The organism is Pyruvatibacter mobilis (genome assembly GCF_012848855.1).
GTDB classification, from domain to species: domain Bacteria; phylum Pseudomonadota; class Alphaproteobacteria; order CGMCC-115125; family CGMCC-115125; genus Pyruvatibacter; species Pyruvatibacter mobilis.
Genome location: NZ_CP051630.1, coordinates 2,560,660 through 2,789,177, shown reverse-complemented (window position 1 = coordinate 2,789,177; position 228,518 = coordinate 2,560,660). Strand labels below are relative to the sequence as shown.

General features: G+C 64.2%; 205 protein-coding genes, 5 tRNA genes, 1 other RNA gene and 1 pseudogene (2 of these 212 only partly in view). 107 read left to right on the top strand and 105 right to left on the bottom strand.

Annotated elements, in window-relative coordinates; all coding sequences use genetic code 11:
* On the top strand, window positions 1-1,174 hold the 3' portion of the coding sequence (locus HG718_RS12920; RefSeq protein ID WP_160587050.1) for a transglycosylase domain-containing protein. The gene continues 1,316 nt to the left of window position 1, outside the view; the window shows 1,174 of its 2,490 coding nt (coding positions 1,317-2,490); its start codon lies off the left edge, out of view; the stop codon is at window positions 1,172-1,174.
* Window positions 1,175-1,204: 30 nt separating this feature from the next.
* Here HG718_RS12920 and HG718_RS12915 read toward each other — a convergent pair whose 3' ends face one another.
* Together HG718_RS12915 and HG718_RS12910 are read right to left on the bottom strand one after the other, a co-directional pair.
* Window positions 1,205-2,188 carry an aldo/keto reductase gene (locus HG718_RS12915; protein WP_160587049.1) on the bottom strand — a complete coding sequence of 328 codons (984 nt, stop codon included), beginning with the start codon at window positions 2,186-2,188 and terminating at the stop codon, window positions 1,205-1,207.
* A gap of 43 nt (window positions 2,189-2,231) precedes the next feature.
* Window positions 2,232-2,993 (bottom strand): M48 family metallopeptidase, encoded by a 762-nt coding sequence (locus HG718_RS12910; protein WP_160587048.1) that lies wholly within the window; start codon window positions 2,991-2,993, stop codon window positions 2,232-2,234.
* Between the two features lie 75 nt (window positions 2,994-3,068).
* Between HG718_RS12910 and HG718_RS12905 the strand changes: the two genes are divergently transcribed.
* Window positions 3,069-3,503 (top strand): VOC family protein, encoded by a 435-nt coding sequence (locus HG718_RS12905; protein WP_205345730.1) that lies wholly within the window; start codon window positions 3,069-3,071, stop codon window positions 3,501-3,503.
* 3 nt (window positions 3,504-3,506) lie between these two features.
* Here the strand turns inward: HG718_RS12905 and HG718_RS12900 are convergent, their stop codons facing one another.
* Window positions 3,507-4,130, bottom strand: coding sequence for an SCO family protein (locus HG718_RS12900; protein WP_027838326.1), 624 nt, complete (start codon window positions 4,128-4,130; stop codon window positions 3,507-3,509).
* 222 nt (window positions 4,131-4,352) lie between these two features.
* On the opposite strand from HG718_RS12900, the gene HG718_RS12895 reads away from it, so the two are divergent.
* Together HG718_RS12895 and HG718_RS12890 are read left to right on the top strand one after the other, a co-directional pair.
* Window positions 4,353-4,928: an ankyrin repeat domain-containing protein gene (locus HG718_RS12895; protein WP_027838327.1), complete on the top strand. Its 576-nt coding sequence runs from the start codon at window positions 4,353-4,355 to the stop codon at window positions 4,926-4,928.
* 42 nt (window positions 4,929-4,970) lie between these two features.
* On the top strand, window positions 4,971-6,047 hold the full coding sequence (locus HG718_RS12890) for an MBL fold metallo-hydrolase (RefSeq protein WP_205345636.1): 1,077 nt from the start codon (window positions 4,971-4,973) through the stop codon (window positions 6,045-6,047).
* A 12-nt stretch (window positions 6,048-6,059) separates the two neighbouring features.
* Here HG718_RS12890 and HG718_RS12885 read toward each other — a convergent pair whose 3' ends face one another.
* On the bottom strand, window positions 6,060-6,896 hold the full coding sequence (locus HG718_RS12885; protein WP_244617646.1) for an ABC transporter permease: 837 nt from the start codon (window positions 6,894-6,896) through the stop codon (window positions 6,060-6,062).
* 2 nt (window positions 6,897-6,898) lie between these two features.
* Window positions 6,899-7,696 carry an ABC transporter ATP-binding protein gene (locus HG718_RS12880; protein WP_160587046.1) on the bottom strand — a complete coding sequence of 266 codons (798 nt, stop codon included), beginning with the start codon at window positions 7,694-7,696 and terminating at the stop codon, window positions 6,899-6,901.
* 183 nt (window positions 7,697-7,879) lie between these two features.
* Between HG718_RS12880 and HG718_RS12875 the strand changes: the two genes are divergently transcribed.
* The gene (locus tag HG718_RS12875; protein WP_244617626.1) at window positions 7,880-9,271 is read left to right on the top strand and encodes an ActS/PrrB/RegB family redox-sensitive histidine kinase; all 1,392 of its coding nucleotides are present in this window, start codon (window positions 7,880-7,882) and stop codon (window positions 9,269-9,271) included.
* A gap of 192 nt (window positions 9,272-9,463) precedes the next feature.
* Window positions 9,464-10,045 (top strand): ActR/PrrA/RegA family redox response regulator transcription factor, encoded by a 582-nt coding sequence (locus HG718_RS12870; protein WP_036261795.1) that lies wholly within the window; start codon window positions 9,464-9,466, stop codon window positions 10,043-10,045.
* A 19-nt stretch (window positions 10,046-10,064) separates the two neighbouring features.
* Here the strand turns inward: HG718_RS12870 and rfaD are convergent, their stop codons facing one another.
* The 3 genes from rfaD to HG718_RS12855 form a co-directional block, all read right to left on the bottom strand.
* On the bottom strand, window positions 10,065-11,051 hold the full coding sequence (gene rfaD, locus HG718_RS12865) for an ADP-glyceromanno-heptose 6-epimerase (RefSeq protein WP_160587045.1): 987 nt from the start codon (window positions 11,049-11,051) through the stop codon (window positions 10,065-10,067).
* A gap of 61 nt (window positions 11,052-11,112) precedes the next feature.
* Complete coding sequence (rfaE1, locus tag HG718_RS12860) at window positions 11,113-12,585, bottom strand: D-glycero-beta-D-manno-heptose-7-phosphate kinase (RefSeq protein ID WP_160587241.1); 1,473 nt, start codon at window positions 12,583-12,585, stop codon at window positions 11,113-11,115.
* 183 nt (window positions 12,586-12,768) lie between these two features.
* Window positions 12,769-13,251: an MmcB family DNA repair protein gene (locus HG718_RS12855; RefSeq protein ID WP_160587044.1), complete on the bottom strand. Its 483-nt coding sequence runs from the start codon at window positions 13,249-13,251 to the stop codon at window positions 12,769-12,771.
* A 124-nt stretch (window positions 13,252-13,375) separates the two neighbouring features.
* Here HG718_RS12855 and HG718_RS12850 point away from each other — a divergent pair, with 124 nt between their 5' ends.
* Window positions 13,376-13,609 (top strand): glycine zipper domain-containing protein, encoded by a 234-nt coding sequence (locus HG718_RS12850; RefSeq protein ID WP_160587043.1) that lies wholly within the window; start codon window positions 13,376-13,378, stop codon window positions 13,607-13,609.
* A gap of 13 nt (window positions 13,610-13,622) precedes the next feature.
* Here HG718_RS12850 and HG718_RS12845 read toward each other — a convergent pair whose 3' ends face one another.
* Window positions 13,623-14,627, bottom strand: coding sequence for a phosphotransferase family protein (locus tag HG718_RS12845; RefSeq protein ID WP_160587042.1), 1,005 nt, complete (start codon window positions 14,625-14,627; stop codon window positions 13,623-13,625).
* A gap of 125 nt (window positions 14,628-14,752) precedes the next feature.
* Window positions 14,753-15,874, bottom strand: coding sequence for a ferritin-like domain-containing protein (locus HG718_RS12840; protein WP_160587041.1), 1,122 nt, complete (start codon window positions 15,872-15,874; stop codon window positions 14,753-14,755).
* A 942-nt stretch (window positions 15,875-16,816) separates the two neighbouring features.
* On the opposite strand from HG718_RS12840, the gene HG718_RS12835 reads away from it, so the two are divergent.
* Window positions 16,817-19,342 carry an efflux RND transporter permease subunit gene (locus HG718_RS12835; protein ID WP_027838338.1) on the top strand — a complete coding sequence of 842 codons (2,526 nt, stop codon included), beginning with the start codon at window positions 16,817-16,819 and terminating at the stop codon, window positions 19,340-19,342.
* 106 nt (window positions 19,343-19,448) lie between these two features.
* Complete coding sequence (locus HG718_RS12830) at window positions 19,449-19,913, top strand: tellurite resistance TerB family protein (protein WP_027838339.1); 465 nt, start codon at window positions 19,449-19,451, stop codon at window positions 19,911-19,913.
* A 90-nt stretch (window positions 19,914-20,003) separates the two neighbouring features.
* Here HG718_RS12830 and HG718_RS12825 read toward each other — a convergent pair whose 3' ends face one another.
* Together HG718_RS12825 and HG718_RS12820 are read right to left on the bottom strand one after the other, a co-directional pair.
* Entirely contained in the window at window positions 20,004-20,648 is a 645-nt protein-coding gene (locus HG718_RS12825; protein WP_160587040.1) for an HAD-IA family hydrolase, read from the bottom strand.
* 7 nt (window positions 20,649-20,655) lie between these two features.
* Window positions 20,656-21,957, bottom strand: a complete 1,302-nt coding sequence (locus HG718_RS12820) for an adenosylmethionine--8-amino-7-oxononanoate transaminase (RefSeq protein ID WP_160587039.1) — start codon at window positions 21,955-21,957, stop codon at window positions 20,656-20,658.
* Window positions 21,958-22,100: 143 nt separating this feature from the next.
* Here HG718_RS12820 and bioF point away from each other — a divergent pair, with 143 nt between their 5' ends.
* From bioF to HG718_RS15710, 3 genes are all read left to right on the top strand, one after another.
* On the top strand, window positions 22,101-23,267 hold the full coding sequence (gene bioF / locus HG718_RS12815) for an 8-amino-7-oxononanoate synthase (protein WP_160587038.1): 1,167 nt from the start codon (window positions 22,101-22,103) through the stop codon (window positions 23,265-23,267).
* The gene (bioD, locus tag HG718_RS12810; RefSeq protein WP_160587037.1) at window positions 23,264-23,944 is read left to right on the top strand and encodes a dethiobiotin synthase; all 681 of its coding nucleotides are present in this window, start codon (window positions 23,264-23,266) and stop codon (window positions 23,942-23,944) included. The genes bioF and bioD overlap by 4 nt, the downstream gene beginning before the upstream one ends.
* A gap of 422 nt (window positions 23,945-24,366) precedes the next feature.
* Window positions 24,367-24,594 (top strand): helix-turn-helix domain-containing protein, encoded by a 228-nt coding sequence (locus HG718_RS15710; RefSeq protein WP_308936418.1) that lies wholly within the window; start codon window positions 24,367-24,369, stop codon window positions 24,592-24,594.
* A 44-nt stretch (window positions 24,595-24,638) separates the two neighbouring features.
* Here HG718_RS15710 and mtgA read toward each other — a convergent pair whose 3' ends face one another.
* From mtgA to HG718_RS12785, 4 genes are all read right to left on the bottom strand, one after another.
* Window positions 24,639-25,274: a monofunctional biosynthetic peptidoglycan transglycosylase gene (gene mtgA, locus HG718_RS12800; RefSeq protein ID WP_205345635.1), complete on the bottom strand. Its 636-nt coding sequence runs from the start codon at window positions 25,272-25,274 to the stop codon at window positions 24,639-24,641.
* 263 nt (window positions 25,275-25,537) lie between these two features.
* Window positions 25,538-26,911 carry a methyl-accepting chemotaxis protein gene (locus HG718_RS12795; RefSeq protein WP_160587036.1) on the bottom strand — a complete coding sequence of 458 codons (1,374 nt, stop codon included), beginning with the start codon at window positions 26,909-26,911 and terminating at the stop codon, window positions 25,538-25,540.
* Between the two features lie 195 nt (window positions 26,912-27,106).
* Window positions 27,107-28,591, bottom strand: coding sequence for a helicase HerA-like domain-containing protein (locus HG718_RS12790; RefSeq protein WP_160587035.1), 1,485 nt, complete (start codon window positions 28,589-28,591; stop codon window positions 27,107-27,109).
* Between the two features lie 22 nt (window positions 28,592-28,613).
* Entirely contained in the window at window positions 28,614-29,504 is an 891-nt protein-coding gene (locus tag HG718_RS12785; RefSeq protein WP_160587034.1) for an alpha/beta fold hydrolase, read from the bottom strand.
* 199 nt (window positions 29,505-29,703) lie between these two features.
* Between HG718_RS12785 and HG718_RS12780 the strand changes: the two genes are divergently transcribed.
* Both HG718_RS12780 and HG718_RS12775 read left to right on the top strand, forming a co-directional pair.
* Entirely contained in the window at window positions 29,704-30,333 is a 630-nt protein-coding gene (locus HG718_RS12780) for an acyl-homoserine-lactone synthase (protein ID WP_160587033.1), read from the top strand.
* A gap of 253 nt (window positions 30,334-30,586) precedes the next feature.
* The gene (locus tag HG718_RS12775; protein ID WP_160587032.1) at window positions 30,587-30,850 is read left to right on the top strand and encodes a hypothetical protein; all 264 of its coding nucleotides are present in this window, start codon (window positions 30,587-30,589) and stop codon (window positions 30,848-30,850) included.
* Window positions 30,851-30,875: 25 nt separating this feature from the next.
* Here the strand turns inward: HG718_RS12775 and HG718_RS12770 are convergent, their stop codons facing one another.
* From HG718_RS12770 to HG718_RS12760, 3 genes are all read right to left on the bottom strand, one after another.
* Window positions 30,876-32,207, bottom strand: coding sequence for an alkyl sulfatase dimerization domain-containing protein (locus HG718_RS12770; RefSeq protein ID WP_160587031.1), 1,332 nt, complete (start codon window positions 32,205-32,207; stop codon window positions 30,876-30,878).
* Between the two features lie 118 nt (window positions 32,208-32,325).
* The gene (locus HG718_RS12765; protein WP_160587030.1) at window positions 32,326-32,979 is read right to left on the bottom strand and encodes a TetR/AcrR family transcriptional regulator; all 654 of its coding nucleotides are present in this window, start codon (window positions 32,977-32,979) and stop codon (window positions 32,326-32,328) included.
* 39 nt (window positions 32,980-33,018) lie between these two features.
* Entirely contained in the window at window positions 33,019-34,257 is a 1,239-nt protein-coding gene (locus tag HG718_RS12760) for an aminotransferase class III-fold pyridoxal phosphate-dependent enzyme (RefSeq protein ID WP_160587029.1), read from the bottom strand.
* Between the two features lie 118 nt (window positions 34,258-34,375).
* Here HG718_RS12760 and HG718_RS12755 point away from each other — a divergent pair, with 118 nt between their 5' ends.
* Window positions 34,376-35,302 (top strand): carbohydrate kinase family protein, encoded by a 927-nt coding sequence (locus HG718_RS12755; RefSeq protein ID WP_160587028.1) that lies wholly within the window; start codon window positions 34,376-34,378, stop codon window positions 35,300-35,302.
* Window positions 35,299-35,949 (top strand): class II aldolase/adducin family protein, encoded by a 651-nt coding sequence (locus HG718_RS12750; protein ID WP_160587027.1) that lies wholly within the window; start codon window positions 35,299-35,301, stop codon window positions 35,947-35,949. Before HG718_RS12755 ends, HG718_RS12750 begins: the two co-directional genes overlap by 4 nt.
* A gap of 15 nt (window positions 35,950-35,964) precedes the next feature.
* Here HG718_RS12750 and HG718_RS12745 read toward each other — a convergent pair whose 3' ends face one another.
* Complete coding sequence (locus HG718_RS12745; protein WP_160587026.1) at window positions 35,965-36,543, bottom strand: TetR/AcrR family transcriptional regulator; 579 nt, start codon at window positions 36,541-36,543, stop codon at window positions 35,965-35,967.
* A 178-nt stretch (window positions 36,544-36,721) separates the two neighbouring features.
* On the opposite strand from HG718_RS12745, the gene HG718_RS12740 reads away from it, so the two are divergent.
* Complete coding sequence (locus HG718_RS12740) at window positions 36,722-37,417, top strand: amidohydrolase family protein (RefSeq protein ID WP_244624801.1); 696 nt, start codon at window positions 36,722-36,724, stop codon at window positions 37,415-37,417.
* 30 nt (window positions 37,418-37,447) lie between these two features.
* Here the strand turns inward: HG718_RS12740 and HG718_RS12735 are convergent, their stop codons facing one another.
* The 3 genes and pseudogenes from HG718_RS12735 to HG718_RS12730 form a co-directional block, all read right to left on the bottom strand.
* A complete protein-coding gene (locus tag HG718_RS12735; RefSeq protein WP_160587025.1) occupies window positions 37,448-37,882 on the bottom strand; it encodes an ester cyclase in 435 nt (144 codons plus the stop codon).
* 58 nt (window positions 37,883-37,940) lie between these two features.
* Window positions 37,941-38,123 (bottom strand): annotated as a pseudogene (locus tag HG718_RS15760) (VOC family protein); the annotation flags it as partial.
* Between the two features lie 304 nt (window positions 38,124-38,427).
* Window positions 38,428-38,504, bottom strand: a tRNA-Arg gene (locus HG718_RS12730).
* Window positions 38,505-39,158: 654 nt separating this feature from the next.
* Here HG718_RS12730 and HG718_RS12725 point away from each other — a divergent pair.
* Both HG718_RS12725 and HG718_RS12720 read left to right on the top strand, forming a co-directional pair.
* Complete coding sequence (locus HG718_RS12725; RefSeq protein WP_205345632.1) at window positions 39,159-40,322, top strand: hypothetical protein; 1,164 nt, start codon at window positions 39,159-39,161, stop codon at window positions 40,320-40,322.
* A gap of 58 nt (window positions 40,323-40,380) precedes the next feature.
* Window positions 40,381-41,964, top strand: coding sequence for an SLC13 family permease (locus tag HG718_RS12720; RefSeq protein WP_160587024.1), 1,584 nt, complete (start codon window positions 40,381-40,383; stop codon window positions 41,962-41,964).
* Window positions 41,965-41,985: 21 nt separating this feature from the next.
* Here the strand turns inward: HG718_RS12720 and HG718_RS12715 are convergent, their stop codons facing one another.
* Window positions 41,986-43,029, bottom strand: a complete 1,044-nt coding sequence (locus tag HG718_RS12715) for a P1 family peptidase (RefSeq protein ID WP_160587023.1) — start codon at window positions 43,027-43,029, stop codon at window positions 41,986-41,988.
* A 252-nt stretch (window positions 43,030-43,281) separates the two neighbouring features.
* Between HG718_RS12715 and ggt the strand changes: the two genes are divergently transcribed.
* The gene (gene ggt, locus HG718_RS12710) at window positions 43,282-45,012 is read left to right on the top strand and encodes a gamma-glutamyltransferase (protein ID WP_160587022.1); all 1,731 of its coding nucleotides are present in this window, start codon (window positions 43,282-43,284) and stop codon (window positions 45,010-45,012) included.
* A gap of 9 nt (window positions 45,013-45,021) precedes the next feature.
* Here the strand turns inward: ggt and glk are convergent, their stop codons facing one another.
* From glk to HG718_RS12670, 8 genes are all read right to left on the bottom strand, one after another.
* The gene (gene glk, locus HG718_RS12705) at window positions 45,022-46,005 is read right to left on the bottom strand and encodes a glucokinase (RefSeq protein WP_160587021.1); all 984 of its coding nucleotides are present in this window, start codon (window positions 46,003-46,005) and stop codon (window positions 45,022-45,024) included.
* A complete protein-coding gene (gene otsA / locus HG718_RS12700) occupies window positions 46,006-47,427 on the bottom strand; it encodes an alpha,alpha-trehalose-phosphate synthase (UDP-forming) (RefSeq protein ID WP_160587020.1) in 1,422 nt (473 codons plus the stop codon).
* Entirely contained in the window at window positions 47,424-49,217 is a 1,794-nt protein-coding gene (locus tag HG718_RS12695; protein ID WP_160587019.1) for a glycoside hydrolase family 15 protein, read from the bottom strand. Before HG718_RS12695 ends, otsA begins: the two co-directional genes overlap by 4 nt.
* A gap of 116 nt (window positions 49,218-49,333) precedes the next feature.
* Complete coding sequence (locus tag HG718_RS12690; RefSeq protein WP_160587018.1) at window positions 49,334-50,098, bottom strand: methyltransferase domain-containing protein; 765 nt, start codon at window positions 50,096-50,098, stop codon at window positions 49,334-49,336.
* Between the two features lie 33 nt (window positions 50,099-50,131).
* Complete coding sequence (locus HG718_RS12685) at window positions 50,132-51,628, bottom strand: sensor histidine kinase (protein WP_160587017.1); 1,497 nt, start codon at window positions 51,626-51,628, stop codon at window positions 50,132-50,134.
* Between the two features lie 51 nt (window positions 51,629-51,679).
* Window positions 51,680-53,107: a dihydrolipoyl dehydrogenase family protein gene (locus tag HG718_RS12680; protein WP_160587016.1), complete on the bottom strand. Its 1,428-nt coding sequence runs from the start codon at window positions 53,105-53,107 to the stop codon at window positions 51,680-51,682.
* Between the two features lie 14 nt (window positions 53,108-53,121).
* On the bottom strand, window positions 53,122-53,919 hold the full coding sequence (locus tag HG718_RS12675; RefSeq protein WP_160587015.1) for a TVP38/TMEM64 family protein: 798 nt from the start codon (window positions 53,917-53,919) through the stop codon (window positions 53,122-53,124).
* 59 nt (window positions 53,920-53,978) lie between these two features.
* Window positions 53,979-54,878, bottom strand: a complete 900-nt coding sequence (locus HG718_RS12670) for a DUF547 domain-containing protein (RefSeq protein ID WP_160587014.1) — start codon at window positions 54,876-54,878, stop codon at window positions 53,979-53,981.
* 372 nt (window positions 54,879-55,250) lie between these two features.
* On the opposite strand from HG718_RS12670, the gene rpmH reads away from it, so the two are divergent.
* From rpmH to HG718_RS12640, 6 genes are all read left to right on the top strand, one after another.
* Window positions 55,251-55,385, top strand: a complete 135-nt coding sequence (gene rpmH, locus HG718_RS12665) for a 50S ribosomal protein L34 (RefSeq protein WP_027838367.1) — start codon at window positions 55,251-55,253, stop codon at window positions 55,383-55,385.
* Window positions 55,386-55,430: 45 nt separating this feature from the next.
* On the top strand, window positions 55,431-55,814 hold the full coding sequence (rnpA, locus tag HG718_RS12660; protein WP_160587013.1) for a ribonuclease P protein component: 384 nt from the start codon (window positions 55,431-55,433) through the stop codon (window positions 55,812-55,814).
* 82 nt (window positions 55,815-55,896) lie between these two features.
* On the top strand, window positions 55,897-57,753 hold the full coding sequence (gene yidC / locus HG718_RS12655) for a membrane protein insertase YidC (protein WP_160587012.1): 1,857 nt from the start codon (window positions 55,897-55,899) through the stop codon (window positions 57,751-57,753).
* Between the two features lie 12 nt (window positions 57,754-57,765).
* Window positions 57,766-58,425, top strand: a complete 660-nt coding sequence (gene yihA / locus HG718_RS12650; protein WP_160587011.1) for a ribosome biogenesis GTP-binding protein YihA/YsxC — start codon at window positions 57,766-57,768, stop codon at window positions 58,423-58,425.
* 145 nt (window positions 58,426-58,570) lie between these two features.
* Window positions 58,571-59,464 carry an acetylglutamate kinase gene (argB, locus tag HG718_RS12645; RefSeq protein ID WP_160587010.1) on the top strand — a complete coding sequence of 298 codons (894 nt, stop codon included), beginning with the start codon at window positions 58,571-58,573 and terminating at the stop codon, window positions 59,462-59,464.
* Window positions 59,457-60,470 carry a DUF1036 domain-containing protein gene (locus HG718_RS12640; protein WP_027838371.1) on the top strand — a complete coding sequence of 338 codons (1,014 nt, stop codon included), beginning with the start codon at window positions 59,457-59,459 and terminating at the stop codon, window positions 60,468-60,470. Before argB ends, HG718_RS12640 begins: the two co-directional genes overlap by 8 nt.
* 4 nt (window positions 60,471-60,474) lie before the next feature.
* Here HG718_RS12640 and HG718_RS12635 read toward each other — a convergent pair whose 3' ends face one another.
* Entirely contained in the window at window positions 60,475-61,746 is a 1,272-nt protein-coding gene (locus HG718_RS12635) for a DUF2336 domain-containing protein (RefSeq protein WP_160587009.1), read from the bottom strand.
* A 196-nt stretch (window positions 61,747-61,942) separates the two neighbouring features.
* On the opposite strand from HG718_RS12635, the gene HG718_RS12630 reads away from it, so the two are divergent.
* The 5 genes from HG718_RS12630 (at window position 61,943) to murI (ending at window position 66,285) form a co-directional block, all read left to right on the top strand.
* Entirely contained in the window at window positions 61,943-62,650 is a 708-nt protein-coding gene (locus HG718_RS12630) for a pyrimidine 5'-nucleotidase (RefSeq protein WP_160587008.1), read from the top strand.
* A gap of 151 nt (window positions 62,651-62,801) precedes the next feature.
* Window positions 62,802-63,647 (top strand): 2,3,4,5-tetrahydropyridine-2,6-dicarboxylate N-succinyltransferase, encoded by an 846-nt coding sequence (dapD, locus tag HG718_RS12625; RefSeq protein ID WP_160587007.1) that lies wholly within the window; start codon window positions 62,802-62,804, stop codon window positions 63,645-63,647.
* A gap of 12 nt (window positions 63,648-63,659) precedes the next feature.
* Entirely contained in the window at window positions 63,660-64,868 is a 1,209-nt protein-coding gene (gene dapE / locus HG718_RS12620) for a succinyl-diaminopimelate desuccinylase (protein WP_244624800.1), read from the top strand.
* A 2-nt stretch (window positions 64,869-64,870) separates the two neighbouring features.
* Window positions 64,871-65,479 (top strand): hypothetical protein, encoded by a 609-nt coding sequence (locus tag HG718_RS12615; protein ID WP_160587006.1) that lies wholly within the window; start codon window positions 64,871-64,873, stop codon window positions 65,477-65,479.
* The gene (gene murI / locus HG718_RS12610; RefSeq protein ID WP_160587005.1) at window positions 65,476-66,285 is read left to right on the top strand and encodes a glutamate racemase; all 810 of its coding nucleotides are present in this window, start codon (window positions 65,476-65,478) and stop codon (window positions 66,283-66,285) included. The genes HG718_RS12615 and murI overlap by 4 nt, the downstream gene beginning before the upstream one ends.
* On the opposite strand, the gene truA is transcribed toward murI, so the two are convergent.
* Genes truA through def form a run of 3 tightly spaced genes read right to left on the bottom strand, consistent with a single transcriptional unit; the run spans window position 66,282 to window position 68,523 of the window.
* A complete protein-coding gene (gene truA, locus HG718_RS12605) occupies window positions 66,282-67,046 on the bottom strand; it encodes a tRNA pseudouridine(38-40) synthase TruA (protein WP_160587004.1) in 765 nt (254 codons plus the stop codon). The two genes, murI and truA, sit on opposite strands and share 4 nt — an antisense overlap.
* Window positions 67,043-67,975 (bottom strand): methionyl-tRNA formyltransferase, encoded by a 933-nt coding sequence (fmt, locus tag HG718_RS12600; RefSeq protein ID WP_205345631.1) that lies wholly within the window; start codon window positions 67,973-67,975, stop codon window positions 67,043-67,045. The genes truA and fmt overlap by 4 nt, the downstream gene beginning before the upstream one ends.
* Window positions 67,976-68,004: 29 nt before the next feature.
* A complete protein-coding gene (def, locus tag HG718_RS12595; RefSeq protein ID WP_160587003.1) occupies window positions 68,005-68,523 on the bottom strand; it encodes a peptide deformylase in 519 nt (172 codons plus the stop codon).
* A gap of 107 nt (window positions 68,524-68,630) precedes the next feature.
* On the opposite strand from def, the gene HG718_RS12590 reads away from it, so the two are divergent.
* Both HG718_RS12590 and HG718_RS12585 read left to right on the top strand, forming a co-directional pair.
* The gene (locus HG718_RS12590; RefSeq protein WP_160587002.1) at window positions 68,631-69,776 is read left to right on the top strand and encodes a DNA recombination protein RmuC; all 1,146 of its coding nucleotides are present in this window, start codon (window positions 68,631-68,633) and stop codon (window positions 69,774-69,776) included.
* A gap of 7 nt (window positions 69,777-69,783) precedes the next feature.
* Window positions 69,784-71,127, top strand: coding sequence for an alanine/glycine:cation symporter family protein (locus HG718_RS12585; protein ID WP_027838382.1), 1,344 nt, complete (start codon window positions 69,784-69,786; stop codon window positions 71,125-71,127).
* Between the two features lie 59 nt (window positions 71,128-71,186).
* On the opposite strand, the gene HG718_RS12580 is transcribed toward HG718_RS12585, so the two are convergent.
* The 5 genes from HG718_RS12580 to ffs all read right to left on the bottom strand — a co-directional run bounded on the left by HG718_RS12580 (window position 71,187) and on the right by ffs (window position 74,822).
* Entirely contained in the window at window positions 71,187-71,744 is a 558-nt protein-coding gene (locus HG718_RS12580; protein ID WP_160587001.1) for a pyridoxamine 5'-phosphate oxidase family protein, read from the bottom strand.
* 23 nt (window positions 71,745-71,767) lie between these two features.
* A complete protein-coding gene (gene recR, locus HG718_RS12575; RefSeq protein ID WP_160587000.1) occupies window positions 71,768-72,373 on the bottom strand; it encodes a recombination mediator RecR in 606 nt (201 codons plus the stop codon).
* Between the two features lie 12 nt (window positions 72,374-72,385).
* On the bottom strand, window positions 72,386-72,703 hold the full coding sequence (locus HG718_RS12570) for a YbaB/EbfC family nucleoid-associated protein (RefSeq protein ID WP_160586999.1): 318 nt from the start codon (window positions 72,701-72,703) through the stop codon (window positions 72,386-72,388).
* Window positions 72,703-74,673: a DNA polymerase III subunit gamma/tau gene (locus tag HG718_RS12565; RefSeq protein WP_160586998.1), complete on the bottom strand. Its 1,971-nt coding sequence runs from the start codon at window positions 74,671-74,673 to the stop codon at window positions 72,703-72,705. The genes HG718_RS12570 and HG718_RS12565 overlap by 1 nt, the downstream gene beginning before the upstream one ends.
* A gap of 52 nt (window positions 74,674-74,725) precedes the next feature.
* An RNA gene (gene ffs, locus HG718_RS12560) (signal recognition particle sRNA small type) lies at window positions 74,726-74,822 on the bottom strand.
* A gap of 106 nt (window positions 74,823-74,928) precedes the next feature.
* Here ffs and nudC point away from each other — a divergent pair.
* Complete coding sequence (nudC, locus tag HG718_RS12555) at window positions 74,929-75,924, top strand: NAD(+) diphosphatase (protein WP_244617625.1); 996 nt, start codon at window positions 74,929-74,931, stop codon at window positions 75,922-75,924.
* A gap of 4 nt (window positions 75,925-75,928) precedes the next feature.
* On the opposite strand, the gene HG718_RS12550 is transcribed toward nudC, so the two are convergent.
* On the bottom strand, window positions 75,929-76,804 hold the full coding sequence (locus HG718_RS12550) for a prephenate dehydratase (RefSeq protein ID WP_160586997.1): 876 nt from the start codon (window positions 76,802-76,804) through the stop codon (window positions 75,929-75,931).
* Window positions 76,805-76,841: 37 nt separating this feature from the next.
* Window positions 76,842-77,648, bottom strand: a complete 807-nt coding sequence (locus HG718_RS12545) for a 3-deoxy-manno-octulosonate cytidylyltransferase (RefSeq protein ID WP_160586996.1) — start codon at window positions 77,646-77,648, stop codon at window positions 76,842-76,844.
* 360 nt (window positions 77,649-78,008) lie between these two features.
* Between HG718_RS12545 and HG718_RS12540 the strand changes: the two genes are divergently transcribed.
* The 6 genes from HG718_RS12540 to HG718_RS12515 all read left to right on the top strand — a co-directional run bounded on the left by HG718_RS12540 (window position 78,009) and on the right by HG718_RS12515 (window position 86,655).
* The gene (locus HG718_RS12540; protein WP_188658426.1) at window positions 78,009-78,686 is read left to right on the top strand and encodes a c-type cytochrome; all 678 of its coding nucleotides are present in this window, start codon (window positions 78,009-78,011) and stop codon (window positions 78,684-78,686) included.
* Window positions 78,687-78,949: 263 nt separating this feature from the next.
* Window positions 78,950-80,800 carry an extracellular solute-binding protein gene (locus HG718_RS12535; RefSeq protein ID WP_244624799.1) on the top strand — a complete coding sequence of 617 codons (1,851 nt, stop codon included), beginning with the start codon at window positions 78,950-78,952 and terminating at the stop codon, window positions 80,798-80,800.
* Window positions 80,797-82,650, top strand: coding sequence for an extracellular solute-binding protein (locus HG718_RS12530; protein ID WP_244624798.1), 1,854 nt, complete (start codon window positions 80,797-80,799; stop codon window positions 82,648-82,650). Before HG718_RS12535 ends, HG718_RS12530 begins: the two co-directional genes overlap by 4 nt.
* A 145-nt stretch (window positions 82,651-82,795) precedes the next feature.
* On the top strand, window positions 82,796-83,899 hold the full coding sequence (locus tag HG718_RS12525; protein ID WP_160586994.1) for a microcin C ABC transporter permease YejB: 1,104 nt from the start codon (window positions 82,796-82,798) through the stop codon (window positions 83,897-83,899).
* 3 nt (window positions 83,900-83,902) lie between these two features.
* Window positions 83,903-85,009 (top strand): ABC transporter permease, encoded by a 1,107-nt coding sequence (locus HG718_RS12520; protein WP_188658425.1) that lies wholly within the window; start codon window positions 83,903-83,905, stop codon window positions 85,007-85,009.
* Window positions 85,006-86,655, top strand: coding sequence for an ABC transporter ATP-binding protein (locus HG718_RS12515; RefSeq protein WP_160586993.1), 1,650 nt, complete (start codon window positions 85,006-85,008; stop codon window positions 86,653-86,655). Before HG718_RS12520 ends, HG718_RS12515 begins: the two co-directional genes overlap by 4 nt.
* On the opposite strand, the gene HG718_RS12510 is transcribed toward HG718_RS12515, so the two are convergent.
* The 3 genes from HG718_RS12510 to HG718_RS12500 all read right to left on the bottom strand — a co-directional run bounded on the left by HG718_RS12510 (window position 86,652) and on the right by HG718_RS12500 (window position 89,423).
* Window positions 86,652-87,518: a C40 family peptidase gene (locus HG718_RS12510; protein WP_160586992.1), complete on the bottom strand. Its 867-nt coding sequence runs from the start codon at window positions 87,516-87,518 to the stop codon at window positions 86,652-86,654. The genes HG718_RS12515 and HG718_RS12510 overlap by 4 nt on opposite strands.
* Complete coding sequence (locus tag HG718_RS12505) at window positions 87,518-87,856, bottom strand: MarR family transcriptional regulator (protein WP_027838395.1); 339 nt, start codon at window positions 87,854-87,856, stop codon at window positions 87,518-87,520. Before HG718_RS12505 ends, HG718_RS12510 begins: the two co-directional genes overlap by 1 nt.
* 187 nt (window positions 87,857-88,043) lie before the next feature.
* The gene (locus tag HG718_RS12500; protein ID WP_160586991.1) at window positions 88,044-89,423 is read right to left on the bottom strand and encodes a leucyl aminopeptidase family protein; all 1,380 of its coding nucleotides are present in this window, start codon (window positions 89,421-89,423) and stop codon (window positions 88,044-88,046) included.
* A 102-nt stretch (window positions 89,424-89,525) separates the two neighbouring features.
* On the opposite strand from HG718_RS12500, the gene HG718_RS12495 reads away from it, so the two are divergent.
* Both HG718_RS12495 and HG718_RS12490 read left to right on the top strand, forming a co-directional pair.
* Window positions 89,526-90,212 carry a glutathione S-transferase family protein gene (locus tag HG718_RS12495; protein WP_160586990.1) on the top strand — a complete coding sequence of 229 codons (687 nt, stop codon included), beginning with the start codon at window positions 89,526-89,528 and terminating at the stop codon, window positions 90,210-90,212.
* A gap of 94 nt (window positions 90,213-90,306) precedes the next feature.
* Window positions 90,307-91,149: a tetratricopeptide repeat protein gene (locus HG718_RS12490; protein WP_160586989.1), complete on the top strand. Its 843-nt coding sequence runs from the start codon at window positions 90,307-90,309 to the stop codon at window positions 91,147-91,149.
* Window positions 91,150-91,243: 94 nt separating this feature from the next.
* Here the strand turns inward: HG718_RS12490 and HG718_RS12485 are convergent, their stop codons facing one another.
* The 10 genes from HG718_RS12485 to HG718_RS12440 form a co-directional block, all read right to left on the bottom strand.
* Complete coding sequence (locus HG718_RS12485) at window positions 91,244-92,224, bottom strand: type II secretion system F family protein (protein ID WP_160586988.1); 981 nt, start codon at window positions 92,222-92,224, stop codon at window positions 91,244-91,246.
* Between the two features lie 30 nt (window positions 92,225-92,254).
* Window positions 92,255-93,259, bottom strand: a complete 1,005-nt coding sequence (locus HG718_RS12480; protein WP_160586987.1) for a type II secretion system F family protein — start codon at window positions 93,257-93,259, stop codon at window positions 92,255-92,257.
* Between the two features lie 12 nt (window positions 93,260-93,271).
* Window positions 93,272-94,765: a TadA family conjugal transfer-associated ATPase gene (locus tag HG718_RS12475; protein WP_160586986.1), complete on the bottom strand. Its 1,494-nt coding sequence runs from the start codon at window positions 94,763-94,765 to the stop codon at window positions 93,272-93,274.
* 3 nt (window positions 94,766-94,768) lie between these two features.
* Window positions 94,769-96,097, bottom strand: coding sequence for a CpaE/TadZ family protein (locus HG718_RS12470; protein WP_244617624.1), 1,329 nt, complete (start codon window positions 96,095-96,097; stop codon window positions 94,769-94,771).
* A gap of 11 nt (window positions 96,098-96,108) precedes the next feature.
* Window positions 96,109-96,807, bottom strand: coding sequence for a CpaD family pilus assembly protein (locus HG718_RS12465; protein WP_160586985.1), 699 nt, complete (start codon window positions 96,805-96,807; stop codon window positions 96,109-96,111).
* Between the two features lie 4 nt (window positions 96,808-96,811).
* Complete coding sequence (locus HG718_RS12460) at window positions 96,812-98,329, bottom strand: type II and III secretion system protein family protein (RefSeq protein ID WP_244617623.1); 1,518 nt, start codon at window positions 98,327-98,329, stop codon at window positions 96,812-96,814.
* A complete protein-coding gene (cpaB, locus tag HG718_RS12455) occupies window positions 98,326-99,156 on the bottom strand; it encodes a Flp pilus assembly protein CpaB (protein ID WP_160586984.1) in 831 nt (276 codons plus the stop codon). Before cpaB ends, HG718_RS12460 begins: the two co-directional genes overlap by 4 nt.
* Window positions 99,157-99,296: 140 nt before the next feature.
* Window positions 99,297-99,821, bottom strand: coding sequence for an A24 family peptidase (locus HG718_RS12450; protein ID WP_160586983.1), 525 nt, complete (start codon window positions 99,819-99,821; stop codon window positions 99,297-99,299).
* Window positions 99,822-99,996: 175 nt separating this feature from the next.
* Entirely contained in the window at window positions 99,997-100,170 is a 174-nt protein-coding gene (locus tag HG718_RS12445; RefSeq protein ID WP_160586982.1) for a Flp family type IVb pilin, read from the bottom strand.
* Between the two features lie 302 nt (window positions 100,171-100,472).
* Window positions 100,473-101,231: a Crp/Fnr family transcriptional regulator gene (locus HG718_RS12440; protein WP_160586981.1), complete on the bottom strand. Its 759-nt coding sequence runs from the start codon at window positions 101,229-101,231 to the stop codon at window positions 100,473-100,475.
* Between the two features lie 228 nt (window positions 101,232-101,459).
* Between HG718_RS12440 and HG718_RS12435 the strand changes: the two genes are divergently transcribed.
* Window positions 101,460-101,996, top strand: a complete 537-nt coding sequence (locus tag HG718_RS12435) for a pilus assembly protein N-terminal domain-containing protein (protein WP_160586980.1) — start codon at window positions 101,460-101,462, stop codon at window positions 101,994-101,996.
* A 113-nt stretch (window positions 101,997-102,109) separates the two neighbouring features.
* Here HG718_RS12435 and HG718_RS12430 read toward each other — a convergent pair whose 3' ends face one another.
* Window positions 102,110-103,675 carry a TadE/TadG family type IV pilus assembly protein gene (locus tag HG718_RS12430; protein WP_160586979.1) on the bottom strand — a complete coding sequence of 522 codons (1,566 nt, stop codon included), beginning with the start codon at window positions 103,673-103,675 and terminating at the stop codon, window positions 102,110-102,112.
* A 206-nt stretch (window positions 103,676-103,881) separates the two neighbouring features.
* Between HG718_RS12430 and HG718_RS12425 the strand changes: the two genes are divergently transcribed.
* On the top strand, window positions 103,882-104,454 hold the full coding sequence (locus HG718_RS12425) for a TadE/TadG family type IV pilus assembly protein (RefSeq protein WP_027838409.1): 573 nt from the start codon (window positions 103,882-103,884) through the stop codon (window positions 104,452-104,454).
* Entirely contained in the window at window positions 104,454-104,996 is a 543-nt protein-coding gene (locus HG718_RS12420) for a TadE/TadG family type IV pilus assembly protein (protein WP_160586978.1), read from the top strand. The genes HG718_RS12425 and HG718_RS12420 overlap by 1 nt, the downstream gene beginning before the upstream one ends.
* Before the next feature lie 304 nt (window positions 104,997-105,300).
* Here the strand turns inward: HG718_RS12420 and HG718_RS12415 are convergent.
* A tRNA-Ser gene (locus tag HG718_RS12415) sits at window positions 105,301-105,390 on the bottom strand.
* A 271-nt stretch (window positions 105,391-105,661) separates the two neighbouring features.
* Between HG718_RS12415 and HG718_RS12410 the strand changes: the two genes are divergently transcribed.
* Together HG718_RS12410 and HG718_RS12405 are read left to right on the top strand one after the other, a co-directional pair.
* Entirely contained in the window at window positions 105,662-105,967 is a 306-nt protein-coding gene (locus HG718_RS12410; RefSeq protein WP_160586977.1) for a hypothetical protein, read from the top strand.
* 44 nt (window positions 105,968-106,011) lie between these two features.
* The gene (locus tag HG718_RS12405; RefSeq protein ID WP_160586976.1) at window positions 106,012-106,293 is read left to right on the top strand and encodes a hypothetical protein; all 282 of its coding nucleotides are present in this window, start codon (window positions 106,012-106,014) and stop codon (window positions 106,291-106,293) included.
* Here the strand turns inward: HG718_RS12405 and HG718_RS12400 are convergent.
* The 8 genes from HG718_RS12400 to HG718_RS12365 form a co-directional block, all read right to left on the bottom strand.
* A complete protein-coding gene (locus HG718_RS12400; RefSeq protein ID WP_160586975.1) occupies window positions 106,290-107,054 on the bottom strand; it encodes a hypothetical protein in 765 nt (254 codons plus the stop codon). The genes HG718_RS12405 and HG718_RS12400 overlap by 4 nt on opposite strands.
* Before the next feature lie 114 nt (window positions 107,055-107,168).
* Window positions 107,169-108,971, bottom strand: a complete 1,803-nt coding sequence (lepA, locus tag HG718_RS12395) for a translation elongation factor 4 (protein WP_160586974.1) — start codon at window positions 108,969-108,971, stop codon at window positions 107,169-107,171.
* 88 nt (window positions 108,972-109,059) lie between these two features.
* On the bottom strand, window positions 109,060-109,869 hold the full coding sequence (locus HG718_RS12390; protein WP_160586973.1) for an ion transporter: 810 nt from the start codon (window positions 109,867-109,869) through the stop codon (window positions 109,060-109,062).
* Window positions 109,870-109,938: 69 nt separating this feature from the next.
* A complete protein-coding gene (pheT, locus tag HG718_RS12385; protein ID WP_160586972.1) occupies window positions 109,939-112,332 on the bottom strand; it encodes a phenylalanine--tRNA ligase subunit beta in 2,394 nt (797 codons plus the stop codon).
* Window positions 112,329-113,423, bottom strand: a complete 1,095-nt coding sequence (pheS, locus tag HG718_RS12380; protein WP_160586971.1) for a phenylalanine--tRNA ligase subunit alpha — start codon at window positions 113,421-113,423, stop codon at window positions 112,329-112,331. Before pheS ends, pheT begins: the two co-directional genes overlap by 4 nt.
* 165 nt (window positions 113,424-113,588) lie before the next feature.
* Entirely contained in the window at window positions 113,589-113,954 is a 366-nt protein-coding gene (gene rplT / locus HG718_RS12375) for a 50S ribosomal protein L20 (protein WP_027838416.1), read from the bottom strand.
* Between the two features lie 39 nt (window positions 113,955-113,993).
* Window positions 113,994-114,191, bottom strand: a complete 198-nt coding sequence (gene rpmI / locus HG718_RS12370) for a 50S ribosomal protein L35 (RefSeq protein ID WP_027838417.1) — start codon at window positions 114,189-114,191, stop codon at window positions 113,994-113,996.
* A gap of 216 nt (window positions 114,192-114,407) precedes the next feature.
* On the bottom strand, window positions 114,408-114,587 hold the full coding sequence (locus HG718_RS12365) for a hypothetical protein (RefSeq protein ID WP_036261822.1): 180 nt from the start codon (window positions 114,585-114,587) through the stop codon (window positions 114,408-114,410).
* 329 nt (window positions 114,588-114,916) lie between these two features.
* On the opposite strand from HG718_RS12365, the gene HG718_RS12360 reads away from it, so the two are divergent.
* Window positions 114,917-115,768, top strand: coding sequence for a dienelactone hydrolase family protein (locus HG718_RS12360; RefSeq protein ID WP_027838419.1), 852 nt, complete (start codon window positions 114,917-114,919; stop codon window positions 115,766-115,768).
* A 142-nt stretch (window positions 115,769-115,910) separates the two neighbouring features.
* Here the strand turns inward: HG718_RS12360 and HG718_RS12355 are convergent, their stop codons facing one another.
* From HG718_RS12355 to HG718_RS12330, 6 genes are all read right to left on the bottom strand, one after another.
* Window positions 115,911-116,087, bottom strand: a complete 177-nt coding sequence (locus tag HG718_RS12355; RefSeq protein WP_160586970.1) for a hypothetical protein — start codon at window positions 116,085-116,087, stop codon at window positions 115,911-115,913.
* Between the two features lie 122 nt (window positions 116,088-116,209).
* Complete coding sequence (locus HG718_RS12350; RefSeq protein WP_160586969.1) at window positions 116,210-117,409, bottom strand: PepSY-associated TM helix domain-containing protein; 1,200 nt, start codon at window positions 117,407-117,409, stop codon at window positions 116,210-116,212.
* Between the two features lie 8 nt (window positions 117,410-117,417).
* A complete protein-coding gene (locus HG718_RS12345; protein ID WP_160586968.1) occupies window positions 117,418-119,637 on the bottom strand; it encodes a TonB-dependent siderophore receptor in 2,220 nt (739 codons plus the stop codon).
* A 258-nt stretch (window positions 119,638-119,895) separates the two neighbouring features.
* Window positions 119,896-120,417: a translation initiation factor IF-3 gene (gene infC / locus HG718_RS12340; protein ID WP_027838421.1), complete on the bottom strand. Its 522-nt coding sequence runs from the start codon at window positions 120,415-120,417 to the stop codon at window positions 119,896-119,898.
* A 137-nt stretch (window positions 120,418-120,554) separates the two neighbouring features.
* Window positions 120,555-121,553, bottom strand: coding sequence for a glycosyltransferase family 9 protein (locus HG718_RS12335; RefSeq protein WP_160586967.1), 999 nt, complete (start codon window positions 121,551-121,553; stop codon window positions 120,555-120,557).
* Entirely contained in the window at window positions 121,550-122,707 is a 1,158-nt protein-coding gene (locus HG718_RS12330; protein ID WP_160586966.1) for a glycosyltransferase family 4 protein, read from the bottom strand. Before HG718_RS12330 ends, HG718_RS12335 begins: the two co-directional genes overlap by 4 nt.
* 40 nt (window positions 122,708-122,747) lie before the next feature.
* On the opposite strand from HG718_RS12330, the gene HG718_RS12325 reads away from it, so the two are divergent.
* Window positions 122,748-123,539 carry an alpha/beta hydrolase gene (locus HG718_RS12325; protein ID WP_160586965.1) on the top strand — a complete coding sequence of 264 codons (792 nt, stop codon included), beginning with the start codon at window positions 122,748-122,750 and terminating at the stop codon, window positions 123,537-123,539.
* 27 nt (window positions 123,540-123,566) lie between these two features.
* Here HG718_RS12325 and HG718_RS12320 read toward each other — a convergent pair whose 3' ends face one another.
* On the bottom strand, window positions 123,567-124,442 hold the full coding sequence (locus HG718_RS12320) for an SDR family oxidoreductase (RefSeq protein ID WP_244624797.1): 876 nt from the start codon (window positions 124,440-124,442) through the stop codon (window positions 123,567-123,569).
* Window positions 124,443-124,559: 117 nt separating this feature from the next.
* Between HG718_RS12320 and HG718_RS12315 the strand changes: the two genes are divergently transcribed.
* Window positions 124,560-125,435, top strand: a complete 876-nt coding sequence (locus HG718_RS12315; RefSeq protein WP_160586963.1) for a tetratricopeptide repeat protein — start codon at window positions 124,560-124,562, stop codon at window positions 125,433-125,435.
* A gap of 21 nt (window positions 125,436-125,456) precedes the next feature.
* Here the strand turns inward: HG718_RS12315 and HG718_RS12310 are convergent, their stop codons facing one another.
* Window positions 125,457-126,149: a glutathione S-transferase family protein gene (locus HG718_RS12310; protein ID WP_027847060.1), complete on the bottom strand. Its 693-nt coding sequence runs from the start codon at window positions 126,147-126,149 to the stop codon at window positions 125,457-125,459.
* A gap of 178 nt (window positions 126,150-126,327) precedes the next feature.
* Here HG718_RS12310 and HG718_RS12305 point away from each other — a divergent pair, with 178 nt between their 5' ends.
* Window positions 126,328-127,131 (top strand): undecaprenyl-diphosphate phosphatase, encoded by an 804-nt coding sequence (locus HG718_RS12305; protein WP_160586962.1) that lies wholly within the window; start codon window positions 126,328-126,330, stop codon window positions 127,129-127,131.
* Here the strand turns inward: HG718_RS12305 and HG718_RS12300 are convergent, their stop codons facing one another.
* The 3 genes from HG718_RS12300 to HG718_RS12290 all read right to left on the bottom strand — a co-directional run bounded on the left by HG718_RS12300 (window position 127,132) and on the right by HG718_RS12290 (window position 129,367).
* Complete coding sequence (locus HG718_RS12300; protein WP_160586961.1) at window positions 127,132-128,106, bottom strand: complex I NDUFA9 subunit family protein; 975 nt, start codon at window positions 128,104-128,106, stop codon at window positions 127,132-127,134.
* A gap of 182 nt (window positions 128,107-128,288) precedes the next feature.
* Window positions 128,289-128,705, bottom strand: coding sequence for a PaaI family thioesterase (locus HG718_RS12295; RefSeq protein ID WP_188658424.1), 417 nt, complete (start codon window positions 128,703-128,705; stop codon window positions 128,289-128,291).
* 149 nt (window positions 128,706-128,854) lie between these two features.
* Window positions 128,855-129,367, bottom strand: coding sequence for a P-loop nucleotide/nucleoside kinase family protein (locus tag HG718_RS12290; protein ID WP_027845122.1), 513 nt, complete (start codon window positions 129,365-129,367; stop codon window positions 128,855-128,857).
* Between the two features lie 162 nt (window positions 129,368-129,529).
* On the opposite strand from HG718_RS12290, the gene HG718_RS12285 reads away from it, so the two are divergent.
* The 10 genes from HG718_RS12285 to ptsN all read left to right on the top strand — a co-directional run bounded on the left by HG718_RS12285 (window position 129,530) and on the right by ptsN (window position 139,363).
* Window positions 129,530-129,616, top strand: a tRNA-Leu gene (locus tag HG718_RS12285).
* Window positions 129,617-129,849: 233 nt separating this feature from the next.
* A complete protein-coding gene (locus HG718_RS12280) occupies window positions 129,850-131,988 on the top strand; it encodes a methyl-accepting chemotaxis protein (protein ID WP_160586960.1) in 2,139 nt (712 codons plus the stop codon).
* Window positions 131,989-132,063: 75 nt separating this feature from the next.
* Complete coding sequence (locus HG718_RS12275) at window positions 132,064-132,678, top strand: ribonuclease D (RefSeq protein WP_160586959.1); 615 nt, start codon at window positions 132,064-132,066, stop codon at window positions 132,676-132,678.
* A gap of 247 nt (window positions 132,679-132,925) precedes the next feature.
* Entirely contained in the window at window positions 132,926-133,951 is a 1,026-nt protein-coding gene (locus HG718_RS12270) for a KpsF/GutQ family sugar-phosphate isomerase (RefSeq protein WP_160586958.1), read from the top strand.
* 28 nt (window positions 133,952-133,979) lie between these two features.
* Window positions 133,980-134,678: an LPS export ABC transporter periplasmic protein LptC gene (gene lptC / locus HG718_RS12265; RefSeq protein ID WP_160586957.1), complete on the top strand. Its 699-nt coding sequence runs from the start codon at window positions 133,980-133,982 to the stop codon at window positions 134,676-134,678.
* A 43-nt stretch (window positions 134,679-134,721) separates the two neighbouring features.
* Window positions 134,722-135,360 (top strand): LptA/OstA family protein, encoded by a 639-nt coding sequence (locus HG718_RS12260; RefSeq protein WP_160586956.1) that lies wholly within the window; start codon window positions 134,722-134,724, stop codon window positions 135,358-135,360.
* 171 nt (window positions 135,361-135,531) lie between these two features.
* Window positions 135,532-136,305 carry an LPS export ABC transporter ATP-binding protein gene (gene lptB, locus HG718_RS12255; RefSeq protein ID WP_027845116.1) on the top strand — a complete coding sequence of 258 codons (774 nt, stop codon included), beginning with the start codon at window positions 135,532-135,534 and terminating at the stop codon, window positions 136,303-136,305.
* A 24-nt stretch (window positions 136,306-136,329) separates the two neighbouring features.
* The gene (gene rpoN / locus HG718_RS12250) at window positions 136,330-137,964 is read left to right on the top strand and encodes an RNA polymerase factor sigma-54 (RefSeq protein WP_160586954.1); all 1,635 of its coding nucleotides are present in this window, start codon (window positions 136,330-136,332) and stop codon (window positions 137,962-137,964) included.
* A gap of 240 nt (window positions 137,965-138,204) precedes the next feature.
* Window positions 138,205-138,798: a ribosome hibernation-promoting factor, HPF/YfiA family gene (gene hpf / locus HG718_RS12245; RefSeq protein WP_027845115.1), complete on the top strand. Its 594-nt coding sequence runs from the start codon at window positions 138,205-138,207 to the stop codon at window positions 138,796-138,798.
* A 100-nt stretch (window positions 138,799-138,898) separates the two neighbouring features.
* Window positions 138,899-139,363 carry a PTS IIA-like nitrogen regulatory protein PtsN gene (gene ptsN / locus HG718_RS12240; protein ID WP_160586953.1) on the top strand — a complete coding sequence of 155 codons (465 nt, stop codon included), beginning with the start codon at window positions 138,899-138,901 and terminating at the stop codon, window positions 139,361-139,363.
* Between the two features lie 97 nt (window positions 139,364-139,460).
* Here the strand turns inward: ptsN and HG718_RS12235 are convergent, their stop codons facing one another.
* The 6 genes from HG718_RS12235 to HG718_RS12210 all read right to left on the bottom strand — a co-directional run bounded on the left by HG718_RS12235 (window position 139,461) and on the right by HG718_RS12210 (window position 144,013).
* Window positions 139,461-139,733, bottom strand: a complete 273-nt coding sequence (locus tag HG718_RS12235) for a DUF1150 family protein (RefSeq protein WP_160586952.1) — start codon at window positions 139,731-139,733, stop codon at window positions 139,461-139,463.
* A 31-nt stretch (window positions 139,734-139,764) separates the two neighbouring features.
* Window positions 139,765-140,295: an Hsp20 family protein gene (locus tag HG718_RS12230; protein WP_160586951.1), complete on the bottom strand. Its 531-nt coding sequence runs from the start codon at window positions 140,293-140,295 to the stop codon at window positions 139,765-139,767.
* A gap of 168 nt (window positions 140,296-140,463) precedes the next feature.
* Window positions 140,464-141,168, bottom strand: coding sequence for a TetR/AcrR family transcriptional regulator (locus HG718_RS12225; protein WP_027841223.1), 705 nt, complete (start codon window positions 141,166-141,168; stop codon window positions 140,464-140,466).
* A gap of 50 nt (window positions 141,169-141,218) precedes the next feature.
* On the bottom strand, window positions 141,219-142,298 hold the full coding sequence (locus HG718_RS12220) for a DUF2855 family protein (RefSeq protein ID WP_160586950.1): 1,080 nt from the start codon (window positions 142,296-142,298) through the stop codon (window positions 141,219-141,221).
* Between the two features lie 40 nt (window positions 142,299-142,338).
* Window positions 142,339-143,373, bottom strand: coding sequence for a hypothetical protein (locus tag HG718_RS12215; protein WP_160586949.1), 1,035 nt, complete (start codon window positions 143,371-143,373; stop codon window positions 142,339-142,341).
* Window positions 143,374-143,401: 28 nt separating this feature from the next.
* Complete coding sequence (locus HG718_RS12210) at window positions 143,402-144,013, bottom strand: glutathione S-transferase family protein (protein WP_160586948.1); 612 nt, start codon at window positions 144,011-144,013, stop codon at window positions 143,402-143,404.
* A gap of 149 nt (window positions 144,014-144,162) precedes the next feature.
* On the opposite strand from HG718_RS12210, the gene HG718_RS12205 reads away from it, so the two are divergent.
* Complete coding sequence (locus HG718_RS12205; RefSeq protein WP_160586947.1) at window positions 144,163-144,945, top strand: SDR family NAD(P)-dependent oxidoreductase; 783 nt, start codon at window positions 144,163-144,165, stop codon at window positions 144,943-144,945.
* Between the two features lie 15 nt (window positions 144,946-144,960).
* On the opposite strand, the gene HG718_RS12200 is transcribed toward HG718_RS12205, so the two are convergent.
* Entirely contained in the window at window positions 144,961-145,680 is a 720-nt protein-coding gene (locus HG718_RS12200) for an enoyl-CoA hydratase/isomerase family protein (protein WP_160586946.1), read from the bottom strand.
* Window positions 145,681-145,915: 235 nt separating this feature from the next.
* On the opposite strand from HG718_RS12200, the gene HG718_RS12195 reads away from it, so the two are divergent.
* The gene (locus HG718_RS12195) at window positions 145,916-147,397 is read left to right on the top strand and encodes a M20 family peptidase (protein WP_160586945.1); all 1,482 of its coding nucleotides are present in this window, start codon (window positions 145,916-145,918) and stop codon (window positions 147,395-147,397) included.
* Between the two features lie 225 nt (window positions 147,398-147,622).
* Here the strand turns inward: HG718_RS12195 and HG718_RS12190 are convergent, their stop codons facing one another.
* The gene (locus tag HG718_RS12190) at window positions 147,623-147,859 is read right to left on the bottom strand and encodes a hypothetical protein (protein WP_160586944.1); all 237 of its coding nucleotides are present in this window, start codon (window positions 147,857-147,859) and stop codon (window positions 147,623-147,625) included.
* Entirely contained in the window at window positions 147,856-150,147 is a 2,292-nt protein-coding gene (locus tag HG718_RS12185) for a molybdopterin-containing oxidoreductase family protein (protein WP_160586943.1), read from the bottom strand. Before HG718_RS12185 ends, HG718_RS12190 begins: the two co-directional genes overlap by 4 nt.
* A gap of 137 nt (window positions 150,148-150,284) precedes the next feature.
* Between HG718_RS12185 and HG718_RS12180 the strand changes: the two genes are divergently transcribed.
* The 16 genes from HG718_RS12180 (at window position 150,285) to cobA (ending at window position 170,045) form a co-directional block, all read left to right on the top strand.
* Window positions 150,285-150,785 (top strand): winged helix-turn-helix transcriptional regulator, encoded by a 501-nt coding sequence (locus tag HG718_RS12180; RefSeq protein WP_160586942.1) that lies wholly within the window; start codon window positions 150,285-150,287, stop codon window positions 150,783-150,785.
* Window positions 150,786-150,926: 141 nt separating this feature from the next.
* Window positions 150,927-151,712 carry an SDR family NAD(P)-dependent oxidoreductase gene (locus tag HG718_RS12175; RefSeq protein WP_160586941.1) on the top strand — a complete coding sequence of 262 codons (786 nt, stop codon included), beginning with the start codon at window positions 150,927-150,929 and terminating at the stop codon, window positions 151,710-151,712.
* Window positions 151,713-151,777: 65 nt separating this feature from the next.
* Window positions 151,778-153,019 carry an MFS transporter gene (locus tag HG718_RS12170; RefSeq protein ID WP_160586940.1) on the top strand — a complete coding sequence of 414 codons (1,242 nt, stop codon included), beginning with the start codon at window positions 151,778-151,780 and terminating at the stop codon, window positions 153,017-153,019.
* A 155-nt stretch (window positions 153,020-153,174) separates the two neighbouring features.
* The gene (locus HG718_RS12165; protein WP_160586939.1) at window positions 153,175-154,605 is read left to right on the top strand and encodes a circularly permuted type 2 ATP-grasp protein; all 1,431 of its coding nucleotides are present in this window, start codon (window positions 153,175-153,177) and stop codon (window positions 154,603-154,605) included.
* A 12-nt stretch (window positions 154,606-154,617) separates the two neighbouring features.
* Complete coding sequence (locus HG718_RS12160; protein WP_160586938.1) at window positions 154,618-155,568, top strand: alpha-E domain-containing protein; 951 nt, start codon at window positions 154,618-154,620, stop codon at window positions 155,566-155,568.
* Between the two features lie 3 nt (window positions 155,569-155,571).
* A complete protein-coding gene (locus HG718_RS12155) occupies window positions 155,572-156,408 on the top strand; it encodes a transglutaminase family protein (RefSeq protein ID WP_160586937.1) in 837 nt (278 codons plus the stop codon).
* Between the two features lie 47 nt (window positions 156,409-156,455).
* Window positions 156,456-157,199, top strand: coding sequence for a proteasome-type protease (locus tag HG718_RS12150; protein ID WP_160586936.1), 744 nt, complete (start codon window positions 156,456-156,458; stop codon window positions 157,197-157,199).
* A 92-nt stretch (window positions 157,200-157,291) separates the two neighbouring features.
* On the top strand, window positions 157,292-157,891 hold the full coding sequence (locus HG718_RS12145) for an ANTAR domain-containing response regulator (RefSeq protein WP_160586935.1): 600 nt from the start codon (window positions 157,292-157,294) through the stop codon (window positions 157,889-157,891).
* Window positions 157,888-159,015, top strand: coding sequence for a CmpA/NrtA family ABC transporter substrate-binding protein (locus tag HG718_RS12140; RefSeq protein WP_160586934.1), 1,128 nt, complete (start codon window positions 157,888-157,890; stop codon window positions 159,013-159,015). The genes HG718_RS12145 and HG718_RS12140 overlap by 4 nt, the downstream gene beginning before the upstream one ends.
* A 431-nt stretch (window positions 159,016-159,446) precedes the next feature.
* Window positions 159,447-160,796: a CmpA/NrtA family ABC transporter substrate-binding protein gene (locus tag HG718_RS12135; RefSeq protein WP_205345649.1), complete on the top strand. Its 1,350-nt coding sequence runs from the start codon at window positions 159,447-159,449 to the stop codon at window positions 160,794-160,796.
* A gap of 122 nt (window positions 160,797-160,918) precedes the next feature.
* A complete protein-coding gene (locus tag HG718_RS12130; protein WP_160587228.1) occupies window positions 160,919-161,998 on the top strand; it encodes an ABC transporter permease in 1,080 nt (359 codons plus the stop codon).
* A gap of 10 nt (window positions 161,999-162,008) precedes the next feature.
* On the top strand, window positions 162,009-163,760 hold the full coding sequence (locus HG718_RS12125; protein WP_160586933.1) for an ABC transporter ATP-binding protein: 1,752 nt from the start codon (window positions 162,009-162,011) through the stop codon (window positions 163,758-163,760).
* A 9-nt stretch (window positions 163,761-163,769) separates the two neighbouring features.
* Complete coding sequence (gene nirB / locus HG718_RS12120) at window positions 163,770-166,244, top strand: nitrite reductase large subunit NirB (RefSeq protein WP_244617621.1); 2,475 nt, start codon at window positions 163,770-163,772, stop codon at window positions 166,242-166,244.
* Between the two features lie 5 nt (window positions 166,245-166,249).
* Window positions 166,250-166,582: a nitrite reductase small subunit NirD gene (nirD, locus tag HG718_RS12115; RefSeq protein WP_160586932.1), complete on the top strand. Its 333-nt coding sequence runs from the start codon at window positions 166,250-166,252 to the stop codon at window positions 166,580-166,582.
* 3 nt (window positions 166,583-166,585) lie between these two features.
* On the top strand, window positions 166,586-169,246 hold the full coding sequence (locus HG718_RS12110; protein ID WP_244624796.1) for a nitrate reductase: 2,661 nt from the start codon (window positions 166,586-166,588) through the stop codon (window positions 169,244-169,246).
* Window positions 169,167-170,045, top strand: a complete 879-nt coding sequence (gene cobA, locus HG718_RS12105) for a uroporphyrinogen-III C-methyltransferase (RefSeq protein WP_160586931.1) — start codon at window positions 169,167-169,169, stop codon at window positions 170,043-170,045. The genes HG718_RS12110 and cobA overlap by 80 nt, the downstream gene beginning before the upstream one ends.
* A 47-nt stretch (window positions 170,046-170,092) precedes the next feature.
* Here the strand turns inward: cobA and HG718_RS12100 are convergent.
* Both HG718_RS12100 and HG718_RS12095 read right to left on the bottom strand, forming a co-directional pair.
* Window positions 170,093-170,168 (bottom strand) — tRNA-Ala (locus HG718_RS12100).
* A gap of 267 nt (window positions 170,169-170,435) precedes the next feature.
* Window positions 170,436-170,909: a TIGR02300 family protein gene (locus HG718_RS12095; RefSeq protein WP_027841190.1), complete on the bottom strand. Its 474-nt coding sequence runs from the start codon at window positions 170,907-170,909 to the stop codon at window positions 170,436-170,438.
* Between the two features lie 264 nt (window positions 170,910-171,173).
* On the opposite strand from HG718_RS12095, the gene aroA reads away from it, so the two are divergent.
* From aroA to HG718_RS12020, 15 genes are all read left to right on the top strand, one after another.
* The gene (gene aroA, locus HG718_RS12090) at window positions 171,174-172,556 is read left to right on the top strand and encodes a 3-phosphoshikimate 1-carboxyvinyltransferase (protein WP_160586930.1); all 1,383 of its coding nucleotides are present in this window, start codon (window positions 171,174-171,176) and stop codon (window positions 172,554-172,556) included.
* Window positions 172,557-172,566: 10 nt separating this feature from the next.
* Window positions 172,567-173,208, top strand: coding sequence for a (d)CMP kinase (gene cmk, locus HG718_RS12085; RefSeq protein WP_192928084.1), 642 nt, complete (start codon window positions 172,567-172,569; stop codon window positions 173,206-173,208).
* A 213-nt stretch (window positions 173,209-173,421) separates the two neighbouring features.
* On the top strand, window positions 173,422-175,131 hold the full coding sequence (gene rpsA / locus HG718_RS12080) for a 30S ribosomal protein S1 (protein WP_027842960.1): 1,710 nt from the start codon (window positions 173,422-173,424) through the stop codon (window positions 175,129-175,131).
* A 253-nt stretch (window positions 175,132-175,384) separates the two neighbouring features.
* Complete coding sequence (locus HG718_RS12075) at window positions 175,385-175,750, top strand: integration host factor subunit beta (protein WP_160586929.1); 366 nt, start codon at window positions 175,385-175,387, stop codon at window positions 175,748-175,750.
* Window positions 175,751-175,888: 138 nt separating this feature from the next.
* Window positions 175,889-176,242, top strand: a complete 354-nt coding sequence (locus HG718_RS12070; protein ID WP_027842961.1) for a lipopolysaccharide assembly protein LapA domain-containing protein — start codon at window positions 175,889-175,891, stop codon at window positions 176,240-176,242.
* A gap of 84 nt (window positions 176,243-176,326) precedes the next feature.
* Complete coding sequence (gene lhpI / locus HG718_RS12065) at window positions 176,327-177,307, top strand: bifunctional Delta(1)-pyrroline-2-carboxylate/Delta(1)-piperideine-2-carboxylate reductase (RefSeq protein WP_027842962.1); 981 nt, start codon at window positions 176,327-176,329, stop codon at window positions 177,305-177,307.
* A gap of 194 nt (window positions 177,308-177,501) precedes the next feature.
* On the top strand, window positions 177,502-178,356 hold the full coding sequence (gene tauD, locus HG718_RS12060; protein WP_160586928.1) for a taurine dioxygenase: 855 nt from the start codon (window positions 177,502-177,504) through the stop codon (window positions 178,354-178,356).
* Between the two features lie 66 nt (window positions 178,357-178,422).
* Complete coding sequence (locus HG718_RS12055; RefSeq protein WP_205345630.1) at window positions 178,423-178,890, top strand: MAPEG family protein; 468 nt, start codon at window positions 178,423-178,425, stop codon at window positions 178,888-178,890.
* A gap of 137 nt (window positions 178,891-179,027) precedes the next feature.
* The gene (locus HG718_RS12050) at window positions 179,028-179,795 is read left to right on the top strand and encodes a tryptophan-rich sensory protein (RefSeq protein ID WP_160586927.1); all 768 of its coding nucleotides are present in this window, start codon (window positions 179,028-179,030) and stop codon (window positions 179,793-179,795) included.
* A gap of 99 nt (window positions 179,796-179,894) precedes the next feature.
* Entirely contained in the window at window positions 179,895-180,614 is a 720-nt protein-coding gene (gene pyrF / locus HG718_RS12045) for an orotidine-5'-phosphate decarboxylase (protein WP_160586926.1), read from the top strand.
* A 3-nt stretch (window positions 180,615-180,617) separates the two neighbouring features.
* The gene (locus HG718_RS12040; RefSeq protein WP_160586925.1) at window positions 180,618-181,268 is read left to right on the top strand and encodes a phosphoribosylanthranilate isomerase; all 651 of its coding nucleotides are present in this window, start codon (window positions 180,618-180,620) and stop codon (window positions 181,266-181,268) included.
* Window positions 181,269-181,312: 44 nt separating this feature from the next.
* Window positions 181,313-182,548: a tryptophan synthase subunit beta gene (trpB, locus tag HG718_RS12035; RefSeq protein ID WP_160586924.1), complete on the top strand. Its 1,236-nt coding sequence runs from the start codon at window positions 181,313-181,315 to the stop codon at window positions 182,546-182,548.
* Window positions 182,549-182,551: 3 nt separating this feature from the next.
* Window positions 182,552-183,376, top strand: coding sequence for a tryptophan synthase subunit alpha (gene trpA / locus HG718_RS12030; protein WP_160586923.1), 825 nt, complete (start codon window positions 182,552-182,554; stop codon window positions 183,374-183,376).
* A gap of 137 nt (window positions 183,377-183,513) precedes the next feature.
* A complete protein-coding gene (accD, locus tag HG718_RS12025) occupies window positions 183,514-184,455 on the top strand; it encodes an acetyl-CoA carboxylase, carboxyltransferase subunit beta (protein WP_027842969.1) in 942 nt (313 codons plus the stop codon).
* A gap of 19 nt (window positions 184,456-184,474) precedes the next feature.
* Window positions 184,475-185,794 (top strand): bifunctional folylpolyglutamate synthase/dihydrofolate synthase, encoded by a 1,320-nt coding sequence (locus HG718_RS12020; RefSeq protein WP_160586922.1) that lies wholly within the window; start codon window positions 184,475-184,477, stop codon window positions 185,792-185,794.
* Between the two features lie 148 nt (window positions 185,795-185,942).
* Here HG718_RS12020 and HG718_RS12015 read toward each other — a convergent pair whose 3' ends face one another.
* From HG718_RS12015 to tsaE, 7 genes are all read right to left on the bottom strand, one after another.
* Window positions 185,943-187,703 carry a WS/DGAT/MGAT family O-acyltransferase gene (locus tag HG718_RS12015; RefSeq protein ID WP_160586921.1) on the bottom strand — a complete coding sequence of 587 codons (1,761 nt, stop codon included), beginning with the start codon at window positions 187,701-187,703 and terminating at the stop codon, window positions 185,943-185,945.
* Window positions 187,704-187,914: 211 nt separating this feature from the next.
* A complete protein-coding gene (trxA, locus tag HG718_RS12010) occupies window positions 187,915-188,235 on the bottom strand; it encodes a thioredoxin TrxA (protein ID WP_027842972.1) in 321 nt (106 codons plus the stop codon).
* Between the two features lie 178 nt (window positions 188,236-188,413).
* On the bottom strand, window positions 188,414-191,941 hold the full coding sequence (addA, locus tag HG718_RS12005) for a double-strand break repair helicase AddA (protein WP_160586920.1): 3,528 nt from the start codon (window positions 191,939-191,941) through the stop codon (window positions 188,414-188,416).
* 2 nt (window positions 191,942-191,943) lie between these two features.
* Window positions 191,944-194,973, bottom strand: a complete 3,030-nt coding sequence (addB, locus tag HG718_RS12000; protein WP_160586919.1) for a double-strand break repair protein AddB — start codon at window positions 194,971-194,973, stop codon at window positions 191,944-191,946.
* Between the two features lie 38 nt (window positions 194,974-195,011).
* Complete coding sequence (locus tag HG718_RS11995; RefSeq protein WP_160586918.1) at window positions 195,012-195,728, bottom strand: nucleotidyltransferase family protein; 717 nt, start codon at window positions 195,726-195,728, stop codon at window positions 195,012-195,014.
* Window positions 195,725-196,837: an aminoglycoside phosphotransferase family protein gene (locus HG718_RS11990; RefSeq protein WP_170080210.1), complete on the bottom strand. Its 1,113-nt coding sequence runs from the start codon at window positions 196,835-196,837 to the stop codon at window positions 195,725-195,727. Before HG718_RS11990 ends, HG718_RS11995 begins: the two co-directional genes overlap by 4 nt.
* Window positions 196,834-197,340: a tRNA (adenosine(37)-N6)-threonylcarbamoyltransferase complex ATPase subunit type 1 TsaE gene (gene tsaE / locus HG718_RS11985; RefSeq protein ID WP_170080209.1), complete on the bottom strand. Its 507-nt coding sequence runs from the start codon at window positions 197,338-197,340 to the stop codon at window positions 196,834-196,836. The genes HG718_RS11990 and tsaE overlap by 4 nt, the downstream gene beginning before the upstream one ends.
* 231 nt (window positions 197,341-197,571) lie before the next feature.
* Here tsaE and HG718_RS11980 point away from each other — a divergent pair, with 231 nt between their 5' ends.
* Both HG718_RS11980 and HG718_RS11975 read left to right on the top strand, forming a co-directional pair.
* Window positions 197,572-198,789, top strand: a complete 1,218-nt coding sequence (locus tag HG718_RS11980) for an NAD(P)/FAD-dependent oxidoreductase (RefSeq protein ID WP_160586917.1) — start codon at window positions 197,572-197,574, stop codon at window positions 198,787-198,789.
* Window positions 198,790-199,104: 315 nt separating this feature from the next.
* Window positions 199,105-199,425 (top strand): 2Fe-2S iron-sulfur cluster-binding protein, encoded by a 321-nt coding sequence (locus HG718_RS11975; protein WP_027842979.1) that lies wholly within the window; start codon window positions 199,105-199,107, stop codon window positions 199,423-199,425.
* A gap of 189 nt (window positions 199,426-199,614) precedes the next feature.
* Here the strand turns inward: HG718_RS11975 and HG718_RS11970 are convergent, their stop codons facing one another.
* The 3 genes from HG718_RS11970 to ahcY form a co-directional block, all read right to left on the bottom strand.
* Window positions 199,615-200,127 (bottom strand): hypothetical protein, encoded by a 513-nt coding sequence (locus HG718_RS11970; protein ID WP_160586916.1) that lies wholly within the window; start codon window positions 200,125-200,127, stop codon window positions 199,615-199,617.
* A 1,471-nt stretch (window positions 200,128-201,598) separates the two neighbouring features.
* The gene (locus HG718_RS11965) at window positions 201,599-204,112 is read right to left on the bottom strand and encodes a PAS domain-containing sensor histidine kinase (RefSeq protein WP_160586915.1); all 2,514 of its coding nucleotides are present in this window, start codon (window positions 204,110-204,112) and stop codon (window positions 201,599-201,601) included.
* Between the two features lie 227 nt (window positions 204,113-204,339).
* A complete protein-coding gene (gene ahcY / locus HG718_RS11960; RefSeq protein ID WP_373868308.1) occupies window positions 204,340-205,737 on the bottom strand; it encodes an adenosylhomocysteinase in 1,398 nt (465 codons plus the stop codon).
* A 289-nt stretch (window positions 205,738-206,026) separates the two neighbouring features.
* Here ahcY and HG718_RS11955 point away from each other — a divergent pair, with 289 nt between their 5' ends.
* Together HG718_RS11955 and HG718_RS11950 are read left to right on the top strand one after the other, a co-directional pair.
* Window positions 206,027-208,237 (top strand): sensor domain-containing diguanylate cyclase, encoded by a 2,211-nt coding sequence (locus HG718_RS11955; protein WP_160586913.1) that lies wholly within the window; start codon window positions 206,027-206,029, stop codon window positions 208,235-208,237.
* 88 nt (window positions 208,238-208,325) lie between these two features.
* Window positions 208,326-210,620: a sensor domain-containing diguanylate cyclase gene (locus tag HG718_RS11950; RefSeq protein WP_160586912.1), complete on the top strand. Its 2,295-nt coding sequence runs from the start codon at window positions 208,326-208,328 to the stop codon at window positions 210,618-210,620.
* A 56-nt stretch (window positions 210,621-210,676) separates the two neighbouring features.
* Here the strand turns inward: HG718_RS11950 and HG718_RS11945 are convergent, their stop codons facing one another.
* From HG718_RS11945 to HG718_RS11925, 5 genes are all read right to left on the bottom strand, one after another.
* Window positions 210,677-211,051 carry an HPr family phosphocarrier protein gene (locus HG718_RS11945; protein ID WP_160586911.1) on the bottom strand — a complete coding sequence of 125 codons (375 nt, stop codon included), beginning with the start codon at window positions 211,049-211,051 and terminating at the stop codon, window positions 210,677-210,679.
* 24 nt (window positions 211,052-211,075) lie between these two features.
* On the bottom strand, window positions 211,076-211,480 hold the full coding sequence (locus HG718_RS11940) for a PTS sugar transporter subunit IIA (protein WP_027840842.1): 405 nt from the start codon (window positions 211,478-211,480) through the stop codon (window positions 211,076-211,078).
* A 187-nt stretch (window positions 211,481-211,667) separates the two neighbouring features.
* On the bottom strand, window positions 211,668-212,180 hold the full coding sequence (locus HG718_RS11935) for an HPr kinase/phosphorylase (protein WP_160586910.1): 513 nt from the start codon (window positions 212,178-212,180) through the stop codon (window positions 211,668-211,670).
* Complete coding sequence (locus tag HG718_RS11930; protein WP_244617619.1) at window positions 212,177-213,943, bottom strand: sensor histidine kinase; 1,767 nt, start codon at window positions 213,941-213,943, stop codon at window positions 212,177-212,179. Before HG718_RS11930 ends, HG718_RS11935 begins: the two co-directional genes overlap by 4 nt.
* A gap of 81 nt (window positions 213,944-214,024) precedes the next feature.
* A complete protein-coding gene (locus tag HG718_RS11925) occupies window positions 214,025-214,774 on the bottom strand; it encodes a response regulator transcription factor (RefSeq protein WP_160586909.1) in 750 nt (249 codons plus the stop codon).
* Window positions 214,775-215,552: 778 nt separating this feature from the next.
* On the opposite strand from HG718_RS11925, the gene HG718_RS11920 reads away from it, so the two are divergent.
* Both HG718_RS11920 and HG718_RS11915 read left to right on the top strand, forming a co-directional pair.
* Window positions 215,553-217,121, top strand: coding sequence for a phosphoenolpyruvate carboxykinase (locus tag HG718_RS11920; protein WP_192928087.1), 1,569 nt, complete (start codon window positions 215,553-215,555; stop codon window positions 217,119-217,121).
* A gap of 21 nt (window positions 217,122-217,142) precedes the next feature.
* The gene (locus HG718_RS11915) at window positions 217,143-218,678 is read left to right on the top strand and encodes a gamma-glutamyltransferase (protein WP_160586907.1); all 1,536 of its coding nucleotides are present in this window, start codon (window positions 217,143-217,145) and stop codon (window positions 218,676-218,678) included.
* A gap of 315 nt (window positions 218,679-218,993) precedes the next feature.
* Here HG718_RS11915 and polA read toward each other — a convergent pair whose 3' ends face one another.
* Window positions 218,994-221,888: a DNA polymerase I gene (polA, locus tag HG718_RS11910; RefSeq protein ID WP_160586906.1), complete on the bottom strand. Its 2,895-nt coding sequence runs from the start codon at window positions 221,886-221,888 to the stop codon at window positions 218,994-218,996.
* Between the two features lie 235 nt (window positions 221,889-222,123).
* On the opposite strand from polA, the gene HG718_RS11905 reads away from it, so the two are divergent.
* On the top strand, window positions 222,124-223,101 hold the full coding sequence (locus tag HG718_RS11905; protein WP_160586905.1) for an ABC transporter ATP-binding protein: 978 nt from the start codon (window positions 222,124-222,126) through the stop codon (window positions 223,099-223,101).
* 132 nt (window positions 223,102-223,233) lie between these two features.
* Here HG718_RS11905 and HG718_RS11900 read toward each other — a convergent pair whose 3' ends face one another.
* Window positions 223,234-223,845: a PAS domain-containing protein gene (locus HG718_RS11900; protein ID WP_160586904.1), complete on the bottom strand. Its 612-nt coding sequence runs from the start codon at window positions 223,843-223,845 to the stop codon at window positions 223,234-223,236.
* 546 nt (window positions 223,846-224,391) lie between these two features.
* Between HG718_RS11900 and HG718_RS11895 the strand changes: the two genes are divergently transcribed.
* The 6 genes from HG718_RS11895 to HG718_RS11870 form a co-directional block, all read left to right on the top strand.
* A tRNA-Arg gene (locus HG718_RS11895) sits at window positions 224,392-224,468 on the top strand.
* 856 nt (window positions 224,469-225,324) lie between these two features.
* On the top strand, window positions 225,325-225,891 hold the full coding sequence (locus tag HG718_RS11890; RefSeq protein ID WP_160589044.1) for an antirestriction protein ArdA: 567 nt from the start codon (window positions 225,325-225,327) through the stop codon (window positions 225,889-225,891).
* A 15-nt stretch (window positions 225,892-225,906) separates the two neighbouring features.
* A complete protein-coding gene (locus HG718_RS11885; RefSeq protein ID WP_160589043.1) occupies window positions 225,907-226,077 on the top strand; it encodes a hypothetical protein in 171 nt (56 codons plus the stop codon).
* Complete coding sequence (locus HG718_RS11880; RefSeq protein WP_160589042.1) at window positions 226,074-226,286, top strand: hypothetical protein; 213 nt, start codon at window positions 226,074-226,076, stop codon at window positions 226,284-226,286. Before HG718_RS11885 ends, HG718_RS11880 begins: the two co-directional genes overlap by 4 nt.
* On the top strand, window positions 226,283-226,759 hold the full coding sequence (locus HG718_RS11875; protein ID WP_160589041.1) for a hypothetical protein: 477 nt from the start codon (window positions 226,283-226,285) through the stop codon (window positions 226,757-226,759). The genes HG718_RS11880 and HG718_RS11875 overlap by 4 nt, the downstream gene beginning before the upstream one ends.
* Before the next feature lie 48 nt (window positions 226,760-226,807).
* Window positions 226,808-228,518: the 5' portion of a ParB/RepB/Spo0J family partition protein gene (locus tag HG718_RS11870; RefSeq protein WP_045694940.1), read on the top strand. 62 nt of this gene lie beyond the right edge of the window; only the first 1,711 of its 1,773 coding nucleotides appear in the window; it begins with the start codon at window positions 226,808-226,810; its stop codon lies beyond the right edge, outside the window.

Below are 228,518 nucleotides of genomic sequence, written 5' to 3'. Positions count from 1 at the left end.
TGATCCCGCCATGCAGATGGCCGCTGTTGGTGCCATCAAGAGCCGTCTCGCGCTGTCGGGCGAAGTGTCCAATGTCAGCCAGGGCGCGCTCGTCGCAATGACGCCGGACGGTGCGGTGCGCGCCCTTGTCGGCGGCCGCAATTACCGCGAAAGCCAGTTCAATCGCGCCACCACAGCACTCCGTCAGCCCGGCTCTGCCTTCAAGACCTTCGTCTATCTGACCGCGCTCGAGCGCGGCATGACACCGCTTACCATCCGCCGCGATGCCCCGGTACGCATCGGTGGTTATGCACCGTCCAACTTCAGGGACAGCTATGAGGGCGATGTCTCCCTCATGCACGCACTCGCCCGGAGCATCAACACTGTTGCCGTCCGCCTCACCCATGAGGCGACGCCGGGCTCCGTCGCGCGTACCGCCCGCCGCATGGGCATCACGTCCGAACTTGCCCCCAACCTGTCCCTGGCGCTCGGCACTTCTGAAGTTACTTTGATGGAGCTCACATCGGCCTATGCGCCGCTGGCCAATGGCGGGCGGGGCGTCATTCCGCACATCATCACCAAGGTGACATTGGGCCTCGAGCTCGACCCTCAGCCCACGGAAGGGTCAAAGCCGTCCGGCCGGGACGGCGACCTGCCGCTTGCCGATGAAGTGGTTTATGAGCGTGAGGGAGGTGGCCTTGGCCGCGTTCTCACCCGCACCAATGTCGCGCGGATGAATGCCATGCTGGCCTATACGGTGACGAACGGCACCGGCCGCCGCGCGCAGATCGACAGGCCTGCCGCCGGTAAGACCGGCACCAGCCAGGAAAACCGCGATGCCTGGTTCCTCGGCTATACGGCTGATCTGGTCGCCGGCGTCTGGGTCGGTAATGACGACAGCTCGCCAATGGTTGAGATAACCGGCGGTCGCTTACCCGCAGAGATCTGGGCCGGGTTCATGACCGCAGCCCATACCGGCCTGCCCGCACGTCCGCTGCCGGGCGACTGGGAACCGCCGGTGGCCGTCGCGGCCGCTCCCCAGCCCGTCGAGGTCAATGCAACTGCGCCGGCCTATGACCCGCGCTTCGGCCCGCCCGGTTACACGCCGGACGGTTATCAGCGCCGCGCGCCGAAGGAAGACGAAGAACCGGGTTTCTTCTCCCGTCTGTTTGGCAGCCGCAACTGGGCAGACTGAAGCCGGGCAGCCGGAACGGGGCACGCGGCTTCAGTCGGTCTCAACCGTATCCATGATCGCTTGGGGATAGCGCTCGCCCGTCACTGCATCGCGGGCGAAGATCGCATCGAGTTCACCCAGATCCTCCGCAGACAGAACGATGGTGTCGGCTGCCGCATTCTCTTCGAGATAAGTCCGCCGCTTGGTGCCGGGAATGGGCACGATGTGGTCACCGCGGGCCATCACCCAGGCCAGTGCTATCTGTCCGGCTGTCACGCCACGCGCTGAGGCCATCTCTTCCACGGCAGTCACCAGCGCCCGGTTCGCATCGAAATTGTCGTCGCTGAAACGCGGCAGCATCTTCCGCAGGTCGCCCTTGCCCAGATCGTCTTTCTTCACGGCGCCGGTTAGGAAGCCGCGTCCCAGGGGCGAGAAGGGAACGAAACCAATGCCCAGCTCCCGGCAAGCCGGCAGCACATGGTCTTCCACCTCGCGGGTCCATAGGGAGTATTCTGATTGGATGGCGGTGATGGGGTGCACCTCGTGTGCCCGGCGGATGGTCTTGGAGGAGACTTCGCATAGGCCCAGATGCCGTACCTTGCCTTCTGTCACCAGCTCCGCCATTGCGCCGACCGTTTCCTCGATGGGCACATTTGGGTCGAGCCGGTGCATGTAATAGAGGTCGATCACATCGGTGCCCAGGCGCTTCAGGCTCGCGTCGCAGGCTTCCTTTACATACGCAGCATCACCGCGCACCCCCATCAGCTTGCCGCCTTCGCCGGGGCGGATCGCAAACTTGGTCGCAAGCTCAATGCGGTCCCGGTGCGGCTTCAGCACCCGCCCCACAAGTTCTTCATTGTGCCCGGCGCCATAGACGTCGGCGGTATCGAAGAAGGTGATGCCCAGGTCCAGCGCCCGCAGCAGGGTCGCTTCCGCCTCTGCCTGGTCGGCCTCGCCATAGGATTGCGACATGCCCATGCAGCCCAGCCCCTGGGCGGACACGTCGAAATTATTGCCAAGTACGCGCCGATTCATGGGATGCCCTCCTCGACCCAGTCCAATAATGACCAATGGTCAGTTAATTGGATATAGGCCCCGCCCCGTAGCGATGCAAGGCACTCCCATTGGCATTGAGCCAGTTTTTTGCCTGCTCAATGTCATCGATGCGCGTGCGCACCAGCGCCCAGAAACGGGGGCCATGATTGTGCTCGACGAGATGCGCGGCTTCATGTGCCGCCACGTAGTTCAGCGCGAAGGGCGGCGCGAAGATGAGCCGCCAGGAGAAGCTGATCACCCGCGAGGTGGAGCACGATCCCCAGCGGCTTGCCGTATCCCGAAGACTGATCTTCGAGGGGCTCATGCCGAAGGCTGCCGCATGGCCCATGGTTGCGTCGGTCAGATCGCGCCGCGCTTCCTTCTTCAGCCAATCCGTTACCCGGCGCGACAGATGCGGCGCCTGGCCCGACACCACAAGCCGGGGCGGGGCGTCGTCTCCCATCTCGATGCGTACTGGCGTCCGCGCGCTGCCGGTCGCATCATGCACAATTTCGTGCACCACCCCGCGCAGGGGAATATGAGCACCAGGCGCGAAGGGCACGGGCTCCGGCACGGCAGCCAGCCGCCGGGCGATCCAGGCTTCATGCTTGGCGGCGAAGGCCAGCGCCTGAGAGAACCCCTTGATGGTTGGACTGGTGATGACAACCTCGCGCGACACCGGGTCCACCTTGAGGATCATCCGCCGCGCGCGCTTGTTGGCACGCAGGACGACAGGCACCTCGCGTCCCTTGATGGAAAGCGTGGCGCGCTGCAGGCGGTCGCGTCGGGTGAGTGTTTGGGTCATCAGGTGGTGGCGGCTGCGGGCGGGACTGGCCTATAGAACACGAAGCAGCATAATAGCAGATCAGGAGCTTGCGCCGTGAGCATCGCCCAGACGCGCCAACCACGCTTCCACCTTGCTTTCCCCGTTGATGATCTGGCACGGGCGCGCGCCTTCTACGGCGACCTCCTGGGATGTGCCGAGGGGCGTTCGTCAGATACCTGGGTTGATTTCGATTTCCTCGGCCATCAGATCGTCGCCCATCTGGCACCCGAGGAATGCGCTGCGGCCGCGCGCAACGATGTGGATGGCCACGACGTGCCCGTCCGCCATTTCGGTCTTATCCTGGATTGGACGGCCTGGGAGGATCTCGCCGCCCGCCTCACACAGGCCAGCACCACCTTCGTGATCGAACCCTATGTGCGTTTCGCTGGGCAGCCGGGCGAGCAGGCCACGATGTTCCTGCTCGATCCCGCCGGCAATGCGCTTGAGTTCAAGGCATTCCGCGACGAGGCGGACATTTTCGCCAAATAGGCCTCAGAGAAACTGCCTCAACCTTGCCGCCATGCGCTCCGGCTGCGTCTCGTGGGTGAAGTTGGCAAGATACTCATTGTCCTCGCTCATCAGATAGACCACCGAAGAATGGTCCATCGTGTAGCCCGCAGACGATGAGGCATCCTCTACCTTGCGGTAGTAGACCTTGTAGGCCTTGGCTGCGGCGGCCACTTGCTCCGGCGTGCCGGTCAGTCCCACAAAATCATCGCCGAAATGCTGCACATAGGCGGCCATCGTCTCCACATCGTCCCGCTCCGGATCGACCGTGATGAAAACGGGGGTCACCTTTTCAGCATCTTCGCCGAGGTCGCCAAGGGCAACGGACATCACCTGCAGCGCCGTCGGGCAGACATCGGGGCAATAGGTGAAGCCGAAATAGATCAGCGTCTTCTTGCCGGCGAAGTCAGCTTCCGTCACCTCCCGGCCCGTATGGTCGATCAGGGTGAATGGCCCGCCGATATTCGGCACGCCGGTGGAACGCACCGGCGTTGTCTGCGACAGCTCGGCCACCTGTGGGCTCGACAGCCCGCCGGTGAGAATGAGGCCAAGCCCCGTCAGGGCAATGACGGCGGTGACGGCAGTGGCGATCAGCAGCAAGCGGTTCATGGGCTGTTCAGTCCCTTTCCCTCAGATAGTCGTGATGCGGTTGGCTTTACCGGGCCATGCAGAAGGCTTGACGCCATGCCCGCAGATGTCTTTATGAAGTCCGTCAGCACCCTGGGTCACGTCAGAACAGGGCGCTGCCAGCCTCCATGGCTGGGAAGTCTAGTACGAGTGAGGACCTCGATCATGCAGACCAAGCGTCGCACATCCGCAGGGTATCGATCCATGGCAGCCCGTGCCCTTGCGGTCGCACTTGTTGCCTTCTCTGCGATGGCCGGCGCGTTGGTGCTTCAGCTGCCGGCGGCGCAAGCCCAGCTCGTTCCCGAAAACGACATGGTCGTCGCCATCCGCACTGGTGAAGTATCCGCGGTAGAGGAGGCTTTCCTCGCAGGCCTGTCGGCCAATGAGCGGAGCCTGAAAGGTGAGACGGCCCTGATCGAAGCCGTGCGGACTGGCAGCCGGGCTCTTGTGGAGCTCTTTATCGACCGCGGCGCACGCATCAACGTCGCCGCCCGCCGCTCGCGCCTGACAGCACTCGAAGAGTCCGTGCGCATCAATCGCCCCGACCTCACACGCATCCTGATCACTGCCGGAGCGGATGTGGACAAGGCAGGCACTGACGGTGAAACGCCCGTCCTGATCGCCGCCAAGCTGGGCCATGCCAATGTGGTCGAGGCGCTCATTGAAGCCGATGCCTATCTCAATGATACGGACAATACGGGCCGCACGCCGCTCACTTTGGCCCGGGAGCGCCGCCACACAGCCGTTGTCCGCATGCTCGAGGCCGCCGGCGCCGAATAGGCCCCTGCTTGTCAACGCGCCTGAAGTGCGTATATGGCAGGCATGGCCACCAAATTGCCGCGACCCGGCTCCAAACGCGAAAAACACCGGACACCCGAGGGTGATGCCCCCTGGCACCACCTGCCGGACGGCCGCTTTCGCAATCCGCCGGGCAGCCCCAACCGCACTGCCGGTCTCAAGGACATGCTGCCCTTCATGGAGCGCATGTTTCGCCAGAGCTTTCGCGACATAGACGTCCCCGATCACCATGTGCTGCCGCGCCCCCAGGCACTGGCGTCGCTTGATCGTGCGCGGTCCCGCGAGCATGAGGACCGCGGCGTCGTCACATGGCTGGGCCATGCGTCTTTCTTGCTGCGTATCGGTGGCAAGACGATCCTCACCGACCCCTATCTCACAAGCTACGCAGGGCCTGTCGGTTTTGGCCCCAAGCGCTATGTCCCCTCCGGCATCGCCATCCGCGACCTGCCGGAGATCGACATTCTCGCCATCAGCCACAACCACTATGACCATCTGGACGAGACGGCGATCCATCGCCTGCCCGGCAAGGAGACCATGACGGTGGTCGCGCCCTTGGGCCTGGGTGATTTTTTCCGCGAGCGTGGTTTCCGCTATGTGGTGGACATGGATTGGTACCAGTCGCTGACGGTCAACGACCTCACCGTCAAGGCGCTGCCCTGCATCCACTGGTCACGCCGGTCCGGCCTGGATACCAACAGATCCCTGTGGGCGGCGTTCTCCTTCGAAGGGCCTGAAGGCCGTGTGTTCTTTGGCGGGGATACGGCATATGGCCCAGTCTTTGAGGAGATCGGCTCCCGGGAAGGCCCATTCGATCTCGCCCTCATCGGCATCGGTGCCTATGAGCCTCGCGCCATCATGAAGGCAAGCCACGCCAACCCGGAAGAGGCCGTGCAGATCGGCATCGATATCGGTGCCCGCACCTTGGTGGGCATGCATTGGGGTACGGTTGTGCTCACGGAGGAACCGCCTTTCGAGCCGCCCGAGCGCTTCCTGCGCGCCGGTCGTGAGCGCGGTTTTGCCGATGATGATGTCTGGATCATGCGCATCGGCGAAACACGCTTTCTGCCCCGCAAGCACGGTGGCACGGCCGAGAACGACTGAGCCTCTCCCTCTCTATTCGCCGATCGTCAGCAGCATGCCGCGCTCCTTGGCGGCCCGGAGGAATGCCATGAAGATGGCATAGCCTGCTCCGAAATAGACGATGTTGAGACCGGCTGCGAAGGCCAGCCGGCTCCAGTCGATCACCTGATCGAATAGAATGCTCCGCATGCCTTCGAAAACGTAGGTAGGCGGCAGGCATAGGGCGATTGCCTCGAGCCAGTCAGGCATCACGCTGACGGGGTAATAGATGCCGCATAGCGGCACGAAGATGAACGGTACTGCCCATGCCAGGCTCTCCGCCCCCAGCCCGTTACGCAGGATGATGCCGGTGACCACGAGCGCCACGGCCCAGCCGAAGAAGACGAGATTGGCGAAGAAGGCAACAAGCGCAATCCCCAGGTCGAACAGGTTGAACCCGAAGAACCAGATCGCGATGGCAAGGGCCGGTGTCATGCCCACCACCATGCGGATCAGGCTCATGCTCACCAGCGCGGTTACAAACTCGGGCGGCCGCAGCGGTGTCACCATCAGGTGACCGAAATTGCGGCTCCACATTTCCTCGAAGAAGGAGATCGTGAAGCCGAGCTGGCCCCGGAACATCAGCTCCCACAGCAGCACCGACCCCACCAGCACACCGCCCGCCTGGGCGAACACATCTGTCGTCTGCGCCAGGAATGTCTGGAGGAAACCCCACATGACGAGGTTCATCGCCGGCCAATAGGCCAACTCCAGCATGCGCGGCCATGAGCCCTTGAGCAGATACCAGTACCGCAGCACCATGGCGCCGACACGCGCAGCAGAGAAGGGCGGATTGTGCCGGACAATCGGCGGCAGATCCTGCATGTGCATGCTCATGACGCGGCCCCTTCCGTGTCCTGCTGCGATGCGGTTGCCAGATCGGCGGCGCGGATACCGGTGCCACGCGCCACATCAAGAAATACTTCTTCCATATTGGTGCGGCCATATCGTGCAAGAAGATCAGCCGGGCTGCCCCGGTCGACAATACGGCCGCGTGTCATCATCAGCACGCTATCCGCCAGCCGCTCAACTTCTCCCATGTTGTGGGACGCAAGCAGAATGGTCGCGCCGGTACGTGCCTTGTAGGCCTCGAAATAGCTGCGCACCCAATCCGCGGTGTCCGGATCAAGCGAGGCTGTGGGTTCATCGAGCAGCAGTAATTCCGGCTCGTTGATCAGCGCCTTGGCCAGCCCCACGCGCGTCTTCTGTCCGGCGGACAGTTTGCCGGAAGGCCGGTCCAGGAACTCGGTCAGCGCCAGGTCATCGGCAATCGCCCTAACCCGTTCGCGCACATGTGACAGGCCATAAAGCCGCGCATAGACGGTCAGGTTCTCTCGCACCGTCAGCCGCATGGGCATGTCTACATAGGGGCTTTCGAAATTCATCAGGGCATTTGCCTGCCGCCGCTCCGTCTCAAGGTCATACCCCAGCGCATGCAGGCTTCCGGCAGTCGGCGTGACAAGCCCAAGAACCATCGCAATGGTCGTGGTCTTGCCTGCGCCGTTGCCGCCCAGCAAGGCAGTAGTAGAGCCACGCGGCACCGTAAAGCTGATGTCGTCCACGGCGGTTACTGGGCCGTAGCATTTCCTCAGCCCGCTGATTTCCAGCGCCGGTGTGTCCGCGCCTGTCATGTCTTCCACCCTGTCTCATTGCGTCGCTGAAAACCGCTACCCAGCGTGATGCCGCATGGGCTGTTCCGAACGGCTGTGGCATAGTTTGGAACCGAGCCGGACCGAAACAAGCCCGGCATCATGAAGGGTCAGGGCGCGTGGCGCAAAGGCCCGAGGTTCGATAGTGCGACTACCGGAAGGCCCATGACCGAAGTCCCAGCCCGCCCCATGTCCCCGGCATCGCTCGATGATGATGGCGGGGCGCTCAACCGTGATGTGTCCGACATCTTCGAAGCGGGCCGCATCCGGCTGCAGACACTCATCCTGCTCCGCTGGCTGGCGGTGGGCGGACAGGCAGCAGCCGTTCTCTTCACGGCGCTGGTGCTGGGCTTCGAGCTGCCCCTGGAGCTATGCCTTACTGCGGTGGCCGCATCCGCATGGCTAAACATCATCCTGACCCTGCGCTATCCCGCACCGCGCCGCCTGGGCGAGATGGAGGCTGCGGCCTATCTGGGCTACGACATTCTTCAGCTGGCCGTTCTGCTCTACCTTACTGGCGGCCTCGAGAACCCTTTCGCCTTCCTGTTTCTGGTGCCGGTCACCATTTCGGCAACCACCCTGTCTCTGCGCGCCACCATCGCACTGGCAGCGCTGGCGCTTGTGCTGGTCACCATCCTTGGTCCCTATCACTTGCCGCTGCCATGGTTCTCCGGCGAGCATGTGCAATTCGAGCCCATGTGGATCCTCGGCATGTGGGTCGCGTTGGTCCTCGGGCTGGCCTTCATGACGGCTTACGCCTTCCGGGTTGCGCGGGAGGGACGGCGCATGTCCGCCGCCCTATCCGCTACCCAGCTCATTCTGGCACGGGAGCAGCGCCTGTCGGCGCTTGACGGTCTGGCTGCAGCTGCAGCCCACGAACTGGGCACGCCGCTGGCCACGATCTCGCTTGTCTCCAAGGAGCTGAAGCAGGAAGCCGGCAATCTGTCGCCGGACCTCGTTGATGATTTGGACTTGCTGCACAGCCAGGCCGAGCGGTGCCGCGACATCCTCGCCAAATTGTCGGCCCGGGGTGAGGAAGGCGATGCCCACCACGCACGCATTCCCCTGCCTGTCATGCTGGACGAGGCCGCTGACCCGTTCCGCGGCCGCGGCCGCGATATCGCCATCGAGTTGTCGCCGGAAAGCGGTGCGGGCGCGGGCGAGCCGCCGGATTTCATCCGCCGGACCGAGATCATGTATGCCCTGCGCAACCTGATCGAGAATGCCGTCGCCTTTTCCCGCGAGAAAGTCACCGTCGGGGCCCGTTGGTCAGAGGACAGTGTGGAAATTTCTATCAGTGACGACGGGCCTGGCTTCTCGGCGGATGTGATTGATCAACTCGGTGAGCCTTACGTCTCCACCCGCCGCACGTTGCCCGGAAAAGCCAAGTCTGAAGACGGAGACGGCGGAGGCATGGGCCTTGGCTTCTTCATTGCCAAGACCCTGATTGAACGTACCGGCGGCCGCCTCATTGCGGCCAACGCGGCACGCGGGGAGGCCGGGGCCATCATCCGTCTCATCTGGCCGCGTGACCGGGTTGAGCCGGATCACGGATAGGCTCTGCGGGCGTGCTTGCGACAATCCGCCCTGAATTGGGTTAACCCTTTGAAGTCAGACGGAAATGGGCGTCTGGGATGCGCAAACTACATTGATTGGTGCATAATAGCGGTCCTATAAACGGGCACCGGTCGGCAGCCGTTTCGGCGTCCGACACCGGGCCCGTCAGGACGAGCAAGAAGGCATCAGCCCATGACCCCCACAGACACTCCGGATCTGCCCCGCGATACCTCCGCCGTGGACGCCCTGGCGGACAAGTCGCTGCTGATCGTGGACGATGACCAGCCCTTCCTGACCCGCCTTGGCCGCGCCATGGAGCGCCGGGGGTTTGACGTGCGTCTTGCCTCCAGCGTCGGTGAGGGGCTCGCTGAAGTGCGCCGCGCCGCGCCAGCCTATGCGGTGGTGGATCTGCGCCTTGAAGATGGCAATGGTCTCGACGTGGTCCAGGCGCTGCACGGTGCCCGCGAGGACGCCCGTGCTGTCATGCTGACGGGCTACGGCAATATCACGACGGCTGTTGCCGCCGTAAAGCTTGGTGCCGTTGACTATCTCGCCAAGCCCGCAGATGCGGATGATGTGGAATCCGCCCTGCTTGCCAAGCCGGACACACTGCCCGAGCCGCCTGAAAACCCGATGTCTGCTGACCGGGTGCGCTGGGAGCATATTCAGCGGGTCTACGAGCTGTGTGGCCGCAACGTGTCCGAGACCGCCCGCCGCCTCAACATGCACCGCCGTACCCTGCAGCGCATCCTCGCCAAGCGGTCACCGCGCTGATCAGTCGGCGCAACAGCCTCTAGCGGTATGGGTCCTCAGCTTCCAGATAGGTGCGAACGTAGTCTGCGACACCCTCTTCAAGCGAGGTGAAAGGCGCGCGATACCCCGCTTGCCGCAGCCGGTCCATGCGGGCTTCGGTGAAGTACTGATATTTGTCGCGGATCTGCTCGGGCGTATCCACATAAGTGATGGATGGCTCCTTGCCCAGCGCGGCAAACACTGCATGCGCCAGGTCCTTGAAGCTGCGCGCTTCACCGGTTCCAATATTAAACAATCCGCTCACGGACGGTGTCTCCAGGAGCCATGAGACCACCCGTGCGCAATCCTTCACATATACGAAGTCGCGCAGCTGCCCGCCATCCTCGTAATCGGGATTGTGCGACCTGAAGAGCCTGACCGGCCCGCCGTCGCGTGCCGACGGATGGATGTGCGCGACAACGCTTTTCTGGCCACCCTTGTGGTACTCGTTCGGCCCATAGACGTTGAAGAACTTCAGGCCCACCCATTGCGGCGGCGTGGTGGCACCCATGGCAAGCCGGCGCGCAATGCGCCTGTCCACCATGTGCTTTGACCAGCCATAGGCATTGAGCGGGCGTAGCTTCGCCAGGGCCTCGGCATTCATTTCGTCATCAAAGCCGACCTCACCACCGCCATAGGTCGCAGCGGAAGAGGCGTAGATCAGGCGTGTTCCCGTCTGGCAGCACCAGTCCCATAAATCGTTGGTGAGCCGGATGTTCGAGCGCACGATCAGGTCCGCGTCAGTCTCCGTGGTCGAGGAGATGGCTCCCATGTGGATCACGGCATTGATCTGCCCCGCATTTCGGGCCAAAAAATCCATCAATGCCTCCGGCGCGATCACATCTTCCAGCTCGCATTTGGCGATATTGCGCCACTTGTCACCGGTCTCCAGCCAGTCGCAGACCACAAGCCCCGTATGTCCATCCTCGGACAGTTGAGCTAGAATATTGGAGCCGATGAAGCCGGCGCCGCCGGTAACAACAATCATGGAAGCCTTGTATATCTCTCACGGGAGGGCGGGGGGCTTGAGGCCCTGGAATTCTTCGGGATCACGAACCCGTCATGCGCGCGATGGTGTTTGTGGTGCTTTGGCCGGCCACCAGTTCGGCCAGAACCACTCGGCCGCCATTCGCCTGCACGATGTCGGCCCCCACAACGGTCTCCACCGTATAGTCGGCACCTTTCACAAGCACGTCGGGTTTGAGTGTGGAGATCAGCGTCAGCGGCGTTTCGTCCGAAAAGATCACCACCATGTCCACGTCCTCGAGCGAAGCAAGAACAAGAGCACGCGCCAGTTCGCCTTGCAGCGGGCGGCTCTCTCCCTTCAATTGTTTCACTGAGCTGTCGGAGTTGAGCCCGACGACAAGCCGGTCGCACTCCGCGCGCGACTGGCGCAGCAGCGACAGATGCCCGGGGTGAATGAGGTCAAAGCAGCCATTGGTGAAGCCGACGCTCTGTCCCTGGGCCCGCCAGCGTTCCACCCGGTCCAGGGCTTCCGTCAGCGTACAGATCTTCTGATCCGCCTTGTTGACATCTGCCTCGTGAAGCGCGTGGGTCAGCTCTCCGGGATAGACAACAGCCGTCCCGATTTTGGCCACCACCAGCCCCGCAGCCGCATTGGCTATGGCGGCGGCCTGGGGCAGGTCCGCGCCGGCCGCGATGGCAAGGCCCAGAGTTGCAAGAACCGTGTCGCCGGCACCGGAGACATCGAACACTTCAAGCGCGCGGGCCGGGAAATGATGCGCCTCGATCCCCTCACCGGAAGGCGCGCGCATCACCAAGGTCATGCCTGCCTGCGACCGGGTTACGAGAATGGCATCCGCATTGGCATGGGCCAGCGCCTCGGTTGCCGCATCAAGCACTTCCGCGTCCGTGCCACAGGGCATGCCGGTCGCCAATGCCAGTTCCTTGAGGTTCGGCTTGATCATGGTCGCGCCGCTGTAGCGCGAGAAATCCGCCGACTTCGGATCAACGATCACCGGCAATCCCATGTCGCGGGCCGTGCCGATGATGGCCTGCAGCACATTGTCCGAGAGGCAACCCTTGGCATAGTCGGACAGGACAATTACACCCGCATTGGCCATATCCTCGCGGGCGGCCTCAACGATCGCGTCGACGCTTTCCCCGGACAGGGGCAGCGCGACTTCCTGGTCTGCCCGGAGCAATTGCTGCGCGCCTGCCACGAACCGCGTCTTCACCGTCGTCGCGCGGCCGATATCAGTAATCAGGTCGGGCTCGATGCGCTCTTCTTCCGAGATGAGCCGCAGCACCTCGCGCCCGGCCTCATCGTCGCCGATGGTCGCCAGCAGGCCCGCGGTGCCGCCCAGGGAGGCTACATTGCGTGCCACATTCCCCACACCACCAAGCATCGCCGCCTCGCGCTCGACCGCGATGACCGGGATCGGCGCTTCCGGCGAAATGCGATCCACGCGACCATAGACATAGCGGTCGAGCATGATGTCGCCCAGACACACCACCCGACCCTGCGGAAAACGCGCAAGGATGTCGAGCTCGTCGCTCATGTCGGTGGACGGAACGCCAGAGGCGGAACTGGAAGCACTCATTTAGGGCCTTCGGGTCGCATCGGTCGGAAGTCCGGGATCATAGGGCGCCGATGGCGGCGCTCAAAGGCCGGGATCGTTAGTCCGGTTAATAGGCTGCGCATCCGGGAGTGTCTATCCCGGGCCGCCCCAGGCCGCAGGCTCTCAGACAAGCCCGGCCTCCGGATCCGCCAGGCGCGACAGGCGCAATGCGCTCGCACGGGCAAGACGCACGGTCACGGCCTTACGACGGGCGGCGGACAGTTTGTGAACCGGCGCATCGCGCAGGGGTTCAGCGCCATACCGGTCGGCCACCATAAGGCCTGCATCCGGTGGCAGGTGCTGCATCGGGAAGTCTTCGGGCACCGCAAAGAACAGGCGGTCGCAGAAGTCGCGATATTCCGGCCACTTGGTGTCAGCCCTGAGGTCCGCAAGGCTGGTCTTGATCTCAATGATGGTGATGTCGCCATTGCTGGCAAGGGCGATCACATCCGCGCGCCTGCCGCTGGCGAGTGTGAACTCGGTCAGAGGCGCGAGTGACAGTCCCATCAGGTGGCGGCAAACCCCGCGCTGCACATTGAGGGCGCGCTCCGACTGGCGTCCGTCGGGGGGAAGATCAAGCTCGGTCCAGGAAAGCGGGTGCGGCATGGAGGCAGGATAGGCCAGCCCGTATGCCGGTGTCAGCCGCTGATGCCGCGCAGCCGAAATCGGTTTGGAACCACCGGCGGGGCGATTGTGTTTTCCCCGCATCGACCACAGCAGGAGACGAACAATGCGTTATGCGAAAGCCGTAATCCTTGCTGGCGTACTGGGCATGACCGCCGCGTGCAGCAATATGAGCCATACCGAGAAGAATGCTCTGGGTGGCGCAGGTATCGGCGCTGCTGCCGGTGCCGCGATTGGTGCCGCCACGGGCGGGTCTGCCGCCGAAGGTGCCGTGATCGGCGGCGCGGTCGGTGCCGGCGCCGGTGCCTACAAGGGCTGCAAGGAAGACCCGAACTGCTAATTAGACCTCGCAGTCAGGACGCATCCCTCAGGGTGTTCTGATGGTGCGAAAGACAGACGGCCCGCCGGGATCCTCCCCCGGCGGGCCGTTTTTCGTCTGGAACGTCACCCAAGCTTTGAAGCGCTGCCATCGCAGCCTGCCTGGCTCCACTTTCATCAAGCCCCGGTACGGTGCCGAGGCGGGCAATCGCGAATGTCCCGAGTGTATTGAGGCAATAGGCTGCCGTAAGCAGTTCCGGCCGCGGTGTGTGCCCCGTAGTAGCGGCATATCCTTCGATCATTGCGTCGGCCATGCCGTCGCTCCGAGCATCGGAACTGGCGATGTCATGAAGGTGGCGCAACTCGATCTCTGTGACCCCGCATTGCGCTTCGCCCAGATCAATCAGCCCGATGGCACTGGTGGCCGGGGCCGCCGGGTCGGCAAAAAGCACGTTCCCGCCATTGATGTCCCCGTGCAGAAAGGGATGCGGGTCTGCCCCATGCAGCACCGCATCAACACGCTCACAGTAAACCCTCATGTCCGGGACGATATCGGTGATTTCCGACAGCCGCCGTGCGGTCAGGTCCGGCAGACCGGCACCTTCGGGCACGAGGCCGCCGCTTTGCTGATGAAATTGCCCTGCAGCCTCCCCGATACGCCGCATGATCGTAATCCGGTCATCGCGGCTCCGCGTGTCCGCAAGCAGGGCAGAGGCGGTCACCCCCGGCAGGCGGCCCATCCGTATCCACCCGCAGAAATCCTCAAGCGCCGGAGCGTCCGCATCGATCTCGCCAAAACCATGCAGCGCTGCGGTGGTCACCGGGCTCGTCAATCCGCGCAGGAGGTCGAGCGCTCTCACCTCGCCGAACAGGATGTCACGCCCGGACCCGATACCGCCGTGATGACGCACCAGCTTGAGGACGCTGCCATCGCCGAGATCAAAGACGTCTCCCCAAACACCGTGACCGATCCGCCGCCAGGGTGGGGCAGGCAGCCGGGCATTCGGCAGGCCCGCATGTATCGCTGTCTCGGTCACCATGGAAGAAGCCTAGGCGCGGTCAGGGGAAGAATGCCAGCACCGCATCCTGGTCTGCGACACCAAATGAAAACGGCCCGCCGGGTTTCCCCGGCGGGCCGTCAGATCAGTGGGCAGTGCCCGCGGCCTTACTCGGCAGCGGAAACCTGCTTGAGGGCGTCCTTGTTGGTGCCGAAATTGATCGTCTGAAGGTACTTGATGCCTTCTTCAGCGATGTCATCACCCACCATGTGGTCGCCTTCCGACTTCAACTCGTCCATGTCCACATAGGTGGAGTAGAACGGCTTGGTGCGGTCGGTAATGATGCCGGCCTTGAGCAGCGTCTTGATCAGCACACGGAAAATGTCGGTGCCGTTCTTCATGCGTTCGCGGCGGTCATCGTCGGTGAAGGCTTCCAGCATCTCGGCCTGAACCTGCTGCCAGTCGAGACCGAAGTCGGCGTAGATCACCTTCTTCTGTTCCGGGTTCACCAGGTTGAACAGCAGGGTCTGGAAGCACTCAGCAGCCCAGTCCTCGATGATGTGCTGCTCTTCTTCAGAGAGGTTCGGCACCGTGCGGTCCGCCCAGATCTTGCCGAACTTGTGGTGGAACGCCTCGTCGGTCATCACCAGCTGCGTCAGGCGGACAAGAAGCGGGTCCTTGGCGTTGGTGTAAAGCGCGGCGAACGCACCCATGGCCAGGCCTTCCACCAGCATCTGCATGCCGACGACCTTCTTGTAGACTTCCGGCGCGTTGACGATGTCGACGAGCAGGTTCTTCAGCGTCTCACCGCACGGCAGCGGTGTGCCCCAGCGGGCCTTCACATAGGCGGCGAACGCCGTCACGTGGCGGGCTTCTTCGCGGGTCTGGTTGGCAGCGTATTCCTGTGCGCCCGGGTCACGGAGAATGTGGCAGAGCGAGGCGGAGAGGCCCAGCGCGCCGGCTTCACCGTGCAGAATGGCCGACAGCATCCAGCGGGCGGTTTCGTTGACGAAACGCACGCGATCCTTTTCGGAGAGGTTCTGGAAGCTCGGCAGCTGCAGTTCCGGAACCATATCCTCCGGCAGGATCATCTCGTTCTCGTAGTCAAACGGCTCGGAGAAATCGATGTACTTGGTGTCCAGCGGATCCCAGAAATGGTCGTGGGTCGCGGAAATGATCTTGTCGAACGCGGTGGAGCGGGCGCCGTAGCGGTCCACTTCAATCATCGCCGCGAAATCGTCCGGGGCGCATGCGTCATAGGCAGCGTCATAGGTAATCTGGCGCGTCATGGCAGAGTTGTCTCCTCCAAGAAACCGCATATCGGCCCGGCCAATCGGGCAGCGCGGTCAAACAGCTCTATGTCAGTCCATCCGCGTAGGGAGGCGGGCTGGACAAGGCAAGGGGCATCGGGGCTTGCCGCCCTGACACCGCTCTTACTGACAAAAAGGTAGGTCTCTGTCAGCGGTCCCGCAAGCGAAAAGTGACGCCAGTGTCATCTTTCCTTATCAAAACCCTACACCCGCAACGTCAATCAGGCTTCGGACCGAGTGGCGCCGACTTCCCCCATGGGTTGTCTTATGGGTGTGGGGTGGGGTGTTCGGTTAACCATGTTGCCGCACGAAAAAGCCGCGCCTGTGCATATTTCTGGCAACGTTCCGGCAAATTTGCTCAGATTCATGTCAGGTTTTTGTACCACCCGCGACGTACCCGTGCTATCGGGGACGCTTGCGGGACGTATGGCCTGCGCCGCTTGCGTAAACCTTCCGGTTGAACGCAGCAGCGTTGGGGACGGGCGGCCCGGTCAAAAGAAGCCGGTAACAAACTGGTCGTTATAAGGAAGAAACCATTGGGGAGGGTGCACCGGGGATCTCGCGATCCTGGTGCAGCCGGTCACCGGGGGGCGACGCGCTCTAGAAGACGCCCGGCTTATTGCCAGGGCGCTGAAGCGCAACAGTCGCAACATTAGGACCGGCATCAAAGCCTCTGACATTGGTGTGGTGGAAATCTGACGTGGCCGGGGCGCTGCACCCAGGGCCTGCGCTGCGTCAGCCGGGGATGATATCGCACTCTCGCCGGCCCGATCCGGGCGCAGGCGGATCATTCGCAACGAATGGTCAGGCGTCGAGAGCGCAGGCAATTTCCGGCTAAGGACATTGGTTTTGAGTTCACGGGGCTGCCGCGCCCGACCAAGCACGGCAACCTCATGTGGCGTGGAGTGAAACGGAAAAAACATGATCAAGCTGCTGGAAAATGTGCTGTTCAGCGCGAAGGCCATCATCCTGGCCGTCTTCGCGGTCATCACAATCTACTGTGCGTATTATGCCTTCCAGCTGCGGATGGACGCCGGCTTCGAGAAGCAGCTGCCCACCGGCCACGAATACATCCAGACCTTCCAGGATTACCGGGACCGGCTGTTTGGCTCCAACCGCGTGATCATCGTCCTCGCCCAGCGTGAAGGCACCATCTGGAACAAGGACTTCTTCACCCGCTACAAGGAAGTCACCGACGAGTTGTTCTACCTGCCCGGCGTTGACCGCCGCACGGTGACCTCGCTGTGGACGCCCAACACGCGCTATCTGGAAATCACCGAGGAAGGCATCAATGCCGACGACGTGATCCCCGGCACCGTGACCGTCAACAACATGGACGATGCGGCGCTGGCGCGGATCGAGAACAACGTGATCCGGGGCAACTTCCTCGGCCGTCTCGTCGCTGAAGATTCCACCGCCGCCATGGTGGTTGCCGAACTCCTCGACATCGACCCGCAGACCCAGCAGCGCCTCGACTATTTCGACCTCGCCGACCAGCTGGAAGAAAAGATCCGCGGCAAGTACGAGGACGATCAGTACACCATCCACATCATCGGCTTTGCCAAGCTGATTGGTGATATCGCCGACGGCGCCCAGACGGTGGTCATATTCTTCGCCATCGCCTTTGTGCTCACGGCCCTGTCGGTGTTCCTCTACGCCCAATCCTGGACGCTGACCTTCCTGGCGCTGTTCTGCTCCTTCACCTCGCTGATATGGCAGTTCGGCGTGCTGCATATCCTTGGCTACGGCCTTGATCCTTTGGCCATCCTGGTGCCGTTCCTTGTCTTCGCCATCGGCGTGAGTCACGGGGTGCAGCAGATCAACCTGATCACCAAGGAAATCACGGCAGGGTCCAGCGGCGAGGAAGCGGCGCGCGCCAGCTTCCGCCTGCTGTTCATACCTGGCTCCATGGCGCTGATCACCGACCTCGTCGGCTTCGGTACCCTGATCCTGATCCCGATCGGCATGATCCAGGAACTGGCCGTCACCGCCTCCATCGGTGTGGCGCTCAAGATTGTCACCAACCTGGTGATGCTGCCGCTGCTGGCGTCCTACTTCTCCTTCGACGAGAAGTTCGTGGACCGGGCCAACGCAGCGCGCGACTTCCGTATCCGAATGATGACCCATGTGGGCAAGCTGGCCGAACCGCGCGTTGCCATCATGATCTTCGCCGGCAGTGTTGTGCTCTTCGGTCTCGCCGTGTGGCAGAGCCTTGGCCGCCACGTGGGTGACCTGCATGCAGGCGCCCCGGAACTGCGTACCGAAGCGCGCTACAATGAGGACAGCCGCTTCGTGGTCGACAAGTTCGCCCTCGGCCTCAACCTGTTGACGGTCGTCAACGAGACCCCGTCTGAGGCCTGTATCGACCACAATGTCATGAACTATCTCGCCCGCTTCTCCTGGTACATGCAGAACCGGGAAGGCGTCGCCGCGGTGATCTCGCTGCCGACTGCTGCCAAGGGCTCATCAGCCGGTTGGAACGAGGGCAACCTCAAATATCAGACCCTGCCGCGCAATAAGTTTGCCCTCGTGCAGGCTGTTGGTCCCGTGCCCACCTCGTCAGGTCTTCTTGACGTGGATTGCACCACCCTGCCGCTTCAGATCTTCACCGACGATGCCAAGGCCACCACGATTGAAAGCGTGATTGCCGGCGTGAAGACGTGGCGTGCGGCCTATCCCTATGTCGATCCGGACGGCAACGTCTTTGTCGACCAGTGGGGCAACCGATACCAGACCGAAGACGAAGCCCGCGCGGCCGTCAGTGAGCGTCTTGCTGCTGATGCCGAGAAGGCTGCTGCTTCCGAAGATGGTGACGCGTCCGCCGCCAAGGCTGATCCGGACGACTACTTCCGCAACATCGTCAATGTCCGCCTTGCCTCCGGCAATGTGGGCGTGCAGGCGGCCACCAACGAAGAGATCGAAACGGCCGAACTGCCGATGATGCTCTATGTCTATGTGACCATCATCCTGCTGGTGTATCTCACCTACCGCGACTGGCGCGCCACGATCTGCTGCTGTGTGCCGCTGACCCTGGCCACCTTCCTGGGCTACTGGTTCATGAAGGAGCTGGAAATCGGCCTCAAGGTGTCCACCCTGCCGGTGATGGTGCTGGCCGTTGGCCTCGGCGTGGACTACGCCTTCTATATCTACAACCGCCTCCAGTTCCACCTGTCCGAAGGCCTCAACATCACCGATAGCTTCAAGCAGTCGATGTTCGAGACGGGCATGGCCGTTGTGTTCACCGCCATCACCCTGGCTGTGGGCGTCAGCACCTGGACGTTCTCGCCGCTCAAGTTCCAGGCGGATATGGGCCTGCTGCTGACCTTCATGTTCATGACCAACATGATCATGTCGATCACCGTGCTGCCGGCCATCGCCGTGGTGCTGGACATGGTGTTCCCGCGCCGTGCCCCGGTGAAGGCCGCGTCGGGCATCCTGGCCCATTAGGCGGAATAATCACGAGACGGGAGTGCAGCTGTCACACAAGGCTGCTGCACTCCCGGACTTACCGGACCGATACAAGAGCCGGATTGCTCGCTAGAGGAAACAAACCATGCTGGATCGAATTGTTGCTTTTCTTGATCAGCGCAAGGCGCCGGACGGCGAAAGTGCTGATCCGTTCTCCGTCAAGCAGGTCGCTGCCGCGGCACTGATGGTCGAAGGTGCCCGCCTTGACCGTGACTTCGACGAGAGCGAACGCGCTGCCATGGAGCGCATTGTGGCAGAGCGCTTCGGCCTTGCCGCCGATGACGCTCAAACGCTGATCGACATCGCCGCCGCCCGCCAGAAGGCCAATTACTCCGATTGGCAGTTCACCGAAGCGGTGAAGAAGAACTTCTCCGCTCAGGAGCAGATCGACATCCTTTCCATGATGTGGGAAGTGGCCTATGCGGACGGTGAGTTGCACCGTTTCGAAGTCCATCAGATCAAGAGCGTCGCCCGCCAACTCGGTCTCGGCGATGCAGAGCTTGAAAAGGCCCGTGCCGACGCACAGGCCCGCCTCGGCATCAGCAAATAGGCTCCTGCCGATTTGAACGACAAAAGCCCCGGCGCATGCGCCGGGGCTTCTTTGTTGCAGCACTTATTGCAGCACCTATTCCAGCATTGCCTAGCGGAGCGAAAAGCCGACGGCCTTTTCCAGGTCGCTGATGGCCTGCTCGGCGCTCGTTACCTTGATGGCCGCCATGCCCTGCTCATGCGCTGCCTTGCAGTTGATTCCCAGGTCATCGAGATAGACCGCGTCCGGCCCCTCGATCCCGAGCGCCTCAAGCGCCATCTGGTAGATGCGCGGATGCGGCTTGCGGACGCCGGCCTTGCTCGACTCGATGATGTGCTCGAACTCATCCATTATCGACTGGACGGCCAGAGCCTTTTCATGGGTCGTGGCCATGCCCGCGCCTTCCCCGGCGGAGACATTGTTGGTGATGCACGCAACCCGCAGGCCGTTTTCCTTTACAAGCTTCAGAGCCCGCACCATTTCCGGTCGCACATCACCTGACAGCAGCGCAATCACGTCACGGCCACGCACCTCGTGGCCCAGCGCGCGCGCTTCCTCTGCAAAAAGCTCGTCGAATTCATCCATGCTGACATCCGAGCGCTCGAACTTTGCCCAGGCATTGTCCAGGTGATTTGTGGAATTGATCTTGCGGATGAAATCCTCCGGCAGACCCTTCTCCCGCTCAAAGCGCGCGAATGCCTCGAAGGGGCTCGTCGTGAAAACCCCGCCGAAATCCCAGATAACTGCCTTGACCATATGTGCGTCAGCCTTCCTGTTGCGTTTTCCCGCCCCACAGCCGCACCACATCCACCATGGCGGTGGTAAGGGTGCTCAGCTCCTCTGGTGAGATCACCAGCGGCGGGGTCGTATAAATGATGTAATTGTAGGGCCGCACCCAGACACCGCGCCGGATGAACTCGGCCTTCATCCAGTCATGGTCCGAATGCGGATCAAGCTCGATGACACCGATGGCACCCAGCACGCGCACGTCGCGCACGCCTGGAAGATGCCGCGCCGGCTCCAGCTCAGCGACCAGCTGCGTGGCAATTCTGTCGGCGCGGGGGCCTGGCGGGTCTTGTTCGAACAGGTCCAGCGCCGCATTGGCGGCCGCGCACCCCATCGCGTTGCCCATATAGGTTGGCCCGTGCATCAGCGCCGTGGAGGCGCTGTCCGACAGGAAGGCGTCGAAGACATGCTGCCGCGCGATGGTGGCCGCCAGCGGCAGCGTTCCGCCGGTGAGCGCCTTTGACAGCGTCATGATGTCGGGCACGATCCCCGCCTGGTCACAGGCAAACAGCGAGCCCGTACGGCCAAAGCCGGTGAAGATCTCATCGACGATCAGCAGCACACCATGCCTGTCGCATGTTTCGCGGATGAAACGCAGCGTCTCCGCGGAGTGAAACAGCATTCCGCCGGCGCCCTGAACGAGAGGTTCGGTCACCACCGCCGCGATGTCGCCCTTGCGCGCCGCCAGCAAGTCGTCGAAAGCCTGCCGCGCTGCCTCGCTAGTCGGGAGATCCGTGAGGATCTGCTCCGCCAGCAGACCAGCGAAAAGAGAATGCATGCCCTCTTCCGGGTCGCATACCGACATGGTGGCGAATGTGTCGCCGTGATAGCCGCCGGTGAAGCTCACGAAGCGGGAATGCCCGCGCTCGCCTTTGTTGATCCAATACTGCACAGCCATCTTCATGGCGATCTCGACGGAGACCGAACCGGATTCAGAAAAGAACACGCGTGTGAGGTCACCCGGGGTGAGGGCCGCCAGCCGCGTCGCAAGCCGGTAGGCCGGCTCATGAGCCAGGCCGCCAAACATGACATGCGGCATGGTTTCCAGCTGTTGCTGCACAGCCTGGCGAATATGCGGATGGTTGTAGCCATGCGCAGCCGTCCACCAGGACGCAACGCCATCCACGAGCTCGCGGCCATCCGCCATGATCAGCCGGCAGCCCTCCGTCCGCGCAATGGGCGCAGGGAGTGCAGCATCTTGCATCTGGGTGTAGGGCAACCAGATATGGTCAAACCCCTGGCGCAGCCAGTCGGGCGGGGTGAAGGGGGTATCTGCCATGCATCTGCCGGGAACAACTTGAGGCGGGTGAAGCGCCAGAGCATAGTGGCCCGCACGCACATCACAAGTGCCGCAACCGGCCTGCGTCACGCAGCGCGCAGAGCTGAAAAGACCGCACAACGAGAAGGGAGAGATATCCCCGCATGCCCAGCCTCAACGAATTTGCCGGCCGCAAGCTTGCCGAGCTGGAAACACGCGGCCAGCGCCGTGAGCTGGTGGATACGGGCCGCGGCATGGCAGGGCGTGCCACGCGCGATGGGCGCGACGTCATCTCCTTCTGCTGCAATGATTATCTTAACCTCTCCCAGCACCCGCAGGTGAAAGCGGCCGCCGCTGAAGCGCTTCAAACCTATGGCGCGGGCACCGGCGCCTCGCGCCTTGTCACCGGCAACAATCCGCTTTTCGCCGAGCTTGAAGCCCGCCTTGCCCGCATCAAGGGCGCGGAAGCAGCACTTGTCTTCGGGTCCGGCTATCTGGCCAACACCGGCATCATTCCCAGCCTCCTTGGCGAAGGCGACATCATTTTCGCTGACGAGTTGAGCCACGCCTGCATCATTTCCGGCGCGCGCATGTCGCGCGCCCAAGTGGTCATCTTCAGGCACAACGACATGGCCGATCTTCGCAGCCTCCTGGCGGCGCACCGGGCAGAGGGTGCCAACGCCCTTGTGGTCACCGACGGCGTGTTTTCCATGGATGGGGACCTGGCGCCACTGCCGGAGATGACCGCACTGGCGGAAGCGCACGACGCCTGGCTGATGACCGATGATGCCCACGGGCTCGGTGTCATCGGCGGCGGCCGGGGATCTTCCTTCGCCTTCGGCCCGCAGAAGATGAATGTCCCCTTGCAGATGGGCACGCTCTCAAAAGCTGTCGGCGGCTACGGCGGGTATCTCTGCGCGGATCAGCCGGTCATCGATCTTCTGAAGAGCCGTGCACGCACGCTTGTCTATTCAACGGGCCTGCCGCCGGCCAGCGTGGCAGCTGCCCTCGCTGCGCTGGATGTAATCGAGGCTGAGCCCGAGCGGGTGGTGCGTCCGGTGGCCAATGCCGCTCAGTTCTGCCGGGAAGTGGGCCTGCCGACGCCTGAGAGCCCCATTGTGCCCGTCATCATCGGTGAAGAGACCAGGGCGCTCGACGCCTCTCGCCTGTTGCTGGACGAAGGTTATCTCGTCACCGCCATTCGTCCGCCGACGGTACCGCCGGGCACCGCGCGTCTGCGCCTCACCTTCATGGCCGAACACGACCCGGCCGATATCACTCGTCTGGCGTCACTCATCCGTGACCGGATCATCAAACGGCCTGCCGCATGACTGCACTGTCCCTTTTTGTCACCGCTTCCGGCACTGAGATCGGCAAGACCTACGTGTCCACCGGTCTCATCCGTGCGCTGCGCGCCCGGGGCCGTGAGGTGATAGCCCTTAAGCCGCTCATCACGGATTTCACCGACGAGACAGCTCCGACAAGTGATACGGCGCTGATGCTCGAGGCACTGGGGCGGGAGGTGACCGGTGAGGCCATGGCCGAACTGTCACCGTGGCGATACGTGGCGGCACTCGCCCCTGACATGGCCGCCGCACGCGAGGGCAAGGCCGTGCCTTATGACGAGGTGATCGCTTTCTGCACCCGCCACCGTGATGCGGCAGGGGATGGAACGGTGCTGATTGTCGAAGGCGCAGGCGGTGTGCTGGTGCCGGTGGATGACACCCGCACCATGCGCGACTTCATGAGAGACCTTGCCGCCACGCCTATCCTTGTTGTGGGCAGTTATCTGGGCACGATCAGTCACACACTTACTGCGCTTGAAGCGCTTCAGTCGCGCGGTCTTGATCCGCTGGCCATCATGGTCAGCGAGACGCCCGATGCGGGCATCCCCCTTCAGGACACCTGCGACGCCATCCGCCGCTTCACCGGCGACGTGCCAGTGATCGCCGTGCCGCGCGATGACCAGGATGCCTTTGCCAGGCTCGCTGATCTGGTGCCAGCCTGAGCCGCACTTGCAACACCTGACGAAGCGCAAAGAAAAGGCGGATCAACCTGCAAGTTGATCCGCCTGATTTCTTACTCGTCAGCTAGTCGCCGTAAATACGCAGGCGCCTAGTGGTGGGGGTGGGCCTTGTAGAAGGCCATGCGGCGAGAAAACGAACGTTCGTCTTCAAGAGTGTGACCGCTAAACACACGGCGGTCTTCGCGCTGCTCCCTCCGGGGTACGAGCCCGAAAGAGAGCCAGAACACCATATTCCTGGTCATGATCGACTCTCCATTCTTTCAGGTCTTGATGCTTCGCCGCCAATCGGCGATGTCATAAAACCGTAATGTGCATCCTATATACGCACGGGGTGCGCAATTGTCAATGGAGTTGCGCACACAGTGCGCAAACAGGGTGTTCGCGGTCGCGACCGCAGAATCTGGATGACAATGGAAGCCAAAGATTTCAAGCGGTGGCGCAAGTCATTGGGCATGTCGCAAAAAGATGCGGCAAAAGCACTTGGGCTAAAACCCAGAATAATTCAGTACTATGAGAAAGGTGAGAGGGACGGGGAGTCCGTTAAAGTCCCGCGTTCCATTAGGCTTGCATGTTATGCGCTCGCCCATGGCATTACCGACTACCATGGGCCAAGGCCAGAAGCAGAAGGTTAACAAAGTTAATCAAGAAATGGGGTGTCACAAACCCCCGAAAAAAGTCACTTCACACAGTCGAGAAGTGGCCCCAACTGGCCAATCCGGCGCTCGACAATACCCGCCTGGCGCACAACATGGCCTGTGGAGGCGGTCGCGTGGAGCTCTCTCGGGTTCGGCAGGATGACCGCCAGCCGCGCGGCCTCACGTTGGGTCAGCTCGCCGGCGCTGACGCCGAAGTGGTGCTGAGCAGCAGCTTCGATGCCGAAGACACCGGGCCCCCATTCCGCGATGTTGAGATAGACCTCCAGAATGCGCTTCTTTGGCCAGAACAACTCGATCAGCGTCGCCACATAGAGTTCCAGGCCCTTCCGGATATAGCTGCGCTGCGGCCACAGCATCAGATTCCGCGCGGTCTGCATCGTGATGGTGCTGGCACCGCCCTTGCCCGCGCCCTTCACTTCCGCATCCATTGCTGCCTTGAGCGCCGGCCAATCGACGCCCGAATGGGTGCAGAAACTGTTGTCCTCCGACGCAAGAACCGCAGCCCTCACGCTTGGGGCGATGTCCTCGAGCGGCACCCAGTCGCGCCGCACGCCGTCGCCCTCGAAGAAGCGGATGACCATAACGCTTGTGAGCGGCGGCGGCACCACGCGATAGATCAGTGTTAGCCCCACGGGCAGGACAATGAACAGGGTCACCAGCCCGGTGGCTAACCATTCAACGACGCTCAGCCGTCCCCGCCGCAATCGGGAAAGGAACCCCCGCGCTTCACGCCGCAAGACGTGACGGAGCTTGTGATGAGATGAAGCCAAGGGAGATTTCCTGACGCGGTGAGACACTCGATTGTCCGCACTCTAGCCGCAAAGATGGAAAGATTTTGCGGTCAGGTGCGGGCAAACGAAAAAACCGGGGCCCGCAGTGTGCAGACCCCGGTTCATGCTGTCCCGAAGTGTTCCGGTAATCAGGCGGCGTTGAGCTGGCGGAGGAAGTCCTCCACGTCGTTGCGCAACTGCACGGCATGTTCCGACAGCTGCCCGGCAGCTGACATAACTTCCTGAGCGGATGCACCGGTCTCGCTCACCGATGAAGACACACCGGAGATATTGGACGACACTTCCTGGGTGCCTGCCGCGGCTTCCTGCACATTGCGGGCAATCTCCTGAGTGGCGCTGCCCTGCTGGTCCACCGCACTGGCGATCGCCGTCGAGATCGTGGAGATCTCATCAATGGTGGACTGGATCGAGGCGATGGCTTCCACGGCACTCGATGTCACGTCCTGAATGGCCGTGATCTGGGTGCCGATGTCTTCCGTTGCCTTGGCCGTCTGGGTGGCTAATGCCTTCACTTCTGACGCAACGACCGCAAAGCCCTTGCCCGCCTCACCGGCGCGCGCGGCCTCGATGGTGGCGTTGAGTGCAAGCAGGTTGGTCTGGCTGGCAATATCGGTGATGAGGCTCACCACGTCGCCAATACGGCCGGCGGCCTCCGCAAGGCTCTGCACCGTCTCGTTGGTGCGGGTGGCTTCTGCCACGGCGCGCCCGGCAATCTGGGACGACTGGGCTACCTGGCGTCCAATCTCCTGAACCGAGCTGGCCAACTCCTCAGCCGCTCCGGCCACCGTTTGCACATTGGTCGAGGCTTCCTCGGATGCCGATGCCACGGTGGCCGAACGCGTGGAGGCTTCCTCAGCCGTGCCGGTCATGCTGCGGGCAGTCGAGTCCAGTTCCGTAGAGGCCGCGGCCACAACGTCGACCACATTCTTCACCTTCTCGGCGATTGCGATCTGCGAGGTCACGACGCTCCAGCTCACCATCGGTCCGGCATAGCTGCCGTCCGAATTGTGAATTGCCGACACGTTCAGTTCGAGTTTCTCCGGCCCGACCTGGATCAAGGCCTTGTGCGGCAGGTTGGATGGGTCGGCGAGCATCGTGCGCTGGTGGACCGGGTTCTTGTGGAACACGTCGATGCAGGCACCTTCGAGTTCATCAGCCGTGATCGGCAGGTGTTCCTCGATGGAGCGCAGGGTCTCCAGGCTGGTCTTGTTGATATAGTTGATCCGGAAGTCTTCCGGGTCGCACATCATGACATTAATCGGCATCACATCGACCATCTGGCGCAGCTTGCGTGCCTGGCTCAAGGTAGAAGCGATTTGCGCAATGGCGTGCCAGGTGCTGCCCAGTTCGCCCTCGGCTGCCCCTTCGGGCAGGCGAACGGGCGTATTGGCGGCCATGGTCGCAAGGGCCTGTTCAACAGTCGTGGCCGTCGTGTCGTCTGACTCAGCCGCCTCTGGCGCAGGACTATTCCGGCGCTTGGCGGTTTCTTTTACGCGATCCATGAATCCCATGATTCTCCCCTCTCATGCGGTGGCCGCTCCGAAAGCAGACGCATGAGACACCCGAGACTCTAAAAATAGCGTAAAAGTTGAAGTATTAGAGAAACACTCGCAAAGGGCGTGAAAACTGTTTGGAAACTCGCAGATTTCCGAGTGTTTTGGCGCTAATGCTGGAAAGCATGTAATAGCGGTCGGCTTTTACTTCTTCAGCGATCCCAGAATGCCGCGAATGAGTTCGCGCCCCAGCGTGCGGCCGACCTGTCGCACCATGGATTTGATGAAGGCCTCGGTCGCACCTTGTCGGCGGGAGGTCCGGGGCCGCATCCGCGCTTCGGCCTTCTCTCGTGCCTTTCGCTCCTTTTCCGCCTGTGCGGCCTTCTCGGCGGCATCGCGCTCCGCCTCGATCTGCTTGCGGCGCACTTTCAGCACTTCGAAAGCGGATTCCCGGTCAACCGCCATGTCATAGGACGTACCTACCGGGCTGGCCTGTATCACGGCCTTGCGCTCTTCCGGCGTGGCCGGACCCAGCCGCGACTTGGGAGGGCGGATGAGGGTGCGCTGGACGATGCCCGGCACGCCCTTCTTGCCGAGGGTTGATGTCAGCGCTTCGCCGACCCCGAGTTCGGTGATCACCTTCCTGGTATTCAGCTCCGGGTTCTCCCGGAAGGTCTCCGCCGCCACGCGCACGGCCTTCTGGTCGCGCGGGGTAAACGCGCGCAGCGCGTGCTGGACGCGGTTGCCGAGCTGGCCCAGCACCTCATCAGGCACGTCGAGCGGGTTCTGCGTCACAAAATAGATGCCCACGCCCTTGGAGCGGATCAGCTTCACCACCTGTGCAATGCGATCCACCAGATGCTTGGGGGCATCATCGAACAGCAGATGCGCTTCGTCGAAGAAGAACACGAGCTTGGGCTTGTCCGGGTCACCGACTTCCGGCAGTTCCTCGAACAACTCCGACATCAGCCACAGCATGAAGGTGGCGTAGAGCTGTGGCGCCCGCACCAACATATCGGCTGCCAGAATGTTTACCTGTCCACGCCCGTCATAGGTGAGCCGCATCAGGTCCTGCAGCTTCAATGCCGGTTCACCAAAGAACTTGTCCCCGCCCTGGGTTTCCAGCGTCAGGAGCCTGCGCTGGATGGCACCAATGGATGCCGCCGTCACATTGCCGTAGCGCGCCGAAATCTCTTTGGCGTTCTCCGACATGAAGACAAGCATCTCGCGCAGGTCCTTCAGGTCGAGCAGCAGGAGCCCATCCTCGTCTGCCAGCCGGAAGGCGATTGTCAGCACGCCTTCCTGCGTATCGTTGAGACCAAGCTGGCGCGACAGCAGGATCGGGCCCATCTCCGAGATCGTGGTGCGGACCGGGTGCCCCTGTTCCCCGAACACGTCCCAGAAAACGACCGGATAGCGGGTGTAGTGATAGTCTTCGAGGCCGATTGTCCGGGCGCGTTCTTCCAGGAAGTCTGTCTCCACGCCGGGTTGGGACATGCCGGACAGATCGCCCTTGATGTCCGCCATGAAGACGGGGACACCTGCTTCGGAAAAGCCTTCCGCCAGGATCTGCAGCGACACCGTCTTGCCTGTGCCCGTCGCTCCGGCGATCAGCCCGTGCCGGTTCGCGAGCTTGAGCGAGAGATGCTGGTCAGCCGCGCCACGGCCAATGAATATCTGTTCTGTCATGTTATTGGCCGTATACGGAGGATCAGTCCTTGAGGAAGTCGCGGGCGAGGGGGAGGAACTCTTCCAGCTTGTCGTGGTGCACCCAGTGACCCGCGCCGTCGATATTGACAGACGTAGCATTCTGGAATGCTTCGATCCTGCCGTCCTTCACCGGGTCTGACGCCCAGCTCTCCGTGCCGCGTACCAGCATTACCGGTGATGTGATGCGGCCCCACAGCGCGCGGGTTTCCTCGGCCGGCCACTGGTCCGGCGGGAAGGCCCGCACGTAATTGTCGAACTTCCAGGACCAGGTGCCATCCTCATTCTGGTTCATGCCGTGTTCGGTCAGATGCCGCGCCCGTTCGGGACTTAGATGCGGGTTTTCTTCCTGCATGCGCTTGAACGCAGCATCCAGGCTCTCGTAGCGCCGTGGCATGCGTGACGAGAGTTTGCGCATCTGGTCAACCCAGCCTGACAACCGTTCATGGGGCGCTGTCTCCGCGCGTTCCGCCAGCATCTTGGGCGACGGGCCAAGACCCTCAATGGCAATCAGCTTTTGCACCGTATCCGGATAAACACCCGCATAGCGAAGGGAGATCGCCCCGCCGAACGAATGGGCGAGAATCTTCAGCGGCGCCAGATCCAGCTGATGGATAAGCTGGGCGATGTCATAGACATAGTCATTGATCATGTAGGTACCGCCGACCATCCACTGGCTGTCGCCGTGGCCGCGCAGGTCAGGTGCGATGATGTGATAGTCGTCGCGCAGGGCCTCAGCCACCCAGTCCCAGTTGCGGCAATGGTCACGCCCGCCATGCACGAGCAGCAGCGGCGGCGCGTCCGGGTTGCCCCAATCCACGTAATGAAGTCTCAGGCGCTGCGAGAAATAGGTCCGGGAAGCCGGGCCGATGAAGCTGGTCGGTGATTTTGTCATGGTGCGCAGTTTATCCGCACCCGCGCCGGAAAGGGAGGCTTCAAAGGCGCGTGCTGCGCTGCGGAATCGAACAGGTCATTAGCGGCTGCGGCGTGCGCCGTGCCTGCGTCAACCCGCGACCTGCCTAGGTGACCGCGTCACTGCTTTTGATCGGAATGGGCTCCTGTTTAAAGCAGGAGGCTTAACAATGATTGAATGCATGACATTCACAACCGCAGGTGAATTCGGGGATGCATTGGTGGACTACCACCGCATGCGCTACCGGCTCTTCATAGAACGTGAAGGCTGGAACATTCCGCATTTCGACAACCTGGAATATGACCAGTTCGACACCCCGGCGACCGTCTATCTGATCAAGCGGCGGCCGGAGACGGGGGAAGTGATGGGGGGCATGCGCCTCATTCCCACCACTCAGCCGTACCTGGCCGAGCATGTCTGGCCGGATCTCATCCAGACCCGGCCGATTCCCAAGGATCCCAAGGTCTGGGAAGGCACGCGCATGAGCGCCGCCCCGGAACTGTCGGTGGATGAGCGCCGTCAGACCCTGGGTGAGCTGGGGGCTGCTTTCGCGGAGTTCCTGATTGGTGTTGGCGCCAACCGGGTCATCTTCGAGATGCCGCCGAAGCTGCTGGAATTCCAGTCCCGCAACAATCCGGAGTTTGTCGAGATGCTGGGGGAACCCATCACGCTCGACGATGGCACGCTGCTGGTCGGCGGCTGGGTTCATATCAACGAAACGACGCTGGCGGCCTATCGCATGGGTGCCGGCGTGGAGGGCAATATTATCCGTTATCCGGAAGCAGCCTTCCCCTACGAACGCGCCGCCTGACGGATATTCGTCCAAGGGCGCACCGCGCATGACAAAGGCCTGGATGGTCACACCCATCCGGGCCTTTTGCGTGTCCGGCCCGCTGCCTCGTGTCGAAGCCGGGTGATTTTCGGTGATTTGTTCACGACTGGTTGTGGAAATCTCAAAGAGACTCTCTTACCCATTGGTACCTGGCAGGGCGCGCATGCCGGGTCCCGCCGGGAAGGGAGCGCCCATGCGGGGGCCTCCGGACAGACAGGAAGTGGATCCCTGGATGCTCGACGAACGCACCAAGAGCCTGTATCGGCAATGGCTGATCGATACCACGCCCGCCCCCTGGGGCGTGGCCCACGACCGGGAGACCGGCACCTACAAGATTGTCGCCCGGGATGCGGAAGGCCGCCCGCGGCTGGATCAGCGCGGTGTGCAGATCGTCATCGCAGAGGGGCTGACCCGGTCCAACGCCGCCATGATCGTGCAGTTGCGGACCCTGCTCGACGAAGATGAGAGCCCGCGCAAGGTGGTGAGCCTCTTTTAGCGGTACGGACCTGAAGCGGCACAAGTCAGGCGTCGTTGACACCTGACTTGAGGCGGGACTCCCGTTCCGCCCAGCCGAAAATGCCCTTCGACATGAGCGACAGCTCAGCGTGCCGTCGCGCCCCGTAAATATCGGCCCGGGCGGCATGAGCATCCCGGTTATCCGGTTCGGCCAGGGCCGCCGCTTCGGCAAGGTGGCACGCGAGTCGCATTTCTTCCTCCGTCCCGGCTTCCGCCAGCATGCGCGCCCGCGCAATGACCGGCCCGATCCCGCCGGCTAACTGCACCATCTCCTGTGCTACACGCGCATCAGGCGCGGGCTTGAGACGCGCAGGATTGCCGTCATACCAGCCGCCATAAAGCCGCCAGACATTGTGCAGGATGAATTCCGGCTCATCATAGACGGGCTTGAGGTAGGGCTTGTCCATGAAATGCGACGGCAGCTTCACCCCGTGCAGGATGTCATCGAAGCGCGCCCCGTTATTCATCATCTCCAGCGATTGGCTCACCAGCGTTTCAAGCGCCGTGGCAATGGTATCCAGCACCTCGGCGATGCGAGCCTTGCCTTCGATTGGCAGGCCGTGCGCCGGCAGCAGCAGCTCCGGCTCCTTTGCTGCCATGTCGCGCAGGGCCTTGGCCCATTCAAGCGGATAGCGCTGAATCTTCTGCGGGTTGCCGGCATTGGGAAACACCCAGGTGACGAAATCACCGGAACAGATGGCCTTGTGTTCGGGAATCCATGCCCACAAATGGTCATCCGTCTCGCCGATGGCGTGATTGAGCTGGAAGGTCAGGTCACCGGCCCGCAGGCTCATCGCCTCGCGAAAGGTCGTGTCCGGATCAACCCAGGGGTCGGGGCCGAACCGGCGCGGTGCCGGCGGGCCGTCCTTGTTGTCCGCTCCCGCGCCCATGCGGAGTTCGGTTGCCGGGGCGAACTGCCGGGCATTGATGGTGAAATTGTAGCCGTTGGTCAGCTCATAGCGGCGGAAGCGCGGGCTCACATTCTCATGGGCCACCACCTTGGGCCGTGTATGACCTCGCTCGCAGGCCTCGCAGAGGATCGCACCTGTGCCGCCCACATGGTCCGCGTGACCATGCGTGTAGCACACATGGGTCACCGGTTCGTCCGTCCAGCGGCGCAATGACGTCAGCACGCCGCCTGCGAAGGCTTCGAGGCTGGTATCGAACAGCACCAGCCCGTCACCGGACCGGAACGCAACCACATGCGAGAAAGCCTCGATCAGGGCAACGCCGTCACCAACCTCCGACAATTCCGTGGTCGGCCGGTTGATCAGCCCGGCGCCCTCATAGACCCCGTTGTCGATGTAATGCGCGGCCCGCGCCAGAATGTCGGCCATGGTCGATCCGTCCCTGATGTTATGTCCGCCGAAACGGGGCGGCCTGTTTCTGTGCGCATCGCGGCTGGGGCAATACGATTTATTAGAAACTATCATTAATCAGGGGTGGGGAGGCAAGTCATGCCTGAGGCGGTGGGGCCTTGATCGCTTGGCTATCAGGCGCTTGGCCCTCGAGTACTGCGGCAATGCCGATGGACGCGTGGTGCATCACGGCTTCCTCGTCTGTGAAGCCGTTCTCGAACAGCATTTCGATCACGCTGTAGAACATGTCCGTCGCCACCCGTGCGCGGATGGCGAGGTCACCTGGAGGTACGCCCGGCAGCAACGGCGCGATGTTGCGCGCCACCATGGCTGCAACAGATGCATGGGAGTGAAGCCGCACGCTCCGCAATTCGGGCAGGGCGCGCATCAGCACCATGATCTGCAATCCGGCGGGAAAGGTGCGCGTGGCGGCCACATGGCCGTGCATCAGCGCTGCAATGATCTCGCGCGGGGTTGCGCTGCGCTGGTTAGCTGCCGCGAGTGATGGGGCCACAAGGTCATTCTGTGCAGCCATCAGTCGATCACACAGCACCAGCATCACGGCATGTTTGTCCGTGAAGTAGCGATAGAAGGCTGGCGGAGTAACGCCTGCCGCCCGCGCGATGGCATTCGAATTCAGGGCTTCGAAGCCGCCCTCCGCAAGGATCGTCTGGGCTGCGTCGAGAAGCTTTTCATATGTCTGCTTCGCCCGCGCCTGCAATGGCGGCGAGTGGCGTGACGTATCGGGCATAGGCCTCCGGGGCTTATCATGCCGTGGCCCGATGCAGCTTCATCCTCGCAGGTCAGACAACACCGCATCGGCTGTTTCCACAGTATACTGAATGTCACCTTGTGTCATCGCCGCACTGATGAACATATTGTGGAAGGGGTGGAAGTAGACACCGCGCTGAAGCATGCCGTTGCAGAAAGCTTCACCAAGTCCGTAGTCCACCTGTCCTTCCTCTCCATCAAACATGATGAGCGGCATCTGAGACGGTCCCGTCTGGCGAATGCCTACATTGTGGGTGCGGCCGACTTCGGCCAGGCCCTGGCGCAGGGCATCACCGAGCGCGATGGTGGTCTCGAGATAGTCGCTGGTGCGGATGATCTCGAGCGTCTTGAGGGAGGCGGCCATGGCCGCGGCGGCAAACCAGAACGATCCGGTGACATAAAGCTGCTCGGCTCCCGCCCGGGCGCGTTCGGATCCGAGCAGACACGACAGCGGATGGCCGTTGGCAATTGCCTTGCCCCAGCTTGAAAGGTCCGGTGCCACACCGATGGCCTGCCAGCTGCAGTCGCGCGCCATGCGGAAGCCGGCCCGGATATCATCCACGATCAGCAGCGCGTCCTTCGTGTCACAGATGCGCCGTGCGGCTTCCGCATAGGCCGGGTCCGGAAGCTCCTGGTCCACGAAGACATCGTGCTTGAAGGGGGAGGCGAAGATACCCGCGAGATCATCTCCGGCCTCGGCCGCCGCCGCCTCGAGGCTCGCCACGTCATTATAGGTGTAGTGTATGAAATGCGCCCGGTCTTCCGGCGTTGTGCCCGCCGGCGCCGGGGTGCACCAGGTAGAGGCGCCATGATAGGCGCCCTGGGCCATCAGCACCTTGCGCTTGCCCTGATGCGCCCGCGCCGTCATCAGCGCCATGGTGGTCGCATCCGTACCGTTCTTGCAGAACAATGCCCAGTCCGCATGGCCCACCTGGCCGCAGAAGGCTTCCGCTAGCTCGACCATGCAGGCGCTCGGCCCGGTGGCAGCGTCGATCTTCCGGAGCTGGTCGATATAGGCGGCGTCAATCTCCTCATGCCGGTAGCCCAGGAGGTTGGGGCCATAACCGCACATGAAATCTACGAAACGTTTGCCGTCCACATCCCACAGATAGGCCCCTTTAGCCTCGGCAAAGAATTGCGGTGCGGCCGCAGGCAACATGCCAACCGACTGATGGCCGTACATGCCGTTGGGGATCACCTTCTGCGCCCGGGCGCGAAGGGCTGTGTCGGCAGGGCCGGTGGCAGGTGCTGCACTCATGGGTCAGGCTCCTTCGCTGGACGATGCGGCATCGACCGTACATTGCAGAAAAATAGCAATTACTATAATTATGAATTCGACCACTGCAAGCAGGGGTCGACATTGGGGAACACGCACAATGACCGACCTCACCTGCATCGGCCTCACCACGCTCGACATCCTGGCGCGCGCGATCGATGCGCTGCCCGACGGGGAAACCACAAACCTGATCGAGGAAATTGCCCTTGCGCCTGCGGGCACAGCCGGTGGCGCGGCGGTGATCGCAGCCCGGTTGGGGCTGGATGTTTCGCTGGCAACGGTCATTGGTGAGGATGTGAACGGCGCGGTTCTGCGCATGCTGCTCGCTCGGGAGAATGTGAATGCTGACTGTGTCAGCACCACTTCAGCCATGCCCACCTCCACAACCGTACTGGCCATCAATACAAGGGGTGGCCGGCCCAATTTCCACATGCTCGGCGCCAGCATCCTGACCTCTTTCGCAGGGGAAGTGATGACCCGCGCGCGCGGCAGCCGTTTTCTCCATTTTGCGGGCCTCGGCTTCCCGGAGCTGTCGACGCCGCAAGCCGTCGAGGCGCTGGCATCGATCCGCGCAGACGGCGTGTTCACCACCTCCGATCTCATCATGCCAGATCCCAATGTGTTGGCACTGCTGGAGCAGACCCTGCCGCATACGGATCTCTTCATGCCCAGCGCCGCGGAAGTCGATGTTCTGTTGCCGGGCATGGGCCATGCGGAGGCTTTGGCTCATTTCGTCGCCATGGGTGCAGGAGCCTGTATCATCAAGCGTGGTGCAGGAGGTGTGCTTGGCCTGATAAACGGGACAGTGACGGCAATTCCCGCCCGCGCGATCGACGTCGTCGACACAACCAGCTGCGGCGACAGCTTTTGTGCCGGTACGATTGCCGGTCTGGCGCGTGGCATGGCGCTAGGTGACGCCGCGGCCTATGGCATCGCCACGGCCTCTCTGGTAGCTCAGGGGCTTGGGACGACGGGGCTGCTTGAGAATGCAGCCCAGGTTGATGCGCTCATGGAGACGGCAGCATGACGGCGGATGAATCGGTTCTGCGGCGCGAAATCGTCGCCGCCATGGTCGCGATGGATGAAAAGGGCCTCAATCACGGCACGGCAGGCAATGTGTCGGCCAGGGTCGAGGGCGGCATGCTTGTCACCCCGTCAGGTGTCCCGGCACATCTTCTGACGCCGGACAGCATCGTCCGCATGAATTTCGACGGTAAGCATGAAGGCGCGATGCGGCCCACCAGCGAGTGGCGCATGCATGGCAGCATCCTTGCTGCCCGGCCTGACGTGAACGCCATCGTGCACTGCCACTCGCGATATGCCACCACCCTTGCCTGCGCCCATCGGACGATCCCGCCCCTGCATTACATGACCGCCGTCACCGGCGGCGGCGAGATACGGCTTGCGCCCTATGAGCCCTTCGGCTCTGAGGAGCTGGCGCAGGCCATCGTCGAGACGCTGGATGGGCGCCTGGCCTGCCTCATGGCCAATCACGGTCAGATCGCCGTCGCGCCGACCCTCGATTTTGCCATGATGGTAGCGACGGAAGTCGAGGAGCAAGCGGCTGTCTATCACGGCACGTTGGCGATCGGCGGCGCGAAGATACTCTCTGATGCGCAGATTGACGAGGTGATGCAGCGCTTCGCCGGATACGGCCAGAAGAAAAAGGGCTGAAGCCTCTCCGCACAATCAGGTGCAGAGCACCATCTGCGCACACCGGGCAAGATCCGGCAGATGTGTTTTGGGTGACTGGCTGCGGCGGCCCGAAAGCCAGGCTCGGCATATCATCTGAGCAGGACCGATGAGCTGCGCCATGAAGACCTCGTCCTCAAGGTCGGCCAGCGCCCCCTCCGATACGTGGCGCAGACGCCAGCCATTCAGGGCATCGCGATAACGCGCATTCTCCGCCTTCTGCGCCTCGCGCAGGGTGTCGAGCCATCCCGCGCGCACCTGCTCGAAGATGAAGGTGGCCAGCCCACGCTCCCGAACTACCCAGCTCACATGGGCCCGCACCAGCGCTGTAACCCCGTCGGCAGCTGACGGGTTCCCGCTGACCGCCTTCACCATTGCCGCGTGATAGCTGGCCAGGGCCGACAGGTAGATGTCGCCTGCCAGTGCATCCTTGGTGGCGTAGGCGTGAAAGAAGCTGCCATTCGACACCTGTGCAGCACGGCAGATGGCGGCCACCGAAGTCGCGTCCACCCCGTCCTGTTCGAACAGCGCGAACGCAGCTTGGCGGATACGGTTCGTGGTTGTCGTTTCGATCATAATGGAGTAACACTCTAGAGCAATAGTCCAAGTCATGAACACCTTAGCAACCACAAGCGAGGCTGCAATGATTATCGATGCCTGGGGCCAGCACCCCACGCTCCGCCACAGTCAGGATCCTATTTTTGACAGCCTGCGGCGCTGGACGAAAACAGAAGCGCCGACCGAGCAACTGCCCGTGTCAGTCACTATCGCGATGATGGATCAGGCCGGCATTGACCGGATGCTGATCTCCGCCTGGGTGGCGCCCCGTAATGTGATGATTTCCAACGACGAAGTGGCAGGCTTCGTTGCCGAGGCGCCGGACCGGCTCGTGGGTGTGGGCTCCGTGGATATCTCCCGTCCCATGGATGCCGTGCGTGAAATTCGACGCTGCGTGCGCGAGCTCGGGTTCCGGGCCATTCGCGTGCTGCCATGGCTGTGGGAAGTGCCACCGACGGATCGGCGCTTCTACCCCGTCTATGCGGCCTGTGTGGAAGAGGGCGTTCCGTTCTGCACCCAGATCGGCCACACCGGCCCGCTGATGCCGTCCGAGGTTGGCCGTCCCATATATCTCGACCAGGTAGCGCTGGATTTCCCTGAACTGGTCATCGTGGCCGGCCATATCGGTTATCCGTGGACGGATGAAGCCATTGCCGTCACCACCAAGCACGAGAATGTCTATATCGACACATCCGCTTACACTGCCAGGCGCTACCCGGACCAGCTGGTCGCCTATCTGCGCGGCAATGGGGCCCGCAAGGTGATGTTCGGCACCAACTATCCCATGTTCCCGCCTGCGGCAGCTTTGAAGGATCTGGACGCGCTGGGCCTCAGCGACGAGACGCGGGCCCTGTTCCTGGGCGGAAATGCCAGGCGGGTCTTTGGTCTCTAGCCGGGCGGATTCTGTACGGCCCGCCGAAGCTTAGATCAGCCCAAGCTCGCGCAGCACCATGCTGCCATCATAGTAGGGGCGTTCGCAGATGATCTTGTCACTTCCCGTGGCGAACTCGAATGTGGCAGCCATCCGAACGCGAAAGCTGCGGCCAGTCGGCTCGAAGGTGCCCATGGGGGTGGCGAGCGGGCCGAGATGGGTGCCGGTGAGAAAGAACTCCACATGCACTGTATCGTCATCCCCGGCTGCCAGCGAGATGATTTCGTTGGCCTGGTCGGGGAAAGGCGTGCGCGAGTCCGCGAAGTAGCCGCGCACGGCGTCTTCGCCGTCAAATACCTGCCCGGTACCATACATCTCGTAGCGCGGATGCGCGAAGGTCGCGATCACCGCATCCCAATCACAGTCGCATTCCAGCGCCATGTGGTCGCGCACCGTCTTCAGGCGGCGTTGCGTCAGATCATCCATATTGTCAGTCCTTTTTGGCGAGAGCGTCCTTGGGGGTATCAAGCCTTGCCGGCGAGACTTAGCCGACGCGCCGCACCGGGTCTGTCCCATCCCACCCGCGGGCCGTGTCGCGGATATGTGCAAAGAGATCGCCCTTCGATCCGCTGATGTCAGATATCTCGATCACGCTGCCGGGGTGCCCCTGCTGACTGAAATACGCAAATCGACCCTTGGGTCCGCCGATTTGCCCCTCGTGGCAGAGTGTGAGCCCTGAGCCTAGGTCCGGTCACCGGCCCCGCGCTCTATCTCTTCTATGACACGGGCGCCGTCTGGAACCGCAACATCGTCTTCGGAGACAGCCGACAGTCCCTGTCGTCAGCCGGGGCCGGTATCCGCCTCACCCTGGCGGAGAAGGTAAGCGCCGGGTTCGAGCTGGCAAAGCCGCTCGACCGCGACACCAGCCGCACCAACACCCAGGAATGGCAGGGGCTATTCTTCGTCTCCGGCGAGCTCTCACACCGCGCAATCGGCAGCTCATGCAGTCGGATGTGTAAGCAATGAAGGAGTGGCGCGCCGGGGAAGATTCGAACTCCCGACCCCCAGATTCGTAGTCTGGTGCTCTATCCAGCTGAGCTACCGGCGCAGGCTTCGCTATTGGACTGCCGGGTGACCCGGCGGGACGGTGTGTGACCGTCTGGCAGGGGAGCTACACGCACGCCCTGCCCGCGAAGGCGTGAACGTTTATTGCACCCGGGGGCGGAGTGCAAGGGCAAACCGACAAAAAGCTCACAAAGCTGCGTCTTCCCGGCGGCGTAGAGCCGTGTGCCGCGGGGCTGTGTCAGGCCATCTGATTCGCTGCCTGCCCGACGGGGCCCGGTTCCTGTGCCGGTGACCCGTATCTGGCATGTAAAGACTCTCTTAACCCCTTCAAATTCACCATAAAAGCCAAGCTTGTAGGCCGATTCTGCATTGGCTAGAGTGACTTCGGTTTCGCGCTGCACTATTAAACGCAGGGCAGGACTGCTGGAGGAGCGGTCAGAGAGCCGATTGCGGCGGCTTTCATCGTGCTCATCCGCACCATTCATTGAGCCGGCGTGGGGCGACAGGGGCCAGGATGCGGTCTCGTCCCGGAAAAACCGGCAATCGTTGTCAACCGGTCGTCCGCCATCCCGGCGGCTGCGGCCAGTTTCAGGGGGCTGATCTTCTTGGATGGCGGTGCCGGACGCACCATGCCGGTTGGAACCGGGCCATGCAGGCAGGCTTCCCTGTCAGAACCAAAGGGTAACAAGAGCGCGCGATGACCACCCCCATTTCCAGAACTGCTCCCCGCGCCTACTCCCTCTCATTGACTTCGCTGGTCCGCACGGCAGGCGCGCTGGCTGCCTCGGCGCTGCTCCTTGGTGGCTGCGCGGCGATCCAGGACTCAGACCTGTTCGGTGAAGGCAGCCGCAACGTGACGTCGGCCTCCAATGCCGCAGGCACCACTGCCGTCTCCACTGATGTGGGCGTCTCTGCCCGCAGCTTCGAAGCCCTGAGCGTCACCGGCGGCCGGGCCACCGGCACCGGCGTTGGTGCAAAGGTCGAAAGCCTGCGCAACGAGCTGCGCAGCCTGCAGGACACGATGGTAGGCCAGACCTCCCGCGTGAACACCGCCCGCGCCGAGGCCACGGCCAATGCGCGCGATTATCACGCGACCCGCGCCGCCATCACCGCCCGCCTGCAACGCGGCACCACGCCGGGCAACCCGGAACTGGTGTCACAGTGGAATACCGCGCAGGCCCAGCTTGACGCGGTCTCTGCCGACATCAACGCCATGTCCGGCCTCTCCACCGAGATCGCGACCAACGCGTCCACGGCCAATTACCTGCTGGAAGCAACCGCCGCCACGTTCTCGCTGTCCGGTGCCGTCGAAGACGATCATCGCCAGCTCCGGATCCTGCAGGACGAAGTCCGCCAGACCACGGTGCTGATCGAACGCCTGCTTACGGAGCTGCGCGACGACATCGCCCGCCAGACGACCTATGTGGCCAATGAGCGGTCGAGCCTCACCACCCTGGCCAACGCCATCAAGGCCGGTGAGTTGTTCGGGTCCGGCCTTGCCGTGTCCAACATCGCGCCGCCCGCTGCCACCGCGGCAGCCGCTCCGGCCCCTGCCGCCGGCACGCCGGCGCTGGTCACCATCCGCTTTGACCGTCCGGACGTTCAGTATCAGCAGGCCCTGTACACGGCCCTGAGCCGGGCACTTGAAGTGCGTCCAGCTGCCCAGTTCGACGTGGTGGCGGTGAGCCCCGCTGCCGGCAGCCCGGACCGGGTGCAGCTGGCACAGAGCCAGTCCCGCCGCAATGCCGAGACGGTGGTGCGCACCATGAACGAAATGGGCCTCCCGGCGGACCGCATCCGCCTCTCCGCGACCACCCGCGGTGATGTCACCGCCAATGAGGTGCGCGTCTACGTCCGCTGATATGTCCTTATCCGGACGAGGACAATCAGTACGCTGAGAGACCGAACCGGGGAGCGCGATGGCGGATAACGACACAGCCCCCGGCAAGCCGGGTTCTGCCGCTCAATCCGACGTAATCAGCCACGGCCATCTGGCCGCCGCTGCGGCAGCCGGGTCACCGGCGCCGCATCACAGGCGCCTGGGGCTTTTTGGCGGTATTGCGGCCTTTGTTGTGCTTATCGCCATTGGTCCTCCGGAGGGCATGCCGCCCGCCGCCTGGAACGTTCTCGCGGTCGCTGCCCTCATGGCCTGCTGGTGGGCTCTCGAGGCCCTGCCGCTCGCCGCTACGGCCCTCGTGCCGCTTGTTGCCTTTCCGCTCCTGGATATTCAGCCCATCCGCCCGACGGCTGCATCCTATGCGCATCCGCTCATCTTCCTGTTCATGGGCGGTTTCCTGGTGGCGCAGGCCATGCAGCGCTGGGACCTGCACAAGCGCATCGCCCTCACCATTGCCTCGCGGGCGGGCTCGGAACCGACCCGGTTGATCGCGGGCTTCATGGTTGCGACAGCCTTTCTCAGCATGTGGGTGTCGAACACCGCCACTACCATCATGATGCTGCCCATCGCAGCATCCGTGGTCAGCGTGGTCATCCTCAACAGCCCGCACGCCACGCAATCGAATGCCCAGCGCTTCGGCCTCGCCACCATGCTTTCCATTGCCTACAGCGCCAGCGTAGGCGGCATCGGCACCCTGGTAGGTACCCCGCCCAATGCGCTGATGGCCGCCTTCTTCGAGCAGGAATTCGGCATCGAGATTTCGTTTGCCGCCTGGATGCTGCTGGCCATGCCGCTGGTGGTCATCATGCTGCCGGTCATCTGGCTGGTGATGACGCGCGTCGTCTATCCCTTTGATCTCGGCAGGTCCGCTGAAGAGGCTGCCCATGGTCAGGAAGAAGTACGCAGCCAGCTGGCCGAGCTGGGCAAAATGACGACGCCTGAAAAACGCGTGGGTATCGTCTTTGCCACCATGGCAGGCCTCTGGCTCATTCGCCCCTTGCTTGACGATCTTCCCTTTCTCTCCGGTCTGTCTGATCCGGGCATTGCGATTGCAGGCGCGCTGGCGCTCTTCATCCTGCCGGCCGGGGCGCAACAGACGTCCTCAGAAGAGGCGCCGCATTCCGAGCGTCTCCTGTCCTGGGCTCAGGCGCGCAACATTTCATGGGACGTGCTGATTCTCTTCGGCGGCGGATTGGCGCTCGCCGGGGCCTTTTCGAGCACCGGTCTCGCGGCAGCTCTGGGCGATAGCCTTGGGACGTTGTCATGGCTGCCGCTCTTCGCCTTTGTCGCGGCGGTGGCAGCGATGGTCATCTTCCTGACAGAACTCACCAGCAACACCGCAACGGTCGCAGCCCTCCTGCCGGTCATCGCGGCCATTGCGGCGGCCACCGGCCACCCGCCGATGGTACTGGCCGCTGCCGCAGTCATGTCGGCGTCCTGCGCCTTCATGCTGCCAGTCGCAACCCCGCCGAACGCTATCGTCTTCGCGTCGGGCTATGTAACCGTGCCGCAAATGATGCGGGCCGGGTTCGCGCTCAACATCATCGGGATCGTACTGATCGCGCTGCTGGCCACCTTCCTAGCGCCGCTGGTTCTGGGCAGTTGATCGACAGGTGACCAGGGAGCTTCAGCGCGTATACCGCTCGCGATAAGAGGGGCTTGCCCCCAGGGTCTCAGCTTCATAGACACCCCGCGCAACGGCGCGTGCCAGCGTGTCGGCAGCCAGCGCACCAAGCATCGCTACCAGTCCCGCCCGCGCCGTGTCCTCCGGCAGAGGCCGTGACCCGGTCGCCAGCGCAAAAACGACATCACCGTCAAAAGGCGTGTGGACAGGGCGGATGGCGCGCGCATACCCATCCTGCGCCATCATCGCCAGACGCCGGGTCTCGGCCACCGTCAGGGCTGCATCGGTCGCAACGACGCCAATCGTGGTGTTCATGCCAGGCGATGCACCGATCTTGGTCTCCGCATACGGATCATCAGGCAGATGTGCTGGCCCCGGAAAGGAGTCCTGATCACCCATCTCACCTGCTTTCTCAAAGGGAGCGGCCCAGAACCGGCCGCTTCCCGGCATGACGCAGGAACCAAAGGGATTGCTTGCGGCCAGAGCACCGACGACGAAACCGCCCGGCGCAACAACAGAAGCGGACCCCGTGCCGCCCTTGAGCGCGCCCGCGCGCGCGCCAAGGCCGGCCCCCGCATTGCCCAGCCTCACATCCGCGTCCAGCGCCTCCATGGCTTCGATGCCCAGACGCCGGTAGGGCGGCGTCTCGCCCCACTCCTTGGCACCGCCATTCGAAAGGTCGAAAAGGATGGCCGATGGCACGATGGGCGCCACAAGTGGAGTTGACCCCAGGGCGAAGCCACGCCCCCGCGCCCCCAGCCGTGCAGTGACACCTGAGGCCGCTTCGAGGCCGTAGACGGAGCCACCGGACAGAACGATGGCGTCTATCTCGTCGACCAGACAGTCGGCGGACAATGCATCCGTTTCCCGCGTGCCCGGTCCGCCTCCGCGTACATCCACCGCGGCCACGGCGCGGCCTTCCGGTGCGATCACCGTTACGCCCGTGCGCACCGCATCATCCTGTGCCTGTCCGACCCGCAGCCCGGTGACATCGGTGATGAGATTGCGCGGCCCGGGTGCGAAGGGGACGGGTGTCTGAACAGTCATGCAGCTCTTCCTGAAAACGCCGGCGAGCCGGTGTCACGGCACCGGTCCCGGAGTGGGGGTGCCGGAGTATGCGCGACCGGTCATCGAAAACGCAAAACCCGATAGGGCTGCGCGGGCATTCAGTGAGGCACGCCCAAACCTGTTCGAAACGGTCCTGTTTCAAGTCTGGCCAGTCCGGTCGCCGGCTGGCTATTCTGCGGATAACCGATCACGCGATGACTGATCCGCCGACACCTCCGGGAAGAAACCTGCATGGCACGCCTCAAGACTGTCCTCACCCTTGCCGGCACGCTGCTGGGCATTGCCCTTGTCGGCTTCCTCGTCACCATCGCCGTGACGCCGCCGCCGGTGCACATGGTGTCAGCAGCCCATCCGCTGGCAAGCCAGGCGGGCATGGAGATGCTCAAGCGTGGTGGCTCCGCGGTGGATGCAGCCGTGGCGACACAGCTTGTGCTGACCCTGGTGGAGCCGCAGTCAAGCGGCATCGGCGGCGGGGCCTTTCTCGTCTACTGGAATGAGGATACCAAGCGCGTCGAAACTTGGGATGGACGCGAGACCGCGCCCGCAAGCGTGACCGAGCGGCATTTCCTGCAATCCGACGGCACACCCATGGGCTTCTTCGACGCGGTCGTCGGCGGTCATGCTGTGGGCGTGCCCGGTGTCATTGCCATGCTGGCCGCCGCGCATGATGAGCACGGGCGCCTGCCTTGGGAGGAGTTGTTCGAGCCTGCGATTGCGCTTGCCGAGAACGGCTTCGACGTCACACCCCGCCTCAACAAGCTCATCAACTGGTCCCCGGCCCTGCCGATGATGCCTGTGGTGAAAGACTACTTCTTCGAGCCGGGCGCGGTCGACGGGGAGGGAAAGCCCGTTCCGCTCGCCATCGGCGCTCGCCTCACAAACCCGGCCTATGCGCGCACACTAAGGCTTATTGCCACGCAAGGCCCGCGCGCCTTCTATGAAGGTGAGATCGCCACGCAGATCCTCGAAGCGGTCAACAATGCGCCACGAAACCCGGGACGCATGACGGCGGCTGACCTCGCTGCCTATGAGCCTGTGAAGCGGGAGCCTGTGTGTGCGCCCTACCGCACATACACTCTTTGCGGTGCTCCGCCGCCTACGTCTGGCAGCACGACGGTGTTGCAGATCATGGGGCTCCTTGAAAGCTTCTACATGCAGCGCGCCGAGCCGCAGTCGGCGGATTCAATTCACCTGATCTCCGAAGCAAGCCGCCTGGCCTATGCGGACCGCAACAAATATCTGGCGGACCCGGACTTCGTGGACGTACCGCTCGAAGGCATGCTGGACCGGGCTTATCTGCGCCTGCGCAGCCGTCTTATTCACCCTGACAAGACGCAGTCCAGCGCGCCGCTGGAGGCGGGGCTTCCGGCCGGATCCGATGCGTCCCTCGCAGTGGCTGAGCCCAAGCCGGCGCACTCCACGTCTCATTTCGCCATTCGCGACAGGTGGGGCAATGCGGTGTCCATGACGACGTCCATCGAGGCACCCTTCGGCAGCCATCTGATGACCGGCGGCTTCCTGCTCAACAATCAGCTTACGGATTTCTCCTTCGTGCCGGAGAAGGAAGGGCGTCCAGTCGCCAACCGGCCGGAAGCCGGCAAGCGGCCCCGGTCCTCCATGTCACCGATGATCGTGCTGGATGAGGACGGGGAGTTCTATGCTGCGGTCGGTTCGCCGGGCGGCAGCCGCATCATCGCCTTCGTTGCTCAGACGCTGGTGGGCGTTCTGGACTGGAACATGACGATGCAGGAGGCGATCAACATGCCGCGCCACGTGCACCGCAACACCACACTTGAGCTTGAGGAAGACACCTTCATCGCGACCTTGGCCGAAAGCCTGCGCATGCGTGGGCACGACGTGGAAGTGAAGGAAATAACCAGCGGTTTGCATGGGGTCCGCGTGGTGGAAGGTGGCCTCGAGGGCGGTGCGGACCCGCGCCGCGAGGGCGTGGTGCTGGATTGAGGGAGCGTGTCAGCTGCGGCGGGCGAGGGCAGTGAGGCCGATAAGGGCGATGTCCCGCACGGTGATCAGATAGATGGGGATCTCAGCCAGATAGGGCTTGAAGCGTCCCTTTGCTTCAAAGCGGTAGCGCAGCAGGCGGTGGTTCAGAATGTCACCCCAGCGCGGCAGGATACCACCCGCGAGATAGATGCCGCCGCGCGCGCCCAGGGTGAGGGCGAGGTCACCGGCGACCGATCCCAGAAGCCCCGTGAACACCTCGACCACCTCCCGCGCCAGCGGCGATGAGCCGTCTGCGGCCATGCGGGCAATATCCGCCGCTGTCGGCCTGCCGATTTCCGGGGACCCATCAAGCGCTCCAAGTGCCCCATAGAGCTCCTCCATGCCCGGCCCGCACAGCACCCGCTCTGCGGAGACATGGCCATGGGTCTGCATCAACTGAAAGAGCAGCGATATCTCACGCTCGGTTCCCGGCGCCAGCGAGACATGCCCGCCTTCGCCGGACAATGGCACGAACCCGCCCCGGCCATCAGGGATGAGCCCCGAAACGCCAAGCCCCGTACCCGGACCGAGAATGCCACGAGGGGCGTCGTCATCTGCCGTGGCCCCGCCGATCTGCACGAGGTCGTCTGCATCCAGATGGGGCAGGGACAGGGCGGCTGCGGTGAAATCATTAACGATGGAAATACGCGGGCAGCCGGTCGCCGCGGTGACGGCACGGGCGCTGACGACCCAGGGCAGGTTGGTCATCGCGATGTGGCACTCGTCCCCTGCTCCTTGAACCGGGCCGGCAGCACAGAGAGCCGCCCCGCCGAGGGCAGGGTGGCCCGCCTGCTCGAGAAAGGTCTCGAGCGCAGCCTCAAGCGTTGGATAAAGCGCCGTCATCAGCACCATGGGCTCGTCCGGCCTGGACGCACCCGGCTGTGTCAGGGCGAAGCGGGCATGGGTGCCGCCGATATCGGCAACAAGGACCGGCAGATCATGCGGCGTCGGCATTCAGGCAACGGCCCCGTTCTGGTCGCCATGCAGGCTGCCTCCGGTCACCCCCGCATGTTCCACGCTGGACAGGGCCTCGAGATAGGATGTCCGCCAATGACCGATGTCCTCTTCGGAAATGACTTTCATCAGCTTGGTATAGCGGTCCTTGCGTTCATCCAGCGGCATGGTGAGGGCCACATTCATGGCGTCCGCCATGCCCTGCACGTCATAGGGGTTGACGATCACAGCATCCGTCAGTTGTTTCGCAGCCCCGGCAAAGCGCGACAGCACCAGCACGCCGGGATCCTCCGGGTCCTGAGCAGCGACATACTCCTTGGCAACGAGGTTCATCCCGTCGCGCAGCGGGGTCACCAGCCCCACATGGCTGGCACGGTAGAGACCGGCCAGCGCCTGGCGGGCAAAGGACCGGTTGAGATAGCGGATCGGTGTCCAGTTGAATTCGGCAAAACGGCCATTGATATGGCCTGCCATGCCTTCCAGCTCGAGCCGCAGATCCTGATACTCGCTCACATCCGTGCGTGATGGCGGCGCGACCTGAAGCAGGCTCACTTCACCGCGATGCTCCTCATGGTCTTCCAGCATGCGCTCGAAGGCATTGAAGCGTTCAGGCAGGCCCTTGGTGTAGTCCAGCCGGTCCACACCGATGATCTGCCTGCGCCCGCGCAGCATGTCACGCATGGATGCGAATTGTTTCTGCCCGTCATCCGTACTGGCGAAATTGGCAAACGTGCCGGCGTCGATCCCGATAGGGAATGCGCGTGCTGTCACCGTACGGTTGAAGCACCGCGCCTTGTCACCAAGGATACTGCCGCCCACTTCCATGCGCACATAATCGAAGAACCGGTCGCGGTCATGCTCGGTCTGAAACCCGAGAATGTCGAAGGCAAAGAGTGCCTTTACCAGCTCCTCATGGTTGGGCAGCGTTGTCAGAAGTTCGCGCGGCGGAAAGGGGATGTGCAGGAAATGACCTATGGGTCGGGTGCAGCCCAGCTTGCGCAGCTCCTCGGCGAAGAGAAGGAAGTGATAATCATGCACCCAGATCAGGTCGTCTTGCTGCACAAGCGGCAGCAATGCCTTGGCGAAGGCTGCATTGACCCTTGAGTAGCCCGCGAAGTTGTCACGGTCATATTGCACAAGCCCGGTCCGGAAGTGGAAAAGCGGCCACAGGGAGCGGTTGGCGAAGCCATTGTAGTAGGCGTCGAAATCATCCGCTGACAGATCAATGGTCGCCAGCGTCAGCGGTCCGGCGGATTCGAGTTTCAGGCGGGTGTCCGCTTCTTCGATCACGTCGCCGGTCCAGCCAAACCAGATGCCGCCCGAAGACTTGAGCGCTTCCACAAGGGCTACGGCAAGACCGCCGGCGCGTGCTGCATCACCGATCGGTCCCACGCGGTTGGAAACGACAATGAGCCTGCTCATACTTCTTCCTCCCAGCGCCGTGACAGCCGCATGGCAGCGTTGATGATGCCCACCAGCGAATAGGTCTGTGGGTAATTGCCCCACAATTCACCGGACTTGACGTCGGTATCTTCCGACAGCAGCCCCAGCGAATTCCGTGCTGCCAGCATCTCCTCGAAGATCTCGCGCGCTTCTTCCTCCCGGCCGACGCGGGCCAGGGCATCGATGTACCAGAAGGTGCAGATATTGAAGGCGGTTTCCGGCTCGCCGAAATCATCCGCCTCCGCATAGCGGTACATATGCTTGCCGCGCCGCAGGGTGCGCTCAACGGCATCCAATGTCTTGCGGAACCGCTCATCGTCGGGACTGAGGAAACCGACTTCAGCCATCAGCAGCAGACCGGCCTCCACACCCTTGCCGCCAAAGCTTTCAGCGAATGATTCCATGTCCGGGTTCCAAGCTTCCGTTGTAATCGTTGCGTGGATCGTGTCCGCGCGGCCCTGCCAATAGGACGCCCGGTCTGTGAACCCCATATGACGGGCAATCTTGGACAAACGGTCGCATGCAGCCCAGCACATGAGGCTGGAAGACGTATGAACCCGCGCACGCGTGCGCAGTTCCCACATGCCCGCATCCGGCTGGTTATGCTTCTCGAAAGCCAGCTCGCCCATATGCTCCAGCCGCTGGAAGTCTTCCGGCGTGCCCGGATGAAACAGCCGCTGATCCAGAAAACTCTGCGCCGCGGCGAGCACTACGTTTCCGTATACGTCATGCTGGAAGTGCTCATAGGCCTGGTTGCCCACCCGCACGGGGCCCATGCCGCGATAGCCCGACAGGCTTTCGACCTCCCGCTCCACGAGCTGGGCTTCCCGGCTGATGCCCCAGACGGGCTGCAGGTGGTTGTTCGCTTCGCCGACGATATTGTTGAGATAGCGGAGATAGTTCTCCATCGTTTCGTTCTCTGCCAGCGAGTTGAGAGCGCGCACCACGAAGAACGCGTCCCTCAGCCAGCAATAGCGGTAGTCCCAGTTACGCTGGGTGCCCGGTGCCTCGGGGATCGACGTCGTCATCGCCGCGATGATGGCGCCCGTCTCCTCGAAAGTGGACAGCTTGAGCGTGATGGCCGCCCGGATCACGGCGTCCTGCCATTCAAGCGGCAACGCCAGCCGCCGTACCCAGGTGCGCCAGTAATCCGCCGTGCGCTCTTCGAAGGCGTTCGCTGTCTCGCGCAAACTGCCGATCAGGGGTTCGTCCGGCCCCAGCATCATGTCCACTGGCTCTTCCAGCAGGAAGCTGCGCTCCTCAAGCACGTATGTCAGCGGGGCATTGGTGTTGAGCCGAAGGGCCTGGCCGGTATGAAAGAAGCGTGCATGGTTGGAGCCGCGGCTGACATCCGGCACGCGGTCGCCCCAATTGTAGCGCGGGCGCAGGCGGATGGTGATGCGTGGGGTACCGGCAATCGGCTTGAGTCGCCGCATAATCGACACGGGGCGGAACATGCGGCCCAGGCTGATGTAACGCGGCGCGAAATCGGTGATCTCCACCGCGTTGCCGTCGCTGTCATACAGCCGCGTCTTCAGGATCGCCGTGTTGTGTGCGTAGTGCTGCTCACTACGCGCGAAATCCGATATCTCGATGTCCCAGAAGCCGAAGCCGCCGCCTTCGCGCGCCTCATCGCCGCCATTCAGAAGGTCGCAGAAAACCGGGTCGCCATCGAAGCGGGGAAGACAGCACCACACGATGCGGCCTTGAGGGTTGATAAGAGCACCAAAGCTGCTGTTGCCGATAACACCAAGATCAAGCGTGGACATGAAACCCTTGTGATCGTCGTGGAAGGTGGGGGCTGGATCAAGGGTGGCACCACGGCGCTTTGGTTGCAATGCACCATGACCTCAGAGCGTCCACGGGCTTCCGTTTCTGATCTGGCTCAAGCGCAGCGGGCGACCATGAAAAGTCGGGTAAAGGGAAAAAGCGTCGTGCCGTCAGCACGTTGCGGGTAGGCCGCCGCGAGCTTTCCCCGATAGGCATCAACGAAGTCGTCTCGCTGCTGCCCGGCAAGTTCTGAGACAAAGGGCACAAGTGCTGTTCCGCTCGTCCATTGCAGCACCGCGTCGTTCCCGGTCAAAACCTGCAGATAGGTCGTTTCCCAGATATCCAGATTGGCAGCATGGGGTGCAAGTATCCGGTGATACTCCGCCATCGGACTGACAGGATTGCCTCGCAGGCGGGCGATCAGATCCTTGCTGCCGGTCTCAAGAACGGCCTCCTCAAGAAGTACGTGGCTGGGGGCCGAAAAATTGGCGGGCATTTGCACGGCCAGGACACCGCCTTTCGACAATTGGCTCATCAGGTGTGGCAGAAGGGCGTCGTGCCCGTCGAGCCAGTGCAATGCCGCATTGGAAAAGATGACGTCATACGGAGCTTCCGCCGACCAGCCTGCAATGTCGCCGACAGAAAACGCGGCATTGAGACCGGCACGTGAGGCTCGCTCAATCATCTCCGGGGAACTGTCGACGCCGTGGACGGCTGCCTCAGGCCAGCGCGTTGCAAGGAGGGCGGTGGAGTTGCCGGGGCCGCAGCCGAGATCCGCCACGCGGGCCGGGGACGTCATGTCGATGCGGGCCAGCAGTTCCGCGGCAGGACGGGTGCGGTGGTCGGCAAAGCCCAGATAGGTCGTCGGATCCCAGCTCATGGCGCGTCAGATAGCACGCCACAGGCTGACCTGTCATTCCGCAGCGAGATCGGCTTCCGGTTCCGCCATCTGGCCATCCGGGCCAGGCAAGTAGATATGAAACACCGTATGGCCGGGTATGGACTGGTGCAGGCGGATGATGCCGCCATGGGCGCGCACGAGATCCGCCGCGATCGCCATGCCCAGCCCCGTGCCACCTTTGCGGGCTGATCCAACAAAAGGCTCGAACAGGTGCGCCCGCGCGCTGACCGGCAGGCCGGGCCCCGTGTCAGCTATGTAGAGCCGCCCGCCGCCTGGCACCATCTCACAGCCTATGGACAGAGTGCCGCCGCCATCTGCCTCCAGCATGGCTTCAACGCCGTTGCGCGCGAGGTTGAGCAGCACACGGAAGAGCTGATCGGCATCGGCGAAGACCTGCTCCTCGGGATCGATGGAAATCTCGGTCCGGATGCGTGTGTCATCCGCTGGAACGGCAGCATCGCACACCTCGTGCACGAGATCCGCCAGCGGGACGAATTGTTTACGCGGCGGTGCTTCCTCCGCCTTGCCGAACTTCATCGTGTCGGTCGCAAGCTGGATGGCCCGGTCGATTGAGGTGAACAGGCGTGGTGCCAGCTTCTGCACCTGAGGGTCGTCGATACCGGTGAGCCTGTCTGAGATCAGTTGCGCGCTGGCGAGAATATTGCGCAGGTCATGGTTGATCTTGCTCACGGCCGTGCCGAGCGCGGCCAGCCGGGTCTTCTGGCGTAGGGCCTGGCGAATCTCGCCCTGCATGGCCGCAAGTTCCCGTTCCGCCGTGCCGATCTCGTCGCGCCGTTGGGACGGCAGCATCACGCGGGACGCATCTTCCGGCTGCTGACGAAACCGCACCATGTTTTCCGTGATACGCATCATCGGAATCACCAGCGCCCGGTTGAGCGCGAGGAACACCAGCGCTGCGGTGAAGATGGAAATGACGATCGACAGGAACAGGACATTTCCGGAATAGACGAACATCGCCTGCCGCAGCGGCGTGTCGTCGATCACGATCTCGATGAACTCACCGCCGCGAAACCGCGGGCTGCCGGCAACGGCCACCGTGCGGCCGCCCCCGAAAACCAGGGTTTCGAAGGCGTCGTAACACAGTTCCAGCCACGTGGCGCCACGCAGATCATAGCGTGCGACGATCATGTCCTGCATGGGGCTTGCCAGGAGCAGTTCACGCCGGTTGTCACGCTTGAGTGCCACCGCCTTCACCTCGGCATTGCGCAGCAATTCAGCTTCAAGCTCCGGCATGACGCCGCGCTCGGCAGCAGCCTCGACGGCAAGGCTTGCAAGCTGAGCGGCATTGATGCGGTCCATCAGCCAGGTCGCCCTGAAATTGGCGATTGACGGCACATAGATGAAGACTTCCGCCAGCATGACGAAGGCGACAGTCAGCACCAGAAGCTGCGCTGAAAGGCTGCGGGCAAGTCGCCTGGGCAACAGGGTCTGCAGGCTCGGCCGTGCGGCCGTGCCTTGCGGATCGTCCCTGTCCTGCTCCTCAGACATCGCCTGCCTGCATCCCCTGTGGTCGTGACGTCCGCCCGCGGCCGGTTGGCCTCAGCCGAACAGGCGCATCAGCAGCCGCACGATGAACCTGATCCGGCTGCTGTACAGCGTCGGCGTATAATAGGAGCCGGCCGCCCGCTTGGACACTTCCGTCAGAGTGGGATAAGGCGCAATGAACTGCGCCATGGTGCCGATCTTCTGCCTTTGGCCAACCGCGAGAATCCATGGGGCCAGCAGGTCACCCGCATTGAGGCCGGCGATGGAGGCGCCAAGGATGACGCCCTTCTTGTCCGTCACGACCTTGATAAGGCCTTCGGTCCGCCGTTCTGCCTGGGCGCGGTCGTTTTCGTCAAAGCCCCATTTGAGGACCGTGATGCTGTCCCCGTGGTTCTTGCGCGCGTCGGCTTCGGTCAGGCCAACATGGGCCATTTCGGGGTCCGTGTAAGTGACCCACGGCACCGCCGAATGATCTGCCTTGGCCGGCACCTTGAACAGCGCGTTACGGATCACAATGCCCGCGTGATAGCCGGCGACGTGGGTGAACTGCAGGCCGCCTGCAACGTCGCCCATGGCGAATATTTTCTTGTTGGTCGTGCGCAGCCGGTCATCCACCTGGATGCCGCGCTTGGTGTACTCGATGCCCGCGTTCTCAAGCTCGAGCCGCTCCACATTGGGCTTGCGGCCAACGGCCAGCAGCAGGTGCGTTCCGTCCACGCTCTGTTCCTGGCCGTCCTTCTCAAAGACCACCCGGATGCCTGCATCGGTCTTTTCGATCCGCTGCACCATGGCGTTTTCCCGCAGGTCTATGCCTTCATCGATCAGGCGCTTCTTGACGATGGCCGTGAGCTCCGGGTCGTCCTTGCCCAGCGCCGTGCCGCCTTCCAGTGTCGTTACCTTCGCGCCGAGCCGGCGATGCGCCTGGCTCATCTCCATGCCGATGGGCCCGCCGCCGATGACGATCAGGTGGTCCGGCAGGTCGGTATTGTCGAAGATAGTCTCGTTGGTGAAATAAGGGACGTCTTCAAGACCCGGGATCGGAGGTTCGACCGGGCTCGACCCGGTGGCGATAACAATGCGCTTGGCACGGATTTCGGTGTCACCGGCAATGACCGTGCGGGCATCCTTGAAGCGCGCATAGGCCTGGATCACGTGCACGCCCAGCCCCTCGAAGCGCTCGACGCTGTCGTTGGGCTCAATCGCCGCGATGACGCTCTTCACATGCGCATTGACCCTGGCGAAGTCCACTTGCGGGGCTGCAGGGGCTATGCCGAATTCGTCCGAATGGCCGAACATGTGTGCGTGCTTGCCGGCAGCCAGCAGTGCCTTTGACGGCACGCAGCCATAGTTGAGGCAGTCACCGCCCATCTTGCCGCCTTCGATCAGCACTACCTTGGCACCCATCTGGACAGCGCCCGCCGCAACCGACAGGCCGCCTGATCCGGCGCCGATGACACAGATATCCGTTGTGATCTTGTTCATTGGATCATCCTTCCTCAGGCAGCGGATTTGCGGTCGCGCAGGCGGCGGATCACCACGGGGATCAGCGCCACCACGCCCAGCGCGGCGAAGGCGATAAGGATTTCAGGGGTCAGCAGCGATCCCGGATCAAGGGCGAAGGAGCAGCCGCCATCAGCGCCCTTCTCGGCGATGCAGGCGTTGTAGGCCTCCTGCTGCGCTTCGATGATCGAGTCGAGGCCCGCGCCGACAAAGGCAAAGGCAAAGGTCCCCGGAATGATGCCGACAAAGGTGCCGATGACATAGGTCCCCAGGCCCACGCCGAGGACAGCAGGTGCAAGGTTCACCAGCCAGAAGGGGAAGGCGGGCACCAGCCGCAGGAACAAGAGATAGGACAGCGCATCCTTGCGGAAGCCGTCACGCAGCTTCTCAAGCCATGGGCCGGCCCGCGCCGCCAGGGGCTCGCCGAAGGATGTCTTGGCGATAAGGAAGATGATGGTTGCCCCGATCGTTGCGCCCACCACCGTGGCAAGCCCGCCGAGAAGCGGTCCGAACAGAAACCCGCCTGTGATGGTCAGCAGCGCGCCACCGGGCAGCGAAAGGGCAACTACCACAATATAGACGGCGACGAATGCTGCGACCGCCACGAGGATGTTGCCGGCGACGAAACCCGTCAGTGCCTCACGGTTTTCAGCAATGGTCTGAAGCGACAGATAAGAGTGCAGATCGAAATAGAAGGCTGCGCCAATGAGCGCCACCAGGACGACGAGCGGCAGGGAGCGTTTCAGGCTGAAGCCCTGCGCGTCCTTTGTCGGATCAGTAGATTGGTCAGTCATCGCGCAGTCCCCCGCGAGTGAATGGCAGATGTGGGAAAGATGTGGTCTAGGGTGTCCGCTCAGCTGTCCGTGTTGGCCGTATCATTGAGCGTCCAGTCATATTCGTAACCGATGCGGCCTGAATGGGTTGCAAGCCTTTCGGCAAGATCAGGAGCGGCATGGGCCGCGATGGCCGCAAGCTGCTCGTCGCGGGTGGTACCGAAATCCTTGCCGTACCAGTCGAAGATCTTGGAAAGCACGAGCTTGCTGCCGTCGAAGCGCACACCGCGCGGATGGTTCACATAGGCGCGGGCCGCCGCATCAAGCTGGGCTTCAAGTGTCTTGCCCGTGTAGGGATCGGTTGCCAGGTTTGGGCAGCCATAAGACGCGCAATTGACCGCGTAATGCACCCGCGGTTCATCCCAGTTCTTGCGCAGGATGTCGTGCTCAATATTGTCGAGCGACAGATCCTTACCCTCAACGGTGACAAGTGGTTTGCCCCAGGGTCCTGAAGAAAACAGGCCGGGTGAAATGTTGATGTCGCGGATCGACCGGACCGGATAGTGGTCAAGAATGACCTCTACCGTCACCGCGTTGTAGAGGTTGGCCCAATAGGCGAATTGCTCGTCGCGTGAGAGGCTGGAGACCTTGGTGTCCTGCAGGATATCGAGATAGGTGCCCAGCTTCTCAAGATCCGCCTTGCTGGCGGCAAGGGCCGCATAATCCACCCGCGTAACCCCGTCGTCCCCTTCGCGCACATGGGCGGACAGAAGATCAGCCCACAGGCTGTGGTCGACGGTGCGTGTGCTCATCGGGTCATGATCCTTGAATGCCTCTGCCAGATCCATCGCCCCGGCTTCTCCCGGTGCCCCCAACAAGAGGCCACTCAGAAGAACACCGCAGGTTGCCGCCATGACGTCACGCCGGTCCAGCCCGACCGCGCTGAGGAGACGGCCCGTACGGGCGGACGATATGCTCATCTTACGCTGCATAAGGGCTCCTTGGGTCACAGGATGGGCGGTGCCGACGACATGGGGACCGGTGTCACGGTTGGTGTGGCACTAAGTGACCTATTGCCGGGGCAGTTGAAAGCCCGCCTCCCGGCCTTGTGATGGGCTGTTTTCACCTGTGATAGGCGTTAATCTGCGCCGAATTTGAGCCCTGAGACAGTGCGGGCGGTGATTGACAAGCCTCTGCCGCTTGCTTAAAACCCGCGGCTTCGGCGCTGCGGGATTTCCCGCCGCGGGCGGAGAGGCTTTGCCATTGCCTTCGCTTCGCGCGGTCCTGAAAGCCGCCTGACCCAGTTTTGAGCCATTCCCTGAGAATTCGGGGCCTTATCCGGAGTTTGTGCCGTGAAACGGACATACCAGCCCAGCCGCCTCGTACGTAAGCGCCGTCACGGCTTCCGCGCGCGCCTTGCCACCAAGAACGGCCGCAAGGTTCTGCAACGCCGCCGCGCGAAGGGCCGCAAGGTTCTTTCCGCCTAACAAGGCGCCGTTCGGGGCCCGTATGCCCCGGCAGCACTGAAGAAAATGATCGAACGCCTGAAGCAGCGGGCGGACTTCCTCAAGGCAGCGCGCGCCCGCCGCGTCGCCATGCCCGGACTCGTGCTTCAGATGCGCAAGCGGTCAGATGCGGGCACGCCCGGTGAAGCTCCCTTGCGGGTCGGTTTCACTGTCACCCGCAAGGTCGGCAATGCCGTGGTCCGCAACAGGGCCAAGCGCCGTCTGCGTGCCGCGGTTGCGGCAATTCTCCCCTGCTATGGCCTTCCGGGCCGCGATTATGTAGTTATCGGGCGCGCCGGCACGCTGACCCGTCCCTTTGCGCTGTTGCAGGGCGATCTCGAGCAGGCGCTGGCAAGGGTGCATGGACAGGGCAAGCGCAAGCGGCCACCTGACCGCCCATCCACCGGCTGACGATCCAAAGCTGATCGGCCAGCCAATTGCCTCGCTGCATTTCCGCCTTCCTGCATTTACGTGAGTGAGACGTCCTCCGCCGATGACCGACGAAAACCGTAACTTCATTCTCGCAGCCGTTCTGTGTGTCGCCGTCCTTGTGGGCTGGCAGTACTTCTTCGTCGAACCGCCGGCGCCCGCCACCCAGGAAACGCAGCAGGCCGCCACTCCAGGCGATGCCGCCGGGCAGAGCACCCCGGCCGGTGCAGCAGGCGGCAGCGTCACGCCGGTGCCGGACACGGGTGGTGCGCCGCAGGTAGATGAGCAACTCGGCGGCGCAGGCGTGCCCGCAGCAGGCCAGCCGGTGCTGCCGCGCGCGATCGCCCTTGAGCAGACCCCGCGCATTGCCTTCGACAGCCCCAGCATCGACGGGTCGATCTCGCTTGTGGGTGGACGTATCGATGATCTTCAGCTCAAGGAATATCGCCAGACGGTGGACCCGGAGAGCGCGGAAATCGTTCTGCTGTCGCCGCGCGGATCAGACAACCCCTATTACGCCGAGTTCGGCTGGACGGCGCCTGCATCCGCGAATGTCGCGCTGCCGGGCAGCTCCACTCTCTGGACCCGTGAAACTGAGGGCACGCTGACGCCGGCTAACCCGGTCACCCTGTCGTGGAACAACGGCGCGGGTCTCATCTTCCGCAAGACGATCTCGATCGACGACGACTACATGTTCACCATCGAACAGAGCGTCGAGAACAGCACGGGTGCAGCTGTCACCCTGTTTCCCTATGGCCTCGTGGCGCGCACCGGCACGCCGGAGACCGAGGGCATCTGGATCCTGCATGAAGGCCTGATCGGCTATTTTCCGGATGCGGACGGCTTGCAGGAGATCGATTATGACGATCTCCAGGAGCAGGGTTCAGTGCGGGCCCGCACTGCCGGTGGCTGGATCGGCATCACCGACAAATACTGGATGACGGCTCTGGTGCCCGACCAGTCCGCCAACAGCCGCATGTCGTTCTCCGATACGCCCCTGCGCGGCCAGGACGTCTACCAGGCCGATTATCTGCGCGATCCAATCACCGTGCCGGCCAATGGCACCGCCTCCATCACCGACCGCCTGTTCGCCGGTGCCAAGGTGGTGCGCATCATCGACGCCTATGAAGGGGCGCTGGGTATCGATAACTTTGAACTCGCCATCGACTGGGGCTGGTTCTACTTCATCACAAAGCCGCTGTTCCTGGCGCTGCTCTACATCCAGGGCATCGTCGGTAATTTCGGTGTCGCCATCATCGTCCTCACCATCCTCATCAAGCTTGCCTTCTTCCCGCTTGCCAACACGTCCTATGTGGCGATGAGCAAGATGAAGAAGGTGCAGCCGGAAATGATGAAGCTGCGTGACCGCTATAAGGACGACAAGCAACGGCAGCAGCAGGAGCTGATGGAGCTCTACCGCCGCGAGAAGGTGAACCCGCTCGCCGGCTGCCTGCCCATCCTGATCCAGATCCCGGTATTCTTTGCCCTCTACAAGGTGCTGTTCGTCACCATCGAAATGCGCCACGCACCGTTCTTCGGTTGGATCGAGGATCTGTCGGCGAAGGATCCGACATCACTGTTCAACCTGTTCGGCCTCATCCCGTGGGATACGCCGGATTTCCTGACCGTCGGCATTTGGCCGGTGCTGATGGGTATCTCCATGTACCTGCAGATGAAGATGAACCCGGCACCGACTGACGAGATCCAGCAGCAGATCTTCCGTTGGATGCCGGTGATCTTCACTTTCGTGCTCGCGACCTTCCCGGCGGGTCTGGTGATCTACTGGACGTTCAACAACGCCCTGTCGATCCTTCAGCAATGGGTGATCATGCGCCGCCAGGGCGTGTCGCCGGAATGGGGACAGGATTTTGAGTGGCTGACCAAGCGCTTCAAGTCCGGTTCCAATACCGACGCTTCGTAAGGCGAAAGGGATATGTCGGACGCGGATGATGAGGAGCAGGCACGGCTGATCGAGGCCGGCCGGCTCCTGTTCGCGCGGCCCTGCGGCTTTCTCAAGGGCGTGGTCAAGGTGGATGGCCTGCCAATGGGCGACCGGCCGGAATTCGCCTTTGCGGGCCGGTCAAATGTTGGCAAGTCGAGCCTCATCAACGCGCTGACCGGCCGCAAGGATCTGGCCCGCACGTCCAACACGCCTGGCCGCACCCAGGAAATCAACTTCTTCACCCTGCCCGAAAACGATCCCGACGGTGTCTATCTGGTCGACCTGCCGGGCTACGGCTATGCGCGCGAAAGCAAGTCCAAGGTGCGGGCATGGAACTCTCTCATCACGAACTATCTCGCGGGACGCGCGTCTCTGCGCCGGGTCTTCGTGCTGATCGACAGCCGCCACGGCGTGAAGGCCAATGACGAGGAAATCTTCAAGCTCATGGACACGGCCGCTGTGTCTTATCAGGTGGTGCTGACCAAGGCTGACAAGCCCAAGAAGGGTGAGCTTGAGAAGGTGATCGAAAGCACAGAGGCCGTGATGCGTAAGCATGTGGCGGCACATCCCCGCGTGCTGGTTACTGCTTCCCGAACGGGCGAGGGCCTCGAACATGTGCGCGCGGAGATAGCGGGTCTTCGCGAACATTAACCGCTGCTGAGACCCATGTTCTGGCAGTCGAAGGCGGTTTCACGCTATAGACTTCAGCAACCGGGCGGTGCGGCCGCGCAGCGGCGCAAGCGCACACCGGACCCGCAAACAGATTGACCAGACGGACATGGCGGACATCCGCGAAATGACAGACGCAACGGCCGAAGCCTGGCTTGAAAAGGCCCATATCCTCTCCGAGGCCCTGCCTTACATGCAGCGCTACGAAGGCAAGGTCGTGGTGGTGAAGTATGGTGGCCACGCCATGGGCGACGACAAGCTGGCTGCCCAGTTCGCGCGCGACATCGTGCTGCTCAAGCAGGTGGGAATCAACGTCATCGTCGTCCACGGGGGCGGTCCGCAGATCGGCTCCATGCTTGAGCGCCTGGCGATCGAAAGTGAGTTCAAGGGCGGCCTGCGTGTCACCGACAAGGCCACCGTCGAAGTCGTTGAGATGGTGCTGGCGGGCAAGATCAACGGTGAAGTGGTTACCGCCATCAACCAGGCGGGCGGCAAGGCGGTGGGCCTGTCAGGCAAGGACGCCAAGCTCATCGTTGCAGAGAAGATGCACAAGACCGTGCAGGACTCCGACAGCAACATCGAGCGCGTGCTGGATCTGGGGTTTGTCGGTGAGCCCGCCAAGGTGAACCCGGACGTGCTCAAGGTGCTGCTCGGCTCGGCCCTCATCCCCGTGATTGCACCCATCGGCGTATCCGAAGACGGCCACACCTACAACATCAATGCGGACACCGCCGCCGGTGCCATCGCCGGTGCGCTCAACGCCAAGCGCCTGCTGATGCTTACGGATGTGCGCGGTGTGCTCGACAAGGACGGTAACCTGCTGACCAACATCACGCCCGCCGATGCGGAAGCGCTGATCAAGGATGGCACCATCTCAGGCGGTATGATCCCGAAGATCGAAACCTGCCTGCAAGCCCGAGCCGCGGGGTCCGAGGCTGCTGTCATCCTCGACGGCCGGGTGCCGCATGCGGTTCTGCTCGAGCTCTTCACCGAGCATGGTGCGGGGTCCCTCATTGGCTGATCGCCTGACCATTGCCTTCGCCGCTATCGTCACGGCAGTTCTGTCCGTGCTGGCCGCGGCCCCCGCCGAGGCAAAGCTCGAATACTGCAACCGCTCGAGCTATCTGCTGGATGCCGCCTCCGCGCACGAAGTGGAGGAAGGCTTCCTCGTGCAGGGCTGGTTCAAGGTCAATCCCGGTGAGTGCGTGACGGTGATCGGCGAGGACCTCGGTGAGGCCGAATACTACGCTTTCGCCCGCACCCGCGCCGCCCACGGAGCCAGCCGCAGGCTCACCTCCGGCGACCGCATGCTGTGCATTGATGTGGCGGATTTCAGCTTTGTCAGCGCCAATGGTTGCACCGGCCGCGGACTTCAGAAAGTGGAGTTTGCCCGCATCGATACCGAAGGGCGCCGTGACTGGAAGGCTGTGTTTGCCGAAAGCGGCAGCTACGACAACAAACGCGCCCGCACGGCCGGGACCCAGCGGCTTCTTCGGGAGCTTGGCTATGAACCGGGCTCCGTCGATGGCTTTTCAGGTGGCCGCACCACCCGCGCCATCAAGGATTTCCAGAAAGCCAACGGCCTGCCTGTGAATGGACAGATTTCCGATGGCCTGTTCGCAGCGTTGGAAGCCGCCGGCGAGAAGCGCCAGCGCCGCACGGGCTTTCACTTCTGCAACGATACGGAGTTGCTGGTGTGGGCCGCCATCGGGTACCGCAAATCCGATGAATGGCGCTCTTCAGGCTGGATTCGCGTACCTGCTGGCAATTGCGCGCCTGCCATCACCAGTACCCTGGACGAACCCACCTACTATGCCTATGCCGAGGCGGTGACCGAGGGGGGAGACATTGCCAAGCGCAATGACGTTCCCATGGTCTGGGGCGGCGACCGCACATTCTGCACAAAGCCCACACGCTTCTTCATCCGGGGGCGGAGCAATTGCGCTGCGCGTGGATATGACGAAGTGCCGTTTCAGGAAGTGACGCTGGAAGAGGGGACTGAGACCCACACAATGAGGCTGCGATAGCGCCTCAGGCAGACTTGGCCGCAAGGCCGAAATAGTCGAGAAGCCGTGTCATCTCGTCTTCGCTCATCGGGAATTCGCTGCCATTGCGCGCCGGCAGAAGTGCCGGCGGCTTGAGGTGCATGACGTGGGTCTGGATCACCACCGATACCCGCATCGGCAGCCGCGCACGCCAGACAAGCGACGTTATCGCCTTGCCATTGCTTGCTCCCAGCACGCGCCGCACATCATCAAGCGGCAGGCCGGATAACAGGCTCATGGCATAGGCCACCTGGTCTCCGTGCCCTTCCTCCGCCGCGTCCGTGATGAAGGCAGCATCCAACCGTCCCTGCTCGCGTGCGCGCTGCACGATGGTGGCGGCTGCTACTTCCGTTTCGCTTTCGGGCCCTTCATCAAGACGCTCGTGCAACCGGCCTGACAACAGGCGGCGGGTTTCCTCGTCCATGCCCAGCCGGTCTGCGAGACCGTGCAGCAGGTCACGCCCGACAAATTGGGCAATGCGCCGCACCGCGCGGATCGACAGGTCGGGGCGTAGCGAAATCGGCTCGTGCCACTGCGCCACTTCGGCGGCGTTCTTGACAATCTTGTCCATCGTGCTGTTGCGGATTTCAGCACTGCTGTTCGCCAGCAGCGTGGCAACAGCAGGGATGTCCAGCGAGGCCACAACCTCATCCGAGACATCGGCACTCAGCGCCTCGCGGCCTGCAATTGCCTCGATCACCCCGGCAATCTGCGTGGTGGCAATCAGTTCGATCAGGTCGGCATCACTCAGCAGCGGTGAGTAGCGCAGGATCGGCCCGCAGACCGATATCTCGACGTCGCGGGCCAGCCGTTGCACGACATCCCGCGGCACCAGCGGCGAAGACTTGATTTCTTCCGACAGGATTGCGCGCACGCGGGGCTCCTGGTCGCGGGCCAGCTTCTCGATCAGCTCAAGGGTCTGGTCGCGCAGGCGGACGGCGGCGTCAGGTTCGAGGTCGGGCAGGAGGCGCCCGATCTTCGCCGCCAGTTCTTGGCGCACGCTGGCGGCCTCGTCCTCCGCAAGAAGCGCATTGGCCTGGTGCGGCGTGGACGGGTTGGCCGCAACAAGCGCGCGGGTGCGCTCGTCGGAATCTTCCGCCAGGTAGTAGAGCATCTCAGGCTTGAGGTCGGTGCGCTGCGCAAGGTCGCGGCGGGTGGCCGGCTTTTCGGTTTCAAGCAACGCCCGCGCTTCCTCATAGGCCAGCGTGCCGCGCGCAGCGGCACGGTCTCCCGTCAGGCGCTTAATGAGCTTGAGCATGGCCCAAAATCCCGCGAATTCCTTATGCAATGGCCCCGACAGCCACACCCGGCCTTCCCCGGGCTTCTGGCGGGGGCACCGCCACGTCTGAAGGCAAGTCTAGGCATCTGCGCCTAACGGGAAATTAACCCCAAATCGCACCCCAGGCTGAGCGACGGCCTTGCCAGCACCGGGTCGTCGCGCCACATTCCCGGTCATGAGCGATTATGCCGAAACACAGTCTGCGCAGCCCGTGACCCATGCCGATTTCGGCCATGTGGACACCTGGATTTTCGACCTCGACAACACGCTCTACCCGGCTCACTGCAACCTCTTCGCCCAGATCGACCAGCGCATGGGCGCATTCATTGCCAGAGAGCTTGATGTTGATCCGGTGGAAGCCCGCCGCATCCAGAAACAATATTATGTGGATCACGGCACCACCCTGGCCGGCCTGATGGCAGAGCACGGCATGGACCCCACGCCCTTCCTTGATTTCGTGCACGACATCGACCTGGCCGTGGTGGACGAAAGCCGGGCCCTGGACGCAGCCCTGGCGCGGTTGCCGGGCAAGCGCTTCATTTTCACCAATGGCTCCCACCGGCACGCGGAAAATGTGGCCGGAAAGCTTGGTGTGCTCGACCGCTTCGAGGGCATCATCGACATCGCCGCGTGCAATTACATTCCCAAGCCGCACCCGGATGCTTTCGGCCATTTCATCGGCCGTTCGGCAGCGGATGCCAGAAAAGCGGCGATGTTCGAGGATATCGCCCGCAATCTCGTGGTGCCGCACCAGATGGGCATGCGCACGGTGTGGGTCCACACTGAAGACGCCTTCGCCACCGAAAAGGCCCATCACGGCAAGGACGGTGACCACGTCCACCACACGACTGAGGATCTGGTGGGCTTTCTCGACGCCCTCTGAGCCTGACGACCCCCACGGAGGCACAAAAGAGTGCCAAATGGCCAGGTGAGCCGGCCGGAACGCCCATTCAGGTTGACTGTAGGGGGCCTGTGGCTATCGTGCGGCCACCTCTTATGACCTTCCCTCAAAAGACGAGCCGACAGAGACAGATATGAGCTTCGCCGATCTTGCTGCCACCATCGAAACCGCCTTCGACAATCGCGACAGCGTGACAACTTCCACCACCGGCGAGGTGCGCGAGGCGGTGGACGACGCGCTCAATGCGCTCGACAGCGGCAAGCTGCGCGTGGCGGAAAAGCAGGGCGACGACTGGACCGTCAACCAGTGGGCCAAGAAGGCCGTGCTTCTGTCCTTCCGCCTCAACGACATGGCCCCCATTGAGGGTGGTCCCGGTGCCAACACCACCTGGTGGGACAAGGTGCCCAGCAAGTTTGAGGGCTGGGGCGAGAATCAGTGGCGCGCGGCCAGTTTCCGTGCCGTGCCCAACTGCGTGGTCCGCAAGTCTGCCTATATCGCGCCGGGCGTGGTGCTGATGCCATCCTTCGTCAATCTTGGCGCCTATGTGGATGAGGGCACCATGGTGGACACCTGGGCCACCGTCGGCTCCTGCGCCCAAATCGGCAAGAACGTGCACATCTCCGGTGGCGCCGGCATTGGCGGCGTACTGGAGCCGCTGCAGGCCAACCCGGTGGTGATTGAGGACAATTGCTTCATCGGTGCCCGCTCGGAAGTGGCCGAAGGCGTGATCGTGCGTGAGGGCTCGGTGCTCTCCATGGGCGTCTTCCTCGGCCAGTCCACCAAGATCGTCGACCGCACGACGGGCGAGATCTTTATGGGTGAAGTGCCGGCCTATTCGGTGGTCGTGCCCGGCGCGCTGCCCGGCAAGCTGCTGCCGGACGGAACTCCCGGCCCGAGCCTGGCCTGCGCCGTCATCGTCAAGCGCGTGGACGCCCAGACCCGCTCAAAGACATCCATCAATGAATTGCTGCGTGACTGACCTGAGCCGCCCGTGACCGATAAATCCCTGCCGATTGATCCCGTTGCCTTTGCTGCCGAGCTGATCCGCTGTCCCAGCGTCACCCCGGCAGAAGGCGGTGCGCTTGATCTCCTGGAAGAACGGCTCACGGCGCTGGGCTTCACCTGTCACCGCTTGCCTTTCGAGGAGCCGGGCGAGGACCGGGTGGACAACCTGTATGCCCGCATCGGCACAGCGGCCCCGAACCTTTGCTTTGCCGGCCACACGGACGTGGTACCGCCCGGCAATGCCAGTGAGTGGCAGGTCGGCCCTTTCGAGGGCACGGTGAAGGATGGCGTGATCTGGGGCCGCGGTGCTGCGGACATGAAAGGCTCGATCGCTGCATTCGCTGCGGCGGCGGCTGCCTATATCAAGGCCCAGGGCACCGAGGCGGGGTCCATCAGCTTCCTCATCACCGGCGACGAGGAAGGCCCTGCGGTCAACGGCACGGTCAAGATGCTGGACTGGCTCGACCGGCACAACGAACAGATTGACCATTGCGTGGTAGGCGAACCCACCAACCCGCATGAGCTGGGCGAGATGATCAAGATCGGCCGCCGCGGCAGCGTCAACATGGTCATCACGGCCCAGGGCAAGCAGGGGCACGTGGCCTATCCGCACCTGGCTGACAATCCGGTGCCGCATCTTGTGGCTGCGCTGGCAGCACTTGATGCGTTGGAGCTCGATCAGGGCACGGAGCATTTCCAGCCCTCCAACCTCGAGATCACCACGGTGGACGTTGCGAACGAGGCCACCAATGTCATTCCCGCCACGGCCCGCGCCCGCATCAATATCCGCTTCAACGACCGGCATACGGGCCAGAGCCTCATTGACCTGGTCAAGAACACCGTCTCTGCTGTTGCCGCCAAGCGCGATGCAACGCTGACGGTGAGCGCGAAGATCTCCGGCGAAAGCTTCGTCACCCAGCCGGGGCCGTTCGTGGACCTTGTCGCCCGCTCTGTGGAATATGTGCTGGGCCGCGCGCCGGAATTGTCCACCACCGGCGGCACGTCCGATGCCCGTTTCATCAAGAACCATTGCCCGGTGCTGGAATTCGGCCTTGTCGGCGAGACCATGCACAAGGTGGACGAGCGTGTACCCGCGCAGGACGTGGAACAGCTCACGGCCATTTATCACCGGCTGATTGACGGCTACTTTGCCGAGGCGGCCGCATTCGCCGCGGAGAAGCAGAGCAGGGGCTGACAATGCCGAGATGGGCCGAGGCACAGAGCGCGGTCGAGGGTGCCATCGCCATTGTGCGGCGGGACCCGAATGCCGACCGTTTCTTTGATCTGTCGGCGGACAGTTTCTGGCGCTCTTTCGGCGCATTCCTCTATATTGCGCCGCTCCAGATGATTTTGGTGCTGGCCGAGCGCCGTCTGGCCCTGTCCATGTCCGAAGCGCCCGTCGCCGAGATCCCGAGTGCGACGGTGATGATGGTGACCGAACTCATCGCCAGCGTCATTGCGTGGGGGGCTTATCCGCTGGCCATGTTTGCGCTGGCACCGCAATTCGGGCTCGCCAAGCGCTTCGCCGGATATGTCATTGTCTACAACTGGACGTCACTCGCCATAGTGCTTGCCGTGCTGCCGCCCTATCTGCTGTTTGCGCTCGGCGTCTTCCCACCGGGCATCGTGCTTGCCATCAACTTCATGATCCTGCTTGCCGTGCTCTGGTTTCGCTGGACGCTGGCGACCGATGTGCTGGGCGCACCGGGCCTGACGGCGGCGGGCTTCGTGGTGCTGGATATCCTGCTTGGCCTGTTCATCAGCCTCGGCGTGGCCGCTCTCATTGTCGGGCAACCGGCGGGATGAGTGATCCGCGACCCATCGGCGTGTTCGACAGCGGCGTCGGCGGCATCACCGTGCTGCGCGCGATCCATGATCTGCTCCCCGGCGAAGACCTGATCTATCTGGGTGACACCGCGCGGCTGCCCTATGGCACCAAGAGCGCTGAGACGGTGGTCCGCTATGCCACCCAGGCCGCCAACGCGCTGATCGCCCGCGACATCAAGCTCCTGGTGATTGCCTGCAACACCGCAAGCGCCGTCGGCACGCCCGTGCTTGCTGAGAAGTTTGCTCCCGTTCCCGTCATCGGGGTGGTGGAGCCGGGGGCTGAGGCGGCCATTGCGGCCAGCAGCGGCAGGCATATCGCTGTCATTGCGACAGAAGGCACCGTGCGCGGCGGGGCCTATCCCCGCGCCATTCAGGCCAGGGCACCTGACGCTGCGGTGGTGCAAACCCCGGCAACCGTCTTCGTTGCCCTCGCCGAAGAAGGCTGGACCGATACAGCCCCCACCCGGGAGGCGGCCCGCGCCTATCTGGCTCCACTCTTTGCGGGCACAAACCACCCGGACACGCTGGTGCTCGGCTGCACGCACTTCCCGGTGCTGGCCGACGCCATTCGCGCCGAACTTCCGGACGGTGTGACGCTGGTGGACTCAGCCACGACCACGGCCCAGGCCGTTGCCAGGGTTCTCGGTGACCAAGCGGCCCCCGAAGGCAGGGACGGCACAGTCCGGTTTCTCGCCACCGACGGACCGGAGCGTTTTGCCCGCGTCGGGCAGATTTTCTTCGGCCAGCCGATCAATGAGGGCGAGATCGAGATCATTGACCTCTAGGCATCATTGCCAGCCGGCCCCTTGTAATCCACGCGTGTGAGATAAAGCCCGTCCGGTGGCGCCACCGCCCCGCATAGGGCCCGGTCACATGCTTCCAGCGCGTCCTTCACGTCCTGTGCGGTCATCCGTCCCTCACCCACAGCTTTGAGCGTGCCGGCGAAGGAGCGGATCTGGTTGTGCAGGAAGGAGCGCGCCCGCGCCCGGATGGTAATGAGGTCGCCGTCACGTGCCACGTCCAGCGCATCTAGCGTCTTCACCGGTGACGCCGCCTGGCACTGGGCTGCACGGAAAGTCGTGAAGTCATGGCGGCCCACCAGCACCTGTGCTGCGTCGTGCATGGCTGTAGCATCCAACGGTACGGCGACCTGCCAGGCCCGACCGCGCTCAACGGTCAGCGGCGCGCGCCGGTTGATGATCCGGTAGAGATAATGCCGTTTGGTGGCCGAGAACCGCGCGTCGAAATCAGCGGATACATCTTCCGCCGCCATGATGGCAATGGGATCTGGCTTCAGATGGTGGTTTACCGCCTCGCGCACCGTGTTGGCATCGGTGTCGCGCGCGATGTCCACATGCGCCACCTGGCCGGTTGCGTGCACGCCTGCATCCGTCCGGCCCGCGCCGAACACCTGCACCCTCTCGCCGCAAAAGGCATGGATGGCCTCGGCGATGACCTGCTGCACGCCGCGCCCGTTTGCCTGCTCCTGCCAGCCGACAAAAGGGGCGCCGAAATACTCGATAGTAAGCTTGTAGCGCGTGGTCACGTGAGGACAGTGCCTGCTGCGACCGGAAAGCCGCGCAGGAACTCCTCCGCCTGCTGAACACCCTTGCCGGCGCGCTGGACCTGCGTAAGACGCAGCGCCCCGTCACCGCAGGCGATGGTCAGGGCATCATCCAGCGCCGCACCAGGAGTGCCGGACCCGTCAACGGGCACCGCCCGCAACACCTTCACCCGCTGGCGCTTGCCGTCTTTCCCCACCTCACACCACGCACCGGGGAAGGGGGAGAGGCCGCGGATGTGGCAGTCGAGCTCATGGGCCGGACGTGTCCAGTCTATGTGGGCTTCGGCCTTGTCGATCTTGTCCGCATAGGTAACCCCGTCTTCGGGCTGCGGTGTTACTTCCAGGCTGTCGCGCTCAAGCGCTGCCAGCGCCCGCACCATCAGCCCGGCACCGATCGTAGACAGGCGGTCATGCAGTTCACCGGCGGTTTCCTGTGTGCCGATGGGCGTGCGCTCCATCAGCAGCACGGGGCCCGTATCGAGGCCCTTCTCCATCTGCATGATGGCAACGCCTGTCTCGCTATCCCCTGCCATGATGGCGCGCTGGATGGGGGCCGCCCCGCGCCAGCGCGGCAGCAGGGACGCATGGATGTTAAGGCAGCCGAGGCGGGGTGCATCAAGGATGGGCTGGGGCAGGATCAACCCATAAGCGGCAACGATTGCTGCATCCAGATCAAGCGCCCGGAAAGCCTCTTGCGCGGCGGCATCCCGCAGCTTTTCCGGCGTGCGTACCTCGATGCCCTGCGCCTCGGCAAACGCGTGTACCGGCGACGGCGTTTCGGCCATACCGCGGCCCGCCTTGCGCGGCGGCTGCGAATAGACGGCCACCACGTCATGACCGGCGGCAATGAGCTCGGCTAGGGCGGGAACGGAAAAGTCCGGCGTGCCCATGAAGGCAAGGCGCAGGGTCATCGGCATGATCCCCCAAAGACAGGCCAGGCTTACGCCGGCTGGGCGAGCTTCTTCGCCTTCTGAAGCTTCTTGAGCATCATCTGCCGCTTGAGGCGCGACAGATGGTCGATGAACAGCACGCCTTCGAGATGGTCCATCTCGTGCTGGATGCAGGTGGCCAGAAGCCCCTCGCAGTCCATCTCGCGCAGCTCGTTCTGGTAGTCGAGAAACCGCACCCGGCAGGTAGCGGGCCGCTCCACCTCTTCATAAAGGTCAGGCACCGACAGGCAGCCCTCTTCATAGGGAGCTGTGTCGTCGGCCTTCTCGATGATTTCCGGATTGGCGAAATACATCGGCCGGGGCTCCTCGCCCTCATGGGCGAGATCAATCACGATCACCCGCTTGGGCACGCCGATCTGGATGGCGGCAAGCCCGATGCCGGGCGCCGCATACATGGTCTCGAGCATGTCGTCCATCAGCGCGCGGATCTCGTCATCCACCTTCTCGATGGGGTCGGAGACCTGCTTGAGGCGCGGGTCCGGGGCTGTGAGTATTTCGCGTATTGCCATGGGGCGTCAGATAAGCGAGCGGGCGGGGCGCGTCAACTGAGGAGGTGGGGCTATACTTGGCCCCCGTGGGAGCGATTCTCCCTTGTTTTGTAAGGATATACGCCGGGATGGAAGCTTGGGTCGTCATCGCATCTGCCCTCATCGCCGCCCTGCTGGGCGCGGGTATCGTGGCGCTGGTGCTGCGGCGCCCTGCTGATGATGGTGCCGCGGCGGCGGCAGCCTCACAGGCGGCCGAAGCGCAGCAGAAGGCGCTCACCAGCCTGATGGATGCCCAGTTGCAACTGTCCGGCCGCCTGGCCGCCATGGCCGATGCCCAGGCCAAGCGCGAAGCGGAACTCTCGCGCACGCTGAATGAGCGCCTGGACTCTGTCTCCAAGCGTCTGGGTGACAGTCTGGAAGACAACACCAAGAAGACCAGCGAAACCCTTTCCAGCCTGCATACGCGTTTGGCGCTGATCGACGAAGCGCAGAAAAAGATCGGCGAACTCTCAGGCCAGATGGTGGGCCTGCAGGACATTCTCGCCAACAAGCAGGCGCGCGGTGCGTTTGGCGAGATCCAGCTCAATGACCTCGTGACATCCGCCTTGCCGCCCTCGGCCTACTCCTTCCAGACGACGCTGGGCAACGGGTCTCGGGTGGACTGCCTGCTGAAACTGCCCAACCCGCCCGGCGCCATCGCGGTGGATTCAAAGTTCCCGTTGGAAAGCTACCGCGCCCTTATCGATGCCAAGACAGACGATGAGAAGACAAAGGCGATGCGTCTTTTTCGCGATGCCATGCGCAAGCATGTGGAGGACATCGCGGCCAAATACATCATTCCCGGTGAGACGGCAGATTCCGCGCTGATGTTCCTGCCGTCCGAGGCCGTTTACGCGGAACTGCATGCAAACTTCCCCGCCACCGTGGAGGCCAGCTTCAAGGCGCATGTCTGGATCGTGTCGCCGACCACGCTGATGGCGACCCTCAACACGGTGCGCGCGGTGCTGAAGGATGCGCAGATGCGTGAGCAGGCACATCTCATTCAGGCAGAAGTGGACAAGCTGATGAATGATGTCAGCCGGCTGGACACCCGCGTCAGCAATCTGGGCAAGCATTTCGGCCAGGCCCAGGAGGATATTCGCCAGATCGGAATTTCTACTGATAAGATAACCAAGCGTGGGGAGCGCATCGCCGAACTGGATATCGGCGAGGAAGAAGAGAACGGGTCACTGGCGCCGCCCGCCGGGCAGCGCGATCTTCTAGCGGGGGACTAAATCAACCATGGAATTATTTGAATCCATTGTCAGCGACGTGAATTCGATCGTCTGGGGCGTGCCTATGCTCGTCCTGATCGCCGCCACGGGCGTTTTCCTGATGGCGGGCCTTCTGTTCATGCCGCTGCGCAAGCTGTTTCATGCCTTTTCGCTGCTGCTGACACCGCAGCGGCTAGGGGAGGGGGATATTCAGCCCCAGAAGGCCCTGGCCACAGCGCTCGCCGCAACGGTGGGCACCGGTAACATCGCGGGCGTCGCGACAGCCATCTTCCTCGGCGGTCCAGGCGCCCTTTTTTACATGTGGGTGATCGCCCTCATCGGCATGGCCACCAAATATGCCGAGGCGGTCGCCGCCGTCTCCTACCGCGAAGTGGACAGCCGCGGCATGCATGTGGGCGGGCCGATGTATTACCTGCGTGACGGCGTGGGGCAGCGATTCCCGGCGCTGGGGAAGGTGCTGGCCTTCTTGTTTGCCCTGTTCGCAGCCGTGGCCGCCTTCGGCATCGGTAATGGTGTGCAGGCCAACTCGGTGGCGCAGGCGCTTGATTCGAGTTTCTCCATCGACCCACTGGTCACCGGCATCATCATGATGGCCGTTGTCGGCCTCGTGCTGATCGGCGGTATCAAGCGTATCGCGGATGTGGCAGGTGCGCTGGTGCCCTTGATGATCGTTGCCTATGTGGGCTCGGCGATCGTCATCCTGGTCATCAACGCCGCCGAGATCCCGGCGGCCTTCTCCCTCATCTTCCAGTATGCCTTCGAGCCGGTGGCGGCTGCCGGCGGCTTTGCCGGTGCAACGGTGGCAGCGGCCATCCGCTTCGGTGTGGCCCGTGGTGTCTTCTCCAATGAGGCGGGCCTGGGCTCCGCGGCCATCGCGCATGCGGCAGCCAAGACCGATGATCCGGTGGCACAGGGCCATGTGGCCATGCTGGGCACCTTCATCGACACCATCATCGTCTGCACCATGACAGGCCTCGTCATCATCACCTCGGGCCTGTGGACCTCGGGCGAGACCGGCGCGGCACTCACCAGCGCGGGCTTTGCCGCGTCGCTGCCGCTGGGGGCTGAAATTGTCACCGTGGCGCTGGCGGTTTTCGCTTTCACCACGGTGCTGGGCTGGAGCTATTACGGCGAACGGTCGATCCAGTACATCTTCGGCGCAGGCGCCATCTGGCCCTATCGCGTGGTGTGGATCCTGGCGATCCCGGTGGGGGCTACCTTCGATCTGGGCCTCATCTGGCTCATCGCCGACACGCTGAACGCCATGATGGCCCTGCCCAACCTGATCGGCCTGCTGATCCTCGGCCCCGTGATCTTCGCCAAGACGCGGGACTACTGGAACAACCGATGACGGCCACACGGCCTTGAAACGCCAAGCGGGCGGCATCCTTCGGGATTGCCGCCCGTTTTTCAGGCATCCTTTGCCGCCCATGTTTCGATCCCGTCCAGGCTCCGGGCATTTTTCTGGCGCCGATATGCTTTCAAGTCTTCCGGCGTGCGCGCCTCTGCCCACTTGTCGAGTGTGTCCCTCTCCCCCTCAAAGGTAAAAAAGGGAACGCCGTAACCGCAGGACGTCTGGACAAGATCAATCTGTAGGCGGACGATCTGACGCGCGCCAGGAGGTTCCGTGCCATCGAAATAGGTATCCCTCAAGGCTGCGTAACTGGGGTGCGAATAGGGGGTCACGTCGCCCTTGCCGAACAGTCGCAGGATCATCGGAGTTTCGGCAAAGGAGCAGAGCATGATGGTCATCCGTCCGTCCTTCGGCAGATGTGCGGCTGTCTCGTTGCCGCTGCCGGTTTGATCCAGATAGAGCACCGTTTTGTCATCCGCGACGCGGAACCACTCTGTGCTTCGCGGCGAGATATTGATGCGCGCGCCCGCGACCGTTGTGGCCGTGAAGAAAATATGCTGCTGGGCGATCATGCCGCGCAGCCTTTCGTCCAGTCTGTCGAACTGCTGCGCCATGCATGCGCCTTTCACGGGAGAAGTCAGAAGGGACGGCGGGCCTTCATGGCCGCGGCCAGTGTGCCGTCGTCGAGATAATCAAGCTCACCGCCGACGGGCACGCCATGTGCCACCTGGCTCACATTGGCGCCGGATCCTTCGAGTTGGTCGGTAATGTAATGGGCCGTTGCCTGCCCATCGACCGTGGCGTTCAGCGCCAGAACGACTTCGCGCACATCGCTACCGGAGACGCGGGTGACAAGGCCCGAAATGTTGAGATCGTCCGGCCCCACCCCGTCCAGCGCCGACAGTGTACCGCCCAGCACATGATACTGGCCGGAATTGGCCCCGGCGCGCTCAAGCGCCCAGAGATCGGCCACCTGCTCCACCACACAGATCACGCCCTTGTCGCGGCGCCCATCGGCGCAGATAGAACAGGGATCCGTCGTATCGAGATTGCCGCAGGTGGTGCAGGTCAGCACATGGTCAGCGGCGTCCTGCAGTGCGTCCGCGAGCGGCCGCATCAGCGTCTCTTTCTTGCCGAGCAACTGCAAAGCCGCGCGCCGGGCTGAGCGGGGGCCAAGCCCCGGCAGGCGCGACAACAGCTGGATCAGCCGCTCTATCTCGGTTCCTGCGGAATGCCCGGCCATGATGGCAGCGGCCTAGAGTGAAAAGCCCGGCGGCAGGGGCAGCCCGCCGGTGATCGACTGCATCTCTTCCTGCAGCTTCGCCTCCAGCTTGGTGCGGGCATCCGTATGCGCTGCCACGATGAGATCCTCGAGGATCTCCACCTCGTCGGCGGCCATCATGCTGGGGTCGATCTTGACGCCCACAAGTTCACCCTTGCCCTTGAGACGCACAGTGACCATGCCGCCGCCGGACGTGCCATCCACTTCAAGCGCGTCCACGCGCTCCTGCATCTCGCCCATGCGGGCCTGAATTTCCTTCGCCTGTTTCATCAGGCCGGTGAGATTCTTCATCAGATGAAATCCTCTGTCGTCGGGAGGTCCCCACCCCCATAGTCGTCCCCGTCTTCTTCGCCCGTATCATCCGGCGGGGCGGGGGCGGCAGCAGCGCCTGCGGCGGCATCCGCGCCGAGATCCCGGATCTCCAGAATTTCCGCACCGGGAAAGGCCTCGAGCGCCGCCTTCACCAGCGGTTCCTGGCGGATTGCGGCAAGCTCCGCTTCGCGGGCCGCGCGCTTGGTATCGCCGATGGTCGGCTGGGCGGGCGTCACATCCTTGCGGGCCTGGGATATGAACCAGCGCTCATTGGTCCAGGCAGACAGCTTGCGCGACAATTCCTGGATGATGTCGCCATTGCCCTTGACCACCGCAAGCTCGATGCGGCCGGGGGCGAAATTGACGAGCTGGACGTCGTTTTCAAGCGCGTGCTGCAGCATCACATCGCGCTTCTGTTCGGCCATCGCCACAACGTCTTCGAAGCGCTGCAACTGAAGCCGTGCCGATGGGGCCGTCTGCTGCGCGGCCTGAGGGCCGCCGCCTGCAGCTCCACTTGTGGAAGAACCAGCACTCATGCTGGGCCCGGAGCTGGGCGCGGCGGGCGCCATGCGCACAGGGCTCTGGGGCATGCCCCCGGCGGTCCCTTGCATCGCAGCGGCACTCCCGCCGCCACCTGGGCCGCCGCCACCCCGAGGAGCGCCGGATGGTGCGGGCATAGCCTGCAGCTTCTTGATCACTTCATCCGGCGACGGAAGATCTGCCGCATAGGCAAGCCGCACGAGCACCATCTCGGCGGCGGCCAGCGGCCACGGCGCGCGCTCGACTTCGGCCAGCCCCTTGAGCAGCATCTGCCAGGTGCGCGCCAGCGTCTTCACCGGCAGCTTGGCCACCATCTCCAGGCCGCGCGTGCGGTCCATGTCGGAGACGGTCTTGTCATCGGCCGCGCTCTCAACGAGCTTGAGGCGCGTCAGCCAATGGGTCAGCTCGGCCATGTCAGAGATGACGACCGCCGGGTCCGCGCCGTCCTGATACTGCGCTGTGAGTTCGGAGAGGGCCGCGGCCACGTCGCCCTTCATCACATGCTCATAAAGGTCGAAGACGCGTCCGCGATCCGCGAGGCCCAGCATGGCGCGCACGCTGTCGGCGGACACCGCTTCGCCGTTTGCGGTCCCGTCACCAGTGTGTGCAATCGCCTGGTCGAGCAGCGACAGGCCGTCACGCACGGAGCCTTCGGCGGCCCGGCCGATCAGTGCCAAAGCGCCGTCGTCAATCGAGACGCCTTCCTTGCCGGCGATGTTGGACAGATGCTGGCTCATCGCGTCTGCATCCAGCCGCCGCAGATCGAAGCGCTGGCAGCGCGACAGCACCGTGACCGGCACTTTGCGGATTTCGGTGGTGGCGAAGATGAACTTCACATGCGCCGGCGGTTCCTCCAGCGTCTTCAGAAGGCCGTTGAATGCGGCCTTCGACAGCATGTGCACTTCGTCAATGATGTAGACCTTGTAGCGTGCGGACGTCGGCGCATAGCGCACGCTTTCGATGATCTCGCGAATATCGTCGATGCCGGTGCGAGAGGCCGCATCCATCTCCAGCACGTCCTGGTGCCGGGATTCCATGATCGACGGGCAGTGCACGCCCGGCCCCGGCATGTCGATGGTCGGCCCTTCAACGCCCTCGGCTTCATAGTTGAGGGCGCGGGCCAGAATGCGGGCGGTGGTCGTCTTACCGATGCCGCGCACGCCGGTGAGGATGAAAGCATGCGCGATGCGGCCGGTGGCGAACGCATTGCGCAGGGTGCGCACCATCGCCTCCTGACCGACGAGGTCATCGAAGGTCTGTGGCCGGTACTTGCGGGCAAGAACCTGATATTCGGCAGGTTGGGCGGGGGCGTCTGCCGAGCCGCCCATGAGATCAAACCCCGCATCGTCCGACGTCATGCCGAGATTGGGCTCATCTGCCTCATGCGCTGTGTCGGATGGCGGCGTCATGAGAGCGAGAGATGATCCTTGAAACGGGGCAACCCTGATGCTGGGTGATGAAGTGGGAGGCTGGACAGACGACCCAAGCCGAACTCGTTACGGCTGCTTCCTTCCGGACCTGACCGGGTTGGCGAGGGACTTGTCCGCCGCCAACCTCCCGAAGGCACTATATCAGACGCCGGGGGCGGCATGGCAACCCGGGCCATCGAAGATTCTGGCAGTATCCCTGCACCGGAGATGGGTGTTTGCCCGCAAGCGCCCGCCATGGCAGGTTTCCGCCCGAAAAAGCTCAAAGACGCACGACAGGAAGGCCGCCCCATGGCGCTTGAACCCAATCCCAACATCTTCGCCAACAACCCGCTGGACCGTGTCAGCGACAAACGCACGGACGAAGCGTGGCTGAAGGAGAAGATGGACGATCCCGAAAGCCGCTATGTGCCGTTCTACAATCTGCAGCCCTTCGTGCTGCCGGAAGTGGCACCGGGCGACGGCAAGGATATCGGCTGGCTGCCGCCGCAGATGGTGAAGCCGCTGATGACGTCGAACTCGGTGACAGTGCTGCTGGGTATCAACAAGCGCGGCCGGGCGCTGTTTGCCACTGATCTTTCAGCCGGTGAGAACCCGGAACAGACCGCCTTCAAGGGCATGGGTGAGTTCGAGGACCTGCGCGGCCTGGCCATGAAAGGTGAGATCACGCCGGGCGAGCTTGCCATCATGGCCCAGGGCAAGAGCATGATCGACTGGCACCTTCGCCACGGCTTCTGCGCCAATTGCGGCTATCCGACCGACATGATGGAGGCTGGCTACAAGCGCGTCTGCCCCGACTGCAAGGCGGAGCACTTCCCCCGCACGGACCCCGTGGTGATCATGCTGGCGACGCGCGGTGACAAGGCATTGCTGGGCCGCCAGCCCATGTTCCCGCGCGGCATGTTCTCGTCGCTGGCAGGCTTCATCGAGCCGGGCGAATCGATCGAGGAAGCCGTGGCCCGCGAGATGATGGAAGAGGCGGGCATCCAGGTGCGCAATGTGCGCTACCACTCGACCCAGCCCTGGCCCTATCCGTCGCAGTTGATGATCGGGTGCCATGCGGAAGCGGAAACCGAAGAAGTGACCGTGGACGGCATCGAGCTGGAAGAGGCGCGCTGGTTCTCTCGCGATGAGTTGCGCGCCGTGCTGGCCGGCGAAAACAAAGGCTTCTGGGTCCCGCCCGCCTTCGCCATCGCCCACCAGCTCATCCGCCACTGGGTGGATCAGGGCTGACGCCTCAATCCGCAGTTGGCGCGGCCAGTTCCTTTTCGATCTTGGCCCGATACGGGCTGGCCGGGTAGATGCCGAGGATCTTGAGTTCACTGCAGAAGAACTGCAGTTCCTCCAGCGCCAGCCGCACATTGCGCCGGTCCGGGTGGCCTTCGATGTCGGCATAGAACTGCGTGGCATTGAACGAGCCCGCCACCTGGTAGCTCTCGAGCTTGGTCATGTTGACGCCATTGGTGGCAAAGCCGCCCATGGCCTTGTAGAGCGCGGCCGGAACGTTCCGCACACGGAAGACGAAACTTGTGATTACTGGCTCTTCTTCCGGGGTCGCGTCGTCTGGCTCGTTGGCCATGATGAGGAAGCGGGTGGTGTTGTGGCTCGCATCCTCCATCTCTGTCTTGAGAATATCCAGGCCATAGATCTCGGCAGCTTCCGGCGCCGCCAGGGCAGCCCGCGTGAGGTCGCCCCGCTCGGCCACCTGGCGAGCAGAACCCGCTGTGTCCGCCGCCGCTTCAGCCTTGATGCCGAGCCCGTGCAGCGTCTTGCGGCACTGGCCCAGCGCCATGATGTGGCTTTGGGCGACTTTGATGCCGTCAAGCTTGGCGCCCTTGGGAGCCATGAGCGCGAAGCGGATGCGCAGGAAATGCTCCCCGATGATGTAAAGGCCTGATTCGGGCAGCAGGTGATGGATATCCGCCACGCGGCCGGCCAGCGAATTCTCGATCGGGATCATGCCCAGCCGGGCATCGCCCTCACTGATGGCGGCAAATGCCTCTTCGAAGGTGGCGCAGGCACGGGGTTCCATGCCCGGAAACACCTGCTGGCAGGCGATCTGGGAGTTGGCGCCGGGTTCGCCCTGATAGACGATGATGTTGTCTGCGCTCATTTTTGGCTCGTTTCTGGAAGTAGGTGCTGGTCCGCGATCATGCCGATTGGTGGGCAAAATAGGCGCGGGCGCGCTCGAGGTCTTCGGGGCTGTCCACGCCGATCCGCGTGCCCTGTGGCACGATGGCTGCATCCATACGCATGCCGTCCTCCAGCGCCCGCAGCTGTTCCAGCTTCTCGCGTATCTCCAGCGCCGATGGCGGCAGCGAGACGAAGCGTTCAAGCGCGTTACGGCGGAACGCGTAGATGCCCACATGGTGATAAAGCGGCCCGTCGCCCGTCGGCGCGGTGGCGCGGGTGAAGTAGAGCGCCCGGCCGATCTGTGCGTCCGGCGCGGCAAAGCTCGGCACCAGTTTCACGACGTTCGGGTTATCGCGCTCCTGCGCGTCGATGATGACCGAGGCCAGCGTCGCGATGTCGACGGCAGGCTCGGACAAGGGCGCAAGCACAGCCGACAGGATGTCCGCATCAAACACCGGCTGGTCGCCCTGCAGGTTTACGATGACCTGGTGATTGCCCTCGGGGTCCGCTGTGCGCGCTGCAGCCCAGCACCGATCCGTACCGGAAGGCAGGTCCGGGTCCGTCAGCACGGCGTCCCCGCTGGCAGCGGTTACCGCGTCGACGATCTCCCTATCACCGGCGGCGACAAGCACCCGGGCGCCGGGGACGCTTGCCGCCCAGTCCCGCGCAATCTCCCAGACCCGTACGATCATCGGCTTGCCGGCGATATCCAGCAGCGGCTTGCCGGGCAGGCGCGTGGCGGCCATGCGGGCTGGAATGACCAGGAGGGGCTTCAGATCAGCAGGCGCGTCGGTGCGGGAGAATGTGGCGGAAACAGCGGTCATCGGCAGACTATAAATCCCATCAGGCAGGGGCGCGCAAACCGGAGGAAAGGGCCCTGGCGGGGTGATTCGCGGGCGCGGAGAGCAGGCGATGCGACGCTTCGCCGCGCCATCGCCGCCCCGATTGCCCTCAAAGCCCGCAAAAACGGGCAAAATTCAGCCGCTTATACGTCTTGCCCGGCAAAACCGGAAGCGGGTAGTCTGCGCGCCAATCGCGCCGGGCCGCCCACCAAGGGCCTGCGGCGCGGCCCGTGCGACATGGCGCCCCTTCACGGCGTGCGCCAAAGACCCAGTATCCTCCCCGAAGTGCCACTCCGCGCTTTGATCTGACAAACGCTAAAGATAACTCCGGACTTCAGCATTATGGACAGCTTTGAATTCAACAAGATCGCAGGCGCCGTTCTGGCATCGCTCCTGGTGCTGCTCGGCATCGGCATGTTCCTGGCCCCGACCCTCTATCACGCAGCGGAGCCTGAACAGCAGGCCTATGTGGTCGAGGGTGTGGAAGTCGAGGGTGAAGGCGCGGCCGCCGAGGCCCCTGCCGAACAGTCCATCGAGGAGCTGATCCAGCTCGCCACCATTGAGCGCGGCCAGAAGGTGGCCCGCCGCTGCGTGGCCTGCCATACCTTCGAGCAGGGCGGCGAAAACAAGGTCGGCCCGAACCTCTATGGCACCATGGGTGCTTCCAAGGGGCACAGCGACAGCTTCTCTTATTCCGCAGCCCTCCTTGCAAAGGGCGGTGAGTGGACCTGGGATAACATGAACGCCTTCCTGCTGAAGCCGTCTGACTACATTCCGGGCACCGCCATGTCCTTCGCCGGTCTCGGCAAGGCCGAGGACCGCGCTGCGGTGATGGTCTATCTCGCCTCCCTGCGCGGCACGCCGTACCCGAAGCCCGAAGTGGCTGCAGCCCCGGCCGGTGAGGCCCCGGCTGAAGAGGCCGCCGCACCGGCGGATGCCACGGATGCTGCTGCTGACGCACCGGCTGCCGATGATGCAGGCACCGCTGATGGCGACGACATGCCGGGCCGCAACAACTGATCTGGCACACTGCACAACACTGATTCGTGAAGAGGCGGGCCCCTTGCGGGGTCCGCCTCTCGCATATGTGGCGCAGTTTCGTCACAATATGCGTATCGACTGTGGATCGGGCTGCGCCATGCTTGCCCGAAGCACGCTCGCACATTCAGAAACGATCCGGGTACGGAGACATGCGCTTTCGGCTGACATCACGGCATTCACGCACGCATCGCACGGCACGCGGCATTCCTGCCGACACGTGTGCCGCCGCATGGCAATTGGATGTGCGCCGACCTCTGGCAGCCCTGTCCTTGGTTGCGTCATTGGGCGTGGCGTTGCCGCTGGCCGCCGTGCCCCAGGCCCACGCGCAGGAGACGGTGACGACCAACGGCCTGTCGTTGATCGGTGAGCCCAAATACGCCCCCGACTTCACCCATTTCGACTATGTGAACCCCGATGCGCCGAAGGGAGGCCGCCTGCGCCAGGCGCTCTATGGCACCTTTGACAGCCTCAACCCCTTCGTCGTGAAGGGGAAGCCTGGCCCGGTCACTCTCGTCTACGACACGCTGATGGCGGATTCGATGGACGAGCCGAGCGCCGAATACGGCCTGGTGGCGAAGTCTGTGACCTATCCGGAGGATTTCGGCTGGGTCGAATTTGAACTCCACGACATTGCGCGCTGGCATGACGGAAAGCCGGTGACCGCAGCGGACGTGATTTTCTCTTTCGAGGCGCTCACCACCAACCATCCGCATTATGCCGGCTACTATGCCAACGTCACCAAGGCGGAAGCGCTGTCGGACCACAAGGTGCGTTTCACCTTCGACCAGACCGGCAACCGGGAACTGCCTCTGATCATGGGCCAACTCCCCGTGCTGCCCGCCCATTACTGGGACGGGTCTGACGGGCGCGACATCACCCAGACAACGCTTGAGCCGCCGCTTGGCTCCGGCCCCTACCGCATCACGGATGTGACCCCGGGCCGCAAGGTCGTGTTCGAGCGGGTGGCGGATTATTGGGGCCGCGACCTGCCGGTCAATCGCGGCAAGAACAATTTCGACCTCATGGTCTACGAGTTCTTCCTCGACAACACCGCCATGCTGGAAGCCTTCAAGGGAGACCGATACGACGTGCGGGTGGAGAACAGTGCCAAGTCATGGGCCACGGAGTATGACTTCCCGGCGGTGAAGGATGGCCGCGTGGTGCTGCAGACCTTCACCAGCAAGGTACCGTCGCCCATGCAGGCTTTCGTGTTCAACACTCGCCGCGAGAAATTCGCCGACAGCCGCGTGCGCCAGGCCTTCAATCTGGCCTTCGATTTCGAGTGGATGAACAAGAACATCTTCTTTGATCAGTACACGCGCACGGATTCCTTCTTCGAAGGCTCCGAACTCGAGGCCACGGGCCTGCCAAGTCCGAAGGAGCTCGAGTTGCTCGAACCCCTGCGCGGTCAGGTGCCCGAGGAAGTATTCACCCAGGATTTCGAGAACCCCACCAACCCGGACACCCGCGCCGTCCGCGCCAATCTACGCAAGGCAGCCGGGCTGCTGAGGGAAGCCGGCTGGGTTGTGACGGACGGCAAGCTGGTCAACGGCACCAGCGGCGAAGCAATGACCGTCGAGTTCCTGCTGCAGTCGCCCTCTTTCGAGCGGGTGGTTCTGCCCTTCAAGCAGAGCCTGGAGCGGCTGGGGATCGAGGCATCCGTTCGGACGGTGGATACGTCGCAATACCAGGCGCGCGAGGAGACCTTCGACTTTGACATCATCGTCGACAGTTTCAGCCAGTCCCTGTCGCCGGGCAACGAGCAGCGGGATTTCTGGGGCTCGGAAGGAGCCGACAAAGAAGGCGCCCGCAACACGATCGGCATCAAGGACCCGGCGGTGGATGCGCTGATCGAGAAGATTATCTTCGCACCAGACCGTGAGACGCTGGTGGCTGCCTCCCGCGCGCTTGACCGGGTGCTGCTGTGGAACCACTACGTGATCCCGCAATGGTGGAGCCCCCTGCGCTCGGCCCGCTGGAACCGCTTCGGCCTGCCCGACACCTTGCCGGACTACGCCCCGCTGGGCGGCTTCCCCACCGTGTGGTGGTATGACGACACAGCGTCCGCGGCTAGCAGCGGGAGCAGCCAGTGAGGGCGCGGCTCGCGGCCCTTGCCGCCACGATCGCCCTGGCGTTCACCGGTCCTGCGCAGGCGGAAAGCCTGGCTCCCAATGGGGGAGAGTGGCGCCACGGTATGTCGATCTTCGGCGACCTGAAATATGACGCCGGGTTCCCGCATTTCGACTACGCCGACCCCGCCGCACCGAAGGGCGGTGAGCTGCGGCTGATTCCCTCCGAGGCGTATCTCAACCAGGGTTTCCTCACTTTCGACACCCTCAACATCTTCGTGCTCAAGGGCTCGGGCGCCCATGGCATGCGGCTCACCTTCGATACGTTGATGACCCGCGCGTGGGACGAGCCGGACGCCATGTATGGCCTTGCAGCGGAAGCGGCCGCCATCGCGCCGGACCGCATGTCTGTTGCGTTCCGCCTCCGTGACGGCGCGCGGTTTCATGACGGCAGCCCGGTCATGGTGGACGATGTGGTGTTCACCTTCGATCTCCTGAAGGAGAAGGGACATCCGCTGCTCACCACGGCTATCCGTGACGTGGTATCCGCCGAGGCGGCGGGCGACCGCACCGTGGTCTACCGATTCCAGGGCGACCTCGTGCGCGACCTGCCCTTCACGGTTGCCGAGCTGCCGATCCTGTCCAAGGCCTATTATTCCGACCACGACTTTTCAGCCTCGTCGCTCGAGCCGCCGCTTGGCTCAGGCCCCTATCGCGTGGATGACGTACAGCAGGGGCGCTCGATAACCCACCGTCTGGACCCTGACTATTGGGGCCGTGACCTGCCGGTGAACCGGGGGCGCTTCAACTTCGGCACAGTGCGCTTTGAATATTTCCGGGACCGGACGGCTGCCTTCGAGGCCTTCAAGTCCGGCGAATACACCTTCCGGGAGGAATTCACCTCCCGCTTCTGGGCCACGAAGTACGAGTTCCCCGCCGTCACCGATGGCCGTGTCATCAAGCTGACGACGCCGGACAACCGCCCTTCAGGCACCCAGGGGTGGTTCATCAACACGCGGAAGGCCAAGTTCGCCGACCCCCGCGTGCGGCAGGCGCTGGGCTATGCGTTCGATTTCGAGTGGACCAACCGGCTCCATTTCCATGGTCTCTATACGCGCACGCAGAGCTATTTCGAAAACTCCGACATGAAGGCCGAGGGCCCGCCGAGCGAGGCCGAACTGGCCCTGCTCGAGCCCTTTCGCGGCCAGGTGCCTGACGAGGTCTTTACCGAGGCCTGGGTGCCGCCTGTCTCCAATGGCTCAGGTCAGGACCGGCGGATGCTGAAGCGCGGCCGGGATCTCTTGGCTGACGCTGGCTGGGTGGTCTCCGACGGCAAGGCGCGCAACGCGGCGGGTGAGGTGCTCACCATCGAGTTCCTGTCCGACACCCCCACCTTCGAGCGCGTGCTGCAGCCCTTCATCAAGAATCTTGGCCTGCTCGGCATCGATGCCAGCATCCGCCAGGTGGATGCGGCGCAATTTGAGGAGCGGCTCAAGGATTTCGATTTCGACATCATCATCCGCCGCTTCTCCATGCGCGAGACGCCCGGCGTGGAGCTGCGGGCCTTCATGGGCTCGGAGACAGCCGATCAGCCCGGCAGCCGCAACCTTGCCGGTATCGCCAATCCGGCGGTGGATGCGCTGATCGACCGGGTGGTCCACGCCACGACGCGGCAAGAGCTGGTGACGGCTACGCGCGCGCTGGACCGGGTGCTGCGCGCGAACCACTACTGGATACCCCAATGGTACAAGGGCGAGCACAATCTGGCTGTCTGGGACAAGTTCGGCTGGCCGGAGGTAAAGCCGAAGTATCACCGCGGTGTTATTCGCCTGTGGTGGGTGGACCCGGAAAAGGAAGCCCGTCTTAACCAGTAGCGACTAGAAACAGCCCCGCAGATTCGCTGACAGCGCCTTGTGGGTTGTCGCGGCGAACAAATAGGGCAAACTGCGATTCGCAGACCGACCTGCCTGCCGACCCAACAGCGCCTGAGCGTTCGACCCAGGGACCGATACCCGCCCGATGGCCGCCTATATCATCAGACGCCTGCTGCTAATGATACCGACCATTCTCGGTATCCTGCTGGTGGCATTCGCCATCGTCCAATTCGCCCCCGGCGGGCCGATCGAGCGCATCATCGCCCAGTTGCAGGGCAATGACGTATCCGCCACGTCACGCATCGGCGGCTCTCCCGGCGGGGACCTGGGGGCAGGGGCGCAATCAGCCGGCGGCGACACCGGCGGTACGGCCAAGTATCGCGGCGCGCAGGGGCTTGATCCTGAATTCATCGCCGAACTCGAACGCCAGTTCGGCTTCGACAAGCCCGTCCATGTGCGCTTTGCCGACATGGTGTGGAACTACATCCGCTTTGATTTCGGCGAGAGCTATTTCCGCGACGTGAAGGTGATCGATCTGATCGCCGAGAAACTCCCGGTGTCAATCACGCTCGGCCTGTGGACCATGCTTATCGCCTACACGATCTCCATTCCCCTCGGGGTGATGAAGGCAGTGCGTGACGGCACGCCGTTCGATGTGTGGACATCGGCTGTCATCATCGTCGGCTATGCCATCCCGGGCTTCCTGTTTGCGGTGCTTCTGATCGTGCTGTTTGCCGGCGGCAGTTATTTCGACCTCTTCCCCCTGCGTGGGCTGACCTCCGATAATTGGGACGAGCTTTCCTTCTTCGGCAAGGTGGGTGACTACCTCTGGCACATCATCCTGCCGGTGATGTCGCTGGTGATTTCAGCTTTCGCCACCACGACACTGCTGACAAAGAATTCCTTCCTCGACGAGATCCGCAAGCATTACGTGGTCACTGCCCGGGCCAAGGGCCTCGGCGAGCGGCAGGTGCTGTATGGGCACGTCTTCCGCAACGCCATGCTCATCGTCATCGCGGGCTTCCCCGGTGCCTTCATTGGTGCGTTCTTCACGGGCTCGCTACTGATCGAGACGGTGTTCTCCCTCGACGGGCTCGGGCTCTTGGGCTTTGAATCCATCGTCAACCGCGATTACGCGGTGGTGTTCGCGACGCTCTACATCTTCGGCCTCATCGGCCTCATCGTGACGCTGCTGTCGGACATCACCTACACGCTGGTCGATCCGCGCATCGATTTCGAGGCGAGGTAGGCCATGCTCACCGCCCTGATGCAGAAAACAGCGCTCGGCCGCGTGAACTGGGAAGCGACATGGATCGGCCGCTTCAACAAGGCGCGCACCTCGCCCATCAACCAGCGGCGCTGGCGCAACTTCAAGGCCAACAAGCGCGGCTACTGGGCCATGTGGGTGTTTTTCACCCTGTTTGTCGTAAGCCTGTTCGCCGAGTTCATCGCCAACGACAAGCCGCTGCTCGTCACCTTTGAGGGCGGCATCTACATGCCCGTCTTCACCGCCTATCCGGAGACCGAGTTCGGCGGCGACTTCGCGACCGAAGCGGATTACCGCGATCCCTTCGTGCAGGAGCTGATCAAGGACAAGGGCGGCATCATCATCTGGCCGCTGATCCGCTACAGCTACGACACCATCAACCTGGACCTGCCGGTGCCCGCGCCCGCGCCCCCAAGCGCCGAAAACTGGCTGGGGACGGATGACCAGGGCCGTGACGTGGTGGCGCGGGTGATCTACGGCTTCCGCATCTCGGTCCTGTTCGGGCTCATCCTCACGGTGTTCTCGTCCATCGTCGGCGTGGCGGCGGGTGCGGTGCAGGGCTATTTCGGCGGCTGGACTGATCTCATCTTCCAGCGGCTGATCGAGATATGGACGTCGATCCCGGCGCTCTACCTGATCATCATCATTGCCGCCGTCATCGAGCCCACCTTCTGGATCCTGCTCGGCACATTGCTGCTGTTCTCCTGGGTGGCACTCGTGGGCGTCGTGCGCGCGGAGTTCCTGCGCGGCCGCAATCTCGAATATGTAAGCGCTGCCAAGGCGCTGGGCCTGCGCAACATCACCATCATGTTCAAGCACGTGCTGCCCAATGCCATGGTGGCCACGCTTACCTTCCTGCCCTTCATCCTCAATTCGTCCATCACCACCCTGACGGCGCTGGACTTCCTGGGCTTCGGCCTGCCGCCCGGCTCACCCTCCCTCGGTGAATTGCTGGCGCAGGGCAAGAACAACCTCCAGGCGCCGTGGCTGGGCTTCACCGGCTTCATCGTCATTGCCACCATGCTGAGCCTGCTGGTGTTCGTCGGCGAGGCGGTGCGGGATGCCTTCGACCCGAGAAAGACGCTGCGATGAGCCAGGACACGTCCCGCAGGGGCGACAAGCTGGTCGACGTCGAAGACCTCTCGGTCGCCTTCACCCAGGACGGCAGCCAGACGCTCGCCGTGGACAGAGTGTCGTTCCACATCAGCGAAGGCGAGACGCTGGCGCTGGTGGGGGAATCCGGATCAGGCAAATCCGTCTCCGCCCTGTCACTGATGCAGCTCCTGCCCTATCCGGCAGCATCGCATCCGTCGGGCACCATCCGCTATCGCGGCAAGAATGTCGTGGGCGCGGATGAACGCACGTTGATGGGCATTCGCGGCAACGAGATCTCGATGATCTTCCAGGAGCCGATGACATCGCTCAATCCGCTGCACACCATCGAGCGGCAGGTGGGCGAAGTGCTGGCTGTCCATCGGGGCCTCCGCGCCGAAGCCGCCCGTAAGCGGGTGCTGGAACTGCTCAACAAGGTCGGCCTCCAGAACGCCGAGAAGCGCCTTGGTGCCTACCCGCACGAATTGTCCGGCGGCCAGCGCCAGCGCGTGATGATCGCCATGGCGCTCGCCAACGAGCCGCGCCTGCTCATCGCCGATGAACCGACCACGGCCCTGGACGTGACCGTGCAGGCGCAGATCCTGAAACTGCTCAAGGGGCTCCAGAAGGAGATGGGCATGGCCATGCTGCTCATCACCCATGACCTCGGTATCGTCCGCAAGATGGCCGACCGGGTTTGCGTCATGAAGCATGGCCATATCGTCGAGACCGGCGAGACGCAACGCCTGTTTGCGGACCCGCAGCATGACTACACCCGCCACCTCCTGAGCAGCGAACCCAAGGGCAAGCCGCTGGCAGCCCGGCCGGATGCGCCGGAGATCATGAAGACCGACGATCTCAAGGTATGGTTCCCGATCAAGAAGGGGGTGCTGAAACGCACCGTGGACCACGTGAAGGCGGTGGATGGTATCTCGCTGTCAGTGAGGCGCGGGCACACGGTCGGCGTGGTGGGTGAATCCGGGTCCGGCAAGACGACTCTGGGGCTTGGCCTGCTGCGGCTGATCGAAAGCGACGGACCCATCGTCTTCATGGGTCAGCACATCGAGGATGAAAGCTGGTCGAAGCTGCGGGCCCGCCGCGCGGACATGCAGATCGTCTTCCAGGACCCGTTCGGTTCCCTCAGCCCGCGCCTGTCGGTGGCGCAAATCGTGGAAGAAGGGCTGCTGGTGCATGGCTCGGGCCTCGGCTATGACGCCCGCCGCCAGCGCGTGGCTGAAGCACTGACGGAAGTGGGGCTCGATCCCGCCACCATGGACCGGTATCCGCATGAATTCTCCGGTGGCCAGCGCCAGCGCATCGCCATTGCTCGCGCCATGGCGCTGAAGCCGGATTTCGTGGTGCTGGACGAGCCGACAAGCGCGCTGGACATGTCCGTGCAGGCGCAGATCGTTGATCTACTGCGCGACCTGCAGCAGCGCCACGACCTGGCCTATCTGTTTATCAGCCACGACCTGAAAGTCGTGCGCGCCCTCGCTGACGAAGTCATCGTCATGCGCAATGGCAAGGTTGTGGAACAAGGTGCGGCGGACCAGATCTTTGATCATCCGCAGACGGAGTATACAAAGGCCCTGATGGCCGCAGCCTTCGATCTTGAAGCTGCACCTGAAGGCGTGGTGGCGAGCTAGGGTGCCCGCAGGCCCGGCATCCGGCGCACGGATGTGACCGGCCCGTCCGTCTCCGCGATGCGGGCAATGGCGGGTGCCACGGGTTCTGCAACAATCTTCATGTAGGTGGCGTTTGCGTGAAGCAGCGTGTCGCCATCCAGCATGATCCCCACATGACCTTTCCAGAACACAAGATCCCCGCGCGCAAAGGGCGCGCCGTCCGGCAGGGTTTCGCCCAAGGCTGCTTCCTGCATGTCGGTGTCACGCGGGCAGGCAAAGCCCGCCGCATGAAGCGCATTCTGGACAAGGCCTGAGCAATCAAGGCCGAGGCTCGACCGGCCGCCCCACAGATAGGGTGTCTCCAGAAACCCTTCCGCCACGGCCACGAAGTCATCTTCCCTGTCGGCTACCCCGCGCAAATGCTGGCTCACCATGTAGCCGCCCCCGGCAAGACGGCTGAACCGGTCTTCCGTCCCGGAAATCACCACCGGGCTGTTGAGGGAAACCCAGCCTGTCACCGGTGATTTGATGTCCGCGGCCCGGTAGATGAAGCTGCGGACGGCAGAAACCGCATGGGTAGGCGCAGGTGCACCCTCGGCGATGTCACGCGCCGCGACATAACCGACATAGCCGTCACGCCGGGCTTGCACCCAGGCAAAACCTTCGGCCCGGTCAAAAACTGTCACCGTTTCCCCCAGCAGCAGTTCGGTGTCCCGGGGGGCATCGGCAGCGGGCCGGCGGCGCAGGGCCGTGACGGGCACTGTCACATGCGCCGGTGTACCTTCCACGAAGCGGGGTGCCTCAACGCGGCCTTCAAGAGCGCGGTCGGCAAGATCCGGCCGCACCGCATTGAGGCGCGTATCGAGAAATGATGGGGTGGGCATCAGATGTCCCTGGCATGCTTGGCAATCAGTTCCGCGAACTCGGAAAGATAGACCGAGCCCTTTACCGTTCGCTGAACGAGCACGTTACGTCGATCCGTCTCATCGCGCTTGCGCTTTAGCAGATCCATGCGGCCCATGGCGTCCAACGCGCGGGTGATGGCGGGCTTTGAGATGTTCAGCTTTTCAGCAAGGCCACGCACGGTGTGGGGCGGAGGCGACAGATAAACGGTGAGCAGGATGGCCATCTGCCGGGACGACAGGTCCGGCCCGTCATCCCGCACCGTATCCGCGACAACATTGTGCCAGAGCTTCAATGCCTCAACGGATTTGAGTTCCATTGCGCCACCCCCCAAAGCCGTCCGTCACAAGGCCCCCCACAGGCTCTCACGGGACGTCCCTCTATGGTTAATGGTAGCGGTGGAGGGGCGCGTGCTGCAACCGCCTGCGAAATGAAAAACATTCACGAGGCTGATAAGTGCCGACAATTTTGTCAGCTCACGCATGGTATCTGACCGCGCGTCCAGCTCAGCCGTAGCGGGCGCACAGCAGGTGATAAATCGCGCGCGCCGCCTGCAACTCACCGCCGACAGGCCGTCCCGGCTTGGGCTTGGGCGTCCAGCCATAGACGTCGAAATGCACATAGGCGTCGGTCTGCGTCACGAAGCGGTTGAGGAACAGGGCTGCGGTGATGGAGCCGGCGAAGGAACTCTCCGGTGCATGGTTGATGTCCGCCACCTTGCTGTCGAGCATGCTCTCATAGCCGTCCCACAGGGGCAGCTGCCACAGCGGGTCATGGGTGGTTTCGGCCGCTGCGCTGATCTCTTGGGCAAGCGCGTCGTTGCGGGTGAAGAAGGGCGGAAGGTCAGGGCCCAGCGCCACGCGGGCGGCACCCGTCAGCGTGGCGAAGTCCACCAGAAGGTCCGGGCTCTCCGTGTCAGCTTCAGCAAGGGCATCCCCCAGCACCAGGCGGCCCTCAGCATCGGTGTTTGAGATTTCGACCGACAGACCCTTGCGGCTGGCCAGCACGTCACCCGGACGGAAGGCATTGCCGGACACGGAGTTCTCGACGGCAGCGACGAGCAGGCGCAGGCGCACATCAAGCCCCCGGTCCATGATCATCTGCGCCAGCGCTATGGCGGTGGCAGCACCGCCCATATCCTTTTTCATCAGCCCCATGAAATTGCCGGGCTTGAGGTTGAGGCCGCCCGTATCGAAGCAGACGCCCTTGCCCACCAGGGTGATCTTGGGCGCATCCGCCCGGCCCCAGGTGAGGTCGATCAGCCGCGGCGCGCGGTCGCTTGCGCGGCCGACTGCATGCACCATGGGGTAATTGTCGCGCAGTAGATCATCGCCGCGGATGACGCTGAGTTTCGCATCGAAGCGGTGATGGAGCTTCTCGGCCTCGGCCTCGAGCTCCGCCGGACCCATGTCGGAAGCCGGGGTATTGATGAGATCGCGGGCCAGGAAAATGCCGCGCGCGATGCGGGAGACTTCAGCGCAGTCAATGCCGTCAGGCACGACCATGCGTACCTTGGGCGCATCTTCCGCAGTGCCGGCGGACGCCTTGTAGCGGTCAAAACTGTAGGTCCCCAGGGCAAAGCCGAGCAGTGCCTGCGCATGATCCGCAGGTGCCGGCTCAAAGTGATAGAGGCCCGGCTGCAACCGCGCGGCGAGCGCGCCGTGCACGAACGCATCCCTGCCGTCGCCGAGACCGAAGAGCACGCGCTCGATCTCGCCATCGGCGGAAACGAGCGTCACCGCCTGACCGGCTTTCGCCTTGAAGCCCTGCGCACTGACAAAGCCCGCTTGCTGCGCGGGCGCACCGGCGAGCCAGCTATCGAGGGCTTCGTCGTCGAGGCAGGTAACGGGAATGGACGGGCCGGATTCGGCAAAAACATCGAGCATGGTCGGGACCGGAGCTTGTGGCGGAGTGACCTGCTATATGGCACGGTCTCAGGGGCAAATGGAACATGGTCCATTGCTGCAACGTGCACCCGGGAGCCTGTCATGCAGACGCCGCCGCTCACCCTTGTCATCGGCAACAAGAACTGGTCGTCCTGGAGCCTCAGGCCGTGGCTTGCCATGAAAAGGGCGGGACTGGCCTTCGAGGAAGCGCATGTGACCCTGCGCCAGGATGCCGAGACCCGTGCCCAGTGTCTGGCCCATTCGCCGTCGGGCAAGGTGCCGGTGCTCAAATGGGGTGAGGAAACGATCTGGGATTCACTCGCCATCCTCGAAACCCTGGCGGACCGCCTGCCCGCGGCGCGGCTGTGGCCGGAGGACGCTCAGGCCCGCGCCCATGGCCGGGCCATCGCCGCTGAAATGCATGCGGGCTTCCAGGCCCTGCGCCGCGACATGCCGATGGACTGCATCCATCACCGGCCCGGCGAGGGCATGAATGATGCGGTGGCAGCGGACATCAGCCGTATCATCGCCCTGTGGGCCGAAGCCCGCGGCCGGTTTGGCGAACAGGCGGGAGAGGGGCAGGGTGGGCCTTTCCTGCTCGGCGCCTTCTCCATAGCGGATGCCATGTATGCGCCCGTGGTGTCGCGCTTTGCCACCTATGCGCCGGACCTTGTGGCCCTGGGTGACCGGGACGGCGTCGCCCGCGCCTATATGGAAACGGTGACCTCGATGCCGGAAATGCGTCAATGGGTGCTTGAGGCGCGCGCGCAAATGGCGGCGCATGATTAATGGTTTCTTGAGGGCTCCCTGACACCATCACGTCAGGACAATCAGCACCGCTGCGCCTTGCGCTGCCCGGTGCCGGCCGTGAAGAGACCCTGACGTGAAACTGCGTTCCCGTTCCCAGATGCTGCCGCTGCGCCGCCCGGCGCAGGCGGTCCTGTTCTGCCTTGCTGCTGGTTTTGTGGCCGGGTGCCAGACCACAGGGTCGAGTGCCCAGGGTCCGCAAGGCCAGGCACTAGGAGAGCGCCTGAGCGAGGCTGACGTCCTATCTGAAATCAACGGCAATGTGGTCGCCAAGGCCGCCTATTGGGGCGGGCTCTATGAGCAGGATCCGCGCAACGCGGAAGCTGCCGCTGAATATGCCGCAGCGCTCCGCTCCATCGGTTCAGTGGACGCAGCCCTCGGCGTGCTGCGCCGGGCCCAGTCCCTGAGCCCCGACGATCCCCGCCTCATGGCCGAGCATGGCAAGACGTTGACAGCCGCCGGCCGCGCGGAAGAAGCCCTGCCGTTGCTTGAGGCCGCCATCGCACAGGACGGCGGCAATTGGCGCACCCTCACAGCTCTCGGCGTGGCACTGGACCAGCTGGCCCGCCACGAGGAAGCCCGCGCAGCCTATCGCCGCGCGATCGCGGCAGGCCCGGGCGAACCGGCCCCGTGGAACAATCTTGGTCTCTCCTATGCGTTGACCGGTCATCTGGAAGACGCGGAGCTGGCGCTGCGCGAGGCCATGGAAACCAACAAGGCCAGCGCCAAGATGCGCCAGAACTTGGCTCTCGTGCTTGGCCTGCGTGGTGACACGACAGATGCGGAGCGCCTGGCCCGTGCCAACAAGGTGCCCGCCGCCGTGGACGGCAACCTCGAGGAGCTGCGCGCGATCGTCACCCAGCCGGCCCTGTGGGCGCGCGAGGCAAACGCCGACAACAACCCGGTGATGATCGAGTAGCGCCCTGCGGCCGCCATCACGAAATGAAAGACCCGCCAGCCATCCGGCCCGGCGGGTTTTTCATGTGCGGTGTTTGGGGCGCATACCTTGTCGGCTAGTTCTGCATGAAGCGGATCGCGGCAGGACCCAGGATCACCACGAACAGCACTGGCAGGAAGAACACGATCATCGGCACGGTGAGCTTGGGCGGCAGCGCTGCGGCTTTCTTTTCGGCGGCCTGCATGCGGATCTCGCGGTTCTCATTCGCCATCACGCGCAAGGCATTGCCGAGCGGCGTACCGTAACGCTCAGCCTGGATGAGGCTGGTCGTGACGGCCTTCACACCGGGCAGCCCCGTACGCTTGCCGAGATTTTCATAGGCAAGGCGCCGGTCCTGGAGATAGGACAATTCAGCCGTTGTCAGCGCCAGTTCTTCAGCGAGTTCCACTGACTGGGACCCGATCTCCGCGGCCACCTTGTTGAAGGCAGCCTCAACCGACATGCCGGATTCAACACAGATCAGCAACAGGTCCAGCGCGTCCGGGAAAGCAAGCTGAATGGCCTGCTGACGCCGAGCAATGAGGTTTTGCACGAAGATGTTGGGCAGGTAGAAGCCGATCACACCCGCACCGCCCGCCAGCGCCAGCTTGCCCAGCGGCCCGTAGGACAGGTTGAGCACGAAGAAGATATAGATCAGCGCCACCACGAACACGATCGGCGGCATGGCGATGCGGAAAAAGAGGAAGGTGTAGATGGGCCCGGGGCCGCGGAAGCCCGCCATCTTCATCTTCAGCTGAAGATCTTCGTCTTCCAGCATGGTGCGCAGGTTAAGCCGGTCCACCAGCTTCTTGGCATAGCCCTTGGGTTGGGCGCGCAGGCTGCCGCGCTTGGTAGCCTCGCGGCTGTCGAGCTCGGCGCGCATCTTGGCGCGCAGGGCTTCGCGCTCTGTCGCCACATGCTTCATGCGGGTGGAAAGGGAATCCTGCTGCATGTAGGGCAGGCCGAGGGTGATGATGGTCGCAAAGGCGGCGCCTGCTGCAAGCAGCATGGTCATCACCTGCGGATCTGTCACCGTATCGACGAATGCCATGAACATGGCGGCTGAATTCCTTGGCTGGCTGGTGGCCTAGTAGTCGAAGCTCACCATCTTCTTCATCACGAGGACGCCACACAGCATCCACAACGCGCCGCCCACGAGCAGCGCCTGGCCCATGCGTTCGCTGAACAGCAGGCCGATATAGTCCGGGGTCGTCAGATAGATGAGGCCCATCACGCCCGGCGGCAGCACACCAATGATGGCGGCCGACGATTTCGCTTCCTGGCTCATGGCGGCGATCTTGCCCTTCAGGGTCTTGCGGTCGCGCAGCACCTTGGAGAGGTTCGACAGGGCTTCGGACAGGTTGCCGCCGGTCTTCTGCTGGATCGAAATCACGATGTGGAAGAAGCGCAGGTCCGACAGCGGCACCCGGTGGGTCATCTTCTCCAGGCCTTGATCGATAGGAATGCCGACCTTCTGGCCTTCCACCAGCTGGCGGAATTCATCCCGCACGGGCCCCTGGGCTTCGCTGGCGATGATATTGATGCAGTCATGCAGTGGCAGACCGGCCTTCAGGCCACGAACGATCACGTCAACAGCGTTTGCAAATTCATCCATGAACTGCTTGAGCCGCCGGCGGCGAAGAAAGGCCAGAAGCCAGCGCGGAAAACCGAAGCCGGCCGCAAAGCCTGACAAAAGGGCGACCAGCATGGCCTGGCCGGTCAGTGACATGAGGCTGAAAACGGCAAGCCCGCCGATGGCGGATGCGATGTGGAAATTGCGCGGCGTGACGTCCAGCCCCGCCTGTTCGAGCCTCACGCGCAGGGTGACACTCTGCTTGCGCGCCTCCTGGGCCTTGTCGAGCTCCTTCAGCGTGTCCTGAACCTGCTTGCGGCGCTGGGCATTGGCGTCGCCGCCGCTGCTGTCGCGCCCGCTGCGGCGGCGTGCATTGGTACCACCCGTCGCAACGGTCATACGCTTGGAGGATTGCTCGCGCTTCGACAGCATGGGGACGATCAGCGCATAGGCCGCGCCGCCCACGCCGAGGACGGCGAGAAAGACGGTGGCGATGAAAACCATCTGGGCATCGAACATGAGCTGCGCCCCTTACGCCTCGGCCGCTTCCAGCGCGCGCGCCAGCTCGCCTTCTAGGCCGTAATAGCGGGCCCGGTCCCAGAAGGCGGGACGTGCGATGCCGGTGGATTTGTGTTGGCCGGAAATGTTGCCCTGGGCGTCTTCGCCATCCATGTCGTAGACGAAGAGATCCTGTGTGATGATGACGTCGCCTTCCATGCCGGTCACCTCGGTGATGTGGGTGATGCGGCGGGAACCGTCGCGCAGGCGCGCAGCCTGGATGATGATGTCAATCGAGCCAGAAATCATCTCGCGGATGGTCTTCGACGGCAGCTTGAAGCCGCCCATGGTGATCATGCTCTCAAGGCGCGACATGGCCTCGCGCGGGCTGTTGGCGTGCAGCGTGCCCATCGAACCGTCATGGCCCGTATTCATCGCCTGCAGGAGATCGAATGCCTCCGGGCCTCGCACCTCACCCACGATGATGCGCTCGGGCCGCATGCGCAGACAGTTGCGCACGAGATCGCGCATGGTGATCTCGCCGGAACCTTCAAGATTGGCTGGCCGCGTTTCAAGACGCACCACATGGGGCTGCTGCAGCTGCAGTTCGGCGGCGTCCTCACAGGTGATGACGCGCTCGTCTTCCTCGATGAATGCCGTCATCGTGTTGAGCAGCGTCGTCTTGCCCGAACCGGTACCGCCGGAGATGAGGACATTGCACCGGCACTTGCCGATGATACCTAGCACCTTGGCGCCTTCCGGCGAGATGGAGCCGAACTTCACCAGGTCGTCCATCCGCAGCTTGTCTTTCTTGAACTTGCGGATGGTGAGGCTGGGCCCGTCAATGGCCAGTGGTGGAGCGATGACGTTGACACGGCTGCCGTCGGGCAGGCGCGCGTCACAAATGGGGCTGGCTTCATCAACACGGCGGCCAACCTGGCTGACGATGCGCTGGCAGATGTTCATCAGCTGCGAATTGTCGCGGAACTTGATGCCCGTCGCCTGAGTCTTGCCGCTCACTTCGATAAACACGTTCTCCGCGCCATTGACCATGATGTCGGCAATGTCGTCGCGCGCCAGAAGCGGCTCAAGGGGGCCGTAGCCCAGCACGTCGTTACAGATGTCCTGGAGCAGCTCTTCCTGCTCCGAGATCGACATGACAACGCTCTTGATCGAGATGATCTCGTTGACGATGTCGCGGATTTCCTCACGCGCGCTTGCCGCATCAAGCTGCGCCAGCTGGGTGAGATCGATCGTGTCGATCAGCGCGTTGAAGATCGTCGTCTTGACCCGGTAGTAGTCCGCCGAGCGTTCCTGCGGTCGCCGCGGCTGGGCGGCGGGCTTTTGTGCGGCATCAGCCGGTGCTGTGGGCTTGGGTGCCGCGGGCTTGGGGGCGGCAGGCTTTGCAGCCGGGGCCGGCGGTGGTGCCGGACGGGCCTGGGCCGGAGGGGGCGCAGCAGGCTGCGCCGGGGCCCGTGGTGGGGTTCCCGGTGTCTGCGGCCCGTCATTATCGCGCCGCCCGAACATGCGCTAGCCCTTCCGTCCAAGCAGCCGGGACAGGATCGACGGCGCACCTTTGGCGCTTGCGGCCATCTGGCGGCCGGACACGACAGAAGCAAGGTGGCGCATGCCCTGCGCTGTCTTGCTGCGGGCATCCACTTCCTCAATCATCTGTCCGTTGTTGGCGGCCTCACCGTAGAGCGCCGCATCAAAGGGCAGCACGAGGGCCGGGTCGCAACCCAGTGCTTCGGCGAAGTCGTGCACGGGAATTTCCGGCCGCTTGGACACACCCACCTGATTGAGCACCAGATGCGGCTCGGCATCATTGGGGCGTGCGGCTTTCAGCGTATCCAGCAGGTTCTTGGTGTTGCGCAGGCTCGCAAGGTCCGGTGTCGCGGTGACGACAATCTCGTCGGACTCAAGCAGCAGCTTGCGGGTCCACGGCGTCCACATATGCGGCAGGTCCAGCACCACACAGGGCACCGAATGACGGACCACGTCGAGCACCAGCTCGAAGGTTTCCTCATCGATCATGTAGTCGCGGTCGAGCGTTGCCGGAGCCGCGAACAGGCTGAGATGCTCCGTACACCGCACGAGCAGGCGTTCGAGCAGCACATCATCCAGGCGCTCGGGCGCATATAGCGCGTCAGCCACGCCCTGGGCCGGGTCCTGGTTAAAGTCGAGACCGCCGGTGCCGAAGGGCAGGTCAAGGTCAACGACAGTCACGTCCTCGTTCATATATTCCGAAATGCACCAGCCCGCATTGTGGGCGATGGTGCTGGAGCCTGCGCCGCCACGCGCACCGACAAAGGCGATGGAGCGGCCAAGGGGCGGAGCCTCCGGGTCCGCATAGAGGTTAGAGATGCTCTCCACCACCTGGACCGGGTTGAACGGTGCCACGAGATAATCGTTCACGCCCTTGCGGATCAGCTCCCGGTACAGCGTGATGTCGTTGGAATGGCCGATGACGACGATGCGCGTGCCCGCGTCGCAGACCTCGGCAAGGCTGTCTAGGGACGCCAGCATCTGCACGCCCGCAAGGCGGCTCTCAACGATGATAAGGCCGGGCGTCGGCGTATCCGAGTAATGGGACACGGCAGCACCGATGCCGCCCATATGCACGGTGAGGTGAGCCTTGGCGAGGCGGCGGTCCTGCGCGGAACGCTGCAGCGCCACGCCGACTTCCGGGGTTTCGCAGAAGGCCTGAATGGTGATGCGCGGCACCGGACGGATCACCGGGTTGTCTCCCGGTGCCGGCTGTGCGGCAGGCGCTGCGGCCATTTGCGGCGCAGCCTCGAAGGGCGAGGCGGCATCCGGAAAAGGCGGCATCTGCGGATCGATATGATGGGCTTCGCTCATCGGCTTTAGGCTCAGTTCTGGTTGACCTGACTGATCGCGCTGGATTCTTCCTCCGCGCGCTCGGTCTGTGTGGTTTCGCCCTGGCGGTAGCGCTCGAGAATGGTCTCGCGGCGCTGTACATCAGCAGGGTCCTCGCCGCGCGGGGCCACGAGATCGCCCGGATCAGCGACCATCACCGCAAGGTTGTTGCGGCTGGCGCAGCCGAAATTGGGCGAGGCCGTGTTGCGCGGGTTGAAGGCGTAATCCTCGGACCAGTTGCCGCAGGGCGACGGCGTGGCGACATACTGGGTGAAGGACAGGATGAGAGGCGCTGTGTGGGCGGACCCGGAGGCGCGGTAATGGCTCAGGCGCAGCCTGTTGGGGCCGACCGCATGGGAATCAAGCCGGGTCTCGACCTCGGCAACCGCACGGGACACAGCGCCGCGATTGGGCGCGCCATCCGGAATGGACAGCACCATCGGCCCATTGCCGCGCGCCTTGTAGCGCGCCGCGAAGTGATCGATGCGGGCGATATCCTCATCCATCAGCGACACGGAATCCGGCGCCACATGGATCATCAGCGTCGCCGCCTGCTCATCCACCGTGATGGGGTGTTCGCGCTGGGCCTTGTAGGATTCCGTCGGGCCGTTCTGCCCGAGATTTGCGCAGGCCGAAACGGACAGCGCCGCTGCCACGGCCAGGGAAAGCGGAAAAAGCGTCTTCAGTCCCATGGCGCTACTCCAGAACAAAGCCGACCGGACCCTGAAGCTGTTTCTTCACGTCCGAGGCGTTGGCCCCATAGGTGCCATTGAGGCGGCCCATGAGAATGGTGTCGATATCGCTGGCCGGCACCTGGTCATCCGTAGGCAGAACGAAATCGCTCTCGTTCTTGGGGTCCACCAGGTAAGGCGTGACGATGACCACCAGTTCCGTTTCCGCGTTGAGGTAGTCACGCGACCGGAACAGGGAGCCGAGAATGGGGATGTCCTTCGCGCCGGGCACGCCGTCGATGTTCTGACGCGTGCTTTCCTGGAGCAGACCGGCCAGGGCCAGCGATCCGCCGGACGGCAGCTCGACGGCAGTTTCCGCACGCCGGACGCGCAGGGCCGGAATGGTGATGCCGTTGATCTGCACCACGTTGCCTTCAGTATCCGTCGCAGTGCCACCCTGCGACACGAAAGCACCTTCAGAGGACAGCTCGCTGACTTCGGTGGAGATCTTCATGCTGATGCGACCATCGGACAGCACCACCGGCGTGAAGGCGAGGCCCACACCGAAGGGCTTGAACTCGATGCGCACATTGCCGTTGCGGTCGCGGTCGGACGGCACCGGGAACTCGCCACCCACAAGGAAGTTGGCGCTCTCACCGGAGATGGCGGTCAGCGTGGGCTCGGCAAGGGTACGCAGCAGTCCGTTGCGCTCAAGCGCTGCCACGGCACCGTCGATCAGGTCCGACCCGCCGACGCCGAAATTGCGCGGCGTGGTGTTGAGACCGCCGAGGGACTGGCCCTGCAGCGAGAAATTGTTGGCGGTGTTGAGGCGCAGCGCCAGGTCACCAATGGAGGTGATGGCCGACAGGTCGATGCCGAGCTGCTTGATAAGCGACCGCTGCATCTCGGCGATGGTGACCTTGAGCAGCACCTGCTCCTTGCCCTCGATCGCCAGCATGTTCAGCACCTTTTCCGGGTCGCCCACAAAGCGGGCGGCTATGTCGCGTGCCTTGCTGGAGGCTGCTGCGTTGGGAACGATGCCGGTCAGCATGATGTTCTCGTTTATCGCTTCCACGTCAATGCGGGAGGAGGGCAGATGACGGCCCAGCACGCCCAGCAGCGAGTCGATGTCGCGCTCAACGCGGATCTCGAGGTTCAGAACCTGGCGGCCCGCCTGGTCGAAGAAGAACGCATTGGTTTCGCCGACCTCCATACCCAGCAGATAGGTGCGGCGGGCACTGCGCACGATCGCGTCGGCAATCTCCGGGTTGGAGATCAGCACGTCCGATGCATCGACCGGCAGTTCCACCACAGCGGCCTTGTTAAGGCCGAGGGTCATGACCTGGCTGTTGGCCCCTTCGCCACCCGGATCGACCCGCACGACGGGAGTGCCTTCCTCGCCGCCTAGCAATTGCGCGGCGCTGGTAGGTGCCGCAGCCGGAGCGGCGCTAAGAACAAAGGCGAGGCCAGCGGCAAGCACGGCCTGGCACAGGAACTGCGGCGTCGTCGTGGCGCGGTTCATATGGTTGCCCAGCCTGCTCATCGGCCGCTCCTCGGCTGCTCGACGGACGTCACGCCATAGCGCACGACCGTGACCGCGCCACCGGAATTGCGGCGGTTGCCGGCGGCGGCAAGCGCACCCGTATCCACCGGTCCGCCTGCGGAGGAATCCGCGATGCTGCGAAGGGAAAGCCAGATGTCGCCGAGCGCCTGCGAGCGCGCCAGCGTTTCCGCCTGGGCAGGAGTAAGCTCAAGGGTGGCAGTCTTGCCGATGGCGATCTTCTCGCCTGACCCATCTTCGGACTGGCCGAAAGTCTGATCGATGGCGAGCACGCGCACATTGGCAAGCACGGTGTCGCTGAAGACCTTTGAGTTGCCACCGGTATCGCTGCGCTCTTCGCGCGTCACGATCACGTCCACCCTGTCGCCTGGCAGGATAAAGCCGCCAGCGCCCGTTTCAGGTGATATTGCGACGGAGACCGCGCGCATGCCGGCGGCAAGGCGCGCCGCCATGAAGCCGGCAGCTTCCGCGTTGATAATCTTGGTATTGGTCACCGGCTCGCCGCGGCGCACGGTGGCGCGCACGAGCGCGCCCTGCATGCCGGTCATGGCGTCAGGCATCTGCTTGCGCACCACATAGCCGGAGGCCAGTGCTTCGGTCGGCCACACCTGCCAGCGCAGGTCCCCCGGGGTGATCTTGGCGCCGATCTCCAGGTCGCGAGACGCGACCAGCACTTCGTCAGTGACGATCTGCGGTTCGGCTGGTGCGGCCTGTTGCACGGGCTGGCTTACGAAACTCGACGCGAGCCAGGCCGCAGCGGCAGCGGCCAGCACGGCGACGATCAGAACAGCGATGCGGGCGACGGACATATGCCTTGGCCTCTGCAAGAAACTCGGTTGGCCGCCCGGGGAAAGAAGGGTCCGGATCGGCACTCTGGCCGGTATCAAACCGGCAATTCGTCAATTCGCAGTTAACCGTATTGGTCCGCTGCGAAGCTTGGTCTTTGCGCTCACCCCAGCCACAGGCTCTGGGCGAAGACGAGCAGGCCGCCTGCCGCAAGAGCGAGGCCGTAGGGCACGCCTTCGCGGGGGTCGTGCAGCCGCAGGATCCACTCCTGGCCGATCAGTGCCTGTGGCAGCGGCATCCCGCGGAAGGAAATCAGCAGCAAGGTGAGGCCACCCCCCAGCATGGTGGTCACCAGCGTGTAGGCGAGGATGCCCTCGTGACCGAGCCAAAGGGCCGTGGCGGCAAACAGCTTGGCGTCGCCGCCGCCGATCCAGCCAGTCGCGAAAAGCGCCATCACGACAGCCAGGGCCCCGAGACCGGTTAGCAGATGCCAGCCAACGGTTTCCAGCGGCAGCGCAGTGCCGGCGGCCGCAATGGGAAAGGCAAGGGCAAGACCGCCGGTGAGCCAGTTGGGAATGCGCATGGCAGCGGCATCCCACAGCGCTGAAGCCAGCATGGCAGCCGGAAACAGGCTGATAACGGCCCATTGCAGCGGGGAATAGTCAGGCAGCTCGGCGAGCACGGGCATCGGGGACGCAACTCCGGATTGGAACGTGCCGCCATTAGGCGGGCGAACCCGTAAAGTCCCGGTAAACCTTAAAATTCGTTCCAAATTGCGCGCGCTGCCGACGCACTGGAACCGGCGCAAAGAAAAGGGCCGCCGGGAAAACCCGGCGGCCCTGATCCGTGTCAGTCAACTGACCTTACTGGCCGCCGCCCATGCGGTCGTTCACATTCTCGAACGCGCCGGTCACGGTACCGCCGAGCGTGTTGACGGCAGTGATGATCACGGCAGCGATGCCGGCAGCAATCAGACCATACTCAATGGCAGTGGCGCCGGATTCACAATCGGCGAAACGCTTGAAAAAATGGCTCATGTAAGCCTCCTCTGGATCAATCCAACAGAGGGAACCCCGGTGTGGCCGTTCCCCTGGGCGCTGGCAGTCGGGACAGGCCACCAGTTCACCTGCGCGCAACGTTAAGTCCAGACCCTTACGTACCGCTTAATGGGCCAGTTAAAATTGGCGAAGACCGGAAGAAAAGAAAAACAGTGAAGTAAAAAGGAAGTAAGAAAAAAGAGAGTCAAATAATAAAGGTGTCGGCACGGGCATGCTTGCTGGCGCGCTGTGTCCAGCGTGGTTAATCAGTTATTGAAGGTAAGACCTGTGCTGACCCTGAGCTAGTCTGTGGCGGGTGTGCCACTGGCCAGGGCCCGCAGGTAGGCGGGATCAAGGATGCGCAGGCCGGGATATTGCCGTTCAGCACAGCCCGATTTCACAAGCGCAGCCAGCCCCGCGGCCACGGTCTGCTCATCGAGCCCGCACATGGCGGCGAGTTCCCGATGCCGCGGCAGGCGGGAAATAATGAGCCCGCCCTCACTTGCAGTGTCCGGCTCCGCCATGCGCAGTAGATCGGCATAAAGTGCCGTACCGGCCTGGCCCGTGTCCGCAGCCAATGGTCTTGGCGTGCGGGTCACGAGATCTGTCGCGAGATCCTGAAGCAGGGCGAGTGCAATCGCCGGCTCTGACTGCAGGAGAGCGGTGAAACGGTCCGCCGGCAGGATGAAGACGTCCGTGCCTGTTTGCGCGACGGCCGACAAGGTGGGCGCAAGCCCCGCCAGTGCATCCAGATGACCAAATAAACCGCCTGCGGCAGTGTCGAAGAAGGTCACATCCCCATGCCGGTCAGCCGGCAGGGAGATGCGCATGACGCCCGCCAGCACGAAGCCGACCGCCGTTTCGCCTGCACCCGGCCCGCGTGCAATGTCGCCCGCGCCATAGCGCGCAAACCGACCCTGTGCCGCCAGAGCGTCGAGCCAGGCAGCATCGCGGCTCCCCAGGCAGGGGATCGCCGCCAGCGGATGGGGAGCAGCGCCAGATACTGCCTGCGGCAGAGCATGAAGCGGCGTTGGTGCATTTAGGGAGGGCTGGACCGGCATGAGGCGCAGGACACCGTGGCTTGGGGTGGCGGGTGCGAAGGCGTGCAATGGTGGCGGCAAAGCCTGTAGGCCGCTTTAAGGTGCCGCTGAAAGCCTTAGGCAAACGCCGGGACACGTCTTGGCAAAAAATTCACCAATTCAAGCGAGGCTGAGAGCCAGTCCCGGCCTGTGGGTGACAGCCTCACATGGGCATCCCGCCGGGCCCTCCGGAGCAGACAGGACCGCATGATGCCGACCCAGAAAAGCCCCGCCCGCCCGCTTGCCTTCGCCATGCTTGGCGCCCTTGCCGCCGGTGCGGCGATCGGTCTGGCCGCAGCGCCCGACGTGGCAGAAGCCGGCGGCATGTACGAGATCCATTCCAGCGACTACACGGTGGGGATCGATCAGGCGCAAGTGCTGCGCATCGAGGGCGCAGCAAGCCTTGTCGCTGTCGGTAACCCATCCATCGCTGATGCTATTATCCAGGACGGCGACATGATCCTGCTGGTGGGCCGCAGCTACGGTGCCACCAATGTTCTCGTCTTCGATGCGGACGGCTCACAGCTCGCCTCGCTCCTGGTCAACGTGGTGGACAAGTCGCCCCGCATGGTGACGGTCAATCGCGGCGCCACACAGCGGAGCTATAACTGCGCACCTGAATGCCGCCCCGTGCTGCGCATCGGTGACGAACACGCCCACGCCAAGGAAATCTCCGAACAGACTATCGCCAAGCAGGGAATTGCCACCGGTAGTGCTGAAGGCAGCGGCCAGGGCGCCGGTGAGTAGGGCGCAAGCGAAGAGGCAACGGCCTGAGCTTCAACCGGACTGATGATTCAAGAAACCCCGGAGCAGCAATGCTCCGGGGTTCTCTTAATGGATTTCTCGAACGGCGAAGGCCGTCAGCGCGCCAGCCGTAGATTGCTAAGGTCGTAGGCGATGGACTGGAACACTTCCCGCAGCTTCGAGTTCGACGGCGAATCGAAATAAAGCTCGGGCGACGTGGCGCAGTCACGGAACACTTCCTGAAGGCTCGGCGAGTTGAGCTGGAAGGTGATGGTATAGACGCGCACGCCTTCCGCCTTCACCCGCTCGCACATCTCCCCAACTTTGTCGTCGATGATGTTCCGCGCGCCGCCAATGCTGTCCGTACCCAGACGTTCGTTGTCGATATAGCCGAAGCTCGTGTAATCCGAGCCGTTGAAGCTCCGCTGACTGACGATCTCGTTGTTACCGTCTGTAAGAAGGATCAATGCCTTCTGCACGTCGGGGTCCGTGTAACTTGCCCCCTCCGTGAACGGGGCGGCCGGCGACAGGACGCGCCAGCCCCACGCCAGACCCTCGGCGATGTTGGTGCCTGAATTGTACCAGGGCTCCATGGCGCGGACCTCGTTCACCAGCAGGGTGCGCGAATTTGTCAGCGGCACCAGCGGGCGCGGGCACGACTTGTTAGGGCCATAGGTCGTGGACGGTGTTTCATCATTGTGGATACGCGCGTTGTCGTATTTGCCGCTGTTCTCCTGACGCTTGCGGTCATTGCCGCCGATGTCATCGTCCAGATAATCATTGCTCGAGTCACGCTCCCGGTCGGATTCATCCGGCCAGAAGTACGGCACGAACAACGTGTCCGCATTGCCCGGCGTCGGCGCCGTATCAAGCGTGTCATGCGGTGCAGGCCGCATTTCCACGCAGCCCTTCCACTCCGCATTACGGATATTGTCGAACAGGGTGAAGTGGTTGGTGGGCCCGCGGCGTGAATCAAAATTCTCCCCGTGGTACCGGGATTGTCCATTCACATCCATCCACTGCATGTCAAAGCCATCGGCCTTGATGTTGACAGCGGTGACGAACGGCACGAGCGACATTCGTAGCAAGGACGGGCGATCCTGATCGCCGAACAGGATACTGACGAGATCTTCCGCGGCCGTGCGCAGGGCCCCGATCTTGCCGTTCCATGCCATCGAGCCCGTATTGTCGAGCACCATGGCAACTTCCAGTGCCTTGGATTCGCGCACCACTTCGATTTCGCTGCCAACCGACAGTGTGTCGAGGCCGATCACCTTGAGGATGGTTGTCGGCAGCTCGGCATTGGCTGTCAGCACGAAGCTGCCATCGCCGGGCACCACGGACACTGAGCCCGGGACGCCAAGCTCGTTGGCGTCGTAATTGGCGTCAAAGAAGCTCTGCGCCATCGCCGTCATCTCGGCGGTGGTGCCGCCGGGGGAGGCGCCAACCGCAAGCCCGGCAGCGTCGAGTGCCCGCTCAAGCCGCTGCTGCACGATGAAGGCGCGGTTGAGATCAACCGCGCCGCCCACCGCTGCGGCGATGGGCAGGATCGAGATTGCCAGGATGATTGCGAAATTGCCGCGGTCATCTCGGCCGAGCGCGCGCATCAAAGAGCCGGCCCGTGCACCGAAGCTGCGGGAGGCATCTGCCAATCGGGAACTGAAGGCGTGGAACTTGTGCATGTGCGGCTCGTTCGGATGCAGCGCCCGGCAGGACCGGTCGCCGTCTGACACCGCCTCGACATGGAGTGCGGCGGCATGCCGAAATGTAAAAGCGCGCGGTGAACGAGGTCCTAAGAAAGGTGGTTAGCGGGAAGTTGCGGTGATGGCTAAAACCCCGGTCAACGCCTTGCGGGGCTGGTAACCGCAATGGGCCTACAAGATGCGCCATGAAGAGAGCCGACCATGTCACATCGCCGGTAGGGTTACTGCTGCGCCGCTTCCGCCGCGACGCGCGCGGCGTGACCGCGATCGAGTTCGCCATGCTGGCATTGCCTTTCTTCTCGATTCTGTTCGCCACCATCGAGACACTTGCCGTTTTCTATGCCTCCGTCAGCCTCGAGACAGCAGCGGCGGATGTCGGGCGGTTGGTACGCACCGGCCAGGCGCAGACGCAAGGCCTGACGCGCGAGCAGATCCGCAACCGCGTCTGCGGCATCATCTTCATGGGGTGCGATGACCGGCTGCAGATCGACGTGCGGCAGTTCAACAACTTCCAGAATGTAAGCTTCAACAATCCGCTCAACGGCGATGGTGACCTGCGCACGGATCTGCTTTTCCAGCCCGGTAATCCCGGCGACATCGTGCTGGTGCGGCTCTTCTATGCCTGGGACATTTCCACACCGCTCATTGGCGCTGCCCTGTCCAATATGTCAGGCGACAAGCATCTGGTGGTGGCAAGCGTCGCGTTCCGCAATGAGCCCTACAACAATCCGGCGGCACAGCAGGGCGGGGGCGGCTGATGCTGATACGGCTTCATGACGCGATGCTGGCTTTCAGGCGCGACCACAAGGGTGTGGCCGCGGTGGAGTTCGCCATCATCCTGCCGCTGATGCTGATCTTCTTCATCGGCGTTGTGGAAACGGCAACCGCGCTCACCGCCAACCGCAAGACGACGGCAGTGGCCAGCACCGTGGCCGACCTAGCGGCGCAGGCAATCACCCTCAGCGATACAAATGTGACCGATATCTTTGGTGCCGCGCGGGCGATCATGGAGCCGCATGGGTCAAACAACATCCAGATCCGCCTCACCAGTGCCTCCGACAATGGCGGCGGCAATGTGCGTGTGGACTGGAGCGACGGCTACAATATGGCCCCCTATTCGCGCGGCCAGTCCGTCAACGTGCCGCCCGATATCGTTTTCACTAATGGCAGCGTGATCATCGCCGAGGTGCGCTACACCTACCAGTCAGCGTTCACCTACTACGCCTATGGCGACATCGCGATGGAGGACAAGTTCTACGCGCGCCCCCGCCGCACCCTCGTGGTCGGGCGCACGCGTTAGACCAAGCCGCCCGCCCAGAGTATGGAGGCTTGCCAGAGCAGGCGCGCCGCCGTCACGTGATGAGGCTGTCCTTCCCGCCCTTGTTCCTCGCCCTGTCGCCCGGCACCGTTAACCATCTTTGTCACTGATGTGTCGCATCCCTGCCGCACCCGTTTGATGCGGTCAGTGGAGGCTCAAGAAGGCCTGAAACCGGGCAATGGCGCACCGGGCAGCGGCAGGAAGCTGACATGTTTCCTGCGGCCATGGGGCACTCGGCCGGGCGTGCTCGGTGCCGGTGCGAGACAGATCGGTTAACCAGGGAAAATGGCGGAGAGACAGGGATTCGAACCCTGGAGACGGTTGCCCGCCTACACGCGTTCCAGGCGTGCGCCTTCGACCACTCGGCCACCTCTCCGCGAGGTCCGGCGTTTCAAGAAGACACCGGGAGGGGCGGAGATAGCGTATCGCACACCGTGCATCAACCTCGATTTTCGGGGAAATGCGCCAAAACGCGGTCAGCTATTTACACTTGCGTCAGCAGCGCGACTGCGGTTTGACTTGGCGCAGACATAAAGTCGCGGTGTGGGCCGCGCAGCCGCTGGCCGGTACCGGGTTCGGGGATCCCCTGTCCGGCCAAGAACAAGCGGCTGTTTACTTGCGTTGGGGCCATGGGGGGCCTGAGAAAAATGATCGTTTTCCGTCTTATCGGTTTGGTGTTCATCGCCGGCGCACTGATGGTGTTCGGCGCCGATGTGCTGCGGTCGCTGGAATCCGGCGAAGTGGGCATCAATTCCTTTGCACAGGTCTGGGCGCTGCTCGACCAGCGCCTGGGTACCACCTCGCTTGAGGGCTTCAAGGCCTGGGCCGAAAGCACGCTTCCGGCTGCCGCATGGGACCCGGGCGTTGTGTCTGTCCTCAGCTATCCGGCCTGGGCCGTGCTGGGCGTAATCGGCATCGTCGTCGCGCTGATTTTCCGCCCGCGCAACGGCTGAGCCGCTAACTCTTTATTAACCGCACAAGAGGGACCGTCAGAACCATGATCCTGCGTGTTCTGACGGTTCTTTTTCTTGCCGCCACCATTGCGGCTGCTGCCAATGACGTGCTCTCGCAAGGGGGCATGGCGTCACTTGGCCAGCTGTGGTTTTCCCTATCGCCGGAAACGCTGAACCTCAGCCAGGCGGTAATCCAGCGCTACGTCTCGCCCGAGCTGTGGGACCCTGGCATCATCTGGCTGCTGGGCCAGCCGGCCACTGTTGTCTTCGGCCTGATCGCGCTGGTGTTCTTCCTTGCGGCCTGGGCCTTTACCCGCCGCCGCTAGGCTGCGACCGCCTCTTCACAGCTGCATTTGTAGATGTCCTCGAAGGTATTCGTCCGCGATATACCGTCGATGAGATCCGTAAACGGAACATCCTTGACCTCCACATCGGCGAGCATCAGGGCCCGCGCAGACCAGTGAATGTCAATGGGGTGCACGCCGGCAGCCCGCAAGAGCTTCTTCTCAAGCGGCCCGAAGCCCCGCTCATCCAACCCCTTCAGATAGGCCTGCTGCCGGTCTGCGGAGATCACGCCGGGCTTGCAGCTGCTGCAGGCTTCGAAGGCGGCGAGCAGCCCGTCCCAGGCAGCAATTGCATCCCGTTGAGCCTCCTTGACGCGCGCGATCAACGCTTCCCGGTGGGCATCCTGGTGCCTGAACGTTTCCTCATCGCCGAACTCATGCGCCGTGTGGCGGCGATGGACGGTCTTCAGGATAGCCAGTTCGGTCATCGCAACCATCCATTGGGCATTGATGGCCGTGCGCAGGGCTGCCAGCACCGCGTCGTCCGGCGTGCCCTCAATGAGATGGGCGCAGCCTTCGGCGGTAATACCGCCAATGCAGGCAGGCAGGTAAGGTTCGTAAAGCTGACCGAATTCCAGATCGATCTGGCACTGGATCGGATCACACGCCGTTTCAGCGGCAATCGAGGCGATAAGCGACGCCTGGATCACTTCCTCGACCGGCAACGGATCAAGCGCGCCTGCGCCCGACATGATGATGGCCTGGGCAATTTTCCACCGGAGCTGAGGTGTATTCCTTGCCATGGTAAGTCCCTCCCTCATGGTTAGAGGGTGAACTATACACGTCAGCACATCTAAGGCGCGTAAAACAAAAATAACAAGCGGACCGGCGGAGCGCTCTGAGGGAGCGAAAAACGACTAGTTGTCGTCCATCTTCAGCGCGGAAATGAAGGCTTCCTGCGGGATGTCCACCTTGCCGAACTGGCGCATCCGCTTCTTGCCCTCTTTCTGCTTGTCGAGCAGCTTGCGCTTGCGGGTCGCATCGCCACCGTAACATTTGGCGGTCACGTCCTTGCGCATGGCGGCGATGGTTTCGCGGGCGATCACGCGGCCGCCAATGGCCGCCTGCACCGGGATCTTGAACAGATGCCGCGGGATCAGGTCCTTGAGCTTCTCGCACATGCCACGGCCGCGCGCTTCTGCCCGGCCCTTGTGGACGATGATTGCCAGCGCATCCACGGGCTCCGCATTGACCAGGATCGACATCTTCACAAGGTCGCCCTGCTGATAGTCCTCGATATTGTAATCGAAGCTGGCATATCCCTTGGTGACCGACTTCAGCCGGTCATAGAAATCAAACACCACTTCGTTGAGCGGCAGGCGATAGACCGCCATGGCGCGGCCGCCCACATAGGTCAGGTCCTGCTGGATGCCGCGGCGGTCTTCACACAGCTTCAGGACAGCGCCGAGATACTCATCGGGGACCAGGATGGTGGCCTTGATCCACGGCTCTTCGATGTAGTCGATCTTCACCGGGTCCGGCATGTCGGCGGGATTGTGCAGCTCCACCATCGTGCCGTCGGTCATGTACATGTGATAGATCACGCTTGGCGCGGTGGTGATGAGATCGATGTTGAACTCACGCTCCAGCCGCTCGCGGATGATCTCCAGATGCAGCAAGCCGAGGAAGCCGCAGCGGAAGCCGAAGCCCAGCGCCGCTGATGTTTCCATCTCATACTCGAAGCTCGCATCATTGAGGCGAAGCTTGCCGAGCGCCTCGCGCAGATCCTCGAACTGCGCGGCATCGACCGGGAACAGGCCGCAGAACACTACAGGCTGTGCCGGCTTGAAGCCCGGCAGGGGTTTTTCCGCAGGGCGCCGTTCCTCGGTGATGGTGTCACCGACCGCTGTGTCCGCCACCTGCTTGATGGAGGCGGTGAGATAACCGATCTCGCCAGGGCCGAGGCTCTCGACCTTTTCCTTCTTCGGGCGGAAGACGCCGACCTCGTCCACGCCGTAGACGGCCTTGGAGGCCATCATGCGGATGCGCTGGCCCTTCTTGAGTTCGCCGTCGATGATCCGCACCAGAACGATCACGCCGAGATAGGCGTCGTACCAGCTGTCCACCAGCATAGCCTTGAGCGGCGCGGCGCGATCCCCTTCCGGCGCGGGCAGACGGGTGACGATGCCTTCCAGCACGTCCTCAATCCCAAGGCCGGTCTTGGCAGAAATCTCGATGGCATCCGACGCATCAAGCCCGATCACGTCCTCGATCTGCTGCTTCACGCGCTCGGGCTCGGCGGCGGGCAGGTCAATCTTGTTGAGGACCGGCACAATCTCGTGGTCGACTTCGATGGCCTGGTAGACATTGGCGAGCGTCTGCGCTTCCACGCCCTGGCTGGCATCCACCACCAGCAGCGAGCCTTCGCAGGCGGCCAGTGAGCGGTTGACCTCATAGGCGAAGTCCACATGGCCCGGCGTGTCGATCAGGTTCAGCACATAGGTCTCGCCGTCCTGCGCCGTGTAATCCAGCCGCACGGTCTGTGCCTTGACGGTAATGCCGCGCTCGCGCTCGATATCCATCGAGTCGAGCACCTGCTCCTTCATCTCACGCTCGCTGAGGCCGCCCGTCTTCTGGATCAGGCGGTCGGCGAGAGTGGATTTACCGTGGTCGATATGGGCAACGATGGAGAAGTTGCGGATTTTGGAAAGCTCTGTCATTTGACGCGGCATATAGCACTGGCCCACCGCCCCGCCTAGGGGATTTGCGAGCGGTCAGACCCGCATTTTTTGCAGGTGGACCAAAGACCTAGAGCCCCGGGCGTGGTCCGGAATGGCGCACATGGTGGGCCTCCTGTTCAGCGCGCTCCTGTTCCCGACGCTGACGCAGCTCATCCTGGAAGGCGCCGGCAATGATGCCTGACGGCAGGCTGACCAGGCCGATGGCCCCGAGGATCAGGAAACCGGCGGCCACCCGCCCGCCGATGGTGGCGGGCACCACGTCGCCATAGCCGACGGTGGAGAGTGTCACCACGCTCCACCACATGGCCGACGGGATGGACCCGAAGGCTTCCGGCGTGGTTTCTCGCTCAAATAGATACATGATGACCGCAGCGCCATAGATCACCAGCAGCGCGATGACCGCCGCCACCACGAGCTGCCGCCAGACCGAGCGCAGGACCCGGATGACGACGCGGGCGGGCTCGAAATATTTGGCGAGCTTGAACAGGCGGGCGAGGCGGAAGGCGCGCAGCCAGGCAAGGTCAGCCCCCGTCATACCGAGGAACAAGAGCACGATCAGCTCCGGCCCGAAGGCCAGCACATCAATAAACAGCCAGAAAGGGCCGGCATAACGCGCGCGGTTGCGCAGGCCGGAGATGCCCCGCGTCTCTCCGGCGCACCACAGGCGCAGCGCAAACTCGATCGCGAAGATGAACAGGACCGCGTCATTGGCAAGATCAAGCGCACGGGCCGTACCCGGCGAGAGCCCCGGCATGGTCTCGATGGTGAACAGCACGACGCTCAGAAGGATGAGCGTGAGGATCACCCAGTTAACCGGCGACAATCCGTGCCGGTCCCATGAATCCAGCAAGAGCTGGCGGTCCATCCAGGCGCGCATGGGCTCCCCTCCCTGATGCGGCATGCAGGCGGTCAGTCAGGTAACCGGGCGGGGCAGGCGCTGTGTGCGTCAGCCGCGCAATTCGCCGCCTGTCGCCTTCACGACGGCCGCCACGACCTTCTCGGAGACCGCATCGATCTCCTTGTCGGTCAGCGTCTGGCTGCGCGGCTGCAGCGTCACCTCGATGCCGACAGACTTGCTGCCCGGCTCAATGCCGGTGCCCTCATAGATATCAAACACCCGCGCGTCGGTAATGAGCTTCTTGTCGGCGCTCCGGGCCGCGCGCAGCAGCTTGTCAGCGGCGATGCCGGAGGTGACGACAAAGGCGAAGTCACGGCGCACCGGCATCAGGTCGATCGCGTCCAGCGGCGGCTTGGAACGGGTGGCCTTCTTGCGCGGGGCGGGAATGGCGTCGAGATAGACTTCGAAGGCAGCAACCCGGCCGGACAGGCCCATTGCCTCGACGACGCGCGGATGCAATTCGCCGAACTGGGCGAGGATGACCTTCGGCCCCAGCGTCAGCAGGCCCGAACGGCCCGGATGATACCAGTTGGCAGCACCAGCCTGCACCTGCGCGTTATCCGCAGCAGCGCCCGCAGCCGCAAGCGCGGCCAGCGCATCGGCCTTGGCGGTGAACACATCCGGCTGGCCCGCGCCCTGCCAGTGACGGCTGACGGCGCCGGCCCTGAGGCCTGATGCGCATGTGGCCTGACCTTCGGGCGTTTCATTCGCATACTGAGCGCCCACTTCGAACAGCGCCACGTCGCGCTGGCCGCGGTCGATATTGCGTTGCGCCGCAGCCGCCAGCGTCGCCAGGATGCTGGGTCGCATGTCGGAGAGTTCCGACGAGATGGGATTGGCAAGCTCAAGTGCCTTGGCACCGCCGCCGAACAGTTCCGCCTGCTGCTTGGAACAGAACGCCCAGGTGACGGCTTCCAGGAGCCCACGCGAAGCCAGTGCCCTGCGCGCCTGGCGCACGCGGCCCTGCATCGGCGTCAGGATCGGCTGCGCCACCGCATTGAGGCGCGGCAGCGGTGTCGGCGCCACCTCGTTGATGCCGTGCACGCGCACGGCTTCTTCCACGAGGTCGGCAGAGCCATGCACGTCCGGCCGCCAGCTCGGCGGCGTCACCGTCGCCGGTGACGTGGCGCGGTCGCTGTCGAAACCCAGCGCGTCAAGGATCGCGAAGATGCGGTCATCCTCAAGCTCAAGGCCCGTCAGCTTGCGCACGCGGGCGGTGTCGAAGGCGATCTCGCGCTTCCAGTCAGGCACGTCACCGGCACTGCCCACGTTGCTTGGCTCACCGCCGCACATATCGAGGATCAGACGCGTTGCCATCTCCATGCCGTCATGGGCGAATTCCGGGTCCACGCCGCGCTCGAAGCGGAAGCGCGCGTCCGAAGTGATGCCCGTCTTGCGGCCGGCGGTGGCAATGGTGATGGGGTCGAACAGCGCGCACTCGACGAACACATTGGTCGTCTCTTCGGTGCAGCCGGTCGCCTCCCCACCCATGACGCCGCCAAGGCCCAGCATGCCGCTGTCGTCAGCAATCACACACATGCTGTCGTCGGCTTCATACTCCTTGCCGTCAAGCGCGAGGAATTTCTCGCCCGGCTTGCCCATGCGGGCGTGCACGGTGCCGGTAAGCTTGTCCGCGTCAAACACGTGCAGCGGCCGGGCCCGGTCGAAGGACATGTAATTGGTGATGTCCACCAGCGCATTGATCGGCCGCAGGCCGATGGCGCGCAGCTTCTTCTGCAGCCAGTCCGGCGACGGGCCGTTTTTCACACCCTTAATCATCCGCCCCAGGAACAGCTGGCACGCGGGCGCGCCGTCGAATTTGAGGTCAACGCCGATGGGGCTGTCGAACGTCCCGGCAACAGGCGCGATGGTCTCGGGCTTGAGCGTGCCGATGCCCATGGCGGCCAGGTCACGGGCGATGCCGCGCACGCCGGTGCAATCTGGACGGTTGGGGGTGATGGCAATCTCGATCACCGGGTCGTTGACGCCCAGCGCGTCAGCGGCAGGCGTACCCACCTCGAAGTCGCCCTCAAGGTCGATGATGCCGTTGTGTTCGTCGGACAGCTCAAGCTCGCGCTCGGAACACATCATGCCGTTGGACTGCACGCCGCGGATCTCCGTCGGCTTCAGCGTCATGTCGATGCCCGGCACATAGGCGCCCTCAGGCGCGAAAATGCCCACGAGCCCCTCGCGCGCATTCGGCGCCCCGCACACCACCTGCATCTCGCCTGAGGCGGTCGCGACCTTGCAGAGCTTCAACTTGTTCGCATTCGGATGCTGCTCGGCGGCCACGATCCTGGCGACCGAGAATGCCGCCAGCGCCTTGGCGGGATCGTGAATCTCTTCAACCTCAAGGCCCAGCATGGTGAGGGCGTCGGAGATCTCGTCGAGGGAGGCTGTAGTCTCAAGGTGGTCCTTGAGCCAGGAAAGGGAAAACTTCATCGGCTCAGCCCTCCGTACAAAGAGGGCACATCCAAGGGCGAGAACCCGTAATGCTTGATCCAGCGCGCATCGCCATCGAAGAAGGCCCGCAGGTCCGGTGCGCCATATTTCAGCATGGCGAGACGGTCGATCCCGATGCCGAAGGCAAAGCCCTGATAGATTTCGGGGTCGAGATTGGACGCCTTGAGCACATTGGGATTGACCATCCCGCAGCCCAGGATCTCCATCCAGTCATCCCCCTGGCCGATCTTGATATCCTTGCCGGACCGATCGCACCGCACATCCACTTCCATGGACGGTTCAGTGAAGGGGAAGTAGCTGGGCCGGAAGCGCATTTCGACGCTGTCGACCTCGAAGAACGCCTTGCAGAATTCCTCAAGCGTCCAGCGCAGGTGACCCATATGGGTCTCCTTGTCGATCACCATGCCTTCGACCTGGTGGAACATGGGCGTGTGCGTCTGGTCGCTGTCGCAGCGGAAGGTGCGGCCCGGCGCGATGAAGCGCAGCGGCGGCTCCTCGGAGCGCATGGTCCGCACCTGCACGGGGCTTGTATGCGTGCGCAAGAGCAGGCGTGAGCCGTCTTCCTGTTCGTGGAAGTAAAACGTGTCGTGCATCTGCCGGGCAGGGTGCTCCGGCGGGATGTTGAGGGCGTTGAAGTTGTATTCGTCCGTCTCAATGTCCGGACCTTCCTTCACGTCGAACCCCATGTCGGCGAAGATCGCGACGATCTCGTCGATGACCTGGCTGTTGGGGTGAATGCGGCCCTGTTCGGCATCCGGGGTCGCCACCGGCAGGGTCACGTCGACGCGCTCCTGCTCGAGCTTCACCGTCAGGGCGGCGTCATGCAGCACGTCCTGACGGGTGGTGATGGCTTCTGTGATGCGCGCCTTGAGGCCGTTCAGCAGCGGTCCTGCTTCCTTGCGCTCATCCGGGCTCATCTTGCCCAGGCCCTTCATCAGTTCGGACACCCGCCCCTTCTTGCCGAGGGCTGCCACGCGCACCTGTTCGAGGGCGTCGAGGCTCTCGGCATCGGTGATGGCTTGGGTGAACTGCTCTTCGAGGGCAGCAGCTTCGCTCTTCAGGTCAGACATGTAAGAGGTCTCGTTCCGGCGCAGGAGGTGAGGCGCCTTTTCGCATAAAAAAATCGCTGGTGCACGTGCGGGCGTCAGGCCCGGTTCTGGCTGAACCGGCAGACGCCCGCGCGGGCAAACAGCGATTGTTCTTCATGTGCCCCGTCCGGAAGGACGGGAAAGCCGTTAAGAGGCTTGCTTCAGCGCGGCGGCCGCCTGATCGACCAGAGCCTTGAAGGCCTCAGGTTCGCGGATCGCGAGGTCGGACAGGACTTTGCGGTCCACCTCAACGCCGGCGACACTGAGACCGTTGATAAATCGGCCATAGGTCAGGCCGTGCTCGCGCACGGCGGCGTTGATGCGCTGGATCCAAAGGCTGCGGAAGGTCCGCTTGCGGGCCTTGCGGTCGCGGTACTGGTACTGACCAGCCTTGTCCACGGCCTGGGTGGCGGTGCGGAAGGTGTTCTTCCGGGCGCCGTAATAGCCCTTGGCCTTCTTGATAACTTTGCGGTGACGGGCGTGAGTGGTAACGCCCCGTTTGACACGTGCCATATGAGTTTCTCCTCAAGCGTTGTCGGGTAGGGGCAGGCCCTAGCCGTAGGGCATGTACTTCTTGACGATGCGGGCATCCTGATCGGACAGGATCGTCGTGCCGCGCTGGTTGCGCAGCTGACGGTTGGACCGCTTGATCATGCCGTGGCGCTTGCCGGTCTGGCCGGACCGCACCTTGCCTTTAGCCGTGAGGCGGAAACGCTTTTTGGCGCCGCTCTTGGTCTTCATCTTGGGCATTTCGCGTCTTTCCTTGAACGTAAGAGCGCCGGACCGATGAGTCCGGCGCCGAAGTCAGCAACCACACCGCCATGGCATGCCCTTTCAGGCCAGGCGGCACTCAAGACGCGGGGTTATAGAGGGGGCGCCTGCGCGATGCAAGGGCCCTGCGGGGCAAATTACAGGATAAGCCGTTGGTCCGGCTGGTTTTCCCGGCCGGTCATGAGGCGAAGCACGCTACTCACCGGCCACTTGCGGATCCCATGTTTCGTCGCCGGGGGCGCCGCAGGGGCGCAGCTGGGTCTTGCGGCCTTTCCAGCCGCCGGTGGTGCCGTGTTTGTGGAAGCGGCGGCCTGAACGGCGAGTATGGGCGTTCTGATAGGCGGCACTGCGGTCGGATTTCTGTCCGATGGCCATTTTCTGTCCCTGTTGACGCACGGTAAGCGGTTTGTGATGGCCGCTCTTGCGGAAACAAGTCTCCGCTGCGCCCGGGGTTCCCCTCATTGACCCACTTCAACGCACCAGGTGCGTGAATCTCATAACCAGTTGAAATAGTGGAAGAATTCGTTCTTCTGCCGCCCGGGTGCATTTCGTGAAGATGTGATGACGCTTTTGTGGCGGGTCGCGGCAGGCATGGCTGGCATTGGCGGGAGCGCAAATGTGATGGCGCTTGGTCTTCCCTCCTGCGGCTTTGTCGCCCATGTGGCGGGCTTATTGCCGATACGGTCGAAACAGGGGAGGGCACCATGTCCACATCATCACGCGATCTGAACCAGCCGGATGCGCTGGAAGATTTCACCCGGCGCACCATCACCCTCGACGGTGCGACGCCCGGGGTCAGCAAGACCGTCCATGTAACCGGCAGCGGCCCGGCTGTGATCGTGATGGCGGAAATGCCCGGCATCAGCCCCCACGTGGCGCGGTTTGCCCGCTGGGTGCGGGACGCAGGATTCACGGTCTATATGCCGTCGCTGTTCGGTGATGACGGCGCGGTGCCGGATGAGGCGCGCAGCGCGGAAGTGTTCCAGCACGCCTGCGTCAGCGCTGAGTTCCGCGCCTTTGCCAAGGGCAACCCGGACGGCAAGGCGAGCCCGGTGACCCAGTGGCTGAGGGCGCTGGCGCGCTTCGCCCATGAGGAATGCGGTGGGCCGGGTGTCGGTGCCATCGGCATGTGCTTCACCGGCAATTTCGCCCTGTCGATGACGCTTGAGGAATCGGTGCTGGCCCCGGTCCTGTCGCAGCCCTCCCTGCCGCTGGATGAGCCGGGCCAGGTGGAAAGCCCGCCGGAGGAACTGGCAGCGGTGCGCGAGCGGCTTGAGAAAGATGACCTGACGGTGCTGGCCTACCGCTTTGAGGGCGACAATTTCTGTCAGGCGGAACGCTTCGCGCGCTATGCGGAAGCGCTTGGAGATCGCTTCGATGGCCGGGTGCTTCCGGACGAAGCGGCGAATACCAGGGATCTGAGCCCCTTCCACCAGAAATTCGTCACCACGCCCCACAGCGTCGTGACGGTGCATCTGGTTGATGAAGAGGGTGAGCCGACGCGCCGGGCGCGCGACGAAATCCTCGATTTCTTCGCCGACCGCCTCAAGGTCTGACGAGGGCCTGTGCCACCAGACGACCGCGCAAGAGGTCGCAAGGCCCGGCTGCCACAGGGGCGCAGCATCCGGACCTTGCTCACTGCCGGACCGGTTACCCGGCCTGGCAGGTCTCTGATGGAAATGGCCGTGTGGCCGGGACTTAGTTGGCGCCGTTGCCTTCACCGCGTGCATCTTCCAGCACGTCGAATTCGCCGTCGCCTTCATCCACTTCGTCGGCCACGGTGTAGCCGGCGCCGGCCGCAACACCCAGCGCGCAACCGCCGGCGGGAACGGCCATCAGGCCAACAATGGCAAGCGTCTTCATAAGGTCGGTCATGGTGTCGTCCTTTCATCTGCTCTTGCCGTGTAAACAGATGGCCCCCCATGCGGGTTCCGGAAAAGCAAGAAGGCCGGCAGTCCTGCGACTGCCGGCCTTCTTTGTCATCGGCGCTGGACCTCTCAGGCCGCAGCCGGCCTTGCGGCCCGCGCACGGGCCCGGGCGGGCTTGCGTTTGCGCCACCAGATCAGGATGCCGGTGATCGACAAGGCGGCTGTGATGAGTCCCGTGACGGAGATGATGATCCGGCCCGGCAGGCCGATGATCTGGCCTGAATGCAGCGGGAACTGAAGCTGCACGAATGTATCGCCGCCTGTGCCGGCACCGGGAATCTCCACATGCAGGAGGTCGCCGGTTCGGTCATCGAAGAACATCCATGAATTGCCCAGCCCCGTGCCGTGATGCTCGCCATAGGCAACGCCGATGGCGGCATAAGTGCGCGGATGCCAGACCATGCCCGGCTGCTGGGTGATGCCGTGCTCAGGCGCTTGCTGCTCAGCCAGGGCGAGGGCATCGGAGAAACCGAGCTTTGGCTCACCCTCTGCCCCCATGCCCTGGCGCTCCGCAGCAAGATCGTTGATGGAGGGGGACAGATCCGCCACCAGCGACACGATCGGCCGGAAGACCTGATCCGGCAGATTGAGGGCCACGCCGCTCATCGCCAGCATGAACAGAAGCGGCCACAGCCACAGCCCCGCTGCCCGGTGAAAATCGATGTTGAAGCGGTGGCCCGTCGCGCCCTTCTTGATGCGCCAGGCAGGCCCCCATTTCTTCCAGAACGGCGCCCCGCGCGGCAGGGTGAGGTAGAAGCCCACCATGCAGTCGATGGTCCACAGGATTGCGACGATGCCCATCAGCAGAAGCCCGATCACGCCGGGGAGATGCAGGCTGTAGTGCAGCTTGTAGATGAAGGGGATGAGATGCGGCGCATCGAGCCGGAAGGCGCCCCATTCGCGCGTGCCCAGCACCTCGCCCGTCGCCGGGTCGATGAACACCTGGTTGAAGGGCAGCTCCGCCGGTTCGCCTTCACCGGGAATGCGGCGTTCGGACACGCTGGCCACGAGATTGTGCGCCGGGTCGATTTCGAGGTCGACAAACGACACGTATAGCTCCGGGTACGCTGCCTCTACCCGTTCGACGATATCAAGTGCCGGCAGCACCGGCGCGTCGCCGCGGCGCTCCAGCAGGGAGGGGTTCAGCAGTTCGTCAAGCTCATGATTGAACGCGATAATGGAGCCGGTGAGACCGGCGACGGCGAGAAAGATCGCCGTCGCCAGACCCACATAGCGATGCGCCAGAACGGCGATCATGCGGGGTTTCATGGTGTCACCTACCACTCATGGGCAACAGTCAGCGTCACCGCCCGTTCCTCGCCGAACCAGCACCAGCCGGAGGAGAAACAGCCGGCCACATGCCGCTTGTCTGTGATGTTGCTGCCATTGAGACGCACGGATGTGCCTTCAAGGTCAGCGGTGATCGCGCCCAGGTCGTATTCGATGGAAGCATCGAACAGGGTGAACGGATCAAGCTGCCGCGAATTGGCGGCATCCACCCAGGAACCGTCCGTGTACCGCGCACCAGCACCGACCTTGAGCCCGGGGATCGTGTCCTGGTCGAACGTGTAATCCGCCCAGAGGGACGCGTTATGCTTGGCAACCCAGACGGGCGTCTTGCCGACAAGGCCGGTATTGTCCTTCGTGTATTCCGTATCAAGGAACGTATAGAAGGCGGAAAGGCCAAGCCCGTTCGTGAGATCGAGATGGCCCTCGACTTCGACACCGCGGGAGCGGATTTCACCGGTCTGAATGTTGAAGGCCGGATTGGCCGGGTCGCGGGTGGTGACATTCTGCTTGTAGAGGTCAAACGCTGCGACCGTGACCATGACGCTTTCATCAAGCGACAGATACTTCACGCCCACTTCGGTCTGCTGGCCGGTGGTGGGCTTGAAAGGCGTGCCGGCGAAATCCGTGCCGCTCTGCGGCTCGAAAGATTCCGCGTAGCTGACATAGGGCGCGATGCCGTTTTCAAAGCGGTAGAGAGCCCCCACACGGCCTGAGAAATTGTCCTGCTCAAGGTCCGCAGGCGTGCCTGACAGAAGCTCCGTGTCGTCGCGCTCATACCAGTCCTTCCGGCCGCCGGCGAGGACGGTCAGGCCGCCCCATTTGAGCTGCTCCTGGACATAGATGCCCGTCTGGTGGTGATCGAAATCCCACCGCCGCGACGGCGCGATCGAGGCGATCGGCTGGTTGTTGTTCGGGGCGAAAAGATCAAGCGTGGGCGCGGCCCCATAGCCGATCTCGGCGTCCGAATTGAGCTTCCAGTAGTCCAGGCCCGCAAGCAGCGTGTGCTCAATGGGACCCGTGGTGAACTTCGCCTGGATCTGGTTGTCAACGGCGAAGCTCTTGGTGCGCTCGTCCGAATAGATCGACGCGCGGCCCAGGGTCCGGTTGTCGCCCGCCAGGGCTGTCGGATAGACGCTGCGGTAATCGATATCGGTTTCGAGGTAGCGGAAATTCTGCCGAACGGTCCAGGTGTCGTCGAAGCTGTGCTCGAACTCATAGCCGGCGGCGATCTGCGTCCGGTCGAATTCTTCCCAGTTGACGTCACCGTCATAGAAGTCCGGGTCGAGCTGGCCGAGCGGATTGTCGAAGGCGGACCCGAGGGAGGGAACAGCGCCGTAGGAGCCGGACTTCGGATCGCGCTGATAATGGGTAAGCACTGTCAGCGAGGTCCGGTCGCTGGGCTTCCATGTGAGGGACGGGGCCACCAGCACGCGCTCGGCTTCCGTCGTCTTGGCCTGGCCGTCCTTGCTGTGGGCCTTGGCAATCAGACGGTAGGAGAACTCGCCCTCATCATCCAGCGGACCGGTCGTATCTACAGTTGCCTCGCGCAGTTTGTTGGTGCCGATACCGACCGAAACCTTGCCAGAGGCCGTGTCCTGCGGGCGCTTTGATACGAGGTTGACGAGGCCGCCGGGGGGCGAGTTGCCGAACAGCACCGAGGCCGGGCCCTTGAGCACTTCCACGCGCTCGATCATCGAGGTGTCGATCTGCGGGATCGCGTACCAGCCATTGTACTGGAGCTGCAGGCCGTCGAGATATTCGCGGTTCACCTGGAAGCCGCGCACCGTGAACATGTCGTAGCGGGAGACGGACCCGCCGCGGTTTTCGGTGGTGACGCCGGTGGCATAGCGCAGGGCCTCCGCCACGGAGTTGGCATTGCGCGCCTCGATGGCGGCTGCCGGCACGACGGTGATCGACTGCGGGGTTTCCGCGATCGGGGCGTCAGTCTTGGTGGCCGTGGCGCTGCGGGTTGCGAACACGCCCTCAACGGGGCCGTCGGCGGATTCGCCGGTAGCTTCAACGGTGATTGGCGCAAGTTCGCGGACAGCGTCCGGCGAAGCAGCGGGTGCGGCCTCCTGCGCGGTCTCCGGTGGGTTCTGAGGCGCGGTTTCCTGCGCCAGGGCAGGCATCAGGGCGGCTGGCGCCACGCTGAGAAGGAGCGCGCCGGCCAGGTGCCTTGCGGCCGGACGGCAATGGACGATCGACATCGAGATTGGTCCCCCAAAATGATACTAAGACTCAAAATCAAGTTGAGGGCAGAGTCGCGCTCCCACGTTTGTCTGCGGTTAGCGTCAATTTCCCCCAGCTTCCGGCAGCCAGCCACCGGTGAGGGGTCTATAACTTATAATGCAAATGACTCGCAATAGTGGTAATTGGCTACCTGAAAAGGGGGATGAACGCAAAAAGGCCAGCGCCCCGCCTGTCGGAGCACTGGCCTTTCCAGCTTCCTGATGGTGGGCGCGCCCTTAGCGCGGTGCCAGCACCATGATCATCTGACGGCCTTCAAGCTTGGGGTGCAGTTCCACCTTGGCAATCTCGTCCACCTGGTCGCGCACCCGGTGCATCAGTTTCATCCCGAGATCCTGATGGGCCATTTCGCGGCCGCGGAAGCGCAAGGTGACCTTCACTTTGTCGCCTTCTTCAAAGAAGCGGAGCATGTTGCGCATCTTCACGTCATAGTCATGCGTGTCGATGTTCGGCCGCATCTTCACTTCCTTGACGTCGACCGTCTTCTGCTTCTTGCGGGCCTCAGCGGCTTTCTTCTGCGCCTGATATTTGTACTTGCCGTAATCCATGATCTTGGCAACAGGCGGCTTGGCGGTGGGGGACACCTCAACCAGGTCAAGACCGGCTTCCTGGGCCATTTCCATGGCGCGGTCGGTGGCAACGACACCGACATTCTCACCCTCGGCGTCAATCAGCCGGACATCAGGAACGTTGATCTGGTTATTGGCGCGCGGGCCCTCCTGCTTCGGAGGGGGCGCCATGTTGGGGCGGCGTGCGATCGTGCTATTCTCCCGTAAGGACGGCGCGGGAGAAAACGTCGATCAAAATGGTCCCGCAAGCCCCGTCCAATGAAAACAAAGGTGTTGAACCGCTTATATTTCGCGAATCGCAGCGGTTTTCAAGCCTCAGCCTCCGAGATTCCCACGCAAGCCCCCAATGCCGCGTTAACGGCCTCCGGCGTGATGGCTGAAATCTCAGGCGCTTGCAGTACCGAAACGGATGCACCGCGCGGCGCGCAAAGCGCAGGGTCGCTGTCGCTGCCGAACAACGCAACGCTCGGCGTGCCCGCAAGCGACACCAGATGCATGGGCCCCGTGTCATTCCCCGCAGCAGCACGCGCCCCCAAGGCCAGTGTCACGATGTCGTTGAGGCTGGTCGCCCCGGTCATGTCCAGCGCGGAAGGCGCGATGGCGCGGATTGCGTCCGCCAGGGGCTTCTCGCCCGCGGTACCGACAATGACAGGCAGCAGCCCCCGGTCAGCCCAGGCTCGCGCCACCTCGCCAAAATACTCTGCGGGCCAGCGCTTGGCCGGCCGGTGCGGCGCGGCACCCGGAACCAGCAGACCATAGGGCGCGTCTGTGCCCAGAAGCTCCGCTGCAGGGCGTGTGCCACGCAGGCGCGCTACATCCGGCATCGGTGTGTGGGCAATGCCGGCGTCGCGCAGCTGCTCGGCCTGCCGGTCAATGGTGTGCATAAGGTCACGCTGCGGATTGGCATGGGGGTGCGAGCAGCCCCGTGCGATGCCCGACCATTCCGTGCGCGGCCACAGCAGGTGGAAGTACAGCGATGACCGAGACGAGGTCTGAAGGTCATAGACGCGGGTGAACCGTGCCCAGCTCATGCGGCGGACCAGCGACAGCATGGCACTGAAGCCCTTTGCCCGGCCGTCATCCCAGACCGCGTCGAAGAACCCGGTATCCTCGCCCAGCTTGCGGAAGGGCGGTGTGGTCAGCAGCGTGATATGGGCATGGCCGGAGCCGCCGGTAGCTGCATCCAGCTCATCATGATGAGTACGGATGGCCTCGAAGGGGCCGAGCGCCTGCGCAAAATCACCAAGCGCGCCGAGCTTGATGACCAGAATGCGCTGCCTGGCCCGTGTGACGTCCGCCCGGCTCATGACGCGAGCACGTCCTCATAGACCTTGAGTGTCGCCGCGCACATGGCGTCCGACGTGAAGCTTTCGATGGCGTGCCGCCGGGCCCGGGCGCCCATGCGGGCCTTGTCGTCTGCACCAAGCGCCAGCGCGTCGTCGATGGTGCCTGCCAGCGCGTCGGCGTCTCCCGGCGCGAACAGCCAACCGGTACGGGCATGGGCCGGGTCGGTGACCAGCTGCTCCTGCGCGCCGCCGTGATCCGGCGCGATCACCAGGGCACCCATGGCCTGGGCCTCGACGGCGATGCGGCCGAAGGGTTCAGGATCAAGGGAGGCGGAGACGACGATGTCGGCGGCCTTGTAGGCGGCGGGCATGTCATCTACGTGGCCTGCCAGGGTGACATCGCCCTCAAGGCCATGCTCTGCGATGCGCTTGCGCACCTCTGCCTCGAATTCCGTGCGGCCCTGGGCGTCGCCTGCCAGTACATAGCGCGCGGGCAGCTTGGCACGGGCGGCGGCATCGACCAGCAGCAGCGGGCCCTTCCAGCGGGTGAGGCGGGCGGGCAGCAGCACGATGGGCCGGTTATCACCCTCCACGCCCCACTCCGCCCGCAGCGCTGCCACGCGCGTCTCGTCCACACCATCCGGATCAAATGCTTCAAGGTCGAAGCCGCGCGGAATGGGGTGAACCTGCTCGACCGGTGTGCCATGCGCCATCATGATGCGGTCAGCGGTGTAGCGGGAATTGGCGATCACCGCGTCGCCGCGCGCCATGACCGAATTGTAGAACACCTTCCAGCGCGGCTTGAGATGCACCTTGCTGTGATAGGTGGTGACGAAATGCACCTTCTCGCCGCGGGCGGCGGCAAGCGCGCTCCAGGCCGGTGCGCGGCTGCGTGCATGGACGATGGAGATGTCGCGGGCCCGGATGATGCGGCGGATCTTGCCGATATTCTCAAGCATCACCATTGGGTTCTTGGAGGCCGCATCCATGTGGAAGATCGTCACGCCCGCCCGCAGCAGCTCGCTTTCAAGCCGCCCGCCATTGGTGGCGACGAAGGAGCGCCAGCCGCGCGCGGCGACGGCACTGGCCACCTCGACGCAGGAGCGTTCCGCCCCGCCCGCGTCCAGCTGCGGGATTACCTGAAGCACGCCTGGCGCTGTAAGCTCCTGCGACATGTCTAGTTCTTCCGACCCCAAGTAGCAGCAAGGCAGTGTAATGACCGACGACCAAGACCAGCATACGACCTCCGGCCAGCCCAGCACACTGGCCCGGCCCGGCGGGCAGACGCTTGCATATCATGCAACGCCCGGCAAAGGGCCGACAGTGGTCTGGTTCGGTGGGTTTAAGTCCGACATGACGGGCTCAAAAGCAACCGCCATCGAGGAATGGGCGAGGGCGCGCGGCCAGGCCTATGTGCGCTTCGATTATTTCGGCCATGGCGCCTCGTCGGGTGCTTTCGCAGAGGGCACGATCTCCCGCTGGCTCGATGACGGCATGGCTGTACTGGACGAGCTGGCGCAGGGCGACGTGATTCTCGTCGGCTCCAGCATGGGCGGCTGGCTGTCCCTGCTGGCAGCCCGCACCCTTGCGGCTCGGGAACAGTCGGCCCGGCTCAAGGGGCTGGTGCTGATCGCTCCGGCCCCGGACTTCACTGAGCGGCTGATGTGGGCCGGTTTCTCGGATGACATTCGCACCCAGATCATGGAGACCGGGCGCTATCTACAGCCGTCGGACTATGACGAGCCCTACGAGATCACCCGCGAGCTGATCGAGGACGGGCGCAAGCACCTGATCATGCAGGAGGTGATCCCCGTTACCTGTCCGGTGCGCATCCTGCAGGGCATGCGGGATGACGATGTGCCCTGGCAGCACGCCCTCAACATCGTGGAGGCCCTGGAAGGGAACGATGTGACTTACACGCTGGTGAAGTCCGGCGACCACAGACTGTCGGAACCCGCCGACATTGCCCGCCTTACACGGGCGTTGGATGACATAACCGGCGCCTGATCCGCGCCCGCGACGGGATGGGTCGCTTCAGGCTTTGCCATCGCCTGCATCGGCCAACGCCCTCAGGCCCTCGCGATAGGTGGGATAGCGCAGGGTGATGCCGAGATCGGTTTTCAGGCGGTCGTTTTTCACCCGCTTTGATTCGGCATAGAAGCTGCGGCCCATGGGCGACATCTCTGCTTCCTCGAAGGGGATCAGCGGCGGGGCCTCAATGCCGAGAAGCTCCGCTGCGAAGGCGACCACATCCTGCGGCGGTGCTGCTTCGTCGTCGCAGACATTGAAGGCACCGCCGGGCAGGCCCGACAGGGCAGCCGCTTCGAGGATCTGGGCGATGTCTTCGACATGGATGCGGGAAAAGACCTGGCCGGGTTTGTCCACCCGCCGCGCGGTGCCCTTCCGCAGGGAGACGAGTTGGTTGCGGCCCGGGCCGTAAATGCCCGCCAGCCGGAAGATGTGCAGCGGCACATCCATGCGCGTGGCAAGGTCGCCCCAATTGAGTTCCGCCGTCACCCGCTTCTTGCCGCGGGCGGTGGTGGGCAGCAGCATGCTTGTCTCGTTGACCCAGCCGCCGTCACGGTCGCCATAGACGCCCGTCGTCGAGAGATAGCCGATCCACTCAAGGTCCTTGAGGCCGGCGATGTCTTCGCCATGGGCAGCGAGCACCGGGTCGCCATTGTCGCCCGGCGGTACGGAGGCCAGAAGATGGGTCGTGCCGGTGAGGGCGGACGCAAAATCCTGAAGCGGATCATCCCCGAACACATGCGCGTCGATACCCTCGGCACGTAGGGCCTGCGCCTTGTCCCGGCTGCGGCAGGTCCCGGCCACCTGCCAGCCGCGCGCCTGCACGGCACGGGCGAAAGCGAGGGCGGAAAAGCCGAGGCCGAAGCAGAAAAGACGCGGCACGATGTCTCCTTGAGTGAGCGGCATTGAGTGAGCGGGATCAAGCGGTTGTGAGGGCAGGCAAGAAGTTGCCAAACCGCCGCCATGAAAAGGCCATGGGCGCGGGCGACGCTACCGCCCATGAAAGAGATGTTGCAAGCCGCACGATTGTTTTTTGCCTGGGTCGGCGCCCTGATCGCCGGGCTCGTGTTGCTGCTCGTGGTGTTCCAGCCCGCCCACAGCCATGCCCAGGGATTGGCTCAGGAACCGGCGCAGGCGGAAGCCAGAGGCACGCCACAGCCGGCGGCCTACAACCTAGACAGTGCTGCCCGCTATCGCGACTGCCTGAAGCTTGTCGCCCGCGACCCGGACCAGGCCTTTGACGAAGCCATCGCCTGGCGCGGCAATGGCGGCGGTGCCGCCGCGCGCCATTGCGAGGCACTGGCGCTGGTGGAGCTTGGCCTCTTCGGTGATGCCGCGATCCGCCTTGGTGACCTTGCCGATGCGCCTGATGCGGGCGGGCCGGAAGACCGGGCTGACCTACTGGCGCAGGCGGGCAATGCCTGGCTGCTGGCGGGCAGCGGCGAGAACGCCGTGGTGGCGCTTGATGCGGCCCTGACGCTGACACCGGGAGACCCGGTGCTGCTGGCGGACCGCGCCCGGGCGCACGCCGCAGCAGGGAATTATGGTGCAGCCGATGCCGATCTGAGCCAGGTGCTGGCGCTTGTGCCGGCCTCCGCCGACGTGCTGGTGCTGCGCGCCGCCGCCCGCCGCCATACCGGCGACCATGACGCGGCGGCAGATGACATCAGCCGTGCCCTGTCTCTTGCCCCGGAAGACCCGTTCGCGCTGGTCGAGCGGGGGGCGCTGCGCCTCGCCCGCGGCGATGATGCGGGCGCCCGCGCGGACTGGGTGGCCGTGGCCCGCCTTGTTGGCGATGTGGACCCGGACAATCCCTACGCTGCAGCCCTCAAGGATGCCCGCAAGGGGCTCGAGGCGCTGGACGTGGAGAAATAGGACTCAGCCGCCGACCGGCTATCAGAAATCGAGATTGGCGTAGTGCGAGGCTGCGGGCATACCGGCCACATGGTCTGCCAACAGAGCCCTGAAACTCGGACGCGACTTGATGCGCGCATACCATTCCTTGGCTTCTGGAAAATCCGCCCACGGAACATTTCCCAGATAATCAACCGATGACAGATGGGCCGCGGCGGCAAGGTCCGCCACGGTCAGCATGTCGCCGGCCAGCCAGTTGCGCCGCTCCACCAGGAACGAGATGTAGTCGAGGTGGTAGCCCACATTGTGCATGCCGATGCGCACGGCTTCCGTGTCCGGCGGGCCGCCGCCCAGGTCGCGCGGCAGAAAGCGGCGGGTGATCTTCTCGTCGACAAGGTTGAGTGTCACTTCCTCGGCGAACTTCACATCGAACCACTCGGCGATGCGCCGGGCCTCGGCGCGCTCCACCGGCCCGCCGGGCAGCAGCACGAGGCCGCCATCCGGGTCGCGATAGACCTCGTCGAGATAATCGATAATCACCCGGTGATTGCTGACAATGGTCCCGTCCGGCTCGATCATCACCGGGGCCTCGCTGGCCGGGTTGAGCGCGAGGAATTCCTCCCGCCGTTCCCAGGGGCGCACGGTGTTGGTCTCGAAAGCGAGTTTCTTCTCCGCAAGCGCCAGACGGATCTTGCGGCAGACGGGATCGAGGGGCTGGTGAAGCAGGCGGCGCATAATGTGAGCAAGTCTAGCTTATTCGCGGGGCAAGGGAGATAGCCCAATTGCGGCGTTAAGCCATCCCCCAATCATCCCCTTCCCATCATTGTTTTGTGGCCGTTCTTGGGTATTGATGAAACCGCGCCCGCGCTCTGATGCCTCAAGGCCCTTCCGCCGCTCACACCGGACCATGCCCATGCCCCTCTCCCAGCTCATCGTCCTGGCCATCATCCAGGGGCTGACTGAATTCCTGCCCATTTCATCTTCCGGCCACCTGGCGCTGGTGGATGAACTGACCGGTTGGGCGGATCAGGGGGTGCTGATCGACATGGCGATCCATGTGGGGTCGTTGTTCGCGGTGCTGATCTACTTCCGCAAGGATGTGCTGGAGCTTATCGGCGGCGCATGGATGCTGCTGCGCGGCGAAATGACAGAGGCGGGCCGCCTTGTGCTTTATCTTGTCGGCGCCAGCGTGCCGATCTTCGTGGTCGGCTTTGCGGTGGTGTCGAGCGGGCTGGTAGACGGCCTGCGCGGCGCGGCAACTATTGCCTGGGCCAACATGGTTTTCGCGCTGTTGCTGTATTGGGGCGACCGGGCAGGCGGCACCTCCCGCACCTTGCGTGAGATGAGCTGGGGGCAGGCGCTGATCATTGGCCTGTCGCAGATCGCCGCCATCATGCCGGGGGCGAGCCGCTCCGGCGTCACCATGACGGCGGCGCGCTTTCTGGGCTTCGACCGCAAGGAAGCCGCCCGCTTCTCCATGCTGCTGGCAATTCCTACCATCTTGGGCGCAGGCGCGGCGACGGCCATGGAACTGATCGACAGCGGCAACACCACCCTTCAGACAGACGCTGTGATCGCCGCCTTCCTGTCCTTCCTCGCCGCCTGGCTTTCCATCGCCGTTTTCATGCGGCTTCTGGAAAACATCTCCCTCACCCCCTTCGTCATCTACCGGGTGGTGCTGGGGGCGGCATTGCTGGGCTGGCTGTATCTGGGCTGATCAGGACGCGGTTTCGCGGCGGATATCTTCCGCATACTGGCCCTGGCGGCGGTACATCCACAGATAGCTGGGCACAATGGCCTCGACGCTGGTCGCCTCGATGCCGAGGTCGCCGAGGGTGCGCTTCTCAGCGATGGCTGCCTCGCTCACCACATTGTCGGTTTCCAGCATCTTCACCTGGTCATGGGTGAGCAGCGGATTGGGCAGCAGCCCGAGGATGCGGCCCTGGAGGCGGGCGATGGGCCAGGGCACCGGCGCCAGCAGACGCTTGCGCTGGGTCTCATCAAGGACGATCTGCATCAGCTCCTTGAAGCTGTAGACGCGCGGGCCGCCCAATTCATAGATCTTGCCCGAGGTGCCCGTGTCGTCCAGCGCCGCGCATACCGCATCAGCCACGTCATCCACATAGACCGGCTGCATTTTCGTGTGCCCGCCGCCGAGCAGCGGCAGCGCCGGCAGGAACCGGGCAAGACCTGCAAACCGGTTGAAGAAACCGTCGCCCTTGCCGAACACGATGGAGGGGCGAAGGATCACGGCTTCGGGGAAGGCCTCCAGCACGGCGGCTTCGCCATTGGCCTTGCTGGCCGCGTATTGCGCATCGCTGCCCGTATCCGCACCGATTGCCGACACATGCACGAGCCGCTCAACGCCCTTGGCCTTGGCGGTCCAGGCTATGCGGCCGGCGCCTTCCGCCTGCAGGGCGGAGAAAGTCTGCTTGCCGCTTTCAAACAGGATGCCGACGAGGTTCACCGCCATGGACGCGCCGTTGAGCGCGCGGGCGACTGATTCGTCATCGCGGATGTCTGCGTAAACCGCTTCCACCTGGCCCGGCAGACCCATGGTGCGCAGGAAGCCGGCCCGCGACGGATGCCGCATGGCGGCGCGCACGCGGTAGCCGCGCTTCGCCAGTTCCCGCACCACGTGGCGGCCCAGAAAGCCCGATCCGCCAAATACCGTAACGATCTTGTCGCTCACGATGGAATGTCCCTCTTCTCGCCGGGCACCTGCGCGCCCCGGGGGGCGGCAGGCAGCCTCTCAGGCCGCGCGTCGCATAGTCATTTAGAGCAGTAAATAGCGCAGCCGCACCCACCCGCCTAGGGGGCAGGGCAGTTTGTCCCAAGAGAAGGGTCCGGCAATGGGGACGATACGGGAAAAGCCTACGCGGCGGAGAAGGTGGCGCTGCAATAGGCGCTGTCCCGCCCGTCTGCCGTCACCACGCCCTGGGCGGCGGCGATCTTGGCACCGGTCTTGATGGCGGTGGTGGAGAACTCGATCCACTGCCCGGCACTGCCGGCGCGCAGGAAATCCACATGCAGGGTGATGGTCACAAGCGGTGGGGTGTCGAAACCCTTGGCCTTGTAGGCAGCGACGCAGGACAGGCCCATGGCATTGTCGGCCAGCGCCGTGATCAGCCCGCCGTGCACGATGCCGCGCGAATTGCAGTGCCGCTCATCAGCCCGCAGACCGAGGACGATGCGGTCTTCAAGAAGGCGGGAATAAAGCGGCTCCCATGGGTCGGTGAGCGGGCTTTTGCGGAAGTGAGGGCTGAAGCCTTCGGGAATGGTCTGAGACATGATGCGGCCTTTGGTGATGATTGATTTCCCCACCAATGTGCGCGCCCTGGCGAGGATCACAATTTGCGTTTCGCCCTACCGGCATTGCGGTGATGGGCCAAATGCAGATCGTCCCGTTTCGGCTCCGCGCGCCTCTCTAGTCGGCGGTTTCAGGAGTGCAGGCCGATGCGGTGCAGGATGTGGCGCACGGCCTCGTCCGGTGTCATGGCGGCGGTATCGATCATCAGATGCGGGCCGTGCCAGGGCTCATAATCCCGCGCCAGCACGTCATCCCAGCGCGGCAGGATGAGGCCGGGAATGTCGGTAACGCGGCCTTCCACCCGGGCGCGGTGCTTGTGCAGGTCTGAGCACACAAGCTCGATCTCGTGGCAGTCGGCCCCCGCCTTGCGGGCAACCTCGCGCCACGCAGCGCGGGTGATCGCCAGCGGGTTCACGCATTCCGCCACAACGTCACGGCCAAGGGCCAGATTGTCGGCGGTCACGCCGTAGCCTGCGCGATAGCCGTGATCTTCGACCTCAACCGGAGCAACCTCGGAGGAGCGCATGGCCTGCTCGATCGTGTCGATGCGCACATAGACGGCACCAAGCCGCCGGGCCAGCGGGCGGGCGAGGGTGGTCTTGCCGGTGCCCGGCAGGCCGGAGAGAACGAGAAGGCGCGGCATCGCGCGAAATCCTGTGACTGCCGGCCCCAAGGCAGGCCGCAATGCATTCTATGCGGATTATCGGGCTTTGCATGCATTCTGGGCTTGATCCGCACGCAGCGCGGCGCTATCACTCGCCCCCTTCGCAGCCGCCCCGCCTCTGGGCAGGGGCCCGGCAGCGATGCCCAGGTGGCGGAATTGGTAGACGCGCTAGCTTCAGGTGCTAGTGCCCGAAAGGGCGTGGAAGTTCGAGTCTTCTCCTGGGCACCATCTCATCCCCGATACTCCATCTCCATCACGCCGCAAGGCCGCACGCACTGCGCAACCCATGCGAGCAAAGCATACTTTGTTCAACTGAAAGTATAGTTGGGCGACCGGTTAGGCCTTGATTTCTGCAGGCGGAATGAATTCCCGCAGAAAGTGTGCTGGGTAGCTGAAATATTTAACTAAATTGGTTTGAGGTGGTCTCATCAAAAGTGCAGCCGGGGGATTGTGCTATGCAGATGAGCCTCAAGACCAAACTGATCGTGCTGGTTCTTTTTCCTCACCTGGCCATTATTGGCCTTGCCGGTGAGGCGATTTATCAGCAGCTGGATTCCAAGGAAAAACTGCGCGCCCTGGTGCCGCTGCAGGATATCGCGACGACGGCGAGCGGGATTATCCACGAACTCCAGTCCGAGCGCGGCCGCACCGTCGGTGTGATTTCAAGCGGCTTTGCCGCCGATCGCCGCGGCGAACTCACGACCCAGCGCGAAAAGACCAATGCCGAGATGCGGAACTTCCGCGCCCATGTGGCAAAGGCCGACATGGCGGCCCTGCCCAAGCGCGTGGTCGAAAAACTGGCCTATGTGGAACAGGACCTGAAGCAGCTTGATGCCCATCGCGCCCTGGTTGACGGGCGCAAGGTGTCCGTTGAGGAAAGCCTTGAATACTACTCCACGATCAACAGCCATCTGATCGACGTGATTGCAGTGGCGTCCGAGTACAGCCCGGCCCAGGAAGTAACGGTGCTGCTGCTGCCTTATCTCTATCTGGTGCAGACCATGGAGAGCGCGAGCCTGGAACGCGCTCACGGTGCGTCCCTGCTGAATGATGCCGAGGCTGGCGTGTACGATGCCGCCCGCTACCGCGCCTATCGCGATCAGCTGCGCGGCGAGGAAGTGTTCCTGGAGGAATATCACCGCTTTGCCTCCAAGCAGGAGCAGAAGATCCTCGTTGACGCGCTTGCCCAGCCGGAAGTGGCCCGCGTTGAGGAACTGCGCGAAATCCTCGCCTCCCTGGAGGACACCCGCGACACGCACGGCCTGACGGCGGCCAACTGGTATGAGGCAGCCACCCAGTGGCTCGCCACCATGCGCAGTATCGAGGACCGGACGGCGGAGGCTATCCATACCCGCACCGAGGAATTGATGGGTGCGGCTGATGCCGCCATCTTCTGGCTGGTGGCCACCAATGTGATGGTGATCATCGTCTTCGCCTCCATCGGCCTTGCGGGTGCCTTGCCCCTGTCACGCCGTGTGGGTGTCTTCGTGGACAATCTGCGCGCCATCGCCGGCGGCAACCGGGACATCGACCTCGTGGATGATCAGAGCCAGGACGATATCGGCGCCATGAACCGCGCGCTGGTGCAGTTCCGCGACAGCATCATCGCCGGGGAAAAGGAACAGGAAGAACGCACGCGCCAGGAGGCCATCGCCGCCGAAGAAAAGGTGAAGGCCCTGAAGGCGCTTGCCGACGCTGTGGAAGGCGAGTTGCAGACCACCGTCGTCACCATCTCTGAAAACGGCGAGTCGCTCGCCGCCCGCGCCCAGGATCTGAAGCGCATCGGTGAGGAGGTGAGTGAGAACCAGAAGGAAGCGGTGGACGCCGCCGAGCAGGCCTCCGCCAATGCGGAAGCCGTGTCGCGCCTGCTGGAAGAGGTCAACAGCTCCCTTGAATCGGTCGTCGCCCAGGTATCTGAAACCCGCAGTGCCGCAGACCGCGCGGCCACAACGGCCACCGGCACCGGCCAGGTGGTGGGCAAGCTGCAGGAAGCAGCCACCGAGGTGGGAGCCGTCGTCAATCTCATCAGCGAGATTGCCGAGCAGACCAATTTGCTGGCCCTCAACGCCACCATTGAGGCGGCGCGCGCGGGCGACGCTGGCAAGGGGTTTGCCGTCGTGGCCAATGAGGTGAAGTCGCTGGCCACCCAGACCCAGCGGTCGGTATCCGAGATCACGTCCCAGGTGGCGCTGATGCAGGGCACCACCGAGGAAGCCGTGGGCGCGATGAGCCAGATCCATGAAGTGATCGAGCAGATCAATGCCGCCGCAGCACAGATCGACGAAGCCGTGCAGACGCAGCGCGCGTCCGCGGCCGAGATCGCCAGCAACGCCGAACAGTCCACCGATGGTGCCCGCCGGGTGACAGACCGCGTGGGCGGCATCTCGGAAAGCCTGTCGCGGGTGGATGAGGTGGCGGTCAATGTCGCCGAGGCATCTTCCGTGCTCAAGAACGACATTGACGGGCTGGAAAGCACCATCCGCCGCATCGTCCGCACGTCGACGCCTGAGGTAGACAACCGCAAGGACCAGCGACGCAAGGAGAGCAAGCCCGTGGCAGAGGACCGGCGGTCCGGGGGCGAGCGCCGGCAGGTGGGCTGAATGATGCTGCCCTCGACGGCTGGGGGGCGCCGCGATATGTAACGGGGCAAATGCATCCAAGCCGGAGCTTCATCGATGACCATCACCCTGCACAAAGGCGATCTCCCCGACGGGCTTGATCTCGGCCCCGTCGTGGCCGTGGATACCGAGGCCATGGGCCTTGATCCGAACCGGGATGATCTGTGCGTGGTGCAGCTATCGGCCGGCGACGGAGACGCCCATGTGGTGCAGCTCAACCGCACCACTTTCGACTGCCCCAATCTCAAGGCCCTGCTGGCCGATGCAGGCACGGTGAAGCTGTTTCACTTTGCCCGCTTCGACGTGGGCATGATCTCGAAATATCTTGGTGTCACCTGCGCACCGGTCTATTGCACCAAGATCGCCTCCCGCCTGGTGCGGACCTATACGGACCGGCACGGCCTCAAGGATCTGGCGCGGGAACTGCTGGGCGTTGATATGTCCAAGCAGCAGCAGAGCTCCGACTGGGGGGCGGACGATTTGAGCCCGGCCCAGCTCGAATACGCGGCGTCGGACGTTCTCTACCTGCACCAGATGAAGGACAAGCTGGACATAATGCTGGCGCGGGAAGGCCGTGCCGACCTGGCCCAGGCCTGTTTCGATTTCCTGCCGACCCGGGCCGCCCTCGACCTGGCAGGCTGGCCGGACGAGGACATCTTTGCTCACAGTTGAGCCGCCTCTCTCTCCCAGCTTTCCAGAGCCAAACCGAGCCGCTCCGGAGCGGCTCCGGAGCGGTGTCGGGTGATGACAGGCAATGCCGCGAATCCGCCCGATTTTTGGGCAATCTGGTTGACGCCGGACGGGTCGCACACCCATACTCCGGCGCAATTGATGATTTCTGGCAAGTTTCTTGCTTGCCCGCGCGTCCGGCTTGGGCGGGGCGGGTCAGGTTGCCTGCCACAGCCCGCGGCCTGCTTACATGGTTCACACAGCTTCTCCGGCGCCCGACGCATCGCCTGAAACCGCCCCCGCCGAGGGGGACGCATCGGCTGCCGCACGCGTGCTGACCCTGGCGTCTGACGCCCTAGCGCGGCTGCGCGACGGGCTGGACGGACGGTTCAGCGAAGCGGTGGATGCCATGCTGGCCACCAAGGGCCGCGTCATTGTCAGCGGCATGGGCAAGAGCGGGCATGTGGCCCGCAAGATCGCGGCGACCCTCGCCTCCACCGGCACGCCGGCGCACTATGTCCATCCGGGCGAAGCCAGCCACGGCGACCTCGGCATGGTGACGCGAGGCGACTGCCTGCTTGTGCTGTCCAATTCCGGCGAAAACCAGGAACTCGGCGACATCATCGCCCATGGCCGCCGCATCAACACGCCGCTGATCGCCATCACCTCCCGCGCCGAGTCGACACTGGCCAAGGCGGCCACCATTCTGCTGACCCTGGCCCCGGCGGAGGAAGCCTGCCCCATGGGCATGGCGCCCACCACATCCTCCACCATGATGATCGCCCTGGGCGACGCACTAGCGGTGGCGCTGATGGAGCGGCGCGGCTTCACCAAGGACAAGTATCGCGAGCTGCACCCCGGTGGCCGCCTCGGCCAGGCGCTGGTGCGGGTGAGCGACGTGATGCGCGGGCCTGACCTGGTGCCCATGGTAACCCCGGACACCCCCCTGCCGGATGCCGTCTCCAAGATGACCGAAGGCGGTCTCGGCTGCACCGGCGTGGCGGATGCGGACGGACGGCTCGTCGGCATCATCACCGATGGGGATCTGCGCCGTCATCTGGGCCCCGACCTTGTGTCCAAGGCCGCGCGCGATGTCATGACCACCACGCCGCGCACCATTGCGGTGGATGCGCTGGCAGCCGAAGCCATGGCGCAGATGAACGAGGTAAGCCCGCCTGTGACCGTGCTTTTCGTGATGCCCGCAGGCGGCGCCGGCCCGCAGGCCCCGCTGGGCGTGCTGCACATGCATGACCTGCTGCGCGCGGGCTTTGCCTGAGGACCGACCCGGTGAGCACGACGCATCCATGAGCATGAGCCGAACAGACGCTGCCCGCCGCCGGGCCCAGCCGCGCAACCTGCGCCAGGCCAATGCGGCGCGCGCCCAGGCCTATAGCCGCTTCGTCTCCGCCATGAAGGTGGGCCTCGCGGTGACGGCGCTCGGCTTGATCGGCGCGCTGCTGTTCATGTCCGGCACCTTCGACGGGCCGGATGAGCTCGACATCACCTTCTCCGAGGTGTCGTCGCGTACGGACGATCTGCGCATGGTGTCGCCGCGCATCTCCGACGTCGACGAGAAGGGCCAGCCCTACACGATGAATGCCACAAGCGCTGTTCAGGATGCGGACAATCCGGCGCTCATCCACCTGGAGAATGTGGAAGGGGATCTGGTCAGCGAAAGCCAGACCTCCTGGACGGCTGTGACCTCCAACAAGGGCCTGCTCAATACCGACGAGGAATGGATCGACCTCGAGGACAATGTGCAGCTGTTCACAGATGACGGCTTCCGCTTCCAGGGCAAGCTGGTCCGGGTGAACCTCGATACAGGCGATATTTCAAGCGATCAGCAGGTCTATGCGCAGGGTCCGGAAGGCACCGCCGAGGGCGGCGGGCTGCGGGTAACCGAATCCGGCGACCGGGTGACCCTCATCAACGGCGCCAAGATCGTGATCTTTAATGCTGGCGGGTCCAGCGGTGAGGGGCTGTTCGGCCCCACCGGCAAGTGAGGCGTGGGTGCGCTTCCCTCCCGACGAAAAGGCACAGGACAAGATGACCCTTCTGACCACCACGACCGGCCGCACCCTTGGCGCAGCCCTTCTGATGCTCGGCCTTGCGGGACCGGCAGCGCTGGCCCAGGACGGCTCCGGCGACGGGTTCACCAACGATCCCGGTGAGCCCATCGAGGTGATTTCCGATAAGGCCGAATGGGTGCGCTCTGAAAATGTGGCGATCTTCACCGGCAAGGTGGACGCGATCCAGGGCACCATGCGCCTGCGCGCCGACAAGGTGTGGGTCTACTATGTGGAACGCACCAAGGACGAGACCAAGAAGGCCGAGGACGTGCCGGAGGGCTTCGAAGGCGAAGAGGAGCCCGGCCCCGGTCCCGGCCAGAGCATCACCAAGATCGATGCCAAGGGGAATGTCATCATCACCGACGATGAAGACCAGACCGCCAATGGAGACTGGGCGCTGTACGACGTGAAGGTGCGCAAGATCTACATGGGCGACACGGTGGTGCTGACCCAGGGTGAGAACGTGATCCGCGGCCAGAAGCTGGAGATGAATCTCGACACCGGCCAGACGGTGGTGGATGCGGGCGCCAGCGGGGCGTCAGGCACCCAGGGCGGCCGTGTGCGGTCGCTCTTCGTGCCGGCCGACAACAACGGATCGGAAGGCGGCGCCCAATAGGAGCGGGGCGCCCTTTCCAGGGGATTTAGCAGGCGGCATGGGGGCCGCCATGTGGCGGAAAAGCCGCTTAGGCAAGTTTCATGCCTTTTGGTAGCGGCAACCCGTCATGGTTCACAAATTTTTAAGCGCGCAGGGCGACTAATGACACGCATGGATGGGGATACCACGAGCATGACGCAGGAAAACCGGGCGGCCACAGGCGGCCCGCGCCTTGTTGCGGCGTCCTCCGGTCTCGTGGTGGAAGGCATCGGCAAGACCTACAATAAGCGCCCTGTGGTGCGCGGCGTTTCCATGAACGTGGCACGCGGCGAAGCGGTGGGGCTGCTGGGTCCCAACGGGGCAGGCAAGACCACCTGCTTCTACATGATCGCGGGCCTGGTTGAGGCGGATTACGGCTCCGTCGAGCTCGACGGCGTTGATATTTCGCGCCTGCCCATGTATCGCCGCGCCCGCATGGGTATCGGCTATCTGCCGCAGGAAGCATCGATCTTCCGTGGGCTGACGGTTGAGGAAAACATCCGCGCCGTCATCGAACTGGTCGAGAAGGACCATTCCCGCCGCGAAGCCATGCTGGACGAGTTGCTGGCCGAGTTCTCGATCACCCATCTGCGGCGCACGCCGTCAGTGGCATTGTCGGGCGGTGAGCGCCGGCGCGTGGAGATTGCCCGCGCCATGGCGGCCCAGCCCAACTACATGCTGCTCGACGAACCCTTCGCGGGCATCGACCCCATCGCCACCGGCGACATTCATGAGCTTGTGAGCCATCTGACGGATCGCGGCATCGGTGTGCTGATCACCGACCACAATGTGCGCGAGACCCTCGAGCTCATCGACCGCGCCTATATCATTCACGACGGGCGGCTTTTGCTGGAAGGCCTGCCCTCCGAGATTGTCGGCAACGAGGATGTGCGCCGGCTCTATCTCGGCGAACGCTTTTCGCTCTAGGGCGAGGCGGGAACGGGGCGCGCGATGGCACTGGCACCACGGCTGGAGATACGCCAGGGACAATCCCTGGTCATGACGCCCCAGCTGCAGCAGGCGATCAAACTTCTGCAGCTCTCCAATATCGAACTTTCCAATTTCGTCGAGCAGGAGCTGGAGAAAAACCCGCTGCTTGACCGCGATGAACGCGCTGACATTCCCGACATGGCCGCAGAGAGCGCCGATCGCGAACGGGCGGACGCTTCCGGTGATACGGGCGCTGATAGCGGCGGTGATCCTAGCGGAGACGCTGGTGGCGACGCGGGCGGCGATGATGGTTTCAGCGACGCGGATGCGGGCCAGCTTTCCCTCAATGATGCCTCGCCGGCATCCGAGATGGATTCTGGCTTTGAAGATATGTACCCGGACGATACCGGGTCTGACCGCACAGGCGCAGCAGGGGCAGAAGGCGACGCCACACCGGCAGCGCTGGGCGGATCGGACTGGTCGGCTTCCGGCGGCAGCGGTGCGGGCGGCGCGGCACCCGATGGCGACCTTGATCTTGAAAGCCGCCTGACCCGCGACCAGACCCTGCACGAATTCCTCACCGAGCAGCTTGATGTGTCGGTGTTCGACCCGGCCAAGCGGCTGATCGGCCGCTTCCTCATCGACTGCGTGGATGACGCGGGCTATCTGCGCTTCGAGGACGGGATTGATGGCCTTGCCGACATCGCCGACCGCCTCGGCGTGGCGCTGGAGGATGTGGAAGGCATGCTGACCGTGATGCAGGGCTTCGAGCCCACCGGCGTCATGGCCCGCTCGCTGAAGGAATGCATGGCGCTGCAACTTGCCGAGCAGGACCGGCTCGACCCGGCGATGCAATGTTTCCTCGACAATCTCGAACTGGTGGCGCGGCGCGACCTTGCCCAGCTCTGCAAACTGTGCGGCGTGGACGAGGAAGATATCCGCGACATGATCGCCGAGATCCGTGCTCTGGATCCGCGCCCGGGCCTGACCTTCGGCGGCGAGACAGCGGCCCCCGTGGTGCCGGATGTATTCGTGCGCGCGGCTCAGGGCGGCGGCTGGACGGTGGAACTCAACACCGAGACCCTGCCGCGTGTGCTGGTGAACCAGCAATATTATGCAACCGTTTCCGGGGCGACCCAGAACAAGGACGACAAGCTCTACCTGTCGGATTGCCTGCAGAGCGCCAACTGGCTGGTGAAGAGCCTCGACCAGCGCGCCCGGACGATCCTGAAGGTGAGCCGTGAGATCGTGCGCCAGCAGGACGGCTTCTTCGCCCATGGCGTCTCGCATCTGCGGCCCCTGAACCTCAAGACCATCGCGGACGCCATCGACATGCATGAATCGACGGTGAGCCGCGTGACGTCCAACAAGTTCATGGCGACCTCGCGCGGTGTCTTCGAGCTCAAATATTTCTTCACCTCAGCGATATCCTCCACCGATGGGGGCGATGCCCATTCCGCCGAGGCCGTGCGGCACCGCATCCGCGAGCTGATTGATTCGGAAAGCCCGAAGAAGATCCTGTCGGACGACAAGATCGTGGAAATGCTCAAGCTGTCGGGCATTGATATCGCCCGGCGCACGGTGGCCAAATACCGGGAGGCGATGAACATCCCCTCGTCGGTCGAGCGTCGCCGACAGAAGAAGCTAAGCGCCTGAAATTAAAGGGTTAATGGGGTGGCGTCATGCCTGCCTTGCAGCAGCCCCGGCCGTGTTGACACCCCCGCCGGACCTCACTAGGGTCCGGCGCTTGTGATTGGCAGGCAGCTCGGAAAGCGCCACAATCAGACAGGCGGCGGACCGGGGTCCGCACAGGGCCACATCGGCCCCGCCCGAGCTGCAACAACTGCGATTGATCCATTTGCGATACATCGCCTAAACACGAAAATCAGAGGCCCCATGCAGGTTCAGGTCACCGGCAAGCATATTGATGTGGGGGATGCCCTGCGCGTCCATGTCACCGACCGTCTGGAAGCCGCCGCCGAGAAATATCTCGGCCGTGCCATCGACGCCCATGTGGTGTTCTCGAAGGAAGGCCATGAGTTCCAGGCCGATTGCACGCTGCGCCTGGGCCATGGTGTCGTCATGCAGAGCCAGGCGCGCGCGGGCGAGATCTATTCCGCCTTTGACGGTGCCGCCGACCGCATGGAAAAGCGCCTGCGCCGCCACAAGCGCCGGCTGAAGGATCATCACGCCGAAGGGCGCCCGGCGCCGGAGGAAATCGAGCTGCCGGCGCGCGTGCTGTCCGGCGGTGAGGACGAGGCGGAGACGGATACCGCCAGCGACAATACGGGCAATGACGACCAGCCGGTCATCATCGCCGAGACGACGAAGACCCTGCACCGCCTCTCCGTAGGCGAGGCCGTGATGCGCATGGATCTGGCGGATGCGCCGTTCCTGCTCTTCAAGTCCGGGTCCAATGACGCGGTGAGCATGGTGTATCGCCGCGAGGATGGAAACATCGGTTGGGTGGAACTTGGCGGCCAGGGCTGACAAAGCCTGCGCGCGCGCCACATAGACACGTAGCAACAGTTTTGTAGAAGGGGCGTCACCGCGAGGCTTGAAGGGCCGCGCGGGCCGCCACATTGCAGATATGGATCTCTCGGATCTGGTTACGGCCGAACGCGTTTTCGCGAGCTTTCATGCGGGCAGCAAGAAGCAGGTGCTTCAGGATCTCGCCACCCGCGCCGCGGAAGCCTCCGGCATTGACGCCCGCATCATCTTCGATGCGCTGATTGAGCGTGAGCGGCTGGGCTCCACCGGCGTCGGCCATGGCATCGCCATCCCGCATGCGCGCCTGGAAGACATGGAGCATCTCGAGGGCTTCTTCGCCCGGCTGGATGCGCCCATCGAGTTCGACGCGGTGGATGACGAGCCGGTGGACCTCGTCTTCCTGCTGCTGGTGCCGGAGGAATCCGGCGCTGACCATCTGAAAGCGCTGGCCCGTATCTCGCGCCTGCTGCGTAATGAGGGCGTCACCAATGCCCTGCGCGCGGCGGCGACCGCCCAGGAAATCCACGAAGTGCTGACCCAGCCCGCGGCAAGCCACGCAGCCTGAGTGTCCGGCAAGGCATTAAGGTCACTGCCCATGAAAAAGGCCGCGCCCCCTAAAGGGGCAGCGGCCTTTTGCCGTGTTGGGTGACCCCGGTCTTTCGTCAGTGAACGCTCACGGGGTCGAGGTCATACTGGCGCGCGCCGGCAAAGGCTGCGTCGCGGTCATCGACGATGGCCATGCGCGTGCCATTGGCCGAGTGCACCGCGAAGAAGCGGGCATCGTGCGGGATCTTAGTATCCTCGCCGACCACTTCGCGGACATCATCCTGGCCGATCTCGCGCACATAGACGGTTTTCGGTGCGCCGAACTCGGCGAAGTCCTTGCTGCTCATCATGGGAGCAGGGGCGCGGGTGTCAAACGTGCTGTCATTCATGGGTCGCGTACTCCTTACCTGTGCCTCTGAATCAGACGGCGGTGTCTTCGGGTTCGGCGGATGCTCCGTCGGAGCCGTTGATGCGGCGGCTTTCGATGCGCTGGCGCGGCTGCGCCTGCGAGCCTATCTCGATCCGGCGGACATGATGGGCGGGTTCAGGCTTCACGAGGTCGATACTCAGAAGACCGTTTTCGAGGTCGGCCCCTTCCACTTCCAGCCCGTCGGCGAGAACGAACACCCGCACGAACTGCCGGGCCGCAATGCCGCGATGCAGGAAGGCGCGGTCGCCGTCATCCTGCTGCTTGCCGCGGATCACCAGCTCATTGCCTTCCACGGTGACCGAGAGGGCATTCTCCGTGAAGCCGGCAACCGCCAGCGTGATGCGGAAGCGCTGGGCGCCGCCCGCATGGGCATCTGGACCCGCGTCGGTGCCGAGGGACGTCTGTTCGATATTGAAGGGCGGATAGCCGTCATTGGACAGCCTGCCGACCCTGTCCAGAAGCTGCTCAAGGCCATCGAAGCCAAGCAGCAACGGGTGGGTAAAGGGGGTAACCCGTGCCATTCAAAAGCCCTCATCAGTGAAGCGGCTTTGTCACCAGACCGGCCAAAAACGGCAGAAACCTGCCAAACCGATCCGCCCGGCCCCAGTATGGGCACCGGACCCTTAATAAATGGGGGGCAGATTACTACAGATCAAGTGGCGGGGCCGGAAAGGCGGGGGACGTACGGCTCAGCCCTGCGGGCGCATGCTGCGCAGGATGATCTGGGCGAGGCCGTCGATCATCGCCATGGCGGCGGGGTCGGAGACGATGTCTTCCTTCGTCGCCGCGGTCACATGCTGGGTGATGGTGCGTTCCACCATCCAGGTGAGCGCCATGGGAACGAAATTGGCGGTGTCCGGATCAACGCGGCCTGACGCCTTTTCATCGGCCAGCGTGCGGCGTCGCTGATAGACCGTGGCACGGATCATGTTGTGGTAGCGGCGCTCGATCGCCGGGTCGGTCGCCACCACCTCATAGACGGCTGAGAACAGCCGCAGATTGTGGCGCACATAGAGCGCCAAATTGATCAGCGATTCCCGCGTCGAGCTTTCGCTTTCCGCGTAGAAGACCTCATTGGTGAGGCCAGCCGCCTCCACCAGGTCTTCCTCCAGCTTGTCGATCAGGAGTTCGATCAGCCCGGTCTTGTCGCTGAAATGCAGATAGAAGGTGGAGCGCGATACGCCCGCCGCCTGCACGATGTCCGACACGCTCAGCTCGGTGAACTTGGCGCCCCCTTCGGCGATCAGCCGCACCACGGCATCGAGAATGGCGATGCGCTTCTTGGTGTCCTTGGACGAGCGCAGTTCACCACGATGATCGCCGCGCTGGTCATTGCGGTGGTCCGTGGCGGTCTCCACAGGCAGGTCACGGCTGAAGGATCGGCTGTCCGGCACACATGTCTCCTTGCGCAGCCTGGTGGACGGAAAGGGCCAGTCTAGGCCGGTCAGGCGGTGACCGTCACCATGTGGCCGGCTGTCGGCGACAGCCCGCCAAGGAGGGACGCATAGGTCTTTTCCATGTCGGCAAAGCTGTGCGGCGTAATCGCGAGATGCGGCCTGATGAAATCATAAAAGGCCGCAGCCCCCGCGCTGATGCGGGCGTCATGGGCGGCGAGCCCCTGCCGCTCCCGGTGCTCTACCATGTGGGTGGGCACGAAGAAGAAATCAGGCGTCGGGCCGGGCAGCTCTTCGGCGGCATCAGGCGCTGCGGCGGACTCCCAATGGGTGAGGCCGACGCCGGTGCTGTTCTTGAGGGTATCGCCCAGATGAGTGTGGACGTCTGTCAGGACCGCCTTGTTGCCGGACATGTCCACATAGACGCTGGGGGCTGATGCATCGAGCGAACTGATCTCGTCATAGCCGAGCACCGTGTCATAGCAGCCAAGCCCCTCAACAAATTCCTTGTTGCCCGCCGAGGTAAGGCCGACGACGCGCAGGCCAGGCCGTTTGGCGGCAAGCCAGGCGAGGCCGATCGCCGTCTTGCTGGAGGCACTGCCGATGATCAGCGTGTTGGCGTTGAAATAGTCATGCGCGGCCAGATGGTCATCCAAATGCATCGACGTGACGAACAGGATGCGCAGGATGCACTGCAGATCATCCGTTGACGGATCAAACCCGTTCTCCGGCGTCACGGCGAGATATTCCTGATAGATCGGCGGCAGCTGCGCACGGTGGTCAGCGCCATCCGAGAAGCCGCGGGCCGAGACATCCACAGGCGTCATTACCACCTGGTGCGACATGGGCATGTAACCGAAGAACCTGGCACCCTCGGTGATGTCCGGATGCGCGCTCCTGGTGACGCGGGCGATGCCCCAGGCGGGGATACGGCCCCAGCCATCGGCGGCGGGGAAGAAATTCCAGTACCCCAGCATGTCGCCCGCCATGCCATAGGAAATGTTGTTGGCGGTCAGCGCGAAGCGTTCGACCTCAAGCAGCACCTGGCCGTCCTGAAGGTCGGCGTTGGGCACGTCCACCATTTTGGCCTCGCGCAAATCCGCGCGGTTGACGATGAAATCCTGTGCCATGCGGCAGCCCCCCTGAAAGGCGTGTGTCGTTTTGTGCAGTCTAGGCGATATCGCGCAAGGTCCAAATCAGCGTGTCCCCGTCGCGGACAGCGTTGGCCGTCTTGCGGATGCGGTGGGATTGAAGCGCCCCGGCCCAAAGCTCCGTCCAGGCGTCGAGCAAGGTTTCCGCTTCGGCAGGTTCGAGCCCCCGCAAAATGCGTAGGCCCTGCTGGCGGAGGGTGACGCTGCCATCGTCATTGGCGCTGATTGTGCAGTCATCGCCCATGCCTGTCAGCACGTCGGAAAGGAAACGTACTCCATCGGTGACATCGCCATCAACGCCGCCGACAAGCCCGCGGATATGCTGATAGGTCTGAAGCCCGGTCAGCCGTGCGGCGCGGCGAGCGATGGCAAGCGTTTCGTCGCGCCCGATTACAGCCTCAAGGGCGGCCATGCCGTTGCGGATATATTCCATGGCGTAGTTGCGGTTGGCCTTGGCCAGACGCTCCGCCGACCAGTCACCGGCAGGCGGGGCTGGCTGCTGCGCGGGATCAAACGGCGGCGGCACTTCATCACGGGCGAATTGCAGCCGCTCGTCCTCGCCAAGGTCATGATCATATTCGCGGAAATAGCCGCACAGGCCGAACTCGCCGGTCATGTCCTCGGACACACAGACGAACCCAAGCCGCGGGTTTTTGAGCGACACGCCGTTCTGCCCGTACCAGCCGCGCAGAAAGCCCCGGCTGGCTTCTACCGGAATGCCGCAAATGGCGGCCCCGTCATACATCCAGCGCGGATAACGGAACCGCACCCAGGCCTTGCGGTCGCTTTCCTCCATGTATTCGACGGCGACGCCGCCCATGCTGTTGGACAGCACATGGTAGCGCGCGCACGCGACAGCGTCCGGCAGGCCCGCAAGGCCGAGCTTCTCGAAGCTCGAGAGGAATTTCTCCTCATGCTGGCGGCGGAACAGGCGGAACATCCACTCGCCCACCACCTCCGGCCCCTTGGTGGTGGCCACCATCAGCTCAAGGCCGAGCAGATATTGATGGTGGATATAGGCCTGCGCCTCGATCGCCGTCTCTGAGCCGGACATGGAACCTCCCGCGCGCGCCCTTCAGGCGCTATTGCATGTTGATGGCTTTGTCGAAGGCCGGGCGCGCTGCAATGCGCGCCACATAGGCCTTGAGGTTTGGCATGTCGTCGGTAACGCAGCCCATGCGATTGGCCATGAAGATCGAATGCCCGAGCATCACGTCGGCGGCGGAAAAATCACCGATCAGATAGTCGCGGCCTTGAAGCGCTTCTTCCACGGGGGCGAGCGACTTGGTGAGCAGGCGCTGTGCCTGGGCCAGCGCGGTCTCGTCACGGCGCTCCGGCGGCAGCAGGATGGTCTGCACGACGATGGTATTGATCGGCGGCATCACCATGCCTTCGCAATAATGGAACCACTGAAGATAGTCTGGGTACCGCGCATCCTCGACGGCGGGCTTGAGGCCGCCATTCTTGTGACGCTCAATAATGTATTCGACGATGGCGCCGGACTCGTAGATCGACACATCCCCGTCATCCAGTACCGGCACGCGGCCAAGCGGGTGACGGGCGCGGTGCGCGTCGGACTTCAGGTCCTTGGGGTGAAACGCCATCTTGTTGAGCTCATAGGGCAGGCCGAGCTCTTCCAGCAGCCAGACAATGCGTCCGGCGCGCGAATTGGGTGCGAAATGGAGCTTGAGCATGGTGGCGGTCCCCCGAAGACGGATGTCAGTTTGTTTTTTGAACCGCTGTTTTAGCAGCTAGACTGGGGGCGAACGCAACAACTGACGCGCGCTCTGCCAAAACTTTTCCGGGTGACGCCGCGTCGCGCAAGCATTTGAAGGAAGCTTTCATGGACGCCTACAAACCTCTCGACCGCTCGATCAAGGGCCGCACGGCCATCATCACCGGTGCCGCCAGCGGCATGGGCCGCGCGACGGCGCATCTGTTTGCCCGCGAGGGTGCCAATGTGGCGGTGACCGATCTGCGTCAGGACGCCTGCGACGCCGTGGTGGCGGAGATCGAAGAGGCCGGCATCACGACCGCGCGCGCCCATGCGCTGGATGTGGGCGATGCGGACGCCATCAAGGCGGTGGTTGCCCGGACGGCGGAGGAATTCGGCGGCATCGACATCGTCGTCAACAATGCGGGCTTCGCCCTGCCGGTACCGCTGGGTGAGGATGGCTATGAAGACAGCTGGGACAAGAGCCTCAGTGTGATGCTGACCTCGCACCAGCGCCTGGTGAGTGCGGCGCTGCCCTGGCTGCGCAGATCCGACGCCGCTCGCATCGTCAATGTGGCCTCGACCGAAGGGCTGGGCGCGACGCCGCGCAACTCTGCCTATGTGGCTGCCAAGCACGGCGTCATCGGGCTGACGCGGGCGATGGCGGTTGAGTTCGGCAAGGAAGGCATCACGGCCAATTGCATCTGCCCCGGCCCGATCCTCACCGGCATCACGGAAGCGATCCCCGACGAACACAAGCAGGTCTATGCCAACCGCCGCACGGCGCTGCGCCGCTATGGCCTGCCGGAGGAAGTTGCCAACATCACCCTGTCGGTCGTGCTGCCGGCGGCAAGCTACCTGACCGGGGTGGCGATCCCCGTGGATGGCGGGCTGACGATCCGCAACGCGTAGGCGCTGAGCGGACTGTTAGCTGTAATCGGCGGAATGTTTCAGAAGGTGCGCCGCGCCATGCGGGCTGTTGAGAATGGCGTTCTCACCGAAGAGCCGCTCCTTCTGGTCGCCGAACAGCTCGCGGTTGGCGCCGAGCGGAGCCATCTGCTCGGCAAGCTGGTGGGCGAGTTCGGGCAGGGTTTCGAGCGCTGCCACATGCTGCACAACGCCCGCGGCCTGCGCGTCCGGTCCCGTCCAGCGGCGGGCGAACTGCACGGTTTCAAAAAAGGCATTGGCCGGCAGCTTGTGGCGGAACAGCGCCAGCTCCGGGGATGGGATCTTGAGGCCGATCTGCATTTCGTTGGCGCAGATGAACCCGCGATCCTCGCGCATGATACGGATGTCGTGGCACAGCGCCGACATGAAGCCTGCCCCGAAGGCATGCCCGTTGATGGCGCAGATGGTGGGCACGGGCAGGGTGATGATGCGTCCCATCAGCGCCATGAACTCGCCGCCGAACACTTCCCGGTCACCGCCCTCGGGATGCGCGTCCGGGTCCTGCACCCAGTCGAGATCAAGGCCGTTTGAGAAGAACTTGGCGTCGGTCGACCGCGTCACCAGCGCCGCGGGGCCGGTCGAGGCCTCCACCTCGTCCAGCGCCTTGCCGAACTCGCGCACGAAGGTGGTGTTCCAGCGGTTCTCGCCCGCATCCATGGTGAGGGTGAAGACTGAGTCCTGACGGTCGAGCTGGATCATGAGGCCGGGCCTTTCGATAATGAGCTGCAGCTTCGGGTTCTAGTACATGGGCGGAAGGGTGCCTAGGCGCGCAGGAGCTATGTGGCGCGCAAGATGATTTGCGTTTGGCGGCGGAAAGGCGGGGGCACGGCGGGGTGCGACGGGGGCGCAGCGCCGCATCCGGCCTTTGTACAGACCGATCGGCATTGATAGGGTCGCGGGCCTGCCGCCGATGCAACACGGAAAATGAAAAACAATGAAACGTATTCTTCTCGCGGGCCTCGCCCTCATTCTCGTGCTCGTGACCGTGGTGCTCGTCCGCACCCTCATGTTCACGCCGCCTGCCCATGAGGCGCGCACGCCGGTGGCGCTCGAGATTGACCGGGAGCGGGTGGCGCAACGCCTGGCCGAAGCGATCCGCTTCCGGACTATTTCACGTCAGGCGCCGGACGCAGGCGACATCGCGGCCTTCGAGGCCTTCAAGGCGTGGTTCGGCGACACCTACGCCGATGCGCTTGCGGTGATGCGCAAGGAGGAGGTGGCCGGCCACACACTGCTGCTGACCTGGCCGGGTACGGACGCCGCGGCCCAGCCCGTGCTGCTGACCGCCCATTATGACGTGGTGCCGGTCATTCCCGGTACGGAGGAGGATTGGCAGCACCCGCCATTTGCGGGAGACATCGTCGATGGTGTTGTGTGGGGCCGCGGTGCCCTTGATGACAAGGGCGCGCTGGTGGCGATCATGGAGGCCGTCTCACTGCTGGTGGAGCAGGGCTTCACCCCGCGCCAGACGGTTTACTTCTCCTTTGGCCATGACGAAGAAATCGGTGGTGAGAAGGGCGCAGCCGGTGTTGCGGCGCTGCTGGCCGAGCGCGGGATCCAGCTGGACTGGTCGCTGGACGAAGGCTCTTTCATCCTCGACGGCCTGATCCCCGGCGTGACGAAGCCGGTGGCCATGATCAATGTGGCGGAGAAGGGCTATGTGACCCTCGACATCATCGCCCATGCGGAAGGCGGGCATTCCTCCCTGCCGCCGCAGGACACGGCGGTGACTCGGCTGGCCCGGGCGCTGGTGCAGCTTTCCCGGTCGCCGGTGCCCGGTGGCCTCGACGGGGTAACGGGCGAAGCCTATGAGAGCATCGCCCGGCACATGCCTTTCACCCAGCGCATGGCGTTCGCTAATCAATGGCTGTTTGGCGGTCTGGTGGAAAGCATGCTGACGCGCCTGCCCGCGGGCAACGCCATGCTGCGCACCACCACGGCGCCCACCATGTTGTCGGCCAGCATCAAGGAGAACGTCCTGCCGATCACGGCGACCGCGACGGTCAATTTCCGGCTGCACCCGCGCGACACCGTGGAAGGACTCGTGGAACACGTCACCCGCGCCATCAATGACGAGCGCGTGGAAGTGGTGGCGCGCCGCGGCACCCCGGCGTCACCCGTTGCCCGCACCGACACCCAGGGTTTCAACGCCATGGCCACCGCCACCCGGCAGATGCTGGGCGATGTCGTCATCACCCCTGGCCTTACGGTCGCCGGGACCGACAGCAAGCACTACGGCAAGGTGGCCGACAACGCCTACCGCTTCCACCCCTTTATCGTCGGTCCCGCCGACATCAGCACCGTGCACGGCACCAACGAAAAACTGTCTGTAGACAATCTCATGCTCGGCACCGGCTTCTACATGCACCTGCTGACGAGCCTCGCTCCGGAGGCTGTGGACATACAAGGTGACTAGGCTGCACTTCTGGAGAATGCGCACAAGGTCCATTTTCCGAGGCAGTCCCGCCTGGAAGATCTAACGCAGCCCCTGCGTGTCCCCCCCCGTGGCGTATCGCTCAGCGACGTCACCGTCCGCGCAATCGGGGCTGGGTATATTCTGTAGGCAGAGCAAAAGAAAAGGCGGCGGGCCCGGGGCGGCCCATTCGGGACCCCGGATACCCGCCGCCTCTTCGGTAAGGCGTCAGGCGGTCTCGCCGCGCTGGTAGCGGTCGAGTTCGTCCGGATCGAAGCCCTCGTCGTTATCGATCAGGGGATCGCGCAGGAAATCCTTTTCCGGCGGCAGGGCGGTGGCGCGGTTCAGCACCATGCGGCACAGCCTGTCGAGCAGGGTCTGGTTGCGGGAACTGCGGGCGGCGATGCGGATCATCAGCCGCGCCATGCGCTCCTGCTTGCGGTGGTCGGTCTTCTTGCGGGTCATTCGGCAGGCTCCATGACAGGCCGGGCTTTAGAAGATGTCGTGACCTGAGCGTCAGCCGTTACCGGCACCACGCGGCACGGAATGCCCTTGATGTGCGGGATGCCCTGCTCAAGGTCGAGATAGTCATCATCATCACGGCAGAGCTGTGCGTCCGCATAATCGTGCGCGCCGCTCAACTGGCCAGCCCCCTGCTGCATTTCCGGCTTCCACCAGCCATGCGGCACACGGACCAGCTCGTCCGGCATGGCGTCCTTGATGGCCAGCTTGGCTTTGATGCGGCCAAGCTTGTTTTCAACATAGACCCAGTCGCCTTCCGCCAGGCCAAGCCGGCCAGCGGTACCGGGGCTCAGAAAGGCCTCGGGCTCCGGATGACGCTTCCGCATCTCCGGGATGTGCCGATGGGCTGTCTGGAAGAAGCCGTCCTCACGCACGCCGGTGAACATCTTCAGTGGGTAGTCCTTGTCCTCAGGCGGGTCCTCGCGGAAATAGGGCAGGGGATCAAAGCCGAGGCTCTCAAGCACGGATGACTTGAGTTCCACCTTGCCGCTCGGCGTGGCGAAACCACGCTTTTCGTACTGGCGGAACTCCGGCATCTTGAAGTGAACGTCGGTGGATTTCACCAGCTCGGCAAAGGACATGCCCGTAGCGGCAACGCGGTAATCGTAAAAGTCCTCGAGCGTGTCCCAGGGCACAAGCTCCGGCCGGTCGAGCGCGCCGGCAATGTGTTTCCAGAACTCGAACGTGCTCTTGCACTCACCGGGCGGCTCCATGGATTTCTCCGAGAACCGCACCGTCGACAGCCACGCGAACATGTCGTGGATCAGGGGCCGTTCGAGCCAGCTGTCGGCGGGCATAATGTAGTCGGCAAGCTGGGCGGACGGCGTCATGAACTGCTCATGGGCGACAATGAGATCCTGGTTCATCATCGCCTTGAGGATGAGCGGCATGTTGGCGTAGCTCATCAGCGGATTGTTACCGAGGAAGAAGAACGCCTTCACCGGATACTCGCCTTCGCCTGCCATGGCGCGGAAGGTTTCCGACGGGGTGGCCATGTAGCTGCCGGTGGCGATGTTGGAATATTCCCGGCCATAAACGCGCTTCATCGGTTCGCTGAAGGCGGCCTGGCCGCGATAGGTGAAGGCGGGGTGGTTCTTCGAGCCGAGCTGCTTGGCTTTCTGCTCATCCGACAGGACGTGATGCATCTCGATGTCGGATTCCGGAATGATGTCCGGGTTGAAGCCCTGAAGCGTCTCGCCGCCCGGCACGTCGATATAGCCGCAGATGGAGCGCAGGATGCCCTGCAGGCGGATTCCCGACGTGCTGTTGCGCTGCATGTCGGTGATCGGCGTCCAAGGAATGACCGACGGGCCTTCGGTGGCATACATGCGCGCCGCCTTGGCAATCATTTCCGGCTCACAGCCCGTCAGTTTCGCAACACGCTCCAGCGGAAACTCGTCGACGCGCTTCTTCAGGTCCTCGAATCCGATGGTCCAGTTGGCGACGAAGTCCTTGTCGTAAAGCTCTTCGTCGATGATGACCTTCAGCCAGCCGAACATCATGGCCGCATCGCTGCCCACCTTGAGCGGCAGCCAGATGTCGGCGCGCTCGGCGCTGGAGCTGCGGCGCGGATCCATGACGATGAGCTTGGCCCCGCGCGCCTGGGCGGCGCGGATATAGGTGTACATCGGCGTCCAGCTGTGGCGGCGGGGGTTATGGCCCATCAGCACGATGCACTTGGTGTTGTTGAAGTCGCCCATGGGAAACCAGCCATAGGTGAACTTGCTGACGGCGGCCGTATTGCCGGCGCACAGCGCCACGCCGCTGATCCAGTTGGGTGAGCCCACATGGTTCATGATGCGGCGGCCGAGCCCGTGATCGGTGCCGGTGTTCCACTGGCTGGTGGACACGGCCCAGGCTTCCGGCCCGTGCTCGGCGATGATTTTCTTGAGGCGTGTGCCGATGTCGGTCATCGCCTCTTCCCAGGTCACCTGCTCCCACTTGCCCGAGCCGCGTTCGCCGACGCGCTTCAGCGGGTGCAGGATGCGGGAGGGATGAGCGAAGCCCTTGGGCGCGACGATGCCTTTCATGCAGATATTGTCACGGAAGATGGGGTTGTCCGAGGAGCGGACCTTGACCACGCGGCCCTTCATGGATTCCGTGACGACGCTGCAGGCAATGTCGCATGACGCGCAGATCGTGCGCTTTGTGGTGACGCCCTCGCGGACGGGGCGTTCTTCGTATTTGGCGTTGGCAATGTCTTGCGGATCGAATGGCACAGGTGCGGGCATGACGCACGGCCTCCCTGATATGTAAGTCCAATAAATAAACTCTATAGTCCAAAAACTGGACGGAGTCGAGGGAGTGGGCTATTGTCTCAGGGACTGATAGTGAGGTGCGCCGCCGGACCGGCGCAAAGGAGCCGCAGATGAAATGGGATGACCTTGAAAGCCAGCAATGCTCGATGGCACGCACCTCGGCGGTGCTGGGCGACCGCTGGACTCTGGTGATCCTGAGCGACGTGTTCCTCGGTGTCAGGCGCTTTGAAGACTTCCAGAAGCGCCTCGGCATCTCGCGCACGACGCTGGCGAGCCGGCTGAAGAATCTCGAGGACCATGGCGTGCTATATCAGCGCCAGTATGAGGACCGGCCGCCGCGCTTCGAGTACCGGCTGACTGAAAAGGGGCTTGGCCTCTACCCGGCGATCGTCGCGCTTTTGGATTGGGGCGACGAGCATTATTCAGATGCGGCCGGGCCCCCGGTCCTGCGCCGGCACAAGAGCTGCGGCCATGACTTCCACGGCGTGCTCCATTGCAGCGAATGCGGCGAGCCGGTCAACCCGCGCGACGTGGAAGCCCGCAAACGGCCTGCCAACAAGCGCTACCCGGCGGTGACACGCGGCCCGATGTCCTACGCCGTCAAGGCATAAGCGCGGGCGCAGGTTTCAACCCCAGGCTTCCCCTGCGTCCGAATTCTCGCATTTGGCAGCGGCCCGACAAGCTGCAAGGTTTGTGAAAAATAGCGGGCGGCGCAGGGCGCGTTCGCCCGCAGCAGCCAGGGGAAACACAGCATGCAGATCAATGGATCAACAGCGGCGGTCGTCACGGGCGGAGCGTCTGGGCTCGGCCGTGCAAGCGCCGAAGCGTTGGCGGGGGCCGGGGCAAAGGTCGCCATCTTCGACCTCAACGAGGAAAAGGGCGAAGAGGTCGCCAAGGGCCTCGGTGGCGTCTTCTGCAAGGTGGATGTGACCGACGAGGACAGCGTGCTGGCGGGCTTTGACAAGGCCCGCGCGGCGCACGGGCAGGAACGGGTGCTGGTCCATTGCGCGCAGACCTCCCGCGGCGGCAGGAAGACCGTGGGCCGCAACCGCGAGACGGGGAAGATGATGCGCTACCCCACCGAGGACTATGCCTATTCGATCAACGGTATCCTGGTGGCGAGCTACCGGGTCGCATCCATCTCGGCACTCGGCATGGCCTCGCTCGAGCCGATGGAGGATGGCGAGCGCGGCGTCATCACACTGACCTCGTCGGTAGCGGCGCAGGACGCGCAGATGGGGCAGGTGGGCTATGGCTCCGGCAAGGCCGGGGTCAACGGGCTGGTGCTGCCCATGGCGCGCGACATGATGGATCTCGGCATCCGCGTCAATTCCATCATGCCGGGCATCTTCGCAACGCCGCCCATGCTGGGCGCGCCGCCGAAAGTGCTGCAGGGCCTGTCCGCTTCGGTGCCGTTCCCCAAGCGGCTGGGCAACCCGCCGGAATTTGCCAGCTTCATGCTTGAGCTTGTGCGCAACACCTATTTCAACGGCCAGGCCATCCGCCTCGACGGCGCCATCCGCATGCCGCCACGCTGACGGATCAGGGCGGGGCGGTGCAAGCCGCTGGGCACAGGCCCTCGCAAGGGGCTACAAGTCCGCCCATGAGTGACAGTACCCCTGAGAGCAGCACCGGCGGCCCCAGTGTCACCGCCAGTGCGGCGGCGCCGCAGCATCTGAGTACCGGCCAGCTATACCTGTTGGCCCTGGCTAGCGCGGTGATCACCGCCAATGCCTATTACATCCACCCCATCATCGCGCTGGTGGCGGAGGATTTCGGTGTCAGCGCTGCGGCGATCGGGGCCGTGCCCGCCTTCAACCAGATCGCCCTGGCGCTGGGCATCTTCCTGCTGTTGCCCCTGGGCGACTGGGTGAGCAATCGCAGGCTGACCTCCATCTTCGTGGCCGGACAGACAATTGCCATTGCGGGCATGGCGCTGGCGACGGATTTCAGGCTCTTCGTCGCGGGCTCCACGGTGCTGGGTTTCTTCACCATCGCGCCCTATCTGCTGCCGGCCTATGTGTCACGCCGCGTGCCGCCTGAGAAGCTGGGCCATGCGACGGCGGTTCTCACCACCGGCATCATCGGCGGCATCCTGCTGGCGCGCGCCGGCGCGGGCGTGCTGGGCGAATATATGGGCTGGCGGTCGGTCTATGTGGCGGCGGCAATGCTGATGCTGCTGATGTCGATCCTGCTGCCGCTGATCATGGAGCAGGGACGGCGCGACCGCGCGCGCAGCGAGACCTATGCGGGGCTTATCCTCTCCATCCTGCCGATCATCCGGCGGCACCCGGACATTCTGCTGTCCGGTGCGATCCAGGCCATGAGCTTCGGCATCTTCCTGGCCGTGTGGCTTGGTCTCGGCCTGCATCTCACGAGCCCGCAGATGGGATACGGCACCGACGTGGTGGGCTATCTCGCGGCCTTCTCGATCCTCAACCTCGCCACCACCCCGCGCCTGGGAGCCTGGGCCGACAAGGTGGGCGCCGAGCGGGCGCGGGTGTGGTTCACCGTTGGCCAGCTTGCGGGCGTCGCCTGCCTGCCCTTCTTCGGCCATAGCCTGTGGCTGCTGATGATCCCCATCGTGCTGATGAACCTGGTGGGCCCGTCCATCGACATCACCGGCCGAATGACCTTCCTGCGCCTGTCCCCGGACATCCGCACCCGGCTGATGACCATCTACATTGTCATCATGTTCGGCGGCGGCGGTATCTTCAGCTGGGCCGGCACCATCGCCTATGACTGGGCCGGCTGGACCGGCAATGCCATGCTGGCGCTGACCCTCTCCATCCTCGTGCTGGCCCTGTCGCTGATCGGTTTGCGGCTTATAAACCGAGCTGTCTAATGGAGCTCAGCCCACCGCAAGTCTGCCTATGTCTCGGGCAATCACCTGCGTAGGGTTTATGCATATGCCCGGCACATACGCAAAAAGGCATGGAACCTGCCGCAATTGCGTGCGGTGCGCTTGACTCCGGGCTGGCGGGAGCGCACGAAAAAGGCATGCAATCGCCTGAGGTGCAGGACGCTTTTTTCGACGAGACCGGCGGGGGCGGCGACATTCGCCCGCCCTATCGGGAGCTGCTGGCATGGATCGGTGACCAGGGTGCCGAGACCCTGTCCCTGCGCCACCGGGAAGCCGAGACCCTGTTCCGCAAGATCGGGATTACCTTCGCCGTCTATGGCGAGGGTGGCAGCCCGGAGCGGCTCATTCCCTTCGACATCGTGCCGCGCATCTTCACTGCCTCGGAATGGCGGCTGCTGAGCCAGGGCGTGAAGCAGCGCGCCCGCGCCCTCAACATGTTCCTCAACGATGTCTATCAGCGCGGCGACATCATCCGCGCCGGCATCGTTCCGGCGGACCTTGTCTATCTCAACGAGTCCTACGAGCCCGCAATGGTGGGCATCACCCCGCCGCGCAATGTCTACAGCCACATCGTCGGCACCGACATCGTGCGCGTGGGCGCGAATGAATTCTACGTGCTGGAAGACAATTGCCGCACGCCCTCCGGCGTCTCCTACATGCTGGAGAACCGCGAGATCATGATGCGCATGTTCCCGGACCTGTTTTCCGGCCGCCGCATCATGCCGGTGGATGATTATCCCGATCTCCTGCACCGGACCCTGGCCTCGGTGGCCCCGAAGAAGTGCCAGGACGACCCCGTGGTGGTGGTGCTGTCGCCTGGCTCGTTCAACAGCGCCTATTACGAACACTCCTTCCTGGCCGACCAGATGGGCGTTGAGATCGTAGAGGGCAAGGATCTGTATGTGGATGGGGAGTTCGTCTTCATGCGGACGACCCGCGGCCCGCGCCGGGTGGATGTGATCTACCGGCGGCTGGACGATGACTTCCTCGACCCGCTCTGCTTCCGGCCGGACTCGCTGCTCGGCGTGCCGGGGCTGATGAATGTCTATCGCTCGGGTGGCGTTGCCATCTGCAGCGCGCCGGGCGCCGGTATCGCCGACGACAAGGCCATCTATATCTACGTGCCCGAGATGATCCGCTTCTATCTGGGCGAGGAGCCGATCCTCAAGAACGTGCCCACCTGGAAATGCGGGGACGCGGATGAATGCGCCTATGTGATGGAGCATCTGCACGAACTGGTCGTGAAGGAAGTGCACGGCTCCGGCGGCTACGGCATGCTGATCGGCCCCAAGGCATCGTCTGCGGAAATCGAGGCCTATCGGGCCCGCATCCGCGCCAAGCCGGACAATTTCATCGCCCAGCCGACCCTGGCCCTGTCGACCTGTCCTACTTTCGTGGATGAGGGCATCGCGCCCCGCCACGTGGATTTCCGCCCCTTCTGCCTTGTGGGCAATGCCATTCACCTGCCCGCCGGCGGGCTGACCCGGGTGGCGCTGCGCGAAGGCTCGCTGGTGGTGAATTCGAGCCAGGGCGGCGGCGTCAAGGACACCTGGGTCCTGGCGGACTGACCGGACGATCCCATGCTCAGCCGCACCGCCGAAAACCTGTTCTGGATTGGCCGCTTCACCGAGCGGGCCGAGAGCATGGCCCGCATGCTGGAGATGGGCTACCGCATGGCGCTGATGCCGGCGACGGGGGCAGGCCATCGCAACGAATGGCGCTCCATCGTGGCGGGCGCCGGTGGCGAGGCCGCCTTCAGCGAAAAGCATGACAGTATCAACCAGCGCATCGTCTGCGAATATCTGATCTTCGATCCGGACAACCCATCGAGCATCCATAGCTGCCTCCGCAATGCGCGCGAAAACGGCCGCGCGGTCAGGGCCGCCATCACCAGCGAAATGTGGATGGCGCTCAACGAAACCTGGATCGACCTGCAGGACATGAACGCCGCCCAGCTGGCCGGCGGCGGCCTGCCTACTTTCCTCGACTGGATGAAGGGGGCGAGTGCCCAGTTCCGCGGCGCCACCGAATCCTCCCTGCTGCGCAATGAAGGTTATGACTTCCTGCGCCTCGGCTCCTTCATCGAGCGGGCCGACAACACCGCCCGCCTGCTCGATGTGAAATACTATGTGCTGCTGCCCGCCTCCGAGACCGTGGGCGGGGGCGTGGACAATTATCAGTGGACGACGCTTCTGCGGGCCCTGTCATCCCTGCGCGCCTTCCACCACATCTACCGCTCGGAATACACGCCGTGGTCGATTGCGGATTTCCTTATCCTCAACCGCCATTTCCCCCGGTCGCTGCTCTACAGCTACAGCCAGATCGGCGAGCACCTGACCCAGCTGTCGCGCCGCTATGGCCAGCGTTCTTTAAGCCTGAGCGCAACCAACATGCAGATCGCCCGGCTGGCGGACTGCACGGCGGCGGACATCTTCAGCGAGGGCCTGCACGAATTCCTCACCACCTTCATCCGCCAGAACGCGGCCCTGTCCGACAGCATCGCCGGGGACTATCACTTTGGCTGGAGCTGACCCATGCGGCTGATCGTCGAGCACAGCACCTGCTACCGCTACAGCGCCCCCGTGCGCTTCGTGGTGCAGAGCCTGAAACTGTCCCCCAGCCGCTTCGACGGCCAGCGGGTGATCCGCTGGTCGGTTGCGGCCGAGGGCTGCACCATCACCGCAGCCTTCACCGACGGCTATGGCGACGAGGTGCTGACGCTCACCTGCGCGGAGGCGCGCGACGAGGTGCATGTGAAGGTCAGCGGCGAAGTGGTGACGGCGGACATGGCGGGTGTCCTGCGCGGCCACAAGGAAAAGATCTCCCCGCGCGCCTTTCTACGGCAGACCGGGATGACGGAGCCCACCGACGAAATCCGTGACCTCGCGCTTGGCGTGGCAGCGGGGATGGGCCGGACCGATGACCAGCAGCCCGGCACGCTGGACCTCGCCCATGCCCTGTCGGACGCGGTGGCGGATGCGGTGGTCTATGCGCCGGGCACCACCCATGCCCACACCACCGCAGGCGAGGCATTGGCCGAGGGGCAGGGGGTCTGCCAGGACCACGCCCATATCCTCATCACGGCCGCCCGCCTGCTGGGCCTGCCGGCGCGCTATGTATCGGGCTATCTGTTCGCCGATGCCAATGGGGAGCCGCATGAAGCGGCCCATGGCTGGGCGGAGCTGTGGCTCGACGGGCTCGGCTGGGTCGGCTTCGACGCCTCCAACCGCACCTGCCCGACCGAAGCCTATATCCGCCTCGGCGCGGGTCTCGACGCGCGCGACGCGGCCCCCATAAAAGGTGTACATGTAGGGGCCGCGGAGGAGGCGATGGACGTCTCCCTCGTCGTGCAGGAGGCCCAGCAGCAATAACCGGTCACAGACCGGACTGAATTGCGGGCCCTGAGGATGACCGAACCATGACTTACTGCGTCGGCCTGATGGTGAATGAGGGCCTCGTCTTTCTGTCGGACACGCGCACAAATGCGGGCGTCGATAACATCGCCCGCTACCGCAAGATGTTTACCTGGACGACGCCCGGCGAGCGCGCCCTGGTGTTGATGACCGCGGGCAATCTCGCCACCTCCCAGGCAGTGCTCAGCCTGATCACCGAGGGAATCGAGGCGGAAGCCGCCGGCGTCGAGACCGGCGAGGAAGCCTTGCCGTCGATCCTCACCGCGCCAAGCATGTTCCGCACCGCGGAGATCATCGGCGAGGCCATGGTCATGGTGCAGAACAAGTACCGCCGCGCCTTTGAGCAGATGAGCAACGGTAATAGCGGCGCGACAATGATTCTCGGCGGCCAGCGCCAGGGCGGCGCGCCGCGGCTGTTTCTCATCTATCCGGAAGGCAATTTCATCGAGGCGGCGGAGGACACGCCCTTCCTGCAGATCGGCGAGCACAAATATGGCAAGCCCATCCTTGACCGCGTGATCACCATGCGGACGCCGCTGGCCGAGGCACGCAAGGCGGCGCTGCTGTCGATGGATTCGACCCTGCGAAGCAACCTCTCCGTCGGCATGCCGCTCGACCTGACCGTGCTGCCGCGGGACGCTTACGCCTTCAGCGAGCAGACCCGCATCGAGCCGGAGGATGCAGGCTTCCGCCAGCTCAGCGACGCCTGGTCCACAGCGTTGAGAGACGCGTTCCAGACCATCAGCTGACGGCAAGCTGCTGCCCTGACAGGCGGCGCCTCTTGCCATGTGCGCTGCGGGCGCTGCAATATGCTGCGGCGCACAATAATTGCTGGTGGACTATGCCGGACGCTTCCCTCCGTGTCCTGATCTATGACGAGAACCATCTCCGCGCCTCCATTCTCGAGGAGGGGCTGCGGGAGGCGGGGCTTGACCAGATCGCCGTGGTGGCGGAGCTGGGCGGCATCGTGGCGCGGATCGCGGAGTTCGATCCGCAGGTGATTTTCCTCGACCTCGCCAACCCCAACCGCGACCGGCTGGAGAGCATGCTGCAGGTCTCCCGCGCCATCAGCCGCCCCATCGCCGTCTTCGTCGATGAATCCGACAGCGACACCATCGACGCGGCGGTGGAGGCGGGGGTATCCGCCTATATCGTGGACGGGCTCAAGAAGGAGCGGGTGCGCTCGATCCTCGACATAACCATCAGCCGCTTCAACGCCTTCAACCGGCTCAAGTCGGAGCTTGATGAGGTCCGCACAGAGCTTGCGGACCGCAAGATCGTTGACCAGGCCAAGCTCCTTCTCATGAAGCGGCGGCGCATAACCGAAGACGAGGCCTATGCGCTGTTGCGCCGGACGGCGATGTCGAAGAACTGCCGCATCCCGGAAGTGGCAGAAAGCATCGTCATGGCCGCAGACCTGTTCCCGGAGGAGACCCCATGAGCGCTGCGACACGGCACATAAGGGCGGGCTTCATTCCGCTGCTGGACGCAGCCCCGCTGATCGTCGCGCGGGAGCAGGGTTTCGCCGAGGCGGAAGGGATCGACCTTACCCTTGTGCGGGAAACATCCTGGGCAAGCCTGCGCGACCGGGTGGCCGTGGGGCATTTCGAGGCCGCCCACATGCTTGCACCCATGGCGATTGCCGGGTCGCTGGCCCTGCCGCCTCTGCCGGTGCCCTTCATCGCGCCGGTGGCCTTTGGTGCGGGGCGCAACGCCATCACCATCTCCCAGGACTTGCGCGAGATGATGGGGCTTGAGGATGATGCGGCGCCGCTGGAGGCGGCTGATGCCGTGGCCCGCCTAACCACGGCAAAGCGCGCGCAGATGCCGGACCGGCCGCTGGTCTTTGCTGCTGTGCATGCCTATTCCGCCCACGCAGCCCTGCTGCGCTACTGGCTGGCGGAAGGCAGTCTTTATACGGGCACGGATGTCCGCCTTGAATTCGTGCCGCCGCCCTTCATGGCGGATGCGCTGGCCGCCGGCATGGTGGACGGCTGCTGTGTCGGCGAACCCTGGAGCAGCGTCGCGTTCAAGGCGGGCGTGGGCCATATTCTTGTGGCGGGCGACAATATCTGGCCCGCGGGGCCCGACAAGGTGCTGGGATTGCGCGCTGACTGGGCAGCGGAGAATGAAGATATGGCGCTGCGCCTGGTGCGGGCGCTGGTTGCCGCCGCACACTGGGCAGATGATCCAGCGCATACGGACGGTCTCGCTGCCATGCTGGCCGAAGCACGCTATCTCGACAAGCCGCAGGACGTGTTGCTGCCGGGGCTGACCGGACGGCTTGCAAGTTCCGGGGCAGGGTTTGCGCGCGGCGATGCCTCGCGGCCCGAGCCGGCCCATGCTGCCTGGTTTGCCACACAGATGGCGCGCTGGGGCGACATTGACCTGACGCCCGAAGCCCTGGCGGCTGCGACCGCCACCTACCGCCCGGACATCTATGCCGCAGCGCTGGGTGACAATGCTCGCACCGGGGTGACACCCCACACCGTGGCGCTTTTCGATGGCCGGATCTTCGATCCGCGCGATGCCGCGGGCTATCTCGCAGCACTCACAGCCTCCTGACCCGCCTGATTTTTTGCACTGCACACTGATTGTGCAGCACATGCCTGCCGCGTGAGCGCTGGTGGGTGTGCCGGCAACCGTGGCGCGGCATAAAGGCCGGAATTCAGCCAAAATCCGAGTTGGCACACCGGTTGCTACTACATGGCCGAGGGCGCAAGGCTGCGCCGGTACTCACACAATTTGTTGCTTCCGCCAAGGAAGCACACGGCAGCGCTGCCGACGGGAAGGGACCTGAGCCAGGAGGTGCAGGTCCGCTCCCGCGGGCGGCGCTTTTTTTGTTCCGGACTGCCTTCCTGGGAGGGGTGGAACGGTTCTTTGTCCGGCCGCGAGCCGGACATGGTTTGGAGGGTTCACCAATGATGACCGCAGGCGACATGAGCCGGTCTTCATCCGTATCAGGAACAATTCGCAAGGCATCCCGCCGCCTGGCGATGGCCGCCGCGGCGACGCTGGCGCTGGGGGGAATCGCGCAGGCGGAACTGCTGCTGCCGGAAAAGGATGAGCTGAAATTCGGTTTCATCAAGCTCACCGACATGGCACCGCTCGCCATTGCCTATGAGAAGGGGTACTTCGAGGACGAAGGCTTGTTTGTGACCCTGGAGCCGCAGGCCAACTGGAAGGTGCTGCTGGACCGGGTGATCACCGGCGAGCTGGACGGCGCGCATATGCTGGCGGGCCAGCCGCTGGCCGCCACCATCGGCTTCGGCACCGAAGCCCACATCATCACACCGTTCTCCATGGATTTGAACGGCAACGGCATCACCGTCTCCAACGAGGTGTGGGAGATGATGAAACCGAACATTCCAAAGCTGGAAGACGGACGCCCGCAACACCCGATCAAGGCGGATTATCTGAAGCCGGTGGTCGACCAGTTCAAGGCCGACGGCAAGCCCTTCAAGATGGGCATGGTGTTCCCGGTCTCGACCCACAATTACGAGCTGCGCTACTGGCTGGCGGCTGGTGGCATTCACCCGGGCTATTACTCAGCGTCCGACATTTCCGGCCAGATTTCAGCCGACGCCCTGTTGTCGGTCACCCCGCCGCCACAGATGCCCGCGACGCTGGAAGCGGGCACGATCCACGGCTATTGCGTGGGCGAGCCGTGGAACCAGCAGGCGGTGTTCAAGGGCATCGGCGTGCCGGTGATCACCGACTACGAGATCTGGAAAAACAATCCGGAGAAAGTGTTCGGCATCACCGCCGAGTTTGCCGAGAAATACCCCAACACCACGACCGCGCTGACCAAGGCGCTGATCCGGGCCGCCATCTGGCTGGACGAAAACGACAACGCCAACCGCATGGAAGCCGTCGAGATCCTGTCGCGCTCGGAATATGTGGGGGCGGATGCCGAGGTGATCGCCAATTCGATGACCGGCACCTTTGAATATGAAAAGGGCGACAAACGGGACATTCCTGACTTCAACGTCTTCTTCCGCTACTACGCGACCTATCCCTATTACTCCGACGCTGTCTGGTACCTGACCCAGATGCGCCGCTGGGGCCAGATCACCGATACCAAGCCGGATGAGTGGTATGCGGAGGTGGCGTCCAAAGTGTACCGCCCGGACCTCTACCTGAAGGCTGCGCGCGCGTTGGTGGATGCGGGCCAGGCGGATGAGGCGGACTTCCCGTGGGATACGGATGGTTACCGCGAGGCGACGGCGGAGTTCATCGACGAAGTCAGCTTCGATGGCCGCACGCCGAACGCCTATCTCTCGCAATTCCCCATCGGCCTCAAGAGCGGTGAGACCGTATCCGAAAGTGGCGTGACCGGAGGATAGCCCCCCTGACCCCGCTTCCTTTTGGGGAGGCGGGGACGCGCGCCCCGCACCGGGCGGCATCTCACCTGCTGCCCGGTGCCCCTCTTCCCTATTTGTAACGAGGCTTTGATTTCGCCATGGCGATGACAACTCTAGACGGCGCCGTTCCTGATCCCGCGCGGGAAGAACGCCGCGCCCAGCGGCTGGCCCGGATCAACAAGGCCGCTACCTATTTCGACGTGGTGGGTCTCGGCTTCATGGTGCCGCTGCTGCGCATGGCCGCCGGCGACAGCCCCCGGCAGCAGGCGGCCGCCCTGTGGCGCACGCTGCTGGTGCCGCTGATCGGCATTGGCCTGTTCATTGCCGCCTGGGCCGCGCTGGCCCCGCAGGTGCAGACATCCCTCGGCGCCATTCCGGGGCCGGCTGCCGTCATGGAACAGGCGGGCGTCCTCTATGACGACCACGTGGCCGAGCGCGGCAAGGCCGATGCGTTCATGGAACGGCAGGAGCTGCGCAACCAGGCACTCATCGAGCAGGGCCTTGAGGAGCGTGTGAAATGGCGCAGCTACACCGGCAAGCCCACCTATCTCGACCAGATCCTGACAAGCCTCGTCACCGTGGCGCTGGGCTTCCTGGTGGCGACACTGATCGCCGTGCCGTTGGGCATCATGTGCGGGCTGTCGCCGCTGGTGAACGGTGCGCTCAACCCGCTGATCCAGATCTTCAAGCCGGTGTCGCCGCTGGCCTGGCTGCCAATCGTCACCATGGTGGTGTCGGCGCTGTATGTGAATGCCAGCGATGCGCTGCCCAAGTCGCTCGTTATCTCGGCCCTCACAGTGACCCTGTGCTCCCTGTGGCCGACGCTGATCAACACAGCGCTGGGTGTGTCTTCCATCGACCGCGACCTGATGAATGTGGGCAAGGTCTTGCAGCTGCCGCGGCTTACCACCATCCGCAAGGTGGTGCTGCCCTCTGCGATGCCGCTCATCTTCACCGGCCTGCGCCTGTCGCTGGGGGTCGGTTGGATGGTGCTGATCGCCGCTGAAATGCTGGCGCAGAACCCGGGGCTTGGGAAATTCGTCTGGGACGAGTTCCAGAACGGCTCCTCCGACAGCCTCGCCCGCATCATGGTGGCGGTGCTGACCATCGGTCTCATCGGCTTCCTGCTCGACCGCGTCATGTACGCGCTGCAGGCCGCCTTCACCTATTCCACCCAGCGCTGAGGAGGGACCCATGGCATTTCTCGAACTCAGTGGCGTCTCAAAATCCTATGGCGAGGGCGATCAGCATACGGAGGTCCTCTCCGGCATCGACCTTGAGGTGGAAGAGGGTGAGTTTGTCGCGATCGTCGGGTTTTCCGGCAGCGGAAAGACCACGCTGATCTCCACCATCGCAGGCCTTGTCGTGCCGGACGAAGGCTTGGTGACCGTGAAGGGCCAACCCATTGACGGGCCCGGCCCGGACCGGGGGCTTGTGTTCCAGTCCTATTCGCTGATGCCGTGGCTGACGGTGACGGAGAATATCGGCCTCGCCGTCGATACGGTATTCAGCAAGGAGAGCAAGGACGCGCGCGCCGCCCGCACGCAAAAATATGTGGAGCTTGTGGGCCTGGCCCACGCGGCGGACCGGCTGCCTTCGGAACTGTCCGGCGGGATGCGGCAGCGCGTGGCGGTGGCGCGCGCCCTGGCGATGGACCCGGACGTGCTGCTGCTCGATGAGCCTCTGTCGGCGCTCGATGCCCTGACCCGCGCCAAGCTGCAGGACGAGATCGAATCCATCTGGGAGAAAGACCAGAAGACGGTGATCCTCATCACCAATGACGTGGATGAGGCGATCCTGCTGGCGGACCGGATCATTCCCCTCAACCCCGGCCCGAAGGCGACGCTGGGACCATCCTTCAAGGTCAATCTGCCGCGCCCGCGCGACCGCACGGCGATCAACCAGAACCCGGACTTCATCGCGCTGAGAGCGCAGGTCACCAACTATCTGATCGAGGTGGGCGCCAGCGCCAAGTCGTCCGCTGACGACAGCCGCGACGCGCCAAATGTGACGCCGATTGATGCCTCGCGCGGGCGGCTGCCCAAGGCCTATCGCGATGCAGCGGCGTCGCCGGTCGACCGGAAATTCGTGGAGATATTCGAAGCGAAGAAAGTGTACCCGACCCCGAAGGGGCCGCTGACGGTGCTGGAGAACTTCACCCTCAACATGGACCGGGGCGAGTTCATTTCGCTGATCGGCCATTCGGGCTGCGGCAAGTCGACGGTCCTGTCCATGGTGGCGGGCCTCAACGAGATTTCCGGCGGCGGCATCATTCTCGACAACAAGGAAATCGCCGGTGCCGGGCCGGACCGGGCGGTGGTGTTCCAGGCCCCGTCGCTGATGCCATGGCTGACCGCGCGCGAGAATGTGGCGCTGGGGGTGGACCGGGTCTATCCCCACGCGACCCCCGCCGAGCGGCGCGACGTGGTGGAATACTACCTTGAGCGCGTCGGTCTTGGGGATGCCATGCACAAGATGGCCGCTGACCTCTCCAACGGCATGAAGCAGCGCGTCGGCATTGCCCGCGCCTTTGCCCTGTCGCCCAAGCTCCTGCTGCTGGATGAGCCCTTCGGCATGCTGGACAGCCTCACACGCTGGGAGCTGCAGGAAGTGCTGATGGATGTGTGGAAGCGCACCCAGGTGACCTCCATCTGCGTCACCCATGACGTGGACGAGGCGATCCTGCTGGCCGACCGCATCGTGATGATGACCAACGGCCCGCGCGCCACCATCGGCAAGATCCTGAAGGTGGACCTGCCGCGCCCGCGCACCCGCGCCGAACTTCTGGAGCACCCGGACTATTACCGCTATCGCGGCGAGGTGCTGGCCTTCCTCGAGGAATATGAGCACGGCGCCAAGCCGAAACCGGCGCCCGCGCCCGTGTCCGCTCCTGATCCGGACCCGGATGATACCGACACGCAGCCCCGCCAAGTGGCGATGGCCTAGGAGGGCACCATGGCACAAGACATCGTAGACATGCCCGCGCGGCAGAAGCTCGTCATCATCGGCAACGGCATGGCCCCTGGGCGCATGCTGGAAGAATTGCTGAAGCGCGCGCCCCGGGCCTTCGAGATCACCATCTTCAATGCCGAGCCGCGGGTGAACTATGACCGCATCATGCTGTCGCCGGTCCTGTCGGGTGAAACGACCTTCGACGACATCGTGATCCATGACGATGCCTGGTACGCGGACAATGGCATCACGCTTCACAAGGGTAAGCGCGTCACGCGCATCGACCGGGACGCCAAACAGGTGATCGCCGCCGATGGCACGGTGGCAGCCTATGACAGGCTGGTCATCGCCACCGGATCATCTCCCTTTATCATCCCCGTGCCCGGCCATGAGCTTGAGGGCGTTCTGGCCTATCGCGACCTCGATGACGTGGAGGCGATGGTCAAAGCCGCGAAAGCCGGCGGGCGCGCCGTGGTGATCGGCGGCGGGCTGCTGGGCCTGGAGGCCGCCGCGGGCCTCAGGGTGCAGGGCATGGAGGTGGATGTGGTCCACCTGATGCCGACGCTGATGGAACGCCAGCTGGATACGGCGGCCGGGCATCTGCTGCGCAAGGCCGTGGAAGAGCGCGGCATCACGGTTCATACCGAAGCCAACACCAAGGCCATTCTCGGCCGCAACGGCCGGGTGACGGGCCTTGAGCTTGAAGATGGCACCGTGCTGCCCGCTTCCATCGTGGTGATGGCCGTCGGCATCCGCCCAAGCGCTGCGCTGGCAGCCGAGGTGGGCCTCGAGGTGGGACGCGGCATTGTCGTCACCGACCAGCTCATGACCTCCGACCCGGATATTTTTGCGGTGGGGGAATGTGTCGAGCACCGGGGGCAGTGCTACGGGCTGGTGGCCCCGCTCTACGACATGGCCAAGACACTCGCCGCGACTCTCATCGGCGAAAGTGCTGCCTATGAAGGCTCGGTGACGGCGACCAAGCTGAAGGTGACGGGCATCAGCCTGTATTCGGCAGGTGACTTTGCTGAGGGCGAGGGGCGCGAGGAGATCGTGCTGCGCGATGCCTCCAACGGCGTCTACCGGCGGCTCGTGCTCGAGAACAACGTGATCGTCGGCGCGGTGCTCTATGGCGATGTAAGTGACGGCGCCTGGTTCTTCGACATGATCAAGCGCGGCACCGATGTGTCGGACATGCGCGACACGGTGATCTTCGGCCAGAACTATGCAGGGGGAACACCGCTGGACCCTATGGCGGCCGTTGCAGCCTTGCCGGATGACGGCGAGATTTGCGGCTGCAACGGCGTCTGCAAGGGCGAGATCATCGAGGCGATCAATACCCAGGGGCTGAGCGACGTGGAGGGCGTGCGGGCGCACACCAAGGCTTCTGCTTCTTGCGGCTCCTGCACGGGCCTTGTTGAGCAGCTTCTGTCTTTCACCCTGGGCGACGCCTACAACCCCGCCGCCGTGCAGCCCATGTGCGGGTGCACGGAGCTTGGCCATGGCGATGTGCGCCGGCTGATCGTCGCCAAGTCCCTGAAGACAATCCCCGAAGTGATGCAGGAGCTCGAATGGAGCAGCTCCGGCGGCTGCGCCAAGTGCCGCCCGGCGCTGAACTATTACCTGCTGTCCACCTGGCCCGGTGAGTATCAGGACGACGCCCAATCGCGCTTCATCAATGAGCGGGTGCACGCCAACATCCAGAAGGACGGCACCTATTCCGTGGTGCCGCGCATGTGGGGCGGGATCACCAGCGCCAAGGAGCTGCGCGCCATCGCTGATGTGGCGGACAAGTTCGACGTGCCGACGGTGAAGGTGACCGGTGGGCAGCGCATCGACCTTCTGGGCATCAAGAAGGAAGACCTGCCGGCGGTGTGGTCCGACCTCAATGATGCGGGGCTCGTGTCGGGCCATGCCTATGGCAAGTCGCTGCGCACGGTGAAGACCTGCGTGGGGACCGACTGGTGCCGCTTCGGCACGCAGGACTCAACCGGCTTCGGCATCCGGCTTGAGCGCTTCCTGTGGGGCTCGTGGACACCGGCGAAAGTGAAGCTCGCCGTCTCGGGCTGTCCGCGCAATTGTGCTGAGGCCACCTGCAAGGATGTGGGCGTGATCTGCGTGGAGTCGGGCTACGAAATCCACTTCGCGGGCGCAGCCGGGCTCGAAATCAAAGGCACGGAAATCCTCGGCCACGGCAAGACCGAAGACGAGGCGCTGGAGATCATCGCAGCCGTCATCCAGCTCTATCGCGAGCAGGCCTATTACCTGGAGCGCATCTACAAATGGGCGGCGCGCGTCGGCTATGACACCGTCCGTGAGCAGATCATTGATGACGTCGCGCGCCGCCGCGACCTGTTCGAGCGCTTTGTCTATTCGCAGTGCTTCTCCCAGTCCGACCCCTGGGCGGAGCGGGTGAAGGGCGGGGAGGCTCACGAGTTCCGCCCCCTGGCGGACCTGACGCAAATGGCAGCGGAGTAAGCGCCATGACCTTCGTAGATATCGGTACCCTCGACGACATTCCCGAGCGCGGCGCTCGGCTGGTGAAGACGCATGCGGGCACCGTGGCGGTGTTCCGTACCTCGGCCGGCCAGGTTTACGCGGTGGAAGACAAATGCCCGCATCTGGCAGGCCCCCTGTCGCAAGGCATCGTCCATGGCAGCCGCGTCACCTGCCCGTTGCACAATCTGGTCATCGACCTTGCCTCCGGCGCGGCGGAGGGGCCGGACGGCGGCTGCGTGCGGACTTATCCGGTGCAGCTTAAGGAGGGACGCATCCATCTGGGCCTCGACGCGCAGCCAAGCGAGAAAGTGGCCTGACTGGTGACAGACGCGCCCGACATCCGGACCACCTGTCCCTATTGCGGGGTCGGATGCGGTGTCATCGCCAGCCGCACGACCGATGGCAGGCTTGAGGTGAAGGGCGACCCGGACCATCCGGCCAATTTCGGCCGGCTGTGCTCCAAGGGGTCAGCGCTGGCGGAAACACTGGACGCAGACGGCCGGCTGCTGCAGCCGCGCCTTCATGGCCGCGACGCGAACTGGGATGAAGCGCTTGACGCCGTGGCGTCCGGCCTCAGAGCGGTGATTGACGCGCATGGGCCGGATGCCGTGGCGCTCTACGGGTCCGGCCAGTTGCTGACCGAGGACTATTACGTCGCCAACAAGCTGATGAAGGGCTTCATTGGCACCGCGAACATGGACACCAATTCGCGCCTCTGCATGGCGTCATCGGTGGCAGGGCACAAGCGTGCCTTCGGCAGCGACACGGTGCCGGGCACCTATGAGGATCTCGAGCAGGCTGACCTGGTGGTGCTGGTCGGCTCCAATTTCGCCTGGTGTCACCCGGTGCTGTTCCAGCGCCTGCAGGCGGCGCAGGCAAAGCGCGGCACACGGATCATCGTGATCGACCCGCGCCGGACCGCAACAGCGGAGGCGGCTGACCTGCATCTGCCGCTGCGGCCGGGCAGTGACGTGGCCCTGTTCAACGGGCTGCTGGCGCACCTGGCAACGGTGGGCGCGGAAGATACAGCCTATGTTGCTGAGCATGTGGCGGGGCTGGACGACGCGCTGGCCGCCGCACAGGCGCTCTCCGTCTATGAGGTGGCAGCGGTCACGGGGCTTGATGCCATCACGCTCACCCGCTTTTTCGACATGGTGGCTGCGACGCAACGTGTGGTGACGGTCTATTCGCAGGGGGTGAACCAGTCGACGGCGGGGACCGACAAGGTCAACGCCATCATCAATTGCCACCTGTTCACCGGGCGCATCGGCAAGCCGGGCATGGGGCCGTTCTCGATCACCGGCCAGCCCAACGCCATGGGCGGGCGCGAGGTGGGCGGATTGGCAAACCAGCTTGCCGCGCACATGGCGATCGACAGCGCTGATGACCGCGATCGCGTGCAGCGCTTCTGGCAGGCACCCTCCATGGTGTCGACGCCGGGGCTGATGGCGGTGGATCTGTTCCGTGCCATCGACCGGGGCGAGGTGAAGGCCGTGTGGATCATGGCCACCAACCCGGCGGCCAGCCTGCCGGAAGCAGACGCGGTGGCCCGCGCACTTGAAAAATGCCCGCTGGTCATCGTGTCCGACGTGACCGATCAGACGCGCACGGCGAAGCTTGCGGACATTCTGCTGCCTGCTGCCGGCTGGGGCGAGAAGGACGGCACGGTGACCAATTCAGAGCGCCGCATCTCCCGGCAGCGGCCCCTGCTGCCGCCCGCAGGGGAAGCGCGCGCGGACTGGCGGATCATCTGCGACGTGGCGCGGCGCATGGGGTTTGCGGGCTTCGACTTTGCGTCGCCCGCAGCGATTTTCCGCGAACATGCACAGCTCTCGGCGTTCGAGAATGGCGGCACCCGCGACTTCGACATCGGCGCCTATGGCGCAGTGGAGGACGCGGCCTATGACGCGATGCTGCCGTTCCAGTGGCCGGCGCCGAAGGACCAGCCGCCGGGCGGCCGCTTTTTTGCAGACGGGGGATTTTTCACTGGCGACAGGCGGGCGCGGATGGTGGCAACACCCGTCCGCTCCCCTGTCGAAGCGCCGTCGGATACATGGCCCTTGCGCCTCAATACGGGCCGCATCCGCGACCAGTGGCACACCATGACCCGCACGGGGCAGGTGCCGCGGCTGTTCTCGCACCTTGCCGAGCCCTTTGCCGAGCTGCACCCGGCGGACGCAGATGCTGCGGGCGTTGAGGATGCCGATCTCGTGACGGTGAGAAGCCCGCACGGGCAGGTGATCGTCCGGGCCCTGATTACCGACCGGCAGCAGAAGGGCAGTGTCTTCGTGCCCATGCACTGGACGAACCCCTATGCCTCCTGCGCCCATGCGGACGCGCTGGTGGCCGGCCATGTGGACCCGGTCTCCGGGCAGCCGGAACTGAAACACATGCCTGTGGCGGTCGATAAGGTCGACGCGGATTGGCAGGCCTTCGTGGTGTCAGCAAGCCGGCCCGACCCTGCAGGTGCGGCCTATTGGTCGCTGGCGCGGGCGGAAGGCGGCTGGCGGGCTGAAATGGCAGGCATCGATCATGCGGGCATGAATGCTGACCGCGCCTGCGCGCTGATGGGGCTGGCCCCGATGCCCGGTGACGAGTGCCTTGAGGTGGGCGACCTGGCGCGCGGTGATTATCGCCTGGCGCTGGTGCGCGGCGGCAGGCTGGCGGGTCTGGTCGTGGCCGGCCGTGGCCCCGTGGCGGCGGCGCGCTCCTGGCTGGCCGACCAGCTGGACGCCGACATGACGGGCACCCAGCGGCACCGGATTCTCGCCGGGCGCATGGGCGCTGACGAGCCGGACCGGGGCGCGATCATCTGCGCCTGCTTTCAGGTCGGCATCAACCAGATCGCAGACGCCGCCCGTGCCGGTGCGCAGTCGGTGGACGCGATCGGCGCCTGCCTCAATGCGGGCACCAATTGCGGCTCGTGCCGGGCGGAGATCAAACGCATCGTGGAGGTGGCCCATGTCAGGCAGGCAGGGTGAGGAGGGCGCAGGCCAGTGTGCAGGCAGAGTCACGTTGGTGGGCGCGGGGCCCGGCGACCCGGACCTGTTGACCCTGAAGGCGCTGCGGGCGCTCGAGGCCGCCGATGTGGTTCTCTATGACAGCTTGGTCACGGCGGAGGTGCTGGCGCTGGCGCGCCGGGGCGCGCCGCGCATCTGTGTCGGCAAGCGGGCGGGGCGTCCAAGCTGCCGCCAGGACGACATCAATGCGCTGATGGGGAGGCTGGCCCGGGACGGCAAGCATGTGGTGCGGCTCAAATCCGGCGATCCGTCCGTGTTCGGCCGGTCCGCGGAGGAGATGGAGAGCCTGAAGGCTGCGGGCATCGCGGTCACGGTCATCCCCGGCATCACCACGGCCTCTGCCATGGCGGCGGGCGCAGGCGTGTCCCTCACCCGCCGGGGAGCCGCGCAATCTGTCCGCTTCATCACGGCCCACGGGGCGAAAGGCGGCCTGCCGGATGACCTCGACTGGGCCGGGCTGAGCCACAGCGCCACCAGTCTCATCGTCTATATGGGCGCCCGCACCTCAGCGGCACTGGCCCGCCGCCTCATCGCCGCTGGCCGCGCACCATCGACACCGGTGCTCGTCGCCACCAATGTCTCCCGCCCGGATGAGACACGCTGCGCCGGCATACTGGGCGACCTCGCCGAAGGCCGCCTGGCCATGGACCCTGCCTCTCCCGTCATCCTCGCCATCGGCGAAGCCTTTGCGGCTTCAGACGCAGTCGGCACGCAGGAGGGTGTGCCTGCCCCACAGGCGCAGGCAATAGGGCGCACATAGGCGGGCCATGCCAGGCCGGAGCTGTCACTGATCTGAAAGGGGGGGGATGGTGGAGCCAGGCGGAATCGAACCGCCGACCTCTTGCATGCCATGCAAGCGCTCTCCCAACTGAGCTATGGCCCCGAAAATCCCGGGAAATGCGGGCCTTTTTGAAGGCCCTGCGGCGCGCTTTGGGCGGGCGCCGTCCCGAAGGAGGCGGGACATTACTCGGCGTCCCGCCCCATTTCAAGCGCAGATTTTCATCTGCGTGTCATGATGGCCGTTTTTTTGCGCAAGCGCCGGCGCGATCTTCCGGGCCCCGATGACGGCCCCGGCGTGAGGCCCTGATCGGGCCTCCTGCCGGGCTGAGCCCTGCGGGACTACGCGCCGGGACGGTTGTCCCCGTCTGGCCTAGTCTTCGTCGTCCTTGCCGCCGCGGATCACGTCGGACAGGTCATCGTCCTCGTCATCCTCGTCGTCGGTCAGGAAACTGTCGTCCTCGTCGTCGTCGAGATCGGTGTCGATGTCGTCGTCGCCGAGATCCGGCAGGTCTTCATCCTCGTCTTCGTCGTCATCCTCGTCGAGGCCCCGTGTGCGCTTGCGCTGGGACTTCTTCTCGTCGGATGCGACCTCGTCGAGGCTTTCCGTGCCGTCATCCTCGATCTCGTCCTCGTCATCCTCGAGAACGGCTTCCTCTTCCTCCTTGGGCTCCTTGACCTCAGGCTCCTTGGCCTTGGCCTTGGCGCCGCGCCGGGGCTTTGCCGGCGCTGCCTGCGGCCACTCGTGGTCGCATTTGGGGCAGTGGATGGGATCTTTCTTGAAGTCGTAGAACTTTGCCCCGCATTCCGGGCAAATCTGCTTGGTTCCCCATTCGGGTTTTGGCACGGGACACGCCTCTTTAAGAAAGGACCTGAAACGGTATCAATGGCGATGCGGCAGAAGCCGCCGCCGGGTGGGTTTTCCCATTGCCACGATCATTCCGGACTGTCAAAAGAGAATTTCACGAGACATTTTCCAGGCCCCGCCCCGGGGCGCACGGGTGGCTGTACCCGGCCGGGCCCGCCCGGCCCGCGCAGCGAATGCCGCAAGCGGGCGCCCGGGCCTCCGGACCCGCCCTGTTCCACGCCTGAGTTCCAATCGAGACGCTTCATGACCGGCCCGTCCTCTCCCTCTTCGACCGCTTCCCATCCGGCTTCGGCGGCCCAGCCCTGGCGGGCCTCGCCCTGCGCCGCGCTGACCGGCGCTGTGCGGGTGCCGGGCGACAAGTCCATGTCGCACCGGGCGCTGCTGCTGGGGGCACTGGCAGTGGGCCGCACCACCGTGTCGGGCCTGCTGGAAAGCGAGGACGTGATCGCCACCGCCGGTGCCGTCACCGCCTTGGGTGCGCGGGCCGTTGACCGGGGCGAGGGCAACTGGGAGATCGATGGCGTGGGCATTGGCGGGCTCGCCGAGCCGCAGCAGGCGCTCGACTTCGGCAATTCCGGCACCGGCTGCCGCCTGATGATGGGCGTCCTGGCCGGTCACCCGATCACCGCCACCTTCATCGGTGACGCCAGCCTGTCGCGCCGGCCGATGAAGCGCATCACCGATCCCCTGAGCCAGATGGGTGCCCGCTTTGCCGGCCCCGAGGGCGGCACGCTGCCGATCACGCTGACCGGTGCCAACCCGCCGCTGCCGCTCACCTATACGCTGCCGGTGGCCTCCGCCCAGGTGAAGTCCGCCGTGCTGCTGGCCGGGCTGTCCGCCCCCGGACAAACCACCGTGCTGGAGCCCGTGCGCACCCGCGACCACACCGAGAACATGCTGCGCGCCTTCGGCTGCGAGGTGGCGGTCGATGAAGGCCCGCACGGCATCCACGCGGTGCGGGTGACCGGCGAGTGCGAATTGACGCCCACCCATGTGGACGTGCCCGCCGACCCGTCCTCGGCGGCCTTCCCGCTGGTGGCGGCGCTGCTGGTGGAGGGCTCCGACGTGCTGGCACGGGACGTGATGGTGAACCCGCTGCGCGCCGGGCTGTTTTCCGTGCTCAAGGAAATGGGCGCGGACATCACCTTCGAAAACGAGCGCGAGACCGGCGGTGAGCGCGTGGCCGATATCCGGGCGCGGTTCTCGTCGCTGAAAGGCATTGTGGTGCCGCCGGAAGGTGCCGCCTCGATGATCGACGAATATCCGGTGCTGGCGGTGGCCGCGGCTTTTGCTGAAGGCAAGACGGTGATGCGCGGGCTGGAGGAACTGCGCGTCAAGGAAAGCGACCGCATCTCTGCAACCGTCGCCATGCTGGAGGCCTGCGGGGCCGAGGTGGAAGAGCTTGAGGACGGCATGATCGTCACGGGGCGCGGCGGCAGGATCTCCGGCGGCGGGCACGTGCTAACCGGCATGGATCACCGCATCGCCATGTCCGCCGTGGTGGCGGGGCTGGCAGCCGAAAACGCCGTCACCATCGACGACGCGGCAATGATCGCCACCAGCTTCCCCGCTTTCCGCGACCTGATGACAGGCCTTGGCGCGCAGATTGCGCCGACGAACGGCTGAGGCTGACCGCATGGTCGACACGATTATTGTGGCAATCGACGGACCGGCGGCGGCGGGCAAGGGCACCATCGCCAAGGATCTGGCCCAGCAACTGAACCTGGCCTATCTGGACACGGGCTCACTTTACCGCGCTGTCGGCCATGCGGTGCTGAAGGCGGGCGGCGACCCTGACACTGACGCGGATGCCCGCCGCGCGGCTGAAACCCTGGACATCGAGGCCATCGACCCGGTGGCGATCCGTACCCGTGAGGTGGGGGCGGCGGCCTCGAAGGTGGCGGCCAAGCCGGACGTGCGCGCAGCGCTGCTTGAGACCCAGCGCCGCTTTGCCCATCACCCACCCGAGGGCAAGGCGGGCGTGGTGCTGGATGGGCGCGACATTGGCACCGTGGTGTGCCCGGACGCCGACGTGAAACTGTTCGTGACGGCCTCAGATGAAGCCCGCGCCACCCGCCGCTGGCTCGAACTCAAGCAGGCCGACCCGGACCTGACGGTTGGTGATGTGCTTGCGGACCTCAAGGAACGGGACCGGCGCGACAGCGAACGCGCCAGCGCGCCGCTGACCAAGGCGGACGATGCGATCTTGCTCGATACCACCGATTTGAGTATAGAAGCGGCGATCCATGCGGCGCTCGACATTGTTGGGCGGCGGTAGTCACGTTTCTTAAGGGAGTTGCTCTTAACTAACCTCTGTCTGACGCCCCTCCCTCCGTTGACCGTCGCAAGGTGTGACTGACCCTCAAAAAGTGAGGCAAAGCCACGCCTTTTTTATTGGATCAGCCAACGACAAACAGCCGCGATCAAGCGGAAGACCGCCGGAGACAACCGTGCGGCCCGAAAACCAAATGAACCTTTGGAGCCATTATTGATGTCACAAACTGCGGCCGATCCCGGCCTGAACCCGAGCACCGACGACTTTGAAGCCCTCCTGATGGAGAGCCTCGAAACCACGAATATGACGGAAGGCTATGTTGTTAAGGGCACCGTCACCGCCATCGAAAACGACATGGCGATCGTGGATGTGGGCCTGAAGACCGAAGGCCGCGTTCCCCTGAAAGAATTTGCCGCTCCCGGCCAGGACCACGGCCTTACGGTCGGCGGCGAAGTGGAAGTCTATCTCGAGCGCGTGGAAAACGCGCTGGGCGAGGCTGTCCTCTCCCGTGACAAGGCCCGCCGCGAAGAGGCCTGGGAACTGCTCGAAAAGGCCTTCGAAGCCAATGAGCGCGTGGAAGGCCACATCTTCGGCCGCGTGAAGGGTGGCTTCACGGTGGATCTGGGCGGCGCCGTCGCCTTCCTGCCGGGCAGCCAGGTGGATATCCGCCCCGTGCGCGACATCACCCCGCTCCTCAACGTGCCGCAGCCCTTCCAGGTGCTGAAGATGGACCGCCGCCGCGGCAACATCGTCGTCTCGCGCCGTGCCGTTCTCGAAGAGACCCGTGCCGAGCAGCGCGCTGAACTGGTCGAGAACCTCAAGGAAGGCCAGGTGCTGGAAGGCGTCGTCAAGAACATCACCGATTACGGTGCATTCGTGGACCTCGGCGGTGTCGACGGCCTGCTGCACGTCACCGACATTGCATGGCGCCGCGTGAACCACCCGACGGACGTTCTGTCCATCGGCCAGACGGTGAACGTCCAGGTCATCAAGGTGAACCAGGAAACCCAGCGCATCTCGCTGGGCATGAAGCAGCTCGAGGCCGATCCGTGGGAAGGCGTCGAAGCCAAGTACCCGGTGGACCTCAAGATCAAGGGTCGCGTCACCAACATCACCGATTACGGTGCATTCGTGGAGCTGGAGCCGGGCGTCGAAGGCCTGGTGCACGTCTCCGAGATGAGCTGGACCAAGAAGAACGTCCATCCGGGCAAGATCGTTTCCACCTCCCAGGAAGTGGAAGTGATGGTGCTGGAAGTGGACCCGGTGAAGCGCCGCATCTCGCTGGGCCTCAAGCAGTGCCTGGACAACCCGTGGTCGTCCTTCATGGTCAACTTCCCGCAGGGCACCGAAGTCGAAGGCGAGATCAAGAACATCACCGAATTCGGCCTGTTCATCGGTCTCGACGGCGACGTGGACGGCATGGTCCACCTCTCCGACCTCGACTGGAACCGCTCTGGCGAAGACGCCATTGCCGACTACAACAAGGGCGACGTCGTGAAGGCGGTGGTGCTTGATGTGGACCCGGAAAAGGAGCGCATCTCGCTCGGCATCAAGCAGCTGGGCGGTGATCCGTTCGACAGCGTCGGCGACATCCGCCGCAACGACATCGTGACCGTGACGGTGACGAATGTTGAAGAGAACGGCCTGGAAGTCTCCGTCGGCGATGAGGAGTTCTCCTCCTACATCCGCCGCTCCGAGCTGTCGCGTGACCGCTCCGAGCAGCGCCCCGAGCGCTACAATGTGGGTGACAAGATCGATGCCCGCGTGACGCAGATCGACAAGGGTTCGCGCCGCATTTCGCTGTCGATCAAGGCGAAGGAGATCGCCGAGGAGAAGGAAGCTGTCGAACAGTACGGCTCGACCGATAGCGGTGCCTCTCTTGGCGACATCCTGGGTGCCGCCCTCAAGAACAAGGACGGCGAATAAGCCGTCCGTGCCGGGGCATATTGTCCCCGGCAGTCAACGCATTGGATGGCGGCAGGGAAAACCCCTGCCGCCATCGTGGTTTCTGGGCTAGGATTTCGCGCAAAGGTGACGCTGGCGTCATCTTTGGTTAATGGTTGAGAATCGAACTATTGATAACCCTTTGAAAGTGTTGGGCTTGTTGCATTCGTGCAGCTTGACGCACAGGCCCTCTCTCGGGCAGATTGACGGGTGAGGGACTAGGGACAAGGGCCTCATGATTAAGTCAGAACTCGTTCAGCGGCTGGCCCAGGCCAATCCGCATCTGTATCAGCGCGATGTGGAGCGCATCGTCGGCACGATCTTTGAGGAGATCGCAGCTGCCCTGTCGCGTGGCGACCGGGTGGAGCTGCGCGGCTTCGGCGCGTTTTCCGTGAAGACGCGCCCTGCGCGCACCGGCCGTAATCCGCGCACCGGCGAGCCGGTGCATGTGGAAGCGAAGGCCGTGCCCTTCTTCAAGACCGGCAAGGAACTGCGCGAGCGCCTCAACAAGGTGCCCGTCGGCGACGAGGCCGGCGCGTCAGGCGACACAGCTTCGGCGGATGTGGCAGGCGAGCCCGCCGGCGTGGCCGCAGGCGAATAGCCGCCCTTTCCCGGACCCCGTGCCTGACCTATGCTGGCCGCATCACCTGGCAGCACCACATGGCCGCGCCGCATGGCGGGACCACATGTCATGTGGTCCCGTTTGTTTTGCGCGTAACTGAAAGCGGCAGTCTCCCCCGTGACTCTCAAGACCTGGTTCATCCTGATCCCCTGCATCATCGTCGGTGTCGTGCTCACCCTAGCCAATCTCGCCCCGGTGCAGTTCTCGCTTGATCCGTTCTCCGATGTGCGCCCGGCTTTCGCCGTGACAGTGCCGCTGATCGTGGTGATCTTCGCAGCCTTCGGCCTCGGCATGGTGGCGGGCTCCCTAGCCGCCTGGGCGGGCCAGCACCGTAACCGGGTGGAAGGCCGTGCCGCCAAGCGCGAGCTCAAGCGCGTGCAGAAGCAGCAGACCGATACCGACGGCCTCACCGCCCTGCCGGATACGCGCGGGAGCGCCACCCCCGCCTTGCCGACAGCCCGCAGCGCCTGACGGGACACGCGCCTGGCCGCCGCTGACAGAGTGTCCGGGCGGCAGTCATGTGCCGGGGGCTGACCAGCCAGAAAGGAAGCGGCCATGCGCCTCGTCACGGCGGCGGAACTGAACCAGGTTCTGGATGTGCGCTCCGTGATGGAGCGGCTGCGCTCCGCCTTCCGCGATGACATCGCCAGTCCGCGCCGCACTGTCCATCATGTTGAATCGAGCCTGGGCCCCGATGAGCCGGGGGCGGGCGACCTGATGCTGATGCCCGCCTGGGTGCGCGGCACCGCGCGGGCCGGCGACATGTCAGGCCGCCGCGGCTATATCGGCGTCAAGGTGCAGTCGGTCTTCCCGGACAACCGCAGCCACGGCGTGCCTGCGCTGACCGGTGTGTATGTGCTGATGTCCGGCCGCACCGGCGAGCCGTTGGGCCTGATTGATGCCCCGACCCTGACCCACTGGCGCACCGCCGCCGCCTCGGCGCTGGCGGCGAGCTACCTTGCCCGGCAGGATTGCGAACGGCTGCTGATGGTGGGCGCGGGCAGTCTTGCCCCGCATATGATCCGTGCTTTCGCCGCCATCCGCCCCATCTGCAACGTGCTGATCTGGAACCGTACGGCGGAGACCGCCGAACGGCTGGCGAAGAAGCTCGACCGCCCGGATTTCCGCGTCGGAGCGACAACGGACCTCGAAGGGGCGGTGAAGGGCGCAGACATCATCTGCACTGCAACAGCAAGCACCGCACCGCTGATCAGGGGCGAGTGGCTGTCCCCCGGCGCTCATGTGGACTGCGTCGGCGGCTACCGCCCGGACATGCGCGAGGTGGATGACGCGGTGCTGTCGCGCGCGCGCATCTTCGTCGATACCCGCCCCGGCGCCCTGTCCGAAGCCGGTGACATCATGGGGCCGCTGGAGGCCGGCGTGATCACCGTCGAGGACATTGCTGCTGATCTTTATGAGCTGACCCGCGGCGAACGCGCGGGCCGCCGCTATCACGACCAGATCACCCTGTTCAAATCCGTCGGCGTGGCCTTGGAAGACCTTGCAACTGCGACGCTGGCCTTCGAGCGGACCTGACACGCAAGGCAGCCGTAGTTGCGCCCCGCCATGCGCCGGCTTGCGGACGATCGGGCAAAACACAAAGCCTTGCTCCGCGGTCCGGGCGCGGTATCCTCCATGCGGGACGGCGTCCGCGGCCACGGCATCACATGTCGGGCCTTGCAAGAAACAAACGCGCCGCCCGAGGGAAAAGGAAACGGGGAGGGCACCGCATGACCGGGGCCGTTTCGATTGACCGCGTCACGCCATTCATCGGCGCGGAAGTGTCCGGCGTGGACATGAGCCAGCCGCTGGGCAACGAGACCTTCACCATCCTGCATGACGCGCTTGTGGAGCACGGGGTGCTCTTCTTCCGCGACCAGGACATCACCCCCGCCCAGCACAAGGACTTCGCCTCGCGTTTCGGCCATCTGCAGGTGCATCCCTTCGCCCCCAATCTGGGCGAGGATCATCCGGAGATTATCGTCATCGAGCATGGCGAGAAACGCGCGCCGGACCTCAACAACTGGCACACGGACGTAACCTTCATGGCGCAGCCGCCGCTCGGCTCGGTGCTGCACGCCAAGGTGATGCCCGACACTGGCGGCGACACCATGTGGGCCAGCATGTATGCGGCCTATGAGGCCCTGTCGGACCGCATGCAGCGGCTGCTGAGCGAGCTTGTGGCCATCCATGACTACGAGCATGTGTTCGGCAAGGCGGGTAGGCTCTACCGCAACCAGGGCACCGACAAGATGGAGGCAGAGCGGCGCAAACATCCGCCTGCGGAGCACCCGGTGATCCGCACCCATCCCGTGACGGGCCGGCACGGCATCTTCGTCAATTCGAGCTTCACCGTCCGCATCAAGGACATGAAGCAGAAGGAAAGTGACGCGCTGCTGACTTTTCTGCATGAGCATATCAAGCAGCCGGAATTCCAGTGCCGCTTCCGCTGGCGCGAGAATTCGGTCGCCTTCTGGGACAATCGCTGCACGCAGCATTACGCGATTGCCGATTATTTTCCGCATCACCGCAAGATGCACCGGGTGACCATAGACGGCGACACGCCCGTGTTCCGCCCCCACTGATTTTCCCGGCGCCGGGGCTTTTTCCGTGAGGCCCGGCGTCACTTTCAAACAACAAGAGGAACAACCATGGAAGAACTCGCCAACACCGTATCCGCTGCTGTCGCGTCTGCCGGCTATGCGGGCGACATGCTGGGCGCGCTCTATGTGATGGCGGCGTGGACGGCCATTACCTGGATCATCATGACGGCGGTGCGCATTCCCGCGATGAACGCTGCCGGCCTGACGCCGGATGACGCCAAGCACACGGTCAATCTCAACACGCTTCAGGGCACGCCGCGCCAGCTGGCCGACAACTACAACCACCTCTTCGAGGTGCCGGTCATCTTCTACGCGGTGGTGCTTGCGATCGTCGTGGGCGGCCACGCTGATGAAATGCACATGTATTGTGCCTGGGGCTTTGTTGCGTCCCGCGTGGTGCACTCTCTGTGGCAGTGGACCGTCAACGCCGTGGCGCTGCGCTTCCCGCTCTTCGCCATCGGCTGGGTGCTGCTGATGATCATGATCGTCCGCGAGCTGCTGGCCTATATCGGCTGAGGCCGGTCTGACCAATCCGGTGAAATTCACCGGAACTGTGATCCCCGGGCGGTGTTGTGCCGTAGACTGGCCAAACCATGGCCTCAGGATGCGTCCTGAGCACCATCTGCGCCTCACTGCCCGGGAGATCGCCTTTCATGCCTGCCCTATCCGCCAGCGGCCGACGGACCCTCAACGTGGTCTTCGCCATCACCCAGGCCCTGGTGCCTGCGCTGCCGGCCCTGGGCTATGGCATCACCGTCGGCGCCCGTGACGGGTTCGCCTCGCCGCCGGAAGTGCCCGCGGGCTACGCCTTCTCCATCTGGGGCGTGATCTTTCTCCTCAGCCTGATCTATGCGGTGGTGCAGGTGCTGCCGTCCGCGCGCGCCACGCGGCTTTATGCCCAGATCGGCACCCCGAGCTGGGTGCTGTTCGCACTCTCGACCCTGTGGATGATGGTGGCCCAGTTTGACGGGCCGACGGCGCTGTTGCTGGTCATCATTCTCGCCATGCTGGCCATCGCCCTGCGCCTGCTGCTGGAGGTTTCCGCAACGTCAGCGCGGCAGGAAGACGTGCCGGGCCGCCAGCTTCTGGCGGTGCTGTTCGGTCTTTATGCGGGCTGGCTGAGCCTAGCCGCCTTCCTCAACATCTCGACGTTCCTGCGCGAGCAGGACCTTGCGCCGCTGGGGCTTGCCAATTGGCAATATGCCATTGCGATCCTGCTGCCCGCCGCCCTGCTGGTGGCGGTGATGCTGGGCCGCAGCCGCGGCCAGGGCTGGTATCTGATCGCCGCTGTGTGGGGGCTGGCCGGTGTCGTGGTCGCCAATATGGACGCCGCGCTGCCCCAGGCCTATGTGGCGGTGGCGGCCGCGAGCCTTGCGGTGCTGTTAAGCGCGATTGCGCTGTTTTCGCGCCGCGAGGCCTGACAAAACCCTGATCTGACCGGGCGGGTGCATGGCAGGCCCCCGCCAGACTGCCATCAGATCACTTGGGGGCAGGGCTGGGGGGCTGCTATAAGTCCGCCCATGACAGACGCCCGCACCATCAGCCGCAACCCGGTTTTCTGCGCCCTGGACACCCCGTCCCCCGACAAGGCCGCCCGCATGGCCCGCCAGGTGGGCGACGCTGTGGGCGGGCTCAAGCTGGGGCTTGAGTTCTTCATGGCGGCGGGCCCGGAAGGCTTCCGCACCGTGGCCAAGGAAGGCCGCCCGTTGTTCCTTGACCTGAAGCTGCACGACATCCCCAACACCGTGGCCGGGGCTGTGCGCTCGCTGCTGCCGCTCAAGCCTGCCATCCTCAACGTCCATGCCCAGGGCGGCATGGCGATGATGCAGGCCGCCCGGGACGCGGCCAATGAGGCACCGGAAGGCGAGCGCCCGCTGATGATCGCCGTCACCATGTTGACGAGCCTCGACCAGGCGGATCTTGAGCGTCAGGGCAACCGCGTGGCGCCTGCCGATTATGTCCGCCGCCTGGCCGAACAGGCTGCCGAGGCGGGGCTGGACGGGGTGGTATGCTCGGCCCATGAAATCGAGACCCTGCGCATGGAGCTGGGCCCGGACTTCAAGCTGATCGTCCCCGGCATCCGCCCGGCGGGCGCGGATATCGGCGACCAGAAACGGGTGATGACGCCTGCCGAAGCGCGCGACCTGGGTGCCGACATCCTGGTGATCGGCCGCCCGATCACCGCCGCCGACGATCCCGCCGCCGCGGCCCGCGCGATCGCCGACGACCTTGGCTGCTGACGAATGGGCGCGGACACCAAGATAAAGATCTGCGGGCTGACGACACCGGAAGCGGTTGCGGCGGTCAATGAGATCAGGGCTGACATGGCGGGGCTCGTGTTCTTTCCCAAGAGCCCGCGCAATGTATCGATCAGCGATGCCTGCGCGCTGGCGGGCGGGCTGGCCTCGTCCGTGCAGTCGGTGGCGCTGGTGGTGGATGCGCCTGACCATGAGCTGGACGAGATCATTGGCGGCGTCGCCCCCAACATGCTGCAGCTGCACGGGGCCGAGACGCCCGAGCGCGTGGCGCAGGTCAAGGCGCGCACCGGCCTGCCGGTGATGAAGGCGCTGGCGATTGCCGAAGCCGATGACCTTACAGCCGCACGTGCCTATGAGAAGGTGGCGGATTGGTTGCTGTTTGACGCCAAACCCCCTAAATCACTCGCCAATGCTCTTCCCGGCGGCAACGGGCTTGTCTTCGACTGGACCCTGCTGACCGGCTTTGAAAGCGCCTGCCCCTGGATGCTGTCGGGCGGTCTGGACGCGGACAATGTCGCCGAGGCGGCCCGGATTTCGGGCGCCCGCGCGGTGGACGTCTCCTCCGGCGTGGAGAGCGAACCAGGATTGAAGGATCCCGACCGGATCCGGGCATTTGCCGCCGCGGCCCGCAGCTGAGGCCCGGCGCGACAGATGCCTGTTGTTGCGAAAGGAAGTCGAGCGTGAGCGATCAGGCCGCACCGGCAGACACACCGAATTCATTCAGGACGGGTCCGGACGACCGCGGCCATTTCGGCATCTATGGCGGCCGCTTTGTGGCTGAAACCCTGATGCCGAACGTGCTGCAGCTCGAAGAAGCCTATCGCGCCGCCAAGAAGGACCCGGCCTTCGCCGACGAGCTGGCCGACTTCCAGAAGCACTATACCGGCCGCCCCAGCCCGCTTTATTTCGCCGAGCGCCTGACCGAGGAGCTGGGTGGCGCCAAGATCTATTTCAAGCGTGACGAGCTGAACCACACGGGCAGCCACAAGATCAACAATTGCCTGGGGCAGATCCTGCTGGCCAAGCGCATGGGCAAGACCCGCATCATCGCCGAAACCGGTGCGGGCCAGCACGGCGTGGCAACCGCTACCGTCGCCGCCCGCTTCGGTCTTCCGTGTACGGTCTATATGGGCGCAACCGACATTGAGCGCCAAGCGCCGAACGTGTTCCGCATGAAGCTGCTGGGCGCGGAAGTTAAGCCCGTGACCTCCGGCACCGGCACGCTCAAGGACGCCATGAACGAGGCCCTGCGCGACTGGGTGACCAATGTGGAAGACACCTTCTACATCATCGGCACCGTTGCAGGCCCGCACCCTTATCCTGAACTTGTGCGCGACTTTCAGTCGGTGATCGGCCGGGAAGTCCGTGAACAGATGATGGAGCGCGAAGGCCGCCTGCCGGATTCGCTCATTGCCTGCATCGGCGGCGGCTCCAACGCCATGGGCCTGTTCCACGACTTCCTCGACGAGCCGACAGTGTCGATCTATGGCGTCGAAGCCGCAGGCCGCGGGCTTGATAAAGTGGGCGACCACGCCGCCTCGCTGACCGGCGGCTCGCCGGGCGTGCTGCACGGCAACCGCACTTATCTGCTGCAGGATGAGGACGGCCAGATCATCGAGGGGCACTCGATTTCCGCCGGTCTCGATTATCCCGGCATCGGCCCGGAACATGCGTGGCTGAAGGATACCGGCCGCGTGACCTATATGTCCGCCACCGACAACGAGGCGCTGGACGCCTTCAAGATGTGCACGCGCCTTGAAGGCATCATCCCGGCGCTCGAGCCGAGCCATGCGCTGGCCAAGGTGAAGGAGCTGGCGCCGACCCTGCCGAAGGATCATCTGATGGTGATGAACCTCTGCGGCCGCGGCGACAAGGACGTGTTTGCAGTTGCCGGTTATCTCGGCGTGGAGCTCTAGAACATGGCTGAGACTCGTATCGACCGGCGCTTCGCCGAGCTGAAGGCGCAAGGCAAGAAGGCGTTTGTGGCCTATGTGACCGCCGGCGACCCGGACGCGGAAACATCACTCAAGATCGTCAAGGGTCTGCCCAAGGCGGGCGCGGACGTGATTGAGCTGGGCATGCCTTTCTCCGACCCCATGGCCGACGGTCCGGCGATCCAGGCATCCGGCAAGCGAGCGCTGGATGCGGGTGCCACCATGGTGAAGACGCTTCAGCTTGTGCGCGCCTTCCGCGCCGAGGACGCCGACACCCCCATCGTGCTGATGGGCTATTACAACCCCATCTACATCTATGGCGTGGAGCGCTTCCTGGCTGACGCGAAGGACGCGGGCGTGGACGGGCTGATCGTCGTGGACCTGCCGCCGGAAGAGGATGACGAGCTGTGCATACCGGCCATGAAGGCAGGTATCAATTTCATCCGCCTGGCAACACCGACCACGGACGAAAAGCGCCTGCCGGCGGTGCTCGCCAACACGTCGGGCTTTGTCTACTACGTGTCGATCACCGGCATCACGGGGTCTGCCTCCGCACAGGCGGATGTCGTGGGCCATGCGGTTGAGCGTCTGAAAGCGCAGACCGATCTGCCGGTTGCCGTGGGCTTCGGCATCAAGACCGCCGACATGGCGCGCGACATGGCAGGCGTTGCCGATGGCGCGGTCGTGGGCTCGGCGCTTGTGTCCTGCGTGGAGGCGACGCTTGATGACAACGGCAAGGCGACTGCCGACACCGTGGACAAGGTGCTGGCGCTGGCTGGGGAACTGGCAGGCGGCGCGCACGCGGCCTGAGCGGGTGCCAAGCGGGCACCATGCGAGCGCCGCGGATTGGCGGCATGTTTTTGCCGGATTTTCCCGGTAGCGTAAGAAGATGAAGTATCCGGGCCGGGCTGAAGCCGCACCGGGAAGAGGTTGAGGGAGACGAGACGATGAGCTGGCTTGAAAATGTGGTGCGCCCCAAGATCCGCACCTTCCTTTCGGCAAAGCGCGACACGCCCGAAAACCTCTGGCACAAATGCAAGAACTGCGGCGAGATGGTGTTTCACCGCGACCTTGCCGAGAATTTGCAGGTCTGCCCCAATTGCGATCATCACGGCCGCATCGGGGCCAAGGAGCGCCTCGACAGCCTGTTTGATGGTGGCACCTGGCAGAAGATCGACAACCCGGAAGTACCCGCCGATCCGCTGAAGTTCCGCGATCAGCGCAAATACACCGATCGCCTGAAGGAAGCCCGGACCAAGACCGGCGAACAGGATGCGGTGACCATCGCGCTCGGCCAGCTCGGTGGCCGCGAAGCCACCGTGCTGGTGCAGGACTTCGCCTTCATGGGCGGGTCGCTGGGCATGGCGGCGGGCGAAAGCATCGTCAAGGGCGCGGAGTTGGCGATCGAACGCCGCACCCCCTTCATCATCTTCGCCGCTGCCGGTGGTGCGCGCATGCAGGAAGGCATCCTGTCGCTGATGCAGATGCCGCGTTCCACCGTGGCCGTGCAGATGGTGCGCGAAGCGGGCCTGCCCTACATCGTGGTGATGACTGATCCGACGACCGGCGGCGTCACCGCGTCCTACGCCATGCTGGGCGATGTCCACATCGCCGAGCCCGGCGCGCTCATCGGCTTTGCCGGTCCCCGCGTGATCGAGCAGACCATCCGCGAGAAGTTGCCGGAAGGCTTTCAGCGTGCTGAATATCTGCTGGACCATGGCATGGTGGACATGGTGGTGAAGCGCGGCGACATGCGCGACACGCTGATCCGCCTGACATCGCTCCTGATGGTGGAAGGCCCGGCGGCGGCAGCGACAGCAGCCCCGCAGATCGCCGCCCCCGCCGCGTCGGGTGCGGGCACGCCGCCTGCCCCCGCCACGGGCGCCTGAGGCCGGGAGAAGGGCGGCGGTGACAGCCGATCTCACCTCCCGCCGCCAGTCGAGCGATGCCATCCTCGACCGGCTGACGGAGCTGCACCCCAAACTCATCGACCTGTCGCTGGAGCGCCTGGAGCGGCTGCTGACCGCCCTGGGCGAACCGCAGTTGAAGGTGCCGCCTGTGATCCACGTGGCAGGCACCAACGGCAAGGGCTCGGCAGTGGCCTATCTGCGCGCGATCTTCGAGGCCGAGGGCAAGCGCGTTCACACTTATACGTCACCGCATCTGGTGAAGTTCCACGAGCGCATCCGCCTGGCTACGGGGGCGGGGCAGAGCACCTATGTGTCCGAAGACGAATTGATCCGTCTCCTGACGGATTGCGAGACCGCCAATCAGGGCGGCGACATCACGTTCTTCGAGATCACGACGGCGGCAGCTTTTCTTGCCTTCTCCCGCGTGCCTGCCGATGTGACCCTACTCGAGGTGGGGCTCGGCGGGCGCTTTGATGCCACCAATGTCATTGATGCGCCGCAGGTGAGCGTCATCACGCCGGTCTCCCTCGACCACCAGAGCTTCCTGGGTGATACGGTTGGCCAGATCGCCGGGGAGAAGGCGGGCATCATCAAGGCAAGGGTGCCGGTGGTGATCGGTCCGCAGGTGGATGAAGCGCTTGAGGTGATCGAGGGCGAGGCGGCCCGGCTGGAAGCGCCGGTGGCACGCTTCGGCCAGGAATTCACTGCCTATGAAGAGCACGGCCGCATGGTGTTCCAGGACGCAACAGGATTGCTCGACCTGCCGATGCCCGCCCTGCGCGGCCGCCACCAGATCGCCAATGCGGCAACCGCCATTGCGGCGGCGCGCGCCTTTGGCGGCATCAGCGAGCAGGCGATTGCCGACGGGCTGAAGCAGGTGGAATGGCCCGCGCGCATGCAGCGGCTCGCCTCGGGCGCGCTGGAGGCGCGTGTCGGCAATGCGGAGCTGTGGCTTGATGGCGGGCACAACCCGGCGGCGTCCCGCGTCATTGCCGAAACGGTGGCCGACCTTGAGGACAAGTCCTCCCGGCCGTTGGTGCTGGTCTGCGGCATGCTCGACACGAAGGATACAGGGGGCTTCTTCGAGGCCTTCAAGGGCCTGGCTTCAACGGTGCTGACCGTCACCATTCCCGGCCAGCCCAACGCCCGGCCCGCCGAAGACGTGGCGCAGATGGCCCGCGCCGCAGGGCTTGAAGCAGTGGCCATGGCCGATATCGAAACAGCCCTCGACCGCGCCGCCGTCGTCTCCCCGCCGCCCCGCATCGTCATCTGCGGCTCGCTCTACCTCGCCGGTGAGGTGCTGGCCCGCAACGGGTAAGGCAGGCGACCGGAGCCCGAGCAGGGTGAGAGAGATCCTCCGGTCAAGCCGGAGGATGAGCGGGAAAAATACCGCGATCCCTCCGGCTTGACCGGAGGGTCTCATCGAAATGGACGTTACTCATTGCCTCCCCGAAGGGGAGGGGGAGTTATTCCGCGGCCTGGAGCGTGACGACCTTGGTGTCGTCGCTCTTGGTCTCCGCTGCCGTGGTCTCGGGGGCGGCCTTTTTGGCTGCGGTCTTCCTGGTACTTGTCTTTTTCGCCGCCGTCTTGCGCTTGGCCGTGGTTTTCTTCGCGGCTGATTTTGCCTTGGCCTTTGTCTTTGTCTTTGTCTTGGTTTTCGAGGCGGCCTTGCGCTTGGTGGTCTGGCTGTCGCCGGTGCCGCGGGCACTCAGCGTGGCATCGGACTGATGCGCGGGCACCGCGTCGCGCGACAGGGAGGCGCGCTTCTTGCCGGCTGCGGCCTTGACCATCTTCTTGAATTTCGGCGAGGCGGCCCGGGTCTGCGCGGCTGCGAGCAGCTCGTCGAAGCTTTCCTGGATGCACTGGGCGAAATAGGCCGGGTCCGGCACCATCTCGCGGCAGGACGAGATCGAGATGGTGATCTGCCCGCCATAGGAGAAGACCGGCATGATGAGGCCCATGCCGTCGAGGATGGGGCCGAGGCCGAACTGGGTGACCAGCCGTGCGCCGGTCATGTAAAGCGGCACATTGGGGCCGGGCACATTGGTGATGACGCAGTTCATCGGCAGCTTCATCCGGTTGGCGAGGCTGAGGCCCGAATAGAGCCGCGCCGCCAGCCCCGCCGTCATCGACGGAATGAACTGGGTGTAGTCGGTCATGTTCTTGGCGCCGACCGCGTTGGTAAGCTCCTTGGAACTTGTCGTGTGCGCGAAGACGGCCTCCAGCCGCTCCATCGGGTCGGCGATGTCGGTGCCGATGGCGACCGTCATGGCGGAGACCTGGTTGCCGGCGGATTTCTGCGCCGCTGCCGCGCGGACGGAGATCGGCGTCATCGCCACCATGGAATCCGTCGGCAGTTCTTCCTTGTCCTCGAGGTATTTGCGCAAGGCGCCGCCGCAGACCGTCAGCACCACGTCGTTGACGGTGGCGCCGGGCACGGTGGTGCGGATGAATTTGAGATCGTCGAGCGCGAAGCTGCGGCCGTCGAACACCCGGTGCGGCGACACGCAGGCATTGAAGCGGGTGCGCGGCACGGGGCCGGAAGATTTGAGCTCGCCGGTGGTCATCTTGAGGCCGGCGCGGGCCAGCGCGGGGACCGAGCGGGCCAGCACATTGGCAAGGCGGAACGGTTGCACGGCGGTGTGGCCGGCGGAGCGTGCCAGCAGCTCAAGGGCAAGGGGCTCACGCTCCGGCACCCACTGCTCCTCCGGCGGCTGCGGCTTGGCGTCCGGCGTCAGGTCGTGGACGGCGGCGGTCATTTCCGCGCCGGAGACCCCGTCAATCGCCGCGTGGTGCACCTTGGAGACGATGGCGAAGGAGCCCTTGGGAATGCCCTCCACATTGTCGAGCCCTTCCAGCACGTAGAATTCCCACAAGGGCCGGTTGGTATCCAGTGCGCGGGAATGCAGGCGCGCGACCTGGATGCACAGCTGCCGCCAGTCACCGGGATGCGGCAGGGCGATGTGGCGCACATGGAACTCGATGTCGAAATCCGGATCCTCGAACCAGTAGGGGTGGTCCAGATTGCCCGGCACATAGGCCAGCCGCTGGCGGAACGCGCGGGCCAGATGCAGGCGGCTTTCGTAATTACGCAGGATTTCCTTGAACGCCAGCACCCCGCCGGGAACCGTCGACTGGTCGTAGATGGCGACCGAGCCGATATGCATCGGCGCGTTCTTGGTCTCGAAATACAGAAATGCGGCGTCCAGCGCGCTGAGCTGTTCCATGCCACGCCCTCCCCAAGGCTGTTGTTGAGATAATTCCATCACACTTGGCGCGCGCGGGCAAAGGGATGTGTGGGCCCCCGGCATAAAAGACGCAACGGGCCGAGGAGGTTAGGGGGAAAAGGGGCAGCGGAAGAGCGGGCCGTGGCGACAAAAAACCCGGCGGGTCCGCTGGGGAGCCGCCGGGTTTCCGGTGTTTGATCAGCCTGCGGGGTCAGATCGACTCGTCGATCCACTCGGCAATCTTGCTCTTGGGCAGGGCGCCGACCTTGGTGGCGGCGACCTGGCCGTCCTTGAAGATCATTAGCGTCGGGATGCCGCGCACGCCGTATTTGGTCGGCACATTCGGGTTCTCGTCGATATTGATCTTGGCGATGGTGAGCTTCTCGCCCATTTCACCGGCGATCTCTTCGAGGGCCGGGCCGATCTGCTTACAGGGGCCGCACCATTCGGCCCAGAAATCCACCAGCACCGGGCCCGATGCGTCGATCACGTCACTTTCGAAACTTTCGTCCGTCACCTTGGTCGTGGCCATGCGACTTCTCCTTGGGTTGCGCCTGAAACGCGCTGTTTTCTGCGGTGTCCAGACTTGGGCCAGCCTCTGAATCGCTCGCCCTAGGGGGTATCTCTTGAGCCGAATGTAGGAACGCCCCCCATGGGGGTCAAGCGATGCGGCACCTGCGCTCACACGGGCGTGAGCAGGCCTGCCATGCTCATGTGACGCGGGTGTCGAGCAGGGCGTCGGGCAGGGTCATCAGCCGCGCTCCGTCGGTCCAGACGAGTGCACAGGTGACGTCACGGCCCGGATAGGCGGCGCGCGCCAGCGCCCGGTAGGCGGCCATCTGGTCGAGATAGATCCCGGCCACATCCTCCGGCCGTTCGGGCGGCGGGCGGTTGGTCTTGTAGTCAGCGATCAGCACGGCTGTCTCGGAGACGGCGATCCGGTCCACCTGGCCTGACAGGGGCACGCGCTGGCCCTTCCAGGTGACATGGCCCGCCAGCGCCACTTCGGCGCGGCTGCCGGGGGCAAAGAGCGGCGCGAAAACAGGGTCATCCAGAACCGCCATCACCTCGGCGACGATCGTGTCCTTCGCCGCCTCGTCAAACTCCGGCCCCGCCGCCCGGTCGAGCCAGGCGCGTGCGCGGGGCGCTCTGTCGGCGGGCGCAATCCCCGGCAGGTGCTGCAACAGCATGTGGGTGAGCCGCCCGCGGGCAAAGCGCTGCTGCGGGGAGACGCCGGACAGCGCCGCCAGCGGCGACAGGGCCGGCGGGTCGTCCTCCTGCCCCGGCATCATGGAGGGCGCGAGCGGACCCAGTGGCACATCCTCGCGCGGGGCGGCGCGGCTGACCCACTCCGGCAGGGCAGGAAGGGCGTCCAGGTCGCCATCGGCTTTCTCGCGGACCGGCTCCACCTTCTGATCGCTTTCAAGCCTGAGGACAGAGCCCGGCCCGTCGGCGAAGGTCACCTCTTCGGTCACCGCATGCGGCTGGTCTGACAGCGCGTCGCGCACGCGCACATACCAGCTCGTGTCCTGCATGCCGCGCGAGCCATGGGCGGCGGCGATGTATAGCCGGTCCATGGCGCGGGTCATGGCGACGTAAAGCAGGCGGCGATATTCCTCGTCTTCGCGCTCGGCCCGCAGTGTGCGGGCGGCGAGCGATTTGTCATCGGCGTCGCCGGCGCGCGGGCTATAGGTGAGAAGCCCGTCCTCATGGGAAACGAGACTTGATTGCCCGGGCCGCCCGCCCGCCTGCACCGTGTCCGGCAGGATGACCACATTGGCCTCAAGCCCCTTGGCACCATGCACCGTCATGATACGGACCTTGTCGCCGCCCTGATCAAGGTCGCGCTTGATCTCGGTGGTGCCCGCCTCCATCCAGGCGATGAAGCCCTGCAGAGACGGGGTGTTGGCGGCTTCGTAAGCGAGCGTCTGGTTCAGGAATTCATCCAGCGGGTCATGCACATCCATGCCGAGCCGCGCGACGAGCGCTGCCCGCCCGCCTTTCGTGCCCAGCACATGGGTGAAGAATTCATGCGGCCGCAGCACATCAACCCGTGCCCTGATGTCGCTGAGATAGCGGAGGGCTTCATCTGCTCCCGGCACTTCGGCGGCGCGGTCACGCAGAGACGCCCAAAGGCTCTTGCGCGTACCGTCAGCGTCCCTGTCGATGGCGAGTGCATACAGCGCGTCCTCGCTGAGGCCGCAGAGCGGGCTGCGCAGCACGGTGGCGAGGGTCAGATCATCCTGCGGCAGCACGGCGAAGCGGGCGAGCGCCATCAGATCCATGACCGCAATGTGATCGCCCAGCACCAGCCGGTCCACGCCCGCCACGGGAATGTCCTCGGTCTTCAGTTGACGGATCAGCTCATCGACGAAGGCCCCGCGCTTGCGCACGAGGATGAGCACGTCGCCCGGGCGCATTGGGCGGCCGCGCTGGGGCAGCACTTCCTTGCCGATCCAGTCCTTGAGCTTGCCGGTGATGCGGGCGGCGAGCTTGGCCTCCTTGCTGCGGGCGGAGACGGCATCCAGCGGATTGTCCCACAGGGCGGTCTCGTCCACTTCGTCAGGCGTCACCGGCGACCAAAGCTCGACGAGCCCGGCCCGACCGGTCCACACGCTGCGATGCTCGATCTCTTCATCGCCCGAGACAACGCCCGCGCGCACCGGCTCGGGCGCGAAAGTGGTATCCACGACGGCAAGAATTTCATCCGCCGTGCGCCAGGACACGTGCAGCGGAATGGGGATCAGATCCTGGCCCGCGCCTTCCGCCATGGCGGCGAAGCGGTCGCGCATGCGCGCGAACGTGCCGGGCTCGGCCCCCTGGAACGAATAGATCGACTGCTTCTCGTCGCCCACGGCAAACAGCGTGCGGGTGAGGCCGAGGCTGCGGGTCTCGTCTTCCGGGGCGAAGGAGCGCGCCCCGTCACCGGCGAAGAACTCCTGCACCAGCGCCTCGATGACGCGCCATTGCTGCGGGCTCGTATCCTGCGCCTCGTCCACCAGAATGTGGTCGAGGCCCATGTCGAGCTTGTAGAGCACCCACTGTGTCGCCTCGCGGGTGGAGAGCAGGGCCGAGGTGCGGGCGATGAGATCGTCATAATCCAGAAGCGCGAGCCGCGCTTTCTCAGCCTCATAGGCATCAAGCACCGCGTGACCTATGCGGATCAGCGCCATGGTCATGGTGGCGGTGGCCGCCGCGCGGCATTGGGCCTGAAGCGCCAGCACGCGCTCCTGCTCCTGCTCAAGCCAGTGAAGGGAGGCGGGATGGGCTGCAGCCACATCCTTGGTCATCAGGGATTTGCGCGGGTCGCCCTTCTGGGTGAGGAAGGCGGGCTGATACGCCTCGCGCCACGCCGTTGCATCGGGGCTCGCGATGAAGGCCGCCAGCTGATCGGCAATCCCGGTGTCAGTCTTTTTCCCTCCCGAAAGAGCGGCGCGGGCGGCGCGCAGGCTGTCCGTATCCGTCTCTTCAATGGCCGCATTGATGAGATCGTCGGGTGTGACGCCGGGGGCAATGCCGAGGGCGTCGGCGATGGCGTTCTCGACGGCATCCACGCCTTGCGATTTTTTCACCAGTGCCCGCAGGCGGTGGCGTGACATTGTTACATCGGTGAGCAATTGCTCGAGGCCGCGCTCATCGGTCTCGCCCGCCAGCCGCACGGCGGCGCGGGCAAGCTCGCTGTCCGGCTGATCGATGACGTCTTGAAGAACTCTGTCGCGCGCCGTCGCCAGAAGCTCCCTGGACTGACGGTCATCGGCGAGGGCGAAATGCGGGCTGATGCCGGCTTCAAGGGGAAAGCGGCCAAGCAGGCTTTCGCAGAAGGCGTGGATGGTCTGGATCTTGAGGCCGCCGGGGGTCTCCAGCGCGCGGGCAAACAGACGGCGGGCCTTGGCGATTTCCTCCGGCGCAAGCGGGCGGCCCTCGAGCTGCAACAGCTCTTCGGCGAGCGTGCCTTCATCCATGGTAGACCACTTGCCGAGCCGCTCATAGAGCTTGGTCTGCATCTGGGCGGCGGCAGCGCGGGTGAAGGTGAGACAGAGAATGTGCTCGGGCCTGGTGCCGGAAAGCAGCAGGCGCGCGACGCGGCTTGTCAGCGTATGCGTCTTGCCGGTGCCTGCATTGGCGGACACCCAGATGCTGGCCGTGGGGTCGGCGGCCGCAAGCTGGCTGCGCGTGGAGAGGTCCTGCAACGCCGCATTGGCGCCGGAGGGCTCAAGCTCCACGGTCTCGCCGTCCATCTCTATTCGGTGTCGCTGACCGTCTGCCATTCCTTCACCCGGGCCAGATGGTCGAAAGGACCGTCATAAGAGAGAAATTGCGGGCGGGGCCGCGAGATATAGGGCGTCTCCTCATCTTCAAAGAGGGTCAGAAGCGCGCGTGTGTGCTCCAGCGCATCCTCGCCGGTCGTCATGGCGTCCTTGTCCTTGCCGGTGGCGCTCACCACCTTGCCGGGCTCGCGCCCGCCCTTGAGTTCCACATAGGCAAGCTCGGAGGTCTGCGCGGCGACGGGGCCGGTGCTGCCGTCCTTCTGGTTTTCAAACGCGCCACGCGTCGCCATGGCGGCTTCGAGCGGCAGCTGGACGGAAAACTTGGCGTCGGTCTGCTTTGCCGTGGGCGCGGTGCCGGTCTTGTAATCGAGAATGGCCAGCGTGCCGTCCGTGAACAGATCAATCCGGTCTGCAACGCCGCTCAGGGTGAACTCGCGCGTGAGCAGCGGCAGGGAGAGCTCGCCCTTCAGCTCCACAAATGTTGTGAGGATACGGGCGCGGCGCGCGGTCTCCCAGGGCACGAACCATTCGGCGACCTGCAGGAAGCGCGGCCACCAGATGGCGCGCACGGCGGGCCGCGTGGCTGCGGCCTGGAACATTTCCTCGCCGATGGCGACGAGGCGCGCATAGGCGTTGTCCGGCATCGGCGTGTCCTGGGTGACCGGATAATCCCGCGAGAAGCGCTCCAGAATGCCGTGGATGATGTCGCCGCGCTCCCGCGCGCCCGCATCAGCTTCCAGCGCATCCAGTTCGTCTAGCTTCAGCACATGGCCCGCATAGATCGCATAGGGGTCGCGGAACAGATCGTTGATGCGGGTGACGGAGAGGCGCGTGGGACGCTTGTCCACCGGCGGGCGCGGTGTGGGCCGCTCGATCTGCCGGGCTTCCACCACCGGCCGCTCATAGGCGCGCGCCATGGCGAGCCACGGGCCGCTGTCGATCGTCTTGCCGAGGCCGGAGACGAGGTTTTCAAGCCGCAGCCACCAGCGCGACGGCACGGTGGGCTGGCCGTCGGCGCGCTCGGCGCGGGTGAGGATCACTTCGCGCGTGCCCAGCCCCTGCGCCACGTCATGCGCGGCAAGGCCGATCAGCCGCTCCGGCGCTTCAAGGCCAAGCTGGGCGCGCATGGGGCGGTTGATCCACGCGCCGGTCTCCGCCCGCTGCGGCCACACCCCTTCATTGAGGCCGCCTAGAACCAGGAGGTCTGCCTGTTGCAGGCGGGCTTCAAGCGGGCCGAGGATCTGCAGCCGGGCATGGGAGCGGCGCTTGGGCCGCACCATGCGGCCGGTCATCAGCGCGCCGAGAATGGCGGGATAGTCCGACAACGGAACATCGCCGAGCAGAACGGCGTTCTCCAGAAGGTCGGCGATAAACTGCGCCCCGGCCTCACCCGAGGTGCCGGACCACAGCGCCTGCGCGCCGGGGAGCGTGTCGGTGGCGGCCAGCGCCTCGCAGATGGCGATATGGGTTTCGATCAGGCGGGCGGCAGGCTGGGGTGCGGTTTCAGCAATATTGCCCGCGCCGGTGAGCAGCGTTGCAAGCCGGGCATGGATCGCGCGGGCGCGGGCATGGTCCTTTTCATGCAGCTTGTTATGGGGGCGGGTGGCAGCCGCCGTGATGGCGTCGGCAAGGCCCGCAAGGCCGGGGGCGGGGCGCGGCCCGCGCAGCACGCGCTTGTCGAGGAATTCCACGTCGCGATGCAGCAGCCCCTGCGGCTGCCCGCCCTGGGCAAGCGGATGTTTGAGGGCTGCAAGCAGCGGCACGGGCGCGCATTGGGCGGCGAGCATCTCCGCCACCAGCAGCAGGAAGCTGCCGGTGCGTGTATGCGCCAGCGGCTGGCCGCCACTGTCATCGACGGCAATGTCCCAGCGCGCGAGATCAGCCGCGACCCGGCGGGCGAGATTACGGTCGGGCGTCACCAGGGCGGCTGTGCGTCCGGGTGTTTCAAGGGCGCCGCGCAGGGCCAGGGCGATGGCCAGGCTTTCAAGCTGCGGGCTGTCGGCACTGACCATTGTGAGGCCGTCAAGGGCTGCCTCCGCCACATCTCCCAGATGCGCGCCCGCGTCCCGCCAGGCATCGGTGGTTTCAGCCGGGCGCAGCGCCTCGCTGACAAGGCGGGTGCGGGCGGCGGCGGCTGGGTCATCTTCCGTGCCGGCCGCGGGCCACAGGGCCACATCATTGCGCTCAAGGCCCATGCGTGACAGCAGCAGTCTGAGACCGAATTGCGGATGCGCCGGTTCAAGCGCGTCCCAGGCGCGGGGCTCCATGCCCGTATCAAGGCCCGGCAGCACCACCATGCCCTCGTCCATCCCGGCGATGGTGGACAGCATGTCGGCGGTGGCCTTGAGCGAGCCGGTGGAGCCTGCGGCCACGATGGGGCCGGGCGGGGCATCACGCCAGCGGCGGCATGTGGCCTCGATCAGCGCCGCACGGCGGGCGCTGGGGTCTGTGAGGCCGAGCGACGCGAGCATGTCGGGCCAGCTGTCGGTGATGACTTCGAGAAAGCGCAGGGTCTCGGTCCAGTGATCGGCGTAATCGCCATGCACTGCGTCTTTGAGGCGGGTGATGTCCACATCCTGCGCGGCGAAGGTATCAAGCAGGGCGCCGAGGTCATCCGCCAGCGCGATGGCCTGGGCGGCGCTGGCGATGGGGCGCTCAATCTTGTCGCCATGGGCGCGGATGATCTGCGCCAGCGCCAGGCGGCGATGCATTGGTGCGATGGCGGGCGGCAGGCTGAGGGGGGCGTCGCCTGCGTCCCCGCCCGCAGGAGCCGCGCCCTCAAGGCCCATCTCCTCATCCACGTCCCCCAGGGGGCGGATCGCGGGCAGCAGCAGGGCATCTGTCGGGGCCTGGGCGAGAAACTCCTCCACCAGCGCGCGGGCGGCGCGGCGCGTCGGTACCAGCACGGTGACATCGGCAAGCTGGTCGCCACGCTCAAGCAGCCCCCTGGCGAGGGCGCGCAGAAACGGCACATGCGGCGGAATGGTGAAGACCTGACCCATGGGCGCCACTCTAACGTGAGTCGCGCACGGCGGCCTGCCTAGAGATCACGCAGGAAGGCTTCCGTATCGTCCAGCGCCTGCGGCGTGCCCACATGCATCCAGATACCGTCATGGCGCAGGCCGTAGGCACGGCCCTGTTCGGTGAGCGTGCGCCAGACCTTGGTGGTGGAAAATGCCTGCTCGTCGATGTCGGCGAAAAGCTGCGGCTTGATGATCTGCACGCCCGTATACATGAAGGGAGCGACCGAGCGCGGCTCGCGCCACTCGATGCGGCCATCGGCCTCCATGGTGAAGTCGCCGCGCCCCACATCGCCGACAATGCTGGCCGTGACGGCGAGCACCAGCATGGCGTCCATTTCGGCGGGATCGAACGCGTCGATCAGCCGGGGCAGGGTCGCGCCCATGCCTTCGATCCAGATCGAGTCGCAGTTATGCGTGAGGATCGGCTTGTCGCCGAGCAAGGGCAGCGCCTTCTTGATGCCGCCGCCGGTTTCCAGCAATGCGTCCGTTTCATCGGAGATGATGATGCTGTCATCGTTTCGTGCTTCAAGATGCGCGCGCATCTTGTCGGCATGGGCGTGGATGTTGATGACGATGCGCGAGATGCCGGCGGCCTTCACCCGGTCGATGGCGTGATCGACCATCGCCTTGCCGTTGACCTTTACCAGCGCCTTGGGGATGTCGTTGGTAAGCGGCCGCATGCGCGTACCGTGGCCGGCGGCCATGATCATGGCAGTGTCGATATCGCAGCTCATCGGGTCACGCTGTCCGGGTTGATCTCGGTACGGATAATGTCGAGCGGCATGTGCGCCTCATACCAGCGCGCCATGGGGGCAAGCGCCGGGTGGGCAAGGTCGCGGGCCAGATAGTCCGCCAGCCGCGGGATATGGGCGAGGTAATGCGGCTTGCCGTCGCGCAGCAGCAGCCGGGCGAAGATGCCGATGATCTTGGTGTTCCGCTGCGCACCCATGATGGCATAGGCGGCGCGGAACGCCTCCGCGTCAAAGCCCGTGTGCTGCGCGGTGCGGGCCGCTTCGTAGCGGGCGAGCAGGCGGGCTTCGAGGTCGGGTGCGATGGTGCGGCGGGCATCCTGCAACAGCGACACCACGTCATAGGCGCCGGGCGCGATCAGCGCGTCCTGAAAGTCAATAAGCCCGATGCGGGCAAGGCCTGAGCGCCCCTCGATCGCCAGCAGATTGGGCGAATGATAATCGCGCAGCACCAGCGCGGGCGGCATGTCTGAAAGGGCAGGGAAGACCGCGTGCCAGGCGGCGTCAAAGGCTGACTGCGCGTCCGCATCAAGGTCCCGGCCCGTGGCCAGCCGCGCATACCAGGCGGGCAGGAGGCGGGCTTCGGTGAGCATGGCCAGATCATCGAAGCGGGGGACGGTGTGGGACGCGCCCGCGTCACCGCATGGCAGCGGGCCGGGCACAGGCAGGGCGTGCAGCGCGGCAAGCACGTCCACCGCCTCGCCATAGAGCGTCTCCTCGCTGTCGCCGGCGGCGATGCGCTGGGCGAAGACGCCGTCGCCGAGGTCTTCGAGCAGGATGAAGCCCCGGTCGAGATCAAGCGCGTAGAGCTCTGGCGCGCTGAAGCCGTGGGCGGTGAGGTGGCGGGCGATGGCGGCGAAGGGGCGCATGTCCTCGGCCAGATGCACGATGGCGCTGTAGCTCTTCCCGCCCTCGATCGGCGGGCCGTCCGGGCCGGGCGGGGCATCCATCAGGATCGCGGTCTGGCCATCCCGCGTCAGGCGCTCATAAAGGCGGGTGGAGGCATCCCCCGCGACGGGCGTGGCCGTGGCATCGCCCCAGCCGGCCTGATCGAGAAAGGCGCGCCGGGCGTCGCTGCGATCATGCGCCTTCATGCGACGATCCTTTCAAGCTTGGCCGCCCAGCCACCATGGCCGGTGGCGGCAAGCTTGCGCTTTTCAACCGCCGGGTCCTCGGTGGCGTCATCAAGCGTCAGCGAGATGTCGAGCCGTCCCTTGACGCGGTTAGCCTCAAAGCCGCGGCCGAGGCGGGCCGGCCATTCAACCAAAAGCGCGCCGAAATCAAGCGCGTCTTCAAGGCCCAGCTCCTCGATCTCGCCGTCATCCTCGATGCGGTAGAGGTCCACATGCGCAACCGGCAGATAGGCCGTGTCGTAGTGCTGGATGAGGGTGAAGGTGGGGCTCGGTATCTCGCCCTCGACCCCCAGGGCGCGGAGCAGGGCGCGGGCGAGGGTAGATTTGCCCGCGCCGAGGTCGCCTTCAAGGGCAATCAGGTCACCGGGCTCCAGATAGGACGCCAGCCGGGCGGCGAAGCTCCGCGTGGCTGCCTCATCCGCCAGATCAAGGGCGGCGCTATAGCTGGCAACGGGCGTGGGCATGAACGCGTTCCGGGCCTCGGGAAGAGGGGTAACAGGCAGGTGCCCGCCCATAAGGCAGCGGCGGGCCGTGGGATCGCTTGTACCCATCGCGCGGCACGGCCTCAAGGGGAAACAACCCCCGTCCTTAAGGGCGTGACGATGCCGCCGCTTGGCCGGTTTGGCGCTTTCGTGCTACCCGCTGAGGCCAAGCTAGGGCCGGGTAACGCCTGCGATGCGTGAGGAACAAGAGCAATGAGCGACAGTGTAGTGATTATCGGGGCCGGTCACGCCGCCGGCCAGGCAGTGGCAAGCCTCCGCCAGGAGGGCTTTGAGGGCACCATCGTGGTGATCGGCGAGGAAAGCGTCGTCCCCTATCAGCGCCCGCCGCTGTCGAAGAAGTTCCTCGCCGGCGAGATCGGCATCGACCGCGTGCTGTTCAAGCCGGTTGATTTCTACGCCAAGGCGGAAGCGGAAATGATCCTCGATACCAAGGTCGAGACCGTGGACACCGCCGCCAAGAAGGTGGTGCTGGAAGGCGGCCGGACGCTGGATTACGGCAAGCTGATCTTCACCACCGGCGGCCGCGTGCGCAAGCTGGCCTGCCCGGGCGCGGAACTGCCCGGCGTCAACTATCTGCGCACCATCGCCGATGTGGAAGCCATCCGCGCCCACTTCAAGCCTGGCGCCAAGCTGGTGATCGTCGGCGGCGGCTATATCGGCCTTGAGGTGGCCGCCGTTGCCGTGAAGCACGACATCGACGTGACGGTGCTGGAAATGGCGCCGACCGTGCTGGGCCGCGTCACCTGCCGCGAGGTGGCGGAATTCTTCCAGCGCGTGCACCGCGAGGAAGGGGTGAAGATCCTCACCGACACGGCGCTGGCCGGCATCGAGGGCACCGACCATGTAACCGGCGTCAAGACCGGCACCGGCGACATCATCCCGGCGGATTTCGTCATCGCCGGCATCGGCATCCTGCCCAATGTGGAACTGGCGCAGGAAGCGGGCATCACCTGCAACAACGGCATCGTGGTGGACGAGCTGTGCCGCACCTCCGACGAAAACGTCTATGCGGCGGGCGACTGCACCTTCCACCCCAACCCGATCTACGACGTGGAGCTGCGGCTTGAATCCGTCCACAACGCGCTGGAGCAGGCCAAGACGGCGGCCGCCCATATTTGCGGCAAGGACAAGCCCTACGGCCAGGTGCCGTGGTTCTGGTCTGACCAGTATGACCTCAAGCTGCAGATCGCCGGCCTCAGCCAGGGCTATGACGACGTGGTCATCCGCGGCGACATAACGGGCCGCTCCTTCGCCGCCTTCTACATGAAGGACGGCAGGATGATCGCCGTGGACGCGGTGAACCGCGCCCCGGAATTCATGATGTCGAAGATGATGCTCCAGAAGGGCCAGTCCGCCCCCGCCGAAAAACTGGCCGATGAAAGCATCGAGATGAAGGACATGCTCGCCTGAGCCGGTCCTTCGGCGTGACACGATTGGGGCACCTGCGGCAGATGCGGCAGGTGCCCTGACGCATCTTGACGTATCGCCATACTGGCTTTAAGTCATTTCCTATAAAAATGACGGGTGCGTCATCTTTGCGGATTGAGGAGTGCGGGCGGCTGTCCGCGCTCCGGGATTGACCGTGCTGCATGTCTGGGGGCTTGCCTCAGGCGCGGTCCTGCCCGTAAGAACACGCCCATCAAGACCAACCATCTGTCGCGGGCAGCGCTTGGACGCGAACCTGCGAGGGGCCTCCCCAGGGCCGAGTAAGACGCGAGAGGGAACATGGCGAAGATTACCTATGTCGAACATGACGGAACCGAGCATGTCGTGGATGTGGCCGATGGCCTGTCCGTCATGGAAGGCGCGGTCAACAACATGATCCCCGGCATTGATGCCGATTGCGGCGGCGCCTGCGCCTGCGCGACGTGCCACGTCTATGTGGACGAGTCCTTCATGGACAAGATCGAGCCGAAGGAAGACATGGAACAGACCATGCTGGACTTCGCCCCGGACGTGAAGGAAACCTCACGCCTGTCCTGCCAGATCAAGGTGAAGCCGGAACTCGACGGCATGGTCGTCCGCATGCCGGAAAGCCAGCACTAAGCGGCTTAGGCAGCGCCCCGGCCCATGCGGCAAGGGGCAGACGAAAGAGACAATCAGCAGTGCCCGCCGGAGACATCCGGCGGGCGTAGTTTTTTGTGCTTGGGACGTGAGCCGCGGGCGCTGCGGCAAGCGGAGATGCGAGTGGACCCCGGATCAAGTCCGAAGATTGCATCCTCCAAAAAGTGGCTCTTAAGGTAGTGTTTGGGTCTCGTCTAACAGCTTGTCGGCAGCTTGCCGATACCTGTGAAGTGAGGCGCCGGTTATGCCCAGTTGTTGGCAGAGGTCATAACAACCGGCCTCCAACTGAATGAGGTGCATTCCGAGGGCAAACTTGCCCCGAAACGTTTTGCTGCGGACTTTGAGTTTGTCGTCTACGTCTCGTTTGACAAACTCGATTCCGTCGTCAGCTTCCCAGACGATTGAGTGTATGAGTGCATTGCGCCTAGCCTCCCGAGTGATCTTGTTGATAAGGCGGATTGCCTTCTTATCTTTTTCCCGCCCACGTTGCTGCAAAAGCGCCTTGGCAATGCTCGCCTTCGTTTTGAATTGGAGGCTGCCCAAGACTGTGTGTGCGTGGAGATAGGAAATCTTCAAGATATCTCTTATCGCAACTTCGAGAATGCACTCGAACATCTGCCACTCAATTATGAATTGCCCATACAAGCGTCTGTTAGTGTTGACGCGCGAGGACTCGTCAGCCATTCAGGAATCATCCTTAAAAGGTGTGGAGTTAAAAAGCGGGTACTGAACAAATCACCGAGATTTTACCTAAGAGAAGCAGCTTATAGGATAAGAAACACGGGCAAGCAGGACTTTTCCCTAGGGTGACTTATGACGGGCCTTAGTCCCTCGTTACTGCTTCGTCCCCTCAATTTCGTTTGCCTTGCGTAGTATCGTTTCCGCAAGTTCCCGTGCCTCAGTGGGAGGCAAGGCAATTCCCAAGTTTAGTCCTGGAGCAAGACCAAGCTCAGGGTGGGAAACATCAAGACCAAGCCGGACAATGCCGAATTTTTTGTCGGCCTGCACTCCAACCTGCTGGGGAGTGATCATTAGCCATCTATCATTTGCCATGTTGCCTCCAAAAGGAGGAGCTTAACTGCGGGATGCCGAATGTGGAAAGTTCGGCAAGAGACGTTTTCCTGCGCATGATAAGGGAGCACGATCGGAAAATTTCCGCGGGCGCTGCGGCAAGGGGAGACGCGAGTGGACCCCGGATCAAGTCCGGGGTGGCGGCTGTGTTTTTCTCCGTAGCCCCGGACTTGATCCGGGGCCTACTCGCCTGTCGGTTGGCGTTAAGGGGTTGTCGTCCCCGTAAAAATTATCCCCGTCCCCCTGCCCCCGTGAGAGACTGCCTGCACCTCCCGCCGCAAGGGCAGCCGGACCGTCCGGTCCTGGGCGGGGGAGCGGATGCCTGGAAGGTTCGGCGAAGGGCGTTTCCTTGGGAACGGGGAAGCAGCGCGCAGGGCCGGGACATGCGAGTAACGCGCGCATGTTGCAGAGGCGGCCACGACCCAGACCCGGTCACGCCCTGAAAAAGCTGGCCTCACCGCGTCCGTGCACGTTCCAAAGTGTGGACGGTGGAAGAAGGGTCTGCGGCGGATCCCTCCGGCCTAGTCGCCGGACCCCGCTGCGCAAGGGACGCGCGCCGAAACCATCCGCGCGGGACGCACCTTCAGCCGTCTGCGACCCCATCGATACGCATTCTTCTCATGTCTGCGCAGCCGCAGACCGAAGGTGCGCCCGCACCCCTTAGGGGGACATGTCTCAACCGACGCAGGCGCTGGCCGCGGGCGGGGTTTCGTGCTGGGCGGGCATTCGTGGGGGATGGTTTTTCGTGCGGCGTGGGCGGGCCGTGAGGGGCCGGTGCCGAGAAGAGCCGCGGGCGAGAGTGGGCCCCGGATCAAGTCCGGGGCGACGGAGAAAGACACCGCGTGCCCCGGACTTGATCCGGGGCCTACTCGCCTTGCAGCAGGGTGAGAGCGCGGGAGCAGCCCCCCACCCGCCGGAGCTTCGCTCCGCCGACCTCCCCACACCAAAGAGAAAAGGGGGGAGGTAGATTACGTTCCAACCCGCGCGCATGGCGCGCACCTCCCCCTTGTGGGGAGGTCGGCAGGCCCTTGGGGCTGCCGGGTGGGGGGAAAGCGCAACGGAAGGAGAAGGGCTGGCGGGTGCTCTACGACGCCGCCGCGCTGCCGGTGGTTTCAGGATGTGACCCGCCCTGGGGACCGCCCTCGGGGGAGGCGGGGATCGCCTTGGGGTCGGTGGGGAGGTGGCAGGTCACCTTGGTGCCTTCGCGCGGGGCGCTTTCAAGCGACACCCAGCCGCCATGAAGTTCGACGAAGCTGCGCACCAAAGTAAGGCCGAGGCCCGCGCCGCGGCGTTTTTCGGACGTGCCGCGCGCTTCGAAACGGTCGAACACGGTGGCCTGGTGCTCCGGCTTGATGCCGTCGCCCGTATCCCGCACCCACAGGCGCACTTCCTGCCCCTCGCGCTCACCGCCAAGGGTGATGGTATCGCCCGGATTGGTGAAGGAGATGGCGTTGGACAGAAGGTTGAACAGGATCTGCTTGAGGCGGCGGGAATCCGCGGCCAGCGTGCCGAGATTGGGGGCGGCCTCCAGCGCCAGCACGCGCTTGCCCTGCTTGGCGCGCGGGCCGGTCATCTCGAACACCTGCTCGACGATGTGGTTGAGGTCCACGTCATCCACGTCGAGCGCCATGGCGCCCGCCTCGATGGTGGCAAGGTCGATGATGTCGTTGACGAGGTCCAGAAGCTCGGTGGCGGATTTGAGAACGCCGCCCGCATATTCGCCCTGCTTCTCGTTGAGCGGGCCGAAAAGCTCCGTATTCAGAATTTCGCCGAAGCCGATGATGTTGGTGAGCGGGGTGCGCAGCTGATAGGAAACATGGCTGATGAACTCGCTCTTCAGCCGGTCGGCGGTCTCCAGCGCGTCATTGCGGTCGCGCAGGGCGCGCTCGATAAGGGCCGCATCCGTCACGTCCACATAGGTCAGCAGCATGTTGCCGTCAGGCAGCGGCACGGCGGCGTAATCCACCACGCTGCCATCCGGCCGTTGCAGCCGCCCCGTGCGCGTGCCGCGCTCATCGGTGACGGAAGTGATACGCGACTTGATCTCGGCCCATTCATCCGCGTTGTCGTAAAGCCCCTGGCACCACTCGATGATCTGGTCGATATGCGGTTCGCCCGAAAGCTGACCCGGCTCCAGATGCCAGATGCGCTGATAGGCCGGGTTGTGCAGCTTGAGGCGGCCATCGGACCCGAACACCGCCACGCCCTCATAGAGCTTGTTGAGGGTTTCAAGCTGCACGTGCTGGGCGGTGGTGAGGCTTGATTCAAGCTTCAGCTGGTCGGTGACGTTTTCATAGAGATAGAGCAGCCCGCCGAACGGGTGCGGCTGGCCAATGACGCGCAGGGTGCGGCCGTCAGGCAGGTGCCACAATTCGTCGGTGGGTTCAGCGCGGGTGTAAAGGTCAAGCCGCTGCTGCTTCCAGGCGCGGAAATCGGCCTGCTCGGGCAGGCGACGGGATTCGCGCAGGGTCTCCAGCACCTCGCCCTCGCCGGGCTCGGTGTCGAGGAAGCTTTCCTCGAGGCCCCACAATTTCTGGAACGCGCGGTTGTAGAAGCGCAGGCGCCGGTCGGGGCCGAAAATGGCCACCGCGCTGGCAAGCCGGTTGAGCGTGTCCTGATGGGCTTCGAGGTGGCGCTTCAGGTCGTTCTCGGCTTCCGCCAGCGGCGTGATGTCGAGCGCGAAGCCGGCGCTGCCGCCGTCGGCCAGCGGCAGTTCGATAATGTCGAGCACCAGCCGCTCGCCGTTCACCACCGCATTGGCGCGCTCGTGGTAGCGCTCGCCGCGGGTGATGCGGGCCGCGGCCGCAGCGAGCGTGTCGGCATTGAGCAGCTCGCGCGCCTCATCGATGACGCTGTCGGTGTCTTTCGCCTCAACGGCGGACGCAAAGGCGCCATTGACCCAGATGAGGGCGCCGTCCGCCGAGCGGCGCCAGGCGGGGAAGGGGGCGGCGTCCGTCACCTGGCTCAGCAGGGTGCGTTCGCGCTCGGCCTTGCGGGCGGTCTCGACCAGGCGGGATTCCTCCTCCCGCTCGCCGGTGATGTCGCGCATCCACAACACGGCCTGGGCGCCCGCCGGGCGGCCCTCCGCCTCATAGGTGCGCCCGTCGCGCATCTGCAGGTTGAGCGAGAAGCGCGCACCGCGCTCGCGCAGGCGCGAGACGCCGTTGCGCAGGGCCTCGGCATCCTCGGGCTCAAGCCGCGTCAGCACAAAATCGAAATCAACCGCGCCGGAGGACGGGTCGGCCAGTCCCGCGGTGGAGCCGACAACGCGCGGGCGGCTCCAGGTGCGGGCGCCGGTAGTGGGCGCCACGGTGCGTTCCGGCGACCAGATGAAGACCGCGTCCGGCTCTGCTGAGAGAATGCTCTCGGCGCTGTCGAGCTTGGTTTCAAGCTCGGTCATCCGCTCGGCGCGGGCGGCCATGTCGCGGCGGCTGCGCCTATGCGCCCGCCCGGCGGCCCAAAGGGCGCCGATGGCGACCGCCACGGCCCCGGCAGCGACACTGGCCAGCAGCGTGCTCACAGATGCACTTGGATCAAGGCCCGGATCAAGGAGGGTGGTGCCCTGCGCCTGGGCGCTTGCGGGCAGCAAGGCGGCCATGCCCGCCCCGCCTGCAAGCAGACATGTGGCAGCGGCGCGGTTGTGTGGACGCGATGGGCGCATGGCTCTGTGTTTGATTCGTCTTCCCCCGCCTAGGAAACCCGTATCCGCCGCCCCATGCAACCATGCGTGCGCAGATGCAGCCCTGAGGCGCGCAACAAAAAAACGGGGTGTCCCGTAAAGGACACCCCGTTCGGTGTGGTGAGTGAGGCGCGGGGCGCGTCCGCCTAGTAGCGGTAATGCTCCGGCTTGAACGGGCCCTGCTTGGACACGCCGATATAGGAGGCCTGCTGGTCGGTCATCTCGGTGAGCTGGACGCCCAGCTTCTCGAGATGCAGGCGGGCAACCTTCTCGTCCAGGTGCTTCGGCAGCACATAGACCTTGTTTTCGTACTCATCGCCCTTGGTGAACAGCTCGATCTGCGCCAGCACCTGGTTGGTGAAGGACGCGGACATCACAAACGACGGGTGGCCGGTCGCGTTGCCGAGGTTGAGCAGGCGGCCTTCGGACAGCAGGATCATCCGCTTGCCGTCGGGGAACTCGACCATGTCCACCTGCGGCTTGATGTTGGTCCACTTGTGGTTCTTGAGTTCAGCGACCTGAATCTCGTTATCGAAATGGCCGATATTGCCGACGATCGCCATGTCCTTCAGCGCGCGCATGTCGTCGATGGTCACCACGTCCTTGTTGCCGGTGGTGGTGATGACGATGTCGGCGGTGGGGGCGGCGTCGCGCAGGGTGACGACCTCATAGCCGTCCATGGCGGCCTGCAATGCGCAGATCGGGTCCACTTCCGTCACCTTCACGCGGGCGCCTGCGCCCTGCAGCGAGGCGGCGGAACCCTTGCCCACATCGCCATAGCCGCAGACGATGGCGGTCTTGCCGGCCATCATCACGTCGGTGCCGCGGCGGATGCCGTCCACCAGCGATTCCTTGCAGCCATATTTGTTGTCGAACTTCGACTTGGTGACCGAGTCGTTGACGTTGATCGCCGGGAACGGCAGGTGGCCCTTTTCCATCAGCTGGTAAAGCCGGTTGACGCCCGTGGTGGTCTCTTCCGACACGCCCTTGATGGCGTGGCGCTGCTTGACGAAGAAGCCCGGCGTCTCCGCCATGCGCTTTTTGATCTGCGCGAAGAGATACTCTTCCTCCTCGGACCCCGGGTTGGACAGGATGTCTTCGCCTTCTTCTGCCCGCGCCCCCAGCAGGATGTACATTGTGGCGTCGCCGCCATCATCCAGGATCATGTTGGAGGGTTCGCCATCAGGCCACTGGAAGATCTTGTCCGTATACGTCCAGTATTCTTCCAGGCTCTCGCCCTTTACCGCGAAGACCGGCGTGCCGGCGGCGGCAATCGCGGCGGCGGCGTGGTCCTGGGTCGAGAAGATGTTGCACGACGCCCAGCGCACCTTGGCGCCAAGCGCTTCCAGCGTGCGGATCAGCACCGCGGTCTGGATCGTCATGTGCAGCGAGCCGGTGATGCGCGCGCCGGCAAGCGGCTTGCTCTCGCCGAATTCCTCCACGCAGGACATCAGGCCCGGCATCTCGGTTTCGGCAATCTCGATTTCCTTGTTGCCGAACTCCGCCAGGGAAATATCGGCAACGACGTAATCCTGCTCGCTCATAAGCGCTCTCTCCATGGATGCCCGGGGCACCGCCGCATGCGGGACCGGGTGAGGGATTCCCCCCGCATGAAGATGGCGGGCGGAGGTTGCAGGGGTTCTAACAGCCCTGCCGCCACGTAACAAGGTCATATAAAGAAAGGTTTATATCGCGGCACAATACCCGAATGTAACTATGGGTAGCAATTAACTCGCAATTTAATTTGATATGGCACGATCAGGCCAGTTCCAGAGAGGTGGCCTTATGTTTCAACGTGCAGGCTCTGTTTTGGAGACAGTCAGGCGGCACCGCATGCGGATGTCCATCCTGGCAATCATGTTGAGCGCTGGCCTGTTCGGCATGCTCTTCATCCTCGACCGGACCAAGGAGCAATGGGACCGGGCAGGCGTGCTGCATGACCCCCGGCCGCTGATCGTCAGCCGCCTGCGGCACCATCTGGGTTATGGCGGCGTCGTCCACAATTTCCTGAACTCGATTTTGCGGCCCGACGCTGAACGGCAAGAGGATACCGCCATCGACCTCGGCGCGGTGCGCGGCACACTCCTTTACTACGACAGCCTCGACGTCAGCCCGATGGAGCGCTCCTCCCGCATCATCATCGCCGAGGAACTGGACCGCATCTACGTCGCCGCCCGCCGTATAGAAAGCGGCGAATTCAAGGGCCAGGCCCCGGAAGACGTGTTCCGCAGCCTCGACGTGGATCTCGATGCCCTGGCCGCCGCCGTCGACACCCTGGCGAAGATCAGCGCCGGGACCAGCACTGCCAGCAGCGGCTATCACGGCCTGCTGTCGGACTTCGAGGCCGCCATCGGTCTCAACGGCATGATCCAGAACCTGAAGCTGTTCCTGCTCACGGGCGATACGCAATTGCTCGACGATGCGGAGACCTGCCTTGACCAGGCGCTGACCATTCTCGGTGCCTTGCGCCAGCACGCGACCTCCGTCGCCGAAGCCGAGGCGCTGTTCGTCATCCACGACACGATCAGCACCTATCGCCACGCCATCCGCGTGGCCGGGGACATGACAAGGGACGGTGCCAGCGCTGCCGAGATAGATGCCGTCATCCGCATCAATGACGTGCCGGCGATCAGTGCCTACGCCACCCTGCTGGGCTTCGAGAAACTGCGCCTGATGGAAAGCACGGCCACCGTGGCAAGCGGCTTCAAGCAGCTGGAGTGGACGATGATCGGGCTGGTGCTGTTCGTCCTGCTGCCAATGATCACCGAGTTTGGCAGCTTTTGCCTCAGTCTGATTACCGGCCTGCCGGATTGGGAGCGCAAGCTGTCGGATGCCGCCTCCGACCTGGCCCATGAGGAATTGCACAAGGTGCATGACTTCTCCTCCCTGCCATCGGAATTCGCCAATCTCGAAACACCCTTCGGGCTGATCCGCAATACCATATGGCATCGCCGCGAAACCGCCCTTCAGGACCAGGTGCAGGTGGCCGCGGTGACCTCGGAAAACGAGCGCTTCCACAGCGAGCTGGAGGCCCTGCGCATCGAACAGGACATGACCCGGGAACGCGCCCGCACGGCCCATCAGCGCGCCGTCGAAGCGGTGAATGACGGCAAGACGCTCAGCAGCGTCATGGACAGCCTCTCCCACGGCATCCTCGCCAGCCGCGGCATTGGCGAGATCGTGTTCTGGAACAGCGGCGTGCCGGAGCTCATCGGCGTGAGCCCGGAATGGCTGTCGGGCGGCAGAACGCTCCGTGACCTGATCATCTATCTCGCCTCCCGTGGCGAATACGGGCAGGGCGACCCGGTGGTGATCGCCGACGCGGCACTCGACCGGCTCGAGGAGCGCCTCGGCGCCGGCGTGGTCAGCAGCGATCACAAGTTCGCCAATGGGCGCGTACTCGCCCTGGAGATGTCCAAGAGCACCTCCGGTCTCATCGTGTTCTCGGCGGCGGATGTGACCGAACATCACGAGCAGGTGGAAGCCATGCAGCAGCAGGCCACCTCTGACCCGCTGACGGGCCTGCCAAACCGCGTGGCGCTGGACGAATTCACCACAGCCATGCTCAAGCACTCCGAGCGTTCCGGTGAGGTGGCCGCGATCATGGCGATCGACCTGGATGGCTTCAAACCGATCAATGACACGCACGGCCATCACGCCGGCGATGAGTTGCTGCGCGAGATTGCCACGCGCATGCAGGAGGAGGCGCGGGAGACCGATTTTGTCGCCCGTGTCGGCGGCGATGAATTCATCATCGTGCTGCTGCACCTGGAAGACGGCAACGGTGCGCTGAGATTCGGCCAGCGCCTGCTGCGCGCCATCGAGATGCCCGTGACCCTGGAGGACGGCACCGAGGTGCATGTCTCCGCCAGCGCCGGCATATCCCTGTTCCCCTATCACGGCCGCGAGGCCCAGCCCCTCTGCGTGCTGGCCGACATGGCGCTCTATGAAGCCAAGGGAAAGGGCCGCAACGCGGTGGTGATGTACGAATTGCCGGAAACCCAGGCCGTGAACGTGCTGACGGCAGCCTCCTCGGCATCCTGACCCGCCCGGCTGATACCCGTACGATTAACGGGATATTGACCCCGGCCTGCGACCCTCGCTCTTTGGTAGAAAGCAGGTAGAAGGCCGAATGCGCAAGGCAGCCTCAGTCTCACAGATCATCAAGCGCCATCTTGTCCGGATGTCGGTGCTTGGCAGCGTGCTGTGCGCGGGCCTGCTGTACATGGCCTATGAGCTGTCGGTGGCCGAGAGCCGCTGGGGCGAGGCGGCAAGCCTGCACGATGCCCGCCCGGCGGCGATCAGCCGCCTGCGCCATGAGCTGGGCTATGGCGGGCTCGTCCACCACTATCTCAACACCATCCTGCGGCCGGAAGAAGCCAGCACCCAGCAGGTCGCGTTCGGTATCGGCGGGGTGGAAAGCGCACTGAAGGAATTCGGCGCGCTCGACATCAGTCCGCTGGAGCGCACCGCCATCGAAATCATCCGGGAAGAGCTCGAACAGTTCAACCTGGCCCTGCGCGCGCTTGAAGAGGGTGAGTTCACTTCCATGTCGCCGGAGCGGACCTATATCCGCCTCGGCGTGACGCCGGACCGCATGGCACGGGCGGTCGAGACACTTGCCATGGTCAGCGGCCCGCGTGAAGGCGACAGGCAGGACGGCCAGCATCTGCTGGGCGCGTTCGAGGCGGCCATCGGCCTCAACGGGCTGATCCATCATCTCAAGGTCTATGTGCTGACCAGCGACCCGGCTGCGCTCGACGCGGCCACGGCGGCGCTTGAGCGTGCCCAGGCGACTCTCGCTGTCCTGAAGGCGCGCGCCATGACCGGCACCGAACGCGAGGCCGTGCGCATCATCGGCCGCACCATTGATGACTATGCCCGCGGCCTCACCATCGCCGCGGAGATGGTGGCAGAGGGGGTGCCGGCGCGGGAAATTGACAAGGCCATCCGTGTGGATGATGTCCCCGCCCTCAGCGCCTACGAAACCCTGCGCGGCTTTGCCATCGCCCGCCTCAACGAGCGCACCCGCGAGGTGGGGGCCGGGCTCGTGACGGTCAGGTGGCTGGCCCTTGTCCTCATTGTCGTGTTCCTCGTGCCGTTCGTGCTGCAGTTCGCGCGCGTCTGCCTTGGCCTTATGAAGGCTGTGCCGTCCTGGCTTGATCAGGTGACCGACATCGCCGACAGCCTGGCCAAGGAGGAATTCGACAGGAACCAGGATTATTCCGGCCTGCCGGCAGAATTCGCCGCCCTTGAAACGCCCTTCAACGCCATCCGCCGTACCCTGTGGTTCCGCCGCGAGCAGGCCGTGGAAGGCGAAGCGCAGGTGGACAGCTTCGCGGCGGAAAACGATCAGCTGAGCGGCAAGCTCGCGACCGTGCGCAAGGATCTCGACGAGATGACCGCCCGCGCCGAAAGCGCCGAAGCACGTGCCGCCAGCGCCGGCACCAGCGTCGACATGATCGGCGGCGTGATCGAGAGCCTGTCCCAGGGCGTGCTGGCAACCCACGGCTTCGGCAAGCTGATGTTCTGGAACCCGCGCCTGGCTGAGCTCACCGGCGTGCCGCTCGGCTGGTTCACCCGCGAGCGCACACTGAAGGAACTGATCCTCTATCTCGCCACCCGAGGCGATTACGGCGTCGGCGACCCGACCCAGATCGCAGACAGGGTAATCAAGACCATCGACCGCGAACTGGGCGATGGGGTCTACCGCTATGACCAGAGTTTCGGCGGCCAGTTCGTGCTGGCGCTTGAGATCGTCCGCCGTGGCGACGGCACCATTGTTTTCTCCGCCACCGACATAACCGAGCGGCACGAGCAGGCGGCCATCATGCGCGAGCAGGCAACGTCCGATCCGCTGACCGGGCTGGCCAACCGCAACGCGCTGGACAAGTTCACCGGCTCCATGTTCCGGCATGTGGAACGCTCGGGCAAGGTGGCCGCCGTGCTGGCGCTGGACCTCGACGGCTTCAAGCCGGTCAACGATGCCTATGGCCACGGGGCAGGCGACGAGGTGCTGGTGGAGCTCTCTGCCCGCTTGCGTGAGGAAGTGCGGGATACGGATTTCGTGGCGCGCACCGGCGGCGACGAATTCATCATCGTCATGCTGCACCTGGAAGATATCCGCGGTGCCGTCCGCTTCGCTCAGCGCCTGCTGCGCGCCATCGAGGTGCCCATCCGCCTGTCCCAGGGTGTGGAGGTCAGCATCTCCGGCAGTATCGGTGTCTCAGCCTTCCCGCAGGATGCGCGCGAAGTGGATGAGCTGTTCCGCAAGGCGGATGAGGCGCTTTATGAGGCCAAGGGCGCAGGCCGCAACTGCGTGCGGGCCTATGGTGACCTCAATGCTGTGAAAGACGGCCAGGACGCCGTTGAGGGCGGCAAGGACGAAACCTCGTCCGGTCTCAGGGTCGCCGGCAGCAGCCGCTAGGCTATTGCCCCAAGCAGTCGCTTAAGGCGTGTTCGCCCGCCTCATTCCTCGGCGCCCTACTCCTCGCCGAAATTATCCGTCACCAGCGCTTCCAGCGCGTCCATGGCCTGCTGTGCCTGCGGGCCGGACGCCTCAAGCGCAATGGTGCTGCCGGTTGAGGCCGCCAGCATCATCAGCCCCATGATCGAGGTGGCCGACACGGTCTGGCCGTCCTTGGTGACGCGGATATCCGCGTCGAATGCCTCGGCCGTCTTCACGAAGCGCGCCGAGGCGCGGGCATGCAGCCCGCGGGCATTGGTGATGGTGAGAATGCGCGACAACGGCGCGCCCCCATCCGTATCGGCATCGCCATGACCGGCCGGTGTGCCGGTGTCGGATGTGGCGCTGCGTCCGGCGGTCGTGCCGGAGGGTGTGTCGGCTCCTGAGGTCATGTCCCCGTACCGGCGCGTGCCGGCTTACGTATCGTTGGCCAGAAGTTCGCTGGCGATATTGATGTATTTGCGGCCTGATTCCTGCGCCATGGCAGCGGCTTCCGCCAGCTTGGCATCATTGCGCACGCTGGCCAGCTTGATCAGCATGGGAAGGTTAATCCCCGCGATCACCTCCACATTGGCCTGCTCCATGACGGAGATGGCCAGGTTGGAGGGGGTGCCGCCGAACATGTCGGTGAGCAGGATCACCCCGTCCCCCGTATCCACCGCGCCGACAGCGGCAAGGATCTCCTTGCGCCGCTCCTCCATGTCGTCGTCCGGGCCGATGCAGATGGCGCGGGTATTGGCCTGGGGGCCCACCACATGCTCCATCGCGGCAACGAATTCGGTGGCGAGATGGCCATGGGTGACGATAACAAGACCGATCATGGAAAGACGTGATCCGTGTGCGGAAAGATACTGGTGAACCGCGCCTGTACACGTGCCGCTGTAAACGGCTCAGCACGCGCGGGAGAAGGCCAGATCACACCGCGTTCCGGCCCCCCATTGCAAGGATAATTGACGCGGGTGCGAAAAAAACCCGCACCTGCTCCCACCCTGGCGCTGAAGGCCCCGTTCAGCCGAGCAGCCCGTCATCCCCGGCAAAGCCGGACAGCACAGGCCCTGCGCCCGGAGCCACGCCGATCGTTTCAAGCGCCAGAGCGAGTTTCAGCGGGGCGGAGCCCTCGAAGGGCGCCAGCGCCACCAGCGGCAGCGTCACCCCGTGCAGGCTGTCCGTGCGCGGTTCGGCAATGCGGGCAATGGCGTCCGGCGTGTCGAGATCAACGATCAGCGCCAGCGGCGGCACCGCGTCACGGGCAGGCACCGACCGGCGCACCAGCCCCAGCCCGCGCACTTCCAGAAGCCCTTGCAGCGGCGCGGGCGCTTTGGGGTAGAGCGCGCCGTCCCGGGCCTCCAGCAGCACCCGGTCATCGGCGATCAGCCAGGCATCGGCAAAGCGGTCGAGAAAGCGCAGCGCCAGATCGGATTTGCCGCTGCCGGATGCCCCCCGCAGCAGCACGCAGCGGCCGCGCCGGGCAAGGCAGGTGCCGTGCAGGGGCTGAGCCTGAGATGCCGCGTCAGCCGTCATGCTGCCGGTAGCCGGATGACGAAGCGCGCGCCGGTGATGTCGCCTGCCTCATCCACCCGGTTCTCCGCATGCAGCGAGCCGCCATGCGCCTGCATGATCTGCCGCGAGATTGACAGGCCGAGGCCCGAATTGTTGCCGAAGGCACTCGGGTCCGGCCGGTCCGTATAGAAGCGCTTGAAGATTGTCTCGATGTTGTCCGGCGGAATGCCCGGGCCGGTATCGTCGATGGTGATCTCGATTTCCTCGCCCCGGCGCACCATACCGATCTCCACCCGGTCGCCGGGCTGGCTGAACGACACCGCATTGTCCACGAGGTTCGCCAGCACCTGGCCGAAGCGCAGCTCGATCACATCCGCCATCAGCGGTTCGGTGGTGTCTGGCGCTACGAAATGCACCTCGATGTCGGCCGTGCGCGTGCCCTTGCGCGACTGGGTGTAGTTGCGCACGAAGGTGGCCACCACCTCGGCGAGGTCCACCGGCACGGCTTCGGCACGGCTCATCTCCGCGTCGATCCGGCTGGCATCGGAAATGTCCGTGATCAGCCTGTCGAGCCGCACCACGTCGTGATTGATGATCTCCGTCAGCCGCGCCCGCGCCGTGTCGTCCCTAGCGATCGACAAGGTCTCGATGGCGCTGCGCAGGGAGGTGAGCGGGTTTTTCAGCTCATGCGCCACATCAGCGGCAAAGCGCTCGGTGGCATCAATGCGCGCATAAAGCTCGCGCGTCATCTCGCGCAGGGCGCCGGACAATTCGCCGATCTCGTCGCGCCGGTCGCGGAAGTCTGGGATCTCCACCCGCGTATGCCGCTGGCGGCGCACCCTCTCGGCTGCGTCCGCCAGCCGCCGCACCGGGGCCGCGATGGTGCCCGCCAGCAGGATCGCCAGCAGCACCGTGACCACCAAAAGCACCACGAAGACCCGCAGCACCGCCAGCCGTTCAGCCCGCACCAGCGCGTCAATGTCGCCGCCTTCGGTAGAGAGCAGCAGCGCCCCCATCACCGCCTTGAAACGCTGCACCGGAACGGCGACCGACACGATCAGCTGGCCGCGGTCATTTTCCCGCACCATGGCGGTGGGCTCGGCCCTCAGCGCGCCGCGCACTTCCTTGTAATTGAGGCCCTGGCTGCCCGGCAGCTCCTCGTAGCGCGGCACGTCGCCTTCGCGCAGGAGATTGGTGATCAGCACATTCACCCAATCCACAAGCGTGACCCGTTCCTCCTGCGCCGGCGGCGGCAGCTCATAGGCGATGACGTCGCGCCCCGCATCGATGAACTGGGAATCCACCACGATCACGCCATTGGTGTTGTAGAGCCGGGCACGCGCATCGGTCGGCAGCACCAGACGGCGCAGGATGGCGGCGGCGCGGTTGGGATCGATCGGCGCCTGGCGGGCGGCCACCGTCAGGTCGATCTGCGGGACCGGCCCGTCCGGCACGATGATCTGGGTTTCAAGCTCGACGGTCGCAGCTTCCGCCAGCGCGCCGGCGATGATCTCGCCCTGGGCGCGCAGATTCTGGATGCGCTGGTCGATCAGCCCGGCCTGGAACTGGTTGACGTAAAGAATGCCCACCGCCAGCAGCGCCAGCGCCAGCACGTTGAACGCCACGATGCGCCGGGTGAGGGTGGAAAAGCGCCCGCGCACCTGCACCTCGTTGACGGCCCGCATGGCAGGCGCCATCAGCGGCGTGATCCGCCCGCGCGCCTGCCTGAGCCACCGGGTGATCCGGTGCCCCGCATCCCGGCTGCGGCGCGCGCTGTCTGTCATGATCGGGCTGGCTTTCCTCTGGTGCCGCTGTGAGTGCGTGGTGAGAGCGGGGAGGGCCCGCTACTCAGTCTTCCCCGCTACTCAATCTTCCTTGTAGCGGTAGCCGACGCCATAGAGCGTCTCGATAGCGTCGAACTCTGTATCCACCGCCTTGAATTTCTTGCGCAGGCGCTTGATGTGGCTGTCGATGGTGCGGTCATCCACATAGACCTGGTCGTCATAGGCCGCGTCCATCAGCGCGTCGCGGCTTTTCACATAGCCCGGCCGCTGTGCCAGCGAATGCAGGATCAGGAATTCGGTGACCGTCAGGGTCACGTCCTTGCCGCCCCAGGTGCAGGCATGCCGTTCGGGATCCATCTTGAGCCGCCCGCGCTCGATCACGCCAGCCGCCTCGCGCCCATTGGCACCGGCAGCCTCTCCGGCTGCCGCAGGGGCTGTTGCCGCCGTCGTGCCCTTGCCATTGTCCTTCGGGCTGCCGCGCCGCAGCACCGCCTTGATGCGCTCGATCAGCAGGCGCTGGGAGAACGGCTTCTTGATGTAGTCGTCCGCCCCCAGCTTGAGGCCGAACAATTCGTCGATCTCGTCATCCTTGGAAGTCAGGAAGATGACCGGCATCTCGCTTTTCTGGCGCAGCTTGCGCAACAGCTCCATGCCGTCCATGCGCGGCATCTTGATGTCGAACACGCCAATGTCGCAGGGCTTGCCCGCAAGGCCTTCCAGCGCGGCTGCACCGTCGCTGTAGGTGCGCACGGTAAAGCCTTCGGCTTCCAGCGCGATCTGCACGGAGGTGAGGATGTTGCGGTCGTCATCCACCAGGGCAACTGTCGGCATTTTATGTGTTCGCTTTTCTTCCGTCTGGCTCGCCGCAACCCCGGGCGCACGGCCGCGCGGGGAGGGCAGGGCTGGTATCCGCAGGGAATCGGGCATCAAGATGACCGGTCCGCCTTCATACCATTCTCATACAGCCTCTCCGCACGGGGCCAAAGACCTACTGCCCCGCACGGGTGCGAAGGCCCATCGCATAGCCGCGCCGTGCCGTGCCGTCCCGGCACAGCATCGCGTCCCGGATATGTCCGCGCCGGGGCCGGTCCCGCCCTTCCACATGCGAATCCGTTGCAAAATGGGCACGGCGGCACTCCTTCCCGCCATCGGCAATTCCCGAAATCTCCGGCCCCATGTTGCGCAACATTATGACGCAGCCTAAGTTGGCCGCGCTTGGCATTCCGGGGCCCTAACCCCCGGCACGCCAAGGGAATTTGGCGGATTCCGGGCCGCTTTTGACGGACCCTGCGCCGGCTGGCCCGCGCCCTGCATGGGCGGCGGGCGTGCAGCGTGGCGGACGGTCCGAAAAAAGCGGCACGAATTGCGGCTTTTGCTTATCGACTCTGCCGCGCCAAGGCGTTAATCCACGCTGCATTCACGCAGCGGCAGCAAGGCGGTTTCGCCTGCATGACGGTCGCCGGACCCGCAAGGGGCCGGTTTTTGAGAGATTTGAGCTTCGCGCGTCAGGGGGGGACGTGGTCCCGCCCGGCCCCGCGCGCGGACGGTAACGGAGACAGCGACAGTGACACAGACCGGTCCCAAAGCATCGAGCTACGGCCTCGACAAGATGGGCTTCACCGACATCAAGGCAGCCCATTGGAACCACCGCCCTGCGTCCCTGGTCGAGATCGCGCTGGAGCGCGGTGAAGGCAAGCTCGCTGCCGACGGCCCGCTCGTCGTCAAGACCGGCGCCCACACCGGCCGCTCCGCTCAGGACAAGTTCATCGTCCGTGACGCGTCCTCCGAGGATCAGGTCTGGTGGGACTCGAACAAGTCCATGACCACCGAGCAGTTCGACGCCCTGCACGCCGACATGCTGGCCCACGCCAAGGGTATGGAGCTGTTCGTCCAGGACCTGTTCGGCGGCGCCGACAAGGACCACCGTCTGCCGACCCGCGTGGTCACCGAATATGCCTGGCACTCGCTGTTCATCCAGCACCTGCTCATCGAGCCCATGTCCAACGAGCTCGATGACTTCACGCCGGAATTCACCATCATCGACCTGCCGAGCTTCAAGGCCGATCCGGCCCGTCACGGCTGCCGCACCGAGACCGTGATCGCCTGCGACTTCACCCGCCAGATCGTGCTGATCGCCGGCACGTCCTATGCGGGCGAAATGAAGAAGTCGGTCTTCTCCATGCTCAACTACAAGCTGCCGCCGAAGAAGATCATGCCGATGCACTGCTCGGTGAATGTCGGCAAGCAGGACGACGCCGCCATTTTCTTCGGCCTCTCCGGCACCGGCAAGACGACGCTTTCCGCCGACCCCGACCGCCAGCTCATCGGTGACGACGAGCATGGCTGGGGCCCCAACGGCCTGTTCAATTTCGAAGGCGGCTGCTACGCCAAGATGATTAAGTTGTCGCCGCAGGCGGAGCCGGAAATCTTCTCGACCACCCGCCGCTTCGCCACCGTGCTCGAAAACGTGGTGATGGACGAGGACACCCGCCAGCTCGACTTCAACGACGCGACGCTGACCGAGAACACCCGCGGCGCCTATCCGATCAGCTACATCCCCAATGCCAGCCTCACCGGCGTTGCAGGCCAGCCCAACACCATCATCATGCTGACGGCTGACGCCTTCGGTGTGCTGCCGCCCATCGCCAAGCTCACCCCGAGCCAGGCCATGTATCACTTCCTGTCCGGTTACACCGCCAAGGTGGCGGGCACCGAAAAGGGCGTGACCGAGCCGGAAGCCACCTTCTCCACCTGCTTCGGTGCGCCCTTCATGTCGCGCCACCCCAGCGAGTACGGCAATCTGCTCCGTGCCCTGATCAACGAGCATGATGTGAATTGCTGGCTGGTCAACACCGGCTGGACCGGCGGCGTCTATGGCGTCGGCCACCGCATGCCGATCAAGGAAACCCGTGCCCTGCTCAACGCAGCGCTCGACGGCAGCCTGCTCGACGCCGAGATGCGCGTTGACCCGAATTTCGGCTTCGAAGTGCCGGTCTCCGTCACCGGCGTGGACGAAAAGCTGCTCAACCCGCGCGGCACCTGGGCCGATGCGGACGCCTACGACAAGCAGGCTAAGGCGCTCGTCTCCATGTTCATCGACAACTTCAAGAAGTTCGAAGATCACGTGGACCCGGACGTGCGCGACGCAGCGCCGATCCAGGCCGCCGCTGCCGAATAACCGTCAGGCAACGGACAGATCATGACGCATAAGGGAGCCGTCGCCGCGGGCCATGAGGTCACCGCAGCGGCGGCTTTCGAACTCCTGGAGGATGGCGGCAACGCGTTCGATGCCGCCATCGCCGGCGTGCTAGCTGCCTGCGTGGCCGAGCCCATACTGGCCTCCCCCGGCGGCGGCGGCTTCATGACCGCCCGCAAAGGTGATGCCGGGCGCGGTGACACCACCCGCGTATTTGACTTTTTCGCCCAAACCCCACGCCGCAAGCGCGCCCGCGGTGACATCGACTTCCGCGAAGTGCATGTGGATTTCGGCAGCGTCACGCAAGCCTTTCATATCGGCCTCGGCGCTGCCGCAACGCCCGGCCTCCTGCCCGGCCTGTTCCGGGCGCATGAGCGCCTGGGCCGCGTGCCGATGACGCGGATCGCCGAGCCCGCTATCCGCGCCGCCAAGGAGGGCGTCAGGGTCACGGCGTTCCAGGCCTATCTTCTCACCGTCGTCGAACCGATCCTCACCGCAAGCCCTGCCTTGCGCGCCCTGTTCACCGATGCGGAGGGCAGGCTGCTGACCGAAGGCGCTGTGCAGAAGAACGCGGCCCTCGCTGATGCGCTTGATGCCCTGGCCCGCGAGGGCGAGGTGCTGGCGACCAAGGGCGAGATCGCCCAGGCCATGGCACGGCAGGCGGATGATGAGGGCGGCCACCTGACCCTGGATGATCTGCGCTTCTACGAGGTTGCCACCCGCACGCCGCTGGAAGCACGCGCCGGTGACCTGCGGATCGAAACCGTGCCGCCGCCCTCCACCGGCGGGGTCATGGTGGCGCTGGGCCTCGACAGGCTCGAGGCCTCCCACCGGCGCAGGCGCGTGCCGGCCCCGGATATCGCCGCCACCCTGTTATGGATGAACACGTTGCGTGCTGAATGCCACGGCGACCCGGACGCGCTTTTGGCCCGCCGCGCCCAGCTTGAGGCAGACGGGCAGAAGAAACCCCAGGCCCTGCGCGGCACCACCCATGTGAGCGTGGTGGATGGCAGCGGCAACGCAGCGTCGGTTACCGTGTCGAACGGGGAAGGCTGCGGCGCGCTGGTGCCCGGCTGCGGCTTCATGCTCAACAACATGCTGGGTGAGGACGACATCAACCCCGGCGGCTTCCATCAGTGGGCGGAAAATATGCGCATGTGCTCCATGATGTCGCCCATGCTGGCCCATGACGATGCCGGCAAGGTGATGGCCCTGGGCTCCGGCGGCTCCAACCGCATCCGCTCAGCCCTCCTGCAGACGGCCCTGCTGCTAGGCCGCGGCGCCCACCCCGAAGAGGCCGTCATGCACCCCCGCCTCCACGTCGAAGGCACCCGTGCCGACGAGGCCACCAAGCTCAGCTTTGAGGAAGGCTGGCCCGACGCCGAGCGCGACGCCATGACCCGCGACTTCGACATCACCGAACCCTGGCCCGACCCCAACATGTTCTTCGGCGGCGTCCACATCGCCGCCCGCGATGAGCGCGGCTCCCTGGAAGGCGCCGGCGACCCGCGCAGGGCAGGGGTGTTCCTCAAAGGCTGACGCAAGCCTGCCCACTCAGATAGACCCTCCGGTCAAGCCGGAGGGACAGCGGGTGGAGGAGCTTGCAAGAACTGCCCCTCTCCCCTGGCGGGAGAGGGAGGGGCCCGCCGCGCCAGCGGTGGGAAGGTGAGGGGGCGGCAGCTTTGGTGTGAAATCTCTGACGGTGTGTAGATGGACAGGTCCAACCCCCTCACCCGGTGCTGCGCACCGACCTCTCCCGCAAGGGGAGAGGTTGTTTTTTGCGACGATTAAAGAAACCGCTCTCCCTCCGGCTTGACCGGAGGGCCCATGGGAGGGTGCGCCGCACACGGACCGCTAATGCGCTTCCGCCCAGCTTGAGGCCGCATTGGCATCCACAACCAGCGGCACAGACAAGTCGACGGCAGGCGCTGCTGCCCCCTCCATCACCTGGCGCGCAACCTTGATGGTTTTCTCAGCCTGCGCCTCGGGCACCTCGAAGATCAGTTCGTCATGCACCTGCAGCAGCATCTTCGCGGGCAATTTGGCCGCCGCGAGCGCATCGGGCATGCGGATCATCGCCCGGCGGATGATGTCGGCTGCCGAGCCCTGGATCGGCGCATTGATCGCCGCGCGCTCGGTGAAGGCGCGCTGGGCGCCGTTCTTGCTCTTGATCTCCGGCAGATGCGTCTTGCGGCCAAACAATGTCGCCACATAGCCATGCTCCCGGGCAAACGCCTTGGTGTCGTCCATATAGGCGCGGATGCCGGGGAAGCGCTCGAAATAGCGGTCGATATAATCGGCCGCCTCCGAGCGCGGAATCGACAGCTGGTTGGCCAGCCCGAAGGCCGAGATGCCGTAGATGATGCCGAAATTGATCGCCTTGGCGCGGCGGCGGATCATCGGATCCATGCCTTCGATCGGCACGTTGAACATCTCGCTCGCCGTCATCGCGTGAATGTCCAGCCCGTCGGCAAAGGCCTGGCGCAGCGTGTCGATGCAGGCCATATGCGCCAGCACGCGCAGCTCGATCTGGCTGTAATCCGCCGAGATCAGCACATTGCCCTCCTCGGCCACGAACGCCGTGCGGATCTTGCGGCCCGCCTCCGTCCGTATGGGGATGTTCTGGAGATTGGGATCTGACGAAGACAGCCGGCCAGTGGTTGTGGAAGCCAGCGAATAGCTCGTGTGCACGCGGCCCGTCTCTTCGTTGATGAAGTCGGGCAGGGCGTCCGTATAGGTGCTCTTGAGCTTGGAGAGCTGCCGCCAGTCGAGGATGCGCTGGGGCAGGTCATGCCCTTGCGCAGCGAGGGTTTCCAGCACGTCGGCGCCGGTGCTCCACGCGCCGGTCTTGGTTTTCTTGCCGCCCTCAAGCCCCATCTTGCCGAACAGAATCTCGCCCATCTGCTTGGGGCTGCCGATGTTGAATTCCTCGCCCGCCAACTCGTGGATCTCCGCTTCAAGCCCCGCCAGCTTCTGCGCGAAGTCCGACGACATGCGCTTGAGAATGGCCGGGTCGAGCTTGATGCCCGCCATTTCCATCTGCGCCAGCACGCCCACCATCGGCCGCTCCAGCGTCTCGTAGACGGTGGCCATCCGCTCGCCCACAAGCCGCGGCTTGAAGCTGTGCCACAGGCGCAGCGTCACATCCGCGTCCTCCGCGGCATAGCGCGTGGCCTTGTCCAGCGGCACCTTGTCGAAGGTGATCTGCGCCTTGCCGGTGCCCGCCACCTCCTTGAAGGGGATCGGGCTGTGACCGAGAAATTCCTGAGCCAGCGCGTCCATGCCGTGGCCGTGCAGCCCCGTATCCAGCGCGTAGGAAATCAGCATGGTGTCGTCGATCGGCGCCACGTCGATGCCCACCCGCTTCAGCACCACCAGATCATATTTGGCGTTCTGCAGCACCTTGAGGATGCCCGAATGCTCCAGCAGCGGCTTCAGCCGCGCCACCGCCTCCTTGAGGGGGATTTGCTCCGGGGCCGGATCATCCAGCGCCAGCGTGCCGTCCGCCGGGGTGCCGTGGGCCAGCGGAATGTAGCAGGCCCGGCCCGGCGCCGTGGCCAGTGAAATGCCCACCAGCCGCCCGGACATCGGGTCAAGCGAGGTGGTCTCCGTATCAAGGGCAATGGTGCCCGCAGCAAAGGCCTCGGCGACCCAGGCATCCAACGCTGCCACATCGGTCACGCACTCATAGGCGTCCGCGTCAATCGGCGCTGAATCAATCAGCGCCTGGTTGATGACGCCCGGCTTGCCGCCGGTCTTGCCGGCGCCTGCGTCCTGGTTGGCCGCGCGCTTCGGCTTCACGTCCGGCTTGTGGTCGCCTGCCGCCTCGATTTCGTCCGCATCCGCCCCCAGCGCGTCGGCAATGCGGCGGGTCAGCGTGTTGAACTCCATGTCCTTCAGAAAGCCGATCAGCGTTTCAGCGTCCGGCTCCACAACGCCCATCTCGTCCAGCGCCACGTCCACCGGCACGTTCTGGTCCAGCATCACGAGCTTTTTCGAAATGCGGGCCTGCTCGGCAAACTCGATCAGGTTCTCGCGCCGCTTTTTCTGCTTGATGCCGTCGGCCTGCGCCAGCAGCGTTTCAAGATCGCCATACTCATCGATCAAAAGCGCTGCCGTCTTGATGCCGATGCCGGGCACGCCGGGCACATTGTCGGTGGAATCGCCCGCCAGCGCCTGCACCTCCACCACCTTGTCCGGCCCGACGCCGAACTTCTCGACAACCCCGTCCGGGCCGATGACCTTGTCCTTCATCGGGTCCAGCATCTCGATGCGGTCATCGACGAGCTGCATCAGGTCCTTGTCCGACGACACGATGGTCACTTCCGCGCCAAGCGCAGCAGCCTGCTTGGCATAGGTGGCGATCAGGTCATCTGCCTCGAACCCCGTCATCTCGATGCACGGCACGTTGAAGGCCCGCGTCGCATCCCGCACCAGCGGGAATTGCGGCACCATGTCTTCCGGCGGCGCGTCGCGGTTGGCCTTGTAGTCGGGATAGATCTCGTTGCGGAACGTGTCGCCCGAGGCATCGAAGATGACCGCGAAATGCGTCGGCGCATCCTTGTCGTCCCGCGCCTTCGAGCCGACGATCAGCTTGTGCAGCATGTTGCAGAAGCCCGACACCGCCCCCACCGGCAGCCCGTCCGACTTGCGCGTCAGCGGCGGCAGCGCGTGATAGGCCCGGAACAGATAGGCGGACCCGTCCACCAGATAGAGATGGCTGGACTTGGTGACGGGGGTTCCGGACATGGGCGAACCTGATTCTCTCAAATGCGGGCGGGATTGGCGGGGGCGGATAATGGCACCGCTTGGCAGAGGCCGCCACAGCTACCATATGGGGATGATCCAAGCCCGGTGTCCCGCCGCCCGCCGGTCTGTTTGACCCTTGCAGGGGGGCGGGTGTACCAAGTTTCCGACCAGACAATCGAGAATTCGCCCGGCCGCCTGCCTTCAGGGCCCCGCCGCCGGGACGGGGGACACGCCCATGGACATGCAGGCTCAAACCGCCTCAAAAGACCCCGCAGCGCGGACAGCCGCCATCGAGGCGCGCGGCCTGCGCAAGACCTACAAGGCCTCGAACAACGAGCCAGAAAAGCACGCGCTCAAGGGCGTTGACTTGGTGGTGCCGCGCGGCAGCATCTTCGGCTTGCTCGGCCCCAACGGCGCGGGCAAGTCCACCTTCATCAATATCCTCGCGGGCCTCGTCATGAAGACCGAGGGCGAGGTGGATGTGTGGGGCTTCAACATCGACCAGAACCCCCGCCAGGCGCGTGCGTCCATCGGCGTGGTGCCGCAGGAACTCAACATCGACCCGTTCTTCACCCCGGCCGAAGCGCTGGAGCTGCAGGCGGGGCTCTACGGCGTGCCCAAATCAGAGCGCCGCACCATGGAAATCCTCGACGCCATGGGCCTCGCCGACAAGGCCAACGCCTATGCGCGCACACTCTCAGGCGGCATGCGCCGGCGGCTGTTGGTGGGCAAGGCCATGGTCCATTCGCCCCCCGTCATCGTGCTGGATGAGCCGACGGCGGGCGTCGACATCGAGCTGCGCCAGCAGCTCTGGGCCTATGTGAAGCAGCTCAACGAGCGCGGCGTCACCATCGTCCTCACCACCCACTATCTGGAAGAGGCCGAAAGCCTGTGCGACGAGATCGCCATCATCAATCACGGTGAAGTGGTGGCCTGTGAGAAGACGCCCGACCTCGTGGCCCGGCTCGACCGCAAGTCGCTGCTGGTCACCCCCGACACCCCGCTCGACGCCGTCCCCGCGGGGCTCGACGGCTATCAGACCCAGATCCTGCCCGGCGGCCTGCTCGAAATCGCCTACCGCCCCTCGAGCCAGAACGTGGCCGAAATCCTCGACCGCGTGAACCAGGCCGGCATCGCCATCCGCGACCTCTCCATCGAGGAAGGCCACCTGGAAGACGTGTTCCTCGAACTCACCCGCAGTAAGGCCGCCTGATAGGGCGAGCCACCGCTCTATTCCCTCTCCCCCCTTTCGGCGGCGTGTCCGCCGGAAGCGGACAAAAAGCGGGAGAGGGAGGGGCCCGCCGCGCCAGCGGTGGGAGGGTGAGGGGGCGACCAGCCGCAGGGCTTACCCCCCGGAAATCTCCGGAAAGCGCGGCTGCTCATCGCCCGAATAGGGCATCAGCGCACACAGGATGATGTCCACCTCCGCCCCGTTGGGCGACAGCGGCAGATGCACAGCCTCAAACGACATGTGCGACAGCTCGTGCCCCGGCGTTTCGAAGGCGGGGGTTGTGGGCGGCGTCCACCAGTCCATCTGCCCCAACGTCCGCATCGGCCGGCCATATTCGACAACCGCCGTGAACACCGCCGTCGCCAGCTTGCCGGCGCGCGGGCCCAGCGCCTCGGTCAGCGTCTTGCCCGTCGGCTCGCAGCCGAACAGATCAACAATCGCCGTTCCCGCCAGGCGGAAGGCGAAGCCCCCGTCCGGCAGCACGTCCACCATGAAGATGCGCGGCAGCAGCCGTGTGAAATCCCGCGGGTGAATGGCCGCCCGCGGCGGAATGGGCACATCCCCGCGCCGGGCACGCCAATATTCATGCAGCACCTGCAGCCGGCTGTCCTTGAGGGCGCAGACCGGGTCCGCATAGGCCTCGAACGGGGCGAGCTTCAGCAGCGGCGAGCGGCGGGCCGCCTTGCGCGCTGCGTCATTGGTGGCTTTCTGGACCGGTGTCGCCATGCTCGTATGTCGCCTCGGTACCGGGGTGGGGCAGGCCCTGTGCCAGCCCGGCACACGCCCTGCATCAGATCGGCCCAAAACGAATCGCTTCAAGGCCGCGCCCCGCATCCCATGCGACTATCGCGCCACCCTGCCCCCACGCCAAGCGCCCACCGGCCGGGGCCCGCGGCCAGGGCCTCAGCGCCCCCGGGTTTTCATTGGTTTTTTCAGCGGCTTTCGAGGGACTTTTTCCAGCCCGGAGCACCTCAAGGCACATTGCCGCCGCCCCCGTTTCACGCTAGGTTCCGCCCTCCCGCGAGGGGCGCACCCCGCCCCGCCCGCGACGGCACCCGTAGCTCAGCTGGATAGAGCGCTGCCCTCCGAAGGACGCAACCTTTATCTGTTTGAGATGAAATTATGAAAGAATTACAAGGAGTTATCTAAGGCCGCACTTTTCGACCCGCTTTTGAGTCAGCACCATGTCAGCACGGATTTCCGCAAGGTCTCGCAAGCTGTGTGATTACGAACTGGCCGCAAACCGGATTTGGCCTTAAATCGAGAGTCAAAGGTTCCATAGCTCAGCTGGATAGAGCGCTACCCTCCGAAGGTAGAGGTCACAGGTTCGAATCCTGTTGGGACCGCCATCTCGTTCGATTCTTCAAAATCGTTTTCAGCCCCGTCCGCGCTCATCGCGCGGAGCACTTCGCCCGGCGGATTCCTGCCGCCAAAGAGCATCTTGGCGGTCCGGCCGGATCGCCGACCTTGCGCCCGGCGCTCTGACCGGAGCCGCGGAAGTCGTCTTGCGCCGACCGGCCCGGCGAGGCTCAGTTCAGGGACGTCCCCAGTCTTTTCAGGCAGGTCGCTGGGACTCGCCGGCGGGGCCGACGCTGCGCTTCCCACTGGCTGGCGCCAGAGGGGTCGCAGCTTTGATCTCAGGCTTTCACCAGCGACAGACTCTTTGCGCGGGGATGCAAAGACCCAAGCAACACGATAAGCGGAAAGACGTCATGGAGTCGCCCCTCCACAAAGGCGGTGCCGCAATCGTCGCAGATCATCTGAGCATCAAACTCAACATCAGGATCGTGAGGCGGCATACGCTTCACCCGCGACCGTTCCGCATCTCTCAGCGCTCGGACACGCGAACTCATGCACACTTCATTCGGACAACACATGATCTGGCTCCTTTCCCCGGCTCGTCGTCGGCTCAACTGAAGCGCGAGCAAGTTTCGGGCCACTCGCCCGATTGGATCAGTGTTCAGACCCGGCCACCCCAGCCTCCCTCCGCCTCAATATCTGTTCCCATCAGTCAGGTGGGCGGACGGTGCGTCTGCCAGAGCGCGGTCGCCGCGCAAGGGGGCGGGGCTTTGTGATCTCTGATCGTCTTCAGGCGTCATACCTACAGCTTCCCCTTGCGCGCCGCCCTATCACGCTCTGGCTGAGCACCTCCTCGCCGCCCACCCGACTGTCGGGAAAAGAACGCGGGCGGGGAAGGAGACTGACATGACTGACCAACTCGCAACCGCTGCACCTCTTGCAGCCACCGCCGCACCCGCGCAGCCCGATAGACCGCGCATCTACGTGGCTTGCCTTGCAGCCTACAATAATGGCTGCCTGCACGGACGGTGGATCGACGCGACCACCCCTGACGAGATTTGGGAACAGGTTCGCGCCATGCTGGCGGCCTCGCCAGAACCGGACGCCGAGGAATGGGCGATCCACGATTATGAGGGCTTCGAGGGCGCGAGCCTTTCCGAATACGCCTCATTCGAAACCGTGTGCGAACTGGCCGACTTCATTGAGGAGCATGGCGAGCTTGGCGCGAAATTGCTCAGCCATTTCGGCGACGACCTCGCCGAGGCGCGCGCCGCCTTCGAGGACTATGCGGGCGAATATCGCAGCGCCGCAGACTTCGCCGAGAGCCTGCACGAGGACACCGGAACCCAGATTCCCGAAAGCCTTCGCTACTATATCGACTGGCAGGCCCTTGCCCGCGACATGGCGCTGAATGGCGAGATCATGGTGTTTCAGACGGGCTTTGATGAAGTCCACATTTTCTGGTCGCGATAGGCGGAGGGCAGACACATGTTTCTTGTCACCGCCCTTTATGGCGATGGATCAGCCAAGAGCCATCTGGCGGCAAATGCCGCCGATGCGCTCAAATGGCATGCCGCCCTTCGCGCCGATGCTTGGCAGGTTTTCATCAATCCGCTGGCACAGCCGCTGGACCGTGAAGACGGGGAGGATTTCGCATGACTCCCGAAACCACCCGCTATCGTTTCACCGTCGAAGAATTGCAGCAGGCCGACGACTGGTCAGAAGGCTTTTGCCTTGCCTGCCGCGCCCCGCGCGAGTGCTGCGAACCCGATGCGAGCGCCTATCCATGCGATGAATGCGGCGAGCATGCCGTCTACGGCCCGCACTGGATCGCGATTGCCGGACTCTTCAAGGAGGGCGCGGCATGACGTTCACGGAACGCTTCCAGACCTTCGTTTGCGAGGGCGACAGCATCACCTGCGAGGCCCAAGGCTTCGAGATCATCGCACGTATTGTGCGCGATGATTGCGGCGACGCACCCGACGAGCGCCAGGACGGATTCTGGCCTTCACTCTACAAGGACGCGCCGGGGTTCATCGGCCCCGGTCCGAACCACCGGCAACGCTTTGCCGAAGCGCAGGCTAAAGCCGAGGCCGTCATGGAAGCATGGCGCAAGGATGAATGGTTCTTTTGCGGGATCGTTCTTTCCGTCGCGCTGGAAGGCGTCACTTTGGACGCCCATGCGGCGAGCCTTTGGGGCATTGAGGCCAACTATCCCGATAGTGACAACGCCTATCTGACCGAGGTCGCACGGGAGCTTCTGCCCGAAGCCTTGGACGCAGGCCGCGCCGCCGCCCGCCGCATTTGCGCGGCGCTGGAGACCAGCGGGGCGCGCGCCTGATGGCGCGCCCCCAATCCACAAGCCAATCAATCAACAAGGAGCCAGATCATGGCCCAGCCCATTCTCAAAACCATCCCCCTGTCCGAGCTTCGGATTTCAAAACTCAACATGCGCCACAGCCGCAAGAAGCCGGACGTGTCCGACATCCTGCCGTCCATCCGCGAGAGCGGAATCCGGCAGACGCTCTTGGTCCGCAAAGAGGGCGATCATTATGGCGTCGTCGCCGGACGGCGGCGCTATTTCGCTCTCAAAGAGATCGAGAAAGAGACGGGCGATACCCCGCTTGTGCCTTGCGCGATCATGGCCGAGAACGACGCCGCGAGCGCCATCGCCGCCTCTGTCATCGAGAATGTCGGACGCCTGCCAGCCTCCGAAATGGAGCAATACACCGCCTTCAAGCGCCTGCACGATGAAGGGCGAGGCGTGGACGAAATTGCCGCCTTTTTTGGCGTCACAGACCTTCTGGTGCGCCGCGTTCTGGCGCTCGCCTCGCTCGCAGACCCGATCCGAAAACTCTACGCCGAGGACGAGATCGACCGCGAGACGATCCGCGCCCTGACGCTCGCCACGCCAGACCAGCAGGCCGAATGGCTGCGGCTCTACGAGAGCGAGGACGAACGCGCACCGCGAGGCCGCAACTGCAAGGCTTGGATCACCGGCGGGGCGGTCATCACCACCGACAAGGCGCTGTTCGACATCGCCGACTATGACGGCCAGATCACCGCCGACCTGTTCGGCGAGCATGGCGTGTTTGCCGATCCCGACGCCTTCTGGAAGGCGCAGTCAGCCGCCGTGGCGCAGCGCATCGAGACTTACATTGCAGACGGCTGGAAGGATGTCATTTGCCTTGAGCGCGGGGCGTTCTTCCATCGCTGGGACCACCAGACGCGTACGAAGAAGCAAGGTGGCAAGGTCTACGTCGAGCTACGCCATGACGGCACCGTGACCTTCCATGAGGGCTATGTCTCACAGGCCGAGGCGCGACGGATGGAGACGGCGAAGAAGGGCGATGACGATGCGCCTGCCGCGCCCGTCAAACCGGAAATGTCCGGCCCGCTGGCGGAATACATTCTCCTGCATCGTCATGGCGCAGCGTCGGCAAGCCTTGCGGGCCAGCCTGCCATCGCGCTGCGCCTGATGGTTGCCCACGCCATGACCGGCAGCGCGCTCTGGCAAGTCCGCACCCATGAATGCACAAGCCGCAAGGAGGAGACACGCGCGAGCCTTCAAGGCTCGAAAGCCGCCGCAGAGATGGAAGAAAAGCGTGCTCGCATCGCGGCCCTGTTCGAGGCGTTTGGCGTGCGCGGCGAGGCGCGGCGCAACACAGACGCCTACCGCCTTAGCGAAATCTTCGCCGCCTTGCTGGCCATGTCAGACGAGGAAGTCATGGAGGTGCTGGCCTTTACGATGGCGCAGACGCTGGAAGCAGGCGGGCCGGTTGTCGAGGCCGTACTGCATGTCTGCGAGACGGACTTATCCGAACATTGGAAGCCGGACGCGGCCTTCTTCGACCTGTTGCGCGACAAGCGCGCAATCAATGCCATGGTCGCTGACATCGGCTCGAGATCGCTGGCGGAAAGCTGCGCCAGCGACACCGCCAAGGTCCAGAAAGCCATCATCGGCAACCGGATCATGGGCCATGGATGCGAGCCCAATCGCGACTGGCGGCCCGCATGGATGCAGGTGCCGCCAGCCCGCCTTGTCGAGGGGGCAGGCTCACCGCCCGCAGACGCATGGGCACGGATTGCGGGCCTGTTCG

Coding starts and splice junctions, on each gene's coding strand:
- HG718_RS12915 (WP_160587049.1), bottom strand. CDS start 2,188: ATGAATCGGCGCGTACTTGGCAATAATTTCGACGTGTCCGCCCAGGGG.
- HG718_RS12910 (WP_160587048.1), bottom strand. CDS start 2,993: ATGACCCAAACACTCACCCGACGCGACCGCCTGCAGCGCGCCACGCTT.
- HG718_RS12900 (WP_027838326.1), bottom strand. CDS start 4,130: ATGAACCGCTTGCTGCTGATCGCCACTGCCGTCACCGCCGTCATTGCC.
- HG718_RS12895 (WP_027838327.1), top strand. CDS start 4,353: ATGGCAGCCCGTGCCCTTGCGGTCGCACTTGTTGCCTTCTCTGCGATG.
- HG718_RS12890 (WP_205345636.1), top strand. CDS start 4,971: ATGGCCACCAAATTGCCGCGACCCGGCTCCAAACGCGAAAAACACCGG.
- HG718_RS12885 (WP_244617646.1), bottom strand. CDS start 6,896: ATGCACATGCAGGATCTGCCGCCGATTGTCCGGCACAATCCGCCCTTC.
- HG718_RS12880 (WP_160587046.1), bottom strand. CDS start 7,696: ATGACAGGCGCGGACACACCGGCGCTGGAAATCAGCGGGCTGAGGAAA.
- HG718_RS12875 (WP_244617626.1), top strand. CDS start 7,880: ATGACCGAAGTCCCAGCCCGCCCCATGTCCCCGGCATCGCTCGATGAT.
- HG718_RS12870 (WP_036261795.1), top strand. CDS start 9,464: ATGACCCCCACAGACACTCCGGATCTGCCCCGCGATACCTCCGCCGTG.
- rfaD (WP_160587045.1), bottom strand. CDS start 11,051: ATGATTGTTGTTACCGGCGGCGCCGGCTTCATCGGCTCCAATATTCTA.
- rfaE1 (WP_160587241.1), bottom strand. CDS start 12,585: ATGAGCGACGAGCTCGACATCCTTGCGCGTTTTCCGCAGGGTCGGGTG.
- HG718_RS12855 (WP_160587044.1), bottom strand. CDS start 13,251: ATGCCGCACCCGCTTTCCTGGACCGAGCTTGATCTTCCCCCCGACGGA.
- HG718_RS12850 (WP_160587043.1), top strand. CDS start 13,376: ATGCGTTATGCGAAAGCCGTAATCCTTGCTGGCGTACTGGGCATGACC.
- HG718_RS12845 (WP_160587042.1), bottom strand. CDS start 14,627: ATGGTGACCGAGACAGCGATACATGCGGGCCTGCCGAATGCCCGGCTG.
- HG718_RS12840 (WP_160587041.1), bottom strand. CDS start 15,874: ATGACGCGCCAGATTACCTATGACGCTGCCTATGACGCATGCGCCCCG.
- HG718_RS12835 (WP_027838338.1), top strand. CDS start 16,817: ATGATCAAGCTGCTGGAAAATGTGCTGTTCAGCGCGAAGGCCATCATC.
- HG718_RS12830 (WP_027838339.1), top strand. CDS start 19,449: ATGCTGGATCGAATTGTTGCTTTTCTTGATCAGCGCAAGGCGCCGGAC.
- HG718_RS12825 (WP_160587040.1), bottom strand. CDS start 20,648: ATGGTCAAGGCAGTTATCTGGGATTTCGGCGGGGTTTTCACGACGAGC.
- HG718_RS12820 (WP_160587039.1), bottom strand. CDS start 21,957: ATGGCAGATACCCCCTTCACCCCGCCCGACTGGCTGCGCCAGGGGTTT.
- bioF (WP_160587038.1), top strand. CDS start 22,101: ATGCCCAGCCTCAACGAATTTGCCGGCCGCAAGCTTGCCGAGCTGGAA.
- bioD (WP_160587037.1), top strand. CDS start 23,264: ATGACTGCACTGTCCCTTTTTGTCACCGCTTCCGGCACTGAGATCGGC.
- HG718_RS15710 (WP_308936418.1), top strand. CDS start 24,367: ATGACAATGGAAGCCAAAGATTTCAAGCGGTGGCGCAAGTCATTGGGC.
- HG718_RS12795 (WP_160587036.1), bottom strand. CDS start 26,911: ATGGATCGCGTAAAAGAAACCGCCAAGCGCCGGAATAGTCCTGCGCCA.
- HG718_RS12790 (WP_160587035.1), bottom strand. CDS start 28,591: ATGACAGAACAGATATTCATTGGCCGTGGCGCGGCTGACCAGCATCTC.
- HG718_RS12785 (WP_160587034.1), bottom strand. CDS start 29,504: ATGACAAAATCACCGACCAGCTTCATCGGCCCGGCTTCCCGGACCTAT.
- HG718_RS12780 (WP_160587033.1), top strand. CDS start 29,704: ATGACATTCACAACCGCAGGTGAATTCGGGGATGCATTGGTGGACTAC.
- HG718_RS12775 (WP_160587032.1), top strand. CDS start 30,587: ATGCTCGACGAACGCACCAAGAGCCTGTATCGGCAATGGCTGATCGAT.
- HG718_RS12770 (WP_160587031.1), bottom strand. CDS start 32,207: ATGGCCGACATTCTGGCGCGGGCCGCGCATTACATCGACAACGGGGTC.
- HG718_RS12765 (WP_160587030.1), bottom strand. CDS start 32,979: ATGCCCGATACGTCACGCCACTCGCCGCCATTGCAGGCGCGGGCGAAG.
- HG718_RS12760 (WP_160587029.1), bottom strand. CDS start 34,257: ATGAGTGCAGCACCTGCCACCGGCCCTGCCGACACAGCCCTTCGCGCC.
- HG718_RS12755 (WP_160587028.1), top strand. CDS start 34,376: ATGACCGACCTCACCTGCATCGGCCTCACCACGCTCGACATCCTGGCG.
- HG718_RS12750 (WP_160587027.1), top strand. CDS start 35,299: ATGACGGCGGATGAATCGGTTCTGCGGCGCGAAATCGTCGCCGCCATG.
- HG718_RS12745 (WP_160587026.1), bottom strand. CDS start 36,543: ATGATCGAAACGACAACCACGAACCGTATCCGCCAAGCTGCGTTCGCG.
- HG718_RS12735 (WP_160587025.1), bottom strand. CDS start 37,882: ATGGATGATCTGACGCAACGCCGCCTGAAGACGGTGCGCGACCACATG.
- HG718_RS12725 (WP_205345632.1), top strand. CDS start 39,159: ATGACCACCCCCATTTCCAGAACTGCTCCCCGCGCCTACTCCCTCTCA.
- HG718_RS12720 (WP_160587024.1), top strand. CDS start 40,381: ATGGCGGATAACGACACAGCCCCCGGCAAGCCGGGTTCTGCCGCTCAA.
- HG718_RS12715 (WP_160587023.1), bottom strand. CDS start 43,029: ATGACTGTTCAGACACCCGTCCCCTTCGCACCCGGGCCGCGCAATCTC.
- ggt (WP_160587022.1), top strand. CDS start 43,282: ATGGCACGCCTCAAGACTGTCCTCACCCTTGCCGGCACGCTGCTGGGC.
- glk (WP_160587021.1), bottom strand. CDS start 46,005: ATGCCGACGCCGCATGATCTGCCGGTCCTTGTTGCCGATATCGGCGGC.
- otsA (WP_160587020.1), bottom strand. CDS start 47,427: ATGAGCAGGCTCATTGTCGTTTCCAACCGCGTGGGACCGATCGGTGAT.
- HG718_RS12695 (WP_160587019.1), bottom strand. CDS start 49,217: ATGTCCACGCTTGATCTTGGTGTTATCGGCAACAGCAGCTTTGGTGCT.
- HG718_RS12690 (WP_160587018.1), bottom strand. CDS start 50,098: ATGAGCTGGGATCCGACGACCTATCTGGGCTTTGCCGACCACCGCACC.
- HG718_RS12685 (WP_160587017.1), bottom strand. CDS start 51,628: ATGTCTGAGGAGCAGGACAGGGACGATCCGCAAGGCACGGCCGCACGG.
- HG718_RS12680 (WP_160587016.1), bottom strand. CDS start 53,107: ATGAACAAGATCACAACGGATATCTGTGTCATCGGCGCCGGATCAGGC.
- HG718_RS12675 (WP_160587015.1), bottom strand. CDS start 53,919: ATGACTGACCAATCTACTGATCCGACAAAGGACGCGCAGGGCTTCAGC.
- HG718_RS12670 (WP_160587014.1), bottom strand. CDS start 54,878: ATGAGCATATCGTCCGCCCGTACGGGCCGTCTCCTCAGCGCGGTCGGG.
- rnpA (WP_160587013.1), top strand. CDS start 55,431: ATGATCGAACGCCTGAAGCAGCGGGCGGACTTCCTCAAGGCAGCGCGC.
- yidC (WP_160587012.1), top strand. CDS start 55,897: ATGACCGACGAAAACCGTAACTTCATTCTCGCAGCCGTTCTGTGTGTC.
- yihA (WP_160587011.1), top strand. CDS start 57,766: ATGTCGGACGCGGATGATGAGGAGCAGGCACGGCTGATCGAGGCCGGC.
- argB (WP_160587010.1), top strand. CDS start 58,571: ATGACAGACGCAACGGCCGAAGCCTGGCTTGAAAAGGCCCATATCCTC.
- HG718_RS12635 (WP_160587009.1), bottom strand. CDS start 61,746: ATGCTCAAGCTCATTAAGCGCCTGACGGGAGACCGTGCCGCTGCGCGC.
- HG718_RS12630 (WP_160587008.1), top strand. CDS start 61,943: ATGAGCGATTATGCCGAAACACAGTCTGCGCAGCCCGTGACCCATGCC.
- dapD (WP_160587007.1), top strand. CDS start 62,802: ATGAGCTTCGCCGATCTTGCTGCCACCATCGAAACCGCCTTCGACAAT.
- HG718_RS12615 (WP_160587006.1), top strand. CDS start 64,871: ATGCCGAGATGGGCCGAGGCACAGAGCGCGGTCGAGGGTGCCATCGCC.
- murI (WP_160587005.1), top strand. CDS start 65,476: ATGAGTGATCCGCGACCCATCGGCGTGTTCGACAGCGGCGTCGGCGGC.
- fmt (WP_205345631.1), bottom strand. CDS start 67,975: ATGACCCTGCGCCTTGCCTTCATGGGCACGCCGGACTTTTCCGTTCCC.
- def (WP_160587003.1), bottom strand. CDS start 68,523: ATGGCAATACGCGAAATACTCACAGCCCCGGACCCGCGCCTCAAGCAG.
- HG718_RS12590 (WP_160587002.1), top strand. CDS start 68,631: ATGGAAGCTTGGGTCGTCATCGCATCTGCCCTCATCGCCGCCCTGCTG.
- HG718_RS12585 (WP_027838382.1), top strand. CDS start 69,784: ATGGAATTATTTGAATCCATTGTCAGCGACGTGAATTCGATCGTCTGG.
- HG718_RS12580 (WP_160587001.1), bottom strand. CDS start 71,744: ATGGCGCAGCAGTTCGACAGACTGGACGAAAGGCTGCGCGGCATGATC.
- recR (WP_160587000.1), bottom strand. CDS start 72,373: ATGGCCGGGCATTCCGCAGGAACCGAGATAGAGCGGCTGATCCAGCTG.
- HG718_RS12570 (WP_160586999.1), bottom strand. CDS start 72,703: ATGAAGAATCTCACCGGCCTGATGAAACAGGCGAAGGAAATTCAGGCC.
- HG718_RS12565 (WP_160586998.1), bottom strand. CDS start 74,673: ATGACGCCGCCATCCGACACAGCGCATGAGGCAGATGAGCCCAATCTC.
- nudC (WP_244617625.1), top strand. CDS start 74,929: ATGGCAGGTTTCCGCCCGAAAAAGCTCAAAGACGCACGACAGGAAGGC.
- HG718_RS12550 (WP_160586997.1), bottom strand. CDS start 76,804: ATGAGCGCAGACAACATCATCGTCTATCAGGGCGAACCCGGCGCCAAC.
- HG718_RS12545 (WP_160586996.1), bottom strand. CDS start 77,648: ATGACCGCTGTTTCCGCCACATTCTCCCGCACCGACGCGCCTGCTGAT.
- HG718_RS12540 (WP_188658426.1), top strand. CDS start 78,009: ATGGACAGCTTTGAATTCAACAAGATCGCAGGCGCCGTTCTGGCATCG.
- HG718_RS12525 (WP_160586994.1), top strand. CDS start 82,796: ATGGCCGCCTATATCATCAGACGCCTGCTGCTAATGATACCGACCATT.
- HG718_RS12520 (WP_188658425.1), top strand. CDS start 83,903: ATGCTCACCGCCCTGATGCAGAAAACAGCGCTCGGCCGCGTGAACTGG.
- HG718_RS12515 (WP_160586993.1), top strand. CDS start 85,006: ATGAGCCAGGACACGTCCCGCAGGGGCGACAAGCTGGTCGACGTCGAA.
- HG718_RS12510 (WP_160586992.1), bottom strand. CDS start 87,518: ATGCCCACCCCATCATTTCTCGATACGCGCCTCAATGCGGTGCGGCCG.
- HG718_RS12505 (WP_027838395.1), bottom strand. CDS start 87,856: ATGGAACTCAAATCCGTTGAGGCATTGAAGCTCTGGCACAATGTTGTC.
- HG718_RS12500 (WP_160586991.1), bottom strand. CDS start 89,423: ATGCTCGATGTTTTTGCCGAATCCGGCCCGTCCATTCCCGTTACCTGC.
- HG718_RS12495 (WP_160586990.1), top strand. CDS start 89,526: ATGCAGACGCCGCCGCTCACCCTTGTCATCGGCAACAAGAACTGGTCG.
- HG718_RS12485 (WP_160586988.1), bottom strand. CDS start 92,224: ATGTTCATGGCATTCGTCGATACGGTGACAGATCCGCAGGTGATGACC.
- HG718_RS12480 (WP_160586987.1), bottom strand. CDS start 93,259: ATGTTCGATGCCCAGATGGTTTTCATCGCCACCGTCTTTCTCGCCGTC.
- HG718_RS12475 (WP_160586986.1), bottom strand. CDS start 94,765: ATGTTCGGGCGGCGCGATAATGACGGGCCGCAGACACCGGGAACCCCA.
- HG718_RS12470 (WP_244617624.1), bottom strand. CDS start 96,097: ATGAGCGAAGCCCATCATATCGATCCGCAGATGCCGCCTTTTCCGGAT.
- HG718_RS12465 (WP_160586985.1), bottom strand. CDS start 96,807: ATGGGACTGAAGACGCTTTTTCCGCTTTCCCTGGCCGTGGCAGCGGCG.
- HG718_RS12460 (WP_244617623.1), bottom strand. CDS start 98,329: ATGAGCAGGCTGGGCAACCATATGAACCGCGCCACGACGACGCCGCAG.
- cpaB (WP_160586984.1), bottom strand. CDS start 99,156: ATGTCCGTCGCCCGCATCGCTGTTCTGATCGTCGCCGTGCTGGCCGCT.
- HG718_RS12450 (WP_160586983.1), bottom strand. CDS start 99,821: ATGCCCGTGCTCGCCGAGCTGCCTGACTATTCCCCGCTGCAATGGGCC.
- HG718_RS12445 (WP_160586982.1), bottom strand. CDS start 100,170: ATGAGCCATTTTTTCAAGCGTTTCGCCGATTGTGAATCCGGCGCCACT.
- HG718_RS12440 (WP_160586981.1), bottom strand. CDS start 101,231: ATGCCGGTCCAGCCCTCCCTAAATGCACCAACGCCGCTTCATGCTCTG.
- HG718_RS12435 (WP_160586980.1), top strand. CDS start 101,460: ATGCCGACCCAGAAAAGCCCCGCCCGCCCGCTTGCCTTCGCCATGCTT.
- HG718_RS12430 (WP_160586979.1), bottom strand. CDS start 103,675: ATGCACAAGTTCCACGCCTTCAGTTCCCGATTGGCAGATGCCTCCCGC.
- HG718_RS12425 (WP_027838409.1), top strand. CDS start 103,882: ATGAAGAGAGCCGACCATGTCACATCGCCGGTAGGGTTACTGCTGCGC.
- HG718_RS12420 (WP_160586978.1), top strand. CDS start 104,454: ATGCTGATACGGCTTCATGACGCGATGCTGGCTTTCAGGCGCGACCAC.
- HG718_RS12410 (WP_160586977.1), top strand. CDS start 105,662: ATGATCGTTTTCCGTCTTATCGGTTTGGTGTTCATCGCCGGCGCACTG.
- HG718_RS12405 (WP_160586976.1), top strand. CDS start 106,012: ATGATCCTGCGTGTTCTGACGGTTCTTTTTCTTGCCGCCACCATTGCG.
- HG718_RS12400 (WP_160586975.1), bottom strand. CDS start 107,054: ATGGCAAGGAATACACCTCAGCTCCGGTGGAAAATTGCCCAGGCCATC.
- lepA (WP_160586974.1), bottom strand. CDS start 108,971: ATGACAGAGCTTTCCAAAATCCGCAACTTCTCCATCGTTGCCCATATC.
- HG718_RS12390 (WP_160586973.1), bottom strand. CDS start 109,869: ATGCGCGCCTGGATGGACCGCCAGCTCTTGCTGGATTCATGGGACCGG.
- pheT (WP_160586972.1), bottom strand. CDS start 112,332: ATGAAGTTTTCCCTTTCCTGGCTCAAGGACCACCTTGAGACTACAGCC.
- pheS (WP_160586971.1), bottom strand. CDS start 113,423: ATGTCTGACCTGAAGAGCGAAGCTGCTGCCCTCGAAGAGCAGTTCACC.
- rplT (WP_027838416.1), bottom strand. CDS start 113,954: ATGGCACGTGTCAAACGGGGCGTTACCACTCACGCCCGTCACCGCAAA.
- rpmI (WP_027838417.1), bottom strand. CDS start 114,191: ATGCCCAAGATGAAGACCAAGAGCGGCGCCAAAAAGCGTTTCCGCCTC.
- HG718_RS12365 (WP_036261822.1), bottom strand. CDS start 114,587: ATGGCCATCGGACAGAAATCCGACCGCAGTGCCGCCTATCAGAACGCC.
- HG718_RS12360 (WP_027838419.1), top strand. CDS start 114,917: ATGTCCACATCATCACGCGATCTGAACCAGCCGGATGCGCTGGAAGAT.
- HG718_RS12355 (WP_160586970.1), bottom strand. CDS start 116,087: ATGACCGACCTTATGAAGACGCTTGCCATTGTTGGCCTGATGGCCGTT.
- HG718_RS12350 (WP_160586969.1), bottom strand. CDS start 117,409: ATGAAACCCCGCATGATCGCCGTTCTGGCGCATCGCTATGTGGGTCTG.
- HG718_RS12345 (WP_160586968.1), bottom strand. CDS start 119,637: ATGTCGATCGTCCATTGCCGTCCGGCCGCAAGGCACCTGGCCGGCGCG.
- infC (WP_027838421.1), bottom strand. CDS start 120,417: ATGGCGCCCCCTCCGAAGCAGGAGGGCCCGCGCGCCAATAACCAGATC.
- HG718_RS12335 (WP_160586967.1), bottom strand. CDS start 121,553: ATGAGCCGGGCGGACGTCACACGGGCCAGGCAGCGCATTCTGGTCATC.
- HG718_RS12330 (WP_160586966.1), bottom strand. CDS start 122,707: ATGTCGCAGGAGCTTACAGCGCCAGGCGTGCTTCAGGTAATCCCGCAG.
- HG718_RS12325 (WP_160586965.1), top strand. CDS start 122,748: ATGACCGACGACCAAGACCAGCATACGACCTCCGGCCAGCCCAGCACA.
- HG718_RS12315 (WP_160586963.1), top strand. CDS start 124,560: ATGAAAGAGATGTTGCAAGCCGCACGATTGTTTTTTGCCTGGGTCGGC.
- HG718_RS12310 (WP_027847060.1), bottom strand. CDS start 126,149: ATGCGCCGCCTGCTTCACCAGCCCCTCGATCCCGTCTGCCGCAAGATC.
- HG718_RS12305 (WP_160586962.1), top strand. CDS start 126,328: ATGCCCCTCTCCCAGCTCATCGTCCTGGCCATCATCCAGGGGCTGACT.
- HG718_RS12295 (WP_188658424.1), bottom strand. CDS start 128,705: ATGTCTCAGACCATTCCCGAAGGCTTCAGCCCTCACTTCCGCAAAAGC.
- HG718_RS12290 (WP_027845122.1), bottom strand. CDS start 129,367: ATGCCGCGCCTTCTCGTTCTCTCCGGCCTGCCGGGCACCGGCAAGACC.
- HG718_RS12280 (WP_160586960.1), top strand. CDS start 129,850: ATGAGCCTCAAGACCAAACTGATCGTGCTGGTTCTTTTTCCTCACCTG.
- HG718_RS12275 (WP_160586959.1), top strand. CDS start 132,064: ATGACCATCACCCTGCACAAAGGCGATCTCCCCGACGGGCTTGATCTC.
- HG718_RS12270 (WP_160586958.1), top strand. CDS start 132,926: ATGGTTCACACAGCTTCTCCGGCGCCCGACGCATCGCCTGAAACCGCC.
- lptC (WP_160586957.1), top strand. CDS start 133,980: ATGAGCATGAGCCGAACAGACGCTGCCCGCCGCCGGGCCCAGCCGCGC.
- HG718_RS12260 (WP_160586956.1), top strand. CDS start 134,722: ATGACCCTTCTGACCACCACGACCGGCCGCACCCTTGGCGCAGCCCTT.
- lptB (WP_027845116.1), top strand. CDS start 135,532: ATGACGCAGGAAAACCGGGCGGCCACAGGCGGCCCGCGCCTTGTTGCG.
- rpoN (WP_160586954.1), top strand. CDS start 136,330: ATGGCACTGGCACCACGGCTGGAGATACGCCAGGGACAATCCCTGGTC.
- hpf (WP_027845115.1), top strand. CDS start 138,205: ATGCAGGTTCAGGTCACCGGCAAGCATATTGATGTGGGGGATGCCCTG.
- ptsN (WP_160586953.1), top strand. CDS start 138,899: ATGGATCTCTCGGATCTGGTTACGGCCGAACGCGTTTTCGCGAGCTTT.
- HG718_RS12235 (WP_160586952.1), bottom strand. CDS start 139,733: ATGAATGACAGCACGTTTGACACCCGCGCCCCTGCTCCCATGATGAGC.
- HG718_RS12230 (WP_160586951.1), bottom strand. CDS start 140,295: ATGGCACGGGTTACCCCCTTTACCCACCCGTTGCTGCTTGGCTTCGAT.
- HG718_RS12220 (WP_160586950.1), bottom strand. CDS start 142,298: ATGGCACAGGATTTCATCGTCAACCGCGCGGATTTGCGCGAGGCCAAA.
- HG718_RS12215 (WP_160586949.1), bottom strand. CDS start 143,373: ATGTCCGGCTCAGAGACGGCGATCGAGGCGCAGGCCTATATCCACCAT.
- HG718_RS12210 (WP_160586948.1), bottom strand. CDS start 144,013: ATGCTCAAGCTCCATTTCGCACCCAATTCGCGCGCCGGACGCATTGTC.
- HG718_RS12205 (WP_160586947.1), top strand. CDS start 144,163: ATGGACGCCTACAAACCTCTCGACCGCTCGATCAAGGGCCGCACGGCC.
- HG718_RS12200 (WP_160586946.1), bottom strand. CDS start 145,680: ATGATCCAGCTCGACCGTCAGGACTCAGTCTTCACCCTCACCATGGAT.
- HG718_RS12195 (WP_160586945.1), top strand. CDS start 145,916: ATGAAACGTATTCTTCTCGCGGGCCTCGCCCTCATTCTCGTGCTCGTG.
- HG718_RS12190 (WP_160586944.1), bottom strand. CDS start 147,859: ATGACCCGCAAGAAGACCGACCACCGCAAGCAGGAGCGCATGGCGCGG.
- HG718_RS12185 (WP_160586943.1), bottom strand. CDS start 150,147: ATGCCCGCACCTGTGCCATTCGATCCGCAAGACATTGCCAACGCCAAA.
- HG718_RS12180 (WP_160586942.1), top strand. CDS start 150,285: ATGAAATGGGATGACCTTGAAAGCCAGCAATGCTCGATGGCACGCACC.
- HG718_RS12175 (WP_160586941.1), top strand. CDS start 150,927: ATGCAGATCAATGGATCAACAGCGGCGGTCGTCACGGGCGGAGCGTCT.
- HG718_RS12170 (WP_160586940.1), top strand. CDS start 151,778: ATGAGTGACAGTACCCCTGAGAGCAGCACCGGCGGCCCCAGTGTCACC.
- HG718_RS12165 (WP_160586939.1), top strand. CDS start 153,175: ATGCAATCGCCTGAGGTGCAGGACGCTTTTTTCGACGAGACCGGCGGG.
- HG718_RS12160 (WP_160586938.1), top strand. CDS start 154,618: ATGCTCAGCCGCACCGCCGAAAACCTGTTCTGGATTGGCCGCTTCACC.
- HG718_RS12155 (WP_160586937.1), top strand. CDS start 155,572: ATGCGGCTGATCGTCGAGCACAGCACCTGCTACCGCTACAGCGCCCCC.
- HG718_RS12150 (WP_160586936.1), top strand. CDS start 156,456: ATGACTTACTGCGTCGGCCTGATGGTGAATGAGGGCCTCGTCTTTCTG.
- HG718_RS12145 (WP_160586935.1), top strand. CDS start 157,292: ATGCCGGACGCTTCCCTCCGTGTCCTGATCTATGACGAGAACCATCTC.
- HG718_RS12140 (WP_160586934.1), top strand. CDS start 157,888: ATGAGCGCTGCGACACGGCACATAAGGGCGGGCTTCATTCCGCTGCTG.
- HG718_RS12135 (WP_205345649.1), top strand. CDS start 159,447: ATGGCCGCCGCGGCGACGCTGGCGCTGGGGGGAATCGCGCAGGCGGAA.
- HG718_RS12130 (WP_160587228.1), top strand. CDS start 160,919: ATGACAACTCTAGACGGCGCCGTTCCTGATCCCGCGCGGGAAGAACGC.
- HG718_RS12125 (WP_160586933.1), top strand. CDS start 162,009: ATGGCATTTCTCGAACTCAGTGGCGTCTCAAAATCCTATGGCGAGGGC.
- nirB (WP_244617621.1), top strand. CDS start 163,770: ATGGCACAAGACATCGTAGACATGCCCGCGCGGCAGAAGCTCGTCATC.
- nirD (WP_160586932.1), top strand. CDS start 166,250: ATGACCTTCGTAGATATCGGTACCCTCGACGACATTCCCGAGCGCGGC.
- cobA (WP_160586931.1), top strand. CDS start 169,167: ATGCGGGCACCAATTGCGGCTCGTGCCGGGCGGAGATCAAACGCATCG.
- aroA (WP_160586930.1), top strand. CDS start 171,174: ATGACCGGCCCGTCCTCTCCCTCTTCGACCGCTTCCCATCCGGCTTCG.
- cmk (WP_192928084.1), top strand. CDS start 172,567: ATGGTCGACACGATTATTGTGGCAATCGACGGACCGGCGGCGGCGGGC.
- rpsA (WP_027842960.1), top strand. CDS start 173,422: ATGTCACAAACTGCGGCCGATCCCGGCCTGAACCCGAGCACCGACGAC.
- HG718_RS12075 (WP_160586929.1), top strand. CDS start 175,385: ATGATTAAGTCAGAACTCGTTCAGCGGCTGGCCCAGGCCAATCCGCAT.
- lhpI (WP_027842962.1), top strand. CDS start 176,327: ATGCGCCTCGTCACGGCGGCGGAACTGAACCAGGTTCTGGATGTGCGC.
- tauD (WP_160586928.1), top strand. CDS start 177,502: ATGACCGGGGCCGTTTCGATTGACCGCGTCACGCCATTCATCGGCGCG.
- HG718_RS12055 (WP_205345630.1), top strand. CDS start 178,423: ATGGAAGAACTCGCCAACACCGTATCCGCTGCTGTCGCGTCTGCCGGC.
- HG718_RS12050 (WP_160586927.1), top strand. CDS start 179,028: ATGCCTGCCCTATCCGCCAGCGGCCGACGGACCCTCAACGTGGTCTTC.
- pyrF (WP_160586926.1), top strand. CDS start 179,895: ATGACAGACGCCCGCACCATCAGCCGCAACCCGGTTTTCTGCGCCCTG.
- HG718_RS12040 (WP_160586925.1), top strand. CDS start 180,618: ATGGGCGCGGACACCAAGATAAAGATCTGCGGGCTGACGACACCGGAA.
- trpA (WP_160586923.1), top strand. CDS start 182,552: ATGGCTGAGACTCGTATCGACCGGCGCTTCGCCGAGCTGAAGGCGCAA.
- accD (WP_027842969.1), top strand. CDS start 183,514: ATGAGCTGGCTTGAAAATGTGGTGCGCCCCAAGATCCGCACCTTCCTT.
- HG718_RS12015 (WP_160586921.1), bottom strand. CDS start 187,703: ATGGAACAGCTCAGCGCGCTGGACGCCGCATTTCTGTATTTCGAGACC.
- trxA (WP_027842972.1), bottom strand. CDS start 188,235: ATGGCCACGACCAAGGTGACGGACGAAAGTTTCGAAAGTGACGTGATC.
- addA (WP_160586920.1), bottom strand. CDS start 191,941: ATGGACGGCGAGACCGTGGAGCTTGAGCCCTCCGGCGCCAATGCGGCG.
- addB (WP_160586919.1), bottom strand. CDS start 194,973: ATGGGTCAGGTCTTCACCATTCCGCCGCATGTGCCGTTTCTGCGCGCC.
- HG718_RS11995 (WP_160586918.1), bottom strand. CDS start 195,728: ATGAGCTGCGATATCGACACTGCCATGATCATGGCCGCCGGCCACGGT.
- HG718_RS11990 (WP_170080210.1), bottom strand. CDS start 196,837: ATGAAGGCGCATGATCGCAGCGACGCCCGGCGCGCCTTTCTCGATCAG.
- tsaE (WP_170080209.1), bottom strand. CDS start 197,340: ATGCCCACGCCCGTTGCCAGCTATAGCGCCGCCCTTGATCTGGCGGAT.
- HG718_RS11980 (WP_160586917.1), top strand. CDS start 197,572: ATGAGCGACAGTGTAGTGATTATCGGGGCCGGTCACGCCGCCGGCCAG.
- HG718_RS11975 (WP_027842979.1), top strand. CDS start 199,105: ATGGCGAAGATTACCTATGTCGAACATGACGGAACCGAGCATGTCGTG.
- HG718_RS11970 (WP_160586916.1), bottom strand. CDS start 200,127: ATGGCTGACGAGTCCTCGCGCGTCAACACTAACAGACGCTTGTATGGG.
- HG718_RS11965 (WP_160586915.1), bottom strand. CDS start 204,112: ATGGCCGCCTTGCTGCCCGCAAGCGCCCAGGCGCAGGGCACCACCCTC.
- ahcY (WP_373868308.1), bottom strand. CDS start 205,737: ATGAGCGAGCAGGATTACGTCGTTGCCGATATTTCCCTGGCGGAGTTC.
- HG718_RS11955 (WP_160586913.1), top strand. CDS start 206,027: ATGCGGATGTCCATCCTGGCAATCATGTTGAGCGCTGGCCTGTTCGGC.
- HG718_RS11950 (WP_160586912.1), top strand. CDS start 208,326: ATGCGCAAGGCAGCCTCAGTCTCACAGATCATCAAGCGCCATCTTGTC.
- HG718_RS11945 (WP_160586911.1), bottom strand. CDS start 211,051: ATGACCTCAGGAGCCGACACACCCTCCGGCACGACCGCCGGACGCAGC.
- HG718_RS11940 (WP_027840842.1), bottom strand. CDS start 211,480: ATGATCGGTCTTGTTATCGTCACCCATGGCCATCTCGCCACCGAATTC.
- HG718_RS11935 (WP_160586910.1), bottom strand. CDS start 212,180: ATGACGGCTGACGCGGCATCTCAGGCTCAGCCCCTGCACGGCACCTGC.
- HG718_RS11930 (WP_244617619.1), bottom strand. CDS start 213,943: ATGACAGACAGCGCGCGCCGCAGCCGGGATGCGGGGCACCGGATCACC.
- HG718_RS11925 (WP_160586909.1), bottom strand. CDS start 214,774: ATGCCGACAGTTGCCCTGGTGGATGACGACCGCAACATCCTCACCTCC.
- HG718_RS11920 (WP_192928087.1), top strand. CDS start 215,553: ATGGGCTTCACCGACATCAAGGCAGCCCATTGGAACCACCGCCCTGCG.
- HG718_RS11915 (WP_160586907.1), top strand. CDS start 217,143: ATGACGCATAAGGGAGCCGTCGCCGCGGGCCATGAGGTCACCGCAGCG.
- polA (WP_160586906.1), bottom strand. CDS start 221,888: ATGTCCGGAACCCCCGTCACCAAGTCCAGCCATCTCTATCTGGTGGAC.
- HG718_RS11905 (WP_160586905.1), top strand. CDS start 222,124: ATGGACATGCAGGCTCAAACCGCCTCAAAAGACCCCGCAGCGCGGACA.
- HG718_RS11900 (WP_160586904.1), bottom strand. CDS start 223,845: ATGGCGACACCGGTCCAGAAAGCCACCAATGACGCAGCGCGCAAGGCG.
- HG718_RS11890 (WP_160589044.1), top strand. CDS start 225,325: ATGACTGACCAACTCGCAACCGCTGCACCTCTTGCAGCCACCGCCGCA.
- HG718_RS11885 (WP_160589043.1), top strand. CDS start 225,907: ATGTTTCTTGTCACCGCCCTTTATGGCGATGGATCAGCCAAGAGCCAT.
- HG718_RS11880 (WP_160589042.1), top strand. CDS start 226,074: ATGACTCCCGAAACCACCCGCTATCGTTTCACCGTCGAAGAATTGCAG.
- HG718_RS11875 (WP_160589041.1), top strand. CDS start 226,283: ATGACGTTCACGGAACGCTTCCAGACCTTCGTTTGCGAGGGCGACAGC.